This window comes from Streptomyces sp. HSG2 (assembly GCF_016598575.1).
Classification (GTDB): Bacteria; Actinomycetota; Actinomycetes; order Streptomycetales; family Streptomycetaceae; genus Streptomyces.
The window spans coordinates 1,860,001-2,090,686 of sequence record NZ_CP066801.1; the positions used below are offsets into that span (position 1 = coordinate 1,860,001).

Below are 230,686 nucleotides of genomic sequence, written 5' to 3' on the forward strand. Positions count from 1 at the left end.
CCGGTCGCCCTCTCAGGCCGGCTACCCGTCGTCGCCTTGGTGAGCCACTACCTCACCAACAAGCTGATAGGCCGCGGGCTCATCCTGCACCGCCGGAGCTTTCCACCACCACGGATGCCCGTGACAGTCAATATCCGGTATTAGACCCCGTTTCCAGGGCTTGTCCCAGAGTGCAGGGCAGATTGCCCACGTGTTACTCACCCGTTCGCCACTAATCCCCACCGAAATGGTTCATCGTTCGACTTGCATGTGTTAAGCACGCCGCCAGCGTTCGTCCTGAGCCAGGATCAAACTCTCCGTGAATGCTCTGCCGGTCACCCGGCACACAACACGGGAGCGGGACCACCGGAGGAATAACCCGATGATCCACAGCGTCCTCGCTGTGTTCTACTTCAAAGGAACCCGTCCACCGGAACAACAATCCCGGCGTCGGGGTATCAACATATCTGGCGTTGACTTTTGGCACGCTGTTGAGTTCTCAAGGAACGGACGCTTTCTTCGTACTCACCCGAGAAACACACTCTCTCGCGGCTTTCCTCCGGGCGTTTCCCCTTCGGTTTCACCGACTCTACCAGACCGTTTCCGACCCGATTTCCTCGGCCGCCTTCCCGAAAAGCACTTCCGCGCTTCCCTTTCCGGCCTCCCCGACTCTACCAGGAAATTCCGACCGGTCCGACCGGCTCTCGTTTCCGATTCATCGGGGCTTCGTCGACGCCGGCACACGCGATGTGCGGCGATTCGCGAAGCGGATAGATGTCCCACCGTCACCCTCGGGACCATCGGCCCGCTCTAGGCAACTGTTCGAATCTACCTTCCCGCCGGCACCATGTCAATGGCCCCGGCGGAACGGAGAGGACAGTACCAGGTTCCGGGCGAGCGGCGCACCTCAGCCGGCGACGGGAACCACCGCGCCGCGCTCGGCGGCCTTGAGGTCTCCCCGCTCACCCTCGCGCGCGGCCCGGCCACCGAGCACGTGGACGTAGAGGAGGAAGAGGATCTCGGCGGCCACGCCTATTCCGATCCTGGTCCAGGTGGGCAACCCCGAGGGAGTGACGAAACCCTCGATGGCCCCCGCTACGAGGAGGACCAAGGCCAGGCCCACGGCCATGCCGACGGCCGCGCGGCCCTCCTCGGCGAGCGCCGTGCGCCGCGGTCTCGGACCGGGATCGACGAGCGTCCATCCCAGGCGGAGCCCCGTTCCCGCCGCGACGAAGATCGCCGTGAGTTCCAGCAGTCCGTGGGGGGCCAACAGGCCCAGAAAGACGTCCAGGCGGCCGGCCGAGTACATCAGACCGAGCCCCACTCCCAGGTTGAGCATGTTGAGGAAGAGGACCCACAGCACCGGCAGACCGAGGAAGACCCCGAGCGTCAGGCAGAGAGCGGCGACCCAGGCGTTGTTGGTCCAGACCTGGGCGGAGAACGACGCGGCCGGGTGCGTGGAGTAGTAGGACTCGTACTCGCCCCCCGGACGCGTGAGCCGCCGCAGTTCGTCGGGCGCGGCGATGACGGCCTGGACCTCGGGGTGCGTTCCCGTCCACCAGCCCAGCAGCGCGGCGACGGCGAGGGAGAGCAGGGCGGTCGGCACCCACCAGTGCCGGGCCCGGTGGACGGCCGCGGGGAAACCGGCGGCGAGGAAGTGCGTGACGTCGTGCCACGACGTCCGCCGGGTTCCGGCGACCGTCGCGCGGGCACGGGCGACGAGCCGGCTGAGTCGACCGACCAGCCGAGGATCGGGCGCCCCGGAGCGGATCACGGAGAGATGGGTGGCCGTGCGCTGGTAGAGGGTCACGATCTCGTCCGCCTCCGCGCCGGTCAGACCGCGACGGCGTCGGAGCAGGGCGTCGAGCCGATCCCACTCCGCTTGGTGCGACGAGACGAAGACGTCGAGGTCCATCGGGTGCCTGCTCCTGAGCTGTCGGACGAGGGCATCGCGAATCCGATCGTCCTCTTGGGATGATCGCGCCCTCAGCTTGGCAGACTGTCCGTGTTCGAGGGTGTGCGAGGGAAGGACGACGGACGTGGCCGCATGGGTGACGGGCGAGGCGGTGGCCCTGGAGCTGCGGCCGGCGCGGCTGCCGAGCAGGGCCCTCGCCCTGATGCTGGACCTCGCGCTGGCCTTGACCACCTACGTGGTCGTGGCCGTCCTCGTGTTGGTGGCCACCGCGTCGTTGGACGAGGCGGCGCGGGCCGCCGTGTCGCTGGCCACCTTCGTATCGGTGATGGTGGGGGGGCCGGTGGCCGTCGAGACACTGAGCCGCGGCAGGTCCCTGGGCAAACTGGCATGCGGTTTGCGGGTGGTACGCGACGACGGCGGACCGATCGCGTTCCGGCACGCCTTGGTGCGGGGGTTGCTCGCCGTGGTCGAGATCCTCATGACCCTGGGTCTCGTCGCCTGCGTCGCCTCGCTGGTGTCGGCGCGAGGACGGCGGCTCGGGGACGTGTTCGCCGGGACGTTGGTAGTGCGGGAGCGCGTGCCCGCCGGGCCGGTCGCCTTCGTCCCGCCGCCCCCGCCGGGCTCCGAGAGGCTGTTCACCGGCCTGGACCTGTCGGCCGTACCGGACGACCTGTGGCTGGCCGTTCGACAGTGCCTCACGCGGGCGGGCGAGTTGGACCCCCGAGTGGGAGCGGCGATGGCGGCACGGCTGGCGTCCGACGTCGCCGCCCTGACGGGAGTCGCGGCGCCACCGGGGATGCCGCCTATGGCCTACCTGGCCGGTGTGTCACACGAGCGTCGGGCACGCGAGGTCCGCCGGGCACACCTCTCGGGCTCCCCCTCCCAGCGCGTCCCGGGCGAGGGGGTCGGGCACCCGGCGCCCCCGCGGCATCGGGCGGAGGGGCCGGCGCCCCACGGGACGACCCATGACCCCGCCGGTCCCGCCCCCGCCTCGGCGTCGAACCGCGAGGGGTTCTTCGCGCACCCGCCGGCGACGGGGCCGGTCGACTCCCCCGAGCCGCCGGAGGGCGGGGCGCCCTCCCCCGGGACCCGCTTCAGCCCTCCGGGGTGACGCGGGTTCGGGGGAAGACGGACGGTGGCGAGTCCAGGGCCTCCAGCTCGACCCCGGGGGCGGCCAACACCACGTCGCCCGCGACGTGGACGGTGTGTCGCTCGCCCGTGTCCAGCGCCGTGACGCCGTACTCGTCCACGAGGAGCGGGCCGTTGTCGGTGGCGTGTGTTTGGGTGTCCACCACGGTCCAGGACCGGTCCACCGTCCGCGGCGCGAGGACCGGTTCCGTGAAGGCGACCAGACGCAGTCGACCACTGGGTGAAGAGGGGGTGAGGCGCAGCAGCCGCGTGGCGGCGACCAGCAGGGCCGGGGAGGTGCCCGCGAAGCCGTGGGCACGGGCGGTGCCCTCGATGGCACGCGTCCCGGCGAGGTCCGTGCGGACCCAGGCCAACCCGTCCGACACGCCGCCCCGTACACGCCAGGGCCCGGTGCTCAGTTCCAGCCGGAGCGGTCGGCCGAGGGCGTCCAGGGTCAGATCGACGGAGCCCCGGTCGTCGCCGGCCGGAGTGGTCGTCCGCGAGACGTAGCGCCAGCCGGAGGGACCGAGGGCACAGTGGAAGTGCTCTTCCCCGAGAGGAGTGTGATCGAGGGGGTCGTGAAGCGAGTACCGACCGCGAGGCATGGACGTCCAGGATCGTGACGGACTGGTGCGTGCGTACCGAGAGCCCCGGGCGGGGCCGTCGGCGGACCGAGGGGCGGGCCCCCCGACACGGGGGTGCGGGGGGCCCGCCCCGGAGGTGCCGTGGCGGCGGCACCTCCGGGGGGACCCGCGGACCGGCTCAGTAGCGGTAGTGGTCCGCCTTGTAGGGGCCCTCGACCTTGACTCCGATGTACTCCGCCTGCTCGGGGCGGAGCGTCGTCAGCTTCACCCCGAGTGAGTCCAGGTGGAGGCGGGCGACCTTCTCGTCCAGTTGCTTGGGCAGGACGTAGACGCCGGTCGGGTAGGCGTCGGGCTTGGTGAACAGCTCGATCTGCGCCAGGGTCTGGTCCGCGAAGGAGTTGGACATCACGAACGAGGGGTGCCCGGTGGCGTTGCCCAGGTTCAGCAGGCGTCCCTCGGACAGCACGATGACGACCTTGCCGTCGGGGAAGGTCCAGGTGTGGACCTGCGGCTTGACCTCGTCCTTGACGATGCCCGGGATCTTCGCCAGGCCGGCCATGTCGATCTCGTTGTCGAAGTGGCCGATGTTGCCGACGATCGCCTGGTGCTTCATCCGGGCCATGTCCGAGGCCAGGATGATGTCCTTGTTGCCGGTCGTGGTGACGAAGATGTCGGCCGTCTCCACGACCTCGTCCAGGGTGGTGACCTGGTAGCCGTCCATCGCGGCCTGGAGCGCGCAGATCGGGTCGATCTCGGTGACGATGACGCGCGCGCCCTGCCCGCGGAGCGACTCCGCGCAGCCCTTGCCCACGTCGCCGTAGCCGCAGACCACCGCGGTCTTGCCGCCGATCAGGACGTCGGTGGCGCGGTTGATGCCGTCCACCAGCGAGTGCCGGCAGCCGTACTTGTTGTCGAACTTCGACTTCGTCACCGCGTCGTTGACGTTGATGGCCGGGAACAACAGGGTCTCGTCCCGCTGCATCTCGTACAGCCGGTGCACCCCCGTCGTGGTCTCCTCCGTCACGCCGCGGATCTCCGAGGCGAGCCGGGTCCACTTCCGGGCGTTCTCGCCCAGGGTGCGGGTCAGCAGTTCGAGGATGACACGGTGCTCGTCACTCTCGGCGGTGTCGGGCGAGGGGACCTTGCCGTCCTTCTCGTACTCGACGCCCTTGTGCACCAGGAGGGTGGCGTCCCCTCCGTCGTCCAGGATCATGTTCGGGCCCCCGGTGGCGGCGTCCGGCCAGGTCAGCGCCTGCTCCGTGCACCACCAGTACTCCTCCAGGGTCTCGCCCTTCCAGGCGAACACCGGAACGCCCCGCGGCTCACCGGCCGTTCCCCCCGGCCCGACGGCGACGGCCGCGGCGGCGTGGTCCTGGGTGGAGAAGATGTTGCACGAGGCCCAGCGGACCCGGGCGCCGAGCGCCACCAGGGTCTCGATCAACACCGCCGTCTGCACGGTCATGTGCAGCGAACCGGTGATCCGTGCGCCGGCGAGAGGGCGCGCCTCGGCGTATTCCGCGCGGAGCGCCATCAGGCCGGGCATCTCGTGCTCGGCGAGGGTGATCTCCTTGCGGCCGAACTCGGCCAGGGACAGGTCGGCGACCTTGAAGTCCTGTCGGTTCTCGACAGTCGTCATTACGGGCTGCTCCTCGGGTTTCGGTCGAGGTGGGTACGGCTGACCTGCGCGACGGCGGACGCCGAGGCGCCCGAGGAGGGCACCGGCAGGCCCGGTCACGCGCGGCGCAGTCCGTCGGAGGCCCTCTCTCCCTCGGCCGGCCCTGATGCGACCGCCCGACCGCCATCAGCAGCGACGTCTGGCTGCGACCAAGCTACACCGCCACCCCCGCCGCGCCCCAGCCCGCGAGCGACCGGGCCCCGTCGCAAGCGCGTCGCGGGCAGGCTCAGCCGGACGGCGGGATCGGGCCTCCGGGCGTGGCCTCCGGGTCGGCGCCCCTGGCGGCCTCCGTCTCGCTGTAGATGTCGGGTTCGAGGTAGATGACCCGGGCGATCGGGACGGCCGCCCGGATACGCGCCTCGGCGGCGTCGATGGCGGCGGCGATCTCGGTGGCCGTGCCGTCGTGCCGGACGGCCACCTTGGCGGCGACGAGCAGCTCCTCCGGACCGAGGTGGAGGGTGCGCATGTGGATGAGGCCGGTGACCGTGTCGCCGTCGACGGCGGCGTCCTCGATGCCGCGCACCTCGTCCGCTCCGGCGGCCTCGCCCAACAGCAGCGACTTGGTCTCGACGGCGAGGACCAGGGCGATCAGGATGAGCAGCGCGCCGATGCAGAGGGTGCCGACGCCGTCCCACACGCCGTCGCCGGTGAGCAGGGCAAGGCCGACGCCACCGAGGGCGAGGAGCAGACCGACCAGCGCGCCGAGGTCCTCCAGCAGCACGACCGGCAGCTCGGGCGCCTTGGCGTGCCGCACGAACGCCGTCCAGGACTTCTCGCCCCGCAGGACGTTGGACTCCCGGATCGCGGTCCGGAAGGAGAACGCCTCGGCGATGATCGCGAAGACGAGGACGCCCACCGGCCAGTACCAGTGCTCGATCTCGTGCGGATGCCTGATCTTCTCGTAGCCCTCGTAGAGGGCGAACATGCCGCCGACGGAGAAGAGCACGATGGAGACGAGGAAGGCGTAGACGTAACGCTCCCGCCCGTACCCGAAGGGGTGCCGAGGCGTCGCGGCCCGGCGGGCGCGCCTGCCGCCGAGAAGGAGCAGTCCCTGGTTGCCGGAGTCCGCGACCGAGTGCACGGCCTCGGCGAGCATCGACGACGAGCCGCTGAAGAGGAAGGCCACGAATTTGGCCACCGCGATCGAGAGGTTGGCGACCAAGGCCGCCACGATCGCCTTCGTCCCGCCTGACGCGCTCATGTACCCCGTTGTCCCTTCGACGTCGTCCGCCCACGGCCGTGCCCACGCGCCACGGCGGCGTCATTGTCGCAGCTCGAAGGCGGCCCTGTCCCCCGTCCGGCGGGTAGGGGTCACAGACGCACGGTGGCCCTGAAGAGGGTGCCGGAGCCGGAGACGTCGGTCCGCTCGCCCGCCGGGACGAAGACCGAGCCGCCGGCCGTCAGCTCCTGTCCGTCGACGCGCACCGAACCCGCCGTGCACAGCAGGATCTGCGGGACGGGGCGGGTGAGGTCATGGGCGGCTCCCCCCTCCGACAGGACGTAGCGGGAGAGTCGGAACTCGTCGGTCGGGGTCTCGTAGACCTCCTCGTCGCCGAGGGACGCCTCCGGGCGCAGGACCCCCGGATCGCCCGGCTCGAAGCGGACGACCCGCAGGAGTTCGGGGACGTCGACGTGCTTGGGGGTGAGCCCGCAGCGCAGCACGTTGTCGGAGTTGGCCATGATCTCCACGCCGAGGCCGCTCAGGTAGGCGTGCGGGACCCCCGCGCCGAGGTAGAGGGCCTCGCCGGGGTGCAGCGTCACGTGGTTGAGCAGCATCGCGGCCAGGACTCCCGGGTCGCCCGGGTGGTGGTGGGCGATGCCGGCGTAGGGGGCGTAGACGCCGCCCAGGCGGTCGCAGGCCGCCTCGGTCTCGGCGACGGTCCGGGCCATCCGCTCGCGGTCGGCGGTCAGGACGGCGGTCAATACCTCACGGAGGGCGGCGTCCTCCGGCCGGGCGTGCAGGAGGTCGACGTAGGGCTTGAGGGAGTCGACGCCGAGTCCGTCGAGCAGGTCGGCGGTGTCGGCGGGGGGCCGGAAACCGCACAGCCCCTCGAACTCGGTCAGAGCACAGACGAGTTCGGGCTTGTGGTGCGGGTCGCGATAGTTGCGGTCCGGCGCGTCGACGTGGACGCCGCGCCGCTCCTCCTCGTCGTAGCCCGTGCGGGCCTGTTCCCGGTCGGGGTGGACCTGGAGGGAGAGCGGCGCCGCCGCCGAGAGGATCTTGAGCAGGAAAGGCAGCCGCGGGCCGAACCGGGCGACGGAGGCGGGGCCCAGTTCCCGCGTGGGCGCCGCGTCGATCAGCTCCAGGAGGGTGCCGCGAGCGGTACGGGAGGGTGCGCCGGGGTGGGCGCCCATCCACATCTCCGCCTGCGGCTCGCCGGTCGGCTCGACGCCGAGCAGGTCGGGAATCGCGGTCGTCGAGCCCCAGGCGTAGGGGCGGATGGTGTTGTCGAGGCGGTCCATGGGCTCTCTCTGGTTCTCTCGGACGCGTGCGGCGTGCCGCGGCGGGTTCCGGTGCGTCGGGGGACCGGCGGCCCGTCCGCTCTCCGCGTGTTCGGGGCGGGGCGCTTCTCGCGTGGGGCTCAGGGCCGTGCGGCGAGGGCGAGGTAGACGGCGGCGAAGTCCGTGACGGCGATCAGCTCCGCGAGGGTCTCCAACTCCCCGCCGGCCTCGGGTTCGAGTTCACTGACCGGGGTGTCGTGGCCCAGGGCGAGTTCGCGGGCGGCGGGTGCGGCGGTCAGTCCCGCGATGGGACGGTCCCGCAGGAGGACCACCCGCGCGTGGAGGGCTGCCCGCTCCTCCACGCGGTCCCGGAAGAAGTCGTCGGGATCGGCGCCGGCTGCCAGGGGTCCGGCGAGCAACGCGCCGTGGGCGGCCAGCGCCTCGGGCAACTCGGCGACCATCGCGGGGACGCCGGACAGCTCCGCCAGAGCGGCGGCGAAGCGTCGACCGGCCGGTCCCGCGGAGACCCCCTCGGTCCACACCAGGGGCAGCGCGTCGGCCAGTTCGGCGGCGAGGGTCTTGGCGGGGTTGCCGTAGGCGGCGATGGCCGGACCGCACCGCTCGGCCACCCGGTCGAGGCGGTCGGCTACCCCCCGCACGGCCGCGGGCGGCGCGGCGAGCAGTCCGGTGCGGTCCAGCAGCACCAGGAGCGGGGTCAGCAGCGCCCACAGGACGCCGGGGGCCGCGCCGGCGAGCGGCTCCTCCTGGTCGTAGGGCGCGGTCGCCATGGGAACGAACAGGCCGTGGGCCCCCGCGACCGCCTCGGCCAGCGGGCTGTCGCCCGGCGCCACGGCGGCGACGGCGCATCCCCTGCGGTACGCCCGTTCGGCCAGGAGGCAGAGCCCCGGCTCGGTGCCGTCGGGGGTGGCGATGAGCAGCAGGTCGACCGATCCGGCCCACCCCGGCAGATCCCATCGGAGCGCCCCGGCGTCCGGGGCGACGCCGGTGGGTGCCAGGCGCGTGACCGGACTCCCCGCGCCGGCGAGAGTGCCCAGCAGGTCGGCGGCCTGCGTGGCGGCGGCGCCAGGACCCGCGATGAGGACGGAGCGGGGGCGGCCGTCCGGGCGGAGTTCGCCGACCCCCGCCTCCGCCGCGTGACGGGCCGCCGTGCGCACGCGCGCGCCGGCCTCCGCCGCGCCGCGCAGCAGGCCGCGCCGGTCGGTCTCGGACAGCCCGTCGGGGTTGTCGAGCAGTGATTCGTCGAACATGGCGGCGGTCTCCGATCACCGGGGTGACTGGGGTGCGGTGCGTCGACACCGCCGCTACCCCGGGCGGCGCGCCTCGTCGACGAGGAGGACGGGAATGCCGTCGCGGACGGGATAGGCCAACCCGCAGTCCCGCCCGGCGCAGACGAGTTCGGCCTCGCGTTCCTCCAGTGGCGCGTGGCACGCCGGGCAGGCGAGGATCTCCAAGAGGCCGGCTTCGAGCGGCATGACGGTTCCCTTCGGGAGCGGTGGGCTCGCGCGTTCGCGTGTCCTGACGTGCTGGTCAGCGTACCTCCGGTGGGCGTCGCCCGGCCTTCCGCGGCCCGGGCCCGCCTCGGGGGCCCTCAGCCTCTGATGATCGCCAGCACCTCGTCGCGAACGCGGGCCATGGTCGTCTCGTCCCGGGCCTCGGCGTTGAGGCGCAGCAGCGGTTCGGTGTTGGACGGGCGCACGTTGAACCACCAGTCGGCGGTGGTCACCGTCAGGCCGTCCAGGCCGTCCAGGCCGACGTCCTCGCGGTCCCGGTACGCGGCCCTGATCGCCTCGAGGCGCTCCGCCTGGTCGGCCACGGTGGAGTTGATCTCCCCCGATCCGACGTACCGGTCGTACTCGGAGACCAGCGCGGACAGCGGGGCGCGCTGCCCGCCCAGGGCCGCCAGCACGTGCAGGGCTGCCAGCATGCCGGTGTCGGCGTTCCAGAAGTCGCGGAAGTAGTAGTGCGCGGAGTGCTCGCCGCCGAAGATGGCACCGGTACGGGCCATCTCGGCCTTGACGAAAGAGTGCCCCACCCGGGTGCGCACCGCGGTGCCGCCGTGCTCGGCCACGACCTCCGGCACGGCCCAGGAGGTGATCAGATTGTGGATGACCGTCCCCCGGCCACCGTGGCGGGCGAGTTCCCTGGCCGCCACCAGGGCGGTGATCGCGGACGGGGACACCGGTTCGCCCCGTTCGTCCACGACGAAGCAGCGGTCCGCGTCGCCGTCGAAGGCGAGGCCGAGGTCGGCGTCCTCTTCGCGGACCCGCTTGCGCAGGTCGACGAGGTTGGCCGGGTCGAGCGGGTTCGCCTCGTGGTGGGGGAAGGTGCCGTCCAGCTCGAAGTAGAGGGGAACGAGGTCGACGGGGAGTCCGGCCAGGACGGTGGGCACGGTGTGCCCGCCCATGCCGTTGCCCGCGTCGACGACGACCCGCAGCGGACGGATCCCGTCGAGGTCCACCAGGGACCGCAGGTGGGTCGCGTAGTCGTCGAGGGTCTCCCGCGCGCGCACCTCGCCCCGACGGGCCCCGGGCTCGGGGGGGCCTCCCGCGCCCCATCGCTCGACCAGCTCACGGATGTCGGCCAGGCCCGAGTCCGCGCCGATCGGGGCGGCACCCCGACGGCACATCTTGATGCCGTTGTACCGGGCGGGGTTGTGCGAGGCCGTGAACATGGCACCCGGCAGGTCCAGGGAGCCCGAGGCGTAGTACAGCTGGTCGGTGGAGCACAGCCCGATCTCGGTGACGTCGGCGCCCTGACGGGACGCCCCGTCGGCGAAGGCGCGCGCCAGGCCGGGGGACGAGGCCCGCATGTCGTGTCCGGTCACGATCGCGGTCGCGTCCGTGACCCGGACGAACGCGGCGCCGAAGGACTCGGCCAGCGTCTCGTCCCACTGGTCCGGGACCACGCCGCGGATGTCGTACGCCTTGACGATCTGCGACAGCTCAGCAGCCACGGGCGAGCCTTCCTGGGTTTCCGTGTCGGTGACCCCAAACTACCCGCTGCCGCGGACCACCTCGCCGGAGGGACCGCGCGCGGAGGGCCGGACGGCCCGGTCGCTCAGCCCTCCGGGGACCGAAGGACCCGCAGATGGCCTCGCCTGGCGACCTCCATGGGGTCCGCCGAACGGGCGACACCGCCCGCTTCCGCGACGCGCTCCCGGGGGCGCGCCGCCTCGCGCACGGCGTCGGCCAGGGCTTCCAGGTCGTCGCCGCGCGGGCGGGCGGGCGCCGAACCGTCGAGGAGCCGGACGACCTCCCAGCCCCGAGGGGCGGTGAGCCGCTCGGAGTGCTCGGCGCACAGGTCGTAGCAGTGAGGCTCGGCGTAGGTCGCCAACGGGCCGAGGACCGCCGTCGAATCGGCGTAGACGTACGTCAGCGTCGCGACGGCGGGACGGCCGCAGGCGGTGCGCGAACAGCGACGTACAGGACTCACGGTGTTGGACGGTACCGCACTCCTGAGCGGGCCGCGATGACTCTCCACCGGGTCACCCGCCCGTGTCGCCCACGCCACCGGGCGCCGAACACGCCCGACGCCACCGCCCCGAACTGCCCGAACACCGCTGATCACCGACCCGAAGCGTGGCGTCGTCGATCGCGCGCGAGGGGACGAGCCCCGCCTCGCGCCCCGGGAGAGCCGGGCGACGCGGGGCGACGCGATCGAGCCCCGCCTTGGCCGAATGCGCACCCTCGCGTCCTGGCGACACCCCGACGCGAAGTCGCCCGCCGCGTGGCGCCCCCGGGACTCGCACTCGGCGGGCCGGGGAACGGGGTGTCGCGACCGGCCGGGTACTAACCTTCAGCCTTGATGGACAGTCCCGTACCGCCCCGTTCCGCAGACCCGCCCGGGCCCCGTCGCCGCGACCGTCACGGCCGGGGCATGCGCGGCCCGATCGCGCCGCCGCAGGTGCCACTGGCGGCCAGCAGGGCGGAGACGTTCGCCGACCTCGTGCAGGACTCGGTGGAGCGGCTGGAGCGCCGGTGGCCCCAGCTCGCCGACATCGACTTCGTGGTGCTGGAGGTCCCCCGACTGGAGCGGTCCGACGACGGCTGGGGCGACGAGGTCGTCCCGCTGGGCGGATCGGCGGCCGCCCGGGAGGGCCGCCGTGCCCGGGTGGTGGTGTACCGGCGTCCGGTGGAGATCCGCAGCAGGGGGCGGGACGAGCGCGCGCTGCTGGTCCACGAGGTCGTGGTCGAGCAGGTCGCGGAGGTACTGGGGCTGACACCCGAGACGGTCGATCCGCGCTATGGGGAGGAACGGGGCTTCGGGGAGGACTGAGCCCCCCGGGCCCGCGACGGGCCCCGCGCGGGGCGCGTCGCGGGGCCGGGGCGGTGGGCTCCCGGTCGGCGCCACCCGCGCGGTCAGCGTCGGACGAGGACCGACAGGTCCTGCCGCGCGTCGGGGACCGCCACCGTCCCCCGGTCGTCGGCGAGGGGCTGGACGGTGAAAGCGGGCACGTCCTTCACCGGAACGCTCAGCGTCCTGGACGCGTGCACCGGCCCGCCCGAGACGGGTTCGACCGTCAACGCGTAGACCCCCTTCAACCCCTCGGGGACCGGGAAATCCACGTCCTGGGTGGTGCCTCCCTCGATCGTGTACTCGCGCGACAGCCCCTCGCCCCCCTCGGAACCCGCCGACGCCGTGATCCGGACCCGGGCGGTCTCCCCGGGAGCGGTGACGTACAGGGTGGTGCCCTCCTTCGGCTGGTCCGGCGAAGTGGCGCGCGTCACGATCGGGCCGGTGGCCGGCAGGAACGCCGTCTCCCGGTCCTCTCCCTCGCCGCGCGTCACCCGGAGGGCCGCGACCACCGGGACGTCGCCGCCCGTCGGCGTCAGGACCAGCGACCCCGCCTCGCCCCGGGTGATGTCTCCCAGGTCGACCGCGGTGGTCAGACCGGCCTTGACCCGCACCGTCTCGTGCCCGGCCGGGGTGATCGGACCGGTGGGGGAGGCCAGGCTGACGTCCAGGTCGGCGTCCACGTCGCCCGGTGTGAACATCACCAGGCGAACGGCGGTCGCGTCCTTCGGGATGCCGGGGAGGACGAGCCGGGCGGCAGGGTCCGCGGACGCGGTCAACCAGTCGCCGCCCGCCTCCGCGTCCAGGGCGAGCACCGCGGCGCCCACACGCCCGCTGCGCACGCCGACGTGCGCCGTGAGGTCCGTCTGACGCTCCTCGGCGAGCGTGCCGAGCAGAATCGGCCTCGTGGCCCGCGCGGGGACCGTGATGCCCTCGCCCAGCTCGGACTCCACCTCGCCGTCCTCGCCGTACAGGGTGATGTCCACCACCGCGGGCGTGTCGTCGGGGTTGGTGAGGTGTACGTAGTCGGTGCGGTCGGCCTCGGTGCCGACCCCCGGGAACCAGAACTCCGTGTCCGGGGCCCCGCAGGCGAGACCCGACAGCCCGCGCCCGAGGCCGGCGGCGATCTTCGTCGTCATCCCCACGCTCCACCCCGGGGCCACCTCGCCCTCCGCGGTGCCGAGAAGGGCGGGGGCGTCGTCGCCGGTGTGCTCCCCCGTCGTCGGGGTGCCCGGACCCGCGGGTTCCAGGACCGCCTCACCGGAGGCCTCCTCATCCCCCTCGCCCGCCTCCGCGTCCCGCGTGAGCGGGAGAAGCTCGGCCGCCCCCTCCCCCTCCGCACCCTCCGTGACCGGGGTGAACGACGTGTACGTCGTCTCCGCGACGTCCGAGGAGCCGGGCGACGGGCAGAGCACGACGCTGCGGTCGACCGGCAGGCGAGTGGCCGACGCTGCCGACGCGTCGTCGGCCGCGTCGCCGGGCGTGGTGATCGCCGCCGTGCCGGTGACGACGGCCAGCGCGGCGACGCAACCGAGGAAGGACAGGGTCGTACGTCTCACAGTCGGCTCCCGTCGGGACGCTCGTCGGTCGTGCCGTGCGGATGGCGGGGGTCGACCCCCGGCCCGCGGATCGGGTCGTACACGGCGGACGGATCATGGGCGTCGCCGCCGTAGGACGCGAGGTGGTCGGTCCCGTACGGCGCGCCGCCCGCGTCGTACCCACTGCCGGGCGTCGCGTCGTACGCGCCGTCGTGGCCCGGGTCGTACTCCCCGCCGAGCGCGGGGTCGTACGCGCCTCGGTAGGACGCCTCGTACCCGCCGCCGGGGGCGACGTCGTACCCGGCGTCGTACGAGGCGGGAGGCTCTTGCCGGTACGGCGGGAGCGAAGACGGGTCGGGCGCGACGCCCCCTTCGTGGTGGGCGCCGTACGACGACTCGTACGCGGCACGCGGCTCGTCTCCGACCGGGCCCACGCCGGGGTGGTCCACGGCGTACGCGACCCCGGGGCCGCCCTGCGCGGGGATCCCGAGGGGATCGGCCGGGAACGGGGCGGACGCCTCGGAACGGTCGTGGGCGCCGTACGACGACTCGTACGCGGCACGCGGCTCGTCTCCGACCGGGCCCACGCCGGGGTGGTCCACGGCGTACGCGACCCCGGGGCCGCCCTGCGCGGGGATCCCGAGGGGATCGGCCGGGAACGGGGCGGACGCCTCGGAACGGTCGTGGTCGGCGAGCGGGCCGCCGATGCCGTCCACCGCGTCCCCCGCCGGCTCCCGGGGCGCGTCCGCCCAGGTGCCGGGCGGGTGGGGGCCGCTCTCGCCCGCCGCGCCGGCGGCCTGGGCGCGCAGTCGCCGTGCCCGGCGGCCCTCCCCGGCGGCGGAGGGGGTCGAGGGCTCGTCGGGGAGGTCGTCGTCGACGTCGCGGCGCCGCCCGGGCAGCACGAGGACGACGAGAACGGCCGCGAGCAGGCCCTGGCACCACAGCCAGGCGGTGTGGGCGAGCGGGGCTTCGTGGGTGACGTCGAGTCTTCCCCCGCTGTCGGGCAGGGCGAACCCCTGGGCCCAGCCGTCGACCGTGGTACCGGTCAGCGGCTTCCCGTCGAGGGTGGCCGTCCATCCGGAGTCGGCGGTGTCGGCGAGGCGGAGGACGCGGCCTTCCGCGCCGGCGGGGATGTCCGTGTGGATCTCCACCGGTCCGGCCGCGACCGGCAGGGCGGTGCCCGAGCCCTCGGTGATCGTCGCGCGTGCGATCTCCCCCTCGACCCGCCACAAGGCGACGCCGTCCTGCCTGCTCAGCCTGGTCAGACCCACGGTGGAGTCCAAGACCCGGGCGATCTCGCGCGGGGCGCCGTCGTGCACGAGGACGTAGCGGACGGCGAAGTCGCCCAGTCGCGCGGCCTGGTCGGCCCCGGACCCCGCCACGAGAGAGGCGACGACGTGGTCGAGTCGGGTGTTCGACCCCGCCGCGGCGGCCGTCTCGGCATCGCCGAGACGGGCCCCGGAGCCGCGAACCAGGACGTAGCGCACGGCGGTGGCGGAGTCGCTGTCCAGGACGAGGGTGCGGGCCTGGTCGCGCGTGCGGCTCTCCTCGGCGACGAACGCGGGCACCTGCTCCGGGGCGCGACGCTCCAGCGGGTCGCCGGCGCCCCGGACCATCCACCCGGCTGCGGCGAGCAGCGGACCGGCGGCCGCGGCGAACGCGACGAGCGCGGCGAGCGGTTGGCGCCAGCCGAAGCTCCGCTCGGCCACCCGCGCCCGTGCCCCGTCCGCGCCGAGGACGGCGGCGGCCAGCAGGCCGACGCCGTACACCAGGGTCGCCGGCCCCGCCCAGGCCGAACCGTTGGCCAAGACCGCCAGGAGCAGACCGGCCAGGGCGGCGATCCAGGCGGTCCCGATGGCCGAGCGGCGGTCGGAGCGCAGGAGGGCGGCCAGCGCCGCCGCGACGACGCCGAACAAGAGGGGTCCGGAGAGTGTGCCGGGCCCCGAGGGATCGGCGCCCAGCAGGTCGTGGGCCGAGGCCGCGGAGGAGTCGTCGGCGAGCCCGGCCTCCCGGAGGAACCCGAACGGGAAGAGCGAGAACGACCACGGCGCCAGGAGGATCAGCGGGGTGGCGAGCTGGGCCAGTACCCGCGGCCCGTACGCGGTGAGCTCGCGCCCGCGCGACACCAGGACGACGACTCCGAGGACCAGCGCGACGGGCCACACGATCGGGGTGAAGGCGGTGGCGACGGTCAGCAGCAGGGCGTGGCCCCACGCGGCCCGCCAGCTTCCGCGCGCGCCGTCCGCGCGCGACAGCCCGGCGGCGGCCACGCCGGTGCGCGCGGCCCAGGGCAGGAGGACGGCGAGGACCGCGGTGCCGATACGACCGCCGGCGACCGCTCCCGTGACCGCGGGGAGGAAGGCGTAGGCGACGGCGGCCCACGCGCGGAGCAGTCGCGATGTCACGAGTGGGCGGGAGGCGAGGTAGGCCGACATCCCGGCCAGCGGCACGGAGCCCAGGAGCGACAGGGTCACCGCGAGATCGGGAGAGCCCAACGACAGGACCGCGGCCAGGGCGAGCAGGGCGAGGTAGGGCGGCGCGGCGGACGCGTCGCCCGTGCCGACCGGGTGCCAGGCGGCGCTGAAGCGGGCCCACAGCTCGCCGGGCGAGTCGGGGGCCGGAAGCAACGCGCCGCCCGACAACCCGCCCTCGCCGAACAGCGCGCGGGAGGCGGCGAGGGTGGAGAGCACCAGGACCAGGGCAAGCAGCGGCCCGGGAGCGCGTGCGACCCGCCGGAGCCTGGCGAACCGGCGGGCCTCGGGGGGCACGGCGTCGTCGGCGCCGAGCGTCGTCGCTCCGTGCCGTCCCGCCCCCGGGGTCGCCTCCCCGGACGACCGGCGCCCGAACCGGCCGGCCGTCTGCTCCAAGGCGGCGCGGAGGGTGGCGCCGGGCGGTGGGAAGAGGGACCGCAGCTCGCGCCGCGTCACCTGCGGGCGGCCTCGGTCACGCCGTCCGGCGAGGACACGTCCGGGGCGCAGCACCACGCTCAGCAGACCGCGCAGCTCGTCCAGGGCCTGGCCGGGGGCCTTGCCGAGGAGCGCTACGCCCGCGCGCAACAGGGTGCCGAGGACGAGCCGGAGGACGACCCAGGGCAGGGCGACGGTGGCGGTGTCGACCAGCAGGGTGCGGACGGCCCCCGCCTTGTCGACCCGACGGGGGGAGGCAACCGCGCGGCCGACGCAGTCGATCGCGCGCCGTTCACGGGAGGCGGCCTCCGCGTGCCGGACGACGGCCTCCGGCGCCACCAGCACCCGGTACCCGGCGGCCTGGGCGCGCCAGCACAGGTCGACGTCGTCGCGCATGAGGGGCAGGTGCCGGTCGAATCCGCCGAGGCGCTCGAAGACATCCCGACGGACGAGCATGCCGGCGGTGGACACGGCGAGGACCGGGCGCACGTGGTCGTGCTGGCCCTGGTCCTGTTCGCGACGGTCGAGTCCGGTCCAGCGGCGGCCGGAGGCGGCGATGGTGACGCCGACTTCGAGGAGTTGTCTCTCGTCGTACCAGCCGCGGAGCTTGGGACCGACGACGGCGACGTCGTCGCGGCCGAGCTCGGACTCCGACTCCACGACGCGCAGCAGCTCGGCCAGGGCGGCCGGGTCGGGCGCGCAGTCGTCGTGCAGCAGCCACAGCCACTGGACCGGTTCGCCGTGAGGCAGCTCCGGCAGTTCGTGGACGTCGTCGCGCCAGGTGCGCGTGACCGGGTCCCAGGCGTCGGGTCGTCTGAGGTAGGGGAGGTCGTCCGGGGTGAGGGCGGGGGCGGTGCGGGCCGCCTCCGCGACGGCCTGACCGAAGCCGGCGCGCCGGGCGAGGTGCACCACCCGGTCGTCGCCGAGGGCCTCGGCCAGGAGCCGGGCGCAGTCGTCGGAGCTGCCGGTGTCGGCGGCCGTGACCTGCTGGACGGGGCGCTCTTGGCCGAGGAGTCCGGCGAGCGCCTCCGGCAGCCAGCGGTCGCCGTCGTGCGAGACGAGGACCGCGGTGACGACGTGGCGCGGGAACTCCGGGGCGTGGGACGGGTCGAACGCGGCGGTGGCGGCGCCGGGGTGACGGGCCGCCGGGTGGCTGTGCACGGACATCGAGGTACGGGCCCCGGTTCGGTGGACTGCGGTGGACGCCCGGCCCACGGAGGGGACGTCGGGCGTCTCGGACGAGCGCCCACACTATCGGCTGGACCGGGCGGCCGATCGCCGCCTGTGGACAACTCCGGCCGGCCCCCGGGGCCCCGCGGACGCGGCCCCTCCGGACTCGCCGCGGAGACGCCGGTGTGCGATCCCACCGCTCGGCGTTCGATCGGGGCGGGGCTTTCCCGGAGCCGCTCCCGCCCCCCAAGGCGGCGCCCCCGGACTCGCCGGGGGTGCGGGCGACCTCACCGGCCCCGCACGGAACGCCGGTGAGGTCGCGTCAGACCGCCGCCTTCTTCAACCGACGACGCTCGCGCTCGGAGAGGCCTCCCCAGATACCGAAGCGCTCGTCGTTGGCGAGCGCGTACTCCAGGCACTCGGAGCGCACCTCGCAGGCGAGACAGACCTTCTTGGCCTCGCGCGTGGAGCCGCCCTTCTCCGGGAAGAACGACTCGGGATCGGTCTGGGCGCACAGCGCGCGCTCCTGCCAGCCGAGTTCCTCGTCCGCGTCGTCGACCAGCAGTTGCTGCACCAGCTCGGTCATGTGCGCCCCTCGTCTGTCTTCCGCGTCCCCGTGATCAGCCGTCACCGAATCCGGCCAAACGACACGAGTGAAATTACAAGTGTGCTGCTCCGGGCGAGTCAAGCCGAGATCTGCTAATGAGTCCCTTATTCACCCTGCGGAACCAAGGCCCCACAGAAAGTGTGGATATCGCCAAAAAATGCGACATATCCACGGCGCACCGATGCTCTCTCGCCGGCCTCCTCCGCGGGACAGGACGCGCGCGTGACCGATCCCGTTCCGAGACGACCCCTTTCGCGAGCTTGATCACTTCCCGATCGCGGCGTCGCCTCGGGGGTCGCCGACCCGGCCTGTGCCGCATGTGTCCCCTGGACCGCCGGCGCAAACCCCGGACACCCCGAACGGACCGGAAGAGGTGAACCCTGTCCCACGGAGCGAGCATCGTATTGACAGCGCCGGGCATGAGCCGCTGTCCTTGACGGCATGCTCGCGAACCCGGTGCTCGCCCCGACCCGCCCGTCCGGGTCTCTCGGTGCCGTCCTCTCGCGCTGTCGCTGTCGTCGCTGTCGCTGCTGTTGAGCCGCCCGCGCTCCCGCCGACCGGCCCCGCCCACCTCCTGACCCAGCCCCGCCCGCGTGGGCGTACGCGTACGCCCACGCCCGGTGCGCAAGGTCCGGGCCGACGACCCTCGCCCGCACTCCCTCCCGCCGAGGAGCCACCACCCCGTGAACAGCGACAGCGACCTGCAGATCGCCGGCGACATCCTCCAGGTCCCACACCTGCTGCGAACCCCCCGCCGACACCCTTCCACCGTGGCCGACTTCCTCGGGCTCGCCCGATCTCTCGCCGCCGAGCCCGAACGGTGGCGCCCACTGGTCCGCTACGACCCCACCACCCGCTGGTACCACCGGCTGCGCTCGGGACCCGGCTACGAGGTGTGGTTGCTGTCCTGGCTTCCCGGCCAGGGCACCGGGCTGCACGACCACGGCGGTTCGTCGGGGCTCCTCACCGTCCTGGAGGGCTCCCTGACCGAGCGCTCCCCGAGCGGGACCCGGACCCTGCGGCCGGGGCCACACCGGGTGTTCGCCCCCGGCTACACGCACGAGGTGGTCAACGACGCCTGGGAGCCGGCGGTCAGTCTCCACGTCTATCACCCCGGCCTGACGCGGATGACGGCCCACACCGACCGCGACTCCGCGGCGATCGCGGACCCGGCGGCAAAGGCACTGCCCGCGATCTGACCCGATCCGCCTCGCCGACCGCACTCGGGCGTGCGGCACCGGGACCGGCGGGCGCGGCGGGCCGCGACCGCGTGGCCCGGGCCGCCGGCGCCGATGCCCACGACCGCCCGCGTCGACGTCCACCGGGCCTGCCACACTGTCGCCATGCGCATTGTGGTTCTGGCGGGCGGCATCGGTGGAGCCCGCTTCCTGAGGGGCCTTCGACGGGCCGTGCCCGACGCGGACATCACCGTCGTCGGCAACACCGGCGACGACATCCACCTCTTCGGCCTGAAGGTCTGCCCGGATCTCGACACCGTGATGTACACCCTCGGTGGCGGCATCGACGAAGAGCGGGGCTGGGGGCGGGCCGACGAGTCCTTCCGCGTCAAGGAGGAGCTCGCCGCCTACGGGGTGGGGCCCGAGTGGTTCGGCCTGGGTGACCGGGACTTCGCGACGCACATCGTGCGGACACAGATGTTGGATGCCGGGTTCCCGCTGAGTGCCGTCACCGAGGCGCTGTGCGACCGCTGGCGCCCGGGCGTGCGGCTGATCCCGATGACGGACGACCGGGTCGAGACCCACGTCGCGGTCGAGTCGGACGGCGAGCGCAAGGCGATCCACTTCCAGGAGTACTGGGTGCGGCTCCGGGCCTCGGTGACCGCGGAGGCGATCGTGCCGGTCGGCGCCGAACACGCGAAACCGGCGCCGGGCGTCCTGGAGGCGGTGGCCGAGGCGGACGTCGTCCTCCTCCCGCCGTCGAACCCGGTGGTGTCGATCGGCACGATTCTCGCCGTGCCCGGCGTCCGCGAGGCGGTGGCGGGCGCGGACGCTCCGGTGATCGGCCTCTCCCCCATCGTGGGGGGCGCCCCGGTGCGAGGGATGGCGGACAAGGTGCTGGCCGCCGTGGGAGTGGAGGCGACGGCCGCGGCGGTCGCCGAGCACTACGGCGCGGACCTCTTGGACGGCTGGCTGGTCGACGCCGTCGACGCGGACCACGTGGACCGGGTGGAGGCGGCGGGCATCCCCTGTCGCGCGGTGCCGCTGATGATGACGGACGTCGAGGCGACAGCGGCGATGGCCCGTGAGGCCCTGGCCCTGGCACGGGAGGTACGGCCGGCGTGAGCGAGGAGGGATACCGGGTCTGGGCGGTGCCCGGCCTGCCCGAAATACTGCCCGGCGACGACCTGGCGAAGATGATCGCGACCGCCGAACCGACCCTCGTCGACGGGGACGTGCTGGTGGTCACCTCCAAGGTGGTGTCCAAGGCCGAGGGGCGGTCCGTGCCGGCCACCGATCGGGAGGCGGCGATCGACGCCGAGACCGTGCGGGTGGTGGCCCGGCGCGGCCGGCTCCGCGTCGTGGAGAACCGACAGGGCCTGGTGATGGCGGCGGCCGGGGTGGACGCCTCCAACACCCCGACCGGCACGGTCCTTCTGCTCCCCGAGGACCCGGACGCCTCCGCCCGCCGCCTGCGCGACGGGGTTCGCGCGGCCCTCGGCGTCACGGTGGGCGTGATCGTCACCGACACCTCCGGGCGTCCCTGGCGGGCCGGACTGACCGACATGGCGATCGGCGCGGCGGGGGTCCGGGTCCTGGACGACCTGCGCGGCGCCTCTGACGGGCACGGAAATCCCCTGGGTGCCACCGTCGTCGCCACGGCGGACGAACTCGCGGCGGCCGGCGACCTGGTCAAGGGGAAGCTCGCCGGACTCCCGGTCGCGGTGGTCCGCGGGCTCGACCACCTCGTCGACGCCGAGGACGGAACGGGTGCCCGGGCCCTGGTCCGCGACGCGCGCGACGACATGTTCCGACTGGGCACCTCCGAGGCCGTCCGGGAGGCGCTGACCCTGCGCCGCACAGTGCGGCGGTTCTCCGACGAGCCCGTCGACGGCGAGGCGGTGCGCCGCGCGGTGGCGTCGGCCGTCACGGCACCGGCGCCGCACCACACCACGCCGTGGCGATTCGTGCTCCTGGAGTCCCCCGCCTCCCGCACCCGACTGGTCGACGCGATGCGGGAGGCATGGATCGTGGACCTCAGGCGCGACGGCAAGAGCGAGGAGTCGATCACGCGTCGCGTCCGACGGGGAGACGTGCTGCGCGACGCGCCCTACCTCGTCGTCCCCTGCCTCGTGACGGACGGCGCGCACCACTACGGCGACGCACGACGCGACGCCGCGGAGCGGGAGATGTTCGTGGTGGCGGCGGGGGCCGGTGTGCAGAACCTCCTCGTCGCGCTGGCCGGGGAGCGTCTCGGCTCGGCGTGGGTGTCCTCGACGATGTTCTGTCGGGACGTGGTGCGCGAGGTGCTCGGGCTGCCCGCCGACTGGGACCCGATGGGGGCGGTGGCGGTGGGACATCCCGCCGAGGAGCCCCGGCCCCGGGCACGGCGGGACCCTGAGGCCTTCATCGAGGTCCGCTGAGGGCCCGCCGGCTCGGCGCGACGGCCCGCGACCGCCGCCGCCCGGCGTCCGACGCCTCCCGGCCGGCGCGAAGGGCGCGCCGGCACGGGACGACCGCGACGTCGCCTAGGCTCGTGAACCGTGGCAGGACGTCTCACCCCCCGACAGGCCGGGCCCCCCTCGCGGGTTGCCGGACCCGTCGGTCCGCCCCGGCGCGCCGCCCCGGGGCGGGTGCGCGCCTGGGTGCCCGACGGGCCGCTCGACCTGGCTCTCGTCCTGGGGCCTCTGCGTCGCGGGCCCGGTGATCCGACCTACCGCGCCCTCCCGGACGGCTCGGTCTGGCGATGCGGTCTGACCCCCTCGGGCCCCGGCACGCTCCGCGTGCGAGCGCTCGGCGGCGAGGTGCGGGGCGAGGCCTGGGGGCCGGGGGCGGAGTGGCTGCTGGAGGGGTTGCCCTCGCTGCTGGGCGCCGACGACGACCCGACCCGTTTCACGCCCAGGCACCGACTGGTGGCGATGACCCGGCACCGGCGTCCGGGGCTGCGGCTCACGCGGACCGGCCTGGTGTTGGAGTCGTTGATCCCGTCGGTGCTGGAGCAGAAGGTGACGACGGTCGAGGCGTACCGGGCCTGGCGGCTGCTGGTGACCCGGTTCGGGCTGCCGGCTCCGGGGCCGGCGCCCGCCGGGATGCGGGTGATGCCGGAGCCGCGTACGTGGGCGCGGATCCCCTCCTGGGAGTGGCATGGCGCGGGGGTCGACGACAAGCGGGCCTCCACCGTGCTCCGGGCCGTCCGGGTGGCCGGACGGCTGGAGGAGGCCGCGCGCATGGACCCGGTCGCGGCGCGGGAGCGGCTGGAGCGGGTGGCGGGCATCGGGCCGTGGACCTCCGCGGAGGTCGTCCAACGGAGCCATGGGGCGGCGGACGAGGTCACGGTCGGCGATCTGCACCTTCCGGGCATCGTGGGCTGGGCCCTCGCCGGCGACCGGGATGCCGACGACGACGAGATGCTCCGGCTGTTGGAGCCTTACACGGGCCAACGGCATCGCGCCGCCCGATTGGTCCTGTTGAGCGGGCGGGTGCCGCCGCGTCGGGCGCCCAGGGCGGCGCCCCGGGACTTCCGGCGTCTCTGAGCGTGACCTCGGGGGCCCGACCGCCGGAGCGCGGGTGGGTCGCCCCGCGTAGGCTTGCCCGGGTGAACGACCGTCACCGAACCCCCGCCGACCTGTTGGCCTCCGCGTTCGCGGCGGACCCGGGCAGGCCCCTCGTGACCTTCTACGACGACGCCACCGGCGAACGCGTCGAGTTGTCCGTGGCCACCTTCGCCAACTGGGTGGCCAAGACGGCGAATCTGCTCCAGGACGAACTGTCCGCCGAGCCGGGCGACCGGGTGGCACTGCTGCTGCCGGCGCACTGGCAGACGGCGGTGTGGTTGCTGGCCTGTGCCTCGGTCGGGGTCGTCGCCGACGTGGCCGGCGAACCGGCCGCGGCCCAGGTCGCGGTCAGCGGTCCCGAACCGGAGTCGCTGGAGGCGGCCCGGTCCTGCTCCGGGCCCCGCGTCGCCCTGGCGCTTCGCCCGCTAGGCGGGCGGTTTCCCCGGGTTCCGGACGGCTTCGCGGACTACGCGGTGGAGGTGCCGGGGCAGGGAGACCGGTTCGCGCCGTACGCCCCGGTGGACCCCGACGCCCCCGCGCTCATCGTGGCCGGGCGGGAGTTCAGCGGGGCCGAGGTGGTCGAACGGGCGGGGGCGGAGGCCCCCGCACTGGGGTTGACGGGACCAGGCGCCCGGATCCTGTCGTCGCTGCCGTACGACACCTGGGAGGGGTTGCACGCCGGCCTGTACGGTCCGCTCGCGACCGGCGGCTCCGTCGTGCTCTGCCGGAACCTCGACCGGCTGCCGGCCGAGGACCTGGACCGGCGCATCGAGGCCGAGCGGGTCACCGTCACCGCGCGTTGAGGAGCGCCCGTCCACGAGGCGGCGGCGCCCGTGTGGCTCGCCCTTTCGTGGGCCGGGCGCCACCGGGACTCGCCCGGCCGGGCCCCTGCGTCGGCCAGGCCGACGGACACCCGCCGCCGTCACCTGTTCGGCTCACTCCGGACTCCGCCGGGCACCGATCCGGGGCATCGTCGGAGGTGGCGTCGACGTGGGAGCGCGACGCCGCCTGCGGGTGCGCGGCACGTTCGGAACGGCGTGAGGGTGGTGCCAGATGGGCGACGGGTCGGAGGCACCGCGGGACGGGGATCTTCCACCGGGGTCGAGGCCCGGGGCGTCCGCCACGGGGTCCGGGCTGCGGCGCCGGCGGCGGCGCCGGCGGCTCGGCTGGGCGGGGCTGGCGGTCTCCGGAGTGCTGGTCGGCGCGGCGGGGGCCGGCTTCGCCGCGTACGCCAAGCTGGAGGGGAACATCACCCCCGACGAGGCCGCGGCGGCGGAGTTGGAGCGGTACGAGGCGGAGCGCCCTCGCTCGCCGGTCGAAGGGGCTCGCAACATCCTCCTGATCGGTTCCGACTCGCGCTCGGGCGCGGACAACGCCGACTACGGCCGGGATCCGGGTACGGAGCGTTCTGACACGGTGATCCTGCTCCATCTGTCGGCGGGGCGGGAGGACGCCACCGCCGTATCCCTCCCTCGCGACCTGATGGTGCGAATACCGGATTGTCGAAGTCCGGACGGCTCCCGGACCGGTCCGGTCTTCGCCCAGCTCAACTTCGCGTTCGAAACGGGTGGATCGGCGTGCACGATCCGGACCGTGGAGAAGCTCACCCGTATTCGCGTCGACCACCACGTGGTCGTCGACTTCCAAGGCTTCAAGCGCATGGTCGACGCGGTGGACGGCGTGGAGATCTGCCTTCCGGAACCGATTCACGACCAGGCGGCGAGAATCACGCTGCCCGCCGGGCGCGTCGTTCTCGATGGCGAACAGGCGTTGGGATACGTCCGGGCCCGGAAGTCGCTGGGCGACGGAAGCGACACGGAGCGGATGGCCCGACAGCAGGAGTTCCTCGGCGCGCTCGCCGGCAAAGTCCTGGGCAATGGCGTCCTGCTGAATCCGGCGAAACTGTATCCGGTGCTGGACGCCGCCACCTCGTCGCTCACCACCGATCCCGAGCTGGCCAGCCTCCGCGGTTTGTACGACCTGGTGCGCGGCCTGCGCGATATCCCCTCCGAAAGTGTGCGATTCATGACCGTTCCCCGCGAGTCCTACCCGGAGGACGCCAACCGCGACCAACTCGCACAACCGGCGGCCCGTGAACTCTTCGACCGACTGAGGAAGGACGAGCCCGTCACGGTCGAGAACCGGGAGGGCGAGGACACGCCCGACGGATACGCTCCGTACGGGTCCGACGACACGGCGCCGCCGGAAAAGGGTGACTCGCTCGCGCGCGCGAGCGAATCCCCCGCACCCACCTACACCGGTAACACGGCCGCCGAGGACTCCTGCTCGTAAAGGCCGTTCCCAGGGGACGCACAGGACGCGGCACATCTCCTCACGATTGAGTGAATTGCCCGGGTTTTCGGAACGTGGAATGTGTCACCGCCGTCGCCGGATACCGGGGGAGGCCGTTAGTGTGAGCGATCCGTGCACCCGACCCCGACAGCGTCATGGCGTGGGTCGCGCACCGAGCGACAGACCGAGCGCCTCACGGGGGAAGGCGCCGCGCCCCGACGGAGGATCGGACGACCGTGGACGCGCAAGGCCGTGGGCGGGGAGACAGCATCGATCCCGCAGACCAGTGGGTACGCAACCCGCACACCGGCGAATACGAACTGCGACTGCCCACTTCCGCTCCGCAGCCTTCGGTGCCCGGGCCGCGCAGGGGGGCGCCCGGCGGTCCGGGCATGCCCCCCCATCGGGCCCCGAACCCGCGCGACGACCTGCCAGGAGACCGGTCGCCCGGGCGGCGCGGCCGACGGCCGGTGAAGGCGACCTCGCGGGCGAAGAAGATACTCGGGTGGACCGGCGGCACCCTGGCCTTCGTCGTGCTCGGCACCGCCGCCGGCGCCTACCTGTACCTGGACCACCTGAACGACAACATCACGGCCGTGTCCGACGACGGGGCGAGCACCGGCGGCTTCCGCAAGGGCGAGGCCATCAACATCCTGCTGATCGGGACGGACAAGCGCACCGGCGAGGGCAACGAGGGATACGGCGACGCCGACAGCGTCGGCCACGCCGACACCACGATCCTGCTGCATGTCAGCCAGGACCGTTCGAACGCCACGGCCCTCAGCATCCCCCGCGACCTGATCGTCGACGTCCCCGACTGCCCGACGGCGCGGGAGGACGGGACGACGGAGGTCATCCCGGGGGCGACGGGGGTGCGCTTCAACACCAGTCTGGGCCAGGACGGCCGCACGCCCAGCTGCACCCTGCGCACCGTGACCGAGTTGACCGGGGTCCAACCGGACAACTTCATGGTGGCCGACTTCAACGCGGTGAAGACCCTGACGACGGCGGTCGGCGGCGTCGAGGTCTGCCTGGACAAGGACATCGACGACGAGAAGTCCCAGCTGAACCTGCCGGCCGGGGAACACCTCATCGAGGGCGACGAAGCTCTTGCCTTCGTCCGCACCAGAGGTTCCGTCGGCCTCGGCAGCGACCTGAGCCGGATCGAGATCCAACAGCAGTTCCTCAGCTCGCTGATGCGCAAGCTGAAGTCCGAGGACACCCTGACCGACCCGTCGAAGATGCTGAGCCTCGCGGAGGCGGGCACGGAGGCCCTCACCGTCGACACCCAGCTCGACAGCATCGGGAAACTCGCCGATCTCGGGCTGGAGCTGGGCCGGCTCGACACCGGGAACCTGACGTTCGCGACCGTGCCGGTGGTCGACAACCCCGCCGAGACGGTGAAGGCCACGGTCGTCCTCGACGAGTCGAAGGCCGGTCAGGTCTTCGAGATGATCCGGAACGACGTGTCGTTCACCGAGGTCGAGGAGGCCGAGAAGCAGGAGAAGGCGGAGGAGGCCGCCGCCGTGGCCGCCCGCCTGGAGGGGCCCAGGGCCGAGCCGGCCGAGATCCGGGTCCGCGTCCTGAACGGCGGGGCGCCCAGCGGCAGCGCGCAGCAGGAGCTGACCTGGTTGCAGACCGAGGGCGGCGTCCTCAAGTCGGAGAACGGCGGCAACGCGGGCACCACTCTCGCCAAGACCACCCTGGAGTACGCCTCCGACCAGGCCGACCAGGCCCGCGCCCTCGCCGATCTGCTCGGCCTCTCCGCCTCGGCGCTGAAGCCCGGCGAGAGCGCCCCCAACTCGCAGGGGCTGCCCACGATGACCCTGACCCTCGGCGAGGACTTCCTCGGCGCCGGCGTGAAGCTGGATTCCGCTTCGACGAAGGCCCCCGCCGAGGTGGAGACCTCCACTGCGGACGAGGTCGTGTGCGCGAGTTGACGCGCGGCGGAGCACAGGACACCACGAGGGCCGGCCAGGGCACGCCCGAGGCCCACGAGCGGGCCGTCCGTCCCACGGCGAGCAGCGCCCGCGTCCCGCAGCCGGTCGCCAAACCGCCCCCGGCGGGCGGCCCGGCCGAAGCCGGGCCCTCCGACCACGGCCCCGCCCTCCGCGACGACCAGTCGATCGCACTCGGCACTCCACACCCCACCGCCCCCGAGGGAGCGCGGCCCGGGCGACGCCGGCGCCGGGTCCTTCGCTGGACCGCCGTCACACTCGCCGTGCTGATACTCGGAACCGCCGGCACGGGATACCTGTACTACCGGCACCTGAACGGCAACATCCAAAAGCGGGCACTCGACCTCGGCGACGTCGTGGTCGCCGAGCCGACGCCCAACGCCGCGGGCCAGACGCCGCTGAACATCCTCGTCATCGGCTCCGACGCCCGGGACACCGAGGAGAACCGGGAACTCGGCGGCGCCCGCGAGACCTTCGGATCGGCCCCGCTGGCCGACGTGCAGATGCTGGTGCACCTCTCCGCCGACCGCACCAACATGTCCGTCGTCAGCATGCCCCGCGACACCCTCGTCCACATACCCCGGTGCACCGACCCCGAGGACGGGACGGTGTACCCGGCCGGCGACAGCAGGACGATGGCCAACCAGAGCCTCGGACACGGCGGACCCGGCTGCACCGTGGCCACCTGGCAGCGACTGACCGGCATCCGCGTCGATCACTTCGTCATGGTCGACTTCGCGGGGGTGGTGTCCATGGCGGACGCCGTCGGCGGCGTCCCGGTCTGCGTGGACGCCCCGATCCTGTCCCGGGACGCGCGCGGCCACGGCTCGGGGCTCAAGCTCGACGAGGGCACCCACGACATCCAGGGCGAACAGGCCCTGCAATGGCTGCGCACCCGCTACGGCTTCGAGGACGGCAGCGACCTCGCCCGCGCCAAGGCGCAGCACATGTACATGAGCGCGATGATCCGGCGACTGCGCGAGAACGCCACCCTGAGCAACCCCGACAAGCTCCGTCGCCTGGCGGAGGAGGCGACGCGGGCACTCACCGTCGATCCCGACCTGGGAAGCGTGAAGAAGCTGTACGACCTCAGTACCGAACTGCGCCGGGTCGAACCCGAGCGCATCACCATGACCACGATGCCCAACCGCTACGTCGGCCACCGGGTCGAACCGACCGAGGAGGCCGAGCAGTTGTTCCGGCTGATACGCGAGGACGTCCCGCTGGACGGCGCGGGTCGGGAGACGGCGCCGCCCGCGTCCCCGGCCTCGGCACCCGAGACGGACGCCGAGGCCCCGTCGACGGCACCGGACCCGGACGACGCCGAACGATCCGCCGCCGACGAGGACATCGCCGTCCTGGTGCGCGACGGCACCGGCACCGCCGACCCGGGGGCGGGGGACGGGCGCGCCGACGCGATCACGAAGGCCCTGGCCGACCGAGGATTCCGCCGCGCGGTCGCCGACCCGACGGGAGCCGAGGAGGAACCGTGGACGGTCGTCCACCATCCGAGCGCCGAAGAGCGGGCGGACGCGCTGCGAGTCGCCGAAGTCCTGGGGATTCCGTCGAACGCGGTCCGTTCCTCACCGGAGGTCTCCGGCATCACCCTCACCGTAGGCGCGGACTGGCGGGAGGACACGGTCTACCCGAAGGCCGAGGGGGGCGGCGCCGCTCCCGACTCCGTCGAGGCGCTGAACGGGGCCGACACGGACGCCTGCATGCGCGTGGACCCGGCCTTCAGTTGGTCCTGACGGTCCCGAGGGGCCCGTGTGGCGGGTCGTCTCAGGAGGCGCCCGCGGCGTCGGACGCCGGCGCCGGTCGCCGGCCGGCGACGACCTTTCGTGCCAGGGACCGGGGGCTCGTCAGGAACCCCCAGCCCCAGGACAGGTGCATCGTCGCCAGCGCCACCGGGATCCGGATCCGGGCACGCGGGGGCAGCCCCCGACCCGCGGGCACGGCGCCCGCGAGGATCGCGGCCAGATATCCTCCCGGCACCACGAACCCCCAAGGCGTGACCGCGATCCCCACCACCGCGCCGGCGACGATCGCGCACAGCGCGACCGGCGGCGCCAGATAGCGCAAGTTGACGGAGCCCCGGTGGTAGCGGGCGACGACGTGCCGCCAGCGACCGTAGTCCCGGTACTGACGGGCCAGCGCGCGGACGCTCGGCCTCGGCCGGTACGACACCCGCAGCTCCGGCGAGAACCAGATCAGCCCACCGGCCTCGCGGATGCGGAAATTCAGCTCCCAGTCCTGGGCCCGGACGAACTCCTCGTTGTACCCGCCCTGACGCTCCAACGCCTCCCGGCGGAACACCCCGAGGTAGACGGTCTCGGCGGGCCCCGCGTGGCCACCCGTGTGGAACGCGGCGTTTCCGACGCCGATCCTCGACGTCATCGCCGCTGCGACCGCGTGTTCCCAGTCGTTCTCGCCCTCGGCGCGCATGACACCACCGACGTTGTGTGCGCCGGTCTCCTCCAGCAGCCTGACGGCGGTCGCGATGTAGTCCGGCGACAGTATGCCGTGACCGTCCACGCGCACGACGACGGGGTGGCGGGACGCCCGGATGGCGGCGTTCAGCGCGGCGGGCGTGCGTCCCGACGGGTTGGGCACGGTGCGCACCCGCGGGTCGCCCGCCACCAGCTCGGCGGCGATCTCGTCCGTCCGGTCGGTGGACGGGCCGAGAGCGATCACGACCTCCATCTCGCCGGCGTACTCCTGGGCGAGGATGGCGCGGACCGCGCCACGCAGGTGCCGCTCCTCGTTCAGGACGGGCATGATCACGGAAACGGCGGGGTGCCGCGCGTCGGACTTGGCGTTCATCGGGGGTCACGTTACCGCGAACGGGGGACACCGATGCGCCGCGCGGGTCCCGGTGCACCGGGCCGCAGATCGTATCGTCCTATCGTGCACGGGGTCCCCCACCCGGCCCGCGGTCCGCCGCGGACCGCCCCCGCCGCGGAGGTGTCCCCTTGCCCACGCCGCCCCGCCCCACCGCACGACGGGCCGAGGAAGACTCCGCGAGGGGCGGCCCGACACGGCGCGGGAGGCGGCCCGGTACGCCCGCGCGCCGGGAAGGACGGCGCGGACGCCGCTGGGCCACCCGCGCCTGCACCGCGCTGTCGGCGGCCGTCCTGGCCTGTGCCGGGATCGGACACGCCGTCCTGTCCACCGTGGACGACGAGATCGCCCGGGTGGACGCCTTCAAGGACATGAAGAACCGCCCCGAGGCCGGCCACGGCACGAACATCCTCCTGGTCGGCACGGACGGCCGCGACAACGTCTCCGCCGAGGAACGACGCGAGTACCGACTCGGCGGCGCGCCCTGCCACTGCACCGACACGATCATGGTCGTGCACCTCTCGGCCGCCCGGGACCGGGCCACCGTCGTCAGCCTGCCTCGGGACAGCTACGCCGTGGCACCCGCCCACACCGACCTGACCACCGGGGAACGCCACGGCGAGCACGGTCTGAAACTGAACGCCGCCTACGCCGAGGGCGGTCCGCGACTCACCCTCCGCACCGTGGAGAAGATGACCCGGCTCAAGATCGACCACTATCTCGAAGTCGACTTCACCAGCTTCATGAAGACCGTCGACGTCCTGGGCGGCGTACGCGTGTGCACCTCCGTCCCCCTGAAGGACAGTCACAGCGGCCTCGACCTGCCCGCCGGCGAGCACCTGTTGAACGGCGGCCAGGCCCTTCAGTACGTGCGCGCCCGTCACGTCGACGGTGCCGCCGACCTCGGCCGCATGCGGCGGCAGCAACACTTCCTCGCCGCCCTGGTCGACCGGGTGGTCTCCTCCGGGATCCTGCTCCACCCCGTCAGGTTCCGCGAGGCCACTCGGAACGTGCTCGGTTCGGTACGCGCCGACGTCGGCCTCGGAGCGGACGAACTGGTGGCCCTCGGGCGTGCCATGCGGAGCCTCTCCCCCGCCTCCTCGGAGTTCACCACCGTGCCCGTGGGGCGGGGCGGCAAGACCGTGAAGGGCGCCGGGGCCACGCTGTCCTGGGACCGAGAGGCGGCCGAGCGACTCTTCGCCGCCCTGCGCGAGGACCGCCCGCTGTCCGACCCCACGCCCCGCGAGAAGAGGGCGGCGCGTCCCGTCCCCGTCGCCCCGGGGGCGATCCGGGTCCGCGTGGAGAACGGCACCGACACCGAGGGGCTCGGCGAACAGGTGCACGACGCGCTCGCGGCGGCCGGGTTCCGCACCACCGGCGCCCCCGTGAACGCCCCGGAGCGCGGCGTCGAGCGGACCGTCGTCGTCCACGACCCCCGGTGGGACCGTTCCGCCGCCTCGCTGGCCGCCGCGCTGCCCGGCAGCGCGCTCCGGGAGGTCGCCGGCCAGGGCGCCACGCTGCGGGTGGTCGTGGGAGCCGACTTCGCCGGCGTCCGCGCCGTGCGCCCGGCGGACCCTCCCCGGGAGCCGGGCACGGCGGTCCGGGGCGACGCGGTGGTCTGCGGCGGTGGCTGATCCCGCGCCCACCGGGCGGCGCCGGAGGCGGGTCAGTCGCCGGTGACAGTGACCTTCTCGTCGTTCTTCAGCTGGCGCACCAGCTCCTCGACGCGGGGCGTGTCCCAGAGCAGGTTGCCCCCCGCGGTGCTGCCCGCGAGGGGCATGTTCATGGAGGTTCCGTCGCCGCCGCTGACGCCCTTCATCGCCCAGAACATGTCGGCCAGGTCCAAGAGGCCCATGTCCTCGTCGACGATGAGCGCGTCCAGTCCGGCACCGAGCGTCGGGTAGAGGGTGAAGGGGTTCAGCACGGTCGCCGGGGTGGCCACCTGGCCGGCCAGGGCCGACAGGAACTTCTGCTGGTTCTTGGTCCGGTCCAGGTCGGAACCGGCCAGGGCGTACCGGGTCCGGACGAAGGCCAGCGCCTCCTGGCCGTCCAGGGTCTGGCGTCCGGCCTTCAGGTCGGCGCCGGACTTGGCGTCCTTGATGTCCTGCGGGATGTCCATCTCGACGCCCCCGACGGCGTCGACGATGTTGGCGAAGCCGGCGAAGCCGATCTCGACGTAGTGGTCGATGCGCAGCCCGGTGTTGTACTCCACCGTGCGCACCAGCAGCTCGGGGCCGTCCTCCGCGTAGGCGGCGTTCAGCTTGACCTGCCGACCGGTGCCCTCGTAGGTCTTGCCGGACTCCGAACCGACGAACGTCGGTATCTCCACATTGGAGTCGCGGGGCAGGGAGATCAGGGTGGCGCCGTTGTCCCCGGTGTGCAGGATCATCATCGAGTCGGTGCGCTTGCCCTCGGCGGACCCGGTGTGCAGGTCCTGCTTCTCCTCGTCGGTCATGCCCTCCCGGCTGTCGGAGCCGACGATGAGGTAGTTGGTCCCCTCTCCCTCCTCCGGCCGGTCGATGACCTTGGACAGCTCGACCTCGCGGTCCAGCCGGGAGTCGGCCCACACGTACGTCCCGACGCCCGCGGCGAGCAGCGCCGCGGCCACCGCGAAGGCGACGACCTTGACGCGCCGCCGCCGGTTCGGCGCGCCGCCCGCGCCGCCCTGTCTCCGCCCGGAGGGGCCCCGGCCGCCCGGGGTCCCGTAAACCTGCCCGGTGTTGTACCCGTCGTGGTCGCCGCCGTGCCCGGGGGCGTACGAGGGCTGGCGCGGAAACTCGCCCTGTCCCGGAGGCCCCGTGCGGCCCTGCCCGGGCGCACCGGAACCGCGGCGAACCTGCCGCATCACGCGGGCCTTCTCGGGCCGCGCGCTCGCGCTGCCGCGTCCGTAGCCGCCACGCTCGTCGCCGGACCGCCCCTCGGGCCATTCGTTCATGCGCCCCAGTGTGCCGGGCACCCCCCGGCGGCATACAAGGGTCGTCGGAAAACCGGAGCGGGCTCGTTGCCAAGCCGGCACAAATCGTACGGGAGTCCGGGGGACATAGGGTGGGGCCATGACAGAGCAGGCACAACAGGCCTCGGCCGGCGGGCCGGACACCCCGGAGATCCCGGGCAAGCCGACCTCGGCCTCCCGCACCACCCTCAGCCCCATCATGACGCACAGCGGCACCGACCCGCTCGGTACGGTGCGCGGCGGCGTGATCATGAAACTCGTCGACGACGGCGCCGGCGCGGGGCGGCACTCCGGTGGACCGGCGGTCACGGCGTCCATGGACGAGACGGCGTTCCCGGAACCGGTCGGGGTGGGCGACCTGGTCCACAGTTGATCCCCCAAGACACAAATACGCTGACCAGCAGAAACGTGCGGCGAGGGTCTACAGGGCGGCCCCGACATCGTCCCGGCACGGTGTCGGGGCCGCCCTCTTATGGTGGAGAACATGACTGATCAGGGCCCTACGTCGGCAGGGGACGACCTTCCCGGCAAGCCGACATCGGCGTCGCGCACGACGCTGTCGCACATCATGACGGCGAGCGAAACGAACCTGCTCGGGACCGTTCACGGCGGCGTGATCATGAAACTCGTCGACGACGCGGCCGGGGCGGTCGCGGGGCGGCACTCAAGCGGGCCCGCCGTCACCGCGTCCATGGACGAGATGGTGTTCCTCGCACCTGTCAGAGTGGGTGATCTCGTTCATGTGCGGGCGCAGTGCAACTGGACGGGGCGCAGCTCCATGGAGATCGGCGTACGGGTCCTCGCCGAGCGGTGGAACGAGTCGACGCCGGCGCAGCAGGTCGGCTCCGCGTATCTGGTCTTCGCGGCGGTCGACGCGGACGGCAAGCCGCGGCCGGTGCCGCCCGTGATCCCGGAGACGGAGCGGGACAAGCGCCGATACCAGGAAGCGCAGATTCGCCGGACGCACCGCCTCGCCCGCCGACGCGCGATCAAGGAACTTCGGGAGCAGCGAGCGGCGGAGGGACTCGACGGCTGACACGGCGGCCCCGGCGCCCCTGTGCGGGGTGACGGGGCCGTTTCCGTGCCGGGGCCTTGGATACCGGCGGCGGCCGTCACGCGGGAGCGCGGGGATCGGCCGCCGACATGTCGGCGAACTGCCACGAGTACGCACCCCCGCGTTGCCGACATCGGAGCGGGCGTCGCCCTCCCCGACATACCGGCGGGCCACGGCGGCCGACTCGGGGGCCGGGGATCGGGCCGCGACCGACAGGAAGCGGACGCTACCCTCCCCGGACCCTCCGAACACCCCTTCGGCAAACCCGCGAGAACCCTACTGGGGAAGGTTCCTCGCCATGACGATCCGCTGGACCTGGTTCGTCCCCTCGTAGATCTGTGTGATCTTGGCGTCGCGCATCATGCGCTCCACCGGGTAGTCGCGCGTGTAGCCGTAGCCGCCGAGGAGTTGGACGGCGTCGGTGGTGACGTCCATCGCGACGTCGGAGGCGAAGCACTTGGCGGCGGCGCCCTGGAAGGTCAGGTCGTCGTCGCCGCGCTCGGACTTGGCGGCGGCGGCGTACGTCAGCTGGCGGGCGGCCTCGATCCTCATCGCCATGTCCGCCAGCATGAACTGGACGCCCTGGAAGTCCGCGACGGGGCGGCCGAACTGCTTCCGCTCCCGGACGTAGCCCTTGGCGTAGTCGAGGGCGCCTTGGGCGATGCCGAGGGCCTGCGCCGCGATGGTGACGCGGGTGTGGTCCAGCGTCCTCATGGCGGTGGCGAAGCCGGTGCCCTCCGCGCCGATCATGCGGTCGGCGGGGATACGGACGCTGTCCAGGTAGACCTCGCGGGTGGGGGACCCCTTGATGCCGAGCTTCTTCTCCGGGGCGCCGAAGGAGACGCCCGCGTCGGACTTCTCCACGACGAAGGCCGATATGCCCTTGGAACGCTTCTCCGGGTCGGTGACGGCCATCACCGTGTAGTACTCGCTCTCGCCGGCGTTGGTGATCCAACGCTTGACCCCGTCGAGGACGTAGTGGTCCCCGTCCCGGACCGCCTTCGTCTTCATCCCGGCGGCGTCGGAGCCCGCGTCCGGCTCCGAGAGGCAGTACGAGAACATGCCCGCACCCTGGGCGAGCGGCGTCAGGTACCGCTTCTTGAGCTCCTCGGAGCCGGAGAGGATCACCGGGAGGGATCCGAGCTTGTTGACCGCCGGGATGAGCGAGGAACTCCCGCAGACGCGCGCCACCTCCTCGATGACGATCACGGTGGCGAGGGCGTCCGCCCCGGCCCCGCCGTACTCCTCGGGGACGTGCACGGCGTGCAGGTCGTTGCCGACCAGGGCTTCCAGCGCCTCGCGGGGGAAACGCGCCTCCTCGTCGACGGCGGCGGCGTACGGGGCGATCTTCGCCTCGGCCAACGCCCGGACGGCGTCGCGGAGCATGCCGTGCTCCTCGGACGGGCGGTACAGGTCGAAATCAGCCGATCCGGCCAAGGTGTCTCACGCTCCAGGACGGTGTGGGGATGACGTGGCTACTGTTAAGTAACTCCAATTTTAGAACCCCGGGGAACCCCTGGATAGGTGAGTTGGACGACAGCCGGGGCACCGCCCCCGCAACGGTGCGACAGACCCCGGATATGCTCGCCCGGCACGTCGGCCCTACGCCCCTGGAGCACCCATGGCCCTCAAGATCACCGTGATCGGCACCGGCTATCTCGGCGCGACCCACGCGGCGGCCATGGCGGAGCTGGGCTTCGAGGTCCTGGGACTCGACGTCGTGCCGGAAAAGATCGACACGCTGCGCCGAGGCGAGGTCCCCCTCTACGAGCCCGGCCTCGAAGAGCTGCTGCGCGCGCACGTCGAGGGGATCCCCGGCTCCACCGGTCGGCTGCGCTTCACCACCGACTACGCGGAGGCCGCCGCCTTCGGGGACGTGCACTTCGTGTGCGTCAACACCCCCCAGCGACACGGGGAGTACGCCTGCGACATGTCCTACGTGGACGCCGCCGTCGCCTCGCTGGCACCGCACCTGCGCGGCCCGGCGCTGGTCGTCGGCAAGTCGACGGTGCCCGTCGGGTCGGCCGACCGCCTGGCCGGATACCTCGCCGAACACGCGCCGGCCGGCGCGGACGTGGAGCTGGCCTGGAACCCCGAGTTCCTGCGGGAGGGCTTCGCGGTCGACGACACCCTGCGCCCGGACCGGATCGTGATCGGCGTGCGTGGCGAACGAGCCGAGAAGCTGCTGCGGGAGGTGTACGCGACGCCGATCGCGGAGGGGTCGCCGCTGATCGTCACCGATTTCCCGACCGCCGAGCTGGTGAAGACCTCCGCGAACAGCTTCCTGGCCACCAAGATCTCCTTCATCAACGCCATGGCCGAGATGTGCGAGGCGGCGGGCGGCGACGTGGTGAAGCTGGCCGAGGCCATCGGCCACGACGACCGGATCGGCGGCAAGTTCCTGCGGGCGGGCATCGGCTTCGGCGGGGGCTGCCTGCCCAAGGACATCCGGGCGTTCATGGCCCGGGCCGGCGAGTTGGGAGCCGACCAGGCGCTCACCTTCCTCCGCGAGATCGACTCGATCAACATGCGCCAGCGCGGCCAGATGGTGGAGTTGACCCGCCAGGTCCTGGGGGGCGGACCCTTCCTCGGCCGACGGGTCGCGGTGCTCGGGGCGACCTTCAAGCCCGACTCCGACGACGTACGGGATTCCCCCGCGCTGAACGTCGCCGGGCAGATCCACCTACAGGGCGGACAGGTGACCGTGTACGACCCCAAGGGCATGACCAACGCCAGGAGCCTCTTCCCGACCCTCGACTACGCGGAGTCGGCCGTCGAGGCGGTCAGGGGCGCGGACGTGGTGCTGCACCTGACGGAGTGGCGAGAGTTCCGGGAGATCGACCCGGCGGCACTCGGCGAGGTGGCCGCGGGCCGCGTGATCCTCGACGGGCGCAACGCGCTGGACGGGGAGGCCTGGCGCCGAGCGGGGTGGACCTACCGGGCGATGGGGCGCCCCACCGCCTGACCGGCGGGGCCGTCACGCTCCACCGCGCCGCGCCCGACCGGACCGTCCGCGACACGGACCGACCTCGTCCGCGGCCTCGGCCCGCCGGGGCACCACCGCACCGGGGGGGCGGGCACCTCCGGGGCCCTAGCCGTCCAGGGCTTCCCGAGTGGCGTTCGAGGGGCCTCTGAGGGCCTGCGTCCGCCGGGCCACGTCCTCCGCCGCGCCCAGGACTCGAACCGCGTTCCGCCAGGTCAGCTTGGCCAGGTCGGCCTTGGACCAGCCTCGGTCGAGCAACTCCGCCAGGAGGCGGGGGTAGCCGGAGACGTCGTCCAGCCCGTCCGGGGTGAAGGCCGTGCCGTCGTAGTCCCCGCCGATGCCGAGGTGGTCGACGCCCGCGACCTCGCGCATGTGGTCCAGGTGATCGGCGACGGTCGCCACGGTGGCGAGCGGGCGTGGGCGACGCTCCTCGAAGTCGCGGTGGATCCGCATCGCCTCGGCGCCGGTGTCCAGAGGGTGGAGTCCGTGCGCGCGCATGTTCTCGTCCGCCGCCGCCGTCCAGTCCGCCGCGGCCCGGAGGACGAACTTCGGCACGAAGGTGACCATGGCGACGCCTCCGTTGGCCGGCAGCCGCTCCAGGACGTCGTCCGGGATGTTGCGAGGGTGGTCGCAGACGGCACGCGCCGAGGAGTGGGAGAAGATCACCGGTGCGGTGGAGGTGTCCAGCGCGTCCCTCATCGTGGTCGCCGCGACGTGGGAGAGATCGACGAGCATGCCGATCCGGTTCATCTCGCGCACGACCTCGCGGCCGAAGGCCGTCAGCCCACCGGCCCGGGGCTCGTCGGTGGCGGAGTCCGCCCAGCCGACGTTGTCGTTGTGGGTGAGCGTCAGGTAGCGGACGCCGAGGAGATACAGGCCGCGCAGGGTGGCCAGGGAGTCGGCGATGGAGTGCCCGCCCTCCGCGCCCATGAGCGAGGCGATCCGTCCCTCGGCGCGGGCCGCCTCCATGTCGGCCGCCGTGAACGCGGCCCGGAGCCGGGTCGGGTGGCGCTCGATCAATTGCCGCACGCAGTCGATCTGCTCCAGCGTCGCCGGGACCGCGTCGGGCAGGTCGGAACGGACGTACACGGACCAGTACTGGGCACCCACGCCACCCGCGTCGAGCCGGGGCAGGTCGGTGTGCAGCCGTCCGCTCTGGTCACGGGAGATGTCGCGGGCGTCGTGGTCGTAGCGGACCTGGGAGCGCAGGGCCCACGGGAGGTCGTTGTGCCCGTCGACGACGGGGAACTCGCGCAGCAGTTCCCGTGCCTCGTCCAAGCGGGTCACCGGGGGCCCGCCCCGAAGCCGATGCCCGTTCCGGCGCCCCCGGCCCGGGATCGCAGCCGTCGGCCCTTCTCGGTGGCCTGCTCGGTCAGCTCCCGCTGGAACTCGCTCATCCGACCGCGCAATTCCTCGTCGTGTGCGGCGAGCATCCGGACGGCGAGCAGCCCGGCGTTGCGGGCGCCGCCGACGGAGACGGTCGCGACCGGCACCCCGGCGGGCATCTGCACGATGGAGAGCAGCGAGTCCATGCCGTCGAGGTGCCTGAGCGGGACGGGCACCCCGATCACCGGCAGCGGCGTGACGGAGGCGAGCATGCCCGGCAGGTGGGCGGCGCCACCGGCGCCGGCCACGATCGCCCGCAGCCCCCGCCCGGCGGCCTCTTCCCCGTAGGTGATCATCTCGCGTGGCATCCGGTGCGCGGAGACCACGTCGACCTCGTACGGGACGTCGAACTCGTCGAGGGCCTTGGCCGCCGCCTCCATCACGGGCCAGTCGGAGTCCGACCCCATGACGATGCCGACCAGAGGGTTCGCGGATGTCATGCCGTGATCGTTCCTCGTAGGTAGTCGGCCGCGTGACGAGCGCGCGCCAGCACGTCGTCCAGGTCGTCGCCGTAGGTGTTGACATGCCCGACCTTGCGGCCCGACTTCACGTCCTTGCCGTACATGTGGATCTTAAGTCGGGGGTCGCGGGCCATGCAATGCAGGTAGGCCGCGTACATGTCCGGGTAGTCGCCGCCCAGGACGTTGGCCATGACCGTCCAGCGCGCGCGGGGACGGGGGTCGCCGAGCGGGAGGTCCAGGACGGCGCGGACGTGGTTGGCGAACTGCGAGGTGACGGCGCCGTCCATGGACCAGTGGCCGGAGTTGTGCGGGCGCATCGCCAGCTCGTTGACCAGGATCCGCCCGTCCCGGGTCTGGAACAGCTCGACGGCGAGGTGTCCCACCACCCCCAACTCCTTGGCGATCCTCAGCGCCGTCTCCTCGGCGCCGAGGGCTAGCGCCTCGGGGAGGTCGGGGGCGGGGGCGACGACCGTGTCGCAGACCCCGTTCACCTGCCGGGACTCCACCACCGGGTAGGCAACGGCCTGGCCGTGGGGCGAGCGGACCACGTTCGCCGCCAGCTCCCGGACGAAGTCCACCTTCTCCTCCGCGAGGACCGGCACCCCGGCCCGGAACGGCGCGGCGGCCTCCTCGACCGAGCCCACGACCCACACGCCCTTCCCGTCGTAGCCACCGCGCGCCGTCTTGAGGACCACGGGGAAGCCCTCGCCCTCGGCGGCGAAGGCCGCCACGTCGGCCGGGTCCGCCACCACCCGGTGTCGCGGGCAGGGGACGCCGATGGCCACGAGCCCCGCCCGCATCACCGCCTTGTCCTGGGCGTGCGCCAAGGCGTCGGGCCCGGGGCGCACCCGTACGCCCTCCGCCTCCAGGGCCCTGAGGTGCGCCAGAGGCACGTGCTCGTGGTCGAAGGTGATCACGTCGCAGCCCCGGGCGAACGCGCGCAGCGTCGCCAGGTCGCGGTGGTCGCCGACGACGACTTCGCGCACGACCTGTGCCGCGGAGTCCTGGGGCGTGTCACTGAGGAGTTTGAACCTGATGCCCAACGGGATGCCCGCCTCGTGTGTCATCCGAGCGAGCTGCCCCCCGCCGACCATGCCGACTACCGGGAACGTCACCCCCCCAGCGTATCGGTCGTCGCGGGCCCGCCGGCCCGCCGCCCACCCGGCGCACGGGTGCCGTCGGCGGTGGCGCGGGGTCGACCGCAGGAAGATCGCACGAACGTGTGGATAGCATGGGCGGATCGACACCGACCGACGGACGGGGGCCTGCACGACGATGGGACGCGGTTCCGCTGCGCCTCGCCCACCCCACCCGCCTCCGTCCTCGCGTGCCGGGCTCTTGCGGCGCGTTCGGAGGTCGACGTCCGAGATCGCGAAGTTCGGCGCGGTCGGCGGCGCCGGGGTCCTGGTCAACCTCGGGGTGTTCAACCTGGTCCGGCAGACGACGGACTTGGCGGTGGTCAGGGCGGGCGTCCTGGCCACCGTCGTCGCGATCGCCTTCAACTACGTGGGCTTCCGGTACTTCACCTACCGCGACCGCGACAAGACCCACCGCACCCGGGAGCTGTCGCTGTTCGTACTGTTCAGCTCCGTCGGACTGGTGATCGAGAACGGCGTGCTCTACACGGCGACGTACGGACTCGGCCTGGACACCCCCTTGCAGAGCAACATCTTCAAGTTCCTCGGCATCGGACTGGCCACGCTGTTCCGCTTCTGGTCCTACCGCGGCTGGGTCTTCCGTCGCCTCCCCTCCCGCGACACGGTCGTCCACGCGGAGAGTCTCCCGGAGTCCGTCGACTCCCAGGCGGGTGCGTGGAGCGACCCCGCCCCCCTTCCGGCGGGGGCCGCGCGGCGACGGCCCACCGGCGCGACACGGCTCGACCGGCGTCCCTGACCCCGGCGACTCAGCGGACGGTGCGGTCCGTGGAACCCGTCTTCGCCGGCGGCGTCCGGGACAGGAAGAGTCCGAAGACCGGCGGTTTGGACTGGAGCAGTTCGAGTCGCCCGCCGTCCGCCTCGGCGAGATCCCGGGCCACGGCGAGCCCGATGCCCGTGGAGTTCCGTCCGCTGATGGTCCGCTCGAAGATCCTCGCCCCGAGGTCGGCGGAGACGCCCTGTCCCTCGTCGGTGACCTCGACCACGGCCTGGTTGCCGGTCACCCGGGTCCGCAGGGCGACCGTGCCACCACCGTGCATCAGCGAGTTCTCGATCAGTGCGGCGAGCACCTGTGCGACGGCTCCCGGGGTGCCGACCGCCTGGAGATGCCGCTTGCCGGAGCTGACGATGGCACGCCCGGCGCTGCGGTAGGCAGGCCGCCACTCGGCTATCTGTTGCTGGATCACGTCGTCCAGTTCGAAGGTCACGGCAGAGCCGCTGCGTGGGTCGCGGGAGTGGGTCAGCAACCGCTCCACCACGTCCGTGAGGCGCTCGATCTGACCCAGCGCGATCGTGGCCTCCTCGCGCACCGTCTCCGGGTCGTCGGCGACGGTGATCTCCTCCAGGCGCATCGACAGGGCGGTCAGCGGGGTGCGGAGCTGGTGGGAGGCGTCGGCGGCCAGGCGACGCTCGGCGGTCAGCATTCGGGCGATCCGTTCCGCCGACGCGTCCAACACGTCGGCCACCCGGTCCAGCTCGGGGACGCCGTAGCGGCGGTGGCGCGGCCGGGGATCGCCGGAACCGAGCCGCTCGGCGGTCTCGGCGAGGTCGGTGAACGGCGAGGTGAGGCGATTGGCCTGGCGGACCGCGAGCAGGACCGCGGCGACCACGGCCAGCAGCGCGACCAGCCCGATGATCGCGAGGGTCCGCCCGACCTCCCGGGTGACTGAGGAACTGGGCTCCTCGACGACGACGGTCTCCCCCTCCTCGCCGGTGGCCTCCCCCCGGATGACGTCTCCCTCCGGCTCGGTGCCGACGGTGATCGTCGGCTGTCCCGGGACGCGGATCTCGGCGTATCGGTCGCCCGTGACCTGTCCGCGCAGGACGTCGGCGTCGACAGAACCGGTGCCGATGCGGCGGCCGTCCACGATGCCGGCGAGTCGGGCGGCCTCCAGGTCGACCCGTTCCTGGGCGGTGTTGGTGATCGTCCTGGTCTCCACGAGGACGAGCGAGACCCCGAAGACGGCGATCACGACGAGCACCACGGCGAGGGTGGACTGGATCAATCGGCGGCGCATGTACTCCTGCCCGGACCTCGGCGACCCGGGTGCTGCGGGTCGGATGGCACGCGGCGTCTGGTTCGCGCGCGCGGGGTGTCGTCGGCCACGCGGGGGTGCGCGCGGCCCCGGCTCCCCACCGGAGCCCGGTCGCGGGGGCGCCGCGTCCGTCGACCGGGGGGAGTCGGTCCTCCTCGAATCGGGGTCAGCTCTTCTCGAATCGGAACCCCACGCCGCGCACGGTGGCGATGTAGCGCGGGTTGGCCGCGTCGTCCCCCAGCTTCTTGCGCAGCCAGGAAATGTGCATGTCCAGGGTCTTGGTCGACGACCACCAAGTGGTGTCCCAGACCTCGCGCATCAGCTGGTCACGGGTGACCACCCGACCCGCGTCGCGGACCAGCACCCGCAGCAGGTCGAACTCCTTCGCGGTGAGCTGGAGCTCCTCCTCGCCCATCCAGGCCCGGTGCGACTCGACGTCGATGCGGACGCCGTGGGTGGACGTCGTCTGCTGCGGCTCGGCCGCGCCCCGGCGGAGCAGGGCCCGCACCCGAGCCAACAGCTCGGCCAGACGGAAGGGCTTGGTGACGTAGTCGTCCGCGCCCGCGTCCAGACCCACCACGGTGTCCACCTCGTCGGCACGCGCGGTGAGGACGAGGATCGGCACGCCGTGTCCGTCCGAGCGCAACCGCCGGGCGACCTCCAGGCCGTCCATGTCGGGCAGTCCGAGATCGAGGACGACCAGGTCGATGCCGCCCTGAAGGCCCGCGGCCAGCGCGGTCGGGCCGTCCTCGCGCACCTCCACCTCGTACCCCTCGCGCCGCAGGGCGCGGGCCAGAGGCTCGGAGATGGACGCGTCGTCCTCGGCGAGCAGTACACGGGTCATGTCCTGATGGTAATCCGCCGGCGGCTCCGGCCGGGTGGCGGGCGGCCTCGCGGCGGGGGGCGACAGCGTGCCGTGACCCGCCGCCGACGCCGCCCCCGCCTGCGCGATCCCGGTTCCCCAGGGGGTTGTGACCCCCCTCTCAATACCTTTCATATCGGTCATTCTCATGCAGTAATATGCATTGACTCTTGTATCGCCACACGGGATGCCCAGTGATCGTCGTCACGGTGCGTCCCGTACTCCGCGGACCGGCCACTCTCGAACGGGCCGCGGCCGGGCCCGGGGGCGCGAAGGCGCGCCGCCGGGCCCGGGTCGAGCGGTCGCCGTCCCCCCTTACCGCCCCCGGGCGGATCCTCGCGATCCCCGCGGCGCGGACCGGCACGGACCGGGGGTCGACCGCCTCACCCCCACCTCACGGGCGCCACGAGCACGCCCGTCTGTCCTGAGCAGCGAGGATCGAGCATGGCGTCCAGCCTGACGAAGGACTCGGTGGCCCCGGGAATCCCCGGCCCCGAGAAGACCTTCCTCGGCCACCCACGAGGTCTGGCCACCCTCTTCCTGACCGAGATGTGGGAGCGCTTCTCCTACTACGGCATGCGGGCGTTGCTCCCGCTCTACCTGGTCGCACCCGGTGGCCTGGGACTGAGCCTCGGCACCGCGACCGCCGTGTACTCGGTGTACCTGTCGCTGGTGTACCTGCTCACGATGCCCGGCGGCTGGTTCGGCGACCGGGTGTGGGGCCCGCGCAAGACCGTGGCCATCGCCGCCGCCGTCATCATGCTGGGCCATCTGACGCTGGCCCTGCCCGCCGCCGGCACCTTCTACGCGGGTCTCGGCCTGGTGGCGGTCGGCTCGGGTCTGCTGAAGGCCAACATCTCGACCATGGTCGGGCAACTCTACGACGGGCCGGACGACCCCCGCAGAGACGGCGGGTTCACCGTCTTCTACATGGGCATCAACCTCGGCGCCTTCGCCGCGCCGCTGGTCATCGGCACCGTCGGGGAGAGTGTGAACTGGCATCTGGGCTTCGCCCTGGCGGCCCTCGGCATGGCCCTGGGGGTGACCCAGTTCCTGATCGGGAGCCGGCACCTCGCCCCGCGCTCGGGGGTCGTGCCGAAGCCGCTGACGGCGCGGGAGCGGACCACGACCCTGCGCAAGGCCGCCTTCTGGGCCGTCCTCGCGGCGGTCTCCTACACGATCCTGGGGTTGTCGGGTCACTACACCCTGAACTGGATCCTGGTGCCGCTCACGCTGCTCGGCGTGATCATTCCGGTACTGGTGCTGACCCGCATCCGCCGGGACCCGGAGCTGGACACCTCCGAGCGGTCCAAGATGTCGGCGTACGTGTGGTTCTTCGTGGCCGCGGCCGTGTTCTGGATGATCTACGACCAGGGGGGCTCCACCCTGGCGCTGTTCGCCGACTCCTCGACCGACAACACCGTCCTCGGCTGGGGTTTCCCGGTTTCTTGGTACCAGTCCGTCAACCCCGTCCTGATCATGGCGCTGGCCCCGGTGTTCGCGTTCGTCTGGTTGGCGCTGAACCGGCGGGGCCGGGAGCCGAGCACGATCGTGAAGTTCTCCTTCGGCCTGGTCCTCATCGGCGTCTCCTTCCTGCTCTTCCTGGCGCCGCTCGCCATCGCCGGGAGCGGCGCGCAGGCCGCCGCGGCGTGGATGGTGGCGATCTACTTCGTGCAGACCGTGGCCGAGTTGCTGCTCTCGCCGGTCGGCCTGTCGGTGACGACCAAGATGGCTCCGGCGAAGTACGCCTCGCAGATGATGGGCGTCTGGTTCCTGGCCGTCACGGCGGGCGACGCCACGACCGGACTGCTCTCCCTCGCGGGCGTCGATCTGAACACGTCGGGGGTCGTCGCCGCCGAGGCCGTCCTGGCCCTGGCCGCCGGTGCCGCGATAGGGATGTACCGCAAGCGCGTACGCGCGCTCATGGGCGACGTGCGCTGACCCGGGCCGGGCTCCCCCGGAAGCCCGGGGCGCGGGCACACGCCCGCTCACCCGTCAGCCGCCGGGCGGCCCGACCCGCCCGCGGACGCGCAGCCACACCGCGCCCGCCAGGCCGGTCAGAAGGGCGACGCCTCCCAGGGCCCCGACGATCGACACCGCGTCCCCGGGGCCGGTGCGGGGCAGCTCGTCACCGAGCCCCGGACCGGCGGGGGCCGCCTCGGCCGGGGCCTCCGGAGCGGGGTCCCGGCCGCCGTCCGCGGCGACGACGTCCAGCGTCAGCGCGGGAGCGGGGTCGCCGGCCGGTACGCAGGTCGTGGTCGTGCCCAGCGCCCGGATGGTGAGCGTCCCCGCCGTGAGGGTGACCTCGCCGGACCCCGAGGGGCGGTAGGTCCCGCCGAGATCGTCGACGCGGATGGGGGTGTCCGGGGGGACCGGCGCGGAGTTCACCGGGCCGGTCAGCTCCACGGTCTGGCGGTCCGCCCCCTCCACACGCACCGTGGCGCTCGGGCTCATCGCCCCCGTGCCCAGTTCGACGGGGCTGGAGGACACCCCTCTCTGCCACGACATGGTGATCCGGTAGCCGTCCCCCTCGCGTTCCGCCGAGATGTCGATCGGCGACACGGCCCGCCGCTCGCCTATGGGCGTGTCGCACCGGTAGTCGACGTCGACGACCTCGGCGAGCGCGGTCGGGGCGGACAGCCATACCACCGAGCAGGCCAGGGTCGCCGCGGACACGAGAGCGACGGTTCGCTGCTGGTTCGGCACGGCGCCCCCCGCTTTTCTGACTGCCCATCAGATGAGCTGCCAACGTACGCGCCGCCGCGTGGAGAGGGAAGACGCGCGACAGACCCGCCTCACCGAGAGGGGAGGCCGCCGACGGTCGCCGGGGCGGGGAGTCCCGCCAGGGCCGGGTGCGGAGCCCTAGCGAGCCCCGACCGGCGGGGTCCGGGAGGGGCCCGGCCGACCCGAAGGCGGGAGGGGAGGGGCCGCCTCGCGGAACACCCCCTCGCGGGCCGCTCCTACGCGGGGGCGCCGAGTTCCGCCCAGACCGTCTTCCCGGCGACGCCGGGGGCGCGGACGACCCCCCAGTCGAGGCAGAGCCGCTGGACGATGAACATGCCGTGGCCGCCCGGCCGACCCGCTCGGTGCGGGGTGCGGGGCGCGGGCTGACCGGTGCCCCGGTCGGTGACCTCCAGCCGGATGACCTTCCGGTCACAGGAGATCCACAGCCCGGCGGGGCCCTCGGCGTGCAGGCAGGCGTTGGTCACCAACTCGGAGACCACGAGCAGCACGTCCTCGGCCGCCGCGCGGCGATCGGCGGTCGTCGCGGGAAGCCATCCCCACGCGTGCAGCGCCTGCCGGGTGAAATCGCGGGCCAACGGCACGACTCCGCTGGCACCCTCCAGATCGAGACCGCGACTCAGCCCCCCCGCCACGCCCTCGGGCGGTCCGCCCCCCGCCGCCGCTCCGTCCGCGGGCGCCGGCGACGCGGTGGGCCCCCCGGGGCCCCGGGTCACGGGCGCGCCGCGCGCGGGCGCCCCGGAAGCGCTGGGCTCCCGACCGCGGTCGCCCGGCGAGTAGGGCCGGGTGGTGCTCATCAGCGCTTCACCTCACCGATTCACCGGTTCATATGGTCGATTCCTGTTGCCGCCGGTCGCGTGACGCGAGCGACGCGCGCCCCTCGGCGGGGCGTCGAGCACGCGGACGTTCAGCATCTCTCCTGCCCGGGCCGGCCGGAGGAACACCCCCCGTTCCCGCCCGGATTCCGGACGGGTGCCCGAGGCCCGGCCGGGGCGCGGCGCCGGAGGAGGCCCGCGAGGGGCGATTCAGCCGGGGCCGTCGGCGGAATCGTCGTCCGACAGCGCGTCCCGCAGCGTGTCGTGGACGGTGAAGACGGCCTCCGCCCCCGTGATCTCGAAGACTCGGGCGACGACCGGCCTCATCGCCGCCAGGTGCACCCCGCCGCCCGCCGCCTCGGCCTTCAGGCGGGCGCCCAGGAGGACGTTGAGCCCGGTGGAGTCGCAGAACTCCAGCCGGCCACAGTCCACCACGAGCCGGTTGAATCCCTTGGCCAGGAAGTCCTCCAGCGGCTCACGCAGCAGATCGGCGGTGTGGTGATCCAGCTCACCCGCCGGCGCGACGACGGCGCTGTGGCCCTCTTCCCGCACCTCCACCAGAAGCCGGCCCGACTGTGCGTTGCCGACCGTCCCGCGGTCCATGCCGTCTCTCTCTCCCGGGGTGGTTCATGCTTCCGACGTCCGCGAACACTACGCCCTCCCACCTCTCTCCGACACCCGAACATCGCCACGTAACCGGACATAATCGCACGTAATGCACTTGCGATCGATGTCCTGAAGCCGGTAGGCCTAGTGGGTACACGAAATCGACACGGCCGGCTTTGGAGGCGCCGCACACCGCACGTGCACGCAACCGGCTTCGGCAGCCGCATGCCGAGAACGATGGAGGACACCATGTCACCCCGGCTCGACGGATCGCCTACCCCCAGAGCGACGTCGACACCCCCTCCGGAACATCTGGATCCCATCGAGCAGCACGATCCCGCCGTCCCGGACGGCGCACTCCTCGGACTCCCGGACATCCCGGCCTACGACGAGGTGGCCCCGGCGGACGCTCGGGCCCTGTCCAAGACCCTCTTCGAGCGCCTGGAGTCGCTGGAGGAAGGCACCCACGAGCACGCCTACGTCCGCAACACGCTCGTGGAGCTGAATCTCGCGCTGGTGAAGTTCGCCGCCTCCCGGTTCCGTTCGCGCAGCGAACCGATGGAGGACATCGTCCAGGTCGGCACCATCGGCCTGATCAAGGCCATCGACCGGTTCGAGTTGTCCCGCGGCGTGGAGTTCCCCACCTTCGCCATGCCGACCATCATCGGCGAGATCAAGCGGTTCTTCCGGGACACCTCGTGGTCGGTGCGCGTCCCGCGCCGGCTCCAGGAGCTCCGGCTCGACCTGGCCAAGGCGGGCGACGAACTGGCCCAGCAGCTCGACCGGGCCCCCACGGTGCAGGAGCTGGCCGAGCGCCTCGGCCTCTCCGAGGACGAGGTCGTGGAGGGCATGGCCGCTTCCAACGCCTACACCGCCGCCTCGCTCGACGCCCAGCCGGAGGAGGACGACGCCGAGGGCGCGCTGGCGGACCGGATCGGCTACGAGGACCACGGGCTGGAGGGCATCGAGTACGTCGAGTCGCTCAAGCCGCTGATCGCCGAGCTCTCGCCCCGGGACCGGAAGATCCTCTCCTTCCGCTTCGTCGCGGGCATGACGCAGTCGGAGATCGGCGAGGAACTGGGGATCTCCCAGATGCACGTCTCCCGCCTGCTGTCCCGCACGCTCAGACGACTGCGCAAGGGCCTGACCGTCGTGGATTGACCGCCTGGGCGCGACGCTCTTCGCGGGGGCGGCGGGAGTCCGGACAGCGCCGGCGCGAGGCCGGGTCCGGAGTCCGGACCGCCCCTCGCGCTTCCCCGTCTTCTCTCCGGCGCCCCACGCTCAGACCACCCTCGCCCCACGCCGCCACACGGCCCGGACCAGGGGAACGCCGGGGCGGTAGGCGAGGTGGACGTGGCTCGGGGCGTCGAGCAGGATCAGGTCCGCGCGGGCGCCGGGTCCGAGACGACCGACGTCGTCCCTGCGCAGGGCCCGCGCGCCGCCCGCGGTGGCGGCCCAGACCGCCTCGTCGGGCGTCATGCCCATGTCCCGGACCGCCAGCGCGACGCAGAACGGCACCGAGGACGTGAAGGAAGAGCCCGGATTGCAGTCGGTCGACAGTGCGACGGTCACGCCGGCGTCCAGGAGCCGGCGGGCGTCGGGCCACTCGGCCCGGGTGGAGAACTCCGCACCCGGCAGCAGCGTGGCCACTGTGTCACCGTGTGCCAGGGCGTCCACGTCGGCGTCGGTCAGGTGGGTGCAGTGGTCGGCGCTGGCCGCGTCGAGCTCGACCGCGAGACGGACCCCGGGCCCGGCCGAGAGCTGGTTGGCGTGGACACGTGGCAGGAGGCCCCGGGCCCGGCCGGCGGCGAGGACGGCGCGGGCCTGGTCGCCGTCGAAGGCACCCCGCTCGCAGAAGACGTCGATCCAGCGGGCGTGCGGCGCGCAGGCGTCGAGCATCTCCCCGGTGACCAGCGCGACGTAGGCGGCGGGGTCGTCGGCCAGCTCGGGCGGGACGACGTGGGCGCCGAGGAAGGTCACCTCGTCGGTGTGCCGTGCGGCGACGCGCAGCGCGCGCGCCTCGTCGGCGACGGTCAACCCGTAGCCCGACTTGGTCTCCAGTGTGGTCGTGCCCTGGCGGAGGGCTTCCGCGAGATGACGGGTGAGAGTCGCCTCCAGCCGCTCGTCGCTCGCGGCGCGGGTGGCCGCCACGGTGGTGCGGATACCGCCGACCGAGTACGGGCGGCCCGACATGCGGGCGGCGAACTCCTCCGTGCGGTCGCCCGCGAACAGCAGGTGGGAGTGCGAGTCCACGAAGCCCGGCAGGACGGCCCCGCCCCCGGCGTCCACGCGGCGGTCGGCGGCGGGCGCCGCGGTCGTGGCACCGACCCAGGCGACACTCCCGCCCTCCAGGACGACGGCCGCGTTCCGCACGGTTCCCAGCGGGGAACCGTCGCCCAGTGACGGGTCGTTGGTGACGAGGGTGCCGATGTCGGTGACGACCGTGCTGCCGCTCAACGCGAACCTCCGAGGAAACCCGCGGCCCGCGCCCCGGGGTGGAAGGAAGTCCGCCGCCGTCGACGGGGACATCGGGGTGGGCCGCTCACGCGCGCAACGCCCGGATCGCACGGGACAGCTCTGCCGGCACGTCGTGCACGAGCGTGTGCGCCCCGTCCCGGACGACGTGCCTGCCCGCCACGACCGTGTGCCGCACGTCCGCCGCCGTCGCCGCGAACACGGCGATCTCGGCGCCCAGTCGGGGCGGCGGCCCGGCCGTCCTGACCGAGTCCAACGAGATCGTGGTCAGGTCGGCGCGGGCGCCGGACTCCATGACTCCGACGTCCCCCCAGCCGAGCGCGGCGTGGCCGTCGACGGTGGCGGCCCGCAGCAGCGCGGCGGCCGTCCAGTGGCCGCGGGCGCGGGTGCGCAGCCGCTCGTGGAGTTCCATCGCGCGGGCCTCCTCGAAGAGGTCGACCACGGCGTGGCTGTCGGAGCCCAGGGACAGCGGCGACCCCGCCCGTCGCAGGGCGCTCGCCGGACCGATGCCGTCGGCGAGGTCGCGTTCCGTGGTCGGACACAGGCACGCCCCGGTCCCGCTGCCGCCGAGCAGGGCGACGTCGGCGTCGGTGAGGTGGGTGCCGTGCACCGCCGTGGCTCGCGGCCCGAGAACCCCGTGATCGGCGAGGAGCCGGGCCGGCGTCCGGCCATGGGCGGCCAGGCACGCCTCGTTCTCGGCGACCTGCTCGGACAGGTGGACGTGGAGCGGCGCGCCCCGTTCCGCGGCCCAGCGGGCCACCGTCCCCAACTGGTCGGCGGGGACGGCCCGCACCGAGTGCGCCGCAGCCCCGATCCGGGCGTGCTCTCGGTCCACCAGACCGGAGCAGCGCTCCGCCCAGTCCTCGGCGGTCCCGTCGTGGAAGCGGAGTTGGTGACGCCCAGGGGGCTCGCCGAAGCCGGCGGACAGATAGCAGGCGTCCAGCAGGGTGAGGCGGACGCCGGCGTCGGCGGCGGCCTGGATCAACGCCTCCCCCATGACGTTCGGCTCGGCGTACGGCTTCCCGCCGGGAGCGTGGTGCACGTAGTGGAACTCCCCCACCGAGGTGATCCCGGCCAGGGCCATCTCCGCGTACACGGCGCGGGCCAGGCGGTGGTAGCTCTCCGGGGTCAGTCGTTCGGCGACGGCGTACATGACCTCGCGCCAGGTCCAGAAGGTGCCGGAGCCGACCTGGACGGTGCCGCGCAGGGCCCGGTGGAAGGCGTGGCTGTGGACGTCGGCCAACCCCGGAAGCGTCAGCCCGCGCAGGACCTCCGCGCCGGACGGCGGCGCCTCGACGTCGGTGCGGACCGCCGTGAAGCGCCCGTCGGCCACCTCCACGGCCACCCCGGGCTCCACATGGGTGCCGAGCCAGCCGTGCTCCAGCCAGTAGACGCGCGGCGGGGCGGTCATCACGCCTCCCCGGGGGCCACCGAGGCCCGCATGCCGGGAAGGGGACCCCGCTCGCCCGGACCGAACCTCCGACCGGCGCGGCGAAGGCCCGGCCGGAGGTTCCCCGAAGGGGGCTTGGGCCGGGGCGCGCTTCGGGTGGACGGTGGGCGACGGAGAGGGCGTTCACCTGCGGGCATCACGTGCGGGCCAGTCCTTCCAGTACGTCGGCGAGCGCCAGGACCCCCGCCACGCAGTCGTCCTCGGCGGCGAACTCGGCCGGGGAGTGGGACACCCCCGTGGGGTTGCGCACGAACAGCATGGCCGTCGGGACCGCCCCGGAGAGGACTCCGGCGTCGTGTCCGGCCCCGGTGCCCAGCACCGGCACCCGGCGGGAGGGGTCGGCGTCCCGGGCCAGGAGGCGGACCAGCGCGTCCCGCAGGCCGTGGTCGAAGTCGACGAGGGGGGTGAGGGACTCGCGTGCCACGTCGAGGGCGACGCCGTGGGCCGCGGCGTGGCGCCGGGCGGCCCGCTCCACGGCGCCGACGAGGGTGTCGAGGGTGTCCGGAGCCGGCGCGCGGGCGTCGAGCCAGCCGCGCACGAGGGAGGGGACGGCGTTGACGCCGTTCGGCTCGACGGCGACCTTGCCGAACGTGGCGACGGCACCCGTCCGTTCCGCCTCCCGGCGGGCCGCGAGGACGGTCTCGGCGTAACCGATCATGGGGTCGTGTCGGTCGGCCAGGCGGGTGGTGCCGGCGTGGTTGGCCTCGCCCCGGAAGTCGAACCGCCACCGACCGTGCGGCCAGATGGCCGACGCGACGCCGACGGGGTCGCCGGTGAGTTCCAGAGCGCGCCCCTGCTCGACGTGGAGTTCGACGAAGGCCCCGATCCTCGCGAGCCGCTCCGGATCGGGGCCGATGGCGTCGGGGTCCTGACCGGCGGCCTCCATCGCCCGGGGGAGGGTGACGCCGTCCCCGTCGGTCAGCCGGCGGGCGCGCTCGGCGTCCAGCGCGCCGGTGAGAAGCCGGGACCCCAGGCAGGCCGGACCGAAGCGGGCCCCCTCCTCCTCGGCGAAGTTGACGATGCCGAGGGGCCTGCGGAGCACGGCGCCCCGGGAGCGGAGTTCGTCGAGGGCGGCGAAGGCGGACACCACCCCGAGCGGGCCGTCGAAGGCCCCACCGTCCGGCACCGAGTCGAGATGCGATCCGGTGACGACGGCGTCACCCCGGGCCGGGTCGCCGAGCCAGGCCCACTGGTTGCCGTTGCGGTCCGTCTCCTGGGACAGCCCCCGCTCCCCCGCCTGCCGGACGAACCAGGCACGGCATTCCGCGTCTGCGGCGGTCCAGCCGAACCGCCGGTAGCCGCCGGTGGCGGAGGAACGGCCGACCGGGAGAAGCTCCGCCCACATTCCGTGGAAGCTCACCCCGCGTCCCCCTCGCGCATCGGCACGCGGACGCCGCGTTCCCTCGCCACGGCGTCCGCGCGTTCGTAGCCGGCGTCGACGTGGCGGACGACGCCCATACCGGGGTCGTTGGTGAGCACCCGGCGGATCTTCTCCCCGGCGAGCGCCGTGCCGTCCGCGACGGTGACCTGGCCGGCGTGGATCGACCGGCCCATGCCGACGCCTCCGCCGTGGTGCACGGAGACCCAGGAGGCACCGGAGGCCACGTTGACCATGGCGTTGAGCAGCGGCCAGTCGGCGATGGCGTCGGAGCCGTCGAGCATCGCCTCGGTCTCGCGGTAAGGGGAGGCGACCGAGCCGCAGTCGAGGTGGTCCCGCCCGATCACGATCGGCGCCGCCAGTTCCCCGCTCGCCACCATGTCGTTGAACCGCTCGCCGGCCCGGTCCCGCTCTCCGTACCCGAGCCAGCAGATCCGCGCGGGCAGCCCCTGGAACCGAACGCGCTCGCCGGCCATCCGGATCCACCGCGCCAGCGACTCGTTCTCCGGGAACAGGTCGAGGACGGCCCGGTCGGTCCTGGCGATGTCGGTCGGGTCGCCGGAGAGGGCCGCCCACCGGAAGGGCCCCTTGCCCTCGCAGAACAGCGGCCGGATGTAGGCGGGCACGAAGCCGGGGAAGGCGAAGGCGCGGTCGTATCCGGCGAGTCTCGCCTCGCCGCGCAGGGAGTTGCCGTAGTCGAACACCTCGGCGCCCGCGTCGAGGAAGCCCACCATGGCCTCGACGTGCCGTGCCATGGACTCCCGGGCACGGGCGGTGAATCCGGTCGGGTCCTGGGCGGCGGCGTCCGCCATGTCGGCGAAGTCCACACCGAGGGGCAGGTAGGCCAGCGGGTCGTGGGCGGAGGTCTGGTCGGTGACGATGTCGATCGGCGCGCCGGTGGCCAGCAGCCCGGGCACCACCTCGGCGGCGTTGCCCAGGACCCCGACGGAGAGCGGCCGGCGGGCGTCCCTGGCCTCCTCGGCGAGCCGCAGCGCGTGGTCGAGGGAGTCGGCCCGGACGTCGAGGAACCCGTGCGCGAGCCGTCGGTCGATGGCGCGCGGGTCGCAGTCGACGCAGAGGGCCACACCGTCGTTCATGGTGACGGCGAGCGGCTGGGCGCCACCCATGCCGCCGAGGCCCGCCGTCAGCGTGACGGTCCCGGCGAGCGTGCCGCCGAACCGCTTGGCGGCGATGGCGGCGAAGGTCTCGTAGGTGCCCTGCAAGATGCCCTGGGTGCCGATGTAGATCCAGGAACCGGCCGTCATCTGGCCGTACATCGTCAGCCCGAGCGCCTCCAGCCGGCGGAACTCGTCCCAGTTCGCCCAGTCGCCGACGAGGTTGGAGTTGGCGATGAGGACGCGGGGGGCCCACTCGTGGGTCCGCAGGACGCCGACCGGCCGACCGGACTGGACCAGCATCGTCTCGTCCTCGCGGAGGGACTCCAGGGTGCGGACCATGGCGTCGAAGGAGCGCCAGTCGCGCGCCGCCTTGCCGCTGCCGCCGTAGACGACCAGGCGGTCGGGGTGCTCGGCGACCTCCGGGTCCAGGTTGTTCCGCAACATGCGCAGGGCGGCCTCCTGGGGCCACCCCCGCGCGGTCCGCCGGCCGCCGCGGGGCGCTCGGACTGACCGGGGTCCTGACATGGGCTGCCTCCTGATGGCCCGCTCACCGCGGGACGGCCGAACCGCGCACTCGGATATTCACATCCTGTACCGCTGAATAGAACCAGTCAATACGGGGGTCGGGGCCGGCGAGGACCTCCCCCGGGTGTTTCGCTGGGACGCATGGAGAGCGGCGAGGCGGACACCCGAGGGCCCGCGAGCGACCGCCCGCCGCCCGCCCCGGCCGCCGGGGCCGACGCGCGAAGGGTCGCCCGGCGGGACCGCGCGGTGCGGGCCGCCGTGACACAGAGGCTGCTCGGTCCCGACACCCCGATGGTGGCACTGCTGGACGTGGCCGGCGTCCGGGAATCGGCGGCCGGTCTACGGGCCGCCTTCGACGCGGTGCTGCCGCCCGGCACTCCCGTGCTGCACACCTTCGCCGTGAAGGCCTCCCCGCTGGTGCCCGTCCTGCGACTGCTCCGCGACGAGGGAATGGGCGCCGAGGTCGCCGGCCCGGGCGAGCTGGCACTGGCCCGCGCCGCCGGAGTACCACCCGAGCGGACGGTGTGGGACTCCCCCGCGAAAACCCCGGCCGACCTGCGCGAGGCGCTGGCCCTCGGCGTCGCCGTCAACGCCGACGGACCCCAGGAGCTGGCGCGCCTCGACGCGCTGCTGGGGTCGGCCCCCGGTCGCCCGTCCCTCGGCCTGCGGGTGAACCCCCAGGTCGGAGGTGGGTCGATCGAGGCACTCTCGACGGCCACGGCGACCTCCAAGTTCGGCGTGGCACTCCGCGACGAGGGCGCCCGGGAGTGGGTCGTGCGGGCGTGCCTGCGGCGCCCCTGGCTGACCCGGCTGCACGTCCACACGGGCTCCCAGGGCGTGCCGCCCGCCTTGATGGCCGAGGGGGTCCGGCAGACCTGCCTCCTCGCCGAGGAGATCAACGCCAGGGCCGGGCATCGCCGGATCGACACTCTCGACATCGGCGGCGGACTGCCGGTGAACTTCGCCTCCGACGCGACCTCCCCCACCTTCGCCGCCTACGCGGACCTCCTGCGCGCCGCCGTGCCCGACCTCTTCACCGGCCGGTACGCACTGGTGACGGAGTTCGGCCGGTCCCTGCTGGCCAAGCACGGCGTGGTGGTGACCCGTGTGGAGTACACCAAGCGGGCGGGGGGCAGACGGGTGGCGATCACCCACGCCGGCGTGCAGGTCGCGACGCGCACGGTCTACGCACCGGCGACGTGGCCGCTGCGGATCGTCGCCTACGACTCCTCCGGGGCGCCCAAGGGCGGCCCGCCGCTGATCCAGGACGTGGCGGGCCCCGCCTGTTTCGCCGGCGACCTGCTGGCCGCGGGCCGCTCGATGCCCGAGCTGGAGCCCGGCGACCACGCGGCGGCGCTGGACACCGGGGCCTACTACTTCGCCCACCATTACGCCTACAACTCCCTGGCGCGGCCACCGGTCCACGGCTACCACGAGGACGCGTCCGGGAGGACACGCTTCGCCGTCGTCCGCGACGCCCAGACCACTCGGGAGATCGTGGCCGAGGCGGGAGGCGACCACACCGACGCGCTCGTGACGGCGGCGACGCACCGGGGGGAGGCGGACTTCGCCGGGTGACGGGCGACGATGCCGAGGAAGAGGCGGTACTCCGACCTACGCCCGTCGCCGCCGGTCGGCCCACCGATACCGAAATCCGCGCCGTCCAGAGGCACGGTCCGCGCCCGCACACACCCGGCATGACGGTTGGTCAGAACGACGAGAGTCCAATGCTCACCAGGCCCGAAAACGCACCGCTCCCCCCCGCTCGTCATCGGATTGGGTTCACGTGCCATCCACGCGACAAACGGGGCGAAGCTCCCTGTACTGCGGGGTACGGCGTGTTCCGCGTATCGGACCTGTTCAGCGACCGACGGATCCGACAGGGGAACCGGATTTCACCGCAAGCGGCCATCGCTTTCCGGCCGGCGATGCGGTTGCCTCCGCGACGCGTGATGACGGTGTGTCTAGGATGCCGCGCACGACAGGCCACGGACTCCGCCACCGCAGCCACTACCCCTGACACATGACCGCGGCGGGCGCGTGCCACCCGTGTCCGACCTGAACCGCCCGTGCCCCGGGCCTGGTCCGGACAACGACGGATGCCCCCCCAGCGAGGAACCGGCCCATGGCCGACGAAATGGTGCGCGCAGCCAAGCGATTCAACAACCCCGCGACGCTGCTGTTCGGCATCGGCGCGCTCGTCCTGACCTGGTTCGTCATCGCACACCACAAGAAGGGCAACCACTCGTGACCACCCGCCTGTCCCGTCGGCTCGTCCTACGCCGGGCCGCCTTCCTGGCCGCGGGCACCGTCGTCGCCGCTCAACCGCTCTCCTCCCCTGCCTTCGCGAACCCCACCGGTCCGGAGCCCTCGCGGCTCCGGAGTCGGTGAGACGGGCGCGGGAGCGCAGCGAACGCGCCCTCAGCGGCGTCCCGTCGGCCAACGGCCGGGAGATGGAGAAGACCGCCGACGCCCACGGACACGTCTACACCCGCCCCGTGCCCGGACTGCCCGTGGAGGGCGTCCGGGTCCGCATCGGCGACGTCGAGACCCTGCTGGTGCACGTGCTCCGCCGCTTCCACTACGAGGTGGAGGAGCTGCGCCCCGACGACGTGACCGGCTGGCACAACCCATCCAGGCTCCGCAAGGGGCTCCCCGAGTCCAACCTGGTCTCGGGCACAGCGGTCCGGATCCGCCCCGGCGCCTACCCCGCCGGTGTCCGCGGCGGGTTCTGGCCCCGGCAGCTGGCGGCGATCCGCAGCATCCTCGACGAGTGCGACGGCGTGGTCCGCTGGGGCGGCGACGACAAGCGCCCGGACGAGGCATTGTTCTACGTCGCCGTCGCGCCCGGTGACGCACGGCTGCCGCAGCTGGCCGAGAGGATCGTGCGGTGGAACTGGACCCCCGGCCGGGGTGCCGGTTCCGGCGCGATCTGACACTGGTCGCGCCCCACGCCATGGCAACACCGTCGCGTTGTGCGGTTCGGCGTCCTGTGGGTGGGCGCGCCGCGAGGCGACCGACCCGGTTCCACGCCCCGGACCGGCCGGCCGCCGGTTCCCGGGCTCGCGTGGGCGCGCGTCAGGCGGCGACGGGCCTCCGGCGCGCACCGCCCGGAGCGGCGTCCCCGGCCGCCACCCCGGTGCTCCGATAGCCCCGGACCTCCTGGCGCACCGGACCGCCCGAGCGGGCGAGCCAGTCGACGCGGACCCAGAGCAACGCGTCCCGCGCCTGTTCGAGGCGGCCCAACCACAGCGACTTCAGCCAAAGGCCCACTCCGCATCCGGCCAACATCATCCCGCCCGCGGCGGGAACGACGACGGCGGAACCGACCGCCGCCAGGAAGGCGAGCAACAGCCACCAGCGGTGACCACGTCGCCAGTCGCGGAGGGTCACCACCCGGTCCCGCAGCACGTCTTGCCTGCCCGCGCGGGAGGCGGCCCGGGCCAAGGCCCGGTAGCGGGAGCGGCGGACGGTCGCCACCACGGCGGCGGCCACCAGGAAGAGGGCGGCACCCGCCAGTACCCCGATCCGCCGTCCCGTCCAACCCGGCTGGACCAGTCCGATCCCGGCCGCGCCCACTCCGAGCCACCACAGCGGCGCGGCCCCCGCCCGCACGACGACGGCCACCCGAGCAAGCCCCTGTCCTCCACGCGTCACGTCCCGCCTCCGTCTCTCGTCCTTCGAGGGGATTCCCGAGCACGGCAGGATAGCCCCGGGACGTGAGACGGATCTGAGAGCGCGGGGCGCCCGACACCGGGGACGGAGCGGCTGCGCGAGCGCGGGCCGAGGACGGGGACGCTCGTCGCCGCGGAGGCCGGGACGGGCGGCGTCGACGGCGGAAGGGGGCCACCGGCACCGCGCCGACCGTCCGGGCACGAGCCGAGAGCGGTGCCGGACCCTCAGTCCACGAAGAGTCCGCGAGCCGCCGCCCTGCTGTCGAACTCCTCCAGCCGTGCCTGCGCGTCCGGCAGCGCGTCGCACATCGTCTCCAGCAGGACCCGGCCGAGCAGCATCGGCGCGCAGACGGTGTCGAAGGCGAGTCCGGTCCCGACGGCGGCCGGCAGCAGCAGGTCCGACGCCTTGGCCACCGGGGCGAAGGCGGAGTCGGCGACGGTCACCACGATCAGCCCCGAGTCCTTGGCATGGGTCAGGGCGTCGACCACCTCGCGCGGGTGCCTCGGGAGCGCGAAGCAGAGCAACGTAGTGGCACCCGCCCGGACGGCCGCGTCGACACCGTCGAGGACGACGGTGCCGCCCTCGTCCAACAACCGGACGTCCGGATGCACCTTGCCCGCGAAGTAGGCGAAACCGCGTGCCTGGGCCGCCGCCGCGCGCAACCCCAGCACCGGCAGGGGGCGAGTGGCGGCGAGCAGCCGACCGGCCTCCCGCACGGGCGCGGGGTCCGCGAGCACCTCGGCGAGGTGCCTCAGGTTCTCGATCTCGCCCTCCACCGCCCGCTGGTACTCGTTGCCCGATGCCGGTTCCCCCGCCGGTCCGACGGGCGTGATCTCCCGGAGCCGCCGGCGGAGCGCGGGGTAACCGTCGAAGCCCAGGGCGACCGCGAAGCGGGTGACCGAGGGTTGGCTGACGCCCGCCGACTCGGCCAGCTCCACACTCGACAGGAAGGGGACCTCGGCGGCGCGCCGCACCATGCTGTGGGCGATCCGCCGTTGCGTGGGCGTCAACCGGTGCCCCTCGAAGAGCGCCTGCAGCCGCATCGCGGGGCTGTCGCTGCTCTCGCTCATCTCCAGCGCCCCTCCCCCATTCATCCGAGACCGATTCTGCATACCGTTATACAGCCGGCGGTGCCCCTCGGCACGACGGGGTGCCGGGCGGGCGAGGCGGGGCGCCGCCCGCGAGTCGGTGGTCGCCGCAGTGGGGGCCTGGAAGGTGGGGGCGGCGCGCACGATCGAGACAGGGCCCCCTCCGGCGGGGTTCCTCGCCTTCGCCGGATCGGCGTCGGCGCCGGCGAGGAACCCGTACCGGTGGACGTGTCAGACCACCGGCGCGTCGACCCGCTCGACTCGCTGGGTACCGCTGCGGGTGCGGTAGGAGCGGGCCCACGAGACCGTGGCGTCGGCCTTGGTCCGGTCGGACAGGGTGTAGTAGTCCATCTGGGAACGGTCGGCGGTCACGTCGAGCACGCCGTAGCCGTGGTTGTCCATGTCGACCCATTTGACGTGGCGGTTGGCGAGCCGCACGGCCCCGCTGGCGACGACCGAGACCGTGCCGGGCGCCACGCGCAGGACGTCGTCGAGGTTCTCCGTGGTCACCGAGGCCACCACGAACTCGGAGGCGGCGGAGGCCGAGAGCGGATAGGTCGCGGCCTTGACCGGCACGTCGTTGGCCCAGGCCGTGTGGATGTCCCCGGTGAGGAAGACGGTGTTCTCGATGCCGCGATCCACCAGGTGCCCGAGCAACTCCCGGCGGTCGTCGGTGTAGCCGTCCCACTGGTCGACGTTGACCGCGAGCCCCTCGCGTGGCACCCCCAGGAGCTCGGCGAGCGGGGCGAGCAGATGGGCGGGCAGCGAACCGAAGGCGATCGGGGAGATCATCACCGAGGTGCCGACCAGCCGCCAGGTCGCCCGGGAGGACTCCAGTCCCGACTTCAACCAGTCCAACTGCGCGCGTCCGGTGATGGTGCGATCCGGGTCGTCGACGTCCTTGCTTCCCACGGTCGCCTGCTGCGAGCGGAAGGACCGGAGGTCCAGCAGGTGCAGGTCGGCCAGTGTCCCGAAGCGCAGGCGTCGGTAGACCGTACCGGCGGTGGAGGCGCGGACCGGCATCCACTCGAAGTACGCCCGCTTCGCGGCGGCGGCGCGCGCGGCGTAGTCGCCCTCGCCGCCCGGGGTGTGGTTCTCCGCGCCGCCGGACCAGTTGTTGTTGGCTATCTCGTGGTCGTCCCAGATGGCGACGAGGGGGTGGGCGGCGTGCATCGCCTGGAGGTCGGCGTCGGTCTTGTAGGTGCCGTGCCGGAGGCGGTAGTCGGCCAGGGTGAGGATCTCGTGCGTGGGCTGGTGCCTCCTGATCACGTATTCCTCGTCGGGGATGCGGCCGGTGCCGTACTCGTAGATGTAGTCGCCGAGGTGGACGACGGCGTCCAGGTCGGTCCTCGCGGCGAGGTGTCGGTAGGCCGCGAAGTACCCCGACTCCCAGTTGGCGCAGGAGGCCACGCCGAACCGGAGGCGGGACACGGCGGCGTCCTCGGCGGGCGCGGTGCGGGTCCGGCCGACGGGCGACACCGCGCCCTGGGCGCTGAATCGGTAGTAGCAGACGGTGGCCGGGCCCAACCCCCGTACGTCGACCTTGACCGTGTGGTCGGACGCGGTGGTGGCGGTGGAGCTCCCCCGGGCCAGGATCCGGGTAAACCCGCGGTCGGCCGCGACCTCCCAGCCGACCTCGGTGTCCGGCCCCAGGCCGGAGCCGGGCCGGGCGTCGGGTGTCGGGGTGACGCGGGTCCACAGGAGGACGCCGTCGGGGAGCGGGTCGCCGGAGGCCACGCCGTGCAGGAAGAGCGGTCCGGTGTGCTCGGAGGACCGCGTGGCGGCGGGGAGCGAGGTGGCGGAGGCCGAGGCGGTGCCGGCCGTCAAGGAACCGGCGACGGCGGTGGCGGCAGCGGCCTTGACGACCGCGCGTCTGGTCGTGGTGGTGCTGTCTCTTCTCGTCACGCCCCGTCAGGCTACTGGGAGAACGGCGGGGCTGACAGGGCGTACGCCGTACCTTCCTCCGCCCGTCGTGCGCGGTCGGGCGGAGGAGGCGACGTGCGCCGGAGCCGACGGCAGGGTAGCGGGCGGGGGAGCCCGCGTGTGGGCAGGGCGGGGACGTGGGGCCGGATTGTGCGCGCAGCGGGCGGGGGAGCCCGCGTGTGGGCAGGGCGGGGACGTGGGGCCGGATTGTGCGCGCGAGGACCGCCGCACCCCCGTCGTCGGGGGGCGGGACGACGGCGGTCCCCGCGCGACGCGCGTCGGCCGTGGAGCCAGGCGTCGCGTCCCTGGCGTCCGTGGAGGTCCGGGAGCCGCTCCGGAGGTCCTGACGCCGTTCGGCACCGATCGACCACGCTCCTCCCGCACGATCCCCGGGAACGGACCCGCGTCCGACCGACGCGCACAATCTGCCGGGCCGGTGTCAAGGGCGTGTTGCGCGGACGTGACGCGGGCGTAGCACTTCCGCGAAGCCTCCCGGACGGGGCGAACGAGCGTGCGCCCTCGCCTCTCGGCCACGGGATCGCGGTTCGCGGCGTGGGACCCGGGCCCCCGACTCCGGCGCCCCGTCCGAGGTCCCGCGCCCCTTTCCGGTGGCGGCGCGCCGAGGTCGTGCGTGTCTCGGCGGGCGTGTCCCCCGGCCGGAGTAGGCGAATTCCCCCGGGACACGGGCCGTCCTCGGGACATCCGGGGCCTCGAAGAGCGCCGATCGTGGTCAGGAGAACGCCAGCCCGTCAGCCGGAATGAGGAGTCGTGACGAGCGTGACGCCCCCAATCGACGCAGCGCGCCTGCCCACCGGGCGTCTGTCGGAGGAGGACGCGGGAACCTCGCGTCGGGAGCCCCCGCCGACCGGTGCCACCCCCGCCTATCTTCTCGGCGGATCGGCGATCATCGGCGGAATCGCGGGCTGCGTCGTGGGCGCGGGGCTGGGCTTGGCCGTGATCGGCTGACCGCCCTCGCCCCACCCCCGACGAACGTCCCCGAAAGGAACCCCGAGCGCCATGACGATCGAGTCCGTGATCGAGGAGTGCCACGCGCACCGACTCACCGAGCGGGACACCGGCACCGTCCGCACCACCGGCCACGTGATCGGGGTCGCCATGGCCGTGACGATGGTGATGGCGGGAGCGGGCGGGTTCCTCGCCACCGTCGGGGCGGGAGTCGGCGTGGTCCACGCCGTTGTCGGCGGCTGACCCCGAGACCTCCTGCCGCCGGGCCCGCTGGTGCCCCGGCGGGAGGACGGGGCACCCCGTCGGGCGCGGGACCGGCGCGTCCTCCGGGCGGATCAGCCGCCCGTGGCGGTGAGGAAGGCCAGCAGGTCCTGCCGGGTGACGATCCCGGCGGGCTTGCCGTCGACGAGCACCACGGCGGCGTCACGGCCCTCCAGGGCCGACATCAGGCGGGCCAGCGGCTCGCCGGACCCCACCACCGGCAGCGCCTCCGACAGGTGCTTCTGCAGGGGGGTGTCGGCGGGCGTGTGTTCGGTGTAGAGGGCGTGCAACAGCACCCGTTCCTCCACGGCCCCGATCACCTCTCCGGCCATCACGTCGGGGTGCCCGGCACCGGGCGCGACCACGGGCATCTGCGACACCCCGAACTCGCGCAGCACCTTGATCGCCTCACCCACGGTCTCCGTGGGGTGCATGTGCACGAAGTTCGGGATGCCGCCGGACTCCGCGTCGGCCTTCTGCGCCAGGACCCGACCGGCGGTGGGCTCCGTGCTCGGCTTGTCCTCGCCGAAGCCGTGCTGGCCGATCCACTCGTCGTTGAAGATCTTGCTGAGGTACCCCCGTCCGCTGTCCGGGAGCAGGACGACCACCACGTCGTCCTCGCCCAGTCGCGAGGCGACCTTCAGCGCGGCCACGACGGCCATGCCACAGGAGCCGCCGACCAGCAGGCCCTCCTCGCGGGCCAGCCGCCGGGTCATCTGGAAGGAGTCCTTGTCGGAGACGGCCACGATCTCGTCGGCGACCGTCCGGTCGTATGCGGTCGGCCAGAAGTCCTCACCGACGCCCTCGACCAGGTACGGGCGCCCGGAGCCGCCGGAGTACACGGAGCCCTCGGGGTCCGCGCCGATCACTCGCACCCGTCCTTCGCCGACCTCCTTGAGGTACTTGCCGGTGCCCGAGATCGTGCCGCCGGTGCCGACGCCGGCGACGAAGTGGGTGATCCGCCCCTCGGTCTGCTCCCACAGCTCGGGGCCGGTCGAGTGGTAGTGGGACAGCGGGTTGTTCGGATTGGAGTACTGGTCGGGCTTCCAGGCGCCGGGGGTCTCCCGCACCAGACGGTCCGAGACGTTGTAGTAGGAGTCCGGGTGCTCGGGGTCCACGGCCGTGGGACACACGACGACCTCGGCGCCGTAGGCGCGCAGCACGTTGATCTTGTCCGTCGACACCTTGTCCGGGCAGACGAAAACGCACTTGTAGCCCTTCTGCTGGGCCACGATGGCGAGGCCGACGCCCGTGTTGCCGCTCGTCGGCTCCACGATGGTGCCGCCGGGCCTCAGCTCGCCGCTCTGTTCGGCCGCCTCGATCATGCGCAGGGCGATGCGGTCCTTCACCGACCCGCCCGGGTTGAAGTACTCCACCTTGGCCAGGACGGTGGCCCTGATGCCGTCGGTCACGCTGTTGAGTCTCACCAGCGGGGTGTCGCCGACGAGGCTGATCATCGAGTCGTGGAAATGCACCGTTGTCTCCGGATGCTGCGAAAGATTGCCGTCGTGATGGTTCCGCCAGCCTATGGCCTGTGGCTGCCCCTTGGTGTTCGTTCCCAGGTGGCCGAGATTGGACGGCGTGCGCTACGGGGCAAGGAGTGGGTACGGCTCGGAGGAGGTGACGGCGGCGCGTGAGCGACATGGCGAGGGCGAGGGTGGCCCGGCGGATCGCGGCGGGTGCGGCGTACGGCGGCGGCGGTGTCGGCCTGGCCGGTGCCGCCGCCGTGGGGCTGCTGCTGGCGGAGGTGCAGTTGGCCCGGCGGCGGGTGGGCGTCGGCACACCGGACCGCGTGCCGGACGCGGGCGGCCTCTACGGAGGCGGGGCGGCCGGGGAGGGCGCCGGGCGAGAGGAGCCGCTGCGGCTGGCGATGCTGGGCGACTCGACGGCGGCCGGCCAGGGGGTGCACCGGGCCGGGCAGACTCCCGGGGCGCTGCTGGCGTCCGGGGTGGCGGCGGTCGCCGAGCGTCCGGTGCGGCTGGTGTCGGTGGCGCTGACCGGAGCCCGGTCGGACGACCTGTCACGGCAGGTGACCGCCGTGCTCGGGGAGCACGCACAAGCCCCCGACATCTGCGTGATCATGATCGGCGCCAACGACGTCACCCATCGGATGCCGGCCACGACATCGGTCCGGCACCTCGCGGCGGCGGTCAGGCGGCTGCGCACGGCGGGCGCCGAGGTCGTCGTCGGCACCTGCCCGGACCTCGGCACCATCGAACCGGTCTGGCAGCCGCTGCGCTGGTTGGCCCGCCGCGCCTCACGGCAGCTGGCGGCGGCGCAGACCATCGGAGTCGTGGAGCAGGGCGGCCGGACGGTGTCCCTGGGCGATCTACTGGGGCCGGAGTTCGCGCAGAACCCGCGAGAGCTCTTCGGCCCGGACAACTACCACCCCTCCGCCGAGGGGTACGCCACGGCCGCCATGGCGCTGCTCCCGACGGTCTGTTCGGCACTGGGCCTGTGGCCGGCCGACGAGGAGCGCCCGGACGTGGGCCGCCGGGAGGGTTTTCTGCCGGTCGCGCGGGCAGCCGCGGAGGCCGCCTCCGAGGCCGGTACCGAGGTGACGGCGGCGATGCCCTCCGGACCACGAGCCCGATGGGCGCTGCTCAAGCGGCGCCGGCGCCGCCGGGTCACGGAGCCGGACGCCGCCCCGACGCCGCGCTCGGGGTGACGCCGCTGTCCAAGCAAGCGCTTGGACAGCTGCGGCCCACGTCACACCCCGTCACAGGTGACCCAGGCCATACGGACGGGTAACTTCCCAACGGACGCGCCCGACCCTCGCACCCCGCCATGGAGCCGTGATGCCCGAAGCCGTGATCGTCTCAGCCGCCCGTTCCCCCATCGGCCGCGCTTTCAAGGGCTCCTTGAAGGACCTCCGTCCGGACGACCTCACCGTCGAGATCGTGCGGGCCGCGCTCGCCAAGGTGCCCGAGCTGCCGCCGGAGGACATCGACGACCTGATGCTCGGCTGCGGCCTGCCCGGCGGTGAACAGGGCAACAACCTCGGCCGGATCGTGGCCGTGCAGATGGGCATGGACCACCTGCCGGGCTGCACGATCACCCGGTACTGCTCCTCCTCGCTCCAGACCAGCCGGATGGCGCTGCACGCGATCAAGGCCGGAGAGGGCGACGTCTTCGTCTCCGCCGGCGTCGAGACGGTCTCCCGGTTCGCCAAGGGCAATTCCGACAGCCTGCCCGACACGCACAACCCCCTGTTCGCCGACGCGGAGGCCCGCACGGCCGAGGTCGCCACGCTGGAGGGCACCGATTGGCACGACCCGCGCGAGGACGGGCTGACCCCGGATCCGTACATCGCGATGGGTCAGACCGCCGAGAACCTCGCCCGGTCCCGGGGCATCACGCGTCAGGAGATGGACGAGTTCGGCGTCCGCTCGCAGAATCTCGCCGAACAGGCCATCGCCGACGGCTTCTGGGAGCGCGAGATCACCCCCGTCACGCTGCCCGACGGTAGCGTCGTGTCCGCGGACGACGGGCCCCGGGCCGGGGTCACCCTGGAGGGCGTGTCGGGCCTGAAGCCGGTCTTCCGCCCCGACGGCCTGGTCACCGCGGGCAACTGCTGCCCGCTCAACGACGGAGCCGCCGCCCTGGTGATCATGAGTGACGTCAAGGCCCGCGAACTGGGCATCACGCCACTGGCCCGGATCGTGTCCACGGGCGTCTCCGGCCTGTCCCCCGAGATCATGGGACTGGGGCCGGTCGAGGCCTCCCGACAGGCCCTGCGCCGCGCCGGGCTCACCATCGACGACATCGACCTCGTCGAGATCAACGAAGCCTTCGCCGCCCAGGTCATCCCCTCCTACCGAGACCTCGGCATCCCGTTGGACAAGCTGAACGTCAACGGCGGTGCCATCGCGGTGGGACACCCCTTCGGCATGACCGGCGCGCGGATCACCGGCACACTGATCAACTCCCTGCGGTGGCACGACAAGCAGTTCGGCCTGGAGACGATGTGCGTCGGCGGGGGCCAGGGGATGGCCATGATCGTCGAACGCCTCGACTGACGCCCGGGCGAGACCTCGGACGGGGTGCCCGCGAGCCGGCGTGAGGGCGAGGGGCCGACGACACTCCACGTCACCGCCCCGCCACGCGGCGAGGCGGGGCGCCGCCCGGAGCGGGAACGTCCGAGGTCCGGGCCATTTCGTGACCTGGTCTCCTCCGGGATGTGACAAATCTCCCTCAACGGGATGACTGCGCAGGTCAGGAGCTTGATCCAGGCGTCCAGGCGCCGCGATCGAGGCCGATGGGGGACGCCCCGCACTGACAGCGGGTCAGTGGACCCGTCAAGCTGAGGGGAGAAGTCGGGCTCGACCTGCAATCGGGAGTACGTCGTGAGCGCCACATCGATCGCCCTGCTGCTCACCACGGCCGCCACAGGCGCGGTGGGCGTCGCCGTCCTGCGCGGCGTCCTCGTACTGCGCAGGCAGGTCGCGGCCCTGCACGCGGACCTCCTCGCCCACCGGGTCGACGTCGCCGCCGCGCGGCGCGTCCCGGCGGCCCGCACCACCCCCGAGGCGGAGGAGATACGCGCCGCGATCACCGAGGCGCTGGCCGAGGAACGCGAACGGGAGCTGGCCGAGGCACGCGCTTTCTGGGCCGCCCGGGAGACCCGGGACGGCGACACCCGCCTGCTGCTCGGACTGGCCGAGGCCGAAGCCGGCCCGTGCGGCCCGACCGACCTGGACGGCCTGGAGTCCGTCGCAGAGCCGGCATGGGAGAGCGACGAGCCGACCGGGGCGGTCGGGGACTCGGCCGACCTTGCCGCGGCCCGACGTCGGCACCCCTCCCACCCCGACTTCGTCCCCCACCGGGTGTCGGGTGCCGAGGACCCGCAGACCACCGGCGCGGTGCTGACGGAACTCGCCGCCGACCGGGTGGAGCTCGCCGATGTCCGCCCCGGCCCACTGGGCACCCTCGACGTCTACGTGTTCGCCGACGGCACCACCCTGTGCCTCACCCCCGGCCACCGCGAGACGGCGGAACGCCTCTCCGCGGCGCTGCGGGAAGGAGACCGACCGACGTTGCTCGGCGGCTCGGGCATCTCCGGCGCCTACGCCCTGACCTTCGCCTGCCGGACGGAGCACGTGTACCTCTTGGCCGACAGGGTCGTCGCGTCGCGCTAGAGGGCGTGCTTCGCACGCCGATCGGCCTCCGGGCCCGCGCCGGCGCGCGTGGGCTCAGACCCCGGCCCTGCTCCGCGCCTCCTCCACCAACCGCACCGCCTCCGCGACCTCGTCGTCGCCGCGCAGCACCAGAGCCAGGTCGTGGGCGGCCACCCCGATCTGGTCCGCGGCGGCGAACATGCCGGCGTCGGGCATCCGCAGGGGCTCGCGCGCGGGGTCCTCGGCCAGTTGGGCCCGCCGGGCCAACTCCCGGGCCAACTCCAGCGCCTCGGCGGCGGCCCCGCGCTGCAACCGACTCTGCGGAGCGGCCCGCAGCCGATCGGCGAAGCGGTCCACCGCTCGGGTCAAGGGCGTCGTATCAACCACGGCGTGAGCGTACGCTCACCCGTGGGGGTGTTGCCAACAGGCGACCGCTCGGGCACGGTGACGGCAAGGACCGGCCTACAGCCCAGGAGCCCGGAGGCGCCGATGTCCCACGTCCTCTCGGAGGAGACCCACCGCAATCTGCTCGCCCGCATCCCACACCGCACCGGCCGGCAGATCTCCGACTGGCTGCGCACCGTCGAGGAGGGGCCGGCCCTCCCCTTCGAGGAGAAGGTCAGCTGGCTCCGCCACGAACACGACCTCGCGTACGGCCACGCCAAGGCGATCATCCACGAGCACGCTCTGAGGAGAGCCGCGCGCAGACTCCTCTGACGACCCGGCACCCCCACCACGACGAAGGGCCCCGGAGACCGGGGCCCTTCCACCTGCCCGCGCGAACGCGGGACGAGGTCAGTCGCTGCTGTTGAGGATGGAGATCAGACGGAGGAACTCCAGGTAGATCCAGACCAGGGTCATGGTCAGACCGAAGGCCGCGAGCCAGGACTCCTCACGCGGCGCGCCATAGGCGATGCCGTCCTCGACCTGCTTGAAGTCCAAGGCCAGGAAACAGGCACCGAGAATGATGCCGACGACGCCGAAGACGATGCCCAGCGTGCCGCTGCGGAAGCCCAGCCCGTCACCACCACCGAAGACGGCGAAGAGCAGGTTCACCCCCATCAGCAGGACGAAGCCCATCGCGGCGGCCATGACGAAGCCGTAGAACCGACGGTTGACCCGGATCCAGCCCGCCCGGTAGGCCACCAGCACACCCGCGAAGACCGCCATCGTGCCGATCACCGCCTGCATCGCGGCGCCGTTGGCGATGTGGGTGTCGACGACGTTGGAGACGACGCCGAGGAAGACCCCCTCGAACGCCGCGTACGCCAGGATGAGCGGCGGCGACGCCTTGCGCTTGAAGGACTGGACCAGCGCCAGGACCATGCCGATCAGGGCGGCACCGATGGCGATGCCGTAGGACCGCCCGAGGTTGGCCTCGTCGACCGGCAGCAGCGCCCAGGAGAGCGCCGCGGCCACGACGAGGAGACCGAGGGTGGAGGCCGTGCGGACGACGACGTCGTCCATCGTCATGCGGCCCGCGACGGGCCCCTGCGGCGGCGCGCCCTGCAGGACGTCCTGCTGGGCGTAGGGGTTCTGCGCGTACGGGTTGCCGGCCACCGGCGCCTGCGGGTCGGCCTGCGTGGCGACGGCGGGTCCCCCGGCCTGCGGCGCGGCGCCGAAGCCCGCGTAGCCGCTGTCGCGGCTGAACCCCCGTCGCGAGAAGACCGGGTTTCTGCTCCTCATTTCACTCCTCCATGGCCACACTGCGTAGGCCTTGGCTCAAAGAGTAATGGAACGGCAAAGGGTTGACCCTAGTGCCTGGGGAGGATCTTTCCCCCCCGATACCGTCCAACACGCTACGCCGTACCCCGATTCCCCGCACCGCAGGGGTCGTCCGACGACCCGAGGGGTCGTCACCCGCGAGGAGTGACGGGCCGACTGTGAGGCACCTCACCCGAACGAGGCCGGTTACCCACCCGAACCGGTGCCATCCGGACACCCGGTCCTCTTTCGCCCGTGACGGCGAGCGCGGACGACGACGAACGCGAGGGTGCGAGGATCCCTCACCGAGGGGGGATTTCCGGCCGGCACGCATCCGGAGTCCGCGCCGAAGTCGAAGTCCCGGGCGAGGACGGGTAACCCGGGGCGGGCGCCGCGTGGTGGTGCCCGGAGCCGGACTCGAACCGGCACGCCCGCGAGGGGGCAGCGAGGTTTAAGCTCGCCGTGTCTGCGTTCCACCATCCGGGCAGGTCGCGGGGGTCCGCGCAGAGGTGCCGACCATATCGGGGGCGTATCGCCCCGACGGCGGAACGCTGATCCGATGTTGTCTTATTTTATTGCCGCCTGAGAGGGCATCAGTCACTCAAGCGGACCAACCACGCCTGCCCATAGCCTTGCGTGCGGCACCACCGCCCGGGTGGCGAATGACGGAATTTCACCGGCCCACCCGGGGCGGCCGACCTGTTATCGCGCCGCGTACCCCGCCGGACGGCGCGAAGCCCGGGTCCGCCTGCCCCTCCCGGCGGGCACCCGAACCGGCGACGCGCGTCGAGCCGTCGCACCCCCGGGCGGGCCACCGGACCGCTCGCGCGCCCCCGGGTGTGCGAGAGGAGAGGGGCGGATGAGCGGAGGGGCGAGGACCGCCCCGCCTCCCACCCCGTCAGCCGGTCCAGACACGGGCCCGCAGCGACAGGCCGGACCCGCCGTCCTCCGGGGTCCGCACGGCCAGCACCTGGTTCACACCGATGCGGTTGCGTTCGAAGGCGAGGGCGGAGGCCGCCATGTACAACCGCCAGACGCGGGCCCGACCGGCCCCGGCCAGTGTCGCCGCCCGCTCCCACTCCGCCTCCAGATTGGCGACCCAGCGGCGCAGCGTGAGTCCGTAGTGCTCCCGGATCGACTCCACGTCGCGCACCTCGAAGCCGGCCCGCTCCAGCTGGGCGACGGTGACGCCGAGCGGTGCCAGTTCGCCGTCCGGAAAGACGTAGGCGTCGATGAACGCGTCCACCCGGTACGCCCCCTCGTCTCTCCGGGGACGCCGGGCGATCTGGTGGTTCAACAGCCTGCCGCCCGGTGCCAGCAGCGCGTGCAGGTCACGCGCGTAGTCGAGATAGCGCTCGGCACCGACGTGCTCGGCCATGCCGATGGAGGAGATCGCGTCGTAGGGGCCGTCCGTGATGTCCCGGTAGTCCTGGACCCGGATCTCGACACGGTCGGCGAGCCCCTCGTCGGCGACGCGTTTACGAGCGTAGGCCGCCTGCTCCTGGGAGAGCGTCACGCCGACCACCGCGGCCCCGTGTTCGCGGGCGGCGCGCACGGCCATCGAGCCCCACCCGCATCCGACGTCCAACAGCCGCCTTCCCGGCCCGAGGCCGAGCTTGCGGCAGACCAGGTCGAGCTTGTCCCGCTGGGCCGCCTCCAAGGCCCCGGCAGCGTCCTCGCCGGAGGTCGGACCGTCCCAGTACGCGCAGGAGTACACCATGGACGGGCCGAGGACCAGCTCGTAGAAGTCGTTCCCGACGTCGTAGTGGTGGCTGATCGCCCGCCGGTCGGTGCGCCGGGTGTGCAGGGGGCCTCCACGCCGCCGGACCTCCTCCGCGGGAGGGGGCGGGGGCAACGGCGATCCCCCCAGGCGCACCAGGCCGCGCACGGCGGCGCGGGCCTCGGGGTCCCGCAGCGCCTGTCGGAGTGTGCGGGCGTCCTCCGCTCGCTCCCAGATCAGACCGGAGAGCAGGTCGAGGGCGGTGTAGAGATCGCCCTCGACATCGAGGTCGCCGGCCACCCAGGCGCGGGCCAGACCCAGTTCGCCGGGCTTGAAGAGCAGGCGGCGCAGGGCGCGGCGATTGCGGACGATCATGACCGGCGCCCCCGGCGGACCGGCCTCGGAGCCGTCCCATGCGCGGACGCGGACCGGGAGCGGAGCCCCCAGCACCTGTCCGACGTGGTCCCTCAGCCGCTGCGCGGCGTCTGCCATGGCGCACACCTCCGTGACACACGAGCCCGGATGCTCTGTCACCACGTAAACACCCGCAGGGCGGTCGCGCAGTCCCGCATTGGAGTTATGCGGCACGGGAGTCGGGCCGGTCGGCCGAGGTCGAGACGGCGAAGGGCCACCCGCACCACGGACGGTGGGTGGCCCCTGGGACGCCGCCGCCCGGCGGCGGTGGCCCGGCGGTCGACGGAGGGTCAGGAGACCCTGGCCGCCTCCCCGCTCACGGTCGCGGCCTCCGCGGGCTTCGGCACCGCTGCCGGAGTCGGCTTGGCCGCCTCGTAGAACTCCTCGCGCGGCGACTCGACGGCGCCGAGCGAGACGACCTCTCGCTTGAGGAACATGCCGAGCGTCCAGTCCGCGAAGACGCGGATCTTGCGGTTCCAGGTCGGCATCGCCAGGCCGTGGTAGGCGCGGTGCATGTACCAGGCGAGCCGGCCCTTGAGCTTGATCCGCTTGCCGCCCACGACGACCATCGCGACGCCCTTGTGCAGGCCGAGGCCGGCGACGGCGCCCTTGTTGGCGTGCCGGTACTCCTTCTGCGGGAAGCCGCGCATGCCGGAGACCACGTTGTCGCCGAGCACCTTGGCCTGGCGCAGGGCGTGCTGGGCGTTGGGCGGGCACCAGGCGTTCTCGTTGCCGGCCTTGCGGCCCACGAGGTCCGGGACCTGCGCGTTGTCGCCGGCGGCCCAGACGTGGTCGGTGCCCGCGACCTGGAGCGTTGGTTCGCAGTCGATGTGCCCTCGGGGACCGAGTGGCAGGCCGAAGCGGGACAGGGCCGGGTTCGGCTTGACACCGGCCGTCCACACGATGGTGTGGGCGTCGACCTCCAGGCCGTTCTTCAGCACCACGTGACCGTCGACGCAGGACTCCATCGACGTGGACAGGTAGACCTCGACACCCCGACTCTCCAGGTGCTCCCGGCCGTAGACGCCGAGCTTCGGGCCGACCTCGGGGAGGATCTTGTCCGCGGCGTCCACCAGGATGAAGCGCATGTCGTCGCGGGAGACGTTGGTGTAATACGCCGACGCGTCCCGGGCCATGTCCTCGACCTCGCCGATGGTCTCCGCGCCGGCGAAGCCACCCCCGATGAAGACGAAGGTGAGGGCCTTTCGACGAATCGCCTCGTCGGTGGTCGAGTCGGCCTTGTCGAGCTGCTCCAGGACGTGGTTGCGCAGGCCGATGGCCTCCTCGACGCCCTTCATGCCGATGCCCTGCTCGGCCAGTCCGGGGATCGGGAAGGTGCGGGAGACCGCGCCCATCGCCACGACCAGGTAGTCGAAGGGAAGCTCGTACGCCTCGCCCGTAAGCGGGGCGACGGTGGCCACCTTGCGCTCCTGGTCGATGGTCGTGACCCGACCGGTGAGCACCTCCGCCTTGGGGAGCACGCGCCTGAGGGGGACGACGACGTGCCGGGGCGAGATGTTGCCGGCGGCGGTTTCGGGGAGGAAGGGCTGGTAGGTCATGTACGACCGGGGGTCGACGACCGTGACGGTCGCCTCTCCGTAGCGCATCTTCTTCAGGATGCGCCGAGCTGCGTACAGGCCTACGTACCCACCGCCTACTACGAGGATCCTGGGACGCTCCGTGGTGCTCATGGGATCGAGTATCCACCCGCATCGGGGGGGTGGTTCGTGCGCCCCTTCACAAGCTCGACCAGGGGTCGTGTTACACTCCCGGGCTCGCGTGAGGAAGATCATGTCATCGCGGGGAACCGAGCCTCCGCCGACGGCGTTGTCAATGCCGCGTGAGCTGCCCATCCGACGCCACCAAGGGCTCGGGGGGCCTGCCCGAGGCTCGGCCCTCACCACCTCGCCGACCGCCCGCCGCACCATGCTGATCGGGTGGACGACCCCTCGATAGGGTCAATCGGGCCCGTCGAGCGGACCGAACGCCCCAGAATCCTTGTGAAGAACTTCACGAACCCGGTCCCCCGAACCCCGCCCTACCGGCCGGTAAGTCGGTGGAGGCGCACCCCCGAGCGCGCCGGCGCCGAGCCGACAGAGCGCCGCCGACGGCTACGCGGCGCCCCCCGCCACGCTCATCACGATGCCGTCCAGGATGTCGTTCTCGCTCACGACGACCTCCTCGGCACCCGTGCGTTCCATGATCGACAGCAGCACGAGGGCACCCGCCCCGATCACGTCGACCCGGCCGGGATGCAGGGACTTGACGGCGGCTCGGCTCGCGTGCGTCGACCCCAGCAGCCACTCCGTGATCTGCCGCACCCGGTCCCGGGAGACCCGCGCGTGATGGATGGCCGCGGGGTCGTAGGCGGGCAGGTCCATGGCCATCGCCGCCACGGTCGTCACCGATCCGGCCAGCCCCACCAGCGTGCGCGCCCTCGCCGGCGACACGGTCTCCTCGACCCGGTCGAGTGCGGCCTCGATGTCGGCCCGCATCGCGTCGACCCGCTCGCGCGGGGGCGGGTCGAGTACCCGTCCGTCGCGCACCAGGTGCCGCTCGGTCATCCGGACGCAACCCATGTCGACGGATCGGGCCGCGTCCACCCGGTCGTCGCCCACGACGAACTCCGTGGAACCACCGCCGATGTCCACCACCAGGAAGGGACGTGGGAGGTCGGCACGGCCCGCCAGCTCGCGGGTGGCGCCGGCGAAGGACAGTTCGGCCTCCAGTTCGCCGCTGATCACCTCCGGTTCGACGCCGAGGATCTCGCGGACACCGTCGACGAACTCCCGACGGTTCTCGGCGTCCCGGGAAGCCGAGGTGGCCACGAAGCGCAGCCGCCGAGCCCCGTGCCCGTCAATGGCCGCCGCGTAGTCGCGGCAGGCCGCGAAAGTCCTGTTCAGAGCCTCGGGTGCGAGCCGGCCTGTGCGGTCCACGCCCTCGCCGAGTCGGACGATCGTCATGCGCCGGTCCAGTTCGGTCAGCGCCCCGGTCGCCGGATCGACGTCGGCGACCAGCAACCGGATCGAATTCGTACCGCAGTCGACCGCGGCCACACGGCTCATCGGCCGGCCTCCCCCGCCGTGTCCCCCTCCGGGGTGGCGACGCAGGCGCCCTTGCTCCACCACGGTGGCAGCATCGCGAGTGCCTCGTCCCCCAGCGGGTTGACGCCCGGCCCCGCCGCGAGGGAGTGGGCGACCAGGACGTGCAGGCACTTGACCCGGTCCGGCATGCCGCCGGCGCTCGGGAAGTTCCGCAGCTCCTCGATCTCGTCGCGGCGCCGAAGGTAGTCCTCGTGGGCGGCCCGGTAGGCCTCGGCCAGTTCCGGGTCGACGGCGAGCCGCTCGGACATCTCCTTCATCACCCCCTCCGCTTCCAGCGTGCCGATGGCCGAGTTGGCACGCGGGCAGGTGAGGTAGTAGAGCGTCGGGAAGGGGGTGCCGTCGGGCAACCGGGGGGCGGTCTCCACCACGTCCGGTCGTCCACAGGGGCAACGGTGGGCGATGGCGCGCAGGCCGCGGGGCGGCCGGCCGAGTTGCCGCGTGAACGCCTCGACGTCCGCGTCCGTGGGCTCGGTTCGCGGGGTGGGCGGCGGAACGTGTTCCATGGGTGTCTTCCGGGCGTCTTTCTGTCGACGGTGGTGGGTGCGGTGTCGCCGGCGTTCCGGCTCCGGGTCAGCGGCCGGCCGCGTCGACGCGGTCCACGCCGTCGAGAACGGTGCGCCACCACGGCCGGCCGGACGCCTCGCGGTCCGCGCGCGCCCGCTCGGCCGCCTCGGGGTCCCGCATGACGTAGCCGGTCTCGCCGGGCCGCACGTAGTGCAGTCGGGCGCGGATCTCCCGGGCGGCGAAGGCGTCGTCCTGCCAGCGTGCCGCGAGGTCGCCCAACTCCTCGACCCGGTCCCGGGATCGACGGCTCTCCTCCTGGAGGTCGGCGATCTCCGCCCGCTGCGCGACGTACTGGCGCATCGGGTAGGCCAATGCGACCACCATGGAGCAGACCACCAAAGCGAGCAGCGCGGCCCGACCGGTCAGTCGGGACCGACGGGCCTGACGCTTGCTCTGGGAGCGGTAGGCCCGGGCCGCGGTGCGCTCGCCGAGAAGCCGGATCCGCGCGGTGGTGGAGAAGCGGTCCCGGTCCTTCGCGGCCATGTCCCGCCTCCCGTTCGCCTCGGAGCGTCGCACCGGACGCGCCCACGTCCCCGCACACGGTACGGGACCGGGTGCGAGGACGTAGGGACGACGCCGATCCAGCGCGGAGCCGGCGGCCCGCCGCGGTCAGAGACCGGCGGAGCGGAACCGGGGGAAGGCGCTGCGGCCGGCGTAGACCGCGGCGTCGTCGAGGATCTCCTCGATGCGCAGCAACTGGTTGTACTTGGCGACCCGCTCCGAGCGGGCGGGGGCACCGGTCTTGATCTGACCGCAGTTGGTGGCGACGGCCAAGTCGGCGATGGTGACGTCCTCCGTCTCGCCGGAGCGGTGCGACATCATGCACTTGAAGCCGTTGCGCTGCGCCAGTTCGACCGCGTCGAAGGCCTCGGTGAGCGAGCCGATCTGGTTGACCTTGACGAGCAGCGCGTTGCCGGCGTTCTCGTCGATGCCGCGCTGGAGGCGCTCGGGGTTGGTGACGAAGAGGTCGTCACCGACCAGCTGGACCTTGTCGCCGAGCTCGGCGGTGATGGCCTTCCAGCCCTCCCAGTCCTCCTCGTCCAGCGGGTCCTCGACGGACACCAGCGGATAGTCGGCGACCAGCTCCGCGTAGTAGGAGATCATCTCCTGTGCGGTGCGCTCGCGACCCTCGAAGACGTACCGGCCGTCCTTGTGGAACTCGGAGGCGGCGGCGTCCATCGCCAGGGCGATCTGCTCGCCCGGAGTGTAGCCGGCCTCCTTGACGGCCTCGATGATGAGGTCCAGGGCGGCACGGTTGGAGTCCAGGTTCGGAGCGAAGCCGCCCTCGTCGCCGAGGCCGGTCGACAGGCCCTTGGCCTTCAAGACCTTCTTCAGTGTGTGGTACACCTCGGTGCCCCAGCGCAGGGCCTCGGAGAACGACTCCGCCCCGATCGGGGCGATCATGAACTCCTGGATGTCCACGTTGGAGTCGGCGTGCGCGCCGCCGTTGAGGATGTTCATCATCGGCACCGGCAGCAGGTGCGCGTTGGGGCCGCCCAGGTAGCGGAAGAGCGGCAGGTCGGACGCCTCGGAGGCGGCGTGCGCGACCGCGAGGGAGACGCCGAGGATGGCGTTGGCGCCGAGGGAAGCCTTGTTGTCGGTGGCGTCCAGGTCGGACATGGCCTGGTCGATCAGACGCTGCTCGGTCGCGTCGTAGCCGACCAACTCGGGGCCGATCTGCTCGATCACCGCGAGGACGGCCTTCTCCACGCCCTTGCCGTGGTAGCGGCCGGCGTCGCCGTCCCGCAGCTCGACGGCCTCGAAGGCGCCGGTGGACGCGCCGGACGGCACGGCGGCACGGCCCGTGCTGCCGTCGTCGAGGCCGACCTCGACCTCGACCGTGGGGTTGCCTCGGGAGTCCAGGATTTCCCGGGCTACGACGACGTCGATGGACGGCACGAGCATCTCCTTCTTGGATGTGACACGGATGGCAGTACCGCGCGTGAGGTGCTGCGGCACGAGCCTAACCGCCTCCGGCCGATCGACTTCACGCCGGACGGTCATCGGACCGCGCTCGGCCGGATACCGGTGCCGGGGCGGTGCTGCGACGCGCGAACCCCGTCCCGGCGCGCCGAGGACGCGAGCCGGGACGGGGGCGGGGAGCCTGGGCCGCCTACTTCAGGTGCAGCTGCTGACCCGGGAAGATCAGGTCGGCGTTGTCGACGATGTCGTTGTTCAGCTCGAACAGCTTGTGCCAGCCGCCTTCGACACCGTGCTCGGCGGCGATCTCGCTGAGCGTGTCGCCCTTGACGACCTCGTACTCGCCGTCGCCCTTGGCGACCTGGTCGCCGGTCGGGGTGGTGACGGTGTCCTGCGCGACCTCCTGGGAGGACTCGGCCGCGGAGCGCTCCTGCGAGCGGGAGGCGGGCTGCTCGGTCTCGTGGGTCTCGGCCGGAGCGGGAGCGGCCTCCGTCTCGGCCGGAGCGGGAGCGGCCTGCGTGTCGGTGGCGGTGTCACCGTCGTAGGCGGCGCCGGAAAGGCCGGTGCCGCAGACCGGCCAGGCGCCCTTGCCCTGACCCGCCAGAACCTTCTCGGCGATCTCGATCTGCTGGGCCTTGCTGGCCTGGTCGGCGGTCGAGGCGTACTGGGTGCCGCCGTAGGCGGCCCACGTCGAGGCCGCGAACTGCAGCCCGCCGTAGTAGCCGTTGCCCGTGTTGATGGACCAGTTGCCGCCGGACTCGCACTGCGCGACGGCGTCCCACTCCGCGGCGGTCGCCGCCGAGGCGGTGCCGGCCGCCATCAGCGGGGCCGCGGCGGCGACACCGGCCACGCCGACGACGGCGATGGCCCGGGCGGTCTTGGACGGACGACGGTGGTTGCCCTTGCCGGAGAACAGCATGGATGGATCCCCTCACCGACGCCTACGAGGTGAGCTGTCGGGTTCGGGCCGGTGGAATTGCCCGGCCGGGTCCCTCACGGGACGCGGCTTCACCCCTAGCCGCTCCGTCTCGACTTCCCGGTGCGGCGCCTACCTTGGTTCCCCCGCTCCTGCCTACGGCGCTCGACGCGACGACTGTTGCCGGAAGCCGCTGGCAGGATTCGGCGTAGCGGCACCGGTGCCCGCGATGGCGAGCGATCCCGACCGTAGACACGCGGCCGGGGGATTATCAAAGACGATCAGAACTTCTGAGAGCTATGTCTCACGCGCTCGAATTCGGACATCAAGGAACATTCAGGGCGTGAACTCGCTTGGCGCCGACAGCGCTTGGCCCGCCACCCTCAGGGTCTGACCGGGCAGGATGTGGTCGGGATCGTCGCCGATCACCGCCCGGTTGGCCGAGTAGAGCGCGGACCATCCGCCGCTCGTCCCCCGGCCCTCCGCGATCCGCGACAAGGTGTCGCCGGACCGGACGGTGTACTCGCCGGCCGCCTCGCCGCCATCGCTCTCGTCGGCCGGCTCCCCGCGGTGCCGGCCCGTGCCGTCGCCCTCCCGCCGAGGGAGGCGGTCCTTGCCGTCGCGCCCGGTCACGGAGGGAGCCGAGTCCGCCGTCTCGGCGTCCGATCGGGGATCCGCGCCCGGGCGGGTGGACGTCTCGTCGCCGACCCCTTCGCCCGGCTCCTCGTGGGGCTCCTCGACCGTCCCGACGTCCGCACGGGATGCCTCCCGACGGTCCGACGCGTCCGCTTCGTCCGCCCCCGGCGCCGTATCGGGGTCCGAAGGGGTCCCGGCATCGGCGGCGAACGGCGTGGCCGAAGCACCACCGGCCCTCGCGCCCCCCTCGCCTCGCCGCTCCGACCCGGCGGCCTCTTCGACGCCCTCGATCTCCTCGGCCCGCTCCACCGCGCCGGCGGCCCCTCCAGCCCCGACCGAGGGCCCGTCGGGCGCGGCGGGGTCGTCGATCGTCGCGCCGACCCCCTCCACCAGCCCGGCGAGCGGGCCGCAAGTGGGCCAGGCGGCGACGCCCTCCGCCGCGAGGATCCTCTCGGCCGTCTCGATCTGCCGGGAGCGGCTCGCCTGGTCCGCGCTGGAGGCGTGGTCGAGCCCGCCGTACCTCTCCCATTGGTCCTGGGAGAGTTGGAGCCCGCCGTAGTAGCCGTTGCCGCCGTTCCGGCTCCACGCGCCGCCGGTCTCGCAGTCGGCGACCCGATCCCAGGCCGTGCCGTCGGCCGCGGCGGCGCCGGAGGCGCCCAACAGCGGGATGGCGATGGCCGAGCCGGTGACGCCGGCCGCGACGACGAGCGCCGAGGCCTGGCTGGGGCGACGGTGACGACCGTTCCCGGAGAGCATGTGCGGACCTTTCGCGAGACGGCGGCTTCGCAGCGCGGCGACCACGACCTGCCGCGCTGATCCGTGAACGTATCGGCAGGTGATCGCATGTCACAAGCCGATGCCGCACAGATCACACGAAGATCACAGACGTTCGACGGCCACCCGGGGAAAGGGGTTCGGCGCGGTGCCGTCCCGTGGGGACCGAGCCACCGCGGCCCGGCCCCTACGTGTCCACACGGTCCGCCGCGCCCTCGGGGGTGAACGCGACGGGCAGCGTCCGCAGCCCCCGCATGATCAACCCGCCGCGCCGGCGCAGCGAGGAGGGATCGGCGTCCAGGCGGAGGTCGGGAAGCCGGGTGAGAAGAGTGGCGAGCGCGGTCCGCCCCTCCGAACGGGCGAGGGGCGCGCCCAGGCAGTAGTGGATCCCGTGCCCGTACCCGAGGTGGGGGTTGTCCTGACGGGTGAGATCGAGAGTGTCGGGATCGGCGAAGCGCTCCGGGTCCCGGTCGGCGGCGGCGAGCACGACCAGGACCGGGTCCCCTGTGGCGATGTCCTGACCGCCGATGCCGAGCGGGCGGGTGGCGAAACGCCAGGTGGCCATCTCCACCGGCCCGTCGTACCGGAGCAGTTCCTCGACGCCGGTGTCCAGCGTCGCGCGGTCCCCGACGGCCAGCGAGCGTTGCAGGCGCTCCCGCTGAGCCGGGTGGGTGAGCAGCGCGTAGGTGCCGTTGCCGATGAGGTTGACGGTGGTCTCGAATCCGGCGAAGAGCAGGATGAAGGCCATGGCCGCGACCTCGTTCTCGGTGAGGTGCTCGCCGTGGTCCGAGGCGCGGATGAGGGCGGAGAGGAGGTCCTCACCGGGGGCGGGCTCGGCGGGCAGCGCCTTCCGCTTGCGGTGGATCAGATCGGCCAGGTACCCCCGCATCATCTTCACCGACCTCGCGACCCCGCCCCGGGGTCCCTTGTCGTGCCGGATCATCATGCCCGCCCAGTCCCGGAAGTCCTCCTGGTCCTCGCGTGGGACGCCCAGCAGGTCGCAGATGGCGTAGATGGGGAGCGGGAAGGCGAAGTCGTGGATGAGGTCGGCCGAGCCCCGGGACGCGAACCGGTCGACGAGGCCGTCGGCGAGTTCCCGCACGCGGGGCTCGAACTCGGCGACGCGGCGAGGGGTGAACGCCTTGCTGACCAGTCGCCGCAGCCGGGTGTGGTCGGGCGGGTCGATGTTGAGCAGATGCGTCGTCAGCTCGGCCTTGCGCTCGCCGGGGATGCCGGTCTTGCCCTTGGCGTGCGCCGGCTCGTCGTGGTGGGCGGGGTTCTTGGACAGCCCCGGGTGCGCGAGCGCGCGCCGCGCGTCGGCGTACCGGGTGACCAGCCACGCCTCGACTCCACTGGGCAATCGCGCGCGGTGCACGGGCGCGTGCTCGCGAAGCCAGGCGTAGGCGGGATAGGGGTCGTCCGCGAACTCACGGGAGAACAGGGAGGGAGCGGGCGAGTCGGGCCGGTGCTGATCGGTCACGGGTCGACGGTATCGGGAGGGCCGGTGGCGGCCCTCCCCGCCCGAGACCTCGGCGACGGGTCACGCGCCCAGCGCCGTGCCCGGGCGGGGCGGCGGGGTCCGTCTCGGGGGCGGAGCCGGGCGGTTCCGACCGGCTCACCGGGGTCGGGGGTGGCTCGCACTCGGGGAAGCGGGCTCTCCCGCTCTCCGCTCGGCCTCCTTGATCGCGTCCCGGTAGCTCCGGGCCGCCGCCCGGAGCGCCGCCTCCGGGTCGACGCCCTCGCCCTCGGCCCGGACCGCCAGGGCGAGCAGGTCGTATCCGACGCCCTCGACCGGAGGGAGGGGCACGTCGAGGCCGGCCGTACGGACACGGGAAGCCAACTTCGCCGCCAGGGCCAGACCGGGCTGGCCGAGGGGGACGCCCTCGGTGACCGAGGCGCGTCGCTTCTCGACCGCCTTGCTCCGCAGCCAGTGGCCCTCGACCTCCTCGGCGGTGGTGGCGGTCTCCTCGCCGAACACGTGCGGGTGGCGGTGGATCAGCTTGGCGACGATTCCGGCGGCCACGTCGTCGACGGAGAAGGGGGCGTCACGGTGCTCCTCGGCGATCCGGGCGTGGAAGATCACTTGGAGCAGGACGTCCCCCAGTTCCTCCCGCATCTCCTCCCGGTCGCCCTCCTCGATCGCCTCGACCAGCTCGTAGGCCTCCTCCAAGCCGTACTTCGCGAGGTCCTCGTGGGTCCGGCGGGACGACCACGGGCACTGGAGACGGATGCGATCCATCACCCGCACGAGGTCCAGCAGTCGCGCGCCCGGCAGGTCGTAGGAGGCGGGCAGCAGCTCCAGCTCCGGCATGCGCACACGACCGGATCCCGCCATCCGGGCCAGCCCGTCGGTCAGGCCTGGTTCACCCTCGGCGGTCGCCACGACCACCACGCTCCGGCCGCCGGCGCAGGACTCGACCAGTCGCTCCGCGATCGGGGCCGCGATGTCGACCGATATGCCGGCCTCGCCGAGATAGGGGAGCTGCGGATGCCCGCCGTCGGCGCACAGGACTTCGTCGGCGTCGCGCAGCGCCTGCCAGGCGGGCCAGGACAACAGGCCCGGCGCGACGCGGTGACTGGTGGTGAGCAGGACGACGCGGCCGGGGTCGGCGGGCGTCTCGTGGCTGGTGGCGTTCACACCACCGAACGTAGCGCACCTGGCCGACGGTGCCCGGGGCCGTCCACAGAGCGTCCGCCGGCCCCGGCGGCATCCTCGGGACGACGGGTCACACCGGGCGGAGACCCGCCGCCCAGCCGGTGTCCCGTACCCAGGGTGTCTCGGTGTCGACGCGACCGCTGTGCTCCATGTCCCAGCTGCCGTAGCGGGGGTTCAGGTCCACCGCGAGGTCCCGCGACGCCTCGGAGAGGGCCTCCCAGAACGCGGGCTGCCCGGTGTCGGTACCGAGCCTCTCGGCCAGCTTCTGGGCCTCCAGTTGGAGCCCGAGGTTCTCGTCGAGGCGCGCGGCCGAGACCCCGTACTGCTCCAGCCAGACCGTCTCCAGCGCCCGCGCGCCCCCGGTCCGCTGTTCGAGACCCTCGCGCATCGCCTGGACCTCCTTGCGGCCGACGCTCACGCCCTCCCGCTGCGCGGCGTGGTGCAGCACACGGTCCAGGACCATGCCGTGCAGGGTGTCACGCGCGAGACCGCCCGTGCGGGCGACCGCCTGGCGGTACTGGGCGTCATCCGAGACGGCCGCCCGACGCGCCTCCCGCACCTCCCCCACGCGCTCCTCCAACTCCGCCACGGTGATCCGCTCCCCGCCGACGACGGCCGCGGCGCCCGGATGTGCCTGACCCCCGCACGCGGTCAGCAGGGAAGCCGAGGCGGCGAGCGCCGTGGCCCAGAGGGTGGCGGTGCGTCGGCGGGGCAAGGGGACCTCCCGTGGGGACGGCGACGACGAGTGCGGCACGTGGTGCCGCCACCGGCGACGGCAGTGGTGGATCGGGCGGACGGGCGCGGTCGTGCGGTGACCGATGGTAGGCGGGGGACGGGCCCCGGCCAACCCATTCGACCAACGACGCGTCGTCTCCCGGGACACCGCCGCGCCTACCGGTCAGTCCGGGCATTGACGCAGCATCATTTCCTTGTCCGCCGAGGTGACCGGAAGGTCGTAGGCGAGCGCGGTCTGGGCGAACCGGACCACGTAGGAGCACCGGATTCGCTTGTCCGGCGGCAGCCACGAGGCCGGGCCGGAATCGCCCTTGGCCGCGTTGGCCGGACCGTCGACCGGCAGGAGGTTGAGCGTGTCGTTTATGTCGGCACCCGTAACTGTCTCACCACTCCTCCCGTTATGTGCGCGTACGGCTTGTCTCACACGGGGAGGGTGGCTTGCACGCGATGGAGCCAGAGGAAGACGGCGCCGAGTCCGAGGTGACGGTGCTGCTGCACAGAACGGCACGCGGGGCATCACCCGCCGACCCTCTCCCCTTCGACGGGGAGTCGGTACTCCGGCGAGTCGGCGCCAACGACGGGCGGCCCTTCATCCTGTGCCCGGACGGCAGCTACGACCTCCACCTGAACCGCTTCCTGCGCGACCTGGAGCACTGGGGCGTGCGGTCGGAGAACAGCCGCATCGCCTACAGCACCGACGTCATGCTCTACTGCCGCTTCCTCCACGAGTCCAGGGGCGGCAAATCCATCTGGGAGACGGACGGTGCCGATCTCCGCGCCTACAAGGCCGTCCGGCTGCACAGCAGCGGGCCGGGCAGCGTGTCGGTGGCGACCTGGAACCGATCGCTCGCCGCGCTCGACAAGTGGGTGCAGTGGTCGCTTCACGAGGAGCTGCTGCCGGCCGAGCCATTCAGGTACGTCGACAAGACTGTGGTGTCGCCGCAAGGACCGAAGCGGGTACGGGTCAACGCCGACGCCGAGCCCGAAGCGCCCCGGCAGCCGATCCGGTTCCTGTCGCACGAGGACTTCATGCTCTGGCGGGACGTCGGGATGCGCGGACTGCTGCCGGACGGCTCCCCGGACGCCAAGTGGCGTGGGCGCAACGGCGAACGCAACGCCCTCTTCGCCGACCTCCTGGTCTGCACCGGCATGCGGCTGGGCGAGGCCGCGAGCCTGCTGACGACGGAACTGCCGCCGGTGACCGGAAGACGCCTGATCGGCGACATCACCGTCTCGGCCGCCGTGGCGAAGCGCGGCCACCCGCGCACGGTGTACGTCCGTCCGCGGGTGGCCCGCGACCTGCACCACTACGTAGGTATGGAGCGTGACGAGCTGCTGCATCGGCGACGCACGCAGGGGGTGTACGAAGCACCTGAGGACCCACTGCCGGTACGCCGGGCGAACCGGCACGCGCTGGTGATCGAGAACGGAAGCAGCTGGTCGTACTCACGCATCGGCGCGGCGGACCGGGCACGGCTGGTCCAGGTCGACGGCCGAGGAGGAGTGGTCGGCCCCCTCTGTTTGTGGCTCGGCGAGAACGGGCTGCCGCTGCGGCGCAGTACCTGGCAGTCGGTCTTCCAACGGGCGAACGAGCGGTGTACCGCCTTCGGTCTCGACTTCGACGTCCACCCACACACCCTGCGGCACACGTTCGCGGTGCATATGCTCGGCCTGCTGCTGCGACAGACCGTCCGGGCACTGGGCATGTGTGAGGACCGCCGGTTCACCCACGCGGAGGTGAAGCGCCTGCTCATCGGCAACCCTTTGCGCAAGCTCCAACTCCTGCTCGGTCACCGTCACGAGGCCACCGTCTACACATACCTCGACGTCCTGGACGAAGCGCAGGAGATCGTGCTCGCGGCGCTCGGCGACTGGGACGAGCAGGCCGCCACCTTCGAGCGGATCAACCTGGATGCGGAGGAGGTCCGGTGAGCCCGCGCCGCGTCCGCTTCCCTGCCGCTGTCGAGACCCCCGCCGCGGCCGAGCCTGTACCGACGATCGGTCCGGTGATCTTCACCGTGGATCTCAACGGAAGTCCCGAGAGCATCGACCTGTCAGGACTCCCGTGTCCGCGTCTCACCCGAGCCCTCGGCACCGCACTCGCTGAAGTCGTCAGCGCTCCCGGCACCCTGCGTGACCGGAATGGCGTCCGCTATGTCGTCAAACGCATCCGGGAGTTCGTCCAGTTCACGGCCGCTGCTCTCCCGGACCCCGCCGCCGACCTGCGTCTGAGTGACCTGGAGCCCGATCTCCTGGACGCGTTCGAGACGCGTCTGATCGCTCAGTACGGAGAGACGAGCAAGGAGCCGTACCTCACCATGACGTACCTCGTGCGGCTGCTGAAGCTGGTGCACGAGGCACACCCCGACGCCTTCGGGGCCGCGTTTCACGCCCGTCTGGGCTTCACATCGGCGTCGGCCCACCGGGCGTCGAAGCCTCTCGACGCGTATCCGTTCCCAGTGCTCGACGCGTTGGAGGCCGCCGCCCGGGACGACGTCGCCCGTATCCGCGACCGAATCCTGGAGGGCGAGAAGCTGGCGGCTACGGGCCGCGACCCGCACCAACACGGTTGGGACCGGCTGGAGAACGTCCTCTGGTACATCGCCAACTACGGCCCGCTGACCGTCGACGACGCCTCTTACAAGGTCCTGCGCCCTTTGGGCGGAAGAGAGGAACTCAACGGTCGTCTCCACCTCACTGCTAGGGACCTGGTGCCCTTCCTGCTCCTTCTCGCCTGTCAGACGGGCATGGAACCCGAGTGCATCCGACAGCTGCGCTCCGACTGCCTGGCGAGTCCGGCGCGCGGCTACGTCAGCATTGCCTACGTCAAGAAGCGCGCCCCGGGTTCCACGCACAAGACGATCAGGGTCACCGATGGCGGCTCGCTGCGCTTCCCCGGTGGCGTGATCCGACTGGCCCTACGTCTGACGAAACGCACCCGCGAGCTGATCGGCAGCGACGCCCTGTGGTGCGACGTCGGTCGTCACGGGCAGGCCCGGTCATCCTTCGACGGTCCGCAAGGATCGGCCATGAGCCGGCAGTGGATGTCCGAGCATGGGCTCGACCGCCTCACCGACCGCGACGGCGGGCCGGTCGCCCTGGACCTGCGGCGGGTACGCAAGACCGTCAAGTCCCGTCAGTACCTGCGCGCCGGCGGGGTCCTTGAGGACTTCGCCTCCGGCCACACCCGGCCGGTCGCCGCGAAGCATTACGCGGACATCGGCGCGCACGAGGAGACCCACGAGCAGGCAGTGGAGGCGGGCCTTGAGCAGGCGCTCGGCGCGGCGCTTTCACCACCTGTAGTGCTGTCCGACGACGGCGCACGACTCGATGACGGCCAGGCGGCGCTGACCACGCGGGAGATCGAGTCGGCGCTCTCCGGCGAGCAGGACGTATGGCTCGCCTCCTGCCGTGACTTCTTCGCCTCACCGTTCGCGCGCAAGCCCGGGGCGGCCTGCCCCGTCCCGGCCTGGGGATGCCTGGAATGCCCGAACGCGGTGTTCACCAGCCGCCACCTGCCGAGCCTGCTGTCCTTCCTGGACTTCCTGGAGCGACAGCGCGAGGAGTATCCGGCCGCTGAGTGGACCGCGCGGTTCGGTCTCGCGTGGGATCGCATCGTCCACGGTGTCCGCGCCCGATTCAGTACGCGTCAGATCGCCACGGCGCAGGCCATCGCCGAGGGCGGCGGCGATCACCTGCTGCTGCCCGCGTCGTTCCTGGAGGTCATCGCATGACCGCCGTCCCCAAGCCACGAACCGGTGATCACGACCTGTCCTCGGCCTCGGAGTACGTGCTCCCGGAGCGGCTCACGCTGGGCCTGCCGAGCCGAGGTCCGCTCCTGTCCGAGGACGTCTGGGACCTGCGGTGCGTGCTGCCCCGCACCTGGCGGACGTGGCGGCTCGACTTCACACAGATCGGCGATCCGCTGACACGGCGTACGGCCAAGGAGTACGTCACCTCACGCCTCCACCGGGGCTCCCTGGGCCTCGGCCCCATGAAGGCCACAGCAGCTGCCGGAGAGCTGCGCGTCTTCATCGCCGTGATGAACGACCTTCGGGAGATGGGCGCCCCACGGTTGGCCGCCGTCGGCCGCACCCACCTGAACGCCGTGCTGACGAGGTGGATGGCCAGCCCGGGCAATGCCGTCCGTAACATCACGCTTCTCAAGCACCTGGCTGCCCACGGGCCGTTCCTGTCCCAGGACCGGCTGAACGTCCTGCCCTGGAACGGCCGCAGTGCCTATGCCGTCGCCGGGGTGCGGCGGATCAAGGGAGAGAACGCCACCCCACGCATCCCCGAGGAGGTCCTCGCGCCGCTGCTGCGGACAGCGCTCTTCTACGTGGAGAAGGCCAGCGGCGACGTCCTCGCCGCCCAGCGGGAGGTCTCCGCGCTCGAAGCAGCGCGCAAGGGCCAGAACCTCGGCCACGGCCAGGCACGCGAAAGGGTTCTGGCCTTTGTCTCCGAACGCCGAGCGGCCGGTCGAGGCATCCCCGCGCTCCCCCGCGAGACCGCGCACACCGTCCCCGACGCCGTCACCGTCGACGGCGTACCGCAGAGCCCCAACCACCGCCTCGTCTCCCTTCTGAGCGGCTGCGGCAACTCTGCGCATCTCCGACCGTTGATGGCCCAGGCCGGCGAGGACATCGGCTACGAGGAAGGCGGCCTGGACACTCCGATGTCCGAGTGGCCGACCACCGGCAGGCCGTGGCGCCCTCGACTCAGCCCCTTCACGTTGGCCAACGAGCTGTCCTTTCTGCGAACGGCGTGCTGGATCGTCATCGCTTACCTGTCAGGGATGCGGGACGTGGAAGTTCGTGAGCTGGACCGCGACTGTGCCACTACCGAAACCGGCGCCGACGGGCGGCCCCGGTACAAACTCCGCGGACGGGTCTACAAGGGGAAGGACCGCAAGCTCAGCGGGGACGAGGCAGAGTGGGTGGTCCTCGATGTCGTACACAGGGCTGTCGCCGTTCTCAGGGAGATCAACGACGACCCGGGCCACCTCTTCGGCTACGACGGTGGCGGCCACAACGGGTACGTACTCCTCAGCAACATGCCCCGGCGCATCAGAGCCTTCCGCGACCACCTCAACGATCTCTTCAGCACGGCGGATGAGCTCTACATCCCGCTGACGACAACGCCCCCGGACGCGCACTCACCGGACGAAGAAGACGAGGTCGAGGAAGACGCGCCAGAGCACACGGCGCTTCCCTGGGCCTTCGACACCAGGCAGTTCCGGCGCAGTCTCGCCTGGCACATCGCCCACCAGCCCTTCGGCGTGGTCGCGGGCGCCCGCCAGTACAAGCACGCCGCGATCACCATGTTCGAGGGTTACGCGGGAACCTCCGCCTCCGGCTTCGCCGACGAGGTCGCCGCCGAGGAGGCCGTGGCCAAGCTCGACTACGTCGAGGACCTCTACCACGACTGGAACGAGGGCGGTCGTTCCGCCGGTGGCGCCGCCCAGCGCATCGAGGCCGAGTTCGACCGCATCCGCCGTGAACTCGGGGACTTGCCGGGCGCGGTGGCCAGCCCGTCCCGGCTGAGGACGCTGCTGCAGCACCTGACGAAGACCCTGCACCCCGGCATCCTGAACGACTGCTTCTACCAGGCGGAGACGGCCGTGTGCCGCAAGCGGGCCAAGCCACTGGGACGCCCCGTCCCGATGCTCGACATGTGCCTGCGCTGCCCCAACTCGCGGCGCTCCGCCGTCCACCTTCCGCGCCTGGAACGAGCGCACGACATGGCCCGAGCTGAACTCACCGACGCCACCGGCGTTCCTCGGCTTCAGCAGCTCGCCATCACCGAACACCTGGCCACACTCACCCGCCTGATCGCGGAGATCGACCACGAGGACAACCACCGATGACCGACTCCACGGACGAGACCCTTCAAACCGTCCGCACGGCCTTCGCCCGCCTGGCCCGGGAGAACCCCGGCCTGACCGGCATCGACCACAAGATCATGCACGCTTTCGAGCAGCTCATGCTCGGCCGCCCCGAGATCACCGACGGCCGGACCTCGGCAGTGAACATCTGCGCCGAGGCCGGCGTCTCCCGCGCCTCGTACTACCGCTCTCCCGTCGCGGGGATCATCAAGGATGTCCTCAGTTCCCCTGGCGCCCGACGCCCCGACCTGGACGCACTCCAGCAGGAGATCGCGCACCTGAAACAGTCCGAAGCACACCTTCGCCGCGAGAAGGCGACCGAGATCCGAGAGCTTCGGGCCACTGTCGCGGCGTATGCGAACCAGATCCAGGTCCTGGCCCTGCGGAACGCCGAGCTGGAATCGGACGTCCGTCACCTCCACGCCCAGCTCGACGGGCGGCGAGAAGGCGTGATCAGGCAGCTCAAGCGCCCGGGCACAGGCACCGAGTCTCCTTCGGGCATGGCAAGTCAGCCGCTCACCGATGGGTGAAGCCGGTCACTCCGCCGCGATAAGCAGCTCGTCGATGGCAGTGCGGATGGCCTCGTCTTCGGTGAAGGCGCGCCAGCCACCGAAGTGGTGAAGGCGCCGGTCACAGGTCGGCAGGTCGCTCAGAAGGTGAGCAGCGGGCTGGGCGACGCGTCCGATCCGGGTCAGATGGCGCACTGCGGGGAGCATGACCGGTAGGTAGGTCCCCTCGACCAGGTCCTGCACGGCCTCCAGGAGGGTCGGGACGGAGTTCTCGGATTCACCGGTCGCGGCCCATAGGGCGTGCGCGGCCTCGACGCTGGTCCAGGTGTCGGCGGCGCCGACCATCGTCTGGAGCTGACTGGCGAAGGGAGCGGCGTGCGGGCCGAGATCGGCCAGCTTGCGCAGGGCGGGGTGGGAGAAGCGGCCCTCAGTGGCGGCAGGCCCCAGCACCTTCAGGGCCGGCTCTGGCTCCCCGCCGACCTGCCAGTATGCCCAGGCTGCGAGTTCCGCGTCCGCGCCGGCGCCTGCGGTTGACCGGGCCAGCAGTAGTTCACGTCCCCCGTTGCCCGCCGGACCGATTCCGGCCAGGGCTGTCGCCGCAGCAGCCCACCTCTGATCGTCCCCCAGCAGGTCGAGCAGCTGCGGCACTGCTACCTTCGCGGCGGGCCCCCAGGCGGCGAGTACTTCGCAGAGCTGATTGAGGATGCCAACGTCCGTAGTGGTGCCCAGTCGGTCACAGATACCGGGCAGCAGCAGCTCCGCGTGGTCCGGGAGGCCGATCAGGACCTCATGGAGGGCGGGGAGGGCGGGGTGGTGCCCCGAGCCCGCGCTGCCGTAGGAGGCGGAGACCGGCGCGAAGCCGGACCGGTTGCTGGCCACACGCTCGGCCAGGCCTGGAACGCAGCGCGGATCGTTCATCCGGGCCAGCGCCCACAGGGCCGCCTCGGCCACTGTCTCCCCCTTCCGCGTCCTCCGGGTGGCGGTGTCGCCGAGCAGCTCGGCAACCATGTCGGCACAGGTAGCTGCTGATGGACCGAGGCAGGCCAGCAACTCGGCTGCTCGGTAACGCACTTCGGCGGATGGATCGTCCAGTCGAGCCACAATGGCCGGTAGCAGCACATCCGCCGGCGAGCGCCACTGCGACAACAGCCCGCCCGCCTGCGCCAGACCGCCGACCCGCTGCTCTTCATCGCGATGATCGGCCAGCAGGCCCAGTGCGAAGGCGGGAGACTCGCCTGCAAACAACCCGGCAGTCCAGTGCTGGACACCCCGCGCCCCGGTCTCCACCGAGCTGGTGCGCTGCCACAACTCCACGCTCGGATCACGGACCGCGTCCAATACGAGCTCCAGCTGGCTCGCCGCCAGGCCCGAGTCGCCGGCCGTGAGCGCATGCACGGCCGCGAGGCGAAGCTGAGGCTCCGGAGAGTCGAGCAATGTACGGAGGAGGGCGCTGACCTCGTCGGCCCGGCCGCCGACCGGCTCCCGCCTGACCGCCTGGCCGAGTGCGAGGACCAGGTCAAGGCGGTTCACGAGGTCGCTCTCTGCCCGCCAGCAGCGCAGGAGCGCGGGCAGCAGGAGAGCACCGGGGCTGGCGCAGACACCGACCACGTCGGCCGCGGCCCGCCGGATCTCCGGATCAAAATCGCTCAGCAGATTGAGGACATCGGGCAGCGCTCGTTCCCACGTCGGTGACCAGCCGGGATCCAGGGACCTTTCGGCAACCTGCCCGGCCTCCGCTGCCAGCCTCGACACCAGCTCCAGCACCGTGCGACGGCTCTGCACGTGCGGGTCGGCAGCCATGTGGAGCAGAAAGGGCAACGCGGCCGGGGCAGCAGAACAGATCCAACCACCCTGGTGAAACAGCACGTTGAGCAGTTCGAACGCCGCCTCCTGCGCGTCCTCCGGACTCTGCCCCGCGCATCGGCGCAGCAGGCCAGGCACGTCCTCAGCGGACCCGTAGTTGTGCTCCAGACCCGCCCAGTCGACCGCTTCCAGCCCCTCCCACATGCGAGTGACTCTACCGCTGGCCGAGACGCGGGCGAAAAGGCTTCAACACCGGGAACGGCAGGCTCAAGCACCACATTGCCGCAGCATGATGCTCTTGTCCGGGCCCGTGACAGCAAGGTCATACTTCAGGGCCACCTGCGCGAACCGCACCGCGTACGAGCAGCGGATGGCCTTGTTCGGCGGTAGCCAGGACGCCGGGCCTGAGTCGCGCTTGGCGGCGTTCGCGGAGCCCGAGACCGGCAGGAGATTCAATACGTCGTTGGCCAGCCGCTGCCGCTTCTCCTTGCTCCAACGCGCGGCGCCCATCTGCCAGGCATACGACAACGGCACCACATGGTCTATCTGCACCTCGGCGGCCTTCGCCTTCTTCCAGACGATGTCCTTGCCGGTGTACGGGTCGTACAGGTCCATCGACACGACCACGCAGTCGGAACCGGCGCGGAACCGAATGTTCTGCCCGTGCAGTTTCAGCAAGTCGTTCCGTGTGTCACAGCCGTTCCGGGCCAGCGGCACACCGTCCGCCGTGTCCATCCACGCGTAGCCGAACTCATCCCGGCCGTATCCCGTCTTCGGTCCTCGCCCCCTGGTCGGCAGCTTGGAGATCACCTCACGAGCGGTCGTCTCGTCTTTCTCGGACGAGATCGGCGCCAGCCCCGGCCTGGTTCCGTCAGGGCCGGCCAAGGGACTCGTCCCGTACCTGGCGGACGAGCCACCGCCTGATGAACCGCTCTCGCCGGAGAGTCCGCCTCCCGTACAGCCCGCCAGGACCGCCGTCCCGGCAACCAGTACAGCCCCGGCATGCAGCACGCGGCTCGTGAGACACCGCCGGGCCACACGACCACCCCTCCCCTGAGACACATCACCGTGAGACATCTACACCGCCAACATAATGTCGTTGGCCAGTCGCCGACGCTTCTCCTCACTCCAGTGCGCCGCGCCCATCTGCCAGGCGTAGGACAGCGGCACCACGTGGTCGATCTGGACGCGCGCGGCGTCCTCCTTCTTCCAGGCGATGTCCTCGCCGGTGTAGGAGTCGCGCAGGGTCATCGAGACGACGACGCAATCGGAGCCGGAGCGGAACCGGACGTCTTGCCCGTGCAGCCGCAGCAGGTCGTTGCGCGTGTCGCAACCGTTGCGGGCGAGGGGGACGCCGTCCGCGGTGTCCATCCAGGCATACCCGAACTCGTCACGGTCGTATCCCGTCCGCGGCCCTCGACCCTTGGTGCGCAGCTCCTCGATCAGCGCCCTGGCCTCGGCCCGGTCGCTCTCGTCCGTGATGGCCGCCAATCCCGGGGCCGTGCCCTCGGGGTTGACCAGGGGGCTCACGCCGCCGCGGTCGTCGGACGGTGTCCCCGCGTCCGAGGAGGCGTCCTCCTCCGGACCCTGACAGCCGACGAGCAGGACCAGCGCCCCGCAGACCGCCACGACCGGACCGATCCGGCGAATCCCACTCCGCGCGTCGCTTCCACGCCCCAACCCGGCCTCCCCCTGTCCCGCTTCGTACCGGGCACAACCGTAGCCGCCTCCGGGGGCGGTCCGCACCACGCCTCGACGGGCGGGATCCGGCCGCCGGACGTATCGTCGGTGTCGATCGACGTCCGAAGGGAGCCCGCCATGGGCATCTGGGACAGGTTCCGCAGGCGTCGCGCCGGAAGCGAGGCGGGCGACGCCGCCGACTCGACGACGAGACCCGGGGCGAGGCCGGGCGACGACGACCTCGAGCAACGGGTCGACCCGGCCCGCCGCCCGCCGGACGATCGCTTCCGGGTCCCGCGAGGCGAGCACCTTCGCGAGAGTGGGTCCGACGACTGACGGACCCGCCGGCCCCGCACCACGCCGCCGCCCCGAGGAGCGCGGGCACCGCGGTCGTGTCCGCCCGCGCTCCCCCGCCGGCACGGACGCGGGCGTCGTGGCCGCGCGTCATCGGACCCCGAAGACCGCCGTCAGGAGCCGGGGATCGTCGTCAGGAACTCCCCGGTCCAGGCCAGCAACTCCCTGCCCACCAGTGGCCGCCCTCCGACCTTGGCGGTCTTGGGACGCGGCACCAGCACCTGACGGGCCGCGGGCTTGAGGACACTGCCCGGATACAGGCGCTTGAGTCGAAGCTCCTGCGACTCGCGCAGTTCCACGGGGCCGAAGCGGACGTGGGGACCCTGGAGCACGATCTCCGCCACCCCGCAGCTCCGCGCCAGCATTCGCAGGCCCGCCACCAACAGCAGGTTCTCCACCGGCTCGGGCGGCTTGCCGTAGCGGTCGGCGAGTTCCTCGCGCACCGAGGCGATGTCCTCCTCGCCGACGGCGGAGGCGATCGACCGGTACGCCTGGAGGCGGAGCCGCTCACCGGGGGCGTAGTCGTGGGGGACGTGCGCGTCGACCGGCAACTCGATCTTCACCTCCAGCGGTGGCTCCTCCTTGGCCCCGCCCTCCAGTGAGGCCCGGTAGTCGGCGACGGCCTCGCCCACCATCCGCACGTACAGGTCGAAGCCGACGCCGGCGATGTGCCCGGACTGCTCGCCCCCGAGGAGGTTGCCGGCGCCCCGGATCTCCAGGTCCTTCATCGCCACGTACATGCCGGCGCCCATCTCGGTGTGCTGGGCGATGGTGGCCAGCCTCTCGTGCGCGGTCTCCGTGAGCGGCTTCTCCGGCGGATACAGGAAGTACGCGTATCCTCGCTCACGGCCTCGGCCGACCCTGCCTCGGAGCTGGTGCAACTGGCTCAGGCCGAAGTTGTCGCCGCGCTCGACGATGAGGGTGTTGGCGTTGGAGATGTCGATTCCGGACTCGACGATGGTCGTGGAGACCAACACGTCGAACTTCTTCTCCCAGAAGTCGACCACGACTCGTTCCAGCGCCTGCTCGGTCATCTGGCCGTGCGCGGTGGCGACGCGGGCCTCGGGGACGATCTCGCGCAGCCTGGCGGCTGCGCGGTCGATCGACTCCACCCGGTTGTGGATGTAGAAGACCTGGCCCTCGCGGAGCAACTCGCGACGGACCGCCGCACCGATCTGCCTCTCCTCGTAGGGGCCGACGAAAGTCAGCACCGGGTGCCGTTCCTCCGGCGGGGTCGTGATCGTGGACATCTCCCGGATGCCCGTGACGGCCATCTCCAACGTCCGAGGGATGGGCGTCGCCGACATCGTCAGCACGTCGACGTTGGCCCGCAGCTTCTTCAGCCGCTCCTTGTGCTCGACGCCGAAGCGCTGCTCCTCGTCGACGATGACCAGCCCCAGGTCCTTGAAGGTCGTCTCGGAGGAGAAGAGGCGGTGCGTGCCGATCACGACGTCCACCGAGCCGTCCCTCAGACCCTCCAGGACGGCCTTGGCCTCGCTGTCGCTCTGGAAGCGGGACAGCGCCCGGACGTTCACCGGGAACTGCGCGTACCGCTCGCCGAACGTCCCGAAGTGCTGCTGCACCAGGAGCGTCGTGGGCACCAGCACAGCGACCTGCTTGCCGTCCTGTACGGCCTTGAAGGCGGCCCGCACCGCGATCTCGGTCTTGCCGTAGCCGACGTCGCCGCAGACCAGACGGTCCATCGGAACGGACTTCTCCATGTCCTCCTTGACCTCGGCGATGGTGGTGAGCTGATCCGGGGTCTCGGCGTAGGGGAAGGCGTCCTCCAACTCCCGCTGCCAGGGCGTGTCGGGCCCGAAGGTGTGCCCCGGCGCGGCCATCCGCGCGCTGTAGAGCCTGATCAGATCGGCGGCGATCTCCTTGACCGCCTTCTTGGCCCGGGCCTTGGTCTTGGTCCAGTCCGCCCCGCCCAGCCGGTGCAGAGAGGGCGCCTCGCCACCGACGTACTTGGTGATCTGCTCCAGTTGGTCGGTCGGGATGTACAGGCGGTCGCCCGGCTGGCCGCGCTTGGCGGGGGCGTACTCCACCACGAGGTACTCGCGGGTGGCGCCCTGCACGGTGCGCTGCGCCATCTCGATGTAGCGGCCGACACCGTGCTGCTCGTGGACGATGAAGTCACCCGGTTCGAGGGTGAGCGGGTCGATGGTCTTGCGCCGGCGCGCCGGCATCCGGGCGCCGTCCCGCCCGGCGGCCTTCTGCCCCGAGAGATCGGTCTCGGTGAGGACGGCCAGCCCCAGCGCGGGGGCAACGAAGCCGTGGTCGAGAGAGCCACACGCCACGTGCACCACGGAGGGGGTCGGCTCGGCCAGGTCCGGCTCCAGCCGGGCCGGGATTCCCTCGGCCGCCAGGACCTCGACGGTCCGGGCGGCCGGGCCGTGGCCCTCGGTGAGGTAGACCGTGCGACGACCCTCCGCCAGCCAGCCCTTGGTGTCGGCGAGCGCCCGCGCGGTGTCCCCGCGATACGCCTCGGAGGCGCGCAGGCCCAGTGTGAGGGTGTCGGCCTCGTCGAGGTCGGTGCCGGCGGCGAACGGCGACACCGACCACCACATCATGTCCAGCTCGCGCGCCCGCTCCCGGACCTCCGCGATGGACCGCAGGGAGGCCGCGCCGACGTCGATCGGCGCCTCGCCGCCTCCCGCCGTGGCGGCCCAGGACGCCTGGAGGAACTCCTGGCTGGTGGCGACGAGGTCGGCCGCGCGGGTTCGCACCCGCTCCGGGTCGCAGACGAGGGCCATGGAACCCCGGGGCAGCACGTCCAGCAGCAGTTCCATGTCGTCGACGAGCACCGGGGCCAGGGACTCCATGCCCTCCACGGCGATGCCCTCGGCGATCTTCCCGAGGAGTTCGGACAGCTCGGGGTGGCGCTCGGCCAGCGCCCGCGCGCGGTCGCGGACGTCGGCGGTCAGCAGCAGCTCCCGGCAGGGTGGCGCCCACAGGCCGTGCTCGGCCACTTCCAGGGAACGCTGGTCGGCGACCTTGAAGTAGCGGATCTCCTCGACCTCGTCGCCCCAGAACTCCACACGCAGCGGGTGTTCCTCGGTCGGGGGGAAGACGTCGAGGATGCCCCCGCGCACCGCGAACTCGCCGCGCTTCTCCACCAGCTCCACCCGCGTGTACGCGGCGGCTGCCAGGGCCTCGACGACCTCCCCGAGATCGGCGCTCCGCCCGGCCCGCAGCGCCACGGGAACCAGCTCGCCCAGCCCCTTGACCTGCGGTTGGAGCACCGAGCGGACCGGGGCGACGACTACCGAGACCGGACCGGCGCCCGGGTCGTCCCCGCTCGGGTGGGCGAGCCTGCGCAACACGGCCAGCCGGCGCCCCACGGTGTCGCTGCGCGGGCTGAGCCGCTCGTGCGGGAGGGTCTCCCAGGAGGGGAAATCCACGACGCCCTCGGGCGGCAGCAGCGAACGCAGGGCCGCCGTCAGGTCCTCCGCCTCCCGCCCCGTCGCCGTCACGGCGAGCACGGTACGGCCCGTGTCGCGGGCCAAGGCGGCCACCGCGAGGGGACGGGCGGCCGGCGGCCCGACAAGATCGACGTGCATGCGGTGGCCGTCGACCGCCGCGGTGATCGCCTCCGCCAGGGCGGAGTCCTCGACGACGGCGTCGAGCAGACCGTGCAGGCTCATGGTGGTGCATTCCGTCCCGGGTGGACAACACGACAGGCCCGACGCGCCTCGCGCCCCGGGGCATCCACCCTACGACGGTGCGCGAGGGAACGCCGGGGGTGTGGACAACACCAGGGGGTGTGGACGACGCCGGTGGCCGGAGGTGGCCCCGGCCCCTCCCGTGGATGCCTCGCCCCCTCGGACCGAGGGATGCCAAGCCCCCGGGTGCGTCGCGGGCGGGGAACCTCCCACCGGTCCGGAGCGGCCCCCGCCGAGACCGGTGAACCGCCCCGAGGACATCTCCCGGGGCGCGGCACCGCGTCGCCCGGGAGGACAAACCCACTCTCCACGCCGGCGCCCGCGCCCGGTGCCCTCGCGCGCGCTCCCCGGGCGCCCGGCCGTCAGCCGGTCCGGGCGGGACCCTCCCCGGCTTCGCCAAGGCACCGCGACAGCGCCCCGCCGACCGCTCTCGCCTGGATGGTCCGCCGGTCTTCGGGCCCCACGACGCGGTCGAGGTCGTGGACGAGGTCGACCAGGATCTCGTGCGCCTCCGCCGGGAGTCGGGCCTCGAACAGGAGAGTGCCGAGCACCTGGCGGTAGTAGAGAAGATCCTCGTCGTCGGGGTCCGCGAGCGCCCCGCGCGCGTCGGCGACCAGGTCGCGCGCCAGCCGCACGGCCTGGGCGAGTCGGTGCTCGCGGAACAGATCGCCCGCGGGGCCGCACGAGAACGCCGCGGCACGCGTGTCCACCACGAAGGCGGCGCGGTCGCGCAGCCCCTCGCGGGTGTTCCCGCCGCCGTAGGCGGGGTTGGCGAACAAGGCCAGGTCCGCACCCGCGCCGACAGTCCGCGACAGTGGCCGCTCTCCACCGGTGGCGGCGAGGGAGGTCGCGATCCGGCGGTGCAAGGTGACCAGGTCCAGGTGTCGGGGACCGTCCGGGACACCACGCAGCACCACGTCGAGCAGGGCGCCGGTGAACACCGTGGGCTGGTCCTCGGCGCCGATCCGGTAGTCGGCCCGCCGCCCCGCCTCCGTGGCCGTCAACAACTGGACTCGCTCCCCCTGGGGGGTGCGCAGGGCCCAGCCGGCGAAGCAGCAGTCGAGGATGGCCACATGGAACCGGGCCGGAACTCCACGCATCGTCGCGAGGACTTCCGCCAGCGGCAGCGAGGTGCCGGCGGAGTGGCGCGAGTGGTCCAGGGTGCCCGTGAGGGCCAGGCAGACTTCGCTGCCCGAACCCGACCGGATCGCGTGACCCGCGAAGTAGAAAAGGAGCACGTCGAGTTCTCCGTCGACGTCGGCGGGCTCCAGCAGCGGGCCGAGCACGTCCGCCCGGGTGTGCGGGTCGACTCGCAGCCGAACACGGTGGGGCTCGAAACATCCGTGCTCACCGCTGAGTACCGGGGCCAGCGACTCGATGTTGCGGGCCACCGAGGCGATCGGATCGAGCTTGCTGGGGGTGACGTGGGTGGCCGTGCCGACGAGCACGGCCAACGTGTGGGAGCGGCGCGGCACCAGTGCCGCCCACTCCGATCCCGCCATGCCCGCCTCCCTCACGGACCGGGGCGCGCCACCGGATCGCCGCCGGCGACATCTCCCTCCCCTTCGTCCGACGCCGACCGCCCTGCGGCGAAGTCCTCGAATCGCCGCAGAGCCTCGTCGAGGCTGGCCTCGTCGACGGTGATCCTGCGGGTCACGCCGTCCTGCCGTACCTCGAAGGTGACGGGGGCGGCCGTGGCCCGCTGCCCGAGCCAATAGCCCAGGGCGCCGACGGCGGCGGTCAGGATCGGCTCCACCGCCCCCACGATCTCGAGCGCCTCGGCGAGGCCGCCCATCCTCCCGGGCTCGACGGGAACGGTGACCAGTCGGACGAATCGGCGGAACTCCTCGTCGCCGTCCAATAGTTCGGCTGCCTCGCGGGCGAGTTGGTCTCGCTCCTCCGCCGACCCCTGGAACGTGATCCTGACCGTGTCGCTCACGCCGCGCCTCCTTGGTGGTCGTCTCGTCCGAAGTGCGCCGGTGGTTCGGGGAAGGGGATTCCTTCCTCCGGCCCCGGCGGCGCCGCCCGCGCGCGAGCGGCCGGTGGCGGCGGTGCGGGCGGGTGGAACACCGGCGGACGCCCAGGTGTCTCGTAGGGGAATCGGAAGGCGGCGTTGGTCTCCGCCGTGACGACCCGGGCGACGAGGGCCCGCTCGAACTCTCCGAGCGGCACGGGCACGTCCTGCTGGTGCGCCAGGGAGAGCCAGACGTCGTGGAGTGTGGCGAACGCGTGCCAGGCACGACGGACTTCCTCCGGGTCCCGCACGGGGCTGACGACGGCCGCGGGCGGCCCCGGCCGCGGGTCCCCTGTCGAGGTCTCGCCGTCTCTCCCGGACATCACGGACGCGACCCACTCCGGCAGTTCGGGCGGTATCGGCCGGTCGGCGGCCAGCGTCACGCGCATCCGGTAGCCCCGCCGCACGTGCGCCCCGTCCGACAACCAGGCGTAGAAGTCGGCGGCACGGGCGGCGAACGGGATTCCCGGCTCCTCCCGGCCGATCGCCGGGTTGAAACGGCCCGGTCGCGACAAGATCTCGAACGCCTGGGCGAGTCGACGCGCCGTCTCCGAATCCCGCACCCGCCAAGATGCGGGCTCCAGTCGCACACCGAGAACGACGGTACCCGGGGTGCGGGCGAGCTCGGCCCAGACCGGCTGCCAGTCGACCGCCTCCGTGGGGTAGGGATCCAGGGTCATCCCGACCGGGAACGGCGCCTCCGACCGGCGGATCGACTGCCAGTGGATTCTTCTGCGAACCTCGACCACGTGGGCGAGGTGACCCGGGAAGGGGCTGAGCGCGGCAGCCGTCTGTTCACGACTCATCGGTTCCGAACGCACGTGGCGCGGCAGTGCCGACATGCCGGTCGAGAGTGTCCCCGCGAGGGCTCGAGCCCTTCGCCCGTCGGCGGCATAGGCCCGGGCGAGGAGTACGCAGGAGAGCCGCCCCGACCCCCCGGTCGACTCGCCTCCCCACTCGCCGGCGATCGTCCTGAGCTCCCAGCAACGACCGTCATCCGCCCACTGGCCGTCCAGCCATGCCCGCTCCGCGCGCGCCAGTGATTCGCGCCGCTGCCCCTCCGGGAGTCCCGCCGCGGCGGCACTGTGCGCGGCGGCGGGATCCGGCGCGATCCGCAGCCCCGAGTAGCAGTAGCTCGCCCCTGGGGAGCCGGACTCCAGGAAGCCGCCGTCTCCCGGTGTCAACGGTGGTCGTCCTCGCGCTCGCCCGCCCGCCGGTGGTCGTCGGACCGCGCCCCGTGTTCGGCATCCCGCCACCGCGCGGTCCCCTCCGGACGCTCCGGCTTGTCGAGGATCGGCCCCACGGGCATCGGCGGCGGCTCGGCCGGAACGGCATCCCCGGTGGGCGCTGCCTGCCTCGGCAGATCGACCCCGCTCCCGGTGTACTCCGGCGAGGGGGAACCCCCGTACTCGGCGGGGGCGTGGTACCCAGGCGCGCTGGTCGGCCCCAGACCCCGGGCACCGGGGAGTCCCTCCGGAAGGGCACTCTCGTGGCCGGCGTCTTCCAACGCCACCATCAGCCCCTCCCGCGAGGCCATGTGGACGGCCTCGCGCATCGCCCTGGCCCGCTCGCTCCGCAGGATCTGGTGATCGATCTGGTTCTGACCCCTGACGCTCTCCCACATGTCGCCCAGGAGACGCCCGATGAGCTGGTAGCCCCGCCGAGAGCGCCACATCATCCACCCGAGGTAGAGGCTGGTGCCGTACCCGAAGACGGAGATGTACGCGACGTATCCCCGCTCGCGCAGCACGAGCCGACCCTGCTCCTCGGTGACCCTCACCGGGAACCCCCTGGCCCTGAGGACCTTGCGAATCCCCTCGTGGGCGTGCTCCTTGCGCCCCTCCCGCTCCGCCAACAGCACCCGCCACTCCGCGATCGGCTCCGGCTCCCTGGAGAGGAGGACCACCAGCCAGAAGAGAGCCCCGCAGCCGAAGGAGGACAGCGTCATCCACGCGCCGGCGGCCTCGAAACCGCCGCCGATCAGCAGGAACAGCCCGAAGAACGCCGCCACGCCGAAAGCGACGAGGGAGACGACGAACGCGCGGGCGAAGAGGAAGAAGATCTGGGCGATGCCGACGGTCTCGTTCAACCGCGTCTCGATGTCGGTGAAGCGGAGCGTCTTGTCCAGGTACGCGGCGTTCCCGTCGCCGCCTCGCCATCCGGGAAGCCCTGGGTCCTGATCCGAGAACATGAGCCGTCCACCCCTCTGCCACACGGTTCATCATCCATCGCGGAGAGTGACCAGAATCGCACACGTCGCCACACACGAAAAGGGATGTTGCCGAACTCGCACCCGTATTCGGTATTTTCTCCTGAACCCGACATTCCGCTTGCCTCCGCACCCGACACGATGCCGACGAACACCGCGAAGCACAGCACCCCGTGCACATGACAACGCGGTCGTGACAGGCTGGCCCCGACGACCGGATGTATGGGGAAACGATCGGGAGGGGCGCGGAGGTGGCCGGCGCGGAATCCGCTGTGCACGAAGTCGGACGACCGGTGGGAGCCGAGCGGCGAGGAGCCGTGGTCGCGGCGTTGATGCTCACCATGGCCCTGGCCGCCCTGGACGCGACCATCGTGGCCACCGCGGTGCCACAGATCGTCGGCGACCTCGGCGGGTTCTCCTACTTCTCCTGGCTCTTCTCCGGCTACCTGCTGGCCGTCACCGTCAGCCTCCCCCTCTACGGGAAGCTCTCCGACACCTTCGGCCGGAAACCGGTGCTCGTCACCGGCGCGGCGATCTTCCTGCTGGGGTCGTTGCTGTGCGCCCTCGCCGGGAACATGACGGCCCTGATCGCCTTCCGGGTGGTCCAAGGGCTGGGAGGCGGGGCCCTCCAGGGCACGGTGCAGACCCTCGCCGCCGACCTGTACCCGCTCCGGGACCGGCCCAGGATCCAGGCCCGGCTGTCCGCCGTGTGGGCGGTGTCCTCCGTCGCCGGTCCAGGCGTGGGGGGTGTCCTCGCCGCCCACGCGGACTGGCGGTGGATCTTCCTCGTCAACCTTCCGATCGGCTCCGTGGCCCTGTGGTTGATCGTCCGCCACCTGCGCGAGCCTCGGCCGGCCCGTCCTCCGGAACCGTCACCGTGGACGCGGGTCGACTGGCCCGGCGCCGTCGCCGTCCTCGCCTGCGGAGGGGTGTCGCTGACCGCCGTGGTGCAGGGCGGGGTCGCCTGGCCCTGGCTCTCGGCACCCTCGCTCTCGCTGTTCGGCGCCGGACTGGCGCTCCTCGCGCTGACGGTGGTGATCGAGCGCCGGGCGGCGGAGCCGATCATCCCGGGGTGGGTGTGGCGGCGCCGGCCCATAGCCGCCGTCAACGTCGCCATGGGCGCCTTGGGGTTGTTGATGGTGGCCCCCGCCGTGTTCCTCCCGACCTACGCCCAGGCGGTGTTGGGACTGACGCCTGTCGCCGCCGGCTTCGTCCTCTCCGTGTGGACCCTGAGCTGGCCCGTGTCGGCGGCTCTCAGCCAGCACGTGTACCGCAGGATCGGCTTCCGCGACACGGCCCTGCTCGGGATCGGCACCGCCTGCCTCGTCCTGGCCGCCTTCCCCTTGCTCCCCTACCCGGGCTCCGCCTGGCAGCCCACCCTCCTGATGCTGCTGCTCGGCGCGGCCCTCGGCCTCTTCCAACTTCCCCTCGTCGTCGGCGTCCAGTCGACCGTCGACTGGGGGGAGCGGGGCACCACCACCGCCTCCGTGCTGTTCTGCCGGCAGACCGGCCAGACCCTCGGCGCCGCGCTCTTCGGGGCCGTGGCCAACGGCGTGCTGGCCGGCCGGCTCGGAGAGTCCGGCGATCTCGACTCCCTCGCGCACGGACTGGGGGCGGGCGCCGCCGCCGAACCGGTCCGACGCGCCATGGCCGACGCCGTCCACGCCGTCTACCTGGGAGCGGCGGGGGCGGCCGCCCTGGCCTTCCTGGCCCTGCTGCTCCTGGCGCCCAGGAAGTTCCCCGTCCGCACGGAGTGACCGCCGGCGAGAACGCTCTGGGCCGGTCAGTCCACAGCCCGGCCCGTCAGCGCGCCGAGCCGGTCGCGCACCGCCTCCAACTGGGCCCTTACCTCGTCCCGTCGGTCCTCGTGCTCCCGCAGCACCCGGTCGGTCTCCCGCTCCACCTCGTCCCGGCGGAGCACCGCCGCCTCCGTGATCTCCGCCGCCAGCCGGCGGGCCATCTCCGCCCGGCCGCGCGCCAACTCCCGGGCCTCGGCGACCGCGCGTTCGGACAGGGCCAGCGCCGCACGGGCACGCGTCGCCGCCTCCTCGTCCCGCGCCTCGCCCTCCTCGGCGCGGGCCACGGCGGCCCGCTCGACCTCCGCGGCCCTTCGGTCGTGTTCCTCGGCCTGCTCCGCGAGGCGGGCGCGGGCGTGCCGGCGCGCCTCGCGGAGTACCTCCAGGGCCTCGCGCCGCGCCGCCTTGACCTCCCGTCGGACCGCGATCCGCACCGCGTCCGCCTCCGCTCGCGCGGCGCGCAGCCGTCCCAGGGCGAACGTGTCCGCCTCGTCGCGGACGGCGTCCCCGCGCTCGCGGGCCTCTTCCCGGACGGCCGCGGCGTGCGCGCGGGCAGGCTCGATCATGGCGTGCGCGGCGCCGCGCGCCTCCCGCGTCAGCGCCGCTGCCTCCTCCTCCGCCAATCGGAAGAGCCGCTCCGCTCCCTGTCCGAGCGTCCGGTACGTCTGCGGGACGAGGCCGGCGAGGGCCTCACTCGACGCCCGTGCCTCCTCCGTCATCTCCCGCGCCAACACGGTCAACCGGGCGGCCCGTTCCCATGCCGCGTCGCGCCGCCGGGAGAGGGCCGCCACCATGGCGTCGACCCTCTCGGGGGGATAGCCCCGTGCGAACACCGACACACGCCGGAAACGGTGGGGGGACGCCGACGCGCTGTTCATGCTGGACACCCCTGGAGTGGAGGCTACGCACTACCGGACCCGGTCGACCCTAGGAAACCGTCGGCCGTCCCACCAGGCGACACACCACACGGACACGCGCCCGGTCGGGGCGGCGACCGCGTCGGGGCTCGGTGCGCCCTCGCGCGGCCGCGTCCGCCGCGGCACGGAGCCGCTCGGCGGCCCTCGGCCGCGGCAGAACGCCGAGTTCGCCCCGCGCCGCCGCGACGGGGCCCCCACCGGCCGCCCGGGCCCGGGCCGGGCATCTCAGAGAAGTCCGTCCCACATCTGTTCCAGCAGGACGGACCACCAGCTCTCCGGGGATCCGAGCGCGGCCGGATCCAAGGAGGCCAACCGGGCCTGGAAGTCGACCGTCCACCGGCCCGCCTGCTCCTGGTTCAACCCGCGCCGCAGCGGCCACATGCCTCCGAGCAGGGCGAGGCAGCGGGCGAACTCCACGATCCCCGTGTTGACGAAGCGCGGCGGCGCGGGGACACCGGCCGGGGCCGACTCCACGGGCACCGCGACGATGGCGGCGGTGCCGTACTGCACACAGACGGCCCGACCGAAGTCGCTTCCCACCACGAGGTAGGACGCCGCGTCCGCCACCGGGCGCAGACCCTGCTCGGCGGCGAGTTCGGCCAACGTGGGCACCGGACGGCCGGGGCGCGCCAGCGCCCAGAAGAACGGGCCCGCGTCCATCGGCAGCCCGGCCGCGGTGAGCGTGCGCGCCACCACCTCCGGCACGCCCTGCCGGGCGACCGCGGCCGGCTCGCAGCGGAACACCCCGGACCCGTAGGCGGCCGTCAACTCCCGTCCCACGACCTCCGGGGGGACCGGTGCCACGGGACGCACGGGCGGCAGCGGGGCACGGACGGGCGCGGGGCGTGACGGTCCGGCGGCCACCTCGCGGAGCTCGTCCTGGTGCGCCAACAGTCGGCGCACTCCCTCCCGTCGACCGGCGTGGTCGGTTCCGTAAGGTGCGATCGACGTGATCCGCGCCTGGGGCCACTGTTCGCGGATCATCCGCGAACAGTAGGCGCCGGGCAGGTCGCAGGAGCGCAACTCCGTGTGGAGTTCCAGCACCTGGTCGGGCGGCACGTTGGCGGCCCGCAGTTCGTGGTAGATCTGCCACTCCGGATGCGGTGCCCCGGGTGCGGAACGACGGATGATCTGGTGCTCGGCTCCGTCGGGCCCCCGGTAGCGCAGGACGGCCTGGTAACCCGGCCCCACGGTGGGCGGGGAGGGCGGCGGGGCGCCGTGGGCGGGCGCGCCGGGTCCGGGGAGGCCTCGGGGGCCGTCCTGCGCGGGTGCCGCCTCCGGGAGCGGCTGTCGGCCCGCGTGCGCGCCGGGGCGGGGAGCGGCGAGCGTGGTCTCGGCGTGGGGGACGGCCCGGTGTCCGCCGCCCCCCGCTCCCGGGGCGGGGGGTGTGTCCGGCGCAACGGGCGGCGGCGCGGCCGGCATCGGCGGCGGTCCCGGTCGGGACGGTGGGACGCCGGGTGGGCGGACCGACGGGGTGATCATCGTGTCCGCTTCGTGCAGCCCTGCCGGGGCCCGGTCGTCGGGGAGCGGTCCGCCCGGCGCGGCGGGCGGACCCGACCGGCGGGGCGACCGGGGTGGGCCGGGGGGTGCGGGCGGTCCCGGGTCGCCGGGCTCCGGTGGCCCGGGCGGCGCCGGGGCCGGAGTGGCCGGGTGTGGCTCGTCGTCGAGGGAGGGGACGGGAGGGGAGGCCGGTGGACACGCGGGAGAGGGCACCCGGCCGCCCTCGGCCGGCGTCGACGACAGGGGGCCGTCTCCGCCCGCGGGGCGATCGGGATCGGACGCCGTCCCCGACGCCGGGGCACGACCCGCCGACGCCGGGGGCGCGGGTACCCCCGGCGGCCCGGGCGCGGACCCGTGCGGGCGACCTTCGTCGTCCTCGTCGGCCGGTGGGGACGCGAAGACCGTCTCGGGCAGGGGCACGGAGCGGTCCTCGCCCTCCTCGGCGTTGGTGTCCGTGCCCGCCCAGGGTGTCGCCCCGGGCTCCTCCCGATCCCGGTCGGGGTCGGGACGGTCGGGAGCCGGCTCCGACGGCCGGGCCGGGGCAGGCCCGGCGCCCGCCTCGTCGCCCCCGAGGCGCGGTGTCGACGCGGCCGGGGCGTCGGCGGGCGTGTCGTCGGCCACCTCTACGTCGCGCTTCCCCGCCTCGGGCACCGGCGAGGGTGGGCCGGGGGGCGCCTCGGGGGCCCCTCCGTCCGGGCCGGCGGCACCGGCCTCACCGCCGCGGTCGCCGAGGCCCAGTTTGTCCGCCGCCTCCTGCAACCATTCCGGTGGGCTCAGCAGGAAGGACGTCTGGTTCAGGTCCAGCCGCTCCGGAACGACCGCGTCGGGCCTCGGCGGCGGGTCCGAGGGACCGTACTCCTCCTCGTACCGGCGGATCACCTCGCCCACCGGCAACGACGGCCACAGGGTGGCCTCGCCACTGTCCCGCGCGACGACCAGGCGCTGTGCGCCGCCCTCGGAGCGGGGCCCGTCCGGCCGGTCCTCGGCCCAGATCACGAACCCCGAGCCGAATTCCCGCACCCGCACCTCGCGACGCAGGTGTTCCGGGACATCGCCGTTGACCCATTCGGTGCCGCGCTCCAACGCCTGCGCGAACGTCACCATCGCCGACCTCACCCCTCGGAGGGTGCCACCGGCACCCTGCGCGCGAATCCACCGTCCACCATCAGCCCGGCCACCGTCTCCAACTCGGGCGGAGAACCGGCCAATCGCGCCAGGAAGGCGTCGAAGTCCTCGCCACACGGTCGCAGCAGACGCTCCGCCCGCTCGGCCGGCGACCACGAGGGGTCCGCGTCCCGGACGTCGTCGTAGGGGCAGAACCAGACGGAACCGGACCGGTCGCCCCGCACCTTGACCGCCAACAGGCCCCCTTGGACGAAGGCGACGCCCAGGAAGTCCTTGGTCAGATGATCTCGCAGGCACTTGTTCACGTAGACGAGGTCGTTGACGGCCGCCTCGTCGCGCACCGTGAAGAAGGGCTGGTCCAGCAGGATCCCCAACCCCGCGTCCAGCGCCGTCCCGACCGGGGCACAACCGCCGGCCGCCTTCAGGAACGACCGGTAGGGGCCGGGGAGTCGACAGCCGAGGTCCTCCTCGACACCCTGCACCTGCTGCTCGCCTACGGCCGTCCCCGACTTCGGCAGCCCCACGTGCGCGGGTCTGGTGTCCCGCAGGGGGCGCGTCCCCCGCTTCCCCTGGTCGACCCTCGCGGTGGCCATTCCCCCATGGTGCCGCAGCAAGGCCTTCACCTCGACGGGAATCAGCTCCAACCGCCGTGATCCGACGACGTGATGCCAGGTCCAGCCGTGCGGGGTGGCCACCGGGGACACGGTGTCCCACAACGCGTGCCCCGAGGCGGACAGGGCGGCGTTCGCGGACACGTAGTCCGTCAGACGCAACTCGTCGATGCCGAACCCCTCGGGAGGGTCCGCGATCTCCGCGGCCACCCTGGCGTAGGGGGAGAAGTCGGGGAACCCCCGATCGTCCACCCGCACCCCGTTCGGGTGGCGAGCGGCCCTTACGGGGTCCGGGAAACGCACGACCTGACCCGCGTAGGCCGCGTTCGGCGGCCCGGTGCCCGCCCCGTCCCGACCTCCCGGAAGCGTCTCCGCCCCGAGCCGACCTGTCGTCATGGCAGTTGCCCCCTGGAGTCTCTGTCCACCTGTCAGCAGTCGCCGGAACACCGCGCGAGCCCGCGGCCCGAGACAGCCTATGCCGTCCGGCGAACCCGGGTGCCGGCCCGGGGCGGGCTCCGGACCCCGCCCCGCGACATGCCGTCACCCCGCCGTGACTCACCGCCCATACGGCGGAGTGTCGCACCGCGTCCGCTTTCCCAGGAGCCCGCGAATTTGGCAATCTGTGACCTCCGGGGGATGCTCAGGAGGGGATGACGACGATGAGCGCGACACAGACGGGGCCCCATCCCCTCACGCCGGACGCCCCGGCGGGCGCCCCACCCGGGGCGAGCCCTCCGGCGGGGGACCCGCGCGTCGGCTGGAGCACCAGCGACACCCCCGACCCCCCTGACCTGCGCCACCGCCGCGACGGCGTCCTCCCGACCGTCGCCGCCGCGCTCTCCGTGCGCGGCACCACGCTCACCGGCACCGCGGCGCGCCAGGACACGCCACCCCCCCTCCACCCGCTCGTCCGGGACTTCCTCGACGCCCTGGCCGCCGGCCAGAGGGACCGTTTCACCGGCCGCTGTGCCGAGACCCTGTTGATCTCCCGGCACCTCGGCGTCGCGGACGCGGCCCGGAGCAAACGCGCCTCGCGCAAACCCATGACCAACGGCGAAGCCCGCAAGGCGCTCAGGAACGGCAAGCTCACCACCCGCCGCATCCGCGAGGCCGGCGATCCGCTGCACGGCACCTTCGCCCCGCCCTGCCGCGCCTGCACCGCCCTGAGCGCCCACTTCGGCGTCCGCGTCGTCGACCCCGTCGCCGACGACTGACGGCCCGACCCACCACCGCAGACGATCCAGAGGCCGATGCACGCCGACCACACCCCCGCCGACCGTTTCCCCAGCGCCGTCGACGCCGCGCTCCGCGCGGCCGGATGGCGGCCCGGACGCCGCGACATAGAGCGCGCCGAGGCATGGGCCGACGCGCTACGGAACCACCGCTCGCCCGCAGGGCACCGCCACACCGTCGTACCCGCCGCCGTGGAGGCCTGGGCCGAGTTCGGAAGCCTCACCATCGCCCCCACCGAGCCCGGCCGCCATGTGGCGGCGCTCTCCCTCGACATCGACCCCATGCACGGCCTCCACCTCGCCCGCACCCTGGCCGACCTCGGTCGCGCCCTCGGCACCGACCTGTGCCCCCTCGGCGCGGACACCGAGTGCCACGGCCTTCTCGCCATGGACGCCGAGGGCCGGGGCTACGCCCTCGACCACGCCGGGGACTGGTATCTCGGCGACGACTTCGGGCAGGTCCTGGCCACCCTCCTCACCGGCACCACACCGACCCGGCTCGTCGCGGGCTGAGACCGCGCACCGGGCATCGCGCGATGGCGGGCACGGCCGGGCCGAACGCGGGGGCCCCGCCGGCGGAGCGGGCATCCGCCCCGGCGCCTCCCGCTCCCCCGCCGCGCCCCGCACGACCCCGGCACCGCCACCCCCACCGGCCGGCCGGGCACGGTCGGGGGTCAATCCGAGGGGATCACCGCCGAGACGCGGAAGCCCCCCTCGTCCGTCGGCCCCGACACGAAGACCCCGCCCAGTGCGGACACCCGCTCGCGCATCCCCACCAGGCCGTTGCCGCCGGACGGCAGCCCGGCCGACCCGACCGGACCGACGCCGGGCGGCGGCTCGTTCTCCACCTGGGTGGCCAACTCCGACAACCGGTAGGCCACCCGCACCCGGGTCCGCGCCCCGGCCGCGTGCTTGTGCGCGTTGGTCAACGCCTCCTGAACCACCCGAAACGCCGTCTGCTCGACCTCGGGCGCGTACGACCGTCGCTCGCCGTGAAGCGACAGATCCACCGCCATCCCGGCGGCGGCGGACTGCCCCACCAACTCGCGCAGGTCGTCGAGGCCGGGCCCCTCGGGCAGCGGCTCCGCCGGCGTTCCCCCCGGGCGCGGCCCGTCCTCGGCCACCGCCACGCCGTCCGACGCCACCGCCGACGACGCCCGCGCTCCCGCCCCCGCCGCGCCGGCCCCGGCGCGCAGCACCCCGAGCATCTCCCGCAGTTCGGTCAGCGCCTGGCGCCCCATCTCCCCCACCAGGCCGGCGTTGAGCGCCGCCTTCTCCGGGTCCTTCCCGACCACCGCCTGCAGAGCCGCAGCGTGCACCACCATCAGGCTGACCCGGTGGGCGACCACGTCGTGCATCTCCCGCGCGATCCGTCGACGTTCCTCGTCGCGCGCCCACTCGGCACGCTCCTCCGCCCGCTCCGCGAGGAGCTGCAACTCCCGCTCCAGGCTGTCCGCGCGCTCACGCAGGCTCTCCATGAGGCGCCGCCTGGCCCCCACGTACAGGCCGGCCAGCAGCGGCGGGGCCGTCAGTCCGACGGCCATGGTCACGGAGGCGAACGGCACCACCCAGGATTCCGGCACCGGGTCCCGGGGCGCCGCCTGGCCGGTCCGCACCAGCGTCGCGATCAGCGTTCCGAGCAGCGACACCGCGGCCAGGGACCCGATGACGCGCCTGGGCGACTCCGAGGCAGCGAGCGAGTACAGCCCGACCACGCTCAACAGGAAGCCCATCTCCGCGGGGGTGACCGCGACGGCCACCACCACCACGGCCGCGGGCCACCGCCGGCGCACTGCCAACACCGATCCCGCGGACATCCCGAGAACGACGCCCGCGACCGGCGGAATCCCGGCCTCCCTCGCGAAGGACACCCCTTCCGCCCCGCACTCCAGCGCCGAGAGGGCGGCCAGTCCGACGTCCAGGGCCGCGCTCCGTCGCCGCTCCCACCACCAGGGCCCGCCCCGAACCGACACCTGATCTCCCCCCGCCGCTGTCATGCCCTCCACCCTACGGTCGCCCCCCGCAGGCGCTCGCGGACGTCGTCCCGGCGGAGGCCCGTCGCGCCGGGACCGTCTCAGGGACCCGGTGCGCCGTGCCCGCGGACGCCGGTCCGCGCGGGCGGCCCGGCGGACGGTCTCCCGCGGGCGAGCCGCTCTCCGGTATGGTCTGAGGCGCCGTCCCCCGTGGTGTAACCCGGCAGCACACCAAGTTTTGGTCTTGGCAGGTCAAGGTTCGAATCCTTGCGGGGGAGCCAGCGCGCCCCACTCCGCGCGATCCCGTGGTGATCAAGGAGCGGACCCGCGGCCGTGCCCCCGCGAGGGCCCCCGCTATTCTGCGGTCGTCCGAGCACCCACAGCCGAAGGGCATTCCGTGAGCGCCAATCGCCCGGCAGCCGTCGTCGTTCTCGCCGCGGGTGAGGGCACCCGCATGAAGTCGGCCACCCCCAAGGTCCTGCACGAGATCTGCGGCCGTTCCCTGGTGGGTCACGTCGTGGCCGCGGCCGGGTCCCTGGAGCCCGAGCATCTGATCGTCGTCGTCGGACACGGGCGGGAGGAAGTCGCCTCCCACCTCCGCGAGATCGCCCCGCACGTGCGGACCGCCGTCCAGGAGGAGCGGAACGGCACCGGTCACGCGGTACGGACGGCCCTGGAGACGCTGGGTGGCGACGTGGCGGGCCCGGTGGTCGTGGTCTGCGGGGACACGCCGTTGCTGACGGCGGGGACGCTTCGCGCCCTCGGCGAGGCGCACGAGGCGCAGGGGAACGCGGCCACTGTACTGACGGCCGAGGTACCGGACCCCACCGGCTACGGTCGGATCGTGCGGGACGGCGCGTCCGGCGCGGTGACCGCCATCGTGGAGCACAAGGACGCCACCGAGACGCAACGCGCGGTGCGCGAGGTCAACTCGGGGGTGTTCGCCTTCGACGGCGAGTCGCTCGCGGACGCCCTGGGCAAGGTGCGGACGGACAACAGCCAGGGTGAGGAGTACCTGACGGACGTGGTCGGCATCCTGCGTCGGGCCGGTCGGCGGGTGGGCGCCTGCCTGGCCGAGGACCACCGCGAGGTCGCGGGGATCAACAACCGGGTGCAGCTGGCCGAGGCACGCCGGGTGCTCAACGAGCGGTTGCTGACCCGGGCGATGCTGGCCGGCGTGACGGTGGTCGACCCCGCCACGACGTGGGTGGACGCCCAGGTGACCTTCGAACGCGACGTGGTGGTGCACCCGGGCACCCAGTTGCAGGGCGCGACCCACCTCGCCGAGGGTTGCGAGGTGGGTCCGGGCTCGCGCCTGGTGGACACCAGGGTCGGGGCGGGCGCCCGGGTGGACACGACGGTGTCGATCGAGGCCGAGGTGGGGCCCGCCGCCTCGGTGGGACCGTTCGCGTATCTCCGGCCGGGCACCCGGCTGGGCGGGCGGGCGAAGGTGGGCACGTACGTGGAGACGAAGAACGCGACCATCGGCGAGGGGTCGAAGGTGCCGCACCTGTCGTACGTGGGCGACGCGACGATCGGCGAGCACACCAACATCGGCGCGGCCAGCGTCTTCGTCAACTACGACGGCGAGCGCAAGCACCACACCACCGTGGGGTCGCACTGCAAGACCGGTTCCGACAACATGTTCGTGGCGCCGGTCACGGTCGGGGACGGGGCCTACACGGCGGCCGGGTCGGTCATCACCAAGGACGTGCCGCCGGGTTCGCTGGCGGTCGCCCGGGGCCAGCAGCGGAACATCGAGGGCTGGGTGGCCCGCAAACGCCCCGGGAGCGAGGCGGCGAAGGCGGCGGAGGCGGCGTCGACCGAGACGGGCTCCGAAGTCTGACCGGAAAGCGGTGCCTCCGAGTGGGCGTACCGTGATAAGTGCACACCCGCACCCCACACCGGCCCGGGGCTCGCGCCACCGGCCGGGAGACCTCTGAGGAGACAGTGCTGTGACCGGGATCAAGACGACCGGCGAGAAGAAGATGATGTTCTTCTCCGGCCGCGCCCACCCCGAGCTTGCCGAGGAGGTAGCCCACCAGTTGGGAGTCGGTGTCGTCCCCACGAGGGCCTTCGACTTCGCCAACGGCGAGATCTACGTACGCTACGAGGAGTCCGCGCGGGGTGCGGACTGCTTCCTGATCCAGAGCCACACGGCTCCGATCAACAAATGGGTCATGGAGCAGCTCATCATGATCGACGCGTTGAAGCGGGCCTCCGCCCGCTCCATCACGGTGATCGTGCCGTTCTACGGCTACGCGCGGCAGGACAAGAAGCACCGCGGGCGTGAACCGATCTCCGCCCGCCTGATCGCGGACCTCATGAAGTCGGCCGGCGCGGACCGGATTCTCGCGGTGGATCTGCACACCGACCAGATCCAGGGCTTCTTCGACGGTCCCGTGGACCACCTGTTCGCCCTGCCGCTGCTGGCGGACTACGTGGGCGCCAAGGTGGACCGGGCCAAGCTCACGGTGGTCTCGCCGGACGCGGGCCGGGTCCGGGTCGCGGACCGCTGGTGCGACCGGCTCGGCGCCCCCCTGGCCATCGTGCACAAGCGCCGCGACAAGGACGTGGCCAACCAGGTGACCGTCCACGAGGTCGTCGGCGACGTGCGCGGCCGGATCTGCGTCCTGGTCGACGACATGATCGACACCGGGGGCACGATCTGCGCCGCGGCGGACGCCCTGTTCGCGCACGGCGCCGAGGACGTCATCGTGACGGCCACGCACGGCGTTCTCTCGGGCCCGGCGGCGGACCGGCTGAAGAACTCCAAGGTCAGCGAGTTCGTCTTCACCAACACCCTGCCGACGCCGGACGAGCTGGAGCTCGACAAGATCACGGTTCTCTCGATCGCCCCGACCATCGCGAGCGCGGTGCGCGAGGTCTTCGAGGACGGTTCGGTCACCAGCCTGTTCGACGAGCAGTAGCGGACGGATCCCGCCCCCTCGCGGCGGCGGGAGATCGTTTTGGGCGCGGCCTCGGGCGCCGAGTACACTCCCCGGTGTTGCTCGGCGAGGGAGGCCGCGCCCGTTCTCCGACGGGGCCGGCTGTCCGTTATCGACGCGCTCTTCGTAGCAGGCCGCTCGTGGCCGGGTGACCACGTCCGTTCTGATTCCACGAGGAGTGATCATGTCCGAGGTGAAGATCTCCGCCGAGACGCGCACCGAGTTCGGCAAGGGCGCCGCCCGCCGCATCCGTCGCGCCGACAAGGTTCCCGGCGTCCTGTACGGCCACGGCTCGCAGCCGGTGCACGTCACGCTGCCCGGTCACGACATGCTGATGGCCCTGCGCACGCCGAACGTCCTGCTCTCGGTGGAGATCGACGGCGCGCCGAACGCGCTGGCGATCCCGAAGTCCGTGCAGCGCGACCCGCTGAGGGGCTTCCTGGAGCACGTCGACCTGCTGCTGGTCAAGCGCGGCGAGAAGGTCCAGGTGGACGTGCCGGTGGTGGCCGAGGGCGACCTGGCCCCCGGCGGGAACCTCCTGGAGCACGTCCTGACCGCCCTCCCGGTCGAGGCCGAGGCGACGCACATCCCGGAGCAGGTCACCGTCTCCGTCGCCGGCCTGGAGTCGGGCGCGGCCGTGCACGCCCGCGACATCGCGCTGCCGTCCGGCGTGTCGCTGGCCGTGGAGGGCGACGCGGTCGTCCTCCAGGTGCTGGCCGCACAGGTCGAGGAGACCTCGGCCGAGGACGAGGAGACCTCGACCGAGGTCTGATCCCCGGACACGGTGGCATCGCGTCGGCCGCCGCTCCCGCGTGGAGCGGCGGCCGACGTGCGTGGAGGATGGTATGAACGGAGGAGGTGGCGGGTTGACGACGGACGAGACCGCTCCCTGGCTGGTCGCGGCTCTGGGAAACCCGGGGCCGGACTACGCGGGCAATCGGCACAACGTCGGTTTCATGGTGGCCGACCTGCTGGCCGAGAGGTGGGGCGGGCGGTTCAAGCGCCACGGAAAGGCGCAGGCCCAGGTCCTGGAGGCACGAGTGGGGCCGCCCGGGCCGGCGAGTCGGCGCGCGGTACTGGTGAAGCCGATGTCCTACATGAACCTGTCCGGTGGTCCGGTGACGGCGCTGCGCGACTTCTACAAGGTGCCGACGGAGCGCGTGGTGGCCGTCCACGACGAACTGGACATCGACTACGGAGTCCTGCGGCTGAAGCTCGGCGGCGGCGACAACGGGCACAACGGGCTGAAGTCGATGACCAAGGCGATGGGCGCCGACTACCACCGGGTGCGGTTCGGGATCGGCAGGCCGCCGGGACGGATGCCGGTGGCGGACTTCGTGCTGCGGGACTTCTCGTCGGCGGAGCGCAAGGAACTGGACTACTTCGTGGACCGGACGGCCGACGCGGTGGAGTGCCTGCTCACCGAGGGGCTGGAGCGGGCGCAGAGCGCCTTCAACGGCTGAGGCGCCCCACCCCCCGCCGGGTGGCGAGGGGCGGGCGCGGGCGTGCGGCCCACCCCGACGGCCCGCACGCCCTCGCGTCGCCCCGGTCAGCCGGTGTTGCGCAGCCCCGCCGCGACCCCGTTGACAGTGAGGAGCAGGGCCCGCGAGAGTAGCGGGTCGGGCTCCTCGCCTCCGCGCGCCGCGTCGCGCTGGCGCTTGAGGAGGGCGACCTGGAGGTAGGAGATCGGATCCAGGTAGGCATCACGGATGCCGAAGGTCTGCTTCAGCACCGGCTGGTGATCCAGGAGCCCCTCCTCGCCGGTGACCCGGAGGACCTCGGCGACGGTGAGACGGTGCTCGGCCTCGATGGTGGCGAAGACGTGGGCGAGGTCGTCGGGGACCAGGGAGTCCACGTAGTGCCGGGCGATCCGCAGGTCCGTCTTGGCGAGCGTCATCTCGACGTTGGAGACGAAGTTCCGGAAGAAGTGCCACTCCCGGTACATCTCCTCCAGCACGGTGTCCAGGCCGGCCTCGCGCAGCGCCTTGAGGCCGGAGCCGACGCCGAACCAGCCGGGCACGATCTGCCGTGACTGGGTCCAGCCGAACACCCAGGGGATGGCGCGGAGGCCGTCGAGCCCGGCGCCCGAGTCGGGACGGCGCGAGGGTCGGGACCCGAGATGGAGGTCGGCGAGCTGGTCGACCGGCGTCGAGGCGAAGAAGTAGGCGGGCAGGTCCGGGTCGTCGACCAGACGTCGATAGGCGGCGTGAGCGGCGTCGCTGACCACGTCCATGGCCGCGTCCCAGCGGGCCAGGGCCTCGTCGGACTGGCGGGGCGCGGTGTGCAGGGCGGAGGCCTGGAGGGTGGCCGCCACGGTCAGTTCCAGGTTCTCCCGGGCGAGCGAGGGCACCAGGTACTTGTCGGAGATGACCTCGCCCTGTTCGGTGACCTTGATCTCTCCTTCGAGCGTCCCCCACGGCTGGGCGAGGATGGCGTCGTGGGACGGACCCCCGCCCCGGCCGACGGTGCCGCCGCGGCCGTGGAAGAGGCGCAGGCGCACACCGTGCCGGTGCGCGACGTCGCGCAGTCGGCGCTGGGCTCGGTGGATCTCCCACTGCGAGGTCGTGATCCCGCCGAACTTGGAGGAGTCGGAGTAGCCGAGCATGACCTCCTGTACGTCTCCGCGCAGGGAGACCAACCGTCGGTAGGAGGGGTCGGCCAGGAGGTCTTCCAGGATGGTGTCCGCGGCCCGCAACTCGTCCGTCGTCTCCAGCAGGGGGACGATGCCGATGCGGGCCCGGCCACCGTGCAGGTCGACGAGTCCGGCCTCGCGGGCCAGGACGGTGGCGGCGAAGACGTCGTCCGCGCCCCGGCACATGGAGATGACGTAGGACTCGACGACCTCGGGGCCGAAGACCTCCAGGGCGCGCGCGACGGTCCGGAAGACGTCGAGGGTCCGCCGGCCCGCCTCGTCGACGGGGGCGGGGGTGGGTGCCAGGGGCCGGCGTGAGCGAAGCTCCCGGGCGAGCAGCTTGGCGCGGTAGTCCCGGGGCATGTCCGCGTATCGCCAGGACTCCTCGCCGAGTCGGTCGAAGAGCTGGCCGAGGGCGTGATGGTGGGCGTCGGCGTGTTCGCGCACGTCCATGGTGGCCAGTTGGAGACCGAAGGCGGCCAGCGTGCGGATGGTGCGGGCGAGCCGGCCGTCGGCGAAGAGCCCGCCGCGGTGCTCGCGGAGCGAGGTCTGGACCACGCGCAGGTCGTGCAGGAGCGGGCCGGTGCCGAGGTAGTCGCGGCCCGGACGGTGCGCGGTGCCCTCGGCCAGGCGCCGCTTGGTGTTCTCCAACTTCTGGCGGACGCAGGTGACCTTGAGGCGGTAGGGCTCCTCGGCGTTGAGGCGCTTGTAGCGGGGGCTGATCTCGGGGAGGTTGTCCAGGTCCTCGCGGAGCGAGTCCAGGAGTTCCTCGGTGGCGCCCGCGTAGCGGATCGAGTTGGAGAGCAGCCCGCGGAGTTCGTCGACGGTCTCCAGCGCGTCGTTGATGCCGTGTTCGTGCTGGAGGATGAGAACGTCCCAGGTGACCCGCGGCGTCACGTTCGGGTTGCCGTCGCGGTCCCCGCCGATCCAGGTGCCGAAGGTGAGGGGGCGGGTGTCGTCGGGCAGGGTGACGCCGACCCGCTCCAGTTCGGCGGCGAGGTCCTCCAGCACGTCTCCGACGGCGCCCGCGTGGAGTTCGTCCAGGTAGTAGACGGCGTTGCGGGCCTCGTCGGCGGGTTCGGGCCGCACCACGCGCAGTTCGTCGGTCTGCCAGACGAGGTCGATGTTCTCGGCCAGCCGGGTGTCGACGCGACGCCGGTCGGCCTCGGCCACCGGGGTGTCGAGGAGGGCGGCGACCCGGCGCAGCTTGTTGAGAACCGAGCGCCGGGCGGCCTCGGTGGGGTGGGCCGTGAAGACCGGGCGGACGTTGAGGTTTCGCACGGTCCGCCTCAGGTGCGCGGGGTCGGCGTCCTTGAGGCGGTCCGCGGTCCGGGACAGGAGCCCGCCCTCGGAGGCGCGGCGCGCGCTCAGCTCTCGACCTCGGTGTACCTGCTCGGTGACGTTGGCCAGGTGGAAGTAGGTGGAGAAGGCACGCACGAGCTTGGCCGCCGTCTCCGGTTCCGTGCCGCGCAGCAACTCGGCAGCCGCTTCCCCGTCCTCCCTGGTGAGACGGCGCACCTTCTCGACGAGTTCGAGCAGTTCGGGGCCCTCCTGTCGGACCAGGGTCTCGCCGAGGAGGTCGCCGAGGCGGCGGATGTCCGCGCGCAGGGCGGCGCTGTTCGTGGTCGTGGTGTGGTCGTCGGCACTGCTCACGGGTAGCGGCTCCTTGCAGTAGTCCGCCGGCGCGTCGCGTGGGCGACGAGGTGGGGGCGGCGGGCGACGGGTGGGATGTCCGGGGCCCGGGCGGGCGTCGCACGCGGCGGGTACCGCGTGGCGGCCGGGCCGTCCGGGGGCACTTCAGAGCGGACCGCGCTGTCCGACCGCCCTCAGGATAGGCGGCGGCGAGGACGCGCCGGCTCGTGGGCCCTTGCCGCCGGACGAGGCGCTGCCATACTTACGATGCCGTAGGTTACGCGACCGTAGGGTGGCCGTGTCGTCCCGCGGCACGGTAGCCGCACCGACCTTCGACCCCCCAGGGGACGCGCATGACCACGAGCTCCGACACGCTCGAAGACACCGCGAAGAGGCCCGACGAGACCGACCCGCCCTCGGCGACGCTGGGAGGCGAACGGAAGGGCTCGATCGAACAGCTCACCCTGTTGCTCTTCATCGTCGTCCCGTTCCTTGCGCTGGTCGCCGCGGTGCCACTGGCATGGGGGTGGGGGGTGAGCGCGCTGGATCTGGGCCTGATGGTGTTCTTCTACTTCCTGGGCTGCCACGGGATCACCATCGGCTTCCACCGCTACTTCACCCACGGGGCGTTCAAGGCGCGGCGTCCGCTGCGGATCGCGTTGGCGGTGGCCGGCTCACTGGCGGTGGAGGGCCCGCTGGTCCGCTGGGTGGCCGATCACCGCAAGCACCACCGGTTCTCCGACGCGGAGGGCGACCCGCACTCGCCGTGGCGGTACGGCGAGTCGGTCCCGGCGTTGCTGAAGGGGCTCTGGTGGGCCCATATCGGGTGGATGTTCGACGAGGAGCAGACCTCCCAGGAGAAGTACGCGCCCGATCTGATGAAGGATCCGGTGCTGCGCGCGGTCTCCCGGCAGTTCGCGCTCTGGACGGCGATCTCGCTGGCGCTGCCGGCCGTGATCGGCGGCCTGGTCACCATGTCGTGGTGGGGGGCTTTGACGGGGTTCTTCTGGGGGTCCCTCGTCCGGGTGGCCCTGCTGCACCACGTGACGTGGTCGATCAACTCGATCTGCCACGCGGTGGGCAAACGGCCCTTCCGGTCACGGGACCGCTCGGGCAACGTGTGGTGGCTGGCGGTGCTGTCCTGCGGAGAGTCCTGGCACAACCTGCACCACGCCGATCCGACCTCGGCCCGCCACGGCGTGGAGCGCGGCCAGATCGACTCCAGCGCCCGGCTGATCCGCTGGTTCGAGCTGGCCGGATGGGCCTACGACGTGCGGTGGCCGTCCCGTTCCCGCGTGGACTCCCGCCGCCTGGAGGGCGCCGGCGCCGCCCGGCGGCGGAGGGATCCGGCGAAGGCGGCATGATTGACGCCGTGGCGACCGACTCCAGTGTTCCGAGCGACGACAGGCCGAGGCGTACCCGGCGCACCCGCATGACGGGGGCCGAGCGCCGCCAACAACTACTGGAGATCGGCCGTACCCTCTTCGCCGCCAAGGGCTTCGAGGGCACCTCGGTGGAGGAGATCGCCGCGAAGGCCGGCGTGTCCAAGCCGGTGGTGTACGAGCACTTCGGCGGCAAGGAGGGGTTGTACGCGGTGGTGGTGGACCGCGAGATGCGGCGGCTGCTCGACATGGTGACGGGCTCGCTGACCGCCGGGCATCCGCGCGAGCTGTGCGAGCAGGCGGCGTTCGCCCTCCTGGACTACATCGAGGAGTACACGGACGGTTTCCGGATCCTGGTCCGTGACTCCCCCATCCCGCAGTCGACGGGTTCGTTCGCCTCCCTCATCTCGGACATCGCCACCCAGGTCGAGGACATCCTGGGCCGCGAGTTCAAGAGTCGCGGCTTCGACGCGAAGCTGGCCCCGCTCTACGCGCAGGCGCTGGTGGGCATGGTGGCGCTGACCGGCCAGTGGTGGCTGGACGTGCGCAAGCCGAAGAAGGCCGAGGTGGCGGCGCACCTGGTGAACCTCGCCTGGCACGGGTTGGACGGGCTGGAGCCGCGACCCCGGCTGATCGGGCACCGCAAGAACTGAGGCGGGGCGCGGGCCGAGGGGGTCCGCCCGCCGCCGCCCCGACGGGGCGGCTCGCCGCCTCGGCCGGGGCGGCGGCCGGTCTCACACCGGGTCCGCCGGCTTCCGGGCGACGGCGAAGACCCTGCGGAAGGGGAAGGGCGTGCCGTGGAGTCCCGGCGGGTAGGCGTCGCGCAGCGACGAGCGGTAGTCGGCGAGGAACGCCTCGCGGTCCTCGGGGGCGTCGTCGAGTGCGGTGAGCACGGGGCGAAGCGCGGTACCGCGCATCCAGTCCAGCACGGGGTCCTCGCCGGTGAGCAACTGCGCGTAGGTGGTCTCCCAGACGTCCGCCGCGCAGCCGAGGGCGGTGAGGCGGTCCAGGTAGACGACGGCCGGGAGGACGGCGTCCCGGCGGGTGGGCAGCCCGGCCAGTCGGGTACGCCATCGCGGGGTGTCCGTGAGTTCCCGCAGCAGTCGATGGCTCGGGGCCTCGAAGTTGCCGGGGACCTGGAACGCGAGGACGCCGCCCGGAACCAGGTGGCGGGTCCAGCGGTCGAACAGGCCCGCGTGGTCGGGGACCCAGTGGAGTGCGGCGTTGCTGACGATCAGCTCGCACGGCTCGGCGGGCTCCCAGGAGCGCAGGTCGCCGAGCGCGAAGTCGATCCGCCCGCCGCCGGGTGTGGGGCCCGCGTGGCGGCGGGCGCGGTCGAGCATCTCGGGCGAGGTGTCGTGGCCGGTGACGTGGGCGGTGGGCCAGCGCTCGGCCAGCAGTGCGGTGGCGTTCCCCGGTCCGCAGCCGAGGTCGACGACGCGGGGCGGCCCCCCGTCCCGCCGCGCGGGCAGGTCGGGGACGCGGGCGATCAGGTCGGTGAACGGTCGGAGCCGGTGGTCGGCGTGGCGGAGGTACCGGCCGGCGTTCCAGGAGGGCATGGTCATGGTGGCTCCCGGGTGAGGCGTGCGGGACACGGGGTGCGCCCCGGAGACCATTTTATCTCGACGTCAAGAGACTTCACGTCGACACAACCATTACACTGATCGGCATGGAGGACGAGGTCGATCGGTTGGTCGCGGCGTGGCGCAGGGAGCGTCCCGATCTCGACGTGGAACCGCTCGAGGTGCTCAGCCGGGTGAGCCGCCTCGCCCGCCACCTGGACCGCGCCCGCCGCCTGGCCTTCTCCGAGCACCGCTTGGAGCCGTGGGAGTTCGACGTGCTGACGGCGCTGCGTCGAGCCGGCCACCCCTACCAGTTGTCACCGGGACAGCTCCTCACACAGACACTGGTGACCTCCGGCACCATGACCAACCGCATCGACCGGCTCGCCAAGAAGGGCCTGGTGGAGCGCCTGCCCGACCCGAGCGACCGGCGCGGGGTCCTGGTCCGGCTGACCGAGGGCGGTCGCGACAGCGCCGACCGCGCGTTGGCCGAACTCCTGGACCAGGAGCGCGCCATCCTGGCGGAGTTGTCCACCGCCCAGCGCGCCGAGTTGGCGGCGCTGCTACGCCGGCTGACCGCGCCGTTCGACAACGTCCCCGGCTAGCTCCGCGGGTCCGACCCCGGCGCGCCTGGCCAGGGCCACGGCCGCCAGGGTGGAGTGCACGCCGAGCTTGCCCAGGACGTTCTGCATATGGGTGCGGACGGTGTGCGGGGAGAGGAACAGCCGCTCGGCGACCGCTTTGCGCCCCAGCCCGGCGACCATGCAGCGCAGCACCTCCCGCTCGCGCGGGGTCAGCGACGCCACCAGCCGTTCGCTCTCCGTGCGATGCCTGCGGGCGGCGGTCAACTCCCGCAGGACCCCGGTGAGCAGGGCGGGAGGAAGATGTGTCTCCCCCCTCAGCACCCCTCTGATCACGGTGAGCAGCCGGGAGAGCGAGCAGTCCTTGGCGACCCATGCGCACGCCCCGGCCTGGAGCGCCAGGGCGGCCCGTCGCGGGTCGTCCTTGGCCGCGAGCACCACCGTCCGCACCCGCGGCTGCGCCGACCGCACCCCCGCCACGACCGAGATGCCGTCGGCGAACCGCTCCTCGCCCCCGTCGCGGACGGGCACCGGGGCGCCCGGCCGGGCGGGGGCGGCACGGGCCGCGCCGAGGTCGGCGTCGACCAGCAGGGCGTCGAAACGACGCCCCTCGGTCGCCGCCCGTTCCAGGCAGCGCAGGGCGGCCGGGCCGCTTCCGGCCGCGGCCACCTCGACGTCGGTCTCGGCCGCCAGCGCCGCGGCCAACGACTCGGCGAAGATGCGATGGTCGTCGACGACCAGGACTCGGATGCGCACCACGTAACCCCCTCCCCCACGCTCCGGAGGAGCCGGGGTGCTCGGCCTCGGACGACGACCGGTACCGGCCCCGGGGCCTCGTGCCCCCGACCGACCGCGGATCTCCTGCCGTACGGTCGACCGCGGTACGCGAAAGGGCCGCGCCACCCGCGCCGCACCCGGCCGTTCGCCCCTGAAAGGCGCCGACCCCCACCGGCGCACCTCATCAGAGTACGGACGACACCGCAGAGGGGAAGACCCTTTGCGGAACTGACGGACGTTCGCGGCACGGCTGGGCCGGATGTGACCTCCTGTGACGGAAATCGACTCGATACGACGACATGCGCCCCTCGGCAGCGCGGGCGAAGCGAACCGGCCGCCCCGTACCCGTCGGGCCGACGCCCGCGTCACACCCCTCGCGATCGCGAATCCGACCCGGCCCCACCCGACCGGGGGCGCTCGTCGTTCCCCACCCCGCGAACGGGGCCCGCCCGGCCCGCCGCCGCTCAGCCCGGACGCCGCACCCGCCGGGCGAACTCCCACGCGTCGGCGACGATGCCGTCCAGGTCGGTCCGGGTCGGCGCCCAGCCCAGGGTCCGTCGCGCGACATCGGCCGAGGCGACCAGGACGGCCGGGTCACCCGGTCGGCGCGGCCCGTCGACCGTCGGGATCGGGTGCCCGGTGACCCTTCGGACGGCCTCGACGACCTCCCGCACCGAGAAGCCGTCGCCGTTGCCGAGGTTGCAGATCAGATGCTCCCCCGGCGTGGCGGCGGCCAGGGCCAGCAGGTGCGCCTCGGCCAGGTCGGCCACGTGGATGTAGTCGCGCACACAGGTGCCGTCCGGCGTGGGGTAGTCGTCACCGTGGACGGACAGCGTCTCCCTGAGGCCCAGCGCCACCTCCAGGGTCAGCGGCACGAGATGCGTCTCGGGCGAGTGCCGCTCGCCGTGTCCGCGATGGGCACCGGCCACGTTGAAGTAGCGCAGCGACACCGCGCCGAGGCCGTGCGCCGCCGCCTCGCCCGCGATCATGTGGTCGACGGCGAGCTTCGAGGCGCCGTAGGGGTTGGTGGGCCGGGTCGGCGCGGTCTCCGGGATCGGCACCCGCTCGGGTTCTCCGTAGGTCGCGGCCGTGGAGGAGAAGACGAGGGTGCGCACCCCCCGTTCCCGCATCGCCGCCAGCAGGGCCCCCGTGCCGCCGACGTTGTTCTCCCAGTACTTCTCCGGCCGCAGGACCGACTCGCCCACCTGCGAGAACGCCGCGAAGTGCAGGACGCCGCGAAAGCTCGGATCCAACCATCGCCCGGCCTCGCGGACATCCGCCTCGACGAACCCGGCGCCCGAGGGCACCCCCTCGCGGAACCCCGTCGAGAGGTCGTCCAGGACGACCACCTCGTGTCCGGCGTCCAGCAGGTGCCGGGCGACGACGCTCCCGACGTAGCCGGCCCCGCCGGTCACCAGGTACTTCCCACGCATCGGCCCGCTCCCTCGGTCTCGACTCGGTCGACCGATGCCACACCGGCCGACGTCCGCCGGCACCGGCCGCTCGGACGTCGGCAAGCCTTCCAGGGGAAGCTGGGAGCGCGCTGAGCACGCGCGGGTACTAGCCTTCGGCGTCGTCCGGACGCGGGGGGTCGTCCGCCCGCGAAGGCCCGGCCCGGTCGAGCAGCCCCGTGCGCGCCGCGAGTGCGGCGGCCTCCAGCCGGGAGCCCACGCCCAGCTTCATCAGCACCCGCTGCACGTGTGTGCGGGCCGTCGAGGGCGCGATCCCCATCCCCGCCGCGATCACCCGGGTGTCCTCGCCCTCGGCGACCCGCACCAGCACCTCGACCTCTCTCGGCGTCAGCATCCGAAGCAGCCGCTGCCCCTCGTCGTCGGGCTGCTCGGACGGGTTCAACAACTCGCCGAAGGCACCCTGCAACAACGCCGGCACCACCGCCGCCTCGCCCGCCCGGGCCTTCGTGATCGCTCGTTCCACCCCCTCGATGCGCTCGTCGTGCCGCACGTAACCCACGGCTCCCGCCGCGAACGCCGCGGCGATGCCCCGGGGGCTGGGCACCGGGCCGAGGACCACCACCGCCACCTGGGGCCGCTCCCGCTTGATCCTGGCCACCGGGGCGAACGCCCCCGGCTCGGCGGGCGCCGCCGTGCCGAGCAGGCACACCTCGGGTGCCCGACCGATCACCAGATCGGCGGCGCCCGCCACGGGCGCCGTCGCCGCCAGCACCCGGTGCCCCCGCAGCTTCAGCGCCGAGGCCAACGCCTCTGCCAGCAACCGGTGGTCGTCGACCACGATCAGCCGCGCTCCCATCGAGCAATCCCCCCAGCCCCCGGCCCCTGACGACCGGTCCCTGATCACCATCCGCAATGCCCGGAAGCTACACGCTTGTTCGACGTCGCGCTGCCCCTACCGGCAAGAACCGCACCGGATCGCCGAAATTCCCCGCATTACGCGACACGCCCCCGCTCCCTCCGGCCGGCCCGTCCGGCCCCGGCCGGGCGGCGCGAGGGCCGGATCCGCCGCCCCGGGGCCGCGCGTCAGGCGTCCTCGGCCAGCTCCAACCAGCGCGACTCCAGTTCGTCCCGCTCGGCGGCCAGCGTCCGCAACTCGGCGTCCCACTCGCCGACCTTGGCGAAATCGGTGGCGTTCTCGGCGATTCGGGCGTGCAGGGCGCTCTCCCGCTCCGAGAGGCGATCCAGCCGACGCTCGATCCTCTGCAACTCCTTCTTGGCGGCTCGTTGGTCCGCGGCGCTCCGATCGGAGCCGTCCCCGCCGCCGGCCGGGCCCTTGCCCGCCGTGGCCGTCGCCGCGGCAACGGCCTCCTCCTCCAGCCGTCGGCGGCGCTCCACGTACTCGTCGATCCCCCGAGGGAGCATCCGCAACGCGCCGTCGCCGAGCAACGCGAACACCCGGTCGGTGGTGCGCTCGACGAAGAAGCGGTCGTGGGAGATGACGACCATCGAACCCGGCCAGCCGTCGAGCACGTCCTCCAACTGGTTCAGCGTCTCGATGTCGAGGTCGTTGGTGGGCTCGTCGAGGAAGAGCACGTTCGGTTCGTCCATGAGCAGCCGCAGCAGTTGCAACCGGCGGCGCTCGCCACCCGAGAGGTCGCCGACCGGCGTCCACTGCCTCTCCTTGCCGAAGCCGAACGTCTCGCAGAGCTGACCGGCGGTCATCTCCCTTCCCCTGCCCAGGTCGACGCGTTCGCGGACCCGCTGCACGGCCTCCAGGACCCGCCACGTCGGATCGAGTTCGTCCACCTCCTGCGAGAGCCACGCCAGGCGGACGGTCTTGCCCACCCGGACGCGCCCGCCGGCGGGCTGCCGCTCGCCCTGGCTCTCGGCGGCCTCGGCGAGGGCGCGCAGCAGCGAGGTCTTGCCGGCGCCGTTGACCCCCACCAGGCCGACACGGTCACCCGGGCCGATCTGCCAGGTGACATGCTCCAGCAGCTTCTTGGGGCCCGCGTGGACGCTGACGTCCTCCAGGTCGAAGACGGTCTTGCCCAGCCGGGACGACGCGAACTTCATCAGCTCGGCGCTGTCCCGCGGCGGCGGCACGTCCTTGATCAACTCGTTGGCGGCCTCGACGCGGAAACGCGGCTTGGAGGTGCGGGCGGGCGCTCCCCTGCGAAGCCAGGCCAGTTCCTTGCGGACCAGGTTGCGACGCTTGGCCTCCTCCGTCGCGGCCATCCGCTCGCGCTCGGCCCGGGCGAAGACGTAGTCGGAGTAGCCGCCCTCGTACTCGTGGACCGCGCCACGCTGCACGTCCCACACCCGGGTGCAGACCTGGTCGAGGAACCACCGGTCGTGGGTCACACAGACCAGCGCCGACCGGCGCTCGCGCAGGTGGGCCGCCAGCCAGGCGATGCCCTCCACGTCGAGGTGGTTGGTCGGCTCGTCCAGGACGATCAGATCCTGTTCCTCGATGAGCAGCTTGGCCAGGGCGACGCGGCGCCGCTCGCCACCGGAGAGCGGGCCGATCACGGTGTCCAGACCCCGAGGGAAGCCGGGCAGGTCGAGCCCGCCGAACAGTCCGGTCAACACGTCGCGAATCCGGGCGTCACCGGCCCACTCGTGATCGGCGAGGTCCCGGATGACCTCGTGCCGGACGGTGGCCTCGGGGTCGAGGGAGTCGTGTTGCGTGAGCACCCCGAACCGCAGTCCGCCCGAGTGGGTGACCCGCCCTCGGTCCGGCTCCTCCAGCCTGGCCAGCAACCGGATCAGCGTGGTCTTGCCGTCCCCGTTCCTGCCGACGACACCGATGCGGTCGCCCTCGCTGACCCCCAGGGAGACTCCGTCCAGCAGGGCGCGGGTGCCGTACACCTTGCCCGCGTTCTCCACATTGACGAGGTTGACGGCCATCTCACTCCTGCCTGGGGGGACGATCAGCCCTCAAGCGTAGGCCCTGCGGCGCGGGGGGCGGCACGGACGTCTGCCGCACCCGCCCCGGCACCGGCCCGAGGGGGCCGCCCGCCCCGCCTCAGACCACCACGGCCCCCGGCACCGGCCCCCGGGCGATCCGCACCGCCTCGCAGGTACCCGAGGCCCGCAGCACCGCCGCGACCTCGGCCGCCGACGACTCGTCCGAGGCCAGGAACGCCGTGGTGGGCCCCGAACCGGAGACCAGCGAGGCCGACGCTCCCGCCGCCCGTCCGGCGGCGAGGGCGTCCGACAACTCGGGACGCAGCGAGAGCGCCGCCGCTTGGAGGTCGTTGCCGACGGCCACCGCGAGCGCGTCCTCGTCGCCGGCCGCCAGCGCCTCCAGCACCGCCGGGTCGGCGACGGGCGCGGGCACCTCCCGGCCCTCCGCCAACCGGTCGAACTCCCGGAAGACCGCCGGAGTGGCCAGCCCGCCTCCGGCCATCGCGAACACCCAGTGGAAGACGCCGCCCACCGCCAACTCGGTCAGCTTCTCGCCCCGCCCGGTCCCCAGAGCCGCCCCCCCGACCAGGCTGAACGGCACGTCGCTGCCCAGCTCGGCGCAGAGCGCCAGGAGTTCGTCACGCGTGGCGCCGGTGCCCCAGAGCGCGTCGCAGGCGACCAGGGCGCCGGCGGCGTCGGCGCTGCCTCCCGCCATGCCGCCGGCGACGGGGATGTCCTTGTCGATGTGCAGGTGCACCGCCGGCGCGCGACCTCGGGCCGAGGCGAGCAGGGTGGCGGCCCGAGCGGCGAGATTGGTGCCGTCCAACGGCACCCGGTCGGCTCCCGGACCCGCGCACGTCACCCGCAGCGCCTCGGCCGGGGTCGCGGTGACCTCGTCGTACAGGCCGACGGCGAGGAAGACGTTGGCGAGGTCGTGATATCCGTCCGCGCGGGCCGGGCCGACCCCGAGCTGGACGTTGACCTTGGCGGGAACGCGGACGGTGACGCTCACGGGGCGGGCTCCTCGGACACGGCGCGACGGCACTCGGCGACTCGCGCGAACTCCTCGACGGTCAGGGACTCCCCACGGGCCCGGGGGGACACTCCGGCGGCGACCAGGGCGGCCTCCGCCGCCGCGGCCGAACCGGCCCACCCGGCCAGCGCGGCCCGCAGCGTCTTGCGGCGCTGCGCGAAAGCCGCGTCCACGACGGCGAACACCTCCCGACGGGTGGCGCTCGTGCGAATCGGCTCGGCCCTGCGGACCAGCGACACCAGGCCGCTGTCGACGTTGGGCGCCGGCCAGAAGACGCTCCGCCCGATGGCACCCGCCCGCCTGACCTCGGCATACCAGTTCGCCTTGACGGACGGCACGCCGTACACCCGCGAGCCGGGGCGGGCGGCCAGCCGATCGGCGACCTCGGACTGGACCATGACCAGCGTCCGCTCGATGGTCGGGAAGGCCTCCAGCATGTGGAGCAGCACGGGCACGGCCACGTTGTAGGGGAGGTTGGCGACGAGCGCGGTCGGCTCCGGCCCGGGCAACCCCGTCACGGCGAGCGCGTCGGCGTGCACCAGCGCGAACCGCTCGGCGCGCTCCGGGAGCCGCGCCGCCACCGTGGCGGACAACGCGCCGGCGAGGACGTCGTCGATCTCCACGGCCGTCACCCGGTCGGCGATCTCCAGCAGCGCCAGGGTGAGCGAGCCGAGTCCGGGCCCGACCTCGACGACGACGTCGTCCGGTCGGACGCCCGCGGTGCGGACGATCCGCCGGACGGTGTTCGCGTCGATCACGAAGTTCTGGCCGCGCTGCTTGGTGGGGCGGACTCCGAGGGCCGCAGCCAGCTCACGGACGTCGGCGGGGCCCAGCAGGGCGTCGGGCGGGATGGGGCTGCTCACCAAGCAAGGGTATCCGTGCCCCGACGCGGCCCACGCCGGCGATCCGACGCCGACCGTCCTCACCCGTGCAGCCGGCTGCCGCAGTGCGGCCATGGACTGGCTCCCCGACGCAGGTAGAGCCGCTTGGCGCGGTGGGTCTGCTCGGCGGGCGACGCGTCCTGAGGGCGGCCCTGGCCCCCCACGCTCCGCCACGTCCGCAGGTCGAACTGGTAGAGACCGCCGTACGTCCCCGAGGGATCGACCGCGTCGGGCCGCCCCCCGGACTCGCAGGCGGCCAGCGACCGCCAGTCCAGATGGTCCGCGCCGCGCACCGACGTGGGCCGTGCCCGGGTCCCGAAGCGCACCACCCGGGCGCGCGGCTCGCGCACCACCTCGCTCCCCACCTCACGGGGCTCGCCCCGCACCCCGTCGACCACGCGCACCGTGTAGACCGTGCGCCGCAGTCCCTTCCTGCCCGCCTGACCCACCACCTCCGTGCCCCGGTACAGCGACGCGTCGGGGACCCGCCGCACGACGAACGGCAGGGCCTCCTCGCGGACCTCGCGCTCCCCCCTGATCCGCAGCACCGTCACCGTCTGACCGTCGCGTGGGAAGTCGTCCGCCGGCACCGAAAGGGCGTCCTCCCCGCGCAGGGTGATCCCGGCCTCCGCCACGACCTCGCCCACGCTCGCCGCGTTGGTGCGGACGGCTCGGGAACGCCCGTCCGCCAGGACCGTCACGACGCGTTCGGTGCGCACGTCCAGGGCCACGCCGTCCAGTCCGATGCGTCGGGAACGGGAGGCGGACAGGTGCGCGCCGTCCGCGCGGACACCGAGCTGTCGCAGTGCGCCCTCGACGGTCTCCGCCGTGGTCCACTCGCTGCTGCGCCGGCCGTCGAGAGTGAGTCGCACCGGGCGCCCGTGTCGGACCGAGACCCGGCCGCCGTGGGTCAACCGGGTCTCGGGAGAGGGGTCGGGGCGGTCGTGGGCACCGAGGACGACCCCCTCCTCGGCGAGGAGTTCGCCCACGTCGTCGGCGAAGGTGCGCAGCACCCGGGACTCGCCGTCCACGGTCAGCTCCACCCGCTTGTCCTCGGCGACGAACGCGGAGGTCCCGCCCGCCAGGCAGGCCACGACCAACGCCCGCGGCAGGAACCGGCGCACCGCGCCGCGTTCCCCCCGTCCCCGGGCACGGGCGGCCCGTCGCCGCGCCGCGCGCCCCACGGGCTCGGCGGACACCGGGGACGGGGAAGCCCCGGGTGGGCGACACGGCGGGGCCGGGGGGCCGTCGGACGGGGGCGCGCACGGCGTTCCGTCCGGGTGGGTCGAGGGCGCCGTGTCGACACCCGGGGAGACGGTGGCGGGGTGCCCGGCGCCGTCCCGGCCGGACCGCCGGCCCGGGTGGGGCGTCCGAGGCGGGGCGTCGCCGAACGCGTCCCCCGGACGGGGCCACGCGCCGGACGGCTGCCAGGCGTCCGGCCTGCGGGGGGTGCCCCTGCCGTGCGGGGGGACCCACCCGGGCGGCTCGGACTGCGGACTGCTCACCATGTCACGCTCCAGCGGTACAGAGGGTTCCGGTTCGCGCGACCCGAACCTAGCCCAGCGGCCGTGACTCTCCCAAGCGACGCGACCACGCGGCGTGGCCGTGCGCGCGGACGGACGGCCACCCGCGCGGCGCCCGGACCACTCGCCCCCGCCCGAGGCGCGACGCCAGGCCGAGGACCCCGACCGGCGCCCTCTCCCGGGGCACACCGCCCCGGCGGCACATCGACCCGGCAGCGCTCAGTAGGCGAAGGCGCGCGCCGTGTTGGCGGCCAGCGTCGCGGCCATGGCGTCCTCCTCGACACCCCGCACGGCTGCCATGGCCCGCACCGTGACCGGCACGAGATACGGCGCGTTGGGCCGGCCACGCCAGGGCGCCGGTGTCAGGAAGGGCGCGTCCGTCTCCACGAGGACGAGCTCTCGCGGCGCGACGGCGAGCGCCTCACGGAGGGAGCCCGCGTTCTTGAACGTGACGTTGCCCGCGAAGGACATGTAGTACCCGGCGCGGGCGCAGACCGCCGCCATCCGCGCGTCCCCGGAGTAGCAGTGGAAGACCGTGCGCTCGGGCGCGCCCTCCTCGTCGAGCACTCGGAGCACGTCCTCGTGGGCGTCACGGTCGTGGATCACCAGGGTCTTGCCGTGGCGTTTGGCGATCTCGACATGGGCGCGGAAGGACCGCTCCTGCGCTTCCCTGCCGCGCTCGCCGGTGCGGAAGTGGTCCAGCCCGGTCTCGCCGACCCCCTTCACCCAAGGGAGCGCCGCGAGACGGTCGATCTCCGTCAGGGCGTCGTCCAGTCCGGCGTGCCCGGCCGGGGCGCGGACCTCCCGCCCGGGTCGGCCCCCCTCGGCATCGGGCGGGTCGCCGTGGACGATCCGGGGAGCCTCGTTGGGATGCAGGGCGACGGTGGCGTGGACGACTCCCGGATGGGCCGCCGCCGTCTCGGCCGCCCAGCGGGATCCGGGGACGTCGCAGCCCACCTGGACGACGGTGGTGACACCGACCGCCGCCGCCTTGGCCAGACCCTCCTCGACGGTACCGGCTTGCAGGTCGAGATGGGTGTGCGAATCGGCGACCGGCACCCTCAGGGGCTCGGGCGGCGGAGGCGGGACGGAGCGGTCGGCGGAGGAGGCAGGCATGCGCCGATCCTACGGAAGGACCGGACCCCCCCGTCCTCGGCGGCGGCAGACCCCTCGGTTCAGCCGCGCCGCAGGTGGAGGGCGTGCAGCAGGCCCGGCAGACGGCGGTTCCGTCGGGGCTCGGCCTGCGCGGGCACGCGGGCCACCCGGTGGCCGGCGCGGCGGGCACCGGCCACTCGGCCGGGGCGCATGATGCGCACGACGTGGCCCTCGCACCTGCGGCAGGCGGGCCGGCTCAGCGGGGAGGGCACGATCGCGCCTCCCGTCAGGTACCGCACGAACTCCCTGCCCTCGACGTCCGTGTGGTGCTCGATGTCGTACGACTGCTCCCAGCCGTGACCGCAGCGCATACAGGCGAAGGAGTACGACTCGTGGACGACGGCGATGGCCGCGGCTCGCAGTTCGGGCCGTCCTGTGATGTCGCTCATACCAGCTCCCTTGGGTCGAAGGAAGCGGGGACGGGTGCGTCTCCGCCCCCTCAGTGGACACCCGCGTGGGGGCGCCGGCACGCGACCTGTCGACTGTTGGACGGATCTTGGGAGACTCTTGCCCCGAACCCCCTCGGCTTTACCCGACCATGGCCGGACGACCTCGGGGAACACCCCGATCCCGGGGCTCGGGGCCGCTCGCTCCGGCCGCTCGCACGGTCGTCAGGGCGCCGTCCGCTTGGCGGCCACGACCGCGTCGAACACCCGCCGCTTCGGCAACCCCGCCTCGGCCGCCACCGCGGCGATGGCCTCCTTGCGCCGCTCGCCCGCCTCCTCGCGCCCCCGCACGCGCCGGGCCAGCTCGGCGTCGTCCACGTCCTCCGGCCCGGTGTCCGGGGCCCCCTCGACGACCACGGTGATCTCCCCGCGCACCCCGTCGGCGGCCCAGGCGGCCAACTCGCCGAGCGGGCCACGCCGGACCTCCTCGTAGGTCTTGGTCAGCTCCCGGCACACCGCCGCCCGCCGCCCCGGGCCAAACGCCTCGGCCATCGCCGCGAGGGTGTCGCCCAGCCGGTGAGGGGCCTCGAAGTAGACCAGGGTGCGGCGCTCCGCGGCGACCTCGGCGAACCGCGAGCGCCGCTCGCCGGCCTTGCGGGGCGGGAAGCCCTCGAAGCAGAACCGGTCGACGGGCAGACCGGACAGGGCGAGGGCCGTCAGCACGGCGGACGGGCCGGGGACGGCCGTGACCCGGATGTCACGCTCGACGGCCGCGGCGACGAGCCGATATCCCGGGTCGGACACCGACGGCATGCCGGCGTCGGTCACCAGCAGCACCCGGGCCCCGTCGGTCAGCTCCTCGACCAGCTCCGGGGTCCGGGCCGCCTCGTTGCCCTCGAAGTAGGAGACCACCCGTCCGCCGAGGGCGACGCCGAGCGCCTGCGCGAGCCGCCGCAACCGCCGGGTGTCCTCGGCGGCGACGACATCGGCGCCGGCCAGCTCCTCGGCGAGCCGCGGCGGGGCGTCGGCGACGCTGCCGATGGGGGTGCCGGCGAGGACGAGGGTTCCGGATTCGACTGTCACCGCCCCATCCTCGCAGGACCCCCTCGACCTGCCCCGCCGGGGCGAGGGCGGGACGCGCGGGGAAGCGTTCCCTACGATGGCGCGGTGACCAGTACCGCGTCGTCGACCGACACCCGGAAGGATCCGGCCCCGCACCCGGACGCGTCCGCCTGGCAGCGGCGGCTGCGCCGCTTCGGCCACCAGGGGCGGCAGGCCGACACGGGAGTCCGCGAACGCCTGGTGCCGCCGTACGCGCGATCGGGCCCCCGGGTGTGGGCGATGTTCGGCCTGTCGGGAGCCGGGGCCGACCGGGCCGCGCGCTGGTCGGCATGGGTGGGGCCGCTGCTGGTGACACTGCTGGCCGGCGTGCTGCGGTTCTGGCGACTGGGCAGCCCGCACGCGGTGATATTCGACGAGACGTACTACGCCAAGGACGCCTGGGCACTGATCCGGCGCGGATACGAGGTCAACTGGGACAAGGAAGCGAACGCCCTGATCCTGGGGTCCGGCGGCGACGTCCCCGTGCCGGTCGACGCGGCCTACGTCGTCCACCCGCCGATCGGCAAGTACGTCATCGGCCTGGGCGAGTGGCTGTTCGGCTTCGATCCGTTCGGCTGGCGTTTCATGACGGCGCTGCTCGGCACCCTGTCGGTGCTGTTGCTGTGCCGGATCGGACGCCGACTCTTCCGGTCGACGTTCCTGGGCTGCCTCGCGGGCACCCTGCTGGCCGTGGACGGGCTGGCGTTCGTGATGAGCCGGACCGCGCTGCTCGACAGCGTCCTGGTCTTCTTCGTGCTGGCCGCCTTCGGCTGCCTGCTGGTCGACCGCGACCGTGCTCGCGAACGGCTGGCCGCCGCCCTGCCCGAGGACGCCGACGGGCACGTGCGCCCCGACGCGCGCGTCGCGACGACCACCCGCCTCGGAGCCCGGCCCTGGCGCTGGGCCGCCGGGTTGATGCTGGGTCTGGCCATCGGCACCAAGTGGAACGCCCTCTACATCATGGCGGCGTTCTGCGTCATGGCCGTGCTCTGGGACGTGGGGGCGCGACGCGTCGCCGGCGCGCCCCGGCCGAGGGTGGCCGTCCTCCGCCGCGACCTGGCCCCGGCCTTCCTGTCGACGGTGCCGGTCGCCCTGTTCACCTACACCGTGTCCTGGCTGGGGTGGATCCTGTCGCCCTCGGACGGCTCGGGCGGCTACTACCGCGACTGGGCGTCCACCGAGGGCAAGGGCGGCTCCTGGTCCTGGCTGTTCCCCGACTGGGCGCGCGGCCTGTGGCACTACGAGACGCAGGTACTCGACTTCCACACCAGCCTGACCTCGCCGCACACCTACCAGTCCAACCCCTGGAGCTGGCTGGTCCTCGGCCGCCCGGTCTCCTACTTCTACGAGTCCCCCGCCCCCGGGGTGGACGGGTGTCCACTGGACGCGGGCGAGAAGTGCGCCCGCGAGGTCCTGGCGATGGGCACCCCGATGCTGTGGTGGCTCGGCTGCGTGGCGCTGGTGTACGTGGTGTGGCGGTGGGCCTTCCGACGCGACTGGCGGGCGGGCGCCATCGCCTGCGGTGTGGCGGCGGGCTACCTGCCCTGGCTCTTCTACCAGGAGCGCACCATCTTCCTCTTCTACGCCGTGGTGTTCGTGCCCTTCCTGTGCCTGGCGGTGGCCATGCTCCTCGGGGCGCTGGTCGGCAGGCCCGGCTCGAACCACGCCCGGCGGACGGCGGGAGCGGTCGCGGCGGGGGTGCTGGTCCTGCTGATCATGTGGAACTTCGTCTACTTCTGGCCGCTCTACACCGGCACCGCCATCCCGATCGAGGACTGGCGGGCACGGATGTGGCTGGACACCTGGGTTTGACATCCTCCCCGGCCCAAGCTCAGATTCGCTTCACCACCGGCCTGAGCCCGGTGCACCGCGAATAGTCCCGGTAGCCCCGGCCTTCACGAGTGGGCCGTCCGGCGTGTCGAGGCTCGGGGAAGCGCCCCCGACACGCGACGGCAGAACCTGTCCGGGGTCCGGGTCGTGCCGTGGCCACCGCCGCCCTCACCAGTGCGGAGGCGGGCGGCGAGCCCGCCGCCGTCCACCCTCGTCACGGCCCAACTCCCCCCGCCTGTCGGGAAGCACCGCTCCGGGCTCCACCGCACGGAACCGAAGTGGCTCCGGGCGCGGGAAGTCGATCCGGATCCGCTTCCCGTACTGTGGCGCCGAGGGGATCCCGGATGTCGGGACGGCGTCCGGTGGGAGGTCTGGGAGCGATGAGTTTCCGGCCGGCGTCGTACGCCGTGTGCATCGAGGCCGAGCGAGTACTGCTCGCCCGTCACGTGCCACCGAAAGGTGAGAGCAACTGGACTCTTCCGGGGGGTGGAGTCGAGCACGCGGAGGATCCGTTCGACGCGGTGGTCGAGCGTCTGCTGGGCGTGGACTCCCGAGTGATCCCCGCTGCGGAACGTGCCATCCCCGGCGGCCAGAGCATCAGAACGGGGATCGGGTAAGGCGCGCGGAGCCGACCGCCTCGATTGCCGCGCCGCACGGGACCGGTGGATGCGGGCCTGTGGCCATCTGGGGTGATCGTTGTCTGGATGATCCGGGATGGCGTGGTGGGGGTACCGTCCGGGTGTCGCCGCAGAACGGAGTTCGCCGTGTCGCAGAGCATCGAGGAGCACACAGGCGCTCGGATCGCCCGGATCCGGAAGCAGCGCGGCCTGACACAGCAGGGCCTGGCGATGCGGTCTCACGTGTCGAAGTCGCTGTTGTCGAAGGTGGAATGCGGGCAGAAGCCCGCCTCGCCGGCTCTTGTCGCCGCCTGTGCCCGCGCCCTGGGGGTCTCCACTTCTGATCTGCTGGGGCAGCCGTACGCCGAGGAGCTGCGCCGGGACCGGATGGACGCACTGATTCAGCCGATCCGTGAGGGCATGGAGAACTGGGACATCGCTCTCGACTGGGAGACGGCTCCCCGTCCGGCTGCCTTGATCCGGTCTGACGTGCGGCGTGCCCTGGTGCGGCGTCGACAGGCGCAGTACACGGACATGGTGCGCGATCTGCCGGCACTGATCGAGGAGTCGGTACACGCGGTGCACACCAGTACCGGCGAAGAGCAGCGGCTGACCTACGAGTGTCTGGCAGGGACTTTCCGGTGTGTGTTCACCGTGGCGTGGAACTTCGGATACATCGATCTGGCGACCGTCGCGCTGGACCGTCTGGCGTGGACCGCCCCGCGGGCCGACGATCCGGGCCTGGCTGCGATGCACGCCTACCTGCGTGCGCAGACCACGATGTCTTCCGGCCGCTATGACCTGGGTATCCGGGTCATCGACCGGGCTCTGCGCGACCTCGACGGGCAGGACGCGCGCCGCCCGGAGGGCCTTGAGGCGATGCGGGGCGTGATGCAGCTGCGGGCTGCCGTGATCGCGGGGCGGATGAAGGACCGGGGTCTCGCGGACGCCCGCATGGCCGAGGCCCGAGCACTCGCGCGAACCACAGGTGAACTGCCCGACTTCGGCGTCACCTGGGGGCCGACCAATGTCGGTGTACACGCCGTGGCCATCGCTTCCGAGATGGATGACTGCGAGCGGGCGATCGAACTCGCGGAGGACGTACACATTCCGCGCGGCTGGACCCGTTCCCGGGCTGGGCACCACTGGATGGACCTCGGCCGGTCTCATGCCTGGACGGGCGACCCGGAGCAGGCTCTGGACTGCCTGCACCGGGCTCGGCGCATCGCCCCGCAGCAGACGCGCTACCACCCGACCGTCCGGGAGACCGTGCTGGCGCTGAAGCGGCGGGAACGGGCGCGAAGCGACTCACTGGCGCGGTACGCGGAGTGGGTCGGCATCTAACAGATCGCGGGCAAGAGCGGTTGCACTTCTCAGTGCAACCGCCGTTCGGCGCCGGTCGCCAGACTGACGTCTCGTCAGAGCCTCCGCGATCAGGCGAACGATCAGGGGCCTGGCCAACGCCGACAAGGAGCGTCAACGTGCCGCACTTCATCGTCCGCATCTTCGAGCCGCGGCTGCTGTTGCCCGCGCCTGGCCGCCATCGCAGCCCAGATCAGCCATCCGCCGTCCCCCGCATGGAAGCTCCGACCGCGCGCCTGTCCCGCGCATCGGCTTCCCCGGCACCGCGAGGTGAGCAGATCGGACTGGTCCGCCCGTACCCGGTCACGCACGAGCGCCTGGAGCGAGAGCGCCGACGGGCACAGCGCCCCGTAGTGCGGATGGCCGTGCATGGCGTCGACACCGTTGCCCAGCTGATCAACGGAGTGGAGTCCCGGGCGTGGTGAGCACAGCGGGTCAGCCGCGTCTGCTGCCCTGGACCGGGCCGGAGGGCAAGCCGTGCCGGCTCGCGGGCGACGGCACAGGGTACCTGTCCCGTCTCGCGGACGACATGGAGTCGGCCCAGCTCGGTCTGGCTGGTGAACTCCTCCAGGAGGCCCAACGCGTTCTGGACGGGCGTCAGTGGACGCCGGGTGAACTGCATCTGCTGGCCGTCCGGTTGACCGAGGCGCTGACCCATGTGCACCGAATCGCGGTAAGCCGAGGAGAGCGTCTTCCCGCACCGGCCTACGAGGACCTCGACGCCTTCGACGACGAGGACGACCCGTCGGACCCCCTCCAACCCACACAACGCATCTGACCTGCGCACCGCCGCACGCATCCGCATTTCGCACGAACAGCACTCATGACCATCCCCTCGTAGCGTGGAGCCCGTGATTGCAGGGGAAGTTGGGATTCATGGGGTCCAAGAAGAAGCCGCCGTACGACGTCGAGTTCCGTGAGGGCGCGGTGCGCATCGTGGTCGAGACCGGGAGGCCGGCCGGGGAGGTCGCCGGGGAACTCGGCATCAACCCGGGCACGCTGCACAGCTGGGTGTCGCGGTGGCGGCGCAACGGGACGACGTCCTCGGACCGGCCCGTACAACCGGCAGCTGCCAGTGGCGGTGGGGGTGGCGGTCGGGTGCGGGAGGCCGAGCGCGCCGAGCTGGAGCGGCTGCGTCGGGAGATCGGGGAGAAGAACAAGCGGATCCGGGAGCTGGAGATGGAGCGTGATGTCTTCAAGCGATGCATGGCCCTCTGGGTGAAGTGACCGAGAACGCTCCGGAGGCGGTGGTCGCCTTCATCGGTAACCAGAGGGTCGGGCATGGCGTCCCGCACCGGGTGTCCTGCCGGGTGGTCGGGGTGAGCGAGGCATGGTTCCACAAGTGGCGCCGGCGTCCCGACGAGCCGACGAAACGCGAGGTCAGGAGGGCGAGGCTGGAGGAGCGGATCATCCACTTCTTCACGGAGTCCGGCGGTACCTACGGCTCGCCGAGGATCACTTGGGTCCTGTGGGCGGAGGGCTGGCAGGTGTCGGTGAACACGGTCGCGGAGATCATGGCCGGGCTCGGTCTGCGGGGTCGCAAGCCGCCCAGGCGACGGTCGCCGACCCGGCAGGGCAAGCGGAAGGCTGCCCCTGACCTGGTGAATCGCCGTTTCGACGCGGTGGCCCCGGACGTTCTCTGGTACGGCGACATGACGGAGATCGAGACCGGCGAGGGCAAGATCTATCTGGCCACGGTCATCGACGCGTTCTCGCGCCGTTGCCTCGGCTATGCCATGGGCGAGCACCATGACGCGGCCCTGGTCGAGGCGTCGTTGAAGATGGCCACAGCCACGCGCGGTGGCCGAAGGGACGGGACGATCTTCCACAGCGACAGGGGAAGTGAGTACACGTCAGAGGCGTACAACACCCTGTGTGACCGCCTGGGCGTGGTGCAGTCCATGGGGCGGGTGGGCTCCGCGCTGGACAACGCCGCCGCGGAGTCGTTCAACTCGCTGATCAAGGTCGAGTACATCCACCGGCACCGGTTCGCCACCCGCACCGAGGCCCGCCTGAAGATCGCCACCTGGATTACCGGGTTCCACAACCCACGACGCAGGCACAGCGCGGCCGGCGGCCTGCCGCCGGAGGAGTTCGAACGGAGCATCACCGAAGCACGCAAGAAGAGCGACCAGAGGTGCCAGGCCGCATAGGAGAGGTCTATACGAAACCAGGGGATTGACACTCACCGACCCCGCCGCCCATCCCGCGCCCCTGCTGGCACACACCTATGCCGAGCGGTGGGAGCACGAGACCGCCAACAAGATCTTGAAGGAGCTGCTCGACCCGGTCGGCCGGATGCTGCGCTCCAAGAGCCCCGAGCTGGTCGAACAGGAGGTGTTCGGGCTGCTGCTGACGCAGTACACCCTCGCCGCTCTGATGTGCCGGGCGGCCTCGGAGGCCGGGCTCGACCCCGACCGGCTCAGCCCCACCCGCACGCTGCGGATCGTGCGCCGCCGGATCGCCGATCCGGCGGCCGTTTCCCCCTGAGGACCTGACCGCCGCGGTCACCGAGATCCAGCACGAGATCACCCGCAAACGCCACCTCAACCCCCCACGGCGCCAACGCAGTTACCCCCGCAAGGTAAAACGCGTACGACGCAGCCGCTTCCCTGCCAAACGACCCGGCGACCGAGGCGTCCGCCACGCCGGGCCACCCACCGTACGCCTGGTCAACCTGCCAGAGCAGGCCACCCGGACAGCCTGATCAACTTACGCTACGTGGCATTGGGCCTGGACCCTCACCCGGCAGTCACGCTCCGCAAACCGGCTGCCCGACCGACGGACACCCCTCCCCGACTAAATTCGAAGACCCGCTAAACGTCCAACCCAATCAAATCCGGTCGCTTCTCGGGAGAGCCCCAGTCCAGAATCTCGCGAAGTTTCCGAGGGAGATTTTCCACACCCATCTCAACCTCACTCAGGTTCACTTCAACGGGCGTTGAGATCTCAAGAATCTCCGCATCCTCGTCAGTGAATTCCAGCGTCAGAACCCGGTCGGAGAGTCGCACGCTCCGCAGGCATCCGTATACGGTGAAGCCTCGCTCAGTAGAGACGTTGTAGGAATCCATTCCAGATGGAATTTCCTGCTCATCCGGTTCGTACGTGGATCGCTGGATTGAGAATGATCTCTGGACACCGGACTCATCCACCCCGGCAACGCCCACCTCAAGGGCCTCTTCGCCCTCGTAATCCTCGAAGAACCCAACCTCTGCGGCGGTCAATCTCATTGTTAGCGCCTCCTCCTTCCAGCTGTCCTGACCCAGCCCCCTTGGCGCCGGACCATTCATACGTGACCGACACTCCCAACTCGTTGACCATGCGATTCATCGCACCCTTGCATCGCGAACAAGGGGGGAGTTGGCCTTGCATCCCAACCGAATCACCAGCACTCAAAGGGAACTTGCCGGCGAACGGGTCATTCGGGAGTGAAACCTTCGGCCCTGTAGAGGCACCAGCCATCCGCGAGAACCGGTGCTCGGTATGCGTGAAAGCTGCATTATTTGGATACCCAAGCCCCGCCTCTTCAGGCGTCATATCGCCGCTTTCAAGCGAGATATCACTCGTGCTTCCGTCTGATGACGTCACAGAGATATCGCACATGTGGCCGTTGCCGCCAGTGTTATGAACAAGGACCGGCGTGGCCCCCGCCAGCACATAGTACGTGTGCTACGCGAAGCCTTCGACCTGCTTTTTCGCAGCTCAAGTGCGGTTTGCTGGTCCGGTGAAGTGCGTGGGCGTCCGTGGTTGTGCGGGGTTGTTGCCGTCGCTACTGCCGTCAGACGGTTCAGCCCAGGTACGGCTTCTCGCGCTGTTCCAGGAAGTGTTGGAGCCTGAGCCGTTGGGTGTGGTGCATCGGCAACTGCTCGATCTCTTCCGGCTGTACGAACCGGAGTTCGGTGGACTCGTCGGAGATAGCCAACTGACCGCCGGTGATGCGGGCGGTGAAGCAGACGTTGAACTGGCGGCGGACCTCGCCATCGGTGTAGGCGATGATGTGTTTCGGATCGGTGTAGGTGCCGACCAGGCCGGTGATCTCGACGTCCAGGCCGGTCTCTTCTTTGACTTCGCGGACTGCCGTGCCTGGCAGGGAGTCGGTGAGGTCCATTCCTCCGCCGGGCAGCGCCCACAGGTCGTTGTCGCGGCGGCGCTGGAGGAGGATGCGGCCGTGGTCGTCGGTGACGACGGCGGAGGCGGCGACGACCATGCTGTTCGGCTTGGGGGCGTTCGGGTCGTCGTAGTACTCGCTGCGGGCCACGGTCAGCCTTCCTCTCGTACGGGGGTCGCGGTCGCCCACACCGCGTCGAAGCTCTCGGCATAGGTATCGAACATGCCGCCTGTCTCATGTCGCCGAAGATGCCATACGGGGGCGGCGTACGCGTTGACGCCCCAGACGTGTGCGTTGACGAGTTGCTGGTCGTCGGCGCGGTAGAGGGAGTTGTAGAGCGTGGTGCTGTGGGTGCGGACTTCGATGCCGGGGGTGTCGGCGAGCGGCTTGTAGTGCATGAGTGCGAGGCGGCAGCGGGATTCGATGCCGTGCCCGAACCGCTCCTCTTGGCCGCGGGCTTGGACGTTGCCGCTGTCGGCGTCTCCGATCGCGATGCGGACGGTGCAGCCTTCGGCGGCGCGTTCGGTGAGGAGTTCGTTCAGCCGCGGGTATGCCTCGTGGAGGAAGACGGCCGCGTAGACGAGGATGTCGATCCGCTCCCGGGCCTGGGCCATCAGGTCGGTGAACGTCGAGACGGGGAGGTCGGCCCGCTGCTCGTAGAGCGCGACCAGTTCAGGGCTGATGGCGCGAGCGGGGCGGGCCTGACGGAGCGCCGGCCAGAGTGCGTGCACGTCTTCTCCCAGGGCCTTGGCCGCCTGGAGGGCTGTGGCACGACGTGGGGTACGCCTGAGGTTCACCCAGCGCTCGACCGACTTGGGGTCAACCTCGACCTGCTGAGCGAGTGCGGCGTACGTCCAGCCTCCCGCCGCCATGACGGCTCGTAGTCTCTCGTTCGGCACGAGTCTCCCCCTTCGTCCCAGGACGGCACGAGGGACGTTCTACACGGTGCGGGACGTCCCGAAGTGGGGTTTGGTGGAGGTTCCTTCGTCCCGGTGACCGGCGTGAGGATCGGTGCCAACCCTGCGGCACCAACAGGCCCAAGGGGCACACGCATCAACGCCGCCGAGGAGCGTCACCGTGCGAATGAGCGCCACCCCACGTGTTCCCGCCCTGCGACTGGTCGCCCGGCCCCGCGCCGCCTCGCCGGGGTGGTCACGATGACGGCCCCCACCCCTGACGCCGACGGGCACACCGCCTCGCCCGATGCCGGCGCCCTGGTGGTCGACCGGCGAAGCGGCAAGGTGGGCGTGGTGATAGGGCATGTGGGGCCGTACGTGCAGCTTCGGCCACCGCACGGTGGCCAGGAGTGGGACGTGCCACCCGAAGACGTGCTTACGCCGACTCCGACGGAGGAGTTGAGCGCGAAGGTGGCCGTGGCCAACCGGAGGTGGGGACGGTGACCCCGCGCTCGGTCCTGCGCTACGAGACCTGGACGCTCCAGCCCGACCGCGAGCCGGACGCGGAACCGGTCCTGTACGCGATGCAGTGCGCCGTGGACGGAGAGACCTCACCTCCGAGCGAGGACTTCGCCGAACCGCAGGAGTGGGTGCTGCGGCACTGCGGTCAGAACCCGTCCCACCACACTTACCGGGAGATCATCACCCGCCCCTGGCGGACCTGGCGCCAGACGTGATCCACCTTGCTCGCCCAGGCGCCGCACCGCGCTGACCACCCGACTCCCGTCTCTGCCGGGCGCAGCCGATCGAGGCTCCCCGCACTCGTCAGCCCCGGCAGGGACGGGCCCTCCGTGCGTGCCGTGCCCATGGCCGTGGGGGTTGTGGCCTCTGCCACAGAAAGTCAGCCACGACGGCGGGCGCGCCGACCGACCACCCGCCACGTGTGTCTCGCTCAACCCCGCACCGGCATCGGCCCCGTTATCTCCATCGTCACGGCCCCCAGCCAGGCAGCAAGCATGGGCGTCCGGGACGGCGCGAGCCCGCCGGGCGGCCTCTCAGGTGCCCGGCCAGCCTGCTGCTGAGGGGTCGGACGGGGGCTTCCGATTGGTGGTCCGGCTACGCTCCCGGGCTCTGCGCGCCGAGTGGTCGGCGGCCGTCGCCAGCGGGGCGGCAGACAGGAGCGGGCGGCGGTCGCCGACCGCCGGCGCGCGGCGGCCCGCGTCAGCGGGGCGCCCTTGTTGTGATCAAGGAACTCCTCGGCCACGCCCGCATCGGCGTCTACGCCCACGTCCGCCTCCGCCTCCAACGCCAAGCCATCGACACCCTCAACGACGCCCTCGGACCGGCTGACGACAGCGACGACGAACCACCCGGCGCAGCCGTCGTCCGCTGACGTTTCCGTCAGCGTTGCCGTCAAACGATCCGAGGGTCCCCTCCGCGCAGAAGGTACGCATTCAGAAGGAATGGGCCTGATCGGTGACGGTGTGTGAGGGTACCTGGTCAGACGTTCTGGGCGATGGATGGCATCCAGAGGTTGCCGGTGAAGGCGCGGTGGATAACCTCGAAGGCGCCGAGGCCATGCTTGCGGGCGGAGTCGAGGTAGGAGCGCACGCGGAGCCAGGCCGTGGCCCCTGTCTCGGACTGGTGACAGCCGGAGATCTTCAGCTGGGTCTTGACCGGCCGTAGCGCCCGTTCGCCGCAGTTGTTGGTGAACGGCACGTGCCGGAGATCGTCCGCGAAGCGGAGGATGTCGTGGGCCTGGTCGCGCAGGCGCTCGAGGAGGTTGCGGGCCGGGCTCTGTTTCCGGCCCGGGGCCCTGGGGTGGAGCGAGAGCCCCACGGCGATGCCCTGGTGGAAGGCTGTGCGGTACAGCAGGAGGGCGGCGGGGACGATCTCGCCGATCTCACCCTTGCGGACTCTCATGGCCTGGCGGTTCAGGCCGGCCAGGGCCCAGCGGATCTGCTGGTGCCACTTCTGGTCGGGGAAGTCTTTTTCGGCGACGGTGAGTTCGCGGATCAGGTGGGCGCCGCACAGCTGGTGGGCGCAGGCGCCGTAGCCGGCGTACAGCGAGAGCGCGTCGTGGATCAGCACGCCGCGGTAGTGCGGCAGGACACCGCCGGCATCCGCTCCTTCGCGGGAGCGGGGCGCAAGGTGCAGGAGGGTGAGGAAGTCGGTGCAGGCCACGTGCAGCCAGCGGCGCACACTCCCGATCCGGGTGGTTGTCTCGTCCGCGTGCGGGATGTGCCCCATGACCAGCGGGGCCCGGATGAGGTTCACCGAGTCGGTGACCAGATAGGCGGCCTCGGGCAACAGGGAGGCGACCCAGCCGGTGGAGACCTCCGCCCCGGTCACATCCTCGATCAGCCGGGCGGTCCGCTCGACCGGAACATGCTGGAAGACCAGGAGGTAGACGGCCAGCGCCCGCAGGCTGGGGCCGTAGGAGGACGGCGATCCGGCGACCTCGCCGGGCATGGGTTCAGCGGTCACCGTGCCGCGGACGCACCGGCAGCGATGGGCCCGGTGCTCGGTGACCGTCACCGTGACCAGCGGGACGTCGCGAACCTGGCGGCGCTCGAAGCCGATGCTGTCATCCGGGGACAGACTGCCCCCGCAGCCGCTGCAGGCCACCGGAACATGGTCCTCGGTGACGTCGGGCACAGCGACCATGGCCAGACCGGCTCCGCCCGCACCCGGCTGACGGCCCCGCTTGCGCCCGCTCCCGGGCGCTGTCTTCTTCTCCGGCCGCCCGAAGGTGTCGCTGGACGGCGGCATCGAGGAATTCCCCGAGTTCCGGCCAAGACATCGCTCCAGCTCCGCCACCCGAGCGGTCAACCGCTCATTGGCCACCGCGAGTTCGGCCGCCCGCGCCTCTGCCGCTTCCGCCCGCGTCTCTGCGGCCGCCACCTGCCTCTGGAGCAGCCCGATCAGCGCGAGGAGATCCTCACGCGACGCAGACTCCAGAGCAGACGACACGACCACAGATCCTGCCGCACCCACCCCGCACCTGTCACATCGTCAAGAGACGGACGCACGACCGACCTTCTGAATGCTTACGCAGCAGTACCGGACTGGCTCGCCCCGTTGTCCGATGCGTCCTGGGCGGAACGCTACGGAGCCAAGGTCGGCAGCTCGAACCGGCCGATCTTCATGAAGGTGCGCCCGTACCGGTACTACAGCCGGTTGTTCACGTGACGTGACGGTGATCGGACTCGTTGGTGGTTCATGGGGCTGATGCTGCCGCCGGGTCTGGTCCGGCGTGATGAGTTGACCGCGGACGAGGTTCGGTCCTGGGATGCGGATCTGGAGGCGTTGTGCGCGTCGGTGGACGATGTGTTCTGCCGGCCGGCGTCGCGGGAGAATCTGCGGGCGATGGTGCGCGGACTGCTGTCGGACGTGCCGCGCAAGAACATGTGGCAGGTCGCGGAGGCGGCCGGGCATGCCTCGCCGGACCGGTTGCAGGACTTCCTGGCCCGCGCGTCCTGGGACGCCGACGAACTGCGCGACCGGGTACGGGAGTTCGTGGTGGACTCGCTGCGGGCCGAGGACGCGGTGCTGATCGCGGACGAGACCGGCGACATCAAGAAGGGCACCAAGAGCGCCGGGGTGGCCCGCCAGTACACCGGCGTCACCGGACAGGTCGAGAACGCCCAGGTCAGCGTGCACCTCTCCTACGGATCCTCGCGCGGGCGGGCGATCATCGACCGGGAGCTGTACGCCGGGCAGCACTGGGTGGGCCGTAGCGAGGAACACCGCCGACGCTGCGAGGAGGCCGGGGTGCCCGAGGAGCGGGCCCGCACGGTGGTGACCAAGCCGGAGCTGGCCCGGCGCATGGTCGAGCGCGCCCTCGCGGCCGGGGTGCCCTTCACCTACTTCCTGGCCGACGAGCTCTACGGCGGCTCGCGGTCCCTGCGCGCCTGGCTGGAAGAACACCAGGTCCGCTACGTGATGGCGATCCCGAAGAACGAGGTGCTGCCGCTGGCCGACGGCCGTACCCAAGAAGCGCGGCAGCTGTGGGCGAGGGTGCCCGAAGCATTGATGGAGCGCCGCTCGTGCGCGGACGGCGCCAAAGGCCCGCGCGCCTACGACTTCGCCGTCGTCGACCTGGCCGACACCCCTCATGGCCTGGCACGGACCCTGCTGATCCGCCGCTCCACCGTGCCGAACAAGAAGAACACGAACGGTGAACTCGTCCGCGAGGTGGCCTACTTCCTGTGCCACCACGCCCCCGGCACCACTCTGGCCGAGCTGGTGACCGCCGCTGGTCAGCGATGGATGGTCGAGGAGACTTTTCAAGCGGCGAAGAACGAGGTCGGCTTCGACCAGCACGAAGTACGCAAATGGTGTTCCTGGTACCGGCAGACCACCGTATGCATGCTCGCCCTGGCCTTCCTCGCCGACGTGCGGAGCCGACGCATACGCCCCTGCCACCCAGGGCCCCGGCGAGTGCCTGAATTGCCCCAGCTTGGGGTGTTGATCTCGGTGGTGGGCCCCGGAAGCAGGCGAACACGGCACCTGTGGATCATGGAGTTCTCTACGCTTCAAGATCCACGAAGGTGCCGTGTTCGTTCCTCCATCATCCCCTGTCGCTGCCCCCGCTTGCGCGGTGCCCCGCCTGGAAGCCCTTGGCGAGGGGGCCGCCAAGGACCAAGTCCGCCGCCTGGTCGCCGAGTTCGAGTCGGTCACCGACCCGAGAGGGACTTGCGGGGTGCGCTACCGGCTCTCCTCACTGCTGGCCCTGATGGTCTGCGCGATGACCCCGTCCGGCCACGACTCGATCACCGCGGCGGCGGAGTGGTGCCGACGTGCGACGCCGGAGGAACTGGCCGCCTTCGGCCTGCCCTACCACCCGCTCCTCGGCCGCTACCGGGTGCCGAGCGAGAAGACCCTCCGCAGCGTCCTGGGACGCCTGGATCACGGTGAGATCTGTGCGGCGGCTTACGACTACCTGCGGCCCTTGCTGTCCGCACAGCCCCGCCGGCCGGAGCCGGTCATGCCCGACGGTGGCACCGAGCGTTAACAGCGCCGGGCCCACCGGGCGGCCGCCCATGCCGGGCCGGTACGGATCCGGCGGCGGGCGATCGCGGTGGACGGCAAGTGCCTGCGGGGCGCCAGGCGCCCGGACGGCAGCCGGGTCTTCGTCCTGTCCGCCGTCCGCCACGGCGACGGTGTCACGCTCGCCTCCCGCGAGATCGGCGCGAAGACCAACGAAATCCCCGAGTTCCAGCCCTTGCTCGACAGAATCGACGACGCGGATCTCGCGGGGTGGTCGTGACCGCCGATGCCCTCCACGCCCAGCGCGACCACGCCACCTACCTGCACGAACGCGGCGCTCACTACCTGCTGACCATCAAGAACAACCAGCGCGGCCAGGCCCGTCAACTCCACGCCCTGCCCTGGAAGGAGATCCCCGTCATCCACCGCGACGACGCCCGCGGCCACGGCCGTCACGAACAGCGTCTCGTCCAGGTCGTCACCGTCAACGGCCTGCTCTTCCCCCACGCGGCCCAGGTCCTGCGGATCCAGCGCCGTCGCCGTCTCTACGGGGCCAAGAAGTGGTCCAGCGAGACCGTCTACGCCATCACCGACCTGCCCGCCGAGGAAGCGAACGCAGCCGAGATCGCGTCCTGGGCTCGCGGGCACTGGACGGTGGAAAACACCGTCCACTGGTGCCGAGATGTCACCTTCAACGAGGACAAGTCCCAGGTCAGGACCCACAACACGCCCGCCGTACTCGCTGCCCTGCGCGACCTGATCCGCAGCGCGCTCAAGCTCGCCGGCTATGTCAACACCGCCGCCGGACGACGAGCCCACACCGAACGCCCCCGCGTCCTCGCCCTCTACGGCATCACATGATCAAACCGGACGATCCAGGCACTCGCCGGGGCCCTGACGCCACCCCACCCCCTGAGCACACCGACCCGACCAACGAGGAAGAGGCCGCCGTCGTCCCGCTGTCCCTGAACGAGATCCGCCGCATGTACGACCGGATCGTCCTGGCCCCCGCCCGCGCCGCCAGGACCTGGCTCGCCCTGCACTGGAACCGCTGGCGCCGACGACACCAGACACAAGCCCGCATCAGCCACTACCACCGACGAGAACACCCACCGTGACAACACCGGCTGTAGTACCGGGCGGCTTTGTACTTTGCGGTCGCTCACTCTACCGAGACTCAGTAGCGAGTAAACGAGTTCTCGAACTCCGCAAATGCACTAGAGATCAAATTCGTATCGAGTTCTCCATTGATCCATCGGAGCAAGAACTCAGTGCTCGACAAATCAAAGAATTCCCAGTCCCCGTCATAATCTTGGACTGCAATTCGCCGACCGGCCGGAAAGGAGCCCTCCTTGGGCACCACCCAGTAGATGTACTCACCGTCACCGGTGCTTGCCCAGGAAATCAGCCTGTCATTCTCCCGATTAACCTCCGGAGGGATCTCTTCCCCAGCGCCCCAGAGAAGCTCCAGTGCCGTTTCCCGCTCAACCGCCCAGGACGCAAGATCGTAAGGCTCCCCTTGCTTTCGGGGTGAGTGAATCCAGATATGCCGGTCGAAACTCCCACCTCCGAACGTATCGATCATTTCTCGATAATCATCCGGAAGGAGAGTGCGAAGCTCTACAGGGACGCCGCTCCAGTCCACCTCACCCGGAGCCTGCGGGTACGAGACGTTTGCCCATCGCGCCAACTCTGCTACAGACACTTCGGGGTCACCTTTTCCTGTTGACGATCGTGACATCCAGAGAGAATCCTGCGTTTCCACGCCCAGAAAGCGTAACCCCCAAGGGAAGTGGATTACTTCCAGAGTAAATCGGCGTCGCCCTGTACAAAATATTCTCACCGGCTTTGACGGCATCACGAACCTGTAGCTCGAACCCTCGCATCACGGGAGAATTCGCATACGCGTGCATCGTGACGAAATTTCTCTTGTCATTGTTCACCCCTCCCAGCACTGCCGCCAACAGGTGCGCGCGATTGTACCCCTGTCCGCTCTGCCAACCGGCCGGGTCAACCGAAGGACTCGTCTTGCCTCCGATATTACTAGGAGTGAGCATCGCCTCGACGCCGGTAGCGCGCCCACTTTGATCCAGGCCCCCGTAGGTTGCGTTGCAGTTGTGAACCAGGACCGGCGTCTGCCCCGCCAGTACATGGTACGTGTGTTGGTTGGTGATGGTGAGGTTGTGGACGGTGGTGGTGGGGGTGGTCCAGCGTTTGATTGCGGTGATCTGGACGTGGGTGCCGGCGGCGGTCTGGAGCCAGGTGTTGGGGGTGAGGTCGGTGGCGTCGATCCACTGGCCGAGTTCGGGGACCCAGAAGGGGTGTCCGTCGGTCGCGGTGATGTCGGCGGTCTGGTCGCCTTGGTCGCCGTCGGTGTCCAGGGTGATCTTGACGAGGTGTTTCTCGCCCTTGCCGGTGATCTGAGCGGTCACCTTCTCGGCGGAGGTCTCGCCGGTCTCGGGGTCGGTGGCCACGACGGTGTCGCCGCCCTCGAGTTCCTCGATGGGTTGTGCGGTGCCGTCGGCCATCAACACGCGGGTGCCGGTGGCGAAGCTGTTGCCGGTCGCGCAGGAGTCGGCGGGCTTGCTGGTGTTCCCGCCACCGCTGGTGCCGCCATTGGAGCGGGCGGAAGCGCCGCTGGAGCCACCACCCGACCCGCTACCGGAACCGCTCTTGCTCGTGCTCGTGCTCGTGCTCGATTTGCCGCCACTGCCGCCGGCACCGGAGGAACGGGCGGCGGAGACCTTCGGAGCCGCCTTCGCCTGGGCCGTCTTCTGTTTGGGATTTCCGGTCTTCCGCGCTACCTGAGACGCCCGGTTGCTGGTGGTCTGGCGTTTCTCGGCGGCCTTCTTCTTCCTCGCCTGAGCGGCCTTCTTCCGTTGCTCGATCCGCTTCTTCTTGGCCGCCTTGGCCTTGGCTATGGCGGCCTTCGCCTTCGACAGCACCCGCTGCGCCGCCGCCTTGGCCTTGCGCCAGGCACTGACGGCACTCATGACCTTCTTGACGGCCGAGTAGACCTTGCCCGCCATCTTGAAGGCCTTGGTCCACGGCATCAGGTCCAGGACCACGTTCGCGCAGGACCAGACCGAGCCCCCGACACAGGACATGATGTCGTTGATGCCGAGGAAGTCCCGCAGGATCGACCCGGCAGCGGAGGCGACCGCGGACGCCATCGACCGGTTGGCGTCCCGCTTGGCCTGGGAGACATCGGCCATCGACAGACCGGCACCAGCCAAGGCCAGCGACATCTCCTTGGAACTCAGCGAGATGGACAGACCCGTGGGATCGCTGTAGGTGACCGGGTTGTTGTGAGCGTAGGCGTAGCCCCCACGCTGCATCGGGTCCAGCAGATCCAGCACCGGGTCGGCCGACAGGAAACGACCCGTCCCCGGCTCGTACAACCGGGCACCGAGCATCGTGAACCCGGTGGAATCGTCCCGGCCGGCACCCAGGAACCCCTGGGCGGTCTGCAACCTGTGCGCGGTGTCCGAACCCTTGCGCGCGGCACCGAACGGATCGGTCTTGCGCACGCGGGTCTCCATCCCGCTCTCCAAGGCGACCTCGGCATAGGCCGACCCCTGATGGTCGTACGTCAACGCCGCCATCCGGGAGGTACCCGCGGCGTACGAGCCGTAGGCGTAGCGCAGCACGCTGCCACCCGGGACGGCATAGGTGCGCTCCACCCGCACCGGCGCGCCGTCCTTGTCGTTGGTGATCTCGGCCTCGCCCAGGTGCAGGGTCGCCTCCTGGCCGCGCAGTGTCAGCAGGCGGGTGCCGCCGGGTGCGTAGACGTAGCGGGCCTGGTCCTGGGGGTGGAAGCGCTGCGCGGCGGCCGAGGAGTCGCACGCGGCGAGTCTCAGGTCCGTGCCCGCGGCCGGTGAGCTTCCCGGCACCGCCACGCACAGCCCGGAGGGCACATGCCGCAGGGCGCCGGTCTCGTCACGGGAGAACTCCTGCGCGGCGGTGCCCGCGCACTCGCGGATTGTCATGGCCGAGCCGGACGTGGTACCGGTGGCGGTGGCGCACCAGTGGCCGAAGGCGCGCAGGCCGCCGGTGTCGGCGTCGGTGTCGGGCCGGTCCGGGACGAAGGCGAACTTCTGGGCCTGGGTACCGTTGCAGGAGTAGACCTGGAGAGGTTGGTCGGTGGCGGCCAGCCCGGATTGCACGTCCAGGCACATGTCGTCGACGGTCCGGTAGGTGGTGCGGCCGTTGGTGCCCTGGCCCGACACGGTCTCGGGAAGTCCGTCGTGGGTCCAGGTCAGTTCCTGGGTGTCGCCGCTCGCGCCGGTGATCGAGGTGGTGTTGCCCGCCGCGTCGTGGACACGGGCCAGGGTCTGCCTCACCCTGGCGCCGGCCTCGCTGGTGTACTCGTGCACCAGCGACGTCAACGCGTGCGGCCCCGCCGCCCCGGCACCATAGCCGTAAGTGGTGACCGTGTCCCTGGCGGAGTCACCGGCGAGATCGTGTTCCACCATCGAGGCGCGCTCGGCGGACAGCCCGGCGTAGGCGTAGTCGGTCCAGTAGCCGGAGCCGTCCTCGCCCTTGGCCACGTCGGCGGCCGAGTCGGCGCCGCCGGTCGCGCAGGCGTCCTGGTCGGCGGAGGTCCACGCCTCGTTGAGGCGTCCGACCAGGTCGTAGCGGAAGCACTGGCGTTCGCGGATGCCCGCGGCGCCCTGGCGCAGGGAGGTGATGTTCCCCGCGCCGTCGTAGGTGTAGGAGGTGGCCGACACCTTGTTTCCGGTGACGACGCCGCTCTCCCCGGCCTGCTGGCGCCAGGTCTCCATGCCGGTCAGCTCGCCCGACGCCTCGTCGTACGAGGCCGTCGACCAGACCCGGTAGGGGTTGGAGCCGAGGGTCGAACGCAGGACCTGGCCGTAGGGGGAGTAGACGGTCTGGCTTCCGTACCAGTCGTGGCCGGAGACGGAGTCGGTGAGGCCCTCCTCGTCGTACCGGTTGATGACCTCCTCGGCCGGGAGCGCGCCGACGGCCGGCAGTCGGGTGGAGTGCGGCAGTCCCGCCTCGGTGTACGTCTGGGTGTAGGTGTAGCGGGGTTCGAGGCCGTACTGGTCGGCCAGGTCCTCGGGCAGGGCGGTCGAGGTGACCGTCGGTTGGTAGTCGTTGGTGTAGCCGCTGATCAGGGTCTGGGCGGCGTCGCCCGACTCGGTGTAGCGCAGCGCCGAGTACGGCATGCCGACGCCGCCGCCGGCCTGGTCGTAGGAGTAGGCGCCGAGGAGCCGGCCGGAGGAGTCGTTCTCCCGGGTCAGGATGGGACGGGAGAGGATGTCGTAGCCCGTCCACAGGGTGGTGCCGCGCGCGTCGGTGGTGGTGACCGGGCGGTCGAGGTCGTCGTACGTCGTCTTCGAGGTGCCGGTGTCGGGGTCGGTGCTCTCGACGATCCGGCCGATCGCGTCGTACTTCCAGGTCCAGGCGGTGCCGTCGTCCTCGCGGGCCTCGGCCGGCCGGCCGTGCTCGTCGTAGGTGAAGCGGATCGACTCGAAGGTGGTGCGCGCGACGTCGGAGAAGGTGTCGACGCGGGTGGTGCGGCCCAGGCCGTCGGTCCAGGCCCGGTAGGAGGCGGTGCCCGGCGGGTTGACCACGGTGGAGTGGTCCAGCCCGTACTCGTACGAGGTCCGGCGCTCCGGGACGTCGACGCCGTCGAGGATCGGGACCTCGGTGAGGACGCGTCCCATGCCGTCGTAGGTGTAGCGGGTGGCGTTGGGGACCTCGCCGGAGGTCTCCGGGAAGAACAGCGTCGTGCTCGGTTCGCCGGTGGTGAAGTAGGCGTTGTTGGTCTTCCACACCTCCCCGGACGCGTTGTGCAGGGTGTCGGTGATCAGTCGCCCTCCGCCGGTGGCGGGCTCCTGAGTCTGGCGGACCCGGCCGAGACCGTCGTACACCGTCACCGAGGTCTCCACGCGGTCCTCGTGACCCCGGGTGCCGACGACGACCGCGGCGGGTTCTCCGGAGTGGACCTCGTAGCGCACCTGGAGGTCGGGGACCTCGTGGGTGCCGGGGGCGCGCCCCGGGCCCCAGGCCTGGACCAGGCGGCCGAGCGGGTCGTAGACGGCCTGGCCGGTGTGCTGGTTGGCGTCGGTGGTGGTGAGGGTGGTGCCCCGGCCCGTCTCGACGGTCTCGACGCTGGTGTGGCCGAGTTCGTTGGTCTCGGTCACCCGGTGCGGCAGGCCCGCGGCGGGGTCGTAGGCGATGGTGGCGGAGGCCGTCCGGCCCGGCTGGGTGACCTGGACCGTCCGCCCGAGGGCGTCGTAGCCGGTGGTCCCGTTGGACGTGAAGCCGGAGCCGTCGCCCTTCAGCGTCCATGTCTCGGTGGGCATGCCCCGGGTCGGCGCGGTGCCGTACCCGGCCCCGTCGTAGGCGACCCTGGATGCCTCGACCAGGGTCGACAGGTCGGAGAAGTCGGCGGCGGCGCAGGTCGTGGGGGACGTGCGGATCTGCCGGGTCAGCCCGATCAGGTGCTTGTCCGGGTTGCCGGTGTACTCCGTGAACGTGCAGGACTCGTCGCCGCTCACTCCGGTGTCGCCGAGCATCTCGATGTGGGTGGGCAGGCCGTCGTCGTCGTACCGGGTGGAGGAACCGATTCGGCGCAGGGTGCGGGGGTCGTCCCCGGAGCCGGACGACTTCGTCCAGGAGTTCTCGGCGGTCTCGGTGACCCGCCAGGCCACCAGGTCGTCCAGCCCGTCGCCCAGGTCTCGGCGGGCCAGCTCGGTGGCGGTCAGCTCCGTGGTGGAGCGGCTGATCCAGCCGGTGGCCCGGTCGGCGGTGGCCGAGGGGTAGTCGACCTGTTCGGCGATGCGCCCGGCGAACGCCTTGTGGTCCTTGCCGATCTCGGCGCCGGTGACGTCCTCGACTGACACGTCGGTGCCCAGCCCGCGGTAGAAGCGGACCATGCCCTTGGAGCGCTTGGCGGAGGTGAGGTTGTCGTCGCTGCCGGTGATGGTGGTGACGGTGTCGAAGCCGGCGAACTTCGCCCAGGTGCGCTGGTTCTTCTTGGAGAACTCCGACTCGGCCCGCTGCCAGGCCGGGGTCCCGTACTCGTAGGCCGTGGCCGTCGCCTGCGCGCCGGACACCGCGGGGAGTTCCTCGACCTGGGTGACGACGTACTTGTGGAACCAGTCGATCTCGTTGTCGACCGACGGGTCCGGATGCCAGGCGACGGGGTAGCAGAGTTGGTCGTTCTCGTCCTGCTCAGGGAAGCCCTCCCCGGTCGCGCAGGCCCCGGACGGGGTGGAGTAGGTGACGACGGTCTCCCCGCCGTACTCGTTGACGACGCGGCCGATGCGCTGCCGGGCGAAGCCGGGGCGGGGGTCGTCAGCGCCGCGCAGGACCCGGTTGGGCATGTACTCGCCGGACGCCTGGAAAGTCACCGGCGGCAGCGTCTCGTACACGCCGCCACTGGCGCCGCCCGGACCGTATCCGGTGCGGGTGATCGACTCCAGCCACAGTGCCGTGTTGGCGCCCGTGGTCATCGTCGGGAAGGACTGCTTCAGCTGGTAGACGTCGACGGTGTACCGGGAGGAGGAGCCTTCCTTGCGCTGGGCGCTGGTGGAGACCTTGTCGATCCGCTTGCGGGTGAAGAACGACGGCGCCGCGTTCCAGCAGTCGCCGGTGTCCTTGCACTGCAGGGAGACGGGGGTGTCGTACCAGATGCGGTACTTGCCCGGGTCCTTGGCCGTGAAGTTGGCCTCGGTGCAGGCCAGCGAGCCCTCGGCGAAGCAGCGCTCCTCCATCGTGAACCAGACGCGCGCCGGTGCCGCGGTGGTGTAGAGGGAGTCGGAGCGCAGGCCGTAGTCGATGTGGCGCAGCCAGCCGCCGCGCTCGTAGGTCACCGGCTTCTTGAACTGCCAGTTCTGGGCGTATCGGTTGGTCTCGGCGGTCCACCACAGGGTCATGGCGTTGCCGTTGGGGTCCACGACGTAGTCGAGGTTCCACTTCCACGCCTGGTCGCAGAAGGAGCCGGCGAAATCGCCCGCCTTGTGGCAGGGCTCGCCGTCGTGGTTGCCGGCCACCGGCACGGTGAACACCGAGCCGGTCTCCGCCTCGCCGTCCTTCCATCCCGGAAGTCGGTTGCGTCCGAAGTGGTACTGGACGCCGTCCTGGGTGGTGACGCGCCAGTACTCCCCGTCCGCGTCGCCGTTGTTCAGCCCGGTGTCCTTGAGCAGCTCGACCTTGGAGCCGTCGCCGGAGGACGTCGTCCAGCCCTTGCCCGACTCCCACACCAGGCTGACGGTCTGTCCGCCCAGGGTCATCGTGGCGTTGTTCGAGCCGTAGCAGAGATCGTGGGTGGGGTGCTTGGCGTTGTTGCCGCCTGCGCGGGCCTTGGCGTCCTGCTTGCAGTTGACGTACCGCCGGGTGATCGAGCCGGGCTGGTAGTCCCAGCCGTCGCCGATCGCGGAGGCCTGGTTGTTGGAGGCGCTGGTGCGCCCGTCGACGGTCTGCGAGGAGTAGGCGAAGGAGACGTCCGGGGCGAGCCCGCCGGGCACCTCGGGCACCTGGAGGCCGTAGGAGTAGGTGAAGGCCCCGGAGGACGAGCCGGCGGCCCAGTCGCCCGAGGAGGACAGCGGGCTGGCGGTGAAGTCGCCGGAGGCGGAGGCGCCCAGATCGATGGCGCCCATGACGGTGGGGGAGTCGCCCGTGCCGGCGGCCCGGAAGGCTGCCGGGCGCGCGCTCGTGCCCTCGGACGCCCGCGCCGGGGCGTCCGGCAGCGGGGTGTCGGACTCCTCGGCGTCCGGCGTCGGGGACGGCTCGTCGGCCCCGGGCGTCTTCTCCTCGCCTTCCGGCGCGGTCGGCGTGTCCCTGCCCGTGTCGGGGGTCGTGGGGGCGCCGGCGTCGGTGAGCAGGGAGACCGGGACGACGCCGGTCAGGCGCCGCTCGGTCTCCGCGGGCTCGGCCCCGGACCGGGGCGCGGAGAGGACCCGGTCCACCTCGACGGAGGACTCGACCGGCACCAACTCGGGGCCGGTTCCCTCGTCGACGGACATCGTCGTGACGCCCTCGCCGCCGCAGTCGAGCGTGGAGGTGTCGGGGAGCGAGCAGTCCTCCAGCACGGTCAGCCGGAAGCGGTCCGCGGCCTGGGTGCCGAACAGGTCGGTGAAGGTGCTGTGGTCGACCTCGACGGCCACGGAGGCGGTGGGGTCGACCCCCTCGGGCGGGGTCACCGCCATCAGCACGCCGGGCACGTTGGCCTCGGTGGAGGCGTCCACGGAGGCGAGGTCCACCTCCCAGGTACCGGCGAGGGAGTCCGGGTCCTCGCCCTCGGGCACGCCGAGCTTGACGGGGGTGGTGCCGACCTGCACCGACTCGCCCGCGTCCAGCTCCGTCAGGTCGGCGGTCTGGTCCGTCGCCGCGTCCCAGGGGGCCACGTGCGCGGGCTCGTACTCCTCCACCGGCACGTCGGCCGGGCGCGACAGCTCGGTGGGCTCGTCCGAGTCGAGGTCGACGGCGGTCGCCTCGTCCAGCTCCGGCAGGTCCACCTTGGCGTTGGACGCGCGGTCCATCCCGTCTCCGGGGACGGCGAAGGCCGTGCCCGTCATCGGAGCGACGGTCAACACGGTGGACAGCACGATCACCAGCGCGGCGCGTCTCGGCCGGCGCCGGGCTCGCACCGCGGCCGGCACGGCCAATCGTCCCCGCCCCGACCAGGACATCCCGATCCGACGACGCATCACGTAACTCCCCACCCCACGCCCCGTCAGAGGCGCGCCGGGACCCTCGAAACCAGCGAATTGCAGCGAACGCGCGCATGAATGACGGACATTCGCGCACTGGGCACGGGAGCTTTCACGACTCTCACCGAGTCCGTACAGGTGACGCACAGCGACCGGTCACGAGTCGGACACGGAATGCCCCCCGGAATAGCCACCAAGATCGACTCAGGATGGTCGGAACAATCCCCTAAGGGGTGTGAAGTGCGGGAAGTCGGTCATTGCCGACTGATCGCCCGGAGCCGAATGCCCGGAAAAAGGATGATCACCGACCTACCCGGTGTCACGCCCGGTGATCGACAACGAATCGATCACGTTCGGGTCTCCGGTCCGCCATCGACAACGGCCCCGTTCGCACGGCAACGTGTGCGGGCCCGTGCCCGAACGCGCCCAGGTTCGCAGTCGTGATCACCTGGCGGGGGGACGGGCGCCGTGCCCGTCGTGTTCCCGGGGAGCCTGCCGTCGTGTCCGACCGATCACCCAGCCGTTCGCTCGTCCAGGCCGGGCCGCGATCCCGTATCGCCGTCCTGGCCGTGTCGCTCGTCGCCGCCCTGGTGGCGGGCCTCCTGACCTGGGCACCCTGGCACTCGGGCACGACCGGTGCCGCGTCGCCGGGCGCGGACAAGGACGACGCCCCCGCCGGCGCCGAGGCGGCGATGCGCGAGGCGCGGGAGACGGACGAGGAAGTGGTGGTGGAGACGGAGACCACCGAGTCCTCCCTCACCTACGCCCTGCCCGACGGGACCTGGCGCACCGAGAGCCACGCGGTGCCCGTCCGCGCCCAGCGTCCGGACGGGAGTTGGGCGCCCGTCGACGCCCGGTTGCGGTCCGTCGGGGACGGCGGACGGCTGCGTCCGGCCAACACGCCGGGCGCGGTGGAGTTCGCGGGGAAGGCCGCGGCCGAACGTGGTGCCGGCGGAACGGGCCCGGCGACGGCGAGCGCCGGCGAGGGCACGGGGCCGGCCGTCGCCGCCGTGTGGCGTCCCACCGCTTCCCGGGGGGAGGCCCGGAAGGTCGCCGAGGCCGAGGTGCCGGAGACCTTCCTCGCCTCCGCCCGGTACGAGGGGCACACCATCACCTACTCCTGGCCGGGCGAGCTGCCCGACCCGGTCGTCGAGGGCAACCGCGCGCTGTACCGGGAGGTGCTCCCCGGGGTGGACCTCCTCCTGGTGGCGCGGGAGGTGGGCGGCTTCGGACAGCTGCTGATCGTCAAGGACGAGGAGGCGGCCCGGCAGGAGGCGCTGCGCGCGGTCTCCTACGGCCTGGCCTCGGACACCGCCGAGTTCACCCTGGACGCCGAGACCGGCGGGGTGACCATCACCGCCGCCGACACCGGCGACGTCGTCGGCGCCATCCCCACGCCCTTCGCCTGGGACTCCGACGGGCTGGAGAGCCCCGAGGACCCGGAGGCGGAGCCGTACACCGACACCACCACCGCCAGGAACACCCTCGCGCTGACCGGACTCACCGGCCCCGAGCCCGGCTCGGCCACGGCCGTCCTGCCGGCCCGGCTCGACGGCGAGGGCACGGGCTCGGCGACCCTCACCCTGGACGCCGAGGCGACCGGCCTGCTGACCGGCGATCTCGTCGAGCGGGGCGAGGTGCGGTTCCCCGTCTTCCTCGACCCCACGGTCGAGCGGACGGAGAAGGGGTGGACGATGGCCTACCGCCCCTACCCCAACAGCAACTTCTACAACGGCACCAATTTCGGCGGCGGAACGGACGAGGCGCGGGTCGGCTACGAGACCCAGACCGGTGGCCTGGCCCGCTCGTACTGGAAGATGAACTTCGGCGGCGGCATCGCCGGGTCGAAGATCCTCTCCGCCTCCTGGAAGATCAAGAACGTCCACTCCTGGTCCTGCGAGAAGCGGCAGATCGAGCTCTGGCAGACCGGTTCCATCTCCACGTCGACGACGTGGAACAACAAGCCGAGCAAGAAGCGCGAGCTCGACGCCAAGTCGTTCGCCCACGGCTACGGCAGCGCCTGCCCGGACGCCTACGTGTCCTATGACGCCAAGTCCGGCGCGCAGGACGCGGCCGACGGCGGCTGGACCTACCTGACGCTGGGTCTGGAGGCCACCACGGAGACCTCGAAGTACACCTGGCGCAAGTTCGACGCGAACTCGGCCGTCCTCACCGTCCACTACAACCGCGCCCCGGAGCAGCCCGTCAAGGGGACGATCTCCAACGGCTCGTGCGACACCGTCATCGGCGAGGAGGTGGTCGGTCTCACGGACGTCGTCATGAGCGCCACCGCCACCGACCTGGACTCCAACCTCAAGGGGTTGCGTTTCCGCCTCTGGGAGACGGGAGCGAGCACCAAGATCCTGGACAAGGTCGTCACCGGCACCGGCGGTTCGAAGACCCAGACCGCCTCGGTCACCGTCCCGGCGTCGCGGCTCGCCGACGGCAAGACCTACTCCTGGGACATCCGCTCCGAGGACACCGAGGGCGCCGTATCCACCTACTTCCCGGACGGTCCCGACCCCTGTCGCTTCACCGTCGACGACACCGCGCCCGCCGCGCCCACCCTGACCTCCTCCGACTACCCGGAGGTCAACGACGAGGGCAGCAACTGGGCCGTCGACGCCCCGCACGGGACGACCGGCACCGTGGTCCTGGACTCCAGCGCCTCGGCCACGCGCTACGCCATCGCCTTCAACGGGATCAACTACACCTACATCCATCTCGACGACCCGGGCAACGGGCAGACCTTCCGCGTCGACCGCAACGCCGTCTCGGGTCACCTCGTCGAGTCGGTGACCCGCGCGGCCCAGGGCGAGCCCGTCACGATCACGCTGCGGGCGCCCACCGCCGGCCCGACGTACATCCACGCCTACGCGTTCGACGCCGTCGGCAACCGTTCCGTCCGGGGCCAGATCCGGACGTTCATCCCGGCGGGCAGCACCGACGACGGTCCCGGCGACGTGACCGGCGACGCCCAACCCGACCTCGTCGTCATCAAGGGCGACGGAAGCCTCTACACCTATCCCGGTGAGGTGGGCGGCGAGGTCTACGGGGGGCTCTACGCCTCCTACGACGGCACCGGACGCCAGACGCCTCCCGGGCACTGGTACGACCCGGACGCCACCGCCACGTCCAAGAAGCACGCGCTGATCTCCAAGTGGGGCGACCTCCACCCCGGCGACGGCCTCACCGACATCCTGGCCCGCACCCCGGACGGCGGCCTGTGGATCTACCCCGGCGACGGCTACGGCAGCACCGACACCGACCAGCGCGTGCGAGTCCTGCTGCCGGACAACGCCCCGGACCCCGCCACCTGGGACGAGATGCGGACCGCCGGTGACGTCACCGGGAACGGCGAGGGCGACCTCATGATCGTCACCGACGCCGGCGAACTGTGGTTCCTCGGCGGGTACACCGCCGGCGCGTACACCGACGCCGTCCGACTCCTCGGCGGCGGCACCTGGGCCGGTCGCGACCTGATCAGCCTCGTCGACGTGGATCTGGACGGCACCGCCGACCTGCTCTGGCGCAACCCGGACAACGGCAACATGTACATCCGGCACGGCGAGCCCGTCGCGGGCGGCGAGGGCCTCGACCCGATGTCCCTCGCCCTCGCCGTCAACTCCCGCGAGGGCAAGGACACCCTCTACGGAACCCACTGGACCGCCGAGAACCTTGACCGGGTCGTCTCCATCCCGGACACCAGCGGCGACGGAATCCCCGACCTGTGGGCCAGGGAGACCGACACCGGCAACATCCGCGTCTACCACCCGAGCAAGACCGACACCGAGGAGATGGTCAAGATCGTGATGACCGCCGACTGGGGCGACTACCTCGACCTGACCTGACCCGGTCGGGCCCGACCGGGCCCGCGGGGATCCGTAGGCGACGGGGCCGCGGCCCCGTGCGGCCCGCACGGACCCCCGTCCGCCGCCTCACCGACACCACCACCACCGGAAGGACCCTTCGTGAAGCCCCTCGCCCAGACCGTCCGGAAACGCCCGGTACTCCTCGCGGGCGTGATCACCACGGTGGCGGCCCTCGCCGCGGCGCTGGTCCTGCTCCTGCCCGGAGACGGTCCCGTCCGGCCCGACGCGGGCAAGTGCCGGGAAGAGGCCGTCGCGGAGGTCGAGGCGGCCGTCGCGGACGGCAGCGAGATCGCCCGGGACATGCCCGCGCACTGCCAGGGCCTGCCACGGGAGGAGCGCGACGAGATCGTGGCGGAGAGCGCCGACGACGTGGTCCGCGACGAGATGCGCGAGGCCCGGGAGGCCATGGAGCGGATGGCCGCCACGGCGGGGCCGTAGTCGGGGGCGGCGGTCGCGAGGGGCAGGGCCTCGGAGACGCGGGGTGCTCCCCCTCGCACCGGGCCCCGGTCGCGCCGGCCGGGGCCCGGTGCGACGTCGGCGGCCGCGCCCGTCGTGTCAGCTCGCCGCCACGAGGGTCGGCGAGGGGAGCGTGCGCAGGGGCTTGGCGTAGCAGAGACACTCTTCGTGGAAGCGGTAGTAGCCGAACTTCTCGCAGGGCTCGTAGCCGCTGGAGGCGTAGAGGGAGACGGCCTCCGGCTGCCGCTCGCCCGTCGACAGCACCATGCGGACCCTGCCCGCCGCGCGGGCGTCCTCCTCCAGGGCGGCGAGGACCCGCCGGGCGAGGCCGCGCCCGCGCGCGTGCTCGACCACGTACATCCGCTTGAGTTCGGCGTCCCCGTCGAGGTTGCCCGTGTCGTTGGCGTCCTGGGCTCGCCAGCCGCCGGAGGCCAGCGGGGCGCCGTCGTCCGCGTAGGCGATCAGGTACAGCCCGTTGGGCGGGGTGAAGTCGGTCGGGTCCACTGTGGTGGCGTCGCCGCCGTCGCCGTAGCGGACGTGGTACTCGGCCTGCACCGCGTCGTCCAGCCGGACGGCGTCGGGGTGGTCGAAGGGGACCCGGCGGATGTTCAACGTCTCTGCTCCTGTGGGTGAACGAGATCCAATAGTTGACGCCGTCCAGTGTGCGGTATCGTGCGCCGGATGCTGACCGTGACCACCGTGAACGTCAACGGACTCCGCGCCGCCGCGAAGAAGGGCTTCGTGGAGTGGCTCGCCGCGACCCCCGCCGACGTGGTGTGCCTCCAGGAGGTCCGGGCGGAGCCGGCGCAGCTTCCCGAGCACGTCCGCGCCCCGCGCGGGTGGCACGTCGTCCACGCCCCGTCCCGGCTCAAGGGTCGGGCCGGTGTCTCCCTTCTCACCCGGCGCGAGCCGGAACGGGTGCGGGTGGGCTTCGGCTCCGCCGAGTTCGACGACAGCGGTCGCTATGTGGAGGTCGACCTGCCGGGCGTGACGGTGGCCTCCCTCTACCTCCCCTCCGGCGAGGTGGGCACCGAGCGCCAGGACGAGAAGGTCCGTTTCATGGGCGAGTTCCTCGGGCACCTCAAGGAGTCGCGTGAGCGCGCCGCCGCCGACGGGCGCGAGATGCTGGTGTGCGGCGACTGGAACATCGCGCACCGCGAGGCCGATCTGAAGAACTGGCGGGGGAACACGGCCAAGTCGGGTTTCCTGCCCGAGGAGCGTGCGTGGCTCGGGCGGGTGCTCGACCCGGCCGAAGGCGGCTACGTCGACGTGACGCGGGCGCTGCACCCGGACGTGGCGGGACCCTACAGCTGGTGGTCCTACCGGGGCAGGGCCTTCGACAACGACGCGGGGTGGCGCATCGATCTGGTCGTCGGCACGCGGGGCGTGGCCGGGCGCGCGGTGCGGGCGTACGTGGAACGGGCCGACAGCCACGCCGCGCGCTGGAGCGACCACGCGCCTGTCACCGCCGTCTTCGCCGACCGCTGATCGCCGACCGTCGACCGCCGATCGCTGGTCGCTGATCGCTGATCGCCCACCGTCGGCCCCTCTCGCGGGGCCGGTCCGGGCTTCGGCGTCGGGGCGGCGCGTCCGGGCCGAGAGCGGTGTCCCGGGCACCGATTCGCCGCTCGCCCCCTACCCCTCGGTAGCGACCTCCTCTAGCCTCCCCTCTGCGTGAAGGTCCACTGACAGGGTCCCCGGGGGCGGTCGGGGCCAGCGGCGATGCGTGGAGGCGTCTGGATGGCCGGACACGAGCATGTACGGGTGGCGGTGATCGGTTCGGGGTTCGGCGGGCTGGGGGCCGCCGTGCGGTTGCGCCGGGAGGGGGTCACGGACTTCGTGCTCCTGGAGCGGGCGGACGAGGTCGGCGGTACCTGGCGGGACAACAGCTACCCCGGGTGCGCCTGCGACGTACCGTCGCACCTCTACTCCTTCTCGTTCGCGCCGCACTCCGACTGGCCCCGCACCTTCTCCGAGCGGCGGGACATCCGCGACTACCTGGAACACGTCACCGACACCTTCGGCCTGCGCCCGCACATCCGCTTCGGGACCGAGGCTCGCCGCATGGCCTGGGACACGCGGAATCTGCGGTGGCGGATCGAGACGGCGCGCGGGGAGTTGACGGCGGACGTCGTCGTCTCGGCGACGGGGCCGCTCTCCGAGCCACGCGTCCCCGACATCCCCGGCCTCGACACCTTCCCGGGCAAGGTGTTCCACACCGCCCGCTGGGATCACGACCACGCCTTGGCCGGCAGAAGGGTCGCGGTGGTCGGCACCGGCGCCTCGACCATCCAGATCGTGCCCGCCATCCAGCCGAGGGTCGGCCACCTCACTCTCTTCCAGCGCACCCCCGCCTGGGTCCTGCCGCGCATGGACCGGGCCATCGGGGAGACCGAACGGGCCGTGCACCGGGCCGTGCCGGCCACCACACGGCTGCGGCGCGGACTCCTCTGGGCCGTCCGCGAGCTTCAGGTGCGGGCCTTCACCAAGCACCCGGGCGCGCTCGGCGCGGTCGAGCGCCTGGCCCGCCGTCACCTGGCGCGTGCCGTCGCGGACCCCGCTCTTCGGGAAAGGCTCACCCCCCGCTACCGGATCGGCTGCAAGCGGATCCTGCTGTCCAACGACTTCTATCCCGCCGTCGCCCGCCCCAACGTCGACGTGGTCGCCGGCGGGCTCGCCGAAGTGCGCGGCTCCACCCTCGTCGCCTCCGACGGCACCGAGACGGAGGCCGACACCCTGATCTTCGGCACCGGCTTCCGCGTCACCGACATGCCCGTCGCCGAGCGGGTGGTGGGAGCCGAGGGGCGCACGCTCGCGGAGGCGTGGAGCGGAGGCATGGCCGCGCTGCGCGGCGCGACGGCCGCCGGATTCCCCAACTGGATGACCATGATCGGACCCAACACCGGCCTCGGGAACTCCTCGATGATCCTGATGATCGAGGCCCAGTTGAACTACCTGGCCGACTACCTGCGCCTGCTGGACACCCTCGGCGGCGGCGCGGCGCTCGACGCGCGGCCCGCCGCCGTCGCCGCCTGGAACCACCGGCTCCAGGGGCGGATGCGACGCACGGTCTGGAACACCGGCGGCTGCACCAGTTGGTACCTGGACGCCGGGGGCCGCAACACCACGCTGTGGCCGGGGACCACGACCGAGTTCCGCAGGGCCACCCGCCGCGTGGACCCGGCGGAGTACGACGTACTGCGCCCGCCGGGCGACGACGGCGGCCCCGCCGTGACCGCCGGACACGGCGCGGGGGCGGGCGCGTGACCCGCCCCGCGGCCGTGACCGCCGGGCCCTACGCGCCCCCCGCCCCGGCCGGACGGCCGGCCGTCACCTCCGCCGACGGCTCCCCCCTCCACGTCGAGATCCACGGTCCGTCGGGCGCGCCGGCGGTCGTCCTGTCCCACGGCTGGACCTGTTCCACCGCCTTCTGGGCCGCGCAGGTCCGCGCCCTCTCCGACGACCATCGGGTGATCGTCTACGACCAGCGGGGTCACGGCCGGACCCCGGCCAAGGGCGGCTGCGACACCCGGGTCCTCGCCGACGACCTGGAGGCGGTGCTGCGCGCCACCCTCGCGCCGGGGGAGCGCGCGGTCGTCGTCGGACACTCGATGGGCGGCATGGCGGTGCTGGCCGCCGCCGCGCGTCCGGCGATGCGCGAGCACGCGGCGGGGGCCCTGCTGTGCAGCACCGGCAGCGCGCGACTGGTCGAGGCGGCGACGCTGGTGCCGCTGCCGGCCGGTCGAGCGCGGTCCCTGCTCACGCGAGCCGCGCTCACCACCCGGGCCCCGCTCGGCCCGGTGACCCCGGTCAGCCGCGCCGTGCTCAAGTACGCGACGATGGGGCCCGGTTCGACCCCCGCCATGGTCGAGGCGTGCGCCAGGATCGTGCACGCCTGTCCGCGCCGGGCGCGCCTGGACTGGTCGCGCATGCTCCACCGTCTCGACCTGGACCGGGAGGCGGGCGAGCTACGGATGCCCACCGAGGTCCTGGTCGGCACGGCGGACCGGCTCACCCCTCCGACGCTCGCCCGCGCCCTGGTGGCACGGCTCCCGGACTGCCTGGGGCTGGTCGAGGTACCCGGGATCGGTCACATGACGCCGGTGGAGGCGCCGTGGCTGGTCACCGACCGGATACGAGCCCTGGTGGCGGCGCGGATTCCCGCGTCGCGGGCCGCGACGGGCGCCTCCGCCTCGCCGTCCGCGGCGGAGGCGACGGAAGGGGACGACGCCATCGAGGTGTCCGAGGACTGCGGTGGGCTCCGGCCGGGCGCCTCCCGGCCCGGGGCGACCGGCGCACCCCGTCGTCCGGGCGGCGCCGACCGTTCCGCGGGGTCCGTGTCCCGATCGGAGGGGGCGTCGTGAGCGGGGGCGCTCTCGCGGGACGGGTCGCGGTCGTCACCGGGGCGGCGCGGGGGGTCGGCGCGGCGTCGGCGCGCGCCCTGTCCGCCCGGGGAGCGCGCCTGGCGTTGCTCGGGCTGGAACCAGAGGAGCTGGAGAGGGTCTCCGCCCGGCTGCCCGGGCAGAGCGCACACTGGCACGTCGACATCACCGACCATGAGGCAATGGACGCGGTGGCCGCGTCGGTCCGGGAACGGTTCGGGCGGGTCGACGTCGTCGTGGCCAACGCGGGTGTGGCCGCCGGCGGTCCGTTCGCCGACTCCGACCCGGACGTCTGGCGTCGGGTGATCGAGGTGAACCTGATCGGTTCGGCGGTGACGGCTCGGGCCTTCCTTCCGGCGCTCCTGGCCCAGCGTGGCTATCTGCTGCAGATCGCCTCCCTGGCCGCCATCGTGCCCGCGCCCATGATGACGGCGTACTGCGCGTCCAAGGCGGGTGTCGAGGCGTACGCGCACAGCCTGCGGGCGGAGGTCGGGCATCGGGGGGTGGGGGTCGGGATCGGCTACCTGTCCTGGACCGACACCGACATGGTGCGCGGCGCGGACGAGAACGCGCGGCTGCGCGAGTCGAGGCGACGACTGCCCTGGCCGGCCGGGAAGACCTACCCGTTGGAGCCGGCGGTGGAGCGGCTCGTCAAGGGGATCGAGCGGCGCTCGACGCATGTCTACGGGCAGTGGTGGTTGCGCGGTCTGCAAGCGGCTCGCGGCGCCCTCCCCGTGATCGTCGCCGAAGGAGGGCGGCGGGAGATGCGGCGCTTCGCCGACCGACCGGCCGGCCCGCCGACCGGTCTGGTCGGGGCGGGGGGCGCGGCGGACGAGCGTCGGCGGGGCGACCGGAGGTCCTGAGCCACACCCGTCGGGGCCCGCGCGCGAGCCGGGCACGCGGGTTCGCAGGGGGCGTCGACCGCGCCGGAGAGCCGGTCACCGGCGGTCCCGGCGGAACGTGATCCGATACACGCACATCCACGAACGAAACCGTTTCGTTTCGCGCGGGCGATGGGCTACGGTGTCCATGTGTACGAAACGGTATCGTTCGGAGGAGGTGAGAGGGGGATGGCCGAGACGGCGACGGCACGTCGCAGCAGGCTCACTCCCGAACGCGAGGCCGAGTTGTACGGCGCGGTCCTCGACCTGCTCCGCGAGGTGGGCTACGACGCGCTGACCATGGACGCCGTGGCCGCCCGGACCCGCTCCAGCAAGGCCACGCTCTACCGCCAGTGGGGCGGCAAGGCCGAGCTGGTGGTGAAGGCGATCCGGCAGAGCAAGCCCGTCGAGATCGACGAGGTCGACACCGGTTCCCTCCGCGGGGACCTGCACGCCCTCACGGCCCGCGACGACGACTGCACCATGGAGCGGAACTCCGCACTGATGCGCGGTGTGGCCATGGCCCTGCACCAGAACCCCGACCTGCGCCAGGCGTTCCGGGAACAGCTCGTCGAGCCGGAGACCCGGGCCTTCCGCGGGCTGTTGCAACGCGCCATCGACCGGGGCGAGTTGCGGGCCGACTGCCCGGCCCTGGACTTCCTGGTGCCGATGCTCGCCGGCGGTTTCGCCACCCGGACGCTCCTGGACGACCAGCCGCCCACCCGAGCCTTCCTGCACTCCTACATCGACGCCGTGGTCCTCCCCGCCCTCGGCGTCCCCACCACCTGACATCTCCCCGCAAGCCCACCTTGACGTCGCCGCTCACGTCGTCGGGCTGCCCCTCCCCGCCCTGAACCACCACGACCTGACCGGGAGTACGCCTCCGTGGCCACGTTCCTCTACAAACTCGGCCGTCTGTCCTTCCGACGACGGCACGTCGTCGCCCTCGTCTGGGTGGCCCTCCTCACGCTGGCGGGTGTCGGCGCCGCCGGCGCCCCACCCGCGGGCTCCACCTCGTTCTCCATACCCGGCACGGAGGCCCAGAAGGCCTTCGACCTGCTGGAGGAGCGCTTCCCCGGCACCAGCGCCGACGGCGCGACCGCACGCATCGTCTTCCAGGCGCCGGACGGCGAGTCGATGACCGACGCCGTGAACAAGGCGACGGTCGAGAAGACCGTGAAGGAGCTGGCCGACGGCTCCGAGGTCACCTCGGTCGCCGACCCCTACACCGCCGGCTCGGTCAGCCAGGACGGTACCGTCGCCTACGCCTCCGTGCGTTACGACGTCTCCGGTTTCGAACTGGAGCAGTCGAGCAAGGACGCGCTGGAGGACGCCGCCGAGTCGGCCCGGGAGAGCGGGCTGACGGTGGAGATCGGCGGCGACGCCCTCCAGGCGGTGCCGCACACCGGCGCCACCGAGGTGATCGGTATCGGGGTCGCCGCAGTCGTCCTGATCGTCACCTTCGGCTCGCTGGTCGCGGCCGGGCTTCCGTTGGTGACCGCCCTGATCGGCGTCGGGATCGGCGTCTCGACCATCGGGGCCCTGGCCAGCACGCTGGAACTCGGCACCACCACCTCCACCCTGGCGATGATGATCGGCCTCGCGGTCGGCATCGACTACGCCCTGTTCATCGTCTCCCGCTACCGGGCCGAACTCGCCGAGGGACGCGAACGCGAGGAGGCCGCCGGACGGGCCACCGGCACGGCCGGCTCCGCGGTGGTCTTCGCCGGTCTCACCGTCGTCATCGCCCTGGTCGGCCTCGCGGTGGTCGACATTCCGATGCTGACCAAGATGGGTGTCGCGGCGGCCGGCACCGTCGCCATCGCCGTCGTCATCGCCCTCACCCTGATCCCGGCCCTCCTCGGCTACGCGGGTCGCAAGGTCACCCCGGCCGGCGAGAAGCGCGGGCGGCGCCAGGCCGGGGGCGAGGACGCGACGCCGGACCCGGCGCCCCGGGCCAACCTGGGCACGCGCTGGGCGAGCTTCGTCGTCCGCCGGCCCCTGGCCGTGCTGCTCCTGGGCGTCGTCGGACTCGGCGTCGCCGCCGTGCCGGCCGGCTCGCTCGAACTGGGGCTGCCCGACGACGGCTCCCAGCCGACCTCCACGACCCAGCGGCGCGCCTACGACCTCGTCTCGGAGAACTTCGGCCCGGGCTTCAACGGACCGCTCCTCGTGGTGGCCGACGCCCGGGACAGCGACGCTCCGGGGACCGTCTTCACCGATGTCGCCGAGGAGATCCGGGGCCTGCCGGGGGTGGTCGCGGTGACCCAGCCGCAGCCCAACAAGGACGGCGACACCGCGATGATCACGGTGATCCCGGACTCCAAGCCGTCCTCCGTCGAGACCGAGGAGCTCGTCCACGCCATTCGCGACGCGGGGGCCGCCATCGCCTCGGACACCGGCGCGGACGTCCTGGTCACCGGCTCCACCGCGATGAACATCGACGTCAGCGAGAAGCTCGACGACGCCCTGCTGCCCTACCTCGCGCTGGTCGTGGGCCTGGCCTTCCTGCTGCTGATCGTGGTCTTCCGGTCGATCCTGGTGCCGCTCAAGGCCGCCCTCGGCTTCCTGCTGAGCGTGTTGGCCGCCCTCGGCGCCGTGGTCGCCGTCTTCCAGTGGGGTTGGCTGGCCGGACTCGTGGGGGTCGAGGAGACCGGCCCGGTCATGTCGATGATGCCGATCTTCATGGTGGGCGTGGTCTTCGGCCTGGCCATGGACTACGAGGTCTTCCTGGTGACCCGGATGCGCGAGGCGTACGTGCACGGGGAGAAGCCTCGCCAGGCCGTGGTCACCGGCTTCCGACACGGAGCCCGGGTGGTCACCGCCGCGGCGGTCATCATGATGGCGGTCTTCGCTGGCTTCATCGGCTCCAGCGAATCCATGGTCAAGATGATCGGCTTCGGTCTGGCCGTCGCGGTGCTCTTCGACGCCTTCGTGGTCCGCATGGCGATCGTCCCGGCCGTCCTGGCCCTGCTCGGCGACCGGGCGTGGTGGCTCCCGAAGTGGTTGGACCGCGCCCTGCCCAACGTGGACGTCGAGGGCGAGGGGCTGCGCGCCGGCGACGACCCCGGTCTCGACGACGGGGAGAAAGAACTGGTCCGCGCCTGACACGCGACGGCGAGACCGGCCCGTGGTGTGTGGGCCTCCCGTCCCGGGGGGCCCACACCCTTGTCCCTTCCCGTGCTCCCGCTCCCGGGCGCCGGGGCGGCTGGATGCGACCCGCGCCGGGGCGGGGCACCCTGGAAGGGAGGGCTTCGGAGGTGATCGTATGCACACCACAGTGGGATGGCATGTCGAGCTGGAGTTCATGGAAGACGACCAGCACACCCGGGCGGCGGCGCTGGTACGGCTCCCCGACGGTGCCGAGGTGCGAGGCCAGGGGCACGCCAGCCGACACCGGTCGGACCCCAACCAGCCCCGGGTCGGGGAGGAGATCGCCGGCGCCCGAGCGCTGAACGAGCTGGCGATGCGCCTGCTCTCCAAGGCGCACGGCGAGATCGACGACGCGTCCGGCCGCGTCTCCCACCCGATCCACATCTGACGCCCGCCTCGTCTGGCCGTCGCCCCGCCGGCGGCACGTGTCCCGAGGCCGGGGGTCGGCGCGCGACCCGCCGTTCGGTCAGCGGACCGCCGCCGCGGAGGCCGGGTCGAACCCGAAGGGCAGCTCCAGCCGGTGGGCCCGCATGAACTCCGCGTCGCCCAGCAGGTCCGCCGTGGGGCCGTCCGCCGCGATCACGCCGTCCCCCAGGACCAGCGAACGGGGGCACAGCTGGAGCGCGTAGGGCAGGTCGTGCGTGACCATGAGGACCGTGACGTCCAGCGAGAGAAGGATGTCCGCCAGCTCGCGGCGGGAGGCCGGATCCAGGTTGGACGAGGGCTCGTCGAGGACCAGGATCTCCGGTTCCGTGGACAGGACCGTCGCCACCGCCACCCGGCGGCGCTGTCCGAAGGAGAGGTGGTGCGGGGGCCGGTGCTTGACGTCCGCCATCCCCACCCGGGCCAGCGCCCGGTCCACCCGCTCCTCCAGCTCCGCTCCCCGCAGCCCCGCGGCGGCGGGGCCGAAGGCCACGTCCTCCCGCACGGTCGGCATGAAGAGCTGGTCGTCGGGGTCCTGGAAGACGAGGCCGACCCGACGCCTGACCTCCGCCATGTGCGTCCGGTCCACGGGGAGCCCTCCCACCCGCACCGTGCCGGCGCCGGCCGTCAGGATGCCGTTGAGGTGCAGGACCAGGGTGGTCTTGCCCGCGCCGTTGGGGCCGAGCAGGGCGACGCGCTCGCCTCGCGCGATCGAGAAGTCGACCCCGAAGAGGGCCTGGTGGCCGTCGGGATAGGCGAAGGCGAGGCCGGACACCTCCAGCGAGGCGGGTGTGTCGGTCAAAGGGTCCATCCAAGGAGGCAGAGGGCGAGGGCGGTCGCGGGGAGGGCGAGGGCGTGGGCCCACTGCGCCCGGGAGGCGGTCACTTCGTCGATCACCGGCATGGCCCCGTTGTAGCCGCGGCTGAGCATCGCCAGGTGAACGCGTTCGCCGCGCTCGTAGGAGCGGATGAACAGGGCGCCGGCCGAGGTGGCCAACACCCGCCAGTGACGCACGCCCCGGGCCTCGAAACCGCGGGACTCCCGGGCGATCCTCATCCGCCGCATCTCGTCGGTGATGACATCACCGTACCGGATCATGAACGAGGCGATCTGGACCAGCAGCGGCGGCAGCCGCAGTCTCTCCAGACCCAGCAGCAGCTCCCGCAGGTCGGTGGTGGCGGCCAGCAACACCGACGCGGCCACCCCCAAGGTTCCCTTGGCCAAGACGTTCCAGGCCCCCCACAGCCCGCCGACGCTGAGCGACGCCCCGAGCACCTCGACCCGCTCGCCCTCGGCCACGAACGGCAGCAGCACAGCGAAGGCGACGAACGGCACCTCGATCAGCATCCGCCTCAGCAGGAAGCCGGGAGGCACTCGTGCGACGACGGCCACGGCCGCGAGCAGGACGGCGTAGAGGCCGAAGGTCCACACCGCCTCACGCGGAGTCGAGACGACGACCACCACGAAGGCGAGGACGGCCGCCAGCTTGGTGTGCGGCGGCAGGGTGTGCACCGGCGACGAGCCGTGCCGGTAGAGGCGGTGCGCGTGTCCGGCACCCACCTCAGACGCTCGTCTCCGCCGGTGTCCGACCGCCCGAGCGGCGGCGACGCACGGCCCAGAACACCGCCGTGCCGCCGACCGCGGTGGCGGTCACACCGATCACGCCCGCCAGGCCGCCGGAGAGCCGGGCGTCGGCGACGTCGGCCACGCCGTAGTCGGCGAGCGGAGAGCCGGCGCTGTGGTGTTCCGTCGCCGAATCGGCGAAGCCGGTCTCCTCGGCCACCTTCTCCAGGCCGTCCGGCGAGGCGGACGCGTAGAAGCTGACGAACCCGGCGAGCAGCAGCGACACGAAGAGGCCGGCCGCCCAGAGACGACGGGGAGAGCGGCGGGCGGCGGGCTCCGCCGCGGCCGGACCGGCGGGGGCTTCGACGAGTCGGCCGCCGACCCGGAGTCGGAGCGGTCGGGCAAGCCCTCGGGCGCCGTGCACCAGGTCGGGGCGGACGGCGAGGACCGCGCCGACGGTGAACGCGGTGATGGCCGCCTCGCCCACCCCGATGAGGAGGTGCACACCGACCATGGCCCCGGCGACCTTGCCGATCCCGATGTCGGTGGTGCCGCCGACCCAGTAGAACAGGGTGAAGGCGAGCGCGGCGGCGGGGACGGAGAGCAGGGCCGCCACGAACGATGCCGCGGTGGCCGAGCGCCGGGAGCGCGGCAGCACCTTGACCAGGCCTCGGAAGACCGCGTAGGCGACGACCGTCCCGACCACGCCCATGCAGACGACGTTCACCCCGAGCGCGGTGATGCCGCCGTCGGCGAACAGGACCGCCTGCATGAGCAGGACCACCGATATACACAGAACGCCCGTGTAGGGACCGACCAGGATCGCCGCCAGCGCCCCGCCGAGCAGGTGTCCGCTGGTACCGGCCGCGACCGGGAAGTTCAGCATCTGCACGGCGAAGACGAACGCGGCGACGAGGCCGGCCAGGGGGGCGGTCCGCTCGTCCAGCTCGCGTCGCGCGCCACGCAGGCCGACCGCGACGGCGCCGGCCGCGACGACCGCTGCCGCGGCGGAGGTGGGGGCATCGATGAATCCGTCAGGTACATGCACGGCAACGATGATGACGGCACCTGCGAACGAGTTGCAATAGCCAGAGGTCGGCTCGTGCGTGCCCTTGCTCTCACTTCGACCGAGAACCCGCGCCCGCCGGCCGGGGTCCCGGGCCCCGGCCGGCGGGTGCCTTTCCGGCGATGTGCGACATTGGAAGGGGGGCAAGGCGCACCGCGCACGCCGGTGCGCACGGCGTAAGGGGCACACGATGTCCGTGGTCGAGCAACAAACACACGCCCACATCCTCACCGACACCGACGGTCCCGTCGAGGTCGACGGCGGCACCGTCCCGGTCGTCCTCCGCTACGACCCCGAGGACGATCCCCCCGCCGTCCGGTTCGGCGTGCCGCCCGCGACGGACGGTCCTGCCGGCCGGCCTCGCGAGTGGACCGTCGACCGCTCCCTGCTGGAGCGTGGACTCAAGGCCCCGGCGGACGAGGCGGGCGTTCGCGTCTGGCCGTGCGGACGGGTCCAGGCCGTCGTCGAGTTCCACTCCCCGCAGGGGTGCTCGATGGTCCAGATCGACTCCAAGGCGCTGCTGCGCTTCCTGCGGCTCACCCACGCCGGCACCGACGCGCCCGCCGCGCGGTGAGTCCGGCAGGACGCGTGGGAGAACGAGGTCGGGCCGAAGGCCCCGCCGATCGCACGAAGCCGACGAGCGCGGGCCGCCGGGGCGCCTCGGATCAGCGGCCGGCCCGCAGGAGCGCCGCCACCATCGGACCGGCGGTCTCGCCGCCGTGGCCGCTCGCCCGGACCACACCCGCCGCGGCCAGATCGTTCCGGTAGGCGGTGAACCAACCGTCGGCCTCTTCCTGCCCCACGACCTCCGCCGAGCCCGTCTTCGCGCCACGCTCACCGTCGACTCCGGCCATCGCCTCCTTCGCCGTGCCCTCCCCGGCCGTATACGCCATCAGGTCGCGCAACTGGACCAGCGTGGCCCTCGACAGGGCGCGTTCGGCCCGGTGGTCCGCGCTCTCCCCGGCCGCTGGTCGGACGAGGTAGGGCGGACGGAACGTCCCGCCGCGCACGGTCGCCGCGACCGACGCCATGGTGAGCGGGCTCATCCGCACTCCCCCCTGGCCGATCAGCGCGGCGGCCATGGAGGCCCCGCGCTGCACCGGGACCGAGCCTCCGAAGGCCGGGATCCCGATCGCCCAGTCGCCGCCGCCCAGTCCGAACACCTCGCGAGCCTGGCGGGTCAGATCGCCGGCGGCCAGGTCGGGCGCCCGACCGACGAAGGCGGTGTTGCAGGAGCTGCCGAAGGAATCCCGGAAGTTGCCTCGCTCGATCTCGAACTTCTTGTCGTTGTGGAACTTCCAGCCGCCGTGGGTGAAGTACTTCGGACAAGGGTGCGGGGCGTCCGCCGAGGCCAGGCCCTTCTCGATGAGCAGCGACGCGGTCACCACCTTCATCGTCGAGCCGGGCGCGAGCGCGCCGCGCAGGGCGGTCCAGGACGCCGGGTCGCTGTCGGCCACGGCCAGGATCTCGCCGGTCGACACCCGGGTCACGACCACCGAGGCGCGCGCCCACCCGTCCACCTGGAGTCGGGCCTCCGCCTGAAGCTGTGGGTCCAGCGTCGTCCGGACCGTCCGCCGGGAACCGGGGGCCACCTCCAGCAGGGTACGGTCCGACAGACCCCGCCGCCTGGACTCCGCGCCACGGACCAGGCGCAGCTCCGCACCGACGGGTCCGGCGCCGCTCGCACCGTACTCCTCGTCCAACTCGTCCAGCAGCGCGACCAGCGAAGGGTGTTCCGCGGCCGTCAGCTCCCCGCCTTCCCGGTCCAGCGCCCGCACAGGCTTTCGCCCGGTCGTCAGCCGGTCCCCCGGGCGCAGATCGGGGTGCACCACCGAGGGACGCCAGTCGACGCGGGGAGCACCGCCGTCCCGGTCGGGGACGACGGTCAGGGCACCCGCGTAGGTCAGCCGTGCGGTGGCGTCGCCGTGGTTCACCGTCGCCCGCACCGAGAACGGGACCCTGGCTCCGGCGGCGGGTCCCGGAGTCAGCGTCAGGTCGCCCACCCGGGCGTCGCGGGTGTACGAGGTGATCAGCTCACCGGCGGGCCCGCGGTCGTCGGTCGCCGCGGCGGCCTCGTCCACGTCGCCCCGCTCCCAGGCGTCCAGGAACCTCGCGGCGGCCCGTTCGACCTGCTCGCGGGTCAGGGCCTCGCCGCCCGGCCCGGCCCGGCCCGCCGGCGTCGCCGCGCCGGGCGGCGAGGCCCCGTACAGCGCGTAGCCGCCGATGGCCGCCGCGACCACGGCCGCGGTGACCACCCCGCCCACGGCGGCCGACCCGGCGCCCCGCCATCCGATGACACGTTTCCCGTCGCCCACTGTCGCCCGTTCCCTCGCTCGTCTCCCGCGCTCCGCGTCCGTGCCCACCCGAGGAGGGAGGGCCGGTGGTGGGCGAACCCCGCCGGCCGCCTCGACCGGGCGCGCCGCCGGGTGCGGACCTCGTCGGAACCCGCACCCGGTCCGCCTCTCGACCGCTCCGCTCAGCGCTTCTCACAGAGGGCGTAGGAGCGCGACTGGCCGTTGAGCATCTTCGTCACCCACGAGTTCGGTTGCAGGTAGGAGGGCGCGTTGACGTCGACCATGTCGGCGATCAGCGGCGGTGAGGTCTGCGGGTCGTCCACCGTGACGGGCACCGCCTCGTAGCCGCCCCCGATCAGCCGCGTGCCGTCCGGGCACGTCGCGTACGAGGGCTGGCCCGGTTCGGACAGGGGGCCGATGACGACCACGGGGGCACCGTCGCCTCCGGTGGTGTCGGCCAGCGCGGGGGCGCCGGCCGAGCCGACCAGACCGACGGCCACGCCGCCGACGATCGCGGCGCTTCGCAGCGCGAGCAGCAGGCCACGCTTCTTCATCTGCTTGTCATCTCCTCCGTGCGGAGCCGGTGTGCTGATGCGCACAGTACGGAGATCACTCTGTTCGACAGGGCTCGACGCCGGCCCGCTCCGGCACGCCGCCCGCGCGGGTTCATCCGGACTGCGGACACGACGCCGGGCCACCCGGCCCAACCCCGCCGCCTCGCCCCTACGGGTGGGCGCCCATAGTGGGGGTCCGCGGAGCCGACGCGCGCTGCTCCCCCTGACGGCGTTTCCGCGGGGTGCGATCCGAGGCGTAATTCGAGCAAGGGGATTGAGTGTGTCTGATTGGCCGGCGCTGTTGGGCGAGATGGAAACGGCCAAGCGCGTGCTGGCTGTCAGCGACGGAGACGGGCTATGGCGGCATCGGTCACGTCGACCTCCGGCCACTCGGGAGAGGATCGAAGGAATCGCCACAGTGACGTGCTGCCCTGTGGACCCCGAGTACGCGGACTTCCTACTGCACACCGATGGCTGGCCGGCTGTCCTGCAGGACATCGACCTGTTCGGCACGGCAGATTTCGGTGGTGCCGGCTACCTGGAGGCCGCGGAACTCGTGCGTGTGATCGCGGAGGAGACAGAGATCGGAACAGGAGGGGAATTCGCGCACTTGATCCCCATCGGAGCCTCACGAACAAGTATCGACATCTTCGCAATGCCGCGAACGACAGGACCACACCGGACAACACCGGTGATCTGGCTCGCGGGCGGAGAAGTAGAAAGATATCGAACCTTCTCGGACTTCTTCCGCTCGATGATCACGGAGAATCTCGCGGAGGCGGAATCCTTGGAGCCCTCACTCCCCGCCCTCGATCCACCGTGTGGTGAAAGGCCGTCGGGCGGAGGAATCCGAGGAGATGCCCACCGATGGCGATGACGGGAGTTTCCACGCGTCCGGCGCGCACGACATCGGACGGCGACAGAGTGTTTCCGGTTCAACCCGAAGCGAAAGAAGGAAGAGTGACCAGGGAGCCGATCGAGGAATGGGAGCCCGGAACTGATCAGCAGATCCGCGCGGCCGCTTCACGCGTACCCGAGATCGGTCCGCGGTCCATCTCGCGCCTGATCGGCGTCGACGTGGCCTACTGCGACAGCAGGGGGGCCGCTGTCGCCGCCGGAGTGGTCTGGGACCGTACCGAGAGAAGGACCGTGCTGGTCGCTCGGCGGCCGGGTAGACCCCCCGTTCCCTATCGCTTCGGACAACTGGGCAGGCGCGAGGCCGGGATGGCGGAAGGGGTCGTGCGTGATCTGGTGAAGGACGGGGATGTCGTGATGTGCGACGGGCACGGACTCATGCACCCCGAGCGCATGGGGCTCGGGGTCCACTTGGCGGCACGCCTGGCACGTCCTGTGGTTGCCGTAGCCAAGAACCCGCTTCGCAGGGAGATGCCGAACACTCCGGCAGAGCGAGGGTCGGTTCGGATGATATCGGACTCGGAAGGCATCGTCGGCGCCGAAGTGAGGACAGCGGACGGCGTCCGACCTGTCTACGTTTCCGTGGGTGGCGGCATGTCCTTGGACTGCGCGATTCAGCTGACCCTCGAGGCCGCCCGCTACCGGATTCCCGAACCGCTGAGGTCGGCGGACCACGAGGCCCGAAAGGGAATTCTCGAGATCTCGGGGGTGCCTGAATAGTAGCTATTCAGCCGGGTGTGCGGGTGATCACGCGATCACGCAGCGGCGGCGGCAGCTTCGGGGGTGAGGGCGTGTGGGATCCATGCCCCGGTGGTGAAGAGGTGCTTGAGGGCGTCGTAGCGGTTGATGCCCCACTTACCGGCGGTGGACAGGTAGGACTGGACGATCGCGTAGTCGGCGAGCCCGGTCAGGGTGTGCCAGCAGCCTCCAGAGGAGCGTTGCTGGACCTTGGCCGGTCGGATGTCCCTTTCCGCCAAGTTGTTGGTGAAGGGGACGGTGAGGTCGGTGGTGAAGTGGAGGATGACCTCGCGGTGCTCTTCGAAGCGGCGGGCCAGGGTGCGGGCGTGCGTGGCCAGTTCGGTGTTCTTGTTCCGGTTGTCTTGGCGGGAGCGGGCAAGTGCGCCGGCGTACAGCCGGTTGACGGAGGGGCCTTGACCCCGAATCCTGGACACGGGCTATGCGGCTTGAGCCAGCGTAGTTGATGTTGCGGCGAGTGCCGTCTCGTAGGCGATCGGGCTGCGTTGTCCGAGTCGTGAGTGGCGGCGTCGGGTGTTGTAGCGGTTCAGCCATCGGAAGGCGTCGAGCCGGGCTTCGCGCTCGCTGGACCAGCTCTTGCGGCCTTGGAGGGTTTCCCGCTTGAACGTCGCGTTGAAGGACTCGGCCAGCGCGTTGTCCGCCGAGCTGCCGACCGCGCTCATGGACTGGCGGACACCGGCCTTCGCGCAGGCGTGGGCGAAGGCCCGACTGGTGTATTGCGCCCCGTGGTCGCTGTGCATGACGGCCCCCGCGAGGCTGCCGCGGGTCCGTATCGCCGCGTCCAGGGCATCGGTGACGAGCTCGGTCCGCATGTGATCGGCCAGCGCCCATCCGGCCAGGCGGCGCGAGGCGAGGTCGATGACCGTGGCGAGATAGAGGAACTTCCCACCGTCCAGCGGGAGATACGTAATATCGCCGGCATACCTGGTGTTCGGCTCCGTGGCGGTGAAGTCCCGGCCGATCAGGTCGGGCGCCTTCGCGGCGGCCGGGTCCGGGACCGTGGTGCGGTGTCTGCGGCGCAGGCGCGTCCCGGCGATACCGGCAGTGCGCATGAGGCGGGCGACGCGCTTGTGGTTGACGCGCTCACCGTCCTCGCGGAGCTCGGCGGTGATCCTGGGGACACCGTAGGTGCCGTCCGACTCCCGGTGGACGGTTTGGATCCGTGCGGCGAGCTGGGCGTCGGCCGCCCGGCGGGCCGCCCGGTCCGGTGCGGTCCGGCGCCAGTAGTAGAAGCTGGAGCGGGCGATGCCCAGGACCTGGCACAACCGCTTCACGCCGTATCGGCGCTGGTGGTCGCAGACGAACTGGAAGCGGTTCACCAGCGCGTCTCCCCGGCGAAATACTTCGCGGCCTTCCGCAGGAGCTCGCGTTCCTCCTCCAGCTCGCGGATCTTCTTCCGCGCGGCGGCGAGCTCTGCCTGAAGCGAAGACTCCGGCACCGCCGGACCCTCCGGGCGGCGGCCACGGGGACGGGCGGCACCGGCCGCCCGGATCCAGTTCCTCAGCGTCTCCGGGTTGACCCCCAGATCAGCGGCGACCGACTTGATCGTCGCCCCGGGCCGCGACTCGTACAGCGCGACCGCGTCCGCCTTGAACTCAGGCGGGTAGTGCTTCATGACCACGGGACATCCGTTCTCCTGGACCTTCAAGATCCAAGTGTCTCGGGTGTCCAGGATCCGGGGTCAAGGCCCGGGCGGGGTGCACGCGCTGGACGGACTGTGGCACCGGCTCGGCCTCGACGCTGTCGTGCACCGCCAACTGGCCGGGCGGCGGCTGGATCCGCGCGTCGAGCGGGTGCTGTTCGCGCTGGTCGCCAACCGGGCATTGGCCGCCTCCAGCAAGCTCGCCGCGACCGAGTGGATCGCCGACGACGTCCACATAGACGGCCTGGAGGCGATCGGTGACGAAGCCTGCTACCGGGCCATGGATTACCTGCTGGCCATCGAACCGGCCCTGGCCAAGGAGGCGTGCTTCCAGGTCACCGACCTGCTCAACCTGGAGGTGGACCTGCTGTTCTTCGACACCACCTCCACGTACTTCGAGACCGAGGACGCCGACGATCCTGTCGTCCGCGACGACCGCGGCGAGCGCCTGGCCGCCGACGCGACGGCCGAAGACGCGGTGCGGCACGACGGGTTCCGCACCCACGGCAGGTCCAAGGACTCCCGCGACGATCTGCCCCAGGTCGTCATCGGCATGGCCGTCACCCGGGACGGGATCCCGGTGCGCGTGTGGTCCTGGCCCGGCAACACCGGTGACCAGGCCCTGATCCGGCAGGTCCGCGACGACCTGCGCGAGTGGACGCTGTCGAAGATCGTGTGGGTCGCCGACCGCGGCTTCACCTCCGCCGCCAACCGCCGGGCGCTGATGCGCGGAGGCGGCGGCTACATCATCGGCGAGAAACTCCGCACCGGATCACCCGAAGTCCGCGCCGCCCTCTCACGACAGGGCCGCTATGCGACCGTGCGCGACAACCTCCAGGTCAAGGAGGTCAACATCGGAACCGACGACCGGTTCGTGATCTGCTTCAACCCCGACCAGGCCACCCGCGACGCCGCGATCCGTCAGCGGATGGTCGCCCAGCTCACCGAGGCGATCGAGGGCACTGACAAGCTAGCCAGGCCCGAACGCGACAAGCTGGCCGGGATGTTGTCCACCAAGCCCGGCCTGAAACGGTTCTTGCGCACCACCCCGGGCGGGCTGCTGCGGGTGGACAAGAAGAAGATCGCCGCCGAGGCCAACCTCGACGGGAAGTACCTCCTGCGCTCCTCCGATCCGAAGCTGGCGGCCGAGGACATCGCGCTGGGGTACAAACAGCTCCTGGAAGTCGAGCGCGGCTGGCGCGATATGAAGCAAATTCTCGATCTCCGCCCCGTCTACCACCGCCGCGAAGACCGCATCCGCGCCCACGTCCTGCTGTGCTGGCTCGCCCTGCTCCTGATCCGCGTCGCCGAGACCTCCACCGGCCAGACCTGGAACCGCCTGCGCGCCGAACTCCAGCGCCTGCACGCGGTCACCTACACCGGCCCGGCCGGGACCTTCCGTCAGTCCACCGACCTCACCAAGCCCCAGCGCGACATCTTCACCGCCCTGAACGTCACCCCGCCCAAGAAGATCATCGATCTGACCACAGGCCGCTGACCAGGCACTATCCCCCCGCCTAGTGACACGCCATCTCGGCGTGCTCACAGGCATTTCCGCAGGTCAACCCACGTTTCCGTTCCCTAGCCGACACCACCAACTGTGGAACTCAGGCAAGGGCGGCACCAGGTAAGTGACCTCGACCGCGTGCGTGCGCAGACCAGCCCAGTACCGGCCAGCCGACGCAAGGGTAAGTTCGGGCAGGACCACGACAGACATGCCCAGGACCGCAGGCCACAGGTAGTTCATCCCGAGGATGCCGAGCCCGGACATCCGCATCGACACACCGAACCGGGACGGCCGACGCCCCATCAGGTCCGTCAACGCGCGGCCGCCCGCCTCGTAGGCATGGCGCAGCTGGCCGTGCGTGAGCACCACGCCCTTGGGGTCCGAGGTGGAACCCGAGGTATAGCTAATCATCGCGGTGTCCGATGACAGCGGCGGGCTGTCCCCCCGAGCGGCGGCGTTCTCGGTACAAGTGTTCCGTTCGGGATCGATGACGACGTCCACGTCGCTTAGTGTCAGCACCGAGCGGATTGTGTCGTGTCCCCATTGGCTGTCGATGGGCACGACGACGGCCCCCGCCCGCCACACGGCAAGAACCGTCGGGACCACGTTCGGGTCATCGACCATGACCACGGCGCACCGGCTGCCGCTTTTGGTGCCGGCGGCGCGCAGGGTGTCCTCGATCTTCTCGCTCTGGTTCACCACGTCTCGCCACGTCAGGACCGTGCCGATGTGGGGCGCGCGGTCGAAGGTGATCGCGGGGTCGTCCGGTGTTCGCGCGGCGAGCCTCTCGTATACGTCAAGCAGTGTCACAACTAGTCCTTTCCAGCAATGCCAAGGCGCAATCGGCCGGTCCGGTGGCCAACGCGAGGACCTCGCGACTGGAACTGGGTAGGCTCGCTAGATTGATCAGGAGGTCCGGCGTGCCCAGATGGCTCAGCATCGGGATGTTGTCCACAAAGACGTCGTCCATGGCGATGCTTAGCGCGCTGCCGAACAGGCGTATGGTCGGCAGTCCATAGTTGTTGCACACCAGGCGCGGCTGTTGCGGCAGACCGCGTTCCTTGGCCTCGTTGCGCATGGAGCGCAGGGCGCGCCCCAACGTCACGAGCGTGGGCCCGAAGTCCGTCGAGTGGTCGAATTTGGCCGTCTCCAGGAACGCGCGGCGCAGCAGCCAGCGCAGGGTCCAGCCGCCCCCGCCGGACGTGACGACACAGCTGGCCACACCGTCACCGATGGCCGAGACCGCGGGGGCGAGCTCGCGGGAGTCGCCGTCACGCATCCGGCCGACGGCGACGACCAGGATGCCGCCGGTCGAATCACGCTCCACCATCAGGGCCGCGTAGTCGATGGCACTCAGTACGGCGCCACACCCGCCGAAGGTCAACGCTGTCACCGGGGCGTGGCCGAGGCCCAGATCCGCGCACGCCTTGTAGAGCCGGCCGCGTGCCTGCTCGTGCGCCGCCCGCGATCCGCTGACCGTCATCGTCTCGGTCGTGACGAGGATGTGGCGCACCTCGTCGGGGGCCAGCCCCGATGCGGCCAGTGACGCGCCGACCGACTCGGTGACCAGCGGTATCTCGTCGTCGGCGACAGGGCAGAGTCTCTGTCCACGATCGACCAGTTGGCGGGCCACATCGGGCGAGACGGCGTCTTCGGGCAACTCCGTGATCACCGTGGGGATGCCAACAGCGCTGGCCACCCCACGGATGACCGCACTCATGCCGACTCCTCCTGCGGGTCCCATCGCACCTGGGTGCCGTGCGGGGTCGTCCTGGCCAGCAGGACGCGCTTGTTCGTCGGCCACAGCTCGCAGACCAGGTTGACCACGCTGGAGTCGTCAACGCTCGGTTCCAGCGAGATCCACGCCAGGGGCTGGTCTTCGCCGGTCGCCGCGCCGCGAGTGCGGATGAGTTTCGCGAACCGTGCCCGCTCGTCCGCGTCGAAGTAGGCGAGCACGATCGAGTGAAAGATCACCGTGGTGTGGCCGGGCGTCAGCTCCTCGATGTGCTTGAGGACCCAGGAGCACCCGTCAGCCGCGTCAATGGAAAGTCTTGGCGCCGACCGGGCGACCTCCAACGCGGCGTCGAGCCGGTGCACGCGCTCGACGTGTTCGGGCCACACGAACGACCGCAGCAGGTTCGCGGTTTCCGGCGCATAGACGTCGATCGGGTTGAGGTCACAGCCCCGGCGTTCGGCGATGTCGAGCCTCGCGGCGCGCGGCCGACCCGACTCGAAGTGTCCGACCAGCCGCAGAACCGAATCCGCCGGACCCCACGACTCGTCGCTGCCCGCCACGAAGTATCGGTCAAACAACAGATTCAGCCCGGCGCTGGCACCCACTTCGAGCAACCGAAGCGGCAGGCCAGTCGCCGTCGCGACGTAGTTCATCGCCGCGGACAGCGGCGCGGCGCGCCCCACCTCGTTGGTCTGCACCGAAATGCTCATCTGTTCCCGGACGGCGGGCAGGTTGGCCCCCAGGAAGTCGAAGAACGCGGGCACTACCTTGTCGACCTCGGTCTCGCCGCCAAACGTGGGGTAGTACGCGGTGAGCCAGCTCGCCGATTCGGCCATCGCGATCCGGTTGACCGCGCCGAACAGCCGAAGACACAGGGCGGACTGAATGGGGTCCTGGTCATCGGCGGTGAGCAGCTCGGTGACGGCCTCGTCAGCACCAAGCCGCTCGATCAGCTCCGTGATGATCGCGACGTAGGTGGGGGAACCGTTCTTGCGGCACAGTTCGCGCTGCCATTCACAGCCCGCGCGTACCTGGTCAATGGTCTGGCTCACGGCGACACCACCAGCTGGTAGGCACTGCGCAGCGTGGACAACACCTCGACGGTGGCGGCCTCCGGCGCGATCGCCGCCCCCCTGGTGTTCTCCAGGAAGAAGAAGAACTCAAGGACCAGTAACGAATCCAGCAGGCCCGACTGCACGAGCTCGGTGTCGGCGTCCACGTGCTCGGCCGCCTCGCCAAGCCGTTCGAGCAGGAACTCCCGACCTGACTGGTAGAACTGCTGTTCATCTATCATCATTCACTCCATCGCTCGTCGCGTGCGCCAAGGTGAGCCGCGCGACTTCTTCGTTGAACTCATGCCCCAGCTCGGGCAGTACCACATGGCGGGCCCGTGCGCCCAGGTAGCCCGATGCCAGGTCCGAGCGGACGTCGTCGTGCCGCACGAACCGGTCACGCCCGCCCGTCACCACCAGGGCGTCGACCACTCTGCTCGCGGCGGCCTGATCGTCGCCGCCCGGCACTCGGCCGCAGACGAGCACGGCTCGGCCGCAGACCGATGAGTGGACCAGCACCGCGGCGGCCACCGAGGCACCCTGGGAGAACCCGACGGCACAGGTCTGGCGCGCCGGCACCTGATAACGCCGCCGCAGCCGCTCGATGTACTCGGCCACGGCGGGTGCCGCCTCGCGGGACCGCTGCGCGATCACAGGCGCATGCGAGGTGATCGCATACCACGCCCGTCCCCCCAGTGCGAACGCCGGTACGCAGGACCCATCCGGCCCGACGATCACGGTGTCGCCGTCCGCGCCGCTGCTCCTGCCGCCGACCGCCGCCAGCACACCGGCGATGGCCTCGCCCGTCCCGCCGTACCCGTGCAGCGCGACGACGAGCCGACGAGCCGCCCTAGTGTCCGACACTGGACCCCACCCCCGCTCCCACCAGCGGTTCATCCAGCCAGGCGAGCCACTCCACCGTGGCAAGCAGCGCGAACGCCACGGTGGACGCTACCGCGTCGCCCCGCGTCAACCGCTCGCGCAGCCCCAGCGGGCCTTGACCCCGAATCCTGGACACGGGCTATGCGGCTTGAGCCAGCGTAGTTGATGTTGCGGCGAGTGCCGTCTCGTAGGCGATCGGGCTGCGTTGTCCGAGTCGTGAGTGGCGGCGTCGGGTGTTGTAGCGGTTCAGCCATCGGAAGGCGTCGAGCCGGGCTTCGCGCTCGCTGGACCAGCTCTTGCGGCCTTGGAGGGTTTCCCGCTTGAACGTCGCGTTGAAGGACTCGGCCAGCGCGTTGTCCGCCGAGCTGCCGACCGCGCTCATGGACTGGCGGACACCGGCCTTCGCGCAGGCGTGGGCGAAGGCCCGACTGGTGTATTGCGCCCCGTGGTCGCTGTGCATGACGGCCCCCGCGAGGCTGCCGCGGGTCCGTATCGCCGCGTCCAGGGCATCGGTGACGAGCTCGGTCCGCATGTGATCGGCCAGCGCCCATCCGGCCAGGCGGCGCGAGGCGAGGTCGATGACCGTGGCGAGATAGAGGAACTTCCCACCGTCCAGCGGGAGATACGTAATATCGCCGGCATACCTGGTGTTCGGCTCCGTGGCGGTGAAGTCCCGGCCGATCAGGTCGGGCGCCTTCGCGGCGGCCGGGTCCGGGACCGTGGTGCGGTGTCTGCGGCGCAGGCGCGTCCCGGCGATACCGGCAGTGCGCATGAGGCGGGCGACGCGCTTGTGGTTGACGCGCTCACCGTCCTCGCGGAGCTCGGCGGTGATCCTGGGGACACCGTAGGTGCCGTCCGACTCCCGGTGGACGGTTTGGATCCGTGCGGCGAGCTGGGCGTCGGCCGCCCGGCGGGCCGCCCGGTCCGGTGCGGTCCGGCGCCAGTAGTAGAAGCTGGAGCGGGCGATGCCCAGGACCTGGCACAACCGCTTCACGCCGTATCGGCGCTGGTGGTCGCAGACGAACTGGAAGCGGTTCACCAGCGCGTCTCCCCGGCGAAATACTTCGCGGCCTTCCGCAGGAGCTCGCGTTCCTCCTCCAGCTCGCGGATCTTCTTCCGCGCGGCGGCGAGCTCTGCCTGAAGCGAAGACTCCGGCACCGCCGGACCCTCCGGGCGGCGGCCACGGGGACGGGCGGCACCGGCCGCCCGGATCCAGTTCCTCAGCGTCTCCGGGTTGACCCCCAGATCAGCGGCGACCGACTTGATCGTCGCCCCGGGCCGCGACTCGTACAACGCGACCGCGTCCGCCTTGAACTCAGGCGGGTAGTGCTTCATGACCACGGGACATCCGTTCTCCTGGACCTTCAAGATCCAAGTGTCTCGGGTGTCCAGGATCCGGGGTCAAGGCCCGTCAGCAGTGCCCACATTTCCTGTTCGACACCGAAGGGGTCGCCCGAGCGCAGCCGCCGGCCGTTCATGAGCGTGTGACGCAGCGCGTAGTAGGCGGATTCGTGCTCCCACCGCTGGTGGTAGAGACGTGTCAGGGTGGCCGCGGGGTAGCGGCGGGCGTCGGTCAGGGTCGTCACCAGCCGGTAGGAGCCGGTGAAGACGGTGCCGTCCGCGCAGGTCACCGTGATCTGCGCGTCGATGACCCGCACCCGGGCCGTGCCGATCACCGACAGATAGGAGCCGTCACACAGGCGGGTCAGCACGGGGGTGCGGCGGTTGCTGCGTAGCCGGCCCAGGATCTGGGCCCGGGTGGCGATGACCGCGGCGAGGAACGCGTTGCCGTCGAACCCTTTGTCCCACAGGACGAGCAGGTCCGGCCGCAGTAGATGCAGCAGGCGCCTGGCGTAGCTGGTCTCGCCCTCGGCGGTCGGGCCGAAGACCGCGCCCAGCAGGGCCCGGGTGCCGGTCTCTACCAGCGCCATCAACTCCAGTGTCGGATAGCCCTGGTTGGTACGCCGGCCCAGCCAGGAGCGGTTGCGCTCGGAATCGGCGACCCGCTGCGAACTGCAGCCGTCGAACGACACCGTCCGGTACGGCCCGAACCGCACCCCTGGCGTGGTTGACTGGGCCAGTAGGCTGGCCAGCACCTCGAACAACGCTCGTACCGGCGTGACGCCGAGTCGGCGGCGCAGGTCACGCAATGCCTTCGCGCTCGGCCGGACGACCGGGAGCCCGGGCAGGCCGGCGGTCAGCTTGTCCCAGACCAGCCGGTAGCCGACCTCGGGGAACAGACACATCGCGAGCAGGAAGTAGACCCCCACCCGGGAGGGAAGATCACGCAGCCGCCGCTGCACCGTCCCAGTCTCCGCCAGGACCGCATCAACGAGTTCGAACGGCACGACCTGCGTCAGCTCCCCCAGATGGCCGGGAGCGAACCGGCCCGCGGCCACCGTGACCGTACGGGTGATAGCCGTCAGTGCCGACGGCAGGACAGAGTCAAACGGCAACGGAGCTAACCGCACCACGACGCGCGGGGTGGGCCGGCGGCGCACGGCATCGCCGTCCGGCGGTGACGCGGGTTTTGGAGAGGCCGGGCCGGTGGCCGGAGCGGTGAACGGTCGTGCCGTGTCGGCGGGTGCCCCCGCGCGGGACGCCGGGACGGGGCCGCGCTCAGCGACGGGAGTGGCCGAAGAGCAGGCGGTAGGCGATGAGCAGGACGAGCGATCCGCCTATCGCCGCCACCCAGGTGGCGCCGTCGTAGAAGTCCTTGGTGATCGGACGGTCCAGCCAGTGGGCGGAGATCCACCCTCCGACGGAGGCGCCGGCGATCCCGATCAGGGTGGTGACGACGAGTCCCCCGGGGTCGCGTCCGGGCAGCAGGAGCTTGGCGATGCCTCCGGCCAGCAGTCCCAGAATGATCCAACTGAGGACGGTCATGCGCGTGCCCTTCTCGCGGCGTACCTGTTCTCGACCGCGCCCCCCACGCCGTCTCACCCTTAAAGGACGGTATGACCGTATCCGGTGGTTCCCTCGAACAGTAGGCTGCCGGCCATGACTTCTGCCGCCGGCCCGGAGCTGCGTCGGACGCTGGGACTCGGTGACGCCGTGGTCATCGGACTCGGCTCGATGATCGGCGCGGGCATCTTCGCGGCGCCCGGGCCCGCCGTTCGCGCGGCCGGTTCCGCGCTGCCGGCCGCGCTCGCCCTGGCCGCCCTGGTCGCGTACTGCAACGCGGTCTCCTCGGCGCGGCTGGCCGCGCGCCACCCGGCCTCCGGCGGCGCCTACGTCCACGGTCGCGAGCGACTCGGGGCGTTCTGGGGATACCTGGCCGGCTGGGCGTTCATCGTCGGCAAGACGGCGTCGTGCGCCGCGATGGCACTCACCGTGGGCGCCTACCTCTGGCCGGAGCGCGCGCACGCGGTGGCCGTGGCGACGGTCGTCGTGCTGACCGCGGTGAACTACGGCGGGGTCGCCAAGTCGGCGTCGCTGACCCGGGCCATCGTGGCCGTGACACTGGCCGTCCTGGCGGCGGTGGTCGTCGCCTCGGCGAGTTCGGACCGGTCGGACGTCGGCCGTCCCGACTGGGGCGGCGGTCTGGACAGCGGGGTGTTGCAGGCCGCGGGCCTGCTGTTCTTCGCGTTCGCCGGGTACGCGCGGATCGCCACCCTGGGCGAGGAGGTCCGGGACCCGGCGCGCACCATCCCCAGGGCGATCCCGCTGGCGCTGGGGATCGCCCTGGTGGTCTACGGGTGTGTCGTCCTGGCGGCGCTCTCGGTGTTGGGGACGAGCGGTCTCGGCGAGGCGACGGCCCCGCTGGCCGACGCGGTCCGCGCGGCCGGGGTCCCCTGGCTGGCCCCGGTGGTCCGGGCGGGGGCGGCGGTGGCGGCCCTCGGCTCCCTGCTGGCGCTGATCCTCGGAGTCTCCCGGACGACGCTGGCCATGGCCCGGGACCGTCACCTGCCCCGGGGACTGGCGGCGGTGCATCCGCGCTTCGCGGTGCCGCACCGGGCGGAGGTGGCCGTCGGCGTGGTGGTGGCGGTGCTCGCCGCCACGGTGGACCTGCGGGGCGCCATCGGGTTCTCGTCCTTCGGCGTGCTGGTGTACTACGCGGTGGCGAACGCGTCGGCCTGGACACTGGACCCGGCCCCCCGGGCGCGGCTGCTTCCGTTCGTGGGCCTGCTCGGATGCGGGACGCTGGCCTTCTCGCTGCCGACGGCGTCGGTCGTGGCCGGGTCGGTGGTGCTGCTGGCGGGCGTGTCCGTGTACGGGGTGCGCCGGCGCCTCGCCAGATGGTCCGGAGGGTGAGGCACGGAGGCGGACGGGGCGAGGGCGGCGAGAGGCGGCACCTCGGCGTCCCGGCTCGACCCGGGCGCCGGGTGCGGAGGGACGGGCCGATGCCCGGTCGGAGGAAGTGATCGCCGGGCGCGGTCGCCGAGGGCAGGGTCGAACCCCACCGGCGAGGACGGACGCCTGGGGCGAGGGTGACCCCCGGGAGTGGCGCGGGGAGACGGTGGAGGACGGCCCGTGGGGGCCGGAAGCCGCCGGCCCGGGACCCGTCGCGCCCGGGACGCGAGCCGTCGAACGGCGCCGCACAGCCCCGCCCATAGCGACGCCGGGCCCGGAACGGGTCCACGAGAGCGCCGCTCAGAACCCCGCGAAGGGCTGGTCCGTGCGGACGATCTCCCGGCCCAGCGGGAGCAGGGAGACCGGGATGAGCTTGAAGTTGGCGATGCCCAGCGGGATGCCGATGATCGTCACGCAGAGCGCGAGCCCGGTCACGACGTGTCCCAGCGCCAGCCACCAGCCGGCGAGCACCAGCCAGAGCACGTTGCCGACGCAGGACGGCGCCCCGGCGTCGCGCCGCTCGATCGTGGTGTAGCCGAACGGCCACAGTGCGTAGACACCGATCCGGAAGGCGGCGATGCCGAAGGGGATGCCGATGATCGTGAGGCAGAGCAGCAGGCCGGCGGTCACGTACGCGAGGAACAGCCAGAAGCCGCTCAGGACGAGCCAGATGACGTTCAGGATGGTCTTCATCGGTGGCCACCTGCCATCTCTTCGAGTCGGGCGATGCGTTCCGCCATCGGCGGGTGCGTGGCGAACATCCTGGACATTCCCTGACCTGGGCGGAAGGGATTCGCGATCATCATGTGGCTCGCCGTCTCGATGCGGGGCTCCGGGGGCAGAGGCAGTTGTCGGGTGCCCGCCTCCAGCTTACGCAGGGCACGCGCGAGGGCGAGGGGGTCGCCGGTGAGGCGGGCACCGGAGGCGTCGGCCTCGTACTCGCGAGAGCGGCTGATGGCGAGCTGGACGAGCGACGCCGCGAGCGGGCCGAGGATCATGACGAGCACCATGCCGATCAGGCCGGGACCCTCGTCGTCGTCCGTGCGGCCGATCGGTATCAGCCAGGCGAAGTTCACCAGGAACATGATCACGGACGCGAGGGCGCCGGCGACGGAGGAGATCAGGATGTCCCGGTTGTGGACGTGGCTCAACTCGTGACCGATGACGCCGCGCAACTCCCGTTCGTCGAGTAGGCGCAGGATGCCGTCGGTGCAGCACACCGCCGCGTTGCGCGGGTTGCGCCCGGTGGCGAAGGCGTTGGGGGCCTGGGTCGGGGAGATGTACAGGCGGGGCATGGGTCGGCGGGCCTGGGTGGAGAGCTCGCGGACGATGCGGTACAGGGTGGGGGCCTCGAACTCGCTCACCGGTCGCGCGCGCATCGCACGGAGGGCGAGCTTGTCGCTGTTCCAGTAGGCGTAGGAGTTCGTCCCGAGGGCGACGAGGACGGCGACGACGAGACCGGTGCGGCCGAAGAGCCCGCCGATGACGATGATGAGCGCGGACAGTCCTCCGAGGAGGACGGCTGTCCTCAACCCGTTGTGCCGGCGGTGCACGGTGCGCCCTCCCTGTGGTGCGGCGGAGGGGACCCTTCCGCTCACTGGCCGTGGTTCGTCGGGGCCACCCGTGCGCGGTCGGCGCCGGCGGTGCCGCGGTGTCCGTCCACTGGGTCCCTCCCATGAGGGTCAACGCCGGGCGGTGGGGCTCGGTTCCCGGGCGGGTCGGGAGGGACGGGGCCCCGCGGATGGCCGCACCCGTGGCGTGCCCCCGCGCCCGGTGCCGCGTGGGGCACGACGGGGGGCGGTTCAGAAGAGGCCGGCGTCGGTGAGGCGCAGCAGCGGTTGGGGCGCGAGGGACAGGGCGAGGGCGAGAAGCGCGGTGACGGCCAGGGCCAGGGCGAGCGGCGGACTCCATCGGTGCTCCCGCGCCACCTGGGCGGGCCCTCGGAACAGCAGGGCGGCCCACCGGAGGTAGTAGTACATCGCGATCACCACGTTGGCGGCCATGATGCCGGCCAGCCAACCCGACCCCGCGTCCACGGCCGCCGCGAAGACGACGACCTTGCCGAACACACCGACGATCCCGGGGGGCAGACCGGCGAGGCAGAGCAGGAAGAAGGCCAGGAGCAGCGCGGTCAGGGGGTGGGTGGCATACAGGCCCCGGTAGTCGACCAGCCGGTTGTCGGCGCGGGCACGCCCGACCCATGCGGCCACGGTGAACGCCCCGAGGTTCGCCGTCGCGTAGATCAGGGCGTAGGCGAGCGTGGCGCCGACGGCGGGTCCGGGCTCCTCGGTGTACGCGGCGGCGGCGATCGGCACCAGGAGGTAGCCGGCCTGGCCGACGGAGGACCAGGCGAGCAGGCGGACCGCGCCGGAGGGGCGCGCGACCGACTGGCGGAGCGCCCCGGTGTTGCCGACGGTCATGGTGAGCGCGGCCAGCGCGGCCAGCGCGGGCCCCCAGACGTCGCCTTGGGAGGGCAGGGCGACGACGGTGACCAGGATCAGCCCGGCGAGACCGGCGGCCTTGCCGGTGACGGAGAGGTAGGCGGCCACGGGCAGCGGCGCCCCGACGTAGGTGTCGGGGACCCAGAAGTGGAAGGGCGCGACGGCCGTCTTGAAGGCGAACCCGACGAGTGTGATGACGACCCCGACGTGGACGAGGGTGCCGAGTTGTCCGTCCGCGGTCGGGACGCGGCGGGCGAGGTCGTCGAGGAAGAGGGTGCCGGTGGCGGCGTAGAGGAAGCTGACGCCCATCAGGGTGACGGCGGTGGCGGTGACGGACGACAGGAAGAACGTGAGGGCGGCCTCGGCGGAGCGCCGGTCGCCGTGCCGCATCCCGACCAGGGCGAAGGCGGGCAGGGAGACGACCTCCAGGGCGACGACGAGGGTGGCGAGGTCGCGGGCGGCGGGCAGCAGGGCGGCGCCCGCCGCCGAGGAGAGCAGCAGGAACCAGTACTCGCCCTGGGGCGCGGGGTGACGGTCCTGGCCCCGCCGGGTGACGGAGAGGAGTGCGGCGACCAGGGCGCCGCCCAGCACCAGGAGTTGTGTGACCAGGGCGAAGGGGTCCGCGACGTAGGCGCACAGGTCCGGCTCGCGGCTGAGGCAGAAGGTGCGCCGCTCGCCGTCGGCCAGGAAGGGGAGGGTGAGCAGTGCGGTGCCGAGTCCGCCGACGGAGAACCAGCCGAGGAGCGCCTTGTCACGGGCCGGGAGGAAGAGGTCGGCGAGGAGGACGCCGAGGGCGACGAACGCCACCAGGGTGGGCGGGGCGATGGTGAGCCAGTCGACGGACTGGACGAGGCTCTGGGCCAGTGGCTCGGGCGGGGAGTTCATCGGCCGCCTCCCAGGAGGAGTCGCTGGACGGCGGGGTCGGTCAGGCCGAGGAGGGCGCGGGGCCAGAGTCCGACGAGCACGACGAGGGCGACCAGCGGGCTCCAGGCGGCGAGTTCGTATCCTCGCGCGTCGGGCAGGCGGGGGCCGCGCCCCTCGGTGGGGCCCATGCAGACGCGGCGGACCACGATCAGCAGGTAGGCCGCGGTCAGCAGGGTGCCGAAGGCTCCGACGGCGGTGAAGGCGAGGTAGGCGGGCCGGTTCAGGCCGGGCGCCGGGTCGAAGGCACCGAAGAGGGCCAACATCTCGCCCCAGAAGCCGGCGAGTCCGGGGAGTCCGAGCGAGGCGACCGCGGCGAACGCCAGCAGCGCGCCGAGCCGGGGCGCCCTCCCGTACAGCGCGGCGCCGCCCCGCTCGGCGAGGGTGTCGAGGTCGGTGCCACCGGCGCGTTCCCCGACGGCGCCGACGAGGAAGAACAGCAGGCCGGTGACGAGGCCGTGGGCGACGTTGGCGAAGAGCGCGCCGTTGACGCCGGTGGGAGTCATGGTGGCGATGCCGAGCAGGACGAAGCCGATGTGGCCTACGGAGGAGTAGGCGATGAGGCGTTTCAGGTCGCCGCCGGCTCCGGTCCTGGCGAGGGCGAGACACGCCAGTGAGCCGTAGACGATTCCCACGACGGCGAACGCGGCGAGGTAGGGCGCGAAGACGCGGAAGCCGTCCGGGGCGATCGGCAGGGCGACGCGGACGAGGCCGTAGGTCCCCATCTTCAGCAGGACGCCGGCCAGCAGGACGGAGCCGACGGTCGGGGCGGCGGTGTGGGCGTCGGGCAGCCAGCTGTGCAACGGCCACATCGGGGCCTTGACGGCGAGACCGATTCCGATCGCGAGGACGGCGGTGATCTGGGTGGTCGTGGTCAGCGAGCGGCCGTTGTCGGCGGCGAGCGCCACCATGTCGAACGTGCCGGCGCCGAGCCCGATCAGCAGCAGGCCCAGGAGCATGACGACGGAACCGAGGAGCGTGTAGAGCAGGAACTTCCAGGCGGCGGCCGACCGTTCGGCGCCGCCCCAACGGGCGATGAGGAAGTACATCGGGACGAGCACGGTCTCGAAGGCGAGGAAGAACAGCAGCAGGTCGAGCGCGGCGAAGGTGGCCAGGGTCCCGGTCTCCAGCAGGAGCAGCAGGGCGACGAAGCCCCGCGGGCCGTGGACCCGGGGCTTCTCGCGCGCGGAGTGGAGGGCGCAGAGGAAGGTCAGCAGGGCGGTGAGGAGCAGCAGCGGGAGGGAGACGCCGTCGACGCCGAGGTGGAGGCGCACATCGAGGGCGGGGATCCAGCCGATGTCGATCGTGGCCTGGGTGCTGCCGGACCGGCCGTGGTCGAAGCCGAGGGCCAGGACGACGGCGGCGGCGAGGACGGCCCCGGTGACGGTGACGCCGTGGCGCAGTACGGCTTGTTCGGGGGAGGCGCCCCTCAGCCCCGGCGGTGCGGGCAGCAGGGCGGCGACGGATCCGAGGAGCGGTGCCAGGACGACGAACGCCAAGAGGAGCACCATCACGGACTCGCTGATGTCGATCACGTCGGCTCACGCTCCCGTGGCGGCGAGGACGGCGGCGACCGCGAGCACGACGGTGCCGGCGAGCAGCGCGGTCAGGTAGGTCTGGACGTTGCCGGTCTGGGCCCGGCGGGCGGCGGCGCCGAGCAGTCGGGGCAGGGCGCCGGCGCCTCGTACGTAGGTGTCGACGACCTCCCGGTCGAGAAACCGCACAAGGGTCGCCCCCGCCAGGATGGGGCGGACGAAGAGCCTTGTGTACACGCGGTCGAGGTGGAAGCCGAGGGCCGCGTGTCGGTACAGCGGGCCCAGCAGGACGGCGCCGGGGTCCGTCGCCCTCGGCTCGGGTGGGAGAGGCGAGGCGCGGTGGCGAGCGGCTCGGGTGTGCAGCCAGGCGCCCCAGGTGAGGAGGCCGCCGGCGAGGGCGACCCCGGTGCCCAGCACGGAGGTGGTGAGCGTGGGGGCCAACTCGCCGCCGTCGAACCACTCGGGGATCACCCGGAAGGCGATCCCGCCGAAGGCGAGCGAAGGCACGGCCAGCGCCCACAGTACGGCGTCGAGCACGACCGGTCGCCGGACACGGTCGGGGGCCTCCGGTCCGTCGCCTCGGAAGGCGAGCAGCCACAGGCGCGTGGCGTAGGCGCCGGTGAGCAGCGCCGCGAGGACACCGGAAACCAGGATGAGCCCACCGGACGCGGCGGGCACGCCCGCGATGTGGCCGGAGACGGCCCGCTCGGCGGTTCCCAGGACGGACTCCTTGGAGAAGAACCCGCTGAATGGGGGGACGGCGGCGAGCGCGAGCAGCGCGATCGTCATCGTCCAGAAGGCGTCGGGCACCCGGTGACGCACCCCGCGCATCCCGGACATGGCGGCCAACGAGTGGGTGCCGACGGCGAGGGCGAGCACCCCGGCGGCGAGGAACAGCAGGGCCTTGAAGGCCCCGTGGGCGAGGAGGTGGAAGACGGCCGCCCCCCGGTCCGCGACGGCCAGGGCGCCGACCATGTAGCCGAGTTGGCCCATGGTGGAGTAGGCGAGGACGCGTTTGACGTCGTCCTGGGCGAGCGCGGCGAGCCCCGAGCCCACCATCGTCACCGAGGCCATGACGGCGAGGACGATCATCGCGGCTCCGGAGGCGGTGAAGACCGGGAGGAGCCTGGCGACGAGGTAGACGCCGGCGGCGACCATCGTGGCGGCGTGGATGAGCGCGGAGACCGGGGTGGGGCCGGCCATCGCGTCGGGGAGCCAGGTGTGCAGCGGGAACTGGGCCGACTTCCCGGCGACGCCGGCCAGGAGCAGCAGCGCGATGGGAGTCGGGTGGTCGAGGTCGCCGGCCGCCACGGTGTCCAGGATTCGGCGCAGGGCGAAGGACCCGGTGTCGGTGGCCAGCGCGAACAGACCGATCAGGAAGGGGACGTCGCCGAGCTTGGTGACCAGGAAGGCCTTCGGCGCGGCCGAACGGGCCCGCGACGTCTCCCAGTGATGGCCGATCAGGAAGTAGGAGCAGATGCCCATCACCTCCCATCCGACCAGGAGCAGCATCAGGTCGCCGGAGTAGACGACGAGGAGCATGGCGGAGGTGAACAGCGAGATCAGCGCCGCGTAGGAGGGGTAGCGCGGGTCGCCCGCGAGGTAGCCGGTCGAGTAGACCTGCACGGCGGTGGCCACGAAGGCGACCAGGACGGCCACGAGGGCGGCGAACCCGTCGACGTACAGGGCGAGCTCGATCGGGATCGACCCGGTGGGTGTCAGTTCGGTGGCCGCCGCGAGCGTCGCGCCTCCCCCCTGCCGGGCGGCGACCGCCACGGCCAGGGCGAGGGCGGCGAGCGTGGGCAGCACCGCGAGCGGGCGGGCGAAGCCGGGGGCCCGACCTCCCGAGAAGAGCGCGACCACGGCGCCGAGGAAGGGCAGCAGCGGCACGAGGACAGCGAGGCTGATGGTGGTCACGGGGTGGCCTCGGTCCTCTCGTCGGGCCCGGTGGACGGGCTCGGACCGGCCGGACCGCCCGCTCCCGTCTCCCCCGGGTGGGCGGGCTCGGCGGTGGCGCGCGACCCGTCGATGCCGGAGCCGCCCCGGGCCCGGTGGACGGCCAGGACGATCGCCAGTCCGATGCCGATCTCCGCCGCGGCCACGGCGATCGTGAACAGGGTCAGGACCTGCCCCGAGCGGAGGGTGTCCACGGCCGCGCGGCCGAGCCACACGTCGAAGGCGACCAGGTTGAGGTTGACGGCGCTGAGCATCAGCTCCACGGACATCAGCACGAGGATCGCGTTGCGGCGGGCGAGGACCCCGTACAGCCCGACACAGAAGAGGAGCGCGGACAGGACCGCGGGGTAGGCGAGGTGCATCAGCCGGCTCCGCCCCGCCCGTCGCGCTCCTCGGCGGACGGGCCGCCCGCCCGGCGGGCGGAGGCACTGTCCGCCGCCCGGTCGGACGCACCCGGCCTCCGGGACAACACGATCGCGCCGACCAGAGCGGCCAACAGGAGCACGGAGAGGGCCTCGAAGGGCAACACCCAGTACCGGAAGAGGCCGGCGCCCGTCACCCCGGTGGATCCGGCGGGCGGCCCCCCGAGGTCGATCCAGGTCGTCCGGAAGGCGTCGACGACCACCCAGACCAGGACGGCGGCGGAGGCGAGGGCGACGGCGAGCGCGGCCACCCGGTTGCCCGAGTCCGCGTCGGGCGAGGGGCCGATCGGCGCCCGGGTGAGCATCAGCCCGAACAGCAACAGCACGACGACCGACCCGACGTAGACGAGGACCTGCACCCACGCGATGAACTCGGCGGTGAGCAGCAGGTACTCGACAGCCAGGCCGCCCAGGGCGACCACCAGCCACAACGCGGCGTGGACAAGCCTACGGGTGGTGACGGTCAGGACGGCGGCACCGAGGGTGACCAGACCGACCATCAGGAAGGCGATCTCGACACCGGTCGGGGAGAGGAAGCCGGCTGACTCCGCGGCCACCGGGAGGACGACGTGGCCGGAGGCAGGCGCGGGGACGCCGACGGCCGCCGGGACGCTCACCCCCCGTCCTCCGGCCGCCGCCCCGACGCGCCGGAGGACCCGGCACGGTTCGGCTTGTCCACGCTCCGTCGGGCGGCGGCGAGTTCCTTCGCCTCCTCCGCCCCCGGATCGAGGGCGGGCGGCGCGGGGACGGTCCACATCCACTCACGGAGCCGGTCCCGCTCGTGGGTGAGGTCCCGGATGTCCGTCTCCGCGTACTCGAACTCGGGGGACCAGAACAGGGCGTCGAACGGACAGACCTCGATGCAGATGCCGCAGTACATGCAGAGGGCGAAATCGATGGCGAAGCGGTCCAGGACGTTGCGGCTGCGCTCCCTGCCCCCGGGGGTCGCCGGGGGGAGGGTCTCCTTGTGGGAGTCGATGTAGACGCACCAGTCCGGGCACTCCCGGGCGCACAGCATGCAGACGGTGCAGTTCTCCTCGAACAGCCCGATCACGCCCCGGGTACGGGGCGGCAACGAGGGCTGGACCTCGGGATACCGCTCGGTGACGGCGCGCCTCGTCATCGTGCGGAGGGTGACGGCCAGACCCTTGGCCAGACCGGAACCGGGTACGCGGCTCACCCGCTGATCACCACCTTGACGACGCCGGTGAGGGCGATCTGGGCGAGCGCGAGGGGAACGAGCACGGTCCACGCGAGTCTCTGCAACTGGTCCTCCCGCAACCTGGGGTGGGTGACCCGCGACCAGATCACCACGAAGACGAGCAGGGCGGTCTTGAGCAGCGTCCACACCCAGCCCAGCCCCTCGGCGCCCCAGGGGCCGTGCCAACCGCCGAGGAACAGCACCGCGGTCAGGCCGCACAGGACGACGATCCCGGCGTACTCGGCGAGGAGGAAGAAGGCGAAACGCAGCCCGGTGTACTCGGTGTAGGCACCGAAGACGATCTCCGAGTCCGCCACCGGCATGTCGAACGGGGGACGCTGCAACTCCGCGAGGCCGGCGACGAAGAAGACCCCCGCGCCCACGATCTGCCAGGGAAGCCACCACCACGCGAAGGCGTCCAGGATGCCCACCAGCGAGACGGTGCCCGCCGCCATCGCCACGGACGCGGCGGCCAGCAGCATCGGCAGTTCGTAGGCCAGCAGTTGGGCGGCGGTGCGGACTCCTCCGAGCAGGGAGAACTTGTTTCCCGAGGCCCAACCGGCCATGAGCGAGCCGAGGACGGCGACGGCCATGACGGCGAGGACGAAGAAGATCCCGGCGTCGACCACCTGGCCGACGGCCCCCTCCCCCGGACCCACCGGGATGACCGACAGCACCAACAGGTACGGCAGCAACGCCACCGCCGGCGCCATCCGGAAGACCACGCGATCGGCTCCCGCCGGCACCACGTCCTCCTTCTGGGCGAACTTGACGCCGTCGGCGACGAGCTGCGCCCAGCCGTGGAAGCCACCGGCGCGCATCGGGCCCAGCCGGCCCTGCATGTGCGCCATCACCTTGTGCTCGGCCTGGCCGACGAGCAGCGGAAGGACGAGGAACGCGGCGAAGACGGCCAGGATTCGCGGGGCGGCGTCGAGTACGGCGGTCATCGGGTCCCCCCGCCCGGCTCCGGCCGGTCGTCCGTCCCGGAACGCTCCTCGGCCTCGGACCGGTCGTCCGACTCCCCCCGGCCGGCCGGCCCCCGTCGGCCTTCCGCCTCCGGTGGATCCCCCGACTCCGGCCCGTCCGCCGGGTTCGGTCGATCCACCCGCTCCTCGGCCTCCGGGCCGTCCGGAGCGTCGGAGTCGCGGGTGGGCGCCCCGCGCCGGCGGTCCGTCGGTCCCGACGTCTCCTCGAAGGCGTTCTCCTCGAAGGCGGGAACGGCGTGATGCCAGGGGGCATCGGAGGCGACGGGAGGCGCCGCGTCCCCGCCGCCTGGCGGCGTTCGGCGCGCCCCGGGCTCCCCCTCGGGCCTCGCCGGACGCTCCTCCGCGCTCCCGCCCGTGCCGGACCCGGATCCCGTGCCGGGTCCCGTGCCGTTGCCGGAACCCGGCTCCGGTGCCGCCGGTCCCGGCGCCGAGGCGCGGCGGCTCGCCGAGCCCTCCGAGGCGCGGCGGGACCGCCGGGGGCCGGCGGGGCGGGCTTCGGACGCGGCTCGTTGCGAGGCTGAGCCCCCGGCGGCGCTCCTGTTCCGTCGCGCTCGGGGGGCGGCCGCGCCGGACGTCCCGGAAGTCCCCGGTCCCGCCGCCCCGGGAGTCTTCGGACCAGGAGGGTCGGGGGCCGGGCCGGGGGCCGGCCGGCCGGTCCTGTCGCGCCTCGCCGGGCGGTTCGATTCGGGCCCGCGCCGCCCGCTGTCCCCGCTGTCCCCGCTGTCGTCCGGTTCGGCTACGGCGCCGGCGTCGGTCGGGAGCGCCGGGGCGTCGGCGGGGGCGGCCGGGGGGGCTTCCCGCAGCGGACCCCACTCGCGGGGGTCGGGTACGCCGGGCGGCAGCACGGGACGGCGTCGACCGGCTCGGCCCGTGCCGGCGGATGACTCCCCCGGCTCCTTCGCCCCGGGCCACGCCTTGGCCACCCGGGCGGCCAGGACGAAGTCCTTGCGCAGCGGGTGACCTTCGAAGCCGTCGGGCAGCAGCAGGTGGTCCAGCCCCGGATGGCCCCGGAAGTCGACGCCGAACATCTCGTGGGTCTCGCGCTCGTGCCAGGCCGCGCCCGCGTAGACGTCCACCGCCGACGCCAGGACCGGGGAGACGTGCGGGACGGTCGTCCGCAGCAGCAGGCGACGCACCGGCGACAGGGCCACCACGTGGGCGGCGACCCGGAATCCGTCGCCGGGCTCGTCGACCGCGCTCAGCCAGTCGAAGTAGGAACAGCCCAGCCGATCCCGCGCGGTGCGCAGGGCGCCGACCCACTCGACGGGCGGCACGTCGACGGTCAGCACGTCGTAGGCCTCCTCGGCGCGCGCCCCGGAGCCGAAGAGTTCCTCGGCTCCGGCGGGCAGCCAACCGACCGGGGTCATCGGCCCTCTCCGTCCGCGCCCTCGCCGGGGGTGTCGGGTCGTCTCGGCGACGTCCGGGGCGGCGCCACCGGGTCGCTCCGCAACTCGGCCGGCGAGGGTCGGGAGGGGGCGTCGACCCCGTACCGCTCCGGCAGCGACTCCCCGGCGATCCGCTCCTGGAGCTTCAGGATCCCCTGGAGCAGCGCCTCGGGACGCGGGGGGCAGCCCGGGACGTAGACGTCGACGGGGATGATCTGGTCGACGCCCTTGGTGACGGAGTAGGAGTCCCAGTAGGGGCCGCCGCAGTTGGAGCAGGCACCGAAGGAGATCACGTACTTCGGCTCGGGCATCTGCTCGTAGAGGCGCTTCACCGCGGGTGCCATCTTGTCCGTCACCGTGCCCGACACGACCATCAGGTCGGCCTGGCGCGGGCCGGGGGCGAAGGGGATGACGCCGAGCCGGATGAAGTCGTGACGGGCCATGGAGGCGGCGATGAACTCGATGGCGCAGCAGGCCAGACCGAAGTTGAACACCCAGAGGGAGTAGCGCCGACCCCAGTTCAGGACGACCTTCATCGGCTCGGGAGCCAGCCGGGCCAGCGCGCCGAGCCGGCCGGGCGCCGCCACCGGCACCGGTCCGGGCCGCGACTCCGGCAGCGGGTCGCCCGCCGGTCGCGCCCACACCGGTCCGGCCGGCCGTTCCGGCCCGGGCCCACGACCGAGGCCCGGGGAGTCGGGATTCACGTCCACGTCAGGACGCCCTTCTTGTACGCGTACAACAGGCCGACGGCCAGGAAGCCCAGGAAGACGAACATCTCCACGAGCGTCGTGGCGCCGTAGGCGGGGTCGGCGAAGACCGTCGCCCAGGGGAACAGGAAGACGGAATCGATCGCGAAGATCACGTAGAGGAACGCGTAGACGTAGTACCGGACCTGGGTGTGGGCCCAGCCCTCCCCCACCGGATCGACGCCGCACTCGTAGGTCAGGAGCTTCTCCGGGGTGGGCACGACGGGTCGCAGCAACCGGGCGGCGCCGAACGCCCCGGCGACGAACAGCGCCCCGACGACGGCGAGCAGGCCGACGACCGAGTAGGACGCGAAGTAGTCGGCGGCCACGGACGTCGTGGCCACGACGGTCGGTTCCGGCACGTCCGCCCCTCGTTCCTGATCTTCGCTCACGGTCGGGTCCGGACCGCGCGCCCCGGCCGTGCCCCGGTCGCGCGCCACGCCGGCGCGCACGCCGTCGGCCTCCCGGGCGCTCGGCGTTCCGTACGCACGGGAGTCTAGTGCCGCTTCCGGTCGCCTCCGCCCGTCGGGGAACGATGCCGCGCCGGGTCCCGGGCGCGCCGCCCGGGACCCGGGGCGTTCGAGCCGGGGTGGGGTTTGCCCCAGGGAGACCCGGTGGGGCCGCCCGATGGCGCCGAACGGCCGGACACCGGCAGGCTGGGCGGCATGACCGAACCCCCGATGTCGCCGGCCCGTCCGATCCCGGGCCGCGGAGCGGACGCGGACCGCCCGCCGCCGGTCCGCCTCGCCTACGACCGGCGCACCTGGAAGGAGGTGGCCCACCTGCTGGCGAACCTGCCGGTGGCGCTGGTCGGTTTCGCCTACGTCGCGACGGTGCTGCTGACCGGGCCGGTGCTGGCGGTGACGGCCGTCGGGCTCCCCCCGCTCGCCGCGGGGCTCCTGGGGGCGCGCAGGTTGGGGGAATGGGAGCGAGCGCGGGCGCGAGCGCTGCTCGGGGTGTGGGTGAGGGAGCCGACCCCGCTGCCGGCGCGCGGATGGACGGGCTTCGGCCGCCCGATGTGGATGGCGCTGTCCGACCCGGTCGCCTGGCGCGCGGTGTTGTACCACTTCGTCCGGGGGCCGTGGGCGGTTCTCGCCTTCGGCGTGACGGTGGCGTCGCTGCTCGTGTTGTGGCCTGCGCTGCCGTTCGTCGCTCGGGCCCTCACCAACGTGGACCGGATGATGGTGAGGTGGCTGCTCTGCCCCTCCGACGCGCTCGAACGCCGGATCGCCGAGCTGGAGTCGGACCGGGGTGTGGTGGTGGACACCGCGGCCGCCGACCTGCGGCGCATCGAACGCGACCTGCACGACGGCGCACAGGCGCGCCTGGTCAATCTGGCGATGGGCCTCGGACTGGCCCGCGAGAGGCTGCGGGAGGACCCGGGGGCGGCGGCGGCGCTGGTCGACGAGGCGCACAGCGAGGCGAAGCTGGCGCTGCGGGAGCTGCGGGACCTGGCTCGCGGCATCCATCCGGCCGTGCTCACCGACCGGGGGTTGGACGCCGCGTTGTCCTCGATCGCCGCGCGCTGTCCCGTCCCCGTCGACGTGCGGATCGACCTGCCGAGCAGACCGGCCGAGGCCATCGAGGGCATCGCCTACTTCACGGTCTGCGAGTTGCTCCAGAACGTCGGCAGGCACAGCGGTGCCGAGACGGCGTCGGTGGAGGTGTGGCGGGTCGGGGGACGGCTGTTGATCCAGGTCCGGGACGACGGCCGGGGAGGGGCGCGGCCCGCCGGGGGCACGGGCCTGGCGGGGCTCGACGAACGCCTGGGCTCGGTCGACGGGCTGCTGGCCGTCGACTCTCCCGAGGGCGGACCGACGGCGGTGACGGCGGAGTTGCCGTGGCGGGACCGGGACTCGCGGGCGGGCCGGGAGCGAGCCTCCCGGCCTTGACGGACCTCGGCACAGGACGCCGCCGCGCTCCTCGGTGGGGCGACGGCGGCCGGCACGGGCGGGTGGCGCAGGGCGACCCGCAAGGCGACGAGGAGAGGGAGGACACCGATGGCCACCGGCCTCGGACACGATCGACGGGCCCCCGAGCCCGGTTCCGCGCACTCCGGCTCCGGTGGGCGGGCGGCGCACGATCGCGCCCACCGGTCCCGCGCGCGCCGGCGCGGCGGGGAGTTCGGGTACCTGCTGCTGGGTCCGCCGATCGGCGTGGCCTTCCTGTGCTGCTTCGTCCTCTCGACCGTGGGGATGGGTCTGGCCCCGACGTTCCTCGGACTTCCCCTGCTGGCGGCCGGACTCGCCGGTTGTCGGGGGCTCGGCGCGCTGGAGCGGTCCCGGGCTCGCGCCCTGCTGGGGGTCCGGATCGCCGCGCCCGAGCCGACGCGGCGGCGGGGCTCGGGGGCGACGGCGTCGATGACGGCGGTGATCCGCGACGGCGCCTCGTGGCGGGCGCTGCTCTACGCCCTGCTGCACCCGCCCCTGACGCTCGTCTCCTTCGTGGCGACCGTGACGGTCGGCACCTGCGGGGTGGCCATGCTGACATACCCGCTCTGGTTCTGGGTTTTCCCGGTGTTCGTCGGCGAGGGGGGAGTCCAGCCGTATCCGGACGGAACCCACGAGATCCGCTGGGACGGCCCGTGGGAGATAGCGGCGATCGCCGTGGGGGGACTGCTGCTCGCCGCTCTCGCGACGCTCCTCGTCCGGGCTTTCACGACGGTGGACCGCCTGCTGGTGCGCGGTCTGCTGGGAGCGCGTTCGAGGGCGTGAGCCCGAGGTCGCCGGGCAAGGCGCCGGCCGACGAAGGTGGCCCCCCTGGGGCGGGCCCCGGGGTGGCTGGGATGCTGGGGGTCGTCGGGGACGTGGGCGACGGGCTCGCGCGGGCCGGGGGGAGCGGGATCATGGGGGACGGGGTACGGGTCGTCATCGCCGAGGACTCGGTGCTGCTCAGGGAAGGGTTGACGCGGCTGCTGACGGATCTCGGCCACGAGGTGGTGGCGAGTGTCGGCGACGGCGAGCGGCTGCTGGCGACCGTCGCCGAACTGGACGGACGGGGGAAACTCCCCGACGTCGTCGTGGCGGACGTGCGGATGCCGCCGACCCACACCGACGAAGGGGTGCGGGCGGCGGTGCGGCTGCGTCGGGCGCACCCGGACCTGGGGGTGCTGGTGCTCTCCCAGTACGTCGAGGAGCGTTACGCGACCGAGTTGTTGGCGGGTTCCACGCGGGGGGTGGGCTACCTGCTCAAGGACCGGGTGGCCGAGGTCCGCGACTTCGTGGAGGCGGTGGTGCGGGTGGCGGGCGGTGGCACCGCGCTGGACCCGGAGGTGGTGGCACAGTTGCTGGGGCGCAGCCGCAAACAGGACGCGCTGGCGGGACTGACGCCGCGTGAACGCGAGGTCCTGGGACTGATGGCGGAGGGACGGACCAACGCGGCCATCGCCACACGCCTGGTGGTGGGTCAGGGTGCGGTCGAGAAGCACGTCGGCAACATCTTCCTCAAGTTGGGACTGCCCCCGAGCGCCGGAGCCCACCGCAGGGTCCTGGCGGTCCTCGCCCACCTCGGCTACTGAGCACCGGGCTCCGGGCGCACACCGAGGGTGGGGGATCGAACCCGCCACGCCGTACTCCTCATCCGAAGGGACGAGCGCGAACGCCGCTCGGGCACGGGTCGTTCCCACTGGTGTGGAGTGGGACGACCGGCCGACACCGGCCGCGGCGGACGGCGCTGGACAAAGCCGCCGCGAAGTTGTTCAACTCGCTGATCAAGGTCGAGTACATCCACCGGCACCTGTTCGCCACCGAACCGAGGTCCGCCTGAAGATCGCCACCTGGATCACCGGGTTCTACCACCCGCGACGCAGGCACAGCGCGGTCGGCGGCCCGCCGCCGGAAGAGTTCGAACGGACCATCACCGAAGCACGCAAGAAGAGCGACCAGAGCTGCCAGGCCGTATAGGAGAGGTCTCTACGAAACCAGAGGATCGACAGGGGTGCTCGCTGGTCACACATCGCGTGCGCGTGCCGCGGGTTGATCAGGATGTGGGCAGTTGAGTGATCGAATTTCGGACAAGATCATGTGTGGGTAGCCTCGGGCCTGTGAGTGTGGCATGCAGTCACCTGCGAGCCGGGAACGACCCGGTGCACGGCCCCTTAGGGGCTCTGCGTGCTTGGGGGAGGAAATCTTCATGCGTATGGGCGCCACGCTTGCGAGCGCTACCCTGCTGTTCGGGTCTACGCCTGCTTCGGCTGGCACGACCGGCGCCTTGGCGCTTTCCTGCAAGACCAGCGCCGGCAGCACGGGCGGCTGCGCGGAGTGCACCGGCTCCGGCCAGTGGCGTGCGAAGGCCGTGTGCGACTGGGAGGGTGACAGATACTCGGAGCGGGCTGACCAGAAGACCGGGACGGTTCGGGTCTACCTGCCGGACTGCAAGTGGAGCATTGAGAAGGTCGTTGTCGAGCTGCTCTGACGCTCACCGACTGAGCGCGCTGGGGCGTGGCGAACGTACGCCCCAGCGCTGTCAAGAGGAACACACATGCCACTACTCGAAGTGAAAGACCTCCATCAAGGGTACAGGCGCAAACCGGTTATTCGGGGGCTCAGTCTGGAACTTGAGGCCGGAGCCTTCGGTCTGCTCGGTCCCAACGGCGCTGGGAAGAGCACGCTACTGCGGAGCCTCGCCACCGTAAGTCGACCCACTTCGGGCAGCGTTCGCCTGTTCGGCTTCGGGCTCGCCACGGCCAAGGAGCTCCGGACAGCCCGGCGAGAGATCGGGTTCCTGCCGCAGAGCTTCGCCTACCCCGCTGACTTCACGGTGACCGATTTCGTGAGGCACTGTGCCTGGCTGCGCGAAGTTCCACGACGTCGCATCCCGGAGGCGGCGAAGGAGGCCATTGAGCGGGTGGAACTGGCTGATCAGGCGAGCACACCCCTCCGAAGGCTGTCCGGTGGCATGCTGCGTCGTGCTGGTATCGCCCAGGCGATCGCCGGACATCCGCGGCTGGTGATCCTCGACGAGCCCACCACAGGGCTCGACCCGCATCAGAGGGTCAGATTCAGGAAACTCATAAGAGACTTGGCCCAGGACAGCTGTGTCCTCCTGAGTACTCACCTCGTGGAGGACGTCTCGCACACGTGCTCGCGTATCGGTGTGTTGTATCAGGGAACCCTGCGCTTCGTTGGTGCGCCGGCCGAACTGGAGACGCTGGCCGCGGCTGATGCGCCCGGTGATACGCCTTTGGAGAGGGGCTATGCCTCGGCCCTGGGCGCTCCGCCCTCACAGGACATGGCCGGAGCGCCATGACGGGCTTCGTTGTCGAGCTTCGCCGAACTCCCATGCGTTGGGCGGCACTGCCCCTGATCGTCGCGGCTGCCGCCATGGTCTTCTTCGTCGGCGGTGACTGGAAGGGGTCCTGGCCGGAGACCTCGGCCGCGGCAACCAGAGCGGCCATGCCGCTGATGATCGCTGGAATGGGTCTTGCCGCTCACCGCGCGTCCCAAATGCGGCGTAGCGGCTCGGACACACTCCTTGCCGCGCGCCCCCTGCCGCAGGTCGAACTGACACGCCTGACCGCCGATGCCGTGTGGCTCAGTGCTGTCTATCTGCTCTGCACCGCGCTCGCGTGGATGGTCACAGCCGGTGCCCCGGGTGCGCCGTGGCCCGAGTACGTCCTCTTCGGTCTCTCCGGGATCCTCTTCGCGCTCGCACTTGGCTACTTCACCGGCCGAGTGCTACCCAACCGTTTCACCGGTGCGATCGCAGCGGTCGGCGGGTTCCTGCTGTTCAGCCTCGTCTTCAGCTCGCAATCCTCCCCGCTCGCCCACGTCGTCTTCTACCACTCCATCGACGTTCGTCTGTCGGCAACGCATCTGGCATGGCGACTGTCCGTCACCGCGTTCGCCGTCGCGGCCATGTGTACCGTCAGTTCGCTGTTGAGTCGTGACGCGCGTATGAAGGGAGCGGCCGGCGCAGGGGGGGTCCTCTCACTTGCGACGCTGGTCTGTCTCTTCGCCATGCCGGGCAACAGCAGCGCCTTGCTCGAGCCTCGCCAGGCGGCAGAACCCGTGTGTGTGCCCGGCGGCGGAAGCTCGGTTTGCGTATGGCCTGAACACGCGAAGCGCCTTCCCGAAGCCGTCGCGGCGGCGCAGAAGGTGGCCGGCGCCGCGCAGGGAGTTCTCCCTCCCCCACAGCGCTACGCGGAGCAAGGGCTGGGGAGAACCGGGTCGGGTGGCTTCACCCTGGACCACGGGCAGCGTGACCTGCTGCACACCGTCCTTCTTGAGATGACGGCCCCGCACAAGACGTGGTGTGAGGCCGAACCAGAGGCCAAGACGGAACAGAGGATGTACGCGGGGCTTCGCCTTGAGGCGTGGCTGGAAGCACGCGCCACGGGCTCGGACAAACTGCCCGCGTACGACTACTCAGGGGACACGACTTGGCAGTCGGACGTACGTGGTGTCCTGAACCTGCCGAGTGGAGAGCAAGCCGTCCACGCGAAGCGGTGGGCGGCAGAGGCGGGGGCGTCGTGCTGACTGGTGAGCGCGGCTTCTCACCCCTCAGTAGCCACATCAGATCGCACCACGGCCTGCGATCCTTCGCGTTCATGGTCGCCTGTGCCGTCGTGCTCACCTGGTGGGGCGGGCAGGCTGTCCTCTTCCCGAACATGGGTGGTGCAGAGCCCGTTCCCGCCTCTGGCGCAGCCTTCATGCCGCTGTTGCTGGCTATCGGAGTGCCGGTCTCGACCATCGACGGGATGGGGGACTTCTCCAAGGCCGCGGCCTTGCCCCGACGCCGGGTACGAGCACTGCACCTGGCTGGGGCATTCGGAATCGCGGTGCTCCTGGCGTGCGCCGCGCTTCTGGTCTCAGGCGATCTGGACACGCTCCCACTTGCTCTCAGGAACTTGCTGGGGTTCACGGGGCTGGCGGGGGTTTCCGCCGCTATCCTCGGTTTCAGGCTCTCTTGGCTGCTCCCTCTTGTCCAGACAGTGCCTGCATTTCTGCTAGGTACCCCGGGCATGGGCGGAGCCGAAGCACAGTGGTGGGAATGGCCCAGGGCAAGTATGGAGAGCGGACTGGCATGGGGGATGGCAACCGCCCTGATGGCAGGGGGTACGTTCCTGACCGTACTCTGCGGTGATCGCAGGGGGTGATCTGAGGTCCCCCGTTGTCTCCCGTTGTCTCCCGTGCGACACGACAGGAGGTGACGGCCCTGATCATTGCCTGACACGCCGGCGCCTCGGTGGGGGTGTTCTGAACCCCTGATGCACACCGAGGGTCGGGGATCGAACCCGCCACGCCGTACTCCTCACCCGAACGGAAGAGCGCGAACGCCGCTCGGGCACGGGTCGTTCCCACTGGTGTGGAGTGGGACGACCGGCCGACACCGGCCGCGGCGGCCGTGGCGGACGGCGGAGGAACCTCGTTCAAGATGCGAATGTCCAACCGACGTCGACCACTCCGGACGTAGGCTTGATCCCGGGATGGTCCGCGGGCGACCACGCCCCGGACAGCCGCCTTGAGGGAGGTCCACGTAGTGACCAGTGAGGTCAGCAGCCCAGCGGAGCAGGTCGGCGAAGACGTCGAGGGAGAGCGGCGCGGCGCGGCGGAGGGCAAGGACGTCCGCCGACTGGACCGGGTGGTGATCCGGTTCGCGGGTGACTCCGGCGACGGCATGCAACTCACCGGCGACCGCTTCACCTCGGAGACCGCGTCCTTCGGCAACGACCTGTCGACGCTCCCGAACTTCCCGGCGGAGATCCGTGCCCCGGCCGGGACACTGCCGGGTGTCTCGTCCTTCCAGTTGCACTTCGCCGACCACGACATCCTGACCCCCGGCGACGCCCCCGACGTCCTGGTCGCCATGAACCCGGCCGCGTTGCGGGCCAACCTCCCCGACCTGCCGCGCGGTGCGGAGATCATTGTCAACACGGACGAGTTCACCCGGCGCGCACTGCAGAAGGTCGGCTATCGGGTGTCCCCCCTGGAGGACGGGACCCTGGACGGCCACCAGGTCCACCCGGTGCCGCTGACCACCCTGACGGTGGAGGCCCTCGCGGGGTTCGACCTGAGCAGGAAGGAGGCCGAGCGCAGCAAGAACATGTTCGCGCTGGGCCTGTTGAGCTGGCTGTACCACCGGCCCACGGAGGGGACCGAGGAGTTCCTCCGGACGAAGTTCGCCAAGCGTCCGGAGATCGCCGAGGCGAACATCGCGGCGTTCCGGGCGGGCTTCAACTTCGGCGAGACGACCGAGGACTTCGCCGTCTCCTACGAGATCGCGCCCGCCGCCCAGGCGTTCCCTCCGGGTGTCTATCGCAACATCTCGGGCAACCTGGCACTGGCCTACGGGCTGATCGCCGCGAGCCGGCAGGCGGACCTTCCGCTCTTCCTGGGGTCGTACCCGATCACACCCGCCTCGGACATCCTGCACGAACTGTCCCGGCACAAGAACTTCGGCGTGCGCACGTTCCAGGCCGAGGACGAGATCGCGGCCATCGGCGCGGCACTCGGGGCGGCGTTCGGCGGGTCGCTCGCGGTGACGACGACGTCCGGCCCCGGGGTGGCCTTGAAGAGCGAGACCGTCGGGCTGGCGGTCTCCCTGGAACTGCCGCTCCTGATCGTCGACATCCAGCGTGGCGGCCCGTCGACGGGTCTGCCGACCAAGACCGAACAGGCCGACCTCCTGCAGGCGATGTACGGCCGCAACGGCGAGGCACCGGTGCCCGTGGTCGCCGCCCGCACGCCCGCGGACTGCTTCGACGCCGCTCTGGAGGCGGCGCGGATCGCGCTGGTCCACCGCACCCCCGTCTTCCTCCTCTCGGACGGATACCTGGCCAACGGCAGCGAGCCCTGGCGCGTCCCGGACCTGACCGAACTGCCGGACCTGACGGTGCGGTTCGCCCAGAAGGCCAACCACACCCTGGAGGACGGCAGCGAGGTGTTCTGGCCCTACAAGCGGGATCCGCGGACACTGGCGCGCCCGTGGGCCGTCCCCGGGACCCCAGGACTGGAGCACCGGATCGGCGGGATCGAGAAGCGGGACGGCTCGGGCGAGATCTCCTACGACCCGGCCAACCACGAGCACATGGTGCGCACCCGTCAGGCGAGGATCGACACCATCGACGTCGACGATCTGCGGGTGGACGACCCCGACGGCGCCGCCCGCACCCTGCTGCTGGGCTGGGGGTCGACCTACGGGCCGGCGACGGCGGCCGTCCGACGGGTCCGGGCCGGCGGTCGCCGGGTGGCCCAGGCGCACCTGCGGCACCTCAACCCCTTCCCGTCCAACCTCGGCGCGGTCCTCGACCGATACGACAAGGTCGTGGTCCCCGAGATGAACCTCGGTCAGCTCGCCACCCTCGTCCGGGCCAGGTACCTGGTCGACGTCCGCTCCCACAACCAGGTCAACGGCATGCCGTTCAAGGCGGAGGACCTCGCCGCGGCGCTGAAGGAGGCCATCGATGACTGACCCGGGCACCCTGCTGCATCTGGTCCCCCGAGCGGAGGGCCGGCAGACGATGAAGGACTTCAAGTCCGACCAGGAGGTGCGCTGGTGTCCCGGTTGCGGGGACTACGCCGTGCTCGCCGCCGTCCAGGGCTTTCTCCCGGAGCTCGGCCTGGCCAGGGAGAACATCGTGTTCGTCTCCGGCATCGGCTGCTCGTCCCGCTTCCCCTACTACATGAACACCTACGGGATGCACTCCGTCCACGGACGCGCCCCCGCCATCGCGACCGGGCTGGCCGTCTCCCGACGCGACCTGTCCGTCTGGGTCGTCACCGGGGACGGGGACGCCCTGTCGATCGGCGGGAACCACCTCATCCACGCTCTGCGCCGCAATGTCAACCTCAAGATCCTGCTCTTCAACAACCGTATCTACGGGCTGACCAAGGGGCAGTACTCGCCCACCTCCGAGAGCGGCAAGATCACCAAGTCGACGCCGATGGGTTCCCTGGACGCCCCCTTCAACCCGGTCTCCCTGGCCTTGGGCGCCGAGGCGGGCTTCGTCGCCCGCACGATCGACTCCGACCGCAAGCACCTCACCGAGACCCTGCGTCAGGCGGCGGACCACCCCGGCACCGCCCTCGTCGAGATCTACCAGAACTGCAACATCTACAACGACGGCGCCTTCGAGACCCTCAAGGACCGGCAACGGGCCGAGGACGCCGTCATCCGACTCGAACACAGCCGGCCGATCCTGTTCGGGGCGGACGGTTCCCGAGGCGTCGTACGCGATCACCGCACCGGGGACCTGGAGGTGGTCACGGTCACCCCGGAGAACGGTTCCGAGGTCCTCGTGCACGACGCTCGGGCGACGTCCCCCACGACGGCCTTCGCTCTCTCCCGGCTCGCCGACCCGGCCACCCTGCACCACACCCCCATCGGGGTCTTCCGCGCCGTCCGGCGGCCGGTCTACGACACGCTCATGAGCGACCAGCTGGAGAACGCCGTCGAGCGGGAGGGCAAGGGTGACCTCGCGGCCCTGCTCGCGGGGGGCGACACCTGGACGGTGCCCGGCTGACCCGAAGGGACGCCCGACGCCGAGCCGCCACGAGGTCCGGACCGCGCCTTTCGGTCCGGACCTCGGTGTGTGACTCGCGCGACACCCGCGAGGAGGGTCAGCAGGACCACTCGCCCCTCCCACCGGCCTGATCCCCACCCTCCCCCGCACCCGTCCCGCACTGTCATGACCGTATGGCGATACAGGCATGACAGACGACGGGTGGCGACGTTACCTTCGTCCCGGCACGAGCGACGACGAGAGGTGGTGCCCGTGGCCGGGTCATCGAGGGGCGATCAGCGCACTGGCCTGCTGAACGGCGTCGCTGCGTACGGGATGTGGGGGCTCGTCCCCTTGTTCTGGCCCCTGCTCATGCCCGCCGGCGCCACCGAGATCCTCGCCCACCGGATGGTGTGGTCACTCGCCTTCGTCGCCGTGGCGCTCCTCGTCGTGCGTCGCTGGGCGTGGGTGCCGGATCTGCTGCGCCGTCCGCGTCGACTGGCCCTCGTCGCCGTCGCCGCCTCGGTGATCTCGGTCAACTGGGGTCTCTACATCTGGGCGGTGAACAGCGGCCACGTCGTGGAGGCGTCGCTGGGGTACTTCATCAATCCCCTGGTCACCATCGCCATGGGGGTACTGCTCCTGAAGGAGCGACTGCGGCCCACCCAATGGGCCGCCGTGGGGACGGGCTTCGCGGCCGTGGTCGTCCTCACCGTCGGGTACGGCCGGCTCCCGTGGATCTCCCTCTGTCTCGCCTTCTCCTTCGCCGTCTACGGACTGGTGAAGAAGCGAGTCGGCCTCGGCGGCGTCGAGTCCCTCGCGGCCGAGACGGCCATCCAGTTCCTCCCGGCGCTCGGCTTCCTGTGGTGGCTGGCGGCGCGCGGCGAATCCACCTTCGCGAGCGAGGGCGTCGGGCACGCGGCCCTACTGGCCGCGACGGGCCTGGTCACGGCCGTCCCCCTGGTCTGTTTCGGCGCTGCGGCCATCCGTGTGCCGCTCTCCACCCTGGGCCTGCTCCAGTACCTGGCTCCTGTTTTCCAGTTCCTCCTCGGCGTGCTGTACTTCCGCGAGGCCATGCCGCCCGAGCGGTGGGCCGGCTTCGCGCTGGTGTGGCTGGCTCTCACCCTGCTGACCTGGGACGCGCTGCGCACGGCCCGGCGCGGTGCCCGCGCGCTTCGTGAGCGGGCGGCGGCCGGTTCCACCGAAGCCGGCGCCGCCACGCTCGCCGCACCGCGTCCCCCGGCAGGCGAATCGACGGCACCCGCGGCCGACCCCGTCCCCCGATAGGAGGCCCGCGGACTCCGCCCCGACCGGGCCCGACCAGAGGACGAGGAACACCGCCCCGTCGACTCATTCTGGACGGCGTGACGAAACCACACCGCACCACCGCCCAGGGAGGCGTGTCCCCATGGCCATCGACCTTGATCACGCGATCGTCCGCTCGACCACCACCCTGGTCGCGCACGACCGGCCGACCCTGCGGGAGGACGACCTCGGCATGGCCAAGCCGACCGGCTCCGTCGTCACCTTGGCGCCGGTGATCTTCATCGGCGGCGTTCTCTGCGCCACCATGGCTCTCTGCGCCGCCGCGACCGTCGCCCACGCCACCGTGGGCGACCCCGAGTAGAACGACGCGCCGCCTCGCGGGCCGGGGCGGTCGCGCCCTTTGGTGGAGAGAAGACCCCCCGACGAGCCGGCCGACCGGATGACGCGCGGACCGCGACGACGAGCCACTCTGGAAGAGCCCGTAGGAGCACCCGAAGAGCCGAAGTGACCACACAGGAGACCCGACAAGATGACTGCCACGCACACGAGCCACGGTGACCGCTACGCCGACACTCTCTCCGCCAGCCTTCCGGCGGACCTCCGGGAGAACGACAGCGGGACCACCCGTCCCGTGGACGGCCCCGTCGCCTCCACTCCGGTGGGCATCGCCTTCACCATCGCGACCGTCGTCGGCTTCGCCGCGCTCGGCAAGGCCGTCGGCTGACTCTCCCGGCACCCCCGCCCTCCGGGGCTCGCGGGTGGTGTCACTCCCCGCCGGTGCCGACCGGGCGGCCCGCCGCCAGAACGTGCCGGACCCGCCGCAGCGCCGCGATGTCGGCCAGCGGGTCACCGTCGACGACGAGCAGGTCGGCCCGCATGCCGGGGGCCAGTGCGCCGGTGTCGGAGAGGCCGAGAGCGTGCGCCGCGTCCACGGTGGCCATGTCGACGACCTCACCCTCGCCACCACGACGCGTCATCCCCGCCCGCCGGCGGGCGGGCCGGACGCGTCGTCCTGGTCCAGCACCGCGATCATTCCGAGCAGTTCCCGGCGCATGGCCGGGGTCATGGCCCCCGCCCGCATGGCGATGGCCCGCACCTGGTGATCGGCGAGCCGCCGGCGGAGCAACTCCTCCTCGGGGTCCTCGGGAGCGATCAACGTCCGCACGGTGATCGGGGCGGCGCCCGCGGGTCTGTGGTCGTCGAAGAATTTCGCGAGGGCCTCCAGCACGCCCAGCGACGGGTTGGCGTGCGACCCGTTCCGCAGCATGGCGAGATAGCTCCGCGAGAGGGTCGTCGCGTGCGACGGGTCCTCCGTCACCGCCTGGGCCACCTGCGCGGTGGAGAATTCCTTGCGCCGACCCCGGGTGTCCGCGGAACAGGTCAGGGCGAACAGGGCGTTCAATCGGTCGGCCAATGACCGCCGCCGCTCACCCCCACCCTCTGTCGTCGTGACCACGGCCCCAGCATAAATTCGGCCCTCGCATCGCGGCGATCACAGATCAGCCATTTCATGTCGGTCTCTCGGCCTATATGGATCATTGGTTGACCTCAAGTAGGCCTCAGTGCCAATATTTTGGAGTCTTGCCGAAAGGCAGGGCGATCACGGGGAAGGCGACAGGGGAGCAGCGCGCGGGGGACGCTGTCGTCACGATGTGGGCCACACCTCCAGGAGGTGTGGCCCACATCGTCTCCACGCAACCGATCGACAGGCGAACAGGTCTTCTCCGTCGGTCGGCGGATCGTCGGCCCGCCACACCGCCGACCACGAGAAGGCCCCGCGTTGACATCCCGCCCCCCGGCGACCGGACGTCGCCTCCCGCCCCTCTGGTCGCTGCCCGCGCTGTGGACGGTGGCCCTCGGGCTCTGGGAGCTGTCCCGTCAAGAGAGCGTGTGGCGTGACGAGGCGGCCACCTGGCAGGTCGCCCTGCGGTCCCCGGGCGAGATAGGGCACCTGCTCGGACAGGTCGACGCCGCTCACGGGCTCTACTACCTGTCGATGCACGGGGTCTTCGCCGTCTTCGGGCCCGGCGTCTCCGCGCTGCGACTGCCGTCCGTGCTGGCCGTGGCCGTGGCCGCGTCCTGTGTCACCGTCATCGGCCGCCGGCTGGGCGGGAACATCGCCGGTCTCGGGGCCGGAACGGCCCTCGCCCTGCTCCCGGCGGTGCAGTTCCACCTCCAGGAAGGCCGGCCGTACGCGCTGGTCCTCGCCGGTGTGGCGATCTCCACACTGATGCTGGTGACCCTCCTCCTGGACCCCTCCGGGGCGAGCGCGCCACGCTGGGTGGCCTACGGCGTGACGATACTGGCGACCGCGCTGCTCAACTGGCTGTCCCTGACGATCCTGCTCGCCCACGCGGTCACCCTGACCTGGACGGGCGCCCGCCGCTCCGTGTGGATCCGATGGGCCCTGACAGCCGCGGCGGCCGGGGCGGGAGCCCTCCCCCTCGTTCTGCTCAGCCTGGGCCAGTCCGCCCAGGTCTCCTGGATCCCCGCGCTCACCTGGCACACGCTGATCGGCCCGGCGGTACTGTCGGCGGTCGGCGGTCTCGGCGCGCTCCTGGAACGGCCGCGCGGACGCCGGCTCTCGGTGACCGCCGTCGGGCTTCCGCTGCTGGTGGTGCCACTGCTCACCCTGGCGCTCCTCTCCCTGATCCGGCCTCTCTTCGTCGACCGGTACGTCCTGTTCGCGATGCTCGGCCTCGCCCTGCTGATCGGGGCCGCCCTGGAGGCGGCCGTCCGGGCCGCGAGACCTCGATTCCCGCGCGCCGCCCGATGCGTGCTCCCGGTCGCGGTCGTCCTGGCCTGGTCGGCGCTGCTCCCGCACTCGCTGGCCACCCGGTCCCCCGCGAGCCGGGTCGACGACGTCCTCGCCGCGGCGGCGGACGTCGACAGGCTCGCCTCACCGGGGGACGCCGTCCTGTTCGTGCCCGCAGCGCGCCGCGACACCAAGTCCGTCTCGCCCGGGGCGTTCACGGGGCTCCGGGACATCGCGCTGGCCCGGGACCCGGTGGAATCCGGCACGTTGAAGGGGGTGGAGGAGTCCCCTGACCGGATACGCCGGGAGATGCTGACGCGTCGACGGATCCTGCTGGTGACCGACGCCCCGGAGGCCGCGCGACCCCTCTCGGCGGAACGGGATCGCGTCAAGACGGACACTCTGCGGCGATACTTCACACCGGTCGCGGACGAGCGGGCACGCGGACGGCGAGTGATCGTCTACGAGCGGGGCGAGGGCTGACCGCGCCCTCCCGGCGGGCCGCCGCCTCGGTCAGCCCGTGCCGGCGCGGACCCGATCGGCGAGCCTGCCCATCCGCGCTCGGGCGGCCCGCAACGCGTCGAGGTCGGCGGCGGCCGGGCCCGGCTCGGCCGCCAACTCGCTCCACAACTCGATCAACTCGGCACCGAGTTCCATCCCCTGCCGGGGGTCCCGGACCGCGCGCCAGGCGGTCAGCGCGCCGTGGACACCGCCGTAGGCGGCCTCCGGGTCGCCCGTCCGACGATGGGCGCGCGCCGAATCCAGGCAGAGACGCAGCGCGCGGACGGGGTCCCCGGAGAGGAAGGCGACGTAGGCGGACACCTCGCGCAGGCGCAGCACCTCGGGATGGTCCGGCCCGAGGAGTCGAGAGGCCCGTGCCCGTGCCTCGGCGGCCTCCCGGTCCGCTTCGGCCGTTCGACCGGACCGGATCGCCTCGTGGATCCGTCCGACGGCCTCCGCGAGGAAGGCGGGCGTCTCGATGGCCGGCCGCTCGCCGCCCGGGTCCGCTCCCAACACCGCCTCGGCCACCGCGTCGAAGCCGCGAGGCGGGGTGCGTGAGGGCGCGGGCGCCGCGTCCGCGCCGGTGGAGGGGCGCGCCGGGGGCTCCGGTGGGCCGCCCGGCGCCTCCATCCGGGGAGGCGGGCCGAACGCGCCCGTCGGGGGCGCCACCGTGCCCCGGACGACCGTGGGGGCCGTGGGGGAGGCCACGAGCGCGAGGGTGACGGGCGTGGACGCCGGCGTGGTGGCGCGGGGCGCCGACCGCGTCGGATCGGGTACCGCGCGTGGTCGGTCCGCGGCGGGCTCGGTGGCCCGCACGGGGTCGCCTGCCAGGTGGCTGGCCCCGTCCGGGTCGACGCGGAGCGGGACGACCCAGCCGATCGTCTCGTCGTGGACGGTGGCCAGGACCGGCCGACCGGCGGCGAGTGCCAGGCACTGCAACCGGTCGAGCACGGCGGCCTGAACCGACTCGCCGGGGCCGGGCGAGACCGGGACGCCGTCGACCGAGCCCGGGCCCTCGCCCCGTACGCGGACCTCCAACGGCCCGGCCCGCCCGGCCCCCGAGGCGGAAGGGGTGGAGACGAACGGCCTCTCGACGGGCCGGTCGTCTCGTCTGCGGTCGCGGCTGAGTCGAGCCATCGTCCCCTCACTCGTCGGCGGGCCGCGCGGCCCGGTCGCCGCGTCCGGCTCCGCACCGTCGGCGCTGTTCGGGCCGTCGCCTTCGAGTGTCTCCGGCTGTCCACGGCTCCCGCGTCACCACGCTGTCACAGGCTCGTCCCAGGAGGTCGCGCCCCGCCGGTGGGGGCGAGGGGTTCCTGGTGCGCGGGGCGGACGGACCCGGCGCGCGGACCGGGCCGAGAGACCGGGCCCCCCGGGGGGCGGCGGCGAGCGTCGGGAGATCCGTCCGACCGGAGCCGCGGCCACGCCGACCACCTCGCGGGCATCGCTTGGCGCGGTCCCGCCCGCGGCTCCGCTCCCGCCGGTCCGGCGGACGTGCCACCGCCTCCGGGCTTCTCACCCGAATCGGTGAGGAGGGGCGCTCCCCCGCGACGTCCGGGCGGTCGGAGTCTGGGCGGGCGGCCGGTCGGTGTCGGGGCGGGGCGTGGGGGCCGTCGGCCCCGCCGGGGTCGCGGGCGGGTGCGGACGCCCGATCCCGAGGGCACGGCCCTTGCCCTGCCGCGGTGGGGCGTTCCGCGCGGGGGCCGGGCGGGAGCCCGGGGTCGCTCAGCCGGCCCGGTGGACCACGGCGTCGCAGAGATCCACCAGCGCGGTCTTGGCCTCGCACTCCGGCAGTGGTGTCAGGGCGGCGCGGGCCTCCTCGGCGTATCGGACGGTGTCCCGCCGGGCCTGGAGCAGCGCCGGGTGGGCGCGCAGCAGGCGCACCGCCTCGGCGAGCCGGGCGTCGTCGCCGAGGTCGGCGTCGAGCAGCTCGCACAGCTCCCGGTCCTCGGGCAGCCCGAGGCGCGAGGCGCGCTCGCGCAGGCGCAGTACCGGAAGGGTGGGGATGCCCTCGCGCAGGTCGGTGCCGGGGGTCTTGCCGGACTCGCGGGAGTCGGAGGCGATGTCGAGCACGTCGTCGGCGAGTTGGAAGGCGACGCCGAGCCGCTCCCCGTACTGGGTGAGCACGTCCACCACGCTCTCCCGCGCGCCGGAGAGCATGGCGCCGAAGCGGCAGGAGACCGCGACCAGGGAGCCCGTCTTGCCGCCCAGCACGTCGAGGTAGTGGTCGACGGGGTCCCGCCCGTCCTGCGGCCCGGCCGTCTCCAGGATCTGCCCGGCGACGAGCCGCTCGAAGGCCTGTGCCTGGACCCGGACGGCCTCGGGGCCGAGGTCGGCGAGGATCCGAGAGGCACGCGCGAAGAGGAAGTCGCCGGTCAGCACGGCGACGGAGTTGGCCCAACGGGTGTTGGCGCTGGGCACCCCGCGGCGCACGGCGGCCTCGTCCATCACGTCGTCGTGGTAGAGCGTGGCGAGGTGGGTCAGCTCCACGACGACGGCAGACGGGACGATGCCGGGGGCGTCGGGGTCGCCGAAGCGGGCGGCGAGCATCACCAACAGGGGACGGAACCGCTTGCCACCGGCTCGCACCAGGTGCTGGGCGGCTTCCGTGATGAACGGCACCTCGCTCTTCGTCGCTTCGAGCAGCCCTTCCTCGACAGCCGCCATCCCGGCCCGGACATCGGCCTCCAGAGCCTGGTCCCGCACGCTCAGCCCGAACGGCCCGACGACGGTCACGAGGGGTCTCCTGTCTGCTGGTGTCTTCTGGCGGCTACGCGGTTCGTCGATAGGTCGCCGACCTCATCCGCGTCAGCGTATCCGGTCACGTTTCGATCACCGCGAGCGCCCGCCATCGGGGGTCGGGCGGCGTTCGATCACGGAAGGCCCCCTCCGATCAGGTGATACGCCGGACCGGCGGCCGGCGGGTCGCTCACGGGGGCCTCCGGCACGCGGGAGGCCCCTCGGGCCCCCGCGCTCGACCCCGGCTCGCTCCGACGCCGCCCCGCCCCCACGGGACGCGCACCGCCTCGGCGGGAGATCAACGCCCGATTGTCGCTTTCCATACCTTTTGCCACCTTCCCGATCGGGAGTGAGTTGACTCACCCGACCCAGGTGTCACCGCGGTCACCGTCGCCCCCTCCCGGCCCCGGACGAGGGCCAGTTGACCCCCGACAGGACCCCGCCGCCACCCCGGCCCGGGGGGCGGATCTCGGATGCCCGGCGATTCGGGCGAATCAACCCCTTGTTCCGGACATGCCCCCTCGCATACGTTCCCGGCTTGTCGGGTGGACGCCCAGTCCTGCCGCCACCCGAACCGACACCCATCGATCGACCCACCCACGGCAGGAGCGGGGGACCCAGGTACATCGCCGTACGGTCACCCACCGGCACGGCTCGGGGTGAAGCCACGTCCCTCGCGGGCGCGGCCGGGCATCTCCCGCCCGAACCCGACAGCTCACCTCGCAGGCGTGGGAGAGGAACCCCATCACATGTTCGCCACAGACCCGCCCCGCCCCGCCCGGCCCGTCCGGAACGGGCGCCTCGCCCGCAGGCTCGCCGCCCTCGGCGCCGGCGCCGCCGTCCTCGCCCTCCCGCTCGTCGGCGCCACGAGCGCCGTCGCCGCCACGAGCGCGCAGCCGGTCACGACGGCCACGTCGGCCGGCTACACCGACGACCTCGACGGCTGGATCCGCGCCTCCCTCGACGTCATGGCCCGGCACGGCATCCCGGGCTCCTACGACGGGATCCACCGCAACATCATGCGGGAGTCGTCCGGCGACCCCCAGGCGATCAACAACTGGGACGTCAACGCCCTCAACGGCACTCCGTCCAAGGGCCTGCTCCAGGTGATCGACCCCACCTTCACCGCCTACCACGTGGCCGGCACCTCCTGGGACCCGTACGAGCCCGTGGCCAACATCACCGCCGCCTGCAACTACGCCGCCGCGACCTACGGCTCCATCGACAACGTCTTCGGCGCCTACTGAGCCCCGGGGGCGCCCCGGCCCTCCCCGCACCGCACCGCGCCGTCGCCGCCGACTCCGACCCGCTCCGCCCACGCGGACGCGGGGCCGGGGCGTCGGCGTCGGTGTCGGCGCGGCGATCAACTCGGGAAGAGCCGCTCCAGGACGGCCGCGACCCCGTCGTCCTCGTTCGATCGGGTGACCTCGTCGGCCACCGCGAGCAGTTCGGGGTGGGCGTCGGCCATCGCGACGCCGTGCGCGGCCCACCGGAACATCGGGATGTCGTTGGGCATGTCGCCGAAGGCGACGGTCTCCTCCGGCCCGACCCCCCACCGTGCGGCGGCCATCGCCAGTCCGGTCGCCTTGGTGACCCCCGCCGGCTGCAACTCCACCGTGCCCGGCCCCGACATCGTGACCGTCGCGAGAGTCCCCACCACGCCGCGCGCCGCAGTGGCCAACTCGTCGTCGCTCAGGCGTGGATGGCGCAGCAACACCTTGCTGATCGGCGCGGTCCACAGGTCCTCGCGGCGGTCGACACGCACGGCGGGCAGCGTCGGACGCGGCATCCGGTACCCCGGCTCGATCAACGTCAGTCCGTCGGTGCCGTCCTGGTCGACACCCGCGTACACCTCACCCACCTCGGCCTCGATCTTGCCCAGGGCGGTCTCGGCCGGCTCCCGGTCCAGGGTGACCGACCACAGCAGCCGGTCGCTCCCGGCGTCGTAGAGTTGCGCGCCCTGGCCGCACACCGCCGGACCCACGCAGCCGAGTTCCGCCAAGAGCGACCGTACCCGGGGCGCGGGCCGGCCGGTCACCACCAGGTGCCGCGCACCGGAGTACACCACCCGCGCCAGAGCGGCCCGCGACCGCGCCGACACGGTGTCGTCGCCGCGGAGCAGCGTTCCGTCGAGATCGGTGGCCACGAGCGTGTACGCGATGGGGTCCATGATCAGAGAATACGGACATCGCGTTCCGCCGCCCCGGGCCCGGACCACACCCGAAACGGTCGCGATGGCGGACGGTCAGGAACGGTCCGACGCCGCGCGGTTCGCGCCCGGTTGCCGGCGCATCCGGTACCGCCCGCGAGCCACGCCGATCGAGCCCCGAGGCCGGACCCGGCGACCGCTCGCGACGCCCAGGCCCCGAGACCGTCGCCCGTTCCCGTCCCGCGCGCGACACCGGAGCCCTGCCCAGGACCCACGCGTCACACGTAACGTGGGCGCGGCCCGCGGCCACCCCGGCGACGGCACTCGACCGCGGCACCACGCACGGCGCACCCCGCGCAGACGCGAACACGAGAGCGAGGCAGCACCCGATGCCCCCCTTCGATGTCCCCGAGGGCGACCCCTTCGGCCCGCACAACCTCCCGTACGGCGTCTTCTCCCTCCCCGACACCGGGCGGCGGACGGTGGGCGTCCGGCTCGGCGACCACGTCCTCGACGTCGGCGCGGCGGCCCGGGCGGCCGGCTCCCGTCACGCCTCGCTGCTCGACCGGCCGAGCCTCGACCCCCTGCTCGCGGCGGGCCCCGCCGTCTGGTCGGACGTACGGCGCGATCTCCTCGCCTGGGTGAGCGAACCCGCACACCGGGAAACACTGGAACCGCTGTTCCATCCCCTGGCGTCGGTCGCCCTCCACCTGCCCTTCACCGTGGCCGACTACGTCGACTTCTACGCCTCGGAGAACCACGCCCGCAACGTCGGCCGCATCTTCCGCCCGGACGCGGCGGACCCCCTCACCCCGAACTGGAAGCACCTGCCGATCGGCTACCACGGCCGCTCCGGCACGGTGGTCGTCTCGGGCACGGACGTCGTGCGCCCGTCCGGGCAGCGCAAGGCACCGGCCGACGCCGCCCCCGTCTTCGGTCCGTCCCTCCGGCTGGACATCGAGGCCGAGGTGGGCTTCGTGGTCGGCAAGCCCTCCCCGCCCGCCCGCCCCGTGCCACTGGGGGACTTCCGCGAGCACGTCTTCGGCCTGTGCCTGCTCAACGACTGGTCCGCGCGGGACATCCAGGCCTGGGAGTACGTCCCGCTCGGCCCCTTCCTCGGCAAGTCCTTCGCGACCTCGGTGTCGGCCTGGATCACCCCCCTGGACGCCCTGGAGTCGGCCCGGGTGGCCCCCCCGGAGCGCACCCACCCCCTGCTGCCCTACCTGGACGACTCCGGCGAGGAACCCGGCGGCTACGACCTGAGGATCACCGTCGACGTCAACGGACACCCGGTCTCCGAGCCCCCGTTCGCCACCATGTACTGGACCGCCGCCCAGCAGTTGGCCCACCTGACCGTCAACGGGGCGTCGCTGCGGACCGGCGACCTGTACGGCTCGGGAACCGTGAGCGGCCCCACCGAGCGCGAGCGGGGCTCACTGCTGGAACTGACCTGGAACGGCCGACGGCCGCTGGCCCTCCCGGACGGAGAACGGGCCTTCCTGGCGGACGGGGACGTGGTCACCCTCTCCGGCTGGGCCCCGGGCGCCGGCGGCAGCCGGGTGGGGCTGGGCGAGGTCACCGGACGGGTGGTCGCCGGCTGACCGGAGCCCGGCCCCGAGACCTCCGCGCGGCCGGTGCTCGACGGGGAAGCGCCGCGGTGACGGGCGCGCGCCCCGCGGCAGGGGACGGCTCGCAGGCGTCCGGCTCCGGCGGCTGACGTGAGCCGGCGCGTTTGGGCATACTGGCGGGCGGGTGGGAAGGGCCATGCGCCCCGGGCACGGCCCTTCCCACCCCCCGCGGCCGGCACCCCCGGCGTCGGCGCCCGCGGGCTCCGCGTCCGACGGCGAACGCGGAGGTGTCCGCGCTGTCCGCATGGGAAGGGCTCATGGCCTTCTGTCTGCTCCTGCTGAGCGTGGTCGCGCTGACCACCGCCGTCCCGGCGGCGCGGGCACTGAGCCGGGCCGAGTGGACCGAACGCGATCCGATCGTCGGGCTCTGGGCGTGGCAGTGCCTCGTCGCCGGGGCGCTGCTGTGCATCCCCGCGGCCCTGGCGCTGGGCGGCTCCGCCGTCTTCGACACCGTCCACGCCCGGCTCTTCGCGCCCGCCCCGCCCGAGGTGGCCGCGGCCTACGCCCTGTCCCCCGGGCCCGCCGGAGCCGCCGCGCTGGTCCTGTTGCCGGCCTGCGGCGCGGGTTGGACGGTCGCCGTCCTCGTCCGCGAACTGCTCGCCGCGCGTCGCCGCCACGCCAGGTCCCGCGCCCGGCTCCGGGAACGCGCCCCAGAGTTGCCGGCGGGGCTGGCCGGCGGGGCCGACCCGCTGCTCGTCGTGGAGGACGCCTACCCCGACACCTGGCGGGTGCCCGGTCGGTCGCCCCGCCTGGTCGTCACCACCGGCGCGCTGCGACGCCTGAGCGACGGCCAGCTCGACGCCGTGCTCACCCACGAGCGCGACCACGCCCGTGCCCGGCACGACTGGCTGCTGCACCTGTCCACCGCGCTCGCCGACGGCTTCCCGCGGGTTCCCCTGTTCGCCCACTTCCGCGACCAGACACACCGGCTGGTGGAACTCGCCGCCGACGACGCGGCCTCCCGCCGCTGCGGTCACCGGACCACGGCCCTGGCCCTCATCGAGCTGAACCAACACCGCGGAGTGCTCTCCTGCGCCTCCAGCCACCGCCTCCTCGGTGAGCGCGTCGGTCGACTCCTGGATCCCCGGCCCCGGCCGCGCCGCCGACGACGCGCTCTGGCGACGGCCGCCGCGTCGCTCGTCCCCCTCCTGCCCCTGGTGATCACCTTCGTCCCGGGCCTCACCGCCCTGCCCTAGCCGAGGCGCGCGGCCTCCGGGGGCCCGGTCCCCGGAGGCCGAAGGAGAGCGGTTCCCTGGGCGCCCCGGCGTCGGGCCGGGGTCCCTCGGGGTCAGTCCCGCGCGGGTGGCTCGTCCGCGCCCTCGGGAGCGAACGACTCCGCTTCGTCCGGCACGGCCTCGGCCGGAGCGGCGAGGCCGGCCAGCACCTCCAGCACCGCATCCCCGTACGTCTGGAGCTTCTTCTCGCCGACCCCGGTGACCGAGCCGAGCTGGGAGATCGAGGTCGGACCGACCGCGGCGATCTCGCGGAGCGTGGCGTCGTGGAAGACGACGTAGGCGGGCACACCCTGCTCGCGCGCTCGCTCCCCCCGCCAGGACCGGAGCGCCTCGAAGACGGGCACCAGCTCGGCGGGGAGATCCGGCGCGGCCGTCCGCTCGGCGCCCCGCTTCCTCGCCCCGGCGGGCCCTCCGCCCCCGCGGGGGGCCCGCTCCTTTCTCAGGGGCACCTCCCGCTCCCGGCGCAGGACTTCGCCCGCCGCGGCGGTCAGGACCAGGGTTCCGTACTCGCCCTCGACGGCGAGCAGTCCCTGGGCGAGCAGCTGCCGGATCACACCCCGCCACTCCGCCTCGGTCAGGTCCGCGCCGATGCCGAAGACGGAGAGCTGGTCGTGGTCGAACTGGACGACCTTGCCGGTGCGCTTGCCCAGCAGGATGTCGACGATCTGTCCGGCACCGAACTTCTGGCCGCGCTCCCGCTTCAGCCGGACCACCGTGGACAACGCCTTCTGCGCTGCGACGGTGCCGTCCCACGTCTCCGGCGGGTCGAGGCAGACGTCGCAGTTGCCGCAGTCGGCCGCCGCCCGTTCCTGGCCGAAGTAGGCGAGGAGCCGTCCTCGCCTGCATCGGACGGTCTCGCAGAGCGCGAGCATCGCGTCCAGGTGCCCCTGGGCGCGGCGGCGGAACGCCGGGTCGCCCTCGCCGGACTCGATCAGCTTGCGCTGTTGGACGACGTCGTTGAGGCCGTAGGCCATCCAGGCGGTGGAGGGCAGGCCGTCGCGCCCGGCCCGCCCGGTCTCCTGGTAGTAGCCCTCGACCGACTTGGGCAGATCGAGGTGGGCGACGAAACGCACGTCGGGTTTGTCGATGCCCATGCCGAAGGCGATGGTGGCGACGACCACCAGCCCCTCCTCTCGGAGGAACCGGGCCTGGTTGGCCGCCCGGGTACCCGCGTCAAGGCCCGCGTGATAGGGGACCGCCTCGACGCCGTGCCGGGTGAGGTACTCCGCGGTCCGTTCGACGGAGTTGCGCGAGAGGCAGTACACGATGCCGGCATCGCCGGCGTGCTCCTCCCGCAGGAACCCCAGCAGCTGCTTCCTGGGGTCGGTCTTGGACACGACGCGGTACCGGATGTTGGGCCGATCGAAGCTGGCGACGAAGTGCCGGGCGTCGGGCATGTCCAGCCGGGCGGTGATCTCCTCGTGGGTCGCGGGGGTGGCCGTGGCGGTGAGGGCGATCCGAGGGACCTCGGGCCAACGCCGCCCGAGCAGCGACAGGGTCAGGTAGTCGGGCCGGAAGTCGTGGCCCCACTGCGAGACACAGTGCGCCTCGTCGATGGCGAACAGCGCCACCCGACCCCGGGAGAGCAGGTCCAGCGTGCCTTCGAGACGCAACCGCTCGGGGGCAAGGTAGAGCAGGTCCAGCTCTCCGGCGAGGAACTCGGCTTCCACCATGCGGCGTTCCTCGAAGTCCTGGGTGGAGTTGAGGAAACCCGCCCGGACGCCCAGCGCCCGCAGCGCGTCCACCTGGTCCTGCATGAGCGCGATGAGCGGGGAGACCACGACGCCGGTGCCGGGCCTCACCAGGGAGGGGATCTGGTAGCACAGCGACTTGCCCCCACCGGTCGGCATGAGCACGACCGCGTCGCCGCCGCCGACCACGTGGTCGATGACGGCGCCCTGCTCTCCGCGGAAGTCCTCGTATCCGAAGACCCGGCGCAGCGCCTCCCGCGCCGCGCTCTCCGACCCCGTCCGTACCCTGTCGCCGATCACGCTCGTCCCGCCCGTCATCCCGGCCCCCGCACTCCCTGGTCTCGGTCCGCGTCGCACCGGACCTCCCGTGTCCCACCCTCTCCCCACGATAGAGGCCCGCGGCCCCTCTCCCACGGCCGTCCACAGGCCCGGGCACGCCGCGGGCCCGGCGCCCCCGAGGAGCGCCGGGCCCGCGGCCGGGTATCCGGCCGGTCAGCGCACGAAGACGCCGGCCTGGCCGGCCAGGTCGAGGAAGTACTGCGGCGCCACCCCGAGCACGACCGTGACCAGGAGGCCGACGCCGATCGCGGTCGTCGTCAGCGGCGAGGGGACCGCGACGGTGGGCCCCTCCGGCTTGGGCTCGCTGAAGAACATCAGCACCACGACCCTGATGTAGAAGAAGGCGGCGACCGCCGAGGAGAGCACGCCGATCACCACCAGCGGCACCGCCCCGCCGTCCGCCGCGGCGCTGAACACGGCGAACTTCCCCGCGAAACCGGAGGTCAGCGGGATGCCCGCGAAGGCCAGCAGGAAGACCGCGAAGACGGCGCCGACCAGGGGGGACCGGCGACCCAGCCCCGCCCACTTGGACAGGTGTGTGGCCTCGCCGCCCGGGTCTCGCACGAGGGTGACCACCGCGAAGGCCCCGACCGTCACGAACGAGTAGGCCGCGAGGTAGAACAGCACGGACGACACCCCGGCGGGGGTGGCGGCGATGACACCGGCCAGGATGAACCCCGCGTGGGCGATCGACGAGTACGCCAGCAGGCGCTTGACGTCGGTCTGGGTGACCGCCAGGATCGCCCCGCCCAGCATGGTGACGATGGCGACGGCCCACATGACCGGCCGCCAGTCCCAGCGCAGCCCGGGCAGGACGACGTAGAGGATGCGCAGCAGCGCGCCGAAGGCCGCGATCTTGGTCGCCGCCGCCATGAATCCCGTCACCGGCGTCGGGGCTCCCTGGTAGACGTCGGGAGTCCACATGTGAAACGGCACGGCGCCGACCTTGAACAACAGTCCCGCCACGACCAGTGCGGAGCCGATCAGCAGCAGCGCGTCGTTGCCCATGGTCTCGGCGAGCACCGGGGTCACGTCGGGGACGGTGCCGTCCACGACCTGCGCGATCCTGCCGTACGAGAGCGAACCGGCGTACCCGTAGAGCAGGGCGATGCCGAAGAGCAGGAAGGCGGAGGAGAAGGCGCCGAGCAGGAAGTACTTCACCGCCGCCTCCTGCGACAGCAGCCGCCGGCGACGGGCCAGGGCGCACAGCAGGTAGAGCGGGAGCGAGAGCACCTCCAAGGCGACGAACAGCGCCAGCAGGTCGTTGGCCGCCGGGAAGACCAGCATCCCGGCGACCGCGAAGAGCAGCAGCGGGAACACCTCGGTGGTGGTGAAACCGGCCTTGACTGCCTTGCGTTCGCCCTCGCCGCCCGGTACGGCGGCGGCCTGTGCCGCGAAGGAGTCCACCCGGTTGCCTTCGGCCTTGGGGTCGAGGCGCCGTTCCGCGAAGGTGAACAGACCGACGAGGCCGACGAGGAGGATGGTGCCCTGTAGGAAGAGCGCCGGGCCGTCGACGGCGACGGCACCCATCGCCGCGATGCCGGCGCGAGTGGTTCCGTAGCCGTTGGCCGCGAGGGCGACGACCGCCGCGAACGCCGCGGCGAGCGCCACCGCCGAGAGGAAGACCTGTGCGTGGTACCGGTACCTGCGCGCCACGGTCGCCTCGACCAGGATGCCGAGGACCGCGGCGGCCACGACGATGAGGATGGGGGCGAGGGGCCCGTATTCGATCTTGGGAGCGTCGATCCGCTCCACTGGCTGCGCCGCGACCGTCCACAGGCTGTGGATCGCTGTGCTGCTCACCTGGCCGCCTCCACCTCGGGCTGGGGGTCTGTCATCCGGACGTCCGACATGGTCCGCTCGACAGCGGGGGCGACCACGTCCGTGAGGGGCTTGGGGTAGACGCCCAGCCCGATCAGCAGCGCCACCAGCGGCGCCACCACGACCAGTTCCCGGACTCGGAGGTCGGGGAGCCTGGCGATCTCGGGTCGGACCGGCCCGGTCATCGTCCGCTGGTAGAGGACGAGGGTGTAGAGGGCGGCGAGCACGATCCCGAACGTGGCGATGACGCCCACGACCGGATAGCGCGTGAAGGTGCCGACCAGGACGAGGAACTCGCTCACGAACGGCGCGAGCCCCGGGAGCGAGAGCGTGGCCAGACCGCCGATGAGGAAGGTGCCGGCGAGGACCGGCGCGACCTTCTGCACGCCGCCGTAGTCGGCGATGAGCCGCGACCCCCGGCGGGCGATCAGGAAGCCCGCCACGAGCATCAACGCGGCGGTGGAGATGCCGTGGTTGACCATGTAGAGGGTGGCGCCCGACTGTCCCTGGCTGGTCATGGCGAAGATCCCCATGACGATGAACCCGAAGTGCGAGATCGACGCGTAGGCCACCAGCCGCTTGATGTCCCGCTGACCCACCGCGAGCAGGGCTCCGTAGACGATGCTGACCAGCGCGAGCGCCAGCACCACCGGCGTGGCCCAGACGCTGGCCTCGGGGAAGAGCTGGAGGCAGAACCGCAACATCGCGAAGGTGCCGACCTTGTCGACGACCGCCGTGATCAGCACGGCGACGGGGGCGGTGGATTCCTGCATCGCGTTGGGCAACCAGGTGTGCAGCGGCCACAGCGGCGCCTTCACCGCGAAGGCGAGGAAGAAGCCGAGGAACAGCCACCGCTCCGTGCTGGTCGCCATGGTCAGCTCGCCGGACGCGCGGGCCTCGGCGATCTCGGTGAGGGAGAAGGTCCCGGCGACGACGTACAGGCCGATCACCGCGGCCAGCATGATCAGACCACCGGCCAGGTTGTAGAGGAGGAACTTCACCGCCGCGTAGGACCGTTGTGTCGCCGCGGCCCTCTCGCCGTGTTCGTGGGCCCGGTCTCCGAAGCCGCCGATCAGGAAGTACATCGGGATCAGCATCGCTTCGAAGAAGACGTAGAAGAGGAAGACGTCGGTCGCCTCGAAGGAGACGATGACCATCGCCTCCACCAGCAGGATCATCGCGAAGAAGCCCTGGGTGGGGCGCCAGCGCCCGCTGCCGGTCTCCAGGGGGTCGGCGTCGTGCCATCCGGCCAGGACGATGAAGGGGATCAGGAGCGCGGTCAGGGCGATCAACGCCACCCCGATGCCGTCCACGCCGAGTTCGTAGCGGACCCCGAAGTCGGCGATCCAGGCGTGCGACTCGGTGAGTTGGTAGCGGTCGCCGCCGGGGTCGAAGAGCACCAGGATCGCGATGGCCGGCACGAGCGTGGCCAGCGAGAAGGAGAGCGCGAGCCACTTCGCGGCGGTCCGCTTGGCCGCCGGCACGGCCGCCGTCGCGATCGCGCCGAGGGCCGGGAGCGCCGCCGTCACGGTGAGCAGGGGAAAGGACATCGCCATCAGACCGCCCTCATCAGCAGGGTCGCGGCGACCAGGACCGCCGCGCCGCCGAACATCGACACCGCGTACGAGCGCGCGAAGCCGTTCTGCATCCTCCGCGCCCGCCCGGAGAGGCCGCCGACCGAGGCCGCCGTGCCGTTTACCACGCCGTCGACCAGGGTGTGGTCGACGTAGACCAGGGATCGTGTGAGGTGTTCGCCGCCGCGGACGAGGACCACGTGGTTGACGTCGTCCTGGTAGAGGTCGCGCCGGGCCGCTCGGGTGAGCAGGGAGCCTCGGGGAGCGACGGCGGGGACCGCCCTGCGCCCGTACTGCGCCCAGGCGACGCCCACGCCCACGACCATCGTGGCGACCGTCGCCAGGGTGACCGTGAGAGCGCCGATCGGTGGATGGCCGTGCTCGTACGCGGTGATCGGTTCGAGCCAGTGAACGAAGCGTTCGCCGATGCCGAGAAAGCCTCCGGCGAATACCGAGCCGAAGGCGATCACGATCATCGGGACCGTCATGACCTTGGGCGACTCGTGCGGCCGCGGCGGGGTGTGGGCAGCCGCCCGCGCGGTGTCGGGGGTGGGCCCCTCGCCCCCCGCCGCCGTCGGGGGACGGCGCCAGCGCTCCTCGCCGAAGAAGGTCATCAGCATCACGCGCGTCATGTAGTAGGCCGTCAACGCCGCGCCCAGGAGGGCGACGCCGCCGAGAATCCATCCCTCGGTGCCCCCCTTGGCGAACGCCGCTTCGATGATCTTGTCCTTGGAGAAGAAGCCGGACAGACCGGGGAACCCGATGATGGCCAGGTAGCCGAGGCCGAAGGTGGCGAAGGTGATCGGCATGTACCGGCGCAGCCCTCCGTACCGGCGCATGTCCACCTCGTCGTCCATGCCGTGCATGACGGACCCCGCGCCGAGGAACAGTCCGGCCTTGAAGAAGCCGTGGGTCACCAGGTGCATGATGGCGAAGACGTAGCCGATCGGGCCGAGCCCCGCCGCGAGGACCATGTAGCCGATCTGCGACATGGTCGAGCCGGCGAGCGCCTTCTTGATGTCGTCCTTGGCGCAACCGACGATCGCTCCGAAGATCAGCGTCACCGCGCCCACGATCGCCACGACCAGTTGGGCGTCGGGCGCCCCGTTGAAGATCGCCGCGGATCGGACGATCAGGTACACGCCCGCCGTCACCATCGTGGCGGCGTGGATGAGCGCGGAGACCGGTGTCGGGCCCTCCATGGCGTCCCCGAGCCAGGACTGCAGGGGCACCTGGGCGGACTTGCCGCAGGCGGCGAGCAGCAGCAGCAGCCCGATGGCGGTGAGTCGGCCCTCGCCGGCCTCGCCCGCCAGGCCGACTTCGCCCTGGCCTCCCAGCACCGGTCCGAAGGCGAAGGTCCCGAACCAGAGGAACATCAACATGATCGCGAGGGACAGGCCCATGTCGCCGACCCGGTTGACCAGGAAGGCCTTCTTCGCCGCGGTGGCCGCGGTGGGCTTGTGCTGCCAGAAGCCGATCAGCAGGTAGGAGGCGAGCCCCACACCCTCCCATCCCACGTACAGCAGGAGGTAGTTGTCGGCGAGGACGAGGAGCAGCATCGCCGCCAGGAAGAGGTTCAGGTAGCCGAAGAAGCGGCGGCGGCGCTCGTCGTGCTCCATGTAGCCCACGGAGTAGAGGTGGATGAGCGAGCCGACACCGGTGATCAACAGCACGAACGTCATCGACAGCTGGTCCAGCCGGAAGGCCACATCGGCCTGGAAACCCTCGACCGGGATCCAGCTGTACAGGTACTGGGTCAGGGTGCGGTCCTCGGCGCCCCGGCCCAGCATCACGGCGAAGAGCACCGCCGCCAGGACGAAGGACACCGCCGAAAGCGCGGTGCCGACCCAGTGGCCGACGCCGTCCAGCCGGCGTCCCCCGCACAGCAGCACGGCCGCTCCGAGCAGGGGCGCCGCCACGAGCAGCGCGATCAGATTCTCTGCGTTTGTCACGGTTCTAACGACCCCTCACAGCTTCATCAGGCTCGCGTCGTCGACCGAGGCCGAGTGGCGGGAGCGGAACAGGGACACGATGATCGCCAGTCCCACCACCACCTCCGCGGCGGCGACGACCATCGTGAAGAAGGCGATGACCTGGCCGTCGAGGTTGCCGTGCATGCGGGCGAAGGCCACGAAGGCCAGGTTGCAGGCGTTGAGCATCAACTCGACGCACATGAACAGCACGATGGCGTTGCGCCGAAGGAGCACCCCGGTGGCGCCGATGGTGAACAACAGCGCGGCGAGGTAGAGGTAGTTGACGGGGCTCACTCGGCCTCCTCCTCGGCCCGACGGAATCCGGTCGGCTCGATCTCCGTGCGCTCCAGGCGCTCCTCGGACCGCTGCTCCAGGGCGCGCAGCCCTTCGAGGGCCTCACGGGAGACGTCCCGGACCTGGCCCCGCGCGCGCAGCGTCCCGCTGACCGTCAGCTCCGAGGGCGTGCCGTCGGGCAGCAGCCCGGCGATGTCCACGGCGTTGTGGCGGGCGTACACGCCGGGCGCCGGCAGAGGCGGCACGTGGGTTCCCTCGCGGACCCGTCGCTCGGCCAGCTCGCGCTGGGAGGGGGGGCGCTCGGTGCGCTCCCGGTGGGTCAGCACCATCGCCCCGACGGCGGCCGTGATCAGCAGAAGGCCGGTCAGCTCGAAGGCGAAGACGTACTCGGTGAACAGGGCGGCGGCGAGACCCTGCACGTTGCCCCCCGCGTTCGCGGCGCCGATGCCGGCGAACTCCGACAGCGAGGCGTTGCCGATGCCGCCGACGAGCAGCGCCCCGAAGCCGAGCGCGCAGACCAGGGCCCACCACCGCTGACCCCTGAGGGTCTCCTTCAACGAGTCCGCGGCCGTGACGCCGACAAGCATCACGACGAACAGGAACAGCATCATGATGGCCCCGGTGTAGACCACGATCTGCACGACACCGAGGAAGTAGGCCCCGTTGGCCAGGTAGAAGACGGCCAGCACGATCATGGTGCCGGCCAGGCAGAGCGCGCTGTGCACCGCCCGCCTCAACAGGACCGTGCCCAGGGCGCCGACCACCGCGACCGTGCCGAGGATCCAGAACTGGACGGCCTCCCCGGTGGAGGTGGTGTAGGCGGCGAGGTGGCCGGTCATCGCTCGATCACCTTGCCCGAGGCCGGTTCGTCGTCGCCGAAGGTCGAGGCGGCCTCCTGCACGGTCTCGTCCTGGGAGGCGACCGTCTGCCGCTCGGTGCCCGGCGCGGCTTCCGTCACCAGGCCCCGGTAGTAGTCCTGCTCGTCGGTGCCGGGGTACATGGCGTGGGGGCTGTCGACCATGCCTTCCTCCAACCCCGCGAGCAACTGCTCCTTGGTGTAGATGAGGTCGGCGCGGGTGGAGTCGGCCAGCTCGAACTCGTTGGTCATCGTGAGGGCCCGGGTGGGGCACGCCTCGATGCACAGCCCGCAGAGGATGCAGCGCGCGTAGTTGATCTGATAGACGCGCCCGTATCGCTCTCCCGGGGAATAGCGCTCCTCGTCGGTGTTGTCGGCGCCCTCCACGTAGATGGCGTCCGCCGGGCAGGCCCATGCGCACAACTCGCAGCCGACGCACTTCTCCAGACCGTCGGGGTGCCGGTTGAGCCGGTGTCGCCCGTGGAAACGGGGAGCGGTGGTCTTGCGCTGCTCCGGATACTGTTCCGTGAGGCGCTTGCGGAACATGGCCTTGAAGGTCACGCCGAAACCGGCCACGGGGTTGTGGAAGCCGGGTTCGCTCCGTCCGGCCTCCTCGGGCTCCTCAGCCATCGGACCCCTCCTTTCCTTCGGTGGATCGACCCAGCGGCACGTCACCGTGAGCATCCGGTCCGCCACTGACGATCAGCTCCCGCTCCCGGCGCGGCCGGCGGCGGGGCACCGGTGGCAACTCCTGCCCCGGAAGCGGAGGTACGGGGAAACCGCCCGCCATGGGATCGAACGGGGCGACCGCGTCGGCGGGCTCCTCCGCCGGTGGCTCCGCCCCCCGGGCCCGCTCGCGGTACATGTCGACCACGAAGGAGAGCAGAAGCAACGCGAGCACGGCCCCACCGATCCAGAGCGCGATGTCCGCGAAGCCATAGCCCTCGTTGCGCAGGGCCCGCACCGCGGCGACGAGCATCAGCCACACCAGCGAGACCGGGATGAGCACCTTCCAGCCCAGCTTCATCAGCTGGTCGTACCGGACCCGGGGGAGGGTGCCCCGCAGCCAGACGAACCCGAACAGCAGCAGCACCACCTTGACGACGAACCACAGCATCGGCCACCAACCGTGGTTGGCGCCCTCCCAGAAGGTGCTGATCGGCCAAGGCGCCCGCCAGCCGCCGAGGAACAACGTGGTCGCGATCATGGAGACCGTCACCATGTGCACGTATTCGGCGAGCATGAACATCGCGAACTTGATCGACGAGTACTCGGTGTTGAAACCGCCGACCAGGTCGCCCTCGGACTCGGGCATGTCGAAGGGGGCCCGGCTGGTCTCCCCGACCATCGTGACGACGTACAGAAGGAAGGAGACCGGCAGCAGCACCAGGAACCAGCGGTCCTCCTGCTGGCCCACGATCGAGGAGGTCGACAGCGAACCGGAGTACAGGAAGACCGAGGCGAACGCGGCACCCATGGCGATC

Annotated in this window: 194 protein-coding genes, 2 tRNA genes, 1 rRNA gene, 10 pseudogenes and 2 riboswitches (2 of these 209 running past the window's edge); of the genes and pseudogenes, 88 read left to right on the forward strand and 119 right to left on the reverse strand. The window is 72.2% G+C overall.

The window, feature by feature from the left end:
• Window positions 1-303, reverse strand: a 16S ribosomal RNA gene (locus tag JEK78_RS07570); it reaches 1,222 nt to the left of the window's first position.
• 583 nt (window positions 304-886) lie between these two features.
• Complete coding sequence (locus tag JEK78_RS07575) at window positions 887-1,894, reverse strand: stage II sporulation protein M (protein ID WP_200263335.1); 1,008 nt, start codon at window positions 1,892-1,894, stop codon at window positions 887-889.
• A 124-nt stretch (window positions 1,895-2,018) separates the two neighbouring features.
• Here JEK78_RS07575 and JEK78_RS07580 point away from each other — a divergent pair, with 124 nt between their 5' ends.
• Complete coding sequence (locus tag JEK78_RS07580; protein WP_200263336.1) at window positions 2,019-3,005, forward strand: RDD family protein; 987 nt, start codon at window positions 2,019-2,021, stop codon at window positions 3,003-3,005.
• On the opposite strand, the gene JEK78_RS07585 is transcribed toward JEK78_RS07580, so the two are convergent.
• The 8 genes from JEK78_RS07585 to JEK78_RS07620 all read right to left on the reverse strand — a co-directional run bounded on the left by JEK78_RS07585 (window position 2,989) and on the right by JEK78_RS07620 (window position 11,224).
• Window positions 2,989-3,627 (reverse strand): hypothetical protein, encoded by a 639-nt coding sequence (locus JEK78_RS07585; RefSeq protein WP_200263337.1) that lies wholly within the window; start codon window positions 3,625-3,627, stop codon window positions 2,989-2,991. The genes JEK78_RS07580 and JEK78_RS07585 overlap by 17 nt on opposite strands.
• Before the next feature lie 157 nt (window positions 3,628-3,784).
• Window positions 3,785-5,242, reverse strand: coding sequence for an adenosylhomocysteinase (gene ahcY / locus JEK78_RS07590; RefSeq protein WP_200263338.1), 1,458 nt, complete (start codon window positions 5,240-5,242; stop codon window positions 3,785-3,787).
• A gap of 265 nt (window positions 5,243-5,507) precedes the next feature.
• A complete protein-coding gene (locus JEK78_RS07595) occupies window positions 5,508-6,482 on the reverse strand; it encodes a cation diffusion facilitator family transporter (protein ID WP_200263339.1) in 975 nt (324 codons plus the stop codon).
• A gap of 110 nt (window positions 6,483-6,592) precedes the next feature.
• Window positions 6,593-7,744: a mannose-6-phosphate isomerase, class I gene (gene manA / locus JEK78_RS07600; RefSeq protein WP_200263340.1), complete on the reverse strand. Its 1,152-nt coding sequence runs from the start codon at window positions 7,742-7,744 to the stop codon at window positions 6,593-6,595.
• 119 nt (window positions 7,745-7,863) lie between these two features.
• Window positions 7,864-8,991 (reverse strand): SIS domain-containing protein, encoded by a 1,128-nt coding sequence (locus JEK78_RS07605; protein ID WP_200263341.1) that lies wholly within the window; start codon window positions 8,989-8,991, stop codon window positions 7,864-7,866.
• 54 nt (window positions 8,992-9,045) lie between these two features.
• The gene (locus tag JEK78_RS07610) at window positions 9,046-9,216 is read right to left on the reverse strand and encodes a Trm112 family protein (protein WP_200263342.1); all 171 of its coding nucleotides are present in this window, start codon (window positions 9,214-9,216) and stop codon (window positions 9,046-9,048) included.
• A gap of 116 nt (window positions 9,217-9,332) precedes the next feature.
• Window positions 9,333-10,697 (reverse strand): phosphomannomutase/phosphoglucomutase, encoded by a 1,365-nt coding sequence (locus tag JEK78_RS07615; protein WP_200263343.1) that lies wholly within the window; start codon window positions 10,695-10,697, stop codon window positions 9,333-9,335.
• Window positions 10,698-10,801: 104 nt separating this feature from the next.
• Window positions 10,802-11,224 carry a DUF3499 domain-containing protein gene (locus tag JEK78_RS07620; RefSeq protein ID WP_200263344.1) on the reverse strand — a complete coding sequence of 141 codons (423 nt, stop codon included), beginning with the start codon at window positions 11,222-11,224 and terminating at the stop codon, window positions 10,802-10,804.
• Between the two features lie 324 nt (window positions 11,225-11,548).
• Between JEK78_RS07620 and JEK78_RS07625 the strand changes: the two genes are divergently transcribed.
• Window positions 11,549-12,019 (forward strand): metallopeptidase family protein, encoded by a 471-nt coding sequence (locus tag JEK78_RS07625; RefSeq protein ID WP_200263345.1) that lies wholly within the window; start codon window positions 11,549-11,551, stop codon window positions 12,017-12,019.
• Between the two features lie 83 nt (window positions 12,020-12,102).
• Here the strand turns inward: JEK78_RS07625 and JEK78_RS07630 are convergent, their stop codons facing one another.
• From JEK78_RS07630 to JEK78_RS07640, 3 genes are all read right to left on the reverse strand, one after another.
• Entirely contained in the window at window positions 12,103-13,596 is a 1,494-nt protein-coding gene (locus JEK78_RS07630) for a DUF5719 family protein (RefSeq protein ID WP_200263346.1), read from the reverse strand.
• Window positions 13,593-17,648, reverse strand: coding sequence for a glycosyltransferase family 2 protein (locus JEK78_RS07635; protein WP_242483296.1), 4,056 nt, complete (start codon window positions 17,646-17,648; stop codon window positions 13,593-13,595). Before JEK78_RS07635 ends, JEK78_RS07630 begins: the two co-directional genes overlap by 4 nt.
• 325 nt (window positions 17,649-17,973) lie before the next feature.
• Window positions 17,974-18,237, reverse strand: a complete 264-nt coding sequence (locus JEK78_RS07640) for a WhiB family transcriptional regulator (protein ID WP_003975777.1) — start codon at window positions 18,235-18,237, stop codon at window positions 17,974-17,976.
• A gap of 704 nt (window positions 18,238-18,941) precedes the next feature.
• On the opposite strand from JEK78_RS07640, the gene JEK78_RS07645 reads away from it, so the two are divergent.
• The 8 genes from JEK78_RS07645 to JEK78_RS23245 all read left to right on the forward strand — a co-directional run bounded on the left by JEK78_RS07645 (window position 18,942) and on the right by JEK78_RS23245 (window position 28,991).
• Window positions 18,942-19,457 carry a cysteine dioxygenase family protein gene (locus tag JEK78_RS07645; protein ID WP_200263347.1) on the forward strand — a complete coding sequence of 172 codons (516 nt, stop codon included), beginning with the start codon at window positions 18,942-18,944 and terminating at the stop codon, window positions 19,455-19,457.
• Window positions 19,458-19,601: 144 nt separating this feature from the next.
• Window positions 19,602-20,561, forward strand: coding sequence for a 2-phospho-L-lactate transferase (cofD, locus tag JEK78_RS07650; protein ID WP_200263348.1), 960 nt, complete (start codon window positions 19,602-19,604; stop codon window positions 20,559-20,561).
• Window positions 20,558-21,859, forward strand: coding sequence for a coenzyme F420-0:L-glutamate ligase (locus tag JEK78_RS07655; RefSeq protein WP_200263349.1), 1,302 nt, complete (start codon window positions 20,558-20,560; stop codon window positions 21,857-21,859). Before cofD ends, JEK78_RS07655 begins: the two co-directional genes overlap by 4 nt.
• Window positions 21,860-22,069: 210 nt before the next feature.
• Window positions 22,070-22,969, forward strand: a complete 900-nt coding sequence (locus JEK78_RS07660) for a DNA-3-methyladenine glycosylase 2 family protein (RefSeq protein ID WP_242483377.1) — start codon at window positions 22,070-22,072, stop codon at window positions 22,967-22,969.
• A 62-nt stretch (window positions 22,970-23,031) separates the two neighbouring features.
• Window positions 23,032-23,793 carry a TIGR03089 family protein gene (locus JEK78_RS07665; protein ID WP_200263351.1) on the forward strand — a complete coding sequence of 254 codons (762 nt, stop codon included), beginning with the start codon at window positions 23,032-23,034 and terminating at the stop codon, window positions 23,791-23,793.
• Between the two features lie 250 nt (window positions 23,794-24,043).
• Window positions 24,044-25,282: an LCP family protein gene (locus JEK78_RS07670; RefSeq protein WP_200263352.1), complete on the forward strand. Its 1,239-nt coding sequence runs from the start codon at window positions 24,044-24,046 to the stop codon at window positions 25,280-25,282.
• Between the two features lie 236 nt (window positions 25,283-25,518).
• A complete protein-coding gene (locus JEK78_RS23240; RefSeq protein ID WP_242483297.1) occupies window positions 25,519-27,222 on the forward strand; it encodes an LCP family protein in 1,704 nt (567 codons plus the stop codon).
• Window positions 27,210-28,991 carry an LCP family protein gene (locus tag JEK78_RS23245; protein WP_242483298.1) on the forward strand — a complete coding sequence of 594 codons (1,782 nt, stop codon included), beginning with the start codon at window positions 27,210-27,212 and terminating at the stop codon, window positions 28,989-28,991. The genes JEK78_RS23240 and JEK78_RS23245 overlap by 13 nt, the downstream gene beginning before the upstream one ends.
• A gap of 31 nt (window positions 28,992-29,022) precedes the next feature.
• Here JEK78_RS23245 and JEK78_RS07680 read toward each other — a convergent pair whose 3' ends face one another.
• Window positions 29,023-30,063 (reverse strand): glycosyltransferase family 2 protein, encoded by a 1,041-nt coding sequence (locus JEK78_RS07680; RefSeq protein ID WP_200263353.1) that lies wholly within the window; start codon window positions 30,061-30,063, stop codon window positions 29,023-29,025.
• A 296-nt stretch (window positions 30,064-30,359) separates the two neighbouring features.
• On the opposite strand from JEK78_RS07680, the gene JEK78_RS07685 reads away from it, so the two are divergent.
• Entirely contained in the window at window positions 30,360-31,715 is a 1,356-nt protein-coding gene (locus JEK78_RS07685; protein ID WP_242483378.1) for an LCP family protein, read from the forward strand.
• Window positions 31,716-31,747: 32 nt separating this feature from the next.
• On the opposite strand, the gene JEK78_RS07690 is transcribed toward JEK78_RS07685, so the two are convergent.
• Window positions 31,748-33,016, reverse strand: a complete 1,269-nt coding sequence (locus tag JEK78_RS07690) for an LCP family protein (protein ID WP_200263354.1) — start codon at window positions 33,014-33,016, stop codon at window positions 31,748-31,750.
• Window positions 33,017-33,134: 118 nt separating this feature from the next.
• Between JEK78_RS07690 and JEK78_RS07695 the strand changes: the two are divergent.
• Window positions 33,135-33,401, forward strand: a pseudogene (locus tag JEK78_RS07695) (acyl-CoA thioesterase); the annotation flags it as partial.
• Between the two features lie 117 nt (window positions 33,402-33,518).
• Window positions 33,519-34,070, forward strand: a complete 552-nt coding sequence (locus JEK78_RS07700) for an acyl-CoA thioesterase (RefSeq protein WP_200263355.1) — start codon at window positions 33,519-33,521, stop codon at window positions 34,068-34,070.
• 294 nt (window positions 34,071-34,364) lie between these two features.
• Here the strand turns inward: JEK78_RS07700 and JEK78_RS07705 are convergent, their stop codons facing one another.
• Window positions 34,365-35,474 (reverse strand): acyl-CoA dehydrogenase family protein, encoded by a 1,110-nt coding sequence (locus tag JEK78_RS07705; RefSeq protein WP_200263356.1) that lies wholly within the window; start codon window positions 35,472-35,474, stop codon window positions 34,365-34,367.
• Window positions 35,475-35,709: 235 nt separating this feature from the next.
• On the opposite strand from JEK78_RS07705, the gene JEK78_RS07710 reads away from it, so the two are divergent.
• Window positions 35,710-37,053 carry a UDP-glucose/GDP-mannose dehydrogenase family protein gene (locus JEK78_RS07710; protein WP_200263357.1) on the forward strand — a complete coding sequence of 448 codons (1,344 nt, stop codon included), beginning with the start codon at window positions 35,710-35,712 and terminating at the stop codon, window positions 37,051-37,053.
• A gap of 126 nt (window positions 37,054-37,179) precedes the next feature.
• Here the strand turns inward: JEK78_RS07710 and JEK78_RS07715 are convergent, their stop codons facing one another.
• The 3 genes from JEK78_RS07715 to JEK78_RS07725 are packed head-to-tail and all read right to left on the reverse strand — an operon-like array spanning window position 37,180 to window position 40,033.
• A complete protein-coding gene (locus JEK78_RS07715) occupies window positions 37,180-38,358 on the reverse strand; it encodes a dipeptidase (RefSeq protein ID WP_200263358.1) in 1,179 nt (392 codons plus the stop codon).
• Complete coding sequence (purE, locus tag JEK78_RS07720; RefSeq protein ID WP_200263359.1) at window positions 38,355-38,897, reverse strand: 5-(carboxyamino)imidazole ribonucleotide mutase; 543 nt, start codon at window positions 38,895-38,897, stop codon at window positions 38,355-38,357. The genes JEK78_RS07715 and purE overlap by 4 nt, the downstream gene beginning before the upstream one ends.
• Window positions 38,894-40,033: a 5-(carboxyamino)imidazole ribonucleotide synthase gene (locus JEK78_RS07725; protein ID WP_200263360.1), complete on the reverse strand. Its 1,140-nt coding sequence runs from the start codon at window positions 40,031-40,033 to the stop codon at window positions 38,894-38,896. Before JEK78_RS07725 ends, purE begins: the two co-directional genes overlap by 4 nt.
• 160 nt (window positions 40,034-40,193) lie before the next feature.
• Between JEK78_RS07725 and JEK78_RS07730 the strand changes: the two genes are divergently transcribed.
• Complete coding sequence (locus JEK78_RS07730; protein ID WP_200263361.1) at window positions 40,194-40,811, forward strand: GtrA family protein; 618 nt, start codon at window positions 40,194-40,196, stop codon at window positions 40,809-40,811.
• 10 nt (window positions 40,812-40,821) lie between these two features.
• On the opposite strand, the gene JEK78_RS07735 is transcribed toward JEK78_RS07730, so the two are convergent.
• Both JEK78_RS07735 and JEK78_RS07740 read right to left on the reverse strand, forming a co-directional pair.
• Window positions 40,822-42,090, reverse strand: a complete 1,269-nt coding sequence (locus tag JEK78_RS07735) for an ATP-binding protein (protein WP_200263362.1) — start codon at window positions 42,088-42,090, stop codon at window positions 40,822-40,824.
• Between the two features lie 184 nt (window positions 42,091-42,274).
• Window positions 42,275-42,952, reverse strand: a complete 678-nt coding sequence (locus JEK78_RS07740) for a response regulator transcription factor (RefSeq protein WP_200263363.1) — start codon at window positions 42,950-42,952, stop codon at window positions 42,275-42,277.
• Between the two features lie 462 nt (window positions 42,953-43,414).
• Between JEK78_RS07740 and JEK78_RS07745 the strand changes: the two genes are divergently transcribed.
• Window positions 43,415-44,911 (forward strand): oligopeptide:H+ symporter, encoded by a 1,497-nt coding sequence (locus tag JEK78_RS07745; RefSeq protein WP_200263364.1) that lies wholly within the window; start codon window positions 43,415-43,417, stop codon window positions 44,909-44,911.
• Between the two features lie 54 nt (window positions 44,912-44,965).
• Here JEK78_RS07745 and JEK78_RS07750 read toward each other — a convergent pair whose 3' ends face one another.
• The 3 genes from JEK78_RS07750 to JEK78_RS07760 all read right to left on the reverse strand — a co-directional run bounded on the left by JEK78_RS07750 (window position 44,966) and on the right by JEK78_RS07760 (window position 47,130).
• On the reverse strand, window positions 44,966-45,646 hold the full coding sequence (locus JEK78_RS07750; RefSeq protein WP_347341204.1) for a peptidase: 681 nt from the start codon (window positions 45,644-45,646) through the stop codon (window positions 44,966-44,968).
• A gap of 284 nt (window positions 45,647-45,930) precedes the next feature.
• Window positions 45,931-46,509, reverse strand: coding sequence for an ATP-binding protein (locus JEK78_RS07755; protein WP_200263366.1), 579 nt, complete (start codon window positions 46,507-46,509; stop codon window positions 45,931-45,933).
• 228 nt (window positions 46,510-46,737) lie between these two features.
• A complete protein-coding gene (locus tag JEK78_RS07760; RefSeq protein ID WP_200263367.1) occupies window positions 46,738-47,130 on the reverse strand; it encodes an STAS domain-containing protein in 393 nt (130 codons plus the stop codon).
• Between the two features lie 252 nt (window positions 47,131-47,382).
• Between JEK78_RS07760 and JEK78_RS07765 the strand changes: the two genes are divergently transcribed.
• Complete coding sequence (locus JEK78_RS07765; protein WP_242483299.1) at window positions 47,383-48,294, forward strand: RNA polymerase sigma factor SigF; 912 nt, start codon at window positions 47,383-47,385, stop codon at window positions 48,292-48,294.
• Window positions 48,295-48,414: 120 nt separating this feature from the next.
• On the opposite strand, the gene hutI is transcribed toward JEK78_RS07765, so the two are convergent.
• The 4 genes from hutI to hutU all read right to left on the reverse strand — a co-directional run bounded on the left by hutI (window position 48,415) and on the right by hutU (window position 54,079).
• Complete coding sequence (gene hutI / locus JEK78_RS07770) at window positions 48,415-49,590, reverse strand: imidazolonepropionase (RefSeq protein WP_277953066.1); 1,176 nt, start codon at window positions 49,588-49,590, stop codon at window positions 48,415-48,417.
• Window positions 49,591-49,675: 85 nt separating this feature from the next.
• On the reverse strand, window positions 49,676-51,019 hold the full coding sequence (locus JEK78_RS07775; RefSeq protein ID WP_200263370.1) for a formimidoylglutamate deiminase: 1,344 nt from the start codon (window positions 51,017-51,019) through the stop codon (window positions 49,676-49,678).
• A 175-nt stretch (window positions 51,020-51,194) separates the two neighbouring features.
• Window positions 51,195-52,418: an allantoate amidohydrolase gene (locus JEK78_RS07780; RefSeq protein ID WP_200263371.1), complete on the reverse strand. Its 1,224-nt coding sequence runs from the start codon at window positions 52,416-52,418 to the stop codon at window positions 51,195-51,197.
• Window positions 52,415-54,079 (reverse strand): urocanate hydratase, encoded by a 1,665-nt coding sequence (gene hutU, locus JEK78_RS07785; RefSeq protein ID WP_200263372.1) that lies wholly within the window; start codon window positions 54,077-54,079, stop codon window positions 52,415-52,417. Before hutU ends, JEK78_RS07780 begins: the two co-directional genes overlap by 4 nt.
• A 141-nt stretch (window positions 54,080-54,220) precedes the next feature.
• Here hutU and JEK78_RS07790 point away from each other — a divergent pair, with 141 nt between their 5' ends.
• The 4 genes from JEK78_RS07790 (at window position 54,221) to JEK78_RS07795 (ending at window position 57,015) form a co-directional block, all read left to right on the forward strand.
• Window positions 54,221-55,657, forward strand: a complete 1,437-nt coding sequence (locus JEK78_RS07790) for a diaminopimelate decarboxylase (RefSeq protein WP_200263373.1) — start codon at window positions 54,221-54,223, stop codon at window positions 55,655-55,657.
• A gap of 547 nt (window positions 55,658-56,204) precedes the next feature.
• Window positions 56,205-56,330 (forward strand): hypothetical protein, encoded by a 126-nt coding sequence (locus JEK78_RS23660; protein ID WP_277953067.1) that lies wholly within the window; start codon window positions 56,205-56,207, stop codon window positions 56,328-56,330.
• Window positions 56,327-56,470 carry a hypothetical protein gene (locus tag JEK78_RS23250; RefSeq protein WP_242483300.1) on the forward strand — a complete coding sequence of 48 codons (144 nt, stop codon included), beginning with the start codon at window positions 56,327-56,329 and terminating at the stop codon, window positions 56,468-56,470. Before JEK78_RS23660 ends, JEK78_RS23250 begins: the two co-directional genes overlap by 4 nt.
• Complete coding sequence (locus JEK78_RS07795; protein WP_242483301.1) at window positions 56,467-57,015, forward strand: hypothetical protein; 549 nt, start codon at window positions 56,467-56,469, stop codon at window positions 57,013-57,015. Before JEK78_RS23250 ends, JEK78_RS07795 begins: the two co-directional genes overlap by 4 nt.
• Before the next feature lie 142 nt (window positions 57,016-57,157).
• Here JEK78_RS07795 and JEK78_RS07800 read toward each other — a convergent pair whose 3' ends face one another.
• From JEK78_RS07800 to JEK78_RS07810, 3 genes are all read right to left on the reverse strand, one after another.
• On the reverse strand, window positions 57,158-57,736 hold the full coding sequence (locus JEK78_RS07800; RefSeq protein WP_200263374.1) for a hypothetical protein: 579 nt from the start codon (window positions 57,734-57,736) through the stop codon (window positions 57,158-57,160).
• Window positions 57,737-57,978: 242 nt separating this feature from the next.
• The gene (locus tag JEK78_RS07805; RefSeq protein ID WP_200263375.1) at window positions 57,979-58,824 is read right to left on the reverse strand and encodes a MurR/RpiR family transcriptional regulator; all 846 of its coding nucleotides are present in this window, start codon (window positions 58,822-58,824) and stop codon (window positions 57,979-57,981) included.
• Between the two features lie 249 nt (window positions 58,825-59,073).
• Window positions 59,074-60,747 (reverse strand): alkaline phosphatase D family protein, encoded by a 1,674-nt coding sequence (locus tag JEK78_RS07810; protein ID WP_200263376.1) that lies wholly within the window; start codon window positions 60,745-60,747, stop codon window positions 59,074-59,076.
• A gap of 795 nt (window positions 60,748-61,542) precedes the next feature.
• On the opposite strand from JEK78_RS07810, the gene JEK78_RS07815 reads away from it, so the two are divergent.
• Window positions 61,543-61,731, forward strand: coding sequence for a hypothetical protein (locus tag JEK78_RS07815; RefSeq protein ID WP_200263377.1), 189 nt, complete (start codon window positions 61,543-61,545; stop codon window positions 61,729-61,731).
• A gap of 51 nt (window positions 61,732-61,782) precedes the next feature.
• Complete coding sequence (locus tag JEK78_RS07820; protein WP_200263378.1) at window positions 61,783-61,974, forward strand: hypothetical protein; 192 nt, start codon at window positions 61,783-61,785, stop codon at window positions 61,972-61,974.
• Window positions 61,975-62,066: 92 nt separating this feature from the next.
• Here JEK78_RS07820 and JEK78_RS07825 read toward each other — a convergent pair whose 3' ends face one another.
• Entirely contained in the window at window positions 62,067-63,467 is a 1,401-nt protein-coding gene (locus JEK78_RS07825; RefSeq protein WP_200263379.1) for a cystathionine beta-synthase, read from the reverse strand.
• 158 nt (window positions 63,468-63,625) lie between these two features.
• On the opposite strand from JEK78_RS07825, the gene JEK78_RS07830 reads away from it, so the two are divergent.
• From JEK78_RS07830 to JEK78_RS07840, 3 genes are all read left to right on the forward strand, one after another.
• Window positions 63,626-64,660, forward strand: coding sequence for an SGNH/GDSL hydrolase family protein (locus tag JEK78_RS07830; protein ID WP_200263380.1), 1,035 nt, complete (start codon window positions 63,626-63,628; stop codon window positions 64,658-64,660).
• A gap of 130 nt (window positions 64,661-64,790) precedes the next feature.
• Complete coding sequence (locus tag JEK78_RS07835; protein ID WP_200263381.1) at window positions 64,791-66,011, forward strand: acetyl-CoA C-acetyltransferase; 1,221 nt, start codon at window positions 64,791-64,793, stop codon at window positions 66,009-66,011.
• Window positions 66,012-66,338: 327 nt separating this feature from the next.
• Complete coding sequence (locus JEK78_RS07840; RefSeq protein ID WP_200263382.1) at window positions 66,339-67,130, forward strand: hypothetical protein; 792 nt, start codon at window positions 66,339-66,341, stop codon at window positions 67,128-67,130.
• 54 nt (window positions 67,131-67,184) lie between these two features.
• On the opposite strand, the gene JEK78_RS07845 is transcribed toward JEK78_RS07840, so the two are convergent.
• On the reverse strand, window positions 67,185-67,496 hold the full coding sequence (locus JEK78_RS07845; RefSeq protein ID WP_200263383.1) for a hypothetical protein: 312 nt from the start codon (window positions 67,494-67,496) through the stop codon (window positions 67,185-67,187).
• 102 nt (window positions 67,497-67,598) lie between these two features.
• Here JEK78_RS07845 and JEK78_RS07850 point away from each other — a divergent pair, with 102 nt between their 5' ends.
• The gene (locus tag JEK78_RS07850; RefSeq protein WP_200263384.1) at window positions 67,599-67,826 is read left to right on the forward strand and encodes a DUF4287 domain-containing protein; all 228 of its coding nucleotides are present in this window, start codon (window positions 67,599-67,601) and stop codon (window positions 67,824-67,826) included.
• Window positions 67,827-67,904: 78 nt separating this feature from the next.
• Here JEK78_RS07850 and JEK78_RS07855 read toward each other — a convergent pair whose 3' ends face one another.
• The 14 genes and pseudogenes from JEK78_RS07855 to JEK78_RS07920 form a co-directional block, all read right to left on the reverse strand.
• Complete coding sequence (locus tag JEK78_RS07855; protein WP_200263385.1) at window positions 67,905-68,795, reverse strand: Bax inhibitor-1/YccA family protein; 891 nt, start codon at window positions 68,793-68,795, stop codon at window positions 67,905-67,907.
• Between the two features lie 417 nt (window positions 68,796-69,212).
• Window positions 69,213-69,299, reverse strand: a tRNA-Leu gene (locus tag JEK78_RS07860).
• A 412-nt stretch (window positions 69,300-69,711) separates the two neighbouring features.
• Window positions 69,712-71,025, reverse strand: coding sequence for a cyclopropane-fatty-acyl-phospholipid synthase family protein (locus tag JEK78_RS07865; RefSeq protein WP_200263386.1), 1,314 nt, complete (start codon window positions 71,023-71,025; stop codon window positions 69,712-69,714).
• 212 nt (window positions 71,026-71,237) lie between these two features.
• The gene (locus tag JEK78_RS07870; RefSeq protein WP_200263387.1) at window positions 71,238-72,638 is read right to left on the reverse strand and encodes an NAD(P)/FAD-dependent oxidoreductase; all 1,401 of its coding nucleotides are present in this window, start codon (window positions 72,636-72,638) and stop codon (window positions 71,238-71,240) included.
• Window positions 72,639-73,058: 420 nt separating this feature from the next.
• Window positions 73,059-74,012, reverse strand: a complete 954-nt coding sequence (locus JEK78_RS07875; protein WP_200263388.1) for a Ppx/GppA phosphatase family protein — start codon at window positions 74,010-74,012, stop codon at window positions 73,059-73,061.
• Window positions 74,009-74,554: a DUF501 domain-containing protein gene (locus JEK78_RS07880; RefSeq protein ID WP_200263389.1), complete on the reverse strand. Its 546-nt coding sequence runs from the start codon at window positions 74,552-74,554 to the stop codon at window positions 74,009-74,011. Before JEK78_RS07880 ends, JEK78_RS07875 begins: the two co-directional genes overlap by 4 nt.
• A gap of 67 nt (window positions 74,555-74,621) precedes the next feature.
• Entirely contained in the window at window positions 74,622-75,098 is a 477-nt protein-coding gene (locus JEK78_RS07885) for a septum formation initiator family protein (RefSeq protein ID WP_200263390.1), read from the reverse strand.
• Between the two features lie 126 nt (window positions 75,099-75,224).
• Complete coding sequence (gene eno / locus JEK78_RS07890) at window positions 75,225-76,514, reverse strand: phosphopyruvate hydratase (RefSeq protein ID WP_200263391.1); 1,290 nt, start codon at window positions 76,512-76,514, stop codon at window positions 75,225-75,227.
• A 214-nt stretch (window positions 76,515-76,728) separates the two neighbouring features.
• Entirely contained in the window at window positions 76,729-77,454 is a 726-nt protein-coding gene (locus JEK78_RS07895; protein WP_200263392.1) for a transglycosylase family protein, read from the reverse strand.
• Window positions 77,455-77,458: 4 nt separating this feature from the next.
• A riboswitch (cyclic di-AMP (ydaO/yuaA leader) is annotated at window positions 77,459-77,625 on the reverse strand.
• A gap of 162 nt (window positions 77,626-77,787) precedes the next feature.
• The gene (locus tag JEK78_RS07900; RefSeq protein ID WP_200263393.1) at window positions 77,788-78,843 is read right to left on the reverse strand and encodes a transglycosylase family protein; all 1,056 of its coding nucleotides are present in this window, start codon (window positions 78,841-78,843) and stop codon (window positions 77,788-77,790) included.
• A gap of 205 nt (window positions 78,844-79,048) precedes the next feature.
• Window positions 79,049-80,341: a cytochrome P450 gene (locus JEK78_RS07905; RefSeq protein ID WP_200263394.1), complete on the reverse strand. Its 1,293-nt coding sequence runs from the start codon at window positions 80,339-80,341 to the stop codon at window positions 79,049-79,051.
• A 135-nt stretch (window positions 80,342-80,476) separates the two neighbouring features.
• Window positions 80,477-81,499 carry a nucleoside triphosphate pyrophosphohydrolase gene (locus tag JEK78_RS07910; protein ID WP_200263395.1) on the reverse strand — a complete coding sequence of 341 codons (1,023 nt, stop codon included), beginning with the start codon at window positions 81,497-81,499 and terminating at the stop codon, window positions 80,477-80,479.
• Between the two features lie 88 nt (window positions 81,500-81,587).
• Complete coding sequence (locus JEK78_RS07915) at window positions 81,588-82,232, reverse strand: SurA N-terminal domain-containing protein (protein ID WP_200263396.1); 645 nt, start codon at window positions 82,230-82,232, stop codon at window positions 81,588-81,590.
• A gap of 183 nt (window positions 82,233-82,415) precedes the next feature.
• Window positions 82,416-82,613: pseudogene (locus JEK78_RS07920) on the reverse strand (HNH endonuclease); the annotation flags it as partial.
• Between the two features lie 86 nt (window positions 82,614-82,699).
• Between JEK78_RS07920 and JEK78_RS07925 the strand changes: the two are divergent.
• From JEK78_RS07925 to JEK78_RS07940, 4 genes are read left to right on the forward strand one after another with little or no spacing between them, the layout of a single operon-like run.
• Window positions 82,700-84,184 (forward strand): tyrosine-type recombinase/integrase, encoded by a 1,485-nt coding sequence (locus JEK78_RS07925; protein WP_200263397.1) that lies wholly within the window; start codon window positions 82,700-82,702, stop codon window positions 84,182-84,184.
• Window positions 84,181-85,986 carry a hypothetical protein gene (locus tag JEK78_RS07930; RefSeq protein WP_200263398.1) on the forward strand — a complete coding sequence of 602 codons (1,806 nt, stop codon included), beginning with the start codon at window positions 84,181-84,183 and terminating at the stop codon, window positions 85,984-85,986. Before JEK78_RS07925 ends, JEK78_RS07930 begins: the two co-directional genes overlap by 4 nt.
• On the forward strand, window positions 85,983-88,118 hold the full coding sequence (locus JEK78_RS07935; protein WP_200263399.1) for a hypothetical protein: 2,136 nt from the start codon (window positions 85,983-85,985) through the stop codon (window positions 88,116-88,118). Before JEK78_RS07930 ends, JEK78_RS07935 begins: the two co-directional genes overlap by 4 nt.
• A complete protein-coding gene (locus JEK78_RS07940) occupies window positions 88,115-88,666 on the forward strand; it encodes a hypothetical protein (protein ID WP_200263400.1) in 552 nt (183 codons plus the stop codon). Before JEK78_RS07935 ends, JEK78_RS07940 begins: the two co-directional genes overlap by 4 nt.
• Before the next feature lie 6 nt (window positions 88,667-88,672).
• Here JEK78_RS07940 and JEK78_RS07945 read toward each other — a convergent pair whose 3' ends face one another.
• The 3 genes and pseudogenes from JEK78_RS07945 to JEK78_RS07955 all read right to left on the reverse strand — a co-directional run.
• The gene (locus JEK78_RS07945) at window positions 88,673-90,652 is read right to left on the reverse strand and encodes a HEAT repeat domain-containing protein (protein WP_200263401.1); all 1,980 of its coding nucleotides are present in this window, start codon (window positions 90,650-90,652) and stop codon (window positions 88,673-88,675) included.
• A 63-nt stretch (window positions 90,653-90,715) separates the two neighbouring features.
• Window positions 90,716-91,525: an HNH endonuclease family protein gene (locus JEK78_RS07950; RefSeq protein WP_200263402.1), complete on the reverse strand. Its 810-nt coding sequence runs from the start codon at window positions 91,523-91,525 to the stop codon at window positions 90,716-90,718.
• A gap of 12 nt (window positions 91,526-91,537) precedes the next feature.
• Window positions 91,538-92,098: pseudogene (locus JEK78_RS07955) on the reverse strand (HNH endonuclease family protein); the annotation flags it as partial.
• A gap of 168 nt (window positions 92,099-92,266) precedes the next feature.
• Here JEK78_RS07955 and JEK78_RS07960 point away from each other — a divergent pair.
• Window positions 92,267-92,464 (forward strand): hypothetical protein, encoded by a 198-nt coding sequence (locus JEK78_RS07960; protein WP_200263403.1) that lies wholly within the window; start codon window positions 92,267-92,269, stop codon window positions 92,462-92,464.
• Window positions 92,465-92,595: 131 nt separating this feature from the next.
• On the opposite strand, the gene mfd is transcribed toward JEK78_RS07960, so the two are convergent.
• The 5 genes from mfd to JEK78_RS07985 form a co-directional block, all read right to left on the reverse strand.
• On the reverse strand, window positions 92,596-96,129 hold the full coding sequence (gene mfd / locus JEK78_RS07965) for a transcription-repair coupling factor (protein WP_200263404.1): 3,534 nt from the start codon (window positions 96,127-96,129) through the stop codon (window positions 92,596-92,598).
• A gap of 380 nt (window positions 96,130-96,509) precedes the next feature.
• Window positions 96,510-97,649, reverse strand: a complete 1,140-nt coding sequence (locus JEK78_RS07970) for a caspase family protein (RefSeq protein ID WP_200263405.1) — start codon at window positions 97,647-97,649, stop codon at window positions 96,510-96,512.
• A gap of 11 nt (window positions 97,650-97,660) precedes the next feature.
• Window positions 97,661-98,086 carry a hypothetical protein gene (locus JEK78_RS07975; RefSeq protein ID WP_200263406.1) on the reverse strand — a complete coding sequence of 142 codons (426 nt, stop codon included), beginning with the start codon at window positions 98,084-98,086 and terminating at the stop codon, window positions 97,661-97,663.
• Window positions 98,083-99,345, reverse strand: coding sequence for a hypothetical protein (locus JEK78_RS07980; protein ID WP_200263407.1), 1,263 nt, complete (start codon window positions 99,343-99,345; stop codon window positions 98,083-98,085). The genes JEK78_RS07975 and JEK78_RS07980 overlap by 4 nt, the downstream gene beginning before the upstream one ends.
• Window positions 99,342-100,352: a hypothetical protein gene (locus JEK78_RS07985; protein WP_200263408.1), complete on the reverse strand. Its 1,011-nt coding sequence runs from the start codon at window positions 100,350-100,352 to the stop codon at window positions 99,342-99,344. The genes JEK78_RS07980 and JEK78_RS07985 overlap by 4 nt, the downstream gene beginning before the upstream one ends.
• A 350-nt stretch (window positions 100,353-100,702) precedes the next feature.
• Here JEK78_RS07985 and JEK78_RS07990 point away from each other — a divergent pair, with 350 nt between their 5' ends.
• Window positions 100,703-102,127: an MFS transporter gene (locus tag JEK78_RS07990; protein ID WP_242483380.1), complete on the forward strand. Its 1,425-nt coding sequence runs from the start codon at window positions 100,703-100,705 to the stop codon at window positions 102,125-102,127.
• 26 nt (window positions 102,128-102,153) lie between these two features.
• Here the strand turns inward: JEK78_RS07990 and JEK78_RS07995 are convergent, their stop codons facing one another.
• The 3 genes from JEK78_RS07995 to JEK78_RS08005 all read right to left on the reverse strand — a co-directional run bounded on the left by JEK78_RS07995 (window position 102,154) and on the right by JEK78_RS08005 (window position 106,715).
• The gene (locus JEK78_RS07995) at window positions 102,154-103,005 is read right to left on the reverse strand and encodes a cellulose-binding protein (RefSeq protein ID WP_347341205.1); all 852 of its coding nucleotides are present in this window, start codon (window positions 103,003-103,005) and stop codon (window positions 102,154-102,156) included.
• A 303-nt stretch (window positions 103,006-103,308) separates the two neighbouring features.
• Window positions 103,309-105,687: an SUKH-4 family immunity protein gene (locus JEK78_RS08000; protein WP_200263410.1), complete on the reverse strand. Its 2,379-nt coding sequence runs from the start codon at window positions 105,685-105,687 to the stop codon at window positions 103,309-103,311.
• 8 nt (window positions 105,688-105,695) lie between these two features.
• Entirely contained in the window at window positions 105,696-106,715 is a 1,020-nt protein-coding gene (locus JEK78_RS08005; RefSeq protein WP_200263411.1) for an SMI1/KNR4 family protein, read from the reverse strand.
• A gap of 254 nt (window positions 106,716-106,969) precedes the next feature.
• Between JEK78_RS08005 and JEK78_RS08010 the strand changes: the two genes are divergently transcribed.
• Together JEK78_RS08010 and JEK78_RS08015 are read left to right on the forward strand one after the other, a co-directional pair.
• Window positions 106,970-107,533, forward strand: coding sequence for a YwqJ-related putative deaminase (locus JEK78_RS08010; protein WP_200263412.1), 564 nt, complete (start codon window positions 106,970-106,972; stop codon window positions 107,531-107,533).
• 36 nt (window positions 107,534-107,569) lie between these two features.
• Window positions 107,570-108,064 (forward strand): SUKH-3 domain-containing protein, encoded by a 495-nt coding sequence (locus JEK78_RS08015; RefSeq protein WP_200263413.1) that lies wholly within the window; start codon window positions 107,570-107,572, stop codon window positions 108,062-108,064.
• Between the two features lie 161 nt (window positions 108,065-108,225).
• Here the strand turns inward: JEK78_RS08015 and JEK78_RS08020 are convergent, their stop codons facing one another.
• On the reverse strand, window positions 108,226-109,548 hold the full coding sequence (locus JEK78_RS08020) for a histidine kinase (protein ID WP_200263414.1): 1,323 nt from the start codon (window positions 109,546-109,548) through the stop codon (window positions 108,226-108,228).
• 180 nt (window positions 109,549-109,728) lie between these two features.
• Here JEK78_RS08020 and JEK78_RS08025 point away from each other — a divergent pair.
• The 5 genes from JEK78_RS08025 to pth all read left to right on the forward strand — a co-directional run bounded on the left by JEK78_RS08025 (window position 109,729) and on the right by pth (window position 113,935).
• Window positions 109,729-109,805: transfer RNA gene (locus JEK78_RS08025), tRNA-Gln, on the forward strand.
• A gap of 116 nt (window positions 109,806-109,921) precedes the next feature.
• The gene (gene glmU / locus JEK78_RS08030) at window positions 109,922-111,370 is read left to right on the forward strand and encodes a bifunctional UDP-N-acetylglucosamine diphosphorylase/glucosamine-1-phosphate N-acetyltransferase GlmU (RefSeq protein WP_200263415.1); all 1,449 of its coding nucleotides are present in this window, start codon (window positions 109,922-109,924) and stop codon (window positions 111,368-111,370) included.
• 109 nt (window positions 111,371-111,479) lie between these two features.
• Window positions 111,480-112,454, forward strand: coding sequence for a ribose-phosphate diphosphokinase (locus JEK78_RS08035; RefSeq protein WP_200263416.1), 975 nt, complete (start codon window positions 111,480-111,482; stop codon window positions 112,452-112,454).
• Between the two features lie 202 nt (window positions 112,455-112,656).
• Entirely contained in the window at window positions 112,657-113,244 is a 588-nt protein-coding gene (locus JEK78_RS08040; protein WP_200263417.1) for a 50S ribosomal protein L25/general stress protein Ctc, read from the forward strand.
• Between the two features lie 73 nt (window positions 113,245-113,317).
• Window positions 113,318-113,935, forward strand: coding sequence for an aminoacyl-tRNA hydrolase (pth, locus tag JEK78_RS08045; RefSeq protein WP_200263418.1), 618 nt, complete (start codon window positions 113,318-113,320; stop codon window positions 113,933-113,935).
• A gap of 86 nt (window positions 113,936-114,021) precedes the next feature.
• Here the strand turns inward: pth and ppc are convergent, their stop codons facing one another.
• A complete protein-coding gene (gene ppc / locus JEK78_RS08050; protein ID WP_200263419.1) occupies window positions 114,022-116,757 on the reverse strand; it encodes a phosphoenolpyruvate carboxylase in 2,736 nt (911 codons plus the stop codon).
• A gap of 332 nt (window positions 116,758-117,089) precedes the next feature.
• Between ppc and JEK78_RS08055 the strand changes: the two genes are divergently transcribed.
• Window positions 117,090-118,100 carry a fatty acid desaturase gene (locus JEK78_RS08055; RefSeq protein WP_200263420.1) on the forward strand — a complete coding sequence of 337 codons (1,011 nt, stop codon included), beginning with the start codon at window positions 117,090-117,092 and terminating at the stop codon, window positions 118,098-118,100.
• The gene (locus JEK78_RS08060) at window positions 118,097-118,771 is read left to right on the forward strand and encodes a TetR/AcrR family transcriptional regulator (RefSeq protein WP_200263421.1); all 675 of its coding nucleotides are present in this window, start codon (window positions 118,097-118,099) and stop codon (window positions 118,769-118,771) included. The genes JEK78_RS08055 and JEK78_RS08060 overlap by 4 nt, the downstream gene beginning before the upstream one ends.
• An 81-nt stretch (window positions 118,772-118,852) precedes the next feature.
• Here JEK78_RS08060 and JEK78_RS08065 read toward each other — a convergent pair whose 3' ends face one another.
• On the reverse strand, window positions 118,853-119,683 hold the full coding sequence (locus tag JEK78_RS08065) for a trans-aconitate 2-methyltransferase (RefSeq protein WP_200263422.1): 831 nt from the start codon (window positions 119,681-119,683) through the stop codon (window positions 118,853-118,855).
• A 104-nt stretch (window positions 119,684-119,787) separates the two neighbouring features.
• On the opposite strand from JEK78_RS08065, the gene JEK78_RS08070 reads away from it, so the two are divergent.
• A complete protein-coding gene (locus JEK78_RS08070) occupies window positions 119,788-120,285 on the forward strand; it encodes a MarR family transcriptional regulator (RefSeq protein WP_200263423.1) in 498 nt (165 codons plus the stop codon).
• Here the strand turns inward: JEK78_RS08070 and JEK78_RS08075 are convergent.
• From JEK78_RS08075 to rsmI, 10 genes and pseudogenes are all read right to left on the reverse strand, one after another.
• Entirely contained in the window at window positions 120,244-121,020 is a 777-nt protein-coding gene (locus JEK78_RS08075) for a response regulator transcription factor (RefSeq protein WP_200263424.1), read from the reverse strand. The two genes, JEK78_RS08070 and JEK78_RS08075, sit on opposite strands and share 42 nt — an antisense overlap.
• A 482-nt stretch (window positions 121,021-121,502) precedes the next feature.
• Window positions 121,503-122,471, reverse strand: coding sequence for a UDP-glucose 4-epimerase GalE (gene galE / locus JEK78_RS08080; RefSeq protein ID WP_200263425.1), 969 nt, complete (start codon window positions 122,469-122,471; stop codon window positions 121,503-121,505).
• Window positions 122,472-122,598: 127 nt separating this feature from the next.
• Window positions 122,599-123,306: a response regulator transcription factor gene (locus tag JEK78_RS08085; protein WP_200263426.1), complete on the reverse strand. Its 708-nt coding sequence runs from the start codon at window positions 123,304-123,306 to the stop codon at window positions 122,599-122,601.
• Between the two features lie 227 nt (window positions 123,307-123,533).
• Window positions 123,534-125,357: an ABC-F family ATP-binding cassette domain-containing protein gene (locus JEK78_RS08090; protein WP_200263427.1), complete on the reverse strand. Its 1,824-nt coding sequence runs from the start codon at window positions 125,355-125,357 to the stop codon at window positions 123,534-123,536.
• A 118-nt stretch (window positions 125,358-125,475) separates the two neighbouring features.
• Window positions 125,476-126,369 (reverse strand): 4-(cytidine 5'-diphospho)-2-C-methyl-D-erythritol kinase, encoded by an 894-nt coding sequence (locus tag JEK78_RS08095; RefSeq protein ID WP_200263428.1) that lies wholly within the window; start codon window positions 126,367-126,369, stop codon window positions 125,476-125,478.
• Entirely contained in the window at window positions 126,366-127,253 is an 888-nt protein-coding gene (rsmA, locus tag JEK78_RS08100; RefSeq protein WP_200263429.1) for a 16S rRNA (adenine(1518)-N(6)/adenine(1519)-N(6))-dimethyltransferase RsmA, read from the reverse strand. Before rsmA ends, JEK78_RS08095 begins: the two co-directional genes overlap by 4 nt.
• 59 nt (window positions 127,254-127,312) lie before the next feature.
• Window positions 127,313-128,452 (reverse strand): annotated as a pseudogene (locus JEK78_RS08105) (ubiquitin-like domain-containing protein); the annotation flags it as partial.
• Between the two features lie 561 nt (window positions 128,453-129,013).
• Window positions 129,014-129,910, reverse strand: coding sequence for a TatD family hydrolase (locus JEK78_RS08110; RefSeq protein WP_200263431.1), 897 nt, complete (start codon window positions 129,908-129,910; stop codon window positions 129,014-129,016).
• Between the two features lie 59 nt (window positions 129,911-129,969).
• A complete protein-coding gene (locus JEK78_RS08115; protein WP_200263432.1) occupies window positions 129,970-130,338 on the reverse strand; it encodes a hypothetical protein in 369 nt (122 codons plus the stop codon).
• A 222-nt stretch (window positions 130,339-130,560) separates the two neighbouring features.
• Window positions 130,561-131,418: a 16S rRNA (cytidine(1402)-2'-O)-methyltransferase gene (gene rsmI / locus JEK78_RS08120; RefSeq protein WP_200263433.1), complete on the reverse strand. Its 858-nt coding sequence runs from the start codon at window positions 131,416-131,418 to the stop codon at window positions 130,561-130,563.
• Window positions 131,419-131,502: 84 nt separating this feature from the next.
• On the opposite strand from rsmI, the gene JEK78_RS08125 reads away from it, so the two are divergent.
• The 8 genes and pseudogenes from JEK78_RS08125 to JEK78_RS23255 all read left to right on the forward strand — a co-directional run.
• Window positions 131,503-133,248, forward strand: a complete 1,746-nt coding sequence (locus JEK78_RS08125; RefSeq protein WP_200263434.1) for a phospholipid carrier-dependent glycosyltransferase — start codon at window positions 131,503-131,505, stop codon at window positions 133,246-133,248.
• A 398-nt stretch (window positions 133,249-133,646) separates the two neighbouring features.
• A pseudogene (locus JEK78_RS08130) lies at window positions 133,647-133,856 on the forward strand (NUDIX domain-containing protein); the annotation flags it as partial.
• A 174-nt stretch (window positions 133,857-134,030) separates the two neighbouring features.
• The gene (locus tag JEK78_RS08135) at window positions 134,031-135,227 is read left to right on the forward strand and encodes a helix-turn-helix transcriptional regulator (RefSeq protein ID WP_200263435.1); all 1,197 of its coding nucleotides are present in this window, start codon (window positions 134,031-134,033) and stop codon (window positions 135,225-135,227) included.
• A 137-nt stretch (window positions 135,228-135,364) separates the two neighbouring features.
• Complete coding sequence (locus JEK78_RS08140; protein WP_200263436.1) at window positions 135,365-135,670, forward strand: hypothetical protein; 306 nt, start codon at window positions 135,365-135,367, stop codon at window positions 135,668-135,670.
• Window positions 135,664-136,023 carry a hypothetical protein gene (locus JEK78_RS08145; protein WP_200263437.1) on the forward strand — a complete coding sequence of 120 codons (360 nt, stop codon included), beginning with the start codon at window positions 135,664-135,666 and terminating at the stop codon, window positions 136,021-136,023. Before JEK78_RS08140 ends, JEK78_RS08145 begins: the two co-directional genes overlap by 7 nt.
• Window positions 136,024-136,121: 98 nt before the next feature.
• Window positions 136,122-136,472, forward strand: coding sequence for a transposase (locus JEK78_RS08150; RefSeq protein WP_200263438.1), 351 nt, complete (start codon window positions 136,122-136,124; stop codon window positions 136,470-136,472).
• Window positions 136,469-137,398 carry an IS3 family transposase gene (locus tag JEK78_RS08155; RefSeq protein ID WP_200263439.1) on the forward strand — a complete coding sequence of 310 codons (930 nt, stop codon included), beginning with the start codon at window positions 136,469-136,471 and terminating at the stop codon, window positions 137,396-137,398. The genes JEK78_RS08150 and JEK78_RS08155 overlap by 4 nt, the downstream gene beginning before the upstream one ends.
• 142 nt (window positions 137,399-137,540) lie before the next feature.
• Window positions 137,541-137,735: pseudogene (locus JEK78_RS23255) on the forward strand (IS4 family transposase); the annotation flags it as partial.
• Window positions 137,736-138,061: 326 nt separating this feature from the next.
• Here the strand turns inward: JEK78_RS23255 and JEK78_RS08165 are convergent.
• The 3 genes from JEK78_RS08165 to JEK78_RS08180 form a co-directional block, all read right to left on the reverse strand.
• Window positions 138,062-138,475 carry an Imm10 family immunity protein gene (locus JEK78_RS08165; protein WP_200263441.1) on the reverse strand — a complete coding sequence of 138 codons (414 nt, stop codon included), beginning with the start codon at window positions 138,473-138,475 and terminating at the stop codon, window positions 138,062-138,064.
• 557 nt (window positions 138,476-139,032) lie between these two features.
• On the reverse strand, window positions 139,033-139,503 hold the full coding sequence (locus tag JEK78_RS08175) for an NUDIX domain-containing protein (protein WP_200263443.1): 471 nt from the start codon (window positions 139,501-139,503) through the stop codon (window positions 139,033-139,035).
• Window positions 139,504-139,505: 2 nt separating this feature from the next.
• Window positions 139,506-140,225, reverse strand: a complete 720-nt coding sequence (locus tag JEK78_RS08180) for a helix-turn-helix domain-containing protein (protein WP_200264043.1) — start codon at window positions 140,223-140,225, stop codon at window positions 139,506-139,508.
• 276 nt (window positions 140,226-140,501) lie between these two features.
• Here JEK78_RS08180 and JEK78_RS08185 point away from each other — a divergent pair, with 276 nt between their 5' ends.
• The 3 genes from JEK78_RS08185 to JEK78_RS08195 all read left to right on the forward strand — a co-directional run bounded on the left by JEK78_RS08185 (window position 140,502) and on the right by JEK78_RS08195 (window position 141,642).
• Window positions 140,502-140,753: a hypothetical protein gene (locus tag JEK78_RS08185; protein WP_200263444.1), complete on the forward strand. Its 252-nt coding sequence runs from the start codon at window positions 140,502-140,504 to the stop codon at window positions 140,751-140,753.
• Window positions 140,741-140,986 (forward strand): hypothetical protein, encoded by a 246-nt coding sequence (locus JEK78_RS08190; RefSeq protein ID WP_200263445.1) that lies wholly within the window; start codon window positions 140,741-140,743, stop codon window positions 140,984-140,986. The genes JEK78_RS08185 and JEK78_RS08190 overlap by 13 nt, the downstream gene beginning before the upstream one ends.
• Window positions 140,987-141,489: 503 nt before the next feature.
• Entirely contained in the window at window positions 141,490-141,642 is a 153-nt protein-coding gene (locus JEK78_RS08195; RefSeq protein ID WP_200263446.1) for an integrase, read from the forward strand.
• A gap of 107 nt (window positions 141,643-141,749) precedes the next feature.
• Here JEK78_RS08195 and JEK78_RS08200 read toward each other — a convergent pair whose 3' ends face one another.
• Entirely contained in the window at window positions 141,750-143,222 is a 1,473-nt protein-coding gene (locus JEK78_RS08200; RefSeq protein WP_200263447.1) for an IS66 family transposase, read from the reverse strand.
• A 396-nt stretch (window positions 143,223-143,618) separates the two neighbouring features.
• On the opposite strand from JEK78_RS08200, the pseudogene JEK78_RS23260 reads away from it, so the two are divergent.
• The 3 genes and pseudogenes from JEK78_RS23260 to JEK78_RS08210 form a co-directional block, all read left to right on the forward strand.
• Window positions 143,619-144,584: pseudogene (locus tag JEK78_RS23260) on the forward strand (IS701 family transposase); the annotation flags it as partial.
• 223 nt (window positions 144,585-144,807) lie between these two features.
• Window positions 144,808-146,102 (forward strand): annotated as a pseudogene (locus JEK78_RS08205) (ISAs1 family transposase).
• Window positions 146,099-146,359 (forward strand): hypothetical protein, encoded by a 261-nt coding sequence (locus tag JEK78_RS08210; protein WP_200263448.1) that lies wholly within the window; start codon window positions 146,099-146,101, stop codon window positions 146,357-146,359. Before JEK78_RS08205 ends, JEK78_RS08210 begins: the two are co-directional and overlap by 4 nt.
• Window positions 146,360-146,418: 59 nt before the next feature.
• Here the strand turns inward: JEK78_RS08210 and JEK78_RS08215 are convergent, their stop codons facing one another.
• Together JEK78_RS08215 and JEK78_RS08220 are read right to left on the reverse strand one after the other, a co-directional pair.
• On the reverse strand, window positions 146,419-146,946 hold the full coding sequence (locus tag JEK78_RS08215; RefSeq protein ID WP_207187887.1) for a hypothetical protein: 528 nt from the start codon (window positions 146,944-146,946) through the stop codon (window positions 146,419-146,421).
• A 7-nt stretch (window positions 146,947-146,953) separates the two neighbouring features.
• A complete protein-coding gene (locus JEK78_RS08220; protein ID WP_200263450.1) occupies window positions 146,954-154,921 on the reverse strand; it encodes a DNA/RNA non-specific endonuclease in 7,968 nt (2,655 codons plus the stop codon).
• Between the two features lie 503 nt (window positions 154,922-155,424).
• Here JEK78_RS08220 and JEK78_RS08225 point away from each other — a divergent pair.
• Both JEK78_RS08225 and JEK78_RS08230 read left to right on the forward strand, forming a co-directional pair.
• Window positions 155,425-158,775: a DNRLRE domain-containing protein gene (locus tag JEK78_RS08225; protein ID WP_200263451.1), complete on the forward strand. Its 3,351-nt coding sequence runs from the start codon at window positions 155,425-155,427 to the stop codon at window positions 158,773-158,775.
• Between the two features lie 120 nt (window positions 158,776-158,895).
• Window positions 158,896-159,234, forward strand: coding sequence for a hypothetical protein (locus JEK78_RS08230; RefSeq protein WP_200263452.1), 339 nt, complete (start codon window positions 158,896-158,898; stop codon window positions 159,232-159,234).
• A 117-nt stretch (window positions 159,235-159,351) separates the two neighbouring features.
• Here the strand turns inward: JEK78_RS08230 and JEK78_RS08235 are convergent, their stop codons facing one another.
• Complete coding sequence (locus JEK78_RS08235; RefSeq protein WP_200263453.1) at window positions 159,352-159,864, reverse strand: GNAT family N-acetyltransferase; 513 nt, start codon at window positions 159,862-159,864, stop codon at window positions 159,352-159,354.
• Window positions 159,865-159,933: 69 nt separating this feature from the next.
• Here JEK78_RS08235 and JEK78_RS08240 point away from each other — a divergent pair, with 69 nt between their 5' ends.
• The 7 genes from JEK78_RS08240 (at window position 159,934) to JEK78_RS08270 (ending at window position 168,056) form a co-directional block, all read left to right on the forward strand.
• Window positions 159,934-160,740: an exodeoxyribonuclease III gene (locus JEK78_RS08240; RefSeq protein WP_200263454.1), complete on the forward strand. Its 807-nt coding sequence runs from the start codon at window positions 159,934-159,936 to the stop codon at window positions 160,738-160,740.
• A 252-nt stretch (window positions 160,741-160,992) separates the two neighbouring features.
• Window positions 160,993-162,519, forward strand: coding sequence for an NAD(P)/FAD-dependent oxidoreductase (locus tag JEK78_RS08245; protein ID WP_200263455.1), 1,527 nt, complete (start codon window positions 160,993-160,995; stop codon window positions 162,517-162,519).
• Window positions 162,516-163,616 carry an alpha/beta hydrolase gene (locus JEK78_RS08250; RefSeq protein ID WP_200263456.1) on the forward strand — a complete coding sequence of 367 codons (1,101 nt, stop codon included), beginning with the start codon at window positions 162,516-162,518 and terminating at the stop codon, window positions 163,614-163,616. The genes JEK78_RS08245 and JEK78_RS08250 overlap by 4 nt, the downstream gene beginning before the upstream one ends.
• On the forward strand, window positions 163,613-164,497 hold the full coding sequence (locus JEK78_RS08255) for an SDR family oxidoreductase (RefSeq protein ID WP_200263457.1): 885 nt from the start codon (window positions 163,613-163,615) through the stop codon (window positions 164,495-164,497). Before JEK78_RS08250 ends, JEK78_RS08255 begins: the two co-directional genes overlap by 4 nt.
• Before the next feature lie 207 nt (window positions 164,498-164,704).
• Window positions 164,705-165,304 (forward strand): TetR/AcrR family transcriptional regulator, encoded by a 600-nt coding sequence (locus JEK78_RS08260; protein WP_200263458.1) that lies wholly within the window; start codon window positions 164,705-164,707, stop codon window positions 165,302-165,304.
• 96 nt (window positions 165,305-165,400) lie between these two features.
• Complete coding sequence (locus JEK78_RS08265) at window positions 165,401-167,623, forward strand: MMPL family transporter (protein ID WP_200263459.1); 2,223 nt, start codon at window positions 165,401-165,403, stop codon at window positions 167,621-167,623.
• Window positions 167,624-167,783: 160 nt separating this feature from the next.
• The gene (locus JEK78_RS08270) at window positions 167,784-168,056 is read left to right on the forward strand and encodes a DUF1876 domain-containing protein (RefSeq protein WP_200263460.1); all 273 of its coding nucleotides are present in this window, start codon (window positions 167,784-167,786) and stop codon (window positions 168,054-168,056) included.
• A 78-nt stretch (window positions 168,057-168,134) separates the two neighbouring features.
• Here JEK78_RS08270 and JEK78_RS08275 read toward each other — a convergent pair whose 3' ends face one another.
• The 3 genes from JEK78_RS08275 to JEK78_RS08285 are packed head-to-tail and all read right to left on the reverse strand — an operon-like array spanning window position 168,135 to window position 170,702.
• Window positions 168,135-168,902, reverse strand: coding sequence for an ABC transporter ATP-binding protein (locus JEK78_RS08275; RefSeq protein ID WP_200263461.1), 768 nt, complete (start codon window positions 168,900-168,902; stop codon window positions 168,135-168,137).
• Window positions 168,890-169,651: a cobalt ECF transporter T component CbiQ gene (gene cbiQ / locus JEK78_RS08280; RefSeq protein WP_200263462.1), complete on the reverse strand. Its 762-nt coding sequence runs from the start codon at window positions 169,649-169,651 to the stop codon at window positions 168,890-168,892. The genes JEK78_RS08275 and cbiQ overlap by 13 nt, the downstream gene beginning before the upstream one ends.
• A gap of 1 nt (window position 169,652) precedes the next feature.
• Complete coding sequence (locus tag JEK78_RS08285) at window positions 169,653-170,702, reverse strand: energy-coupling factor ABC transporter permease (protein ID WP_200263463.1); 1,050 nt, start codon at window positions 170,700-170,702, stop codon at window positions 169,653-169,655.
• A 208-nt stretch (window positions 170,703-170,910) separates the two neighbouring features.
• On the opposite strand from JEK78_RS08285, the gene JEK78_RS08290 reads away from it, so the two are divergent.
• Complete coding sequence (locus tag JEK78_RS08290) at window positions 170,911-171,294, forward strand: SsgA family sporulation/cell division regulator (protein ID WP_200263464.1); 384 nt, start codon at window positions 170,911-170,913, stop codon at window positions 171,292-171,294.
• A 91-nt stretch (window positions 171,295-171,385) separates the two neighbouring features.
• Here the strand turns inward: JEK78_RS08290 and JEK78_RS08295 are convergent, their stop codons facing one another.
• Together JEK78_RS08295 and JEK78_RS08300 are read right to left on the reverse strand one after the other, a co-directional pair.
• Window positions 171,386-173,035 (reverse strand): penicillin-binding transpeptidase domain-containing protein, encoded by a 1,650-nt coding sequence (locus JEK78_RS08295; protein ID WP_200263465.1) that lies wholly within the window; start codon window positions 173,033-173,035, stop codon window positions 171,386-171,388.
• 161 nt (window positions 173,036-173,196) lie between these two features.
• A complete protein-coding gene (locus JEK78_RS08300) occupies window positions 173,197-173,568 on the reverse strand; it encodes a hypothetical protein (protein ID WP_200263466.1) in 372 nt (123 codons plus the stop codon).
• Between the two features lie 433 nt (window positions 173,569-174,001).
• On the opposite strand from JEK78_RS08300, the gene JEK78_RS08305 reads away from it, so the two are divergent.
• Both JEK78_RS08305 and JEK78_RS08310 read left to right on the forward strand, forming a co-directional pair.
• Window positions 174,002-174,445, forward strand: a complete 444-nt coding sequence (locus tag JEK78_RS08305; RefSeq protein WP_200263467.1) for a hypothetical protein — start codon at window positions 174,002-174,004, stop codon at window positions 174,443-174,445.
• Window positions 174,446-174,528: 83 nt separating this feature from the next.
• Complete coding sequence (locus tag JEK78_RS08310; RefSeq protein WP_200263468.1) at window positions 174,529-175,203, forward strand: endonuclease V; 675 nt, start codon at window positions 174,529-174,531, stop codon at window positions 175,201-175,203.
• Between the two features lie 35 nt (window positions 175,204-175,238).
• Here the strand turns inward: JEK78_RS08310 and JEK78_RS08315 are convergent.
• A pseudogene (locus JEK78_RS08315) lies at window positions 175,239-175,613 on the reverse strand (transposase); the annotation flags it as partial.
• 45 nt (window positions 175,614-175,658) lie between these two features.
• Window positions 175,659-176,860, reverse strand: a protein-coding gene (locus JEK78_RS08320; protein WP_200263920.1) for an IS3 family transposase whose coding sequence is annotated in 2 segments (ribosomal slippage) — window positions 175,659-176,569 and window positions 176,569-176,860 — 1,203 coding nt in all. Because the reading frame shifts where the segments join, the coding sequence is not laid out codon by codon here.
• A gap of 43 nt (window positions 176,861-176,903) precedes the next feature.
• Between JEK78_RS08320 and JEK78_RS08325 the strand changes: the two genes are divergently transcribed.
• A complete protein-coding gene (locus JEK78_RS08325) occupies window positions 176,904-178,379 on the forward strand; it encodes an IS1634 family transposase (RefSeq protein WP_242483381.1) in 1,476 nt (491 codons plus the stop codon).
• A 63-nt stretch (window positions 178,380-178,442) separates the two neighbouring features.
• Here the strand turns inward: JEK78_RS08325 and JEK78_RS08330 are convergent, their stop codons facing one another.
• From JEK78_RS08330 to JEK78_RS08370, 9 genes are all read right to left on the reverse strand, one after another.
• On the reverse strand, window positions 178,443-179,198 hold the full coding sequence (locus JEK78_RS08330; RefSeq protein WP_200263470.1) for an AMP-binding protein: 756 nt from the start codon (window positions 179,196-179,198) through the stop codon (window positions 178,443-178,445).
• Entirely contained in the window at window positions 179,185-180,108 is a 924-nt protein-coding gene (locus tag JEK78_RS08335) for a hypothetical protein (protein ID WP_200263471.1), read from the reverse strand. Before JEK78_RS08335 ends, JEK78_RS08330 begins: the two co-directional genes overlap by 14 nt.
• Window positions 180,105-181,175: a DUF2332 domain-containing protein gene (locus tag JEK78_RS08340; protein WP_200263472.1), complete on the reverse strand. Its 1,071-nt coding sequence runs from the start codon at window positions 181,173-181,175 to the stop codon at window positions 180,105-180,107. The genes JEK78_RS08335 and JEK78_RS08340 overlap by 4 nt, the downstream gene beginning before the upstream one ends.
• Window positions 181,172-181,420 (reverse strand): hypothetical protein, encoded by a 249-nt coding sequence (locus tag JEK78_RS08345; RefSeq protein ID WP_200263473.1) that lies wholly within the window; start codon window positions 181,418-181,420, stop codon window positions 181,172-181,174. The genes JEK78_RS08340 and JEK78_RS08345 overlap by 4 nt, the downstream gene beginning before the upstream one ends.
• On the reverse strand, window positions 181,407-182,039 hold the full coding sequence (locus JEK78_RS08350) for a hypothetical protein (protein WP_200263474.1): 633 nt from the start codon (window positions 182,037-182,039) through the stop codon (window positions 181,407-181,409). The genes JEK78_RS08345 and JEK78_RS08350 overlap by 14 nt, the downstream gene beginning before the upstream one ends.
• The gene (locus tag JEK78_RS08355) at window positions 182,026-182,193 is read right to left on the reverse strand and encodes a hypothetical protein (protein ID WP_200263475.1); all 168 of its coding nucleotides are present in this window, start codon (window positions 182,191-182,193) and stop codon (window positions 182,026-182,028) included. The genes JEK78_RS08350 and JEK78_RS08355 overlap by 14 nt, the downstream gene beginning before the upstream one ends.
• Window positions 182,194-182,196: 3 nt before the next feature.
• A protein-coding gene (locus JEK78_RS08360) for an IS3 family transposase (RefSeq protein WP_200263920.1) occupies window positions 182,197-183,398 on the reverse strand; the annotation gives its coding sequence in 2 pieces (ribosomal slippage) (window positions 182,197-183,107 and window positions 183,107-183,398; 1,203 coding nt in all).
• A gap of 23 nt (window positions 183,399-183,421) precedes the next feature.
• Window positions 183,422-184,513, reverse strand: a complete 1,092-nt coding sequence (locus JEK78_RS08365; protein WP_200263476.1) for an IS4 family transposase — start codon at window positions 184,511-184,513, stop codon at window positions 183,422-183,424.
• 163 nt (window positions 184,514-184,676) lie between these two features.
• Window positions 184,677-184,943: a GlsB/YeaQ/YmgE family stress response membrane protein gene (locus JEK78_RS08370; RefSeq protein WP_200263477.1), complete on the reverse strand. Its 267-nt coding sequence runs from the start codon at window positions 184,941-184,943 to the stop codon at window positions 184,677-184,679.
• A gap of 114 nt (window positions 184,944-185,057) precedes the next feature.
• Here JEK78_RS08370 and JEK78_RS08375 point away from each other — a divergent pair, with 114 nt between their 5' ends.
• Window positions 185,058-186,311, forward strand: a complete 1,254-nt coding sequence (locus JEK78_RS08375) for an APC family permease (RefSeq protein WP_200263478.1) — start codon at window positions 185,058-185,060, stop codon at window positions 186,309-186,311.
• Between the two features lie 339 nt (window positions 186,312-186,650).
• Here JEK78_RS08375 and JEK78_RS08380 read toward each other — a convergent pair whose 3' ends face one another.
• The 12 genes from JEK78_RS08380 to JEK78_RS08435 all read right to left on the reverse strand — a co-directional run bounded on the left by JEK78_RS08380 (window position 186,651) and on the right by JEK78_RS08435 (window position 198,305).
• Complete coding sequence (locus JEK78_RS08380; protein WP_200263479.1) at window positions 186,651-187,043, reverse strand: YccF domain-containing protein; 393 nt, start codon at window positions 187,041-187,043, stop codon at window positions 186,651-186,653.
• Window positions 187,040-187,903: a zinc metalloprotease HtpX gene (gene htpX, locus JEK78_RS08385; protein WP_200263480.1), complete on the reverse strand. Its 864-nt coding sequence runs from the start codon at window positions 187,901-187,903 to the stop codon at window positions 187,040-187,042. Before htpX ends, JEK78_RS08380 begins: the two co-directional genes overlap by 4 nt.
• A 249-nt stretch (window positions 187,904-188,152) precedes the next feature.
• Window positions 188,153-189,676, reverse strand: coding sequence for an NADH-quinone oxidoreductase subunit N (locus JEK78_RS08390; RefSeq protein WP_200263481.1), 1,524 nt, complete (start codon window positions 189,674-189,676; stop codon window positions 188,153-188,155).
• Window positions 189,673-191,247, reverse strand: a complete 1,575-nt coding sequence (locus JEK78_RS08395) for an NADH-quinone oxidoreductase subunit M (protein ID WP_200263482.1) — start codon at window positions 191,245-191,247, stop codon at window positions 189,673-189,675. Before JEK78_RS08395 ends, JEK78_RS08390 begins: the two co-directional genes overlap by 4 nt.
• 6 nt (window positions 191,248-191,253) lie before the next feature.
• A complete protein-coding gene (locus tag JEK78_RS08400) occupies window positions 191,254-193,164 on the reverse strand; it encodes an NADH-quinone oxidoreductase subunit L (protein ID WP_200263483.1) in 1,911 nt (636 codons plus the stop codon).
• Complete coding sequence (gene nuoK, locus JEK78_RS08405; RefSeq protein ID WP_200263484.1) at window positions 193,161-193,565, reverse strand: NADH-quinone oxidoreductase subunit NuoK; 405 nt, start codon at window positions 193,563-193,565, stop codon at window positions 193,161-193,163. The genes JEK78_RS08400 and nuoK (JEK78_RS08405) overlap by 4 nt, the downstream gene beginning before the upstream one ends.
• On the reverse strand, window positions 193,565-194,182 hold the full coding sequence (locus tag JEK78_RS08410; protein WP_242483382.1) for an NADH-quinone oxidoreductase subunit J: 618 nt from the start codon (window positions 194,180-194,182) through the stop codon (window positions 193,565-193,567). Before JEK78_RS08410 ends, nuoK (JEK78_RS08405) begins: the two co-directional genes overlap by 1 nt.
• A 56-nt stretch (window positions 194,183-194,238) precedes the next feature.
• Window positions 194,239-194,805, reverse strand: coding sequence for an NADH-quinone oxidoreductase subunit I (locus JEK78_RS08415; RefSeq protein ID WP_200263485.1), 567 nt, complete (start codon window positions 194,803-194,805; stop codon window positions 194,239-194,241).
• Window positions 194,802-195,773, reverse strand: a complete 972-nt coding sequence (locus tag JEK78_RS08420; RefSeq protein ID WP_200263486.1) for a complex I subunit 1 family protein — start codon at window positions 195,771-195,773, stop codon at window positions 194,802-194,804. The genes JEK78_RS08415 and JEK78_RS08420 overlap by 4 nt, the downstream gene beginning before the upstream one ends.
• Window positions 195,770-197,179 (reverse strand): NADH-quinone oxidoreductase subunit C, encoded by a 1,410-nt coding sequence (locus JEK78_RS08425; protein ID WP_200263487.1) that lies wholly within the window; start codon window positions 197,177-197,179, stop codon window positions 195,770-195,772. Before JEK78_RS08425 ends, JEK78_RS08420 begins: the two co-directional genes overlap by 4 nt.
• Window positions 197,176-197,814: an NADH-quinone oxidoreductase subunit B gene (locus JEK78_RS08430; RefSeq protein ID WP_200264045.1), complete on the reverse strand. Its 639-nt coding sequence runs from the start codon at window positions 197,812-197,814 to the stop codon at window positions 197,176-197,178. Before JEK78_RS08430 ends, JEK78_RS08425 begins: the two co-directional genes overlap by 4 nt.
• Before the next feature lie 83 nt (window positions 197,815-197,897).
• Window positions 197,898-198,305, reverse strand: a complete 408-nt coding sequence (locus JEK78_RS08435) for an NADH-quinone oxidoreductase subunit A (protein ID WP_200264046.1) — start codon at window positions 198,303-198,305, stop codon at window positions 197,898-197,900.
• 303 nt (window positions 198,306-198,608) lie between these two features.
• On the opposite strand from JEK78_RS08435, the gene JEK78_RS08440 reads away from it, so the two are divergent.
• The 13 genes from JEK78_RS08440 (at window position 198,609) to JEK78_RS08500 (ending at window position 210,374) form a co-directional block, all read left to right on the forward strand.
• Window positions 198,609-199,835, forward strand: coding sequence for a sensor histidine kinase (locus tag JEK78_RS08440; RefSeq protein WP_200263488.1), 1,227 nt, complete (start codon window positions 198,609-198,611; stop codon window positions 199,833-199,835).
• A gap of 108 nt (window positions 199,836-199,943) precedes the next feature.
• A complete protein-coding gene (locus JEK78_RS08445; RefSeq protein WP_200263489.1) occupies window positions 199,944-200,657 on the forward strand; it encodes a sensor domain-containing protein in 714 nt (237 codons plus the stop codon).
• A 131-nt stretch (window positions 200,658-200,788) separates the two neighbouring features.
• Window positions 200,789-201,460, forward strand: a complete 672-nt coding sequence (locus JEK78_RS08450) for a response regulator transcription factor (RefSeq protein WP_200264047.1) — start codon at window positions 200,789-200,791, stop codon at window positions 201,458-201,460.
• A gap of 110 nt (window positions 201,461-201,570) precedes the next feature.
• The gene (locus JEK78_RS08455) at window positions 201,571-201,708 is read left to right on the forward strand and encodes a hypothetical protein (protein WP_200263490.1); all 138 of its coding nucleotides are present in this window, start codon (window positions 201,571-201,573) and stop codon (window positions 201,706-201,708) included.
• A 444-nt stretch (window positions 201,709-202,152) separates the two neighbouring features.
• A complete protein-coding gene (locus JEK78_RS08460; protein WP_242483302.1) occupies window positions 202,153-202,356 on the forward strand; it encodes a hypothetical protein in 204 nt (67 codons plus the stop codon).
• Window positions 202,357-202,422: 66 nt separating this feature from the next.
• On the forward strand, window positions 202,423-203,190 hold the full coding sequence (locus tag JEK78_RS08465; RefSeq protein ID WP_200263492.1) for an ATP-binding cassette domain-containing protein: 768 nt from the start codon (window positions 202,423-202,425) through the stop codon (window positions 203,188-203,190).
• Window positions 203,187-204,419, forward strand: a complete 1,233-nt coding sequence (locus JEK78_RS08470) for an ABC transporter permease (protein ID WP_242483303.1) — start codon at window positions 203,187-203,189, stop codon at window positions 204,417-204,419. Before JEK78_RS08465 ends, JEK78_RS08470 begins: the two co-directional genes overlap by 4 nt.
• Complete coding sequence (locus JEK78_RS08475) at window positions 204,413-205,039, forward strand: hypothetical protein (RefSeq protein ID WP_242483304.1); 627 nt, start codon at window positions 204,413-204,415, stop codon at window positions 205,037-205,039. The genes JEK78_RS08470 and JEK78_RS08475 overlap by 7 nt, the downstream gene beginning before the upstream one ends.
• Before the next feature lie 383 nt (window positions 205,040-205,422).
• Window positions 205,423-207,354 (forward strand): 2-oxoacid:acceptor oxidoreductase subunit alpha, encoded by a 1,932-nt coding sequence (locus JEK78_RS08480; protein WP_200263493.1) that lies wholly within the window; start codon window positions 205,423-205,425, stop codon window positions 207,352-207,354.
• On the forward strand, window positions 207,347-208,405 hold the full coding sequence (locus JEK78_RS08485; protein ID WP_200263494.1) for a 2-oxoacid:ferredoxin oxidoreductase subunit beta: 1,059 nt from the start codon (window positions 207,347-207,349) through the stop codon (window positions 208,403-208,405). Before JEK78_RS08480 ends, JEK78_RS08485 begins: the two co-directional genes overlap by 8 nt.
• 252 nt (window positions 208,406-208,657) lie before the next feature.
• Complete coding sequence (gene rarD, locus JEK78_RS08490; protein ID WP_200263495.1) at window positions 208,658-209,671, forward strand: EamA family transporter RarD; 1,014 nt, start codon at window positions 208,658-208,660, stop codon at window positions 209,669-209,671.
• A gap of 121 nt (window positions 209,672-209,792) precedes the next feature.
• Window positions 209,793-210,011 (forward strand): hypothetical protein, encoded by a 219-nt coding sequence (locus JEK78_RS08495; RefSeq protein WP_200263496.1) that lies wholly within the window; start codon window positions 209,793-209,795, stop codon window positions 210,009-210,011.
• Window positions 210,012-210,179: 168 nt separating this feature from the next.
• Entirely contained in the window at window positions 210,180-210,374 is a 195-nt protein-coding gene (locus tag JEK78_RS08500) for a hypothetical protein (protein WP_200263497.1), read from the forward strand.
• Between the two features lie 40 nt (window positions 210,375-210,414).
• Here the strand turns inward: JEK78_RS08500 and JEK78_RS08505 are convergent.
• Together JEK78_RS08505 and JEK78_RS08510 are read right to left on the reverse strand one after the other, a co-directional pair.
• Window positions 210,415-210,600, reverse strand: a pseudogene (locus tag JEK78_RS08505) (amidohydrolase family protein); the annotation flags it as partial.
• A 23-nt stretch (window positions 210,601-210,623) separates the two neighbouring features.
• A complete protein-coding gene (locus tag JEK78_RS08510; RefSeq protein ID WP_242483305.1) occupies window positions 210,624-211,106 on the reverse strand; it encodes a hypothetical protein in 483 nt (160 codons plus the stop codon).
• A 324-nt stretch (window positions 211,107-211,430) separates the two neighbouring features.
• Between JEK78_RS08510 and JEK78_RS08515 the strand changes: the two genes are divergently transcribed.
• Window positions 211,431-212,888 (forward strand): hypothetical protein, encoded by a 1,458-nt coding sequence (locus JEK78_RS08515; protein ID WP_200263499.1) that lies wholly within the window; start codon window positions 211,431-211,433, stop codon window positions 212,886-212,888.
• A gap of 30 nt (window positions 212,889-212,918) precedes the next feature.
• On the opposite strand, the gene JEK78_RS08520 is transcribed toward JEK78_RS08515, so the two are convergent.
• Window positions 212,919-214,043 (reverse strand): tetratricopeptide repeat protein, encoded by a 1,125-nt coding sequence (locus JEK78_RS08520; protein ID WP_200263500.1) that lies wholly within the window; start codon window positions 214,041-214,043, stop codon window positions 212,919-212,921.
• Window positions 214,044-214,628: 585 nt separating this feature from the next.
• Window positions 214,629-215,639 carry a polyprenyl synthetase family protein gene (locus tag JEK78_RS08525; protein WP_200263501.1) on the reverse strand — a complete coding sequence of 337 codons (1,011 nt, stop codon included), beginning with the start codon at window positions 215,637-215,639 and terminating at the stop codon, window positions 214,629-214,631.
• 582 nt (window positions 215,640-216,221) lie between these two features.
• A riboswitch (cyclic di-AMP (ydaO/yuaA leader) is annotated at window positions 216,222-216,384 on the forward strand.
• Window positions 216,385-216,391: 7 nt separating this feature from the next.
• Here JEK78_RS08525 and JEK78_RS08530 point away from each other — a divergent pair.
• Window positions 216,392-216,889, forward strand: a complete 498-nt coding sequence (locus JEK78_RS08530; RefSeq protein ID WP_200263502.1) for a transglycosylase SLT domain-containing protein — start codon at window positions 216,392-216,394, stop codon at window positions 216,887-216,889.
• 116 nt (window positions 216,890-217,005) lie between these two features.
• Here JEK78_RS08530 and JEK78_RS08535 read toward each other — a convergent pair whose 3' ends face one another.
• Window positions 217,006-217,815, reverse strand: a complete 810-nt coding sequence (locus JEK78_RS08535; RefSeq protein ID WP_200264051.1) for an HAD family hydrolase — start codon at window positions 217,813-217,815, stop codon at window positions 217,006-217,008.
• A gap of 365 nt (window positions 217,816-218,180) precedes the next feature.
• Between JEK78_RS08535 and fahA the strand changes: the two genes are divergently transcribed.
• Together fahA and JEK78_RS08545 are read left to right on the forward strand one after the other, a co-directional pair.
• Window positions 218,181-219,392: a fumarylacetoacetase gene (gene fahA / locus JEK78_RS08540; protein WP_200263503.1), complete on the forward strand. Its 1,212-nt coding sequence runs from the start codon at window positions 218,181-218,183 to the stop codon at window positions 219,390-219,392.
• 284 nt (window positions 219,393-219,676) lie between these two features.
• Complete coding sequence (locus tag JEK78_RS08545; protein WP_200263504.1) at window positions 219,677-220,615, forward strand: M56 family metallopeptidase; 939 nt, start codon at window positions 219,677-219,679, stop codon at window positions 220,613-220,615.
• Window positions 220,616-220,707: 92 nt separating this feature from the next.
• Here JEK78_RS08545 and recQ read toward each other — a convergent pair whose 3' ends face one another.
• From recQ to nuoH, 8 genes are all read right to left on the reverse strand, one after another.
• Window positions 220,708-222,663: a DNA helicase RecQ gene (gene recQ, locus JEK78_RS08550; protein WP_200263505.1), complete on the reverse strand. Its 1,956-nt coding sequence runs from the start codon at window positions 222,661-222,663 to the stop codon at window positions 220,708-220,710.
• A gap of 174 nt (window positions 222,664-222,837) precedes the next feature.
• Window positions 222,838-224,487, reverse strand: a complete 1,650-nt coding sequence (nuoN, locus tag JEK78_RS08555) for an NADH-quinone oxidoreductase subunit NuoN (RefSeq protein ID WP_200263506.1) — start codon at window positions 224,485-224,487, stop codon at window positions 222,838-222,840.
• Window positions 224,484-226,055, reverse strand: a complete 1,572-nt coding sequence (locus JEK78_RS08560) for an NADH-quinone oxidoreductase subunit M (protein ID WP_200264052.1) — start codon at window positions 226,053-226,055, stop codon at window positions 224,484-224,486. Before JEK78_RS08560 ends, nuoN begins: the two co-directional genes overlap by 4 nt.
• A 5-nt stretch (window positions 226,056-226,060) precedes the next feature.
• Window positions 226,061-228,031, reverse strand: coding sequence for an NADH-quinone oxidoreductase subunit L (gene nuoL, locus JEK78_RS08565; protein WP_200263507.1), 1,971 nt, complete (start codon window positions 228,029-228,031; stop codon window positions 226,061-226,063).
• 15 nt (window positions 228,032-228,046) lie between these two features.
• Entirely contained in the window at window positions 228,047-228,346 is a 300-nt protein-coding gene (gene nuoK, locus JEK78_RS08570) for an NADH-quinone oxidoreductase subunit NuoK (protein ID WP_200263508.1), read from the reverse strand.
• Entirely contained in the window at window positions 228,343-229,185 is an 843-nt protein-coding gene (locus tag JEK78_RS08575; protein WP_200263509.1) for an NADH-quinone oxidoreductase subunit J, read from the reverse strand. The genes nuoK (JEK78_RS08570) and JEK78_RS08575 overlap by 4 nt, the downstream gene beginning before the upstream one ends.
• On the reverse strand, window positions 229,182-229,832 hold the full coding sequence (gene nuoI, locus JEK78_RS08580; RefSeq protein ID WP_200263510.1) for an NADH-quinone oxidoreductase subunit NuoI: 651 nt from the start codon (window positions 229,830-229,832) through the stop codon (window positions 229,182-229,184). The genes JEK78_RS08575 and nuoI overlap by 4 nt, the downstream gene beginning before the upstream one ends.
• A protein-coding gene (gene nuoH, locus JEK78_RS08585; protein WP_200264053.1) for an NADH-quinone oxidoreductase subunit NuoH crosses the window boundary here: on the reverse strand, window positions 229,825-230,686 show its 3' portion. The gene runs 494 nt beyond the window's last position; 862 of the gene's 1,356 nt are visible here — the last part of the coding sequence; the start codon falls outside the window, past its right edge; it ends in the stop codon at window positions 229,825-229,827. The genes nuoI and nuoH overlap by 8 nt, the downstream gene beginning before the upstream one ends.

Bases quoted from the DNA above. Each gene is read 5' to 3' on its own strand.
- JEK78_RS08380 (WP_200263479.1), bottom strand. From the start codon at position 187,043: ATGAAGACCATCCTGAACGTCATCTGGCTCGTCCTGAGCGGCTTCTGG.
- JEK78_RS07960 (WP_200263403.1), top strand. From the start codon at position 92,267: ATGGGCATCTGGGACAGGTTCCGCAGGCGTCGCGCCGGAAGCGAGGCG.
- JEK78_RS07855 (WP_200263385.1), bottom strand. From the start codon at position 68,795: ATGAGGAGCAGAAACCCGGTCTTCTCGCGACGGGGGTTCAGCCGCGAC.
- JEK78_RS08530 (WP_200263502.1), top strand. From the start codon at position 216,392: ATGTTCGCCACAGACCCGCCCCGCCCCGCCCGGCCCGTCCGGAACGGG.
- JEK78_RS08020 (WP_200263414.1), bottom strand. From the start codon at position 109,548: ATGACAGCGGCGGGGGGAGATCAGGTGTCGGTTCGGGGCGGGCCCTGG.
- JEK78_RS08500 (WP_200263497.1), top strand. From the start codon at position 210,180: ATGACTGCCACGCACACGAGCCACGGTGACCGCTACGCCGACACTCTC.
- JEK78_RS07970 (WP_200263405.1), bottom strand. From the start codon at position 97,649: ATGGCGGGATCGGAGTGGGCGGCACTGGTGCCGCGCCGCTCCCACACG.
- JEK78_RS08070 (WP_200263423.1), top strand. From the start codon at position 119,788: ATGGAGGACGAGGTCGATCGGTTGGTCGCGGCGTGGCGCAGGGAGCGT.
- JEK78_RS08010 (WP_200263412.1), top strand. From the start codon at position 106,970: ATGACGACGATGAGCGCGACACAGACGGGGCCCCATCCCCTCACGCCG.
- JEK78_RS07945 (WP_200263401.1), bottom strand. From the start codon at position 90,652: ATGTGGGAGGGGCTGGAAGCGGTCGACTGGGCGGGTCTGGAGCACAAC.
- JEK78_RS08150 (WP_200263438.1), top strand. From the start codon at position 136,122: ATGGGGTCCAAGAAGAAGCCGCCGTACGACGTCGAGTTCCGTGAGGGC.
- JEK78_RS07670 (WP_200263352.1), top strand. From the start codon at position 24,044: ATGGGCGACGGGTCGGAGGCACCGCGGGACGGGGATCTTCCACCGGGG.
- JEK78_RS08390 (WP_200263481.1), bottom strand. From the start codon at position 189,676: ATGAACTCCCCGCCCGAGCCACTGGCCCAGAGCCTCGTCCAGTCCGTC.
- JEK78_RS07880 (WP_200263389.1), bottom strand. From the start codon at position 74,554: ATGGAACACGTTCCGCCGCCCACCCCGCGAACCGAGCCCACGGACGCG.
- JEK78_RS08375 (WP_200263478.1), top strand. From the start codon at position 185,058: ATGACTTCTGCCGCCGGCCCGGAGCTGCGTCGGACGCTGGGACTCGGT.
- JEK78_RS08345 (WP_200263473.1), bottom strand. From the start codon at position 181,420: ATGATGATAGATGAACAGCAGTTCTACCAGTCAGGTCGGGAGTTCCTG.
- JEK78_RS08165 (WP_200263441.1), bottom strand. From the start codon at position 138,475: ATGAGATTGACCGCCGCAGAGGTTGGGTTCTTCGAGGATTACGAGGGC.
- JEK78_RS07885 (WP_200263390.1), bottom strand. From the start codon at position 75,098: ATGGCCGCGAAGGACCGGGACCGCTTCTCCACCACCGCGCGGATCCGG.
- JEK78_RS08085 (WP_200263426.1), bottom strand. From the start codon at position 123,306: ATGGGAGCGCGGCTGATCGTGGTCGACGACCACCGGTTGCTGGCAGAG.
- mfd (WP_200263404.1), bottom strand. From the start codon at position 96,129: ATGAGCCTGCACGGTCTGCTCGACGCCGTCGTCGAGGACTCCGCCCTG.
- cofD (WP_200263348.1), top strand. From the start codon at position 19,602: ATGCGCATTGTGGTTCTGGCGGGCGGCATCGGTGGAGCCCGCTTCCTG.
- JEK78_RS08485 (WP_200263494.1), top strand. From the start codon at position 207,347: ATGACTGACCCGGGCACCCTGCTGCATCTGGTCCCCCGAGCGGAGGGC.
- JEK78_RS07875 (WP_200263388.1), bottom strand. From the start codon at position 74,012: ATGAGCCGTGTGGCCGCGGTCGACTGCGGTACGAATTCGATCCGGTTG.
- JEK78_RS07850 (WP_200263384.1), top strand. From the start codon at position 67,599: ATGTCCCACGTCCTCTCGGAGGAGACCCACCGCAATCTGCTCGCCCGC.
- JEK78_RS07760 (WP_200263367.1), bottom strand. From the start codon at position 47,130: ATGGACCGCGGGACGGTCGGCAACGCACAGTCGGGCCGGCTTCTGGTG.
- purE (WP_200263359.1), bottom strand. From the start codon at position 38,897: ATGACATCCGCGAACCCTCTGGTCGGCATCGTCATGGGGTCGGACTCC.
- JEK78_RS08240 (WP_200263454.1), top strand. From the start codon at position 159,934: ATGCTGACCGTGACCACCGTGAACGTCAACGGACTCCGCGCCGCCGCG.
- JEK78_RS08335 (WP_200263471.1), bottom strand. From the start codon at position 180,108: ATGAGTGCGGTCATCCGTGGGGTGGCCAGCGCTGTTGGCATCCCCACG.
- JEK78_RS07605 (WP_200263341.1), bottom strand. From the start codon at position 8,991: ATGTTCGACGAATCACTGCTCGACAACCCCGACGGGCTGTCCGAGACC.
- JEK78_RS07805 (WP_200263375.1), bottom strand. From the start codon at position 58,824: ATGAGCGAGAGCAGCGACAGCCCCGCGATGCGGCTGCAGGCGCTCTTC.
- JEK78_RS23660 (WP_277953067.1), top strand. From the start codon at position 56,205: ATGGCCGACGAAATGGTGCGCGCAGCCAAGCGATTCAACAACCCCGCG.
- JEK78_RS08425 (WP_200263487.1), bottom strand. From the start codon at position 197,179: ATGACCCCGGTCGGTTGGCTGCCCGCCGGAGCCGAGGAACTCTTCGGC.
- JEK78_RS08090 (WP_200263427.1), bottom strand. From the start codon at position 125,357: ATGGCCGTCAACCTCGTCAATGTGGAGAACGCGGGCAAGGTGTACGGC.
- JEK78_RS08055 (WP_200263420.1), top strand. From the start codon at position 117,090: ATGACCACGAGCTCCGACACGCTCGAAGACACCGCGAAGAGGCCCGAC.
- JEK78_RS07700 (WP_200263355.1), top strand. From the start codon at position 33,519: ATGACTGATCAGGGCCCTACGTCGGCAGGGGACGACCTTCCCGGCAAG.
- JEK78_RS07835 (WP_200263381.1), top strand. From the start codon at position 64,791: ATGCCCGAAGCCGTGATCGTCTCAGCCGCCCGTTCCCCCATCGGCCGC.
- JEK78_RS08065 (WP_200263422.1), bottom strand. From the start codon at position 119,683: ATGACCATGCCCTCCTGGAACGCCGGCCGGTACCTCCGCCACGCCGAC.
- JEK78_RS07925 (WP_200263397.1), top strand. From the start codon at position 82,700: ATGGAGCCAGAGGAAGACGGCGCCGAGTCCGAGGTGACGGTGCTGCTG.
- JEK78_RS07745 (WP_200263364.1), top strand. From the start codon at position 43,415: ATGGCGTCCAGCCTGACGAAGGACTCGGTGGCCCCGGGAATCCCCGGC.
- JEK78_RS08210 (WP_200263448.1), top strand. From the start codon at position 146,099: ATGATCAAACCGGACGATCCAGGCACTCGCCGGGGCCCTGACGCCACC.
- JEK78_RS07895 (WP_200263392.1), bottom strand. From the start codon at position 77,454: ATGCTGTTCTCCGGCAAGGGCAACCACCGTCGTCCGTCCAAGACCGCC.
- fahA (WP_200263503.1), top strand. From the start codon at position 218,181: ATGCCCCCCTTCGATGTCCCCGAGGGCGACCCCTTCGGCCCGCACAAC.
- JEK78_RS08275 (WP_200263461.1), bottom strand. From the start codon at position 168,902: ATGGACCCTTTGACCGACACACCCGCCTCGCTGGAGGTGTCCGGCCTC.
- JEK78_RS07610 (WP_200263342.1), bottom strand. From the start codon at position 9,216: ATGCCGCTCGAAGCCGGCCTCTTGGAGATCCTCGCCTGCCCGGCGTGC.
- JEK78_RS07635 (WP_242483296.1), bottom strand. From the start codon at position 17,648: ATGTCCGTGCACAGCCACCCGGCGGCCCGTCACCCCGGCGCCGCCACC.
- JEK78_RS08370 (WP_200263477.1), bottom strand. From the start codon at position 184,943: ATGACCGTCCTCAGTTGGATCATTCTGGGACTGCTGGCCGGAGGCATC.
- JEK78_RS07595 (WP_200263339.1), bottom strand. From the start codon at position 6,482: ATGAGCGCGTCAGGCGGGACGAAGGCGATCGTGGCGGCCTTGGTCGCC.
- JEK78_RS08040 (WP_200263417.1), top strand. From the start codon at position 112,657: ATGTCCGAGGTGAAGATCTCCGCCGAGACGCGCACCGAGTTCGGCAAG.
- JEK78_RS08470 (WP_242483303.1), top strand. From the start codon at position 203,187: ATGACGGGCTTCGTTGTCGAGCTTCGCCGAACTCCCATGCGTTGGGCG.
- JEK78_RS07690 (WP_200263354.1), bottom strand. From the start codon at position 33,016: ATGAACGAATGGCCCGAGGGGCGGTCCGGCGACGAGCGTGGCGGCTAC.
- JEK78_RS08520 (WP_200263500.1), bottom strand. From the start codon at position 214,043: ATGGCTCGACTCAGCCGCGACCGCAGACGAGACGACCGGCCCGTCGAG.
- JEK78_RS07680 (WP_200263353.1), bottom strand. From the start codon at position 30,063: ATGAACGCCAAGTCCGACGCGCGGCACCCCGCCGTTTCCGTGATCATG.
- nuoI (WP_200263510.1), bottom strand. From the start codon at position 229,832: ATGGCTGAGGAGCCCGAGGAGGCCGGACGGAGCGAACCCGGCTTCCAC.
- manA (WP_200263340.1), bottom strand. From the start codon at position 7,744: ATGGACCGCCTCGACAACACCATCCGCCCCTACGCCTGGGGCTCGACG.
- nuoK (WP_200263484.1), bottom strand. From the start codon at position 193,565: ATGCACCTCGCCTACCCCGCGGTCCTGTCCGCGCTCCTCTTCTGTGTC.
- hutU (WP_200263372.1), bottom strand. From the start codon at position 54,079: ATGTCAGGACCCCGGTCAGTCCGAGCGCCCCGCGGCGGCCGGCGGACC.
- JEK78_RS08300 (WP_200263466.1), bottom strand. From the start codon at position 173,568: ATGAAGAAGCGTGGCCTGCTGCTCGCGCTGCGAAGCGCCGCGATCGTC.
- JEK78_RS08115 (WP_200263432.1), bottom strand. From the start codon at position 130,338: ATGAGCGACATCACAGGACGGCCCGAACTGCGAGCCGCGGCCATCGCC.
- JEK78_RS08270 (WP_200263460.1), top strand. From the start codon at position 167,784: ATGCACACCACAGTGGGATGGCATGTCGAGCTGGAGTTCATGGAAGAC.
- JEK78_RS07640 (WP_003975777.1), bottom strand. From the start codon at position 18,237: ATGACCGAGCTGGTGCAGCAACTGCTGGTCGACGACGCGGACGAGGAA.
- JEK78_RS07585 (WP_200263337.1), bottom strand. From the start codon at position 3,627: ATGCCTCGCGGTCGGTACTCGCTTCACGACCCCCTCGATCACACTCCT.
- JEK78_RS07790 (WP_200263373.1), top strand. From the start codon at position 54,221: ATGGAGAGCGGCGAGGCGGACACCCGAGGGCCCGCGAGCGACCGCCCG.
- JEK78_RS08110 (WP_200263431.1), bottom strand. From the start codon at position 129,910: ATGCCTGCCTCCTCCGCCGACCGCTCCGTCCCGCCTCCGCCGCCCGAG.
- JEK78_RS08465 (WP_200263492.1), top strand. From the start codon at position 202,423: ATGCCACTACTCGAAGTGAAAGACCTCCATCAAGGGTACAGGCGCAAA.
- JEK78_RS07865 (WP_200263386.1), bottom strand. From the start codon at position 71,025: ATGGCAGACGCCGCGCAGCGGCTGAGGGACCACGTCGGACAGGTGCTG.
- JEK78_RS08245 (WP_200263455.1), top strand. From the start codon at position 160,993: ATGGCCGGACACGAGCATGTACGGGTGGCGGTGATCGGTTCGGGGTTC.
- JEK78_RS07765 (WP_242483299.1), top strand. From the start codon at position 47,383: ATGTCACCCCGGCTCGACGGATCGCCTACCCCCAGAGCGACGTCGACA.
- JEK78_RS08560 (WP_200264052.1), bottom strand. From the start codon at position 226,055: ATGTCCTTTCCCCTGCTCACCGTGACGGCGGCGCTCCCGGCCCTCGGC.
- JEK78_RS07985 (WP_200263408.1), bottom strand. From the start codon at position 100,352: ATGTTCTCGGATCAGGACCCAGGGCTTCCCGGATGGCGAGGCGGCGAC.
- JEK78_RS07950 (WP_200263402.1), bottom strand. From the start codon at position 91,525: ATGTCTCACGGTGATGTGTCTCAGGGGAGGGGTGGTCGTGTGGCCCGG.
- recQ (WP_200263505.1), bottom strand. From the start codon at position 222,663: ATGACGGGCGGGACGAGCGTGATCGGCGACAGGGTACGGACGGGGTCG.
- pth (WP_200263418.1), top strand. From the start codon at position 113,318: ATGAACGGAGGAGGTGGCGGGTTGACGACGGACGAGACCGCTCCCTGG.
- JEK78_RS08420 (WP_200263486.1), bottom strand. From the start codon at position 195,773: ATGACCGCCGTACTCGACGCCGCCCCGCGAATCCTGGCCGTCTTCGCC.
- ahcY (WP_200263338.1), bottom strand. From the start codon at position 5,242: ATGACGACTGTCGAGAACCGACAGGACTTCAAGGTCGCCGACCTGTCC.
- JEK78_RS08545 (WP_200263504.1), top strand. From the start codon at position 219,677: ATGGCCTTCTGTCTGCTCCTGCTGAGCGTGGTCGCGCTGACCACCGCC.
- JEK78_RS07730 (WP_200263361.1), top strand. From the start codon at position 40,194: ATGGGACGCGGTTCCGCTGCGCCTCGCCCACCCCACCCGCCTCCGTCC.
- JEK78_RS08290 (WP_200263464.1), top strand. From the start codon at position 170,911: ATGTCCGTGGTCGAGCAACAAACACACGCCCACATCCTCACCGACACC.
- JEK78_RS07775 (WP_200263370.1), bottom strand. From the start codon at position 51,019: ATGACCGCCCCGCCGCGCGTCTACTGGCTGGAGCACGGCTGGCTCGGC.
- JEK78_RS08180 (WP_200264043.1), bottom strand. From the start codon at position 140,225: ATGGCGGCGGGAGGCTGGACGTACGCCGCACTCGCTCAGCAGGTCGAG.
- galE (WP_200263425.1), bottom strand. From the start codon at position 122,471: ATGCGTGGGAAGTACCTGGTGACCGGCGGGGCCGGCTACGTCGGGAGC.
- JEK78_RS07935 (WP_200263399.1), top strand. From the start codon at position 85,983: ATGACCGCCGTCCCCAAGCCACGAACCGGTGATCACGACCTGTCCTCG.
- JEK78_RS08260 (WP_200263458.1), top strand. From the start codon at position 164,705: ATGGCCGAGACGGCGACGGCACGTCGCAGCAGGCTCACTCCCGAACGC.
- JEK78_RS07735 (WP_200263362.1), bottom strand. From the start codon at position 42,090: ATGCGCCGCCGATTGATCCAGTCCACCCTCGCCGTGGTGCTCGTCGTG.
- JEK78_RS07740 (WP_200263363.1), bottom strand. From the start codon at position 42,952: ATGACCCGTGTACTGCTCGCCGAGGACGACGCGTCCATCTCCGAGCCT.
- JEK78_RS08060 (WP_200263421.1), top strand. From the start codon at position 118,097: ATGATTGACGCCGTGGCGACCGACTCCAGTGTTCCGAGCGACGACAGG.
- JEK78_RS08015 (WP_200263413.1), top strand. From the start codon at position 107,570: ATGCACGCCGACCACACCCCCGCCGACCGTTTCCCCAGCGCCGTCGAC.
- JEK78_RS07820 (WP_200263378.1), top strand. From the start codon at position 61,783: ATGACGATCGAGTCCGTGATCGAGGAGTGCCACGCGCACCGACTCACC.
- JEK78_RS07710 (WP_200263357.1), top strand. From the start codon at position 35,710: ATGGCCCTCAAGATCACCGTGATCGGCACCGGCTATCTCGGCGCGACC.
- JEK78_RS07940 (WP_200263400.1), top strand. From the start codon at position 88,115: ATGACCGACTCCACGGACGAGACCCTTCAAACCGTCCGCACGGCCTTC.
- JEK78_RS08450 (WP_200264047.1), top strand. From the start codon at position 200,789: ATGGGGGACGGGGTACGGGTCGTCATCGCCGAGGACTCGGTGCTGCTC.
- JEK78_RS07990 (WP_242483380.1), top strand. From the start codon at position 100,703: ATGCTCACCATGGCCCTGGCCGCCCTGGACGCGACCATCGTGGCCACC.
- JEK78_RS07575 (WP_200263335.1), bottom strand. From the start codon at position 1,894: ATGGACCTCGACGTCTTCGTCTCGTCGCACCAAGCGGAGTGGGATCGG.
- JEK78_RS07900 (WP_200263393.1), bottom strand. From the start codon at position 78,843: ATGCTCTCCGGGAACGGTCGTCACCGTCGCCCCAGCCAGGCCTCGGCG.
- JEK78_RS08575 (WP_200263509.1), bottom strand. From the start codon at position 229,185: ATGACCGGCCACCTCGCCGCCTACACCACCTCCACCGGGGAGGCCGTC.
- JEK78_RS07705 (WP_200263356.1), bottom strand. From the start codon at position 35,474: ATGCTCCGCGACGCCGTCCGGGCGTTGGCCGAGGCGAAGATCGCCCCG.
- JEK78_RS07755 (WP_200263366.1), bottom strand. From the start codon at position 46,509: ATGAGCACCACCCGGCCCTACTCGCCGGGCGACCGCGGTCGGGAGCCC.
- JEK78_RS08440 (WP_200263488.1), top strand. From the start codon at position 198,609: ATGACCGAACCCCCGATGTCGCCGGCCCGTCCGATCCCGGGCCGCGGA.
- JEK78_RS08445 (WP_200263489.1), top strand. From the start codon at position 199,944: ATGGCCACCGGCCTCGGACACGATCGACGGGCCCCCGAGCCCGGTTCC.
- JEK78_RS07870 (WP_200263387.1), bottom strand. From the start codon at position 72,638: ATGAGCACCACGGAGCGTCCCAGGATCCTCGTAGTAGGCGGTGGGTAC.
- JEK78_RS08005 (WP_200263411.1), bottom strand. From the start codon at position 106,715: ATGACGACAGGTCGGCTCGGGGCGGAGACGCTTCCGGGAGGTCGGGAC.
- JEK78_RS08000 (WP_200263410.1), bottom strand. From the start codon at position 105,687: ATGGTGACGTTCGCGCAGGCGTTGGAGCGCGGCACCGAATGGGTCAAC.
- JEK78_RS07625 (WP_200263345.1), top strand. From the start codon at position 11,549: ATGGACAGTCCCGTACCGCCCCGTTCCGCAGACCCGCCCGGGCCCCGT.
- JEK78_RS08495 (WP_200263496.1), top strand. From the start codon at position 209,793: ATGGCCATCGACCTTGATCACGCGATCGTCCGCTCGACCACCACCCTG.
- JEK78_RS08220 (WP_200263450.1), bottom strand. From the start codon at position 154,921: ATGCGTCGTCGGATCGGGATGTCCTGGTCGGGGCGGGGACGATTGGCC.